The organism is Pantoea sp. Ep11b (assembly GCF_040783975.1).
Lineage (GTDB): Bacteria > Pseudomonadota > Gammaproteobacteria > Enterobacterales > Enterobacteriaceae > Pantoea.
The window spans coordinates 2801496-3032181 of sequence record NZ_CP160631.1; the positions used below are offsets into that span (position 1 = coordinate 2801496).

Consider the following 230686-nt stretch of genomic DNA (forward strand, 5'->3'; position numbering starts at 1 on the left):
TCATCGCTGCTGTAGGAGAGCGCCTGACGTTTAATCTCCTCCAGCGAGAGGTTAGCATTGCAGAGTTCGAGGAACTGCCAGACATAGTTTCTTTGCAGCTGGCCGCGCTTGAGACCAAGCCAGACCGTGCTGGGGTCGAACAGGTGCGTGGCGTCAATGCGGACCAGCTCTTCGCTCTCTTCGGTTTCACACGCCTGATCCGCCAGTATCCCGACGCCCAATCCCAGCTTAACGTAGGTTTTGACCACGTCGGAGTCCTGGGCGCTGAGCACGATATCCGGCTTCAGCCCCGCCGACTGGAAGGCCCGATCGACGCGCGACCGGCCGGTGATCCCCTGGCGATAGGTAATGAGTGGATAGCGGCTGAGTGTGCTGAGTGACACCGGCTGATTCTGCACCAGCTCATGCCCGGCGGGCACCAGCAGCGCGTGATGCCAGCTGAACCAGGGAAACGCCGCCAGGCTGCTGTTGTTGACCAGCATTTCACTGGCGATACCGATATCCGCCTCTCCCGCCAGCAGCATGGTGACGATTTCCTGCGGTGAACCCTGGTTGAGTTCGAGCCGGACGTTGGGATAGAGCTGGCGGAAGGCTTTAATCACTTTCGGCAGGCTGTAGCGCGCCTGGGTATGGGTGGTGGCAATGGTCAGGATACCGCTGGTTTCATTGGTAAAGACATCGGCCAGCCGTCGCACTTTTCCCGCTTCGTCAAGGATGCGCTCGGCAATCGTCAGCAGCGCTTTGCCCGGTTCCGTCATGCCCAGCAGACGCTTACCGCGACGGATAAAGATCTCAACGCCCAGTTCATCTTCCAGATCGCGGATGTGACGACTGACGCCTGACTGGGACGTAAATAGCGTGTTAGCGACTTCCGTTAAGTTAAACTCACAGCGGGCCGCCTCGCGGATGATTTTAAGTTGCTGGAAATTCACGGTATTTACCTCCCTTTACATAATCTGATTCCCTGATGGTAAGAACTATTATTGATAACAGGAAATACTAAAAAATTTACCTTTATGAATTTAGGGAATAACGGGAGGAATAAGGTAGTCCTATAAGAGGTTCAGTCAGTTCTGCTTGCCGGTGGAGATACGGCATTGATACGTGAAACGACACCGAGCGGGTTTCGTTCGCCTGGCAGGCCGGGCAGTTTCAGGCCGCCTTTGCTGGCGACCGACAAGGGGGCGCCAGTCGCCGCGCCCCCCTGCCCCCTGGCTCCAGTCTGCATCACCGCCGCTTCGCGGTCCCTTCGCTTATTCCGGATTTCTCACGGACCGGCGGGACGCGCCATCCCTGGCGCGAGCCCGCCTCTTCGCGACATCCCTGTCGCTAGTCCTGAAATCCCTCATACGCTCAGCGGCTCTGACGGCCTCCCTCCCCGCTGTAACTTCTTCTTTCTGTGTTGGGTACTTTATCGCTTCAGGTTCAGAGGATTAGCTCTGGCTCTGGCTCTGGCTCTGGCTCTGGCTCTGGCTCTGGCTCTGGCTTCCAGGCCAGCAGACAACGCTGCATCGTAATAAACAAAAAGAATTCACAGGCGACAGTCTGACAGAGGCGTCCGCAGCGCCGGGGAACAACCGGAGGCCAGGATGAGCCGACAGGACGTCGGCGAAAGGACGGAACGCGCCAGGGATGGCACGTCCGGACGGTCCGCAGGCCGCAGGGCGTGACGAGGCAACCCCGCAAAGCGGGGCACGAAAAGAGCCGGACGCCGGAATTGTCAGGAGGCGCCCGCCCGCACGGGCAACCTGAAACACCCCGCAGCCTGGCGGACGAAACCCGCTCAGCGCAAATCCGTAGTGACGTTCTCCTTTAACGCTCAACGGCTGTTCTGTGAATCCCCGTCACGCCTGCCCTCACGCCAACGCCCTTACCCCACTAACATCAACTCACGCTCTTCACTCAGCGGCTTATTGAGTAGCGACAGCAGAATATTTTTTACAGCCTGCGCGGAAGGCGACAGCGGCAAGCGGGCGGAGATATTCAGCGAAAGCGGCAGACTCAGTGAGGGGCTGTTGATGCGCGACATCCAGGCATCGGCCGAGCCCACCAGTGCACGGGCGGCCGATTCGGGTAATACCGTTACGCCCATGCCGCTCGAAATGGCGGCGGTCAGCGTAGAGATCGATTCGATCTCGCCGATGATACGCGCACTCAGGCGGCGCAGTGAAAATGCCTCATCGACCCGCTTGCGCACCGCGCTGTAGTCGCGCGGTAAAAACAGGCTCATCTGCGCCACATCGGCCAGGTCAACGCTGGCGCCCGGGTAGTCGGTGGCGCCCACCAGATAGAGATCTTCTTTCATCAGCGCCATGCTGCTGATCCCGGCTGTCGGCGCACGGTCGTACAGCACCGCCATATCCAGCTGACCGTTCATCACTTTCTCGTTCAGCACGCTGCCGCTGTTTTCATGCAGGTAGACCAGCACTTCCGGGAACTGATCGCGCACCGTCTGCAACAGCGGCATGGTCAGCGATGAGGCTGCCGTACCTGGTGCCAGACCAATCGACACCTGACCGCTCAGCACCTGCCCGGCATTGATGACCGCCGTCTGCGCCTGCTCACACTGGCGCAGGATCGTCCGCGCATGACCATAAAGAATTTTGCCTGCCTCGGTCGGCGTCACGCCACGCTTGGTGCGGATCAGCAGTTGCTGGTCCAGCTCACTCTCCAGCGTTGCCACCTGCTGACTGAGTGCAGGCTGGGCGATATGCAGCACTTCTGCTGCCTGCGTCAGACTGCCGATATCGACGATTTTCACAAAGTATTTCAGTCGTCTTAAATTCATCCTGCCTCCGTCACTCACCCCGATTCGCGAAAAGGTCTCAGCTTTTCGCCCTGATGAGAGAAATTTTGCAAGATGCAGGCCAGGTTTAAAGGCTGTCATGCGCGCAGGAGAAGGATGTTTTATAACGGCCCGAAAAATAAGCGTTTCTGATTACCTCTGATGGGTTAATAAGGATCATCGATAGCGCATTCCTGCGGGGTCAGCGACCGATCGCACTATGACAGTGCAGACGCTGCGAGTCAGACGTGCAGAAAAGTGATGACAGACGTGCCCCCTTTTAAGCCAGTGCGGACCCGGCACCTGTGAAAGGAGCCTGCCAGGCCTGAAAAGCGGGATAAACGGAGGGAAATGGTGTAAGCGTTATCAGCACGAAGACTTATTACGGGCGGGCAGAGATAAGAGCAAACGCTGCCCTCTCCCCTGTTCTGAAGAGGGCAACGCCTGCCGGTTAACGTTTTTTGCGGTTACGGTGCATATCGATAGAAACTGCCGCCACAATGATGATGCCTTTGATGATGTCCTGAATGTAGGCATCGACGCCGACGAAGGTGAATCCGCTTTTAATCAGCCCGAGAATGACCGCGCCGATTAATGTGCCGGTGATCCGGCCTACGCCCCCCATCAGGCTGCTACCGCCGATCACGGCCGCGGCAATCGCGTCCAGCTCGTAGGACATCCCCATACTTGACTGGCCGCTGCTGACGCGCGCCGCCAGCACCACACCCGCCAGGCCAGAGAGTGCGCCGGCAATGGTGTAGACGATAATCAGATACTTATTAACGTTGATACCGGAGACCTTCGCCGAGGTCATGTTGCCGCCGATGGCGTAGACATATTTGCCGTAGCGGGTATGTTTCAGGGCGATGTGGAACAGCAGCGCCACCACCAGGAAAATGACCACCGGCATGGCACCCTGGCCGATGGAGGTAAAGCCGTCAGACAGGAAGCTGATGGGATTGCCCTGCGTGTAATACTGCGCCAGACCGCGAGCCGACACCATCATACCCAGCGTGGCGATAAAGGGCGGAATTCCGGTGCGGGTGATTAACACCCCATTGACCACACCGGCCAGCAGGCCGACACCGATCCCGGCCGCAATAGGGATGACCGCAGGCATATTGACCAGAGACGGATACATCGGCGAGAGGCTGTCAGAGGTCTGCGCCAGACTTGCGGCCACCACTGCCGCCAGCGCGATTACAGACCCTGAAGAGAGATCGATACCGGTAGTGATGATGACCTGAGTTACACCGACGGCAATGATCCCGATAATCGCCACCTGCAACACAATCAGGATCAGACGGTTGGTGTTGAGCAGGAAAGACTGGTCACGCACGTACCAGCCAAACATTTCAAAAATCAGCGCAATCCCGACCATCACCACAAAAATGCCGGTGTCTTTCGGCAATTTATGACGCAGGCTGGCAAAAAAAGAGGGTTGCTGCGGGGCTGCCGGGGTGGCAGTAGCTTTCATATTGCTCATAGTATTCTCGCGCCTCATTCGGATGCCAACGACAGAATGGTTTCCTGATCGGCGTCTTCTTTATCGAGGATGCCGGTTATACGCCCGCCGTGCATGACCATCACCCGGTCACTCATGCCCAGAATTTCGGGCAGCTCAGATGAGACCATGATGATTGCAACGCCACGGTTGGCCAGTTCACTGATTAAGCGGTAGATTTCTGCTTTTGCACCAACGTCGATGCCGCGCGTTGGTTCGTCCAGAATCAGGATCTTCGGTTGTGCCAGCAGCCAGCGGGCAATCAGCACCTTCTGCTGATTACCGCCACTGAGGTTGTTGATGATCTGATCCATGGTCGGGGTTTTGATATTGAGGCGGCGAATCTGGTCCATACAGTCCTGCGCCATCTTCACATGACTGACAAAGCCACTTTTGCCGCTGTATTCGGGCATATTGACGATACTCATGTTCTCCATCACCGACAGCACCAGAAACAGCCCGGACTTTTTACGATCTTCGGTGAGAAAGGCCATGCCCTTTTCAATGGCGGTAGACGGCGAGTCAATCTTCACCGGCACGCCATCAATTAAGATTTCGCCGCTGTCAAAGCTCTCCATCCCGAACAGGCTCTCCATCACCTCGCTGCGCCCTGCGCCCACCAGTCCGGCAACGCCGAGGATTTCCCCCCGCCGCACGCTGAAACTGACGTCGGTAAAACGATCCCGACAGCTGAGATTGCGCACCGTCAGCACTTCCTCGCCGATGGCGCTGTTGAATTTCGGGAACAGCTGGGTCAGTTCGCGTCCGACCATCTGGGTGATCAGCGACTGACGGGTATACTTCGCCGTCTGGTCGCTGGCGATCCAGCTGCCGTCACGGAAGATACTGACCTCATCGGTGATGGTGAAAATCTCATCCATCTTATGGCTGATATAGATGATTGCTTTGCCCTGCTCGCGCAGGTCACGAATGATAGTAAAGAGGTGCGCCACTTCGGTTTCCGTCAGTGCGGAAGTCGGCTCATCCATGATGACAATGTCTGAGTCCCAGGAGACCGCTTTGGCAATCTCGACCATCTGCTGCGACGCAATGCTCAGTTCTCCCACCATCCGTTCGGCTTTGAGCCGGATATTGAGGCGGTTAAGCAGCTCCTGCGTCACCTGATTCAGTCGGGCGTGATCGACGAAGCCGAACTTCATTGGTTCGCGACCCAGCCAGATATTCTCAGCGACGGTCATGTAGGGCACCAGGTTAAGCTCCTGGTGGATCATCGAAATGCCGGAACGCAACGCGTCCATGGTGTCCTGAAACTGCACCGGCTCCCCTTTAATTTTGATGGTGCCCTTATCGGGACGATACATCCCGATAAGGCACTTCATTAAAGTGGATTTGCCCGCGCCATTTTCGCCCATCAAGGCATGTACCGTTCCCGGACGCACCCGCAACGATACGTTGTCGAGGGCTTTAACGCCGGGGAAGAACTTGCTGATGCCTTCGGCTTCAAGCGCAAACGCGTTCATTTATCACCTCCGTACAGCTGGGTCGGGAACGATTATTTCAGGTTACGATTGGTAAACTGTTCCATGTTTTCTTTCGTGATCAGCTGATAAGGGATATTGATCACTTTCTGAACCTGTTCGCCTTTCACCAGTTTGATGGCCGTCTGTACGGCACCCTCGCCCTGACCCTTCGCATCCTGGAAGACTGTCGCGACCATCTTGCCCTGCTTCAGCATCTGCAGTGCATCAGGCGTTCCATCCACCCCGGCGATCAGGATTTTATCCGGGTTTTTGCCCAGCGCCTGCAGCGCACCAATCGCCATTTCATCGTTGTTAGAGGCGATGGCATTGATCTGATCGCCTGCCGTTAACCAGTTGCTCACCACATCCACCGCGTCGTTACGGGTAAATTTAGCGGTCTGCTTCTGAACAATTTTGATGCCAGGGAATTTCGCCGCCACCTGCTCTACCCCTTTGGTACGGTCACGGGTCGCTTCGTTTGCCAGATCGCCCATCAGGATGGCGACGTTGCCCTTGCCGTTCATCGCCTTAGCCAGCGCTTCCATCTGTAAGCGTCCGGCCAGTTCAGAGTCGGAACCGACGTAGGCCATTTTACCGGTCAGTTCTGCCTGAGGACGGCGGTTAACGAAGACCAGCGGGATACCGGCTTTGCTCGCCTGATCCATAATCGGTTTCACCGCATTGGTGTCGACCGGGTTGACGATCAGGGCATCAACACCCTGGCCGATAAAATTCTGTACCTGCTGCAGCTGCTGTGAAACGTCGCCCTTCGCATCTTCAACCTGCCCTTTAACGTTATCTTTCTGCATCTCTTTCTGCATTGAATTGCGCAGAATGGTCAGGAAGTTGTCGTCAAACAGCGCCATAGAGACGCCTACCGAGATATCTTTTGCCATAACCGCGGCAGGTAACATGCAGGCTAACAGTGAGGCGACAATCGTTTTTTTGATGTTCATAGGTACCCTTCTTATTTGTTAACTTGCTCAGCAGCGCTTTGAGAATGAAAAATATCTTTTACATTCATCCAGTCTGACTGGCGTCTGTTTCGGGAAATTTGAGGTAAGACTCTGGGTTACGACTATTTTTGTGATCGACCGCTCCTTTTCACAATCACTTGATCTACAGACAGTTACTTTCAAAATGCCGTTTCATTTCCGGCCGATAGTGACGACCGTGATGATAAGCAGTTTATTTGTTCCATATAAGTCAGTTTTGAAATTTTTATCATAAAAGCACTGAAATGGTTGTTTTAACATCGGCAAACAACAAAACTTTGACATGCCTCTAACATCTGTAGAGAAATGCCCGCAAAGTGAGATCCTGTTGGCAGTTTGAAAAGCCAGCAGATATGGGGAAAAATCATCAATCCGCTGCTTTTACGAGCATCTGAACGCATTTCAGTAAACAGGGCTTTGACAAGCGGGATCCGTGCCGTTAATATTCGCCCCGTTCAAGCGATTCCTCTGTAGTTCAGTCGGTAGAACGGCGGACTGTTAATCCGTATGTCACTGGTTCGAGTCCAGTCAGAGGAGCCAGAATTAGAAAAGCCCGCTCAGGGAAACCTGAGCGGGCTTTTTGCTTTTGCGCGTCCGGGGCTGACGGGATGCTGTCTGCGTGGCGATGCATCCTGCCCTGAATTTTGTCTGCGCCCTGAAGTCGTTAAATAATTTAAAAGGCGCCAACCAGGCCGGAGCCTGGCAACAATCTTCTTCATTCCTCTTTCGTTCTCTATTGATCAGGTTTTTGTAAGCCCGTTAATGCAAAAGATTATCGATGCAAACGCAGCATGCTTGCGACGGATGAAACTGCTGAAATCAGACAGGCCATGCCAAAAACATAAATGGCGAATGATGCTTGTGCCCCTTCAGCCAGTCCGTTTGACAATGCTATAACCATTGCAACAAGGGCAGCACCGATTGATTGTCCAGCGGTTCTGGCTGTCGATAAAAGCCCTGACGCCGTAACGGTCCGGTCCTTCGCAACGTTTGAGAACATCTCCTTATTGTTGGGTGGCAGGAAGAGCCCATAACCAATTCCGCATACTGCGACACGCCAGACGATATTACCCATAGTTATAACCGCAGGTAACGTTGCCAGTAACCCCAAACCTGAGCTGAAAATGACTACGCCGATCGTCGAAATTTGCGTGGGATTTAACCTGTTCGATAGCCAGCCAGCAATGGGAGCACAGACTGCTACGGCGATCGGCCAGGGCGTGAAGATGAAAGCCGATTCGAGTACAGAGTAATGATAGGTATGCTGCAGAACAAAAGGCAGACCAACCAGCGCCATTCCCTGAGCAATAAACAATGAAAAGGATGAAAACACAGCAAAGGAGTAACGCTTTGAATGAAACACATCCAGCGGCAATAGGGGATGTTCTGAGCGCGTCTGCTGAACGATAAAAACAGCCATGAAAATACCTGAAGCAGCACCGCACAGAATAAGTATGGAATGCTCCCAGCGTCCGATTTGATCGACAGCGATAACCAGAAGTCCCAGGGATACAGCTGACGTGACTGCGCCCCCCCAGTCAAAACCGCTTTCCCGCACATCATCTGTGCCAAGTGAAATCAGTGCGAGAACGGTAGCCAGAGCGCCCAATGGAATGTTGATATAAAACAACCAGGGCCAGTCAAGCCAGGAGATGATCAAACCACCCAGCGCAGGACCAATAGCTGTCCCCACGGCAAAAGCCAGTGCGTTAAGTCCCAGAATTGTGCCTAAGGTATTCGCGGGAAAAATAACCCGATACAGACCTAATCCTACGCTAATCATCACGGCATAACTCACCCCCTGAAGTATGCGCATAGCAACCAGCATGCCGAACGTTGAAGAGAGGCTGCAACCCAATGATGCCAGCGTAAAAAGCACCATTCCCAGCGTATAAAAGCGTCGTTCCCCTATCCGCGATCCCAGTGATGCGCAGATCAGCATTGTCGCCGCGCTGGCCACCTGATAGCCGTTGGTTACCCAGATGACTGAGGCTGAATCGACATGCAAAGCCTCAGCAATTGATGGCAAGGAGATGTTAACAATGGAACCGTCCAGCGCTGCCATGATAACGCCGATCAGAATGGCTGCGGCCGCCAGATAGCGCCTTGGTGTTTCAAACCCCTGTTCTAATGTATTACTGCTAACCAACGACATATCCCGGATATCCTTAATTAATTGGGGTTTACGCGCAGAGCGTGACCGTTTCTGCAACAGTACCTTCCAGATAAGCCAGTAGTCCCAGCATCAATACTTCTTCAGGACTGGCTACAACAGGCGAACGTGGCATATTCCAGGTCTGTTTACTGCCATTGATGCGTATGCTTCTCAGAAAACAGTATGTAGTGAGCACGTAAAATCGGTTACGCATGCTCTCTCCCATCAGTGGCAACAGGCCTGAAATGCTGCCCAGCTCAGGTATTTCGCTAAGGATATTGGCGTAATCAGGTCTGGCCAGTACAAACATCAGCGCATCCGCCATTGGTACGACTTTAACGGCATCTTTTACCTCTGCCGCCAGCTCATGCCAGAAAGAAAAGGCAAATCGGGAGAAGCCAAAAAGAGGATCCAGGCCACGAACTGAAAAATCAGGATCGATAAAACGCGTTTCAGCACATTCTTCGTTATAAAGCACATTGCCAAAATGAAAATTGAAATGAGCTTTGTCCACCGCTCTGAACACTTCTGTCTGAGCCATTTTCAGAGCTTTTTCATAAACTTCTCGTGCGGTAGTGGTAAAACCGGCGCCATTCAGAAGCACGGGTTTATCAAACAGTGCATGCGCGAAGCGTGTCCCTTCCCACTCCTCCCGCAATCTCTCGGCCATATCATTGACCATCACCGACGAGGTTTCTGATTCCAGACCAATGGCCTCCTGTATTTTTTCCAGCGCATTTCTCACGATCATCCTGCGCCCTGCCAGTGATCGCTGCTCATCAAAAACGATCCCTGATAACGGCAGGGAATTCATTTTTTCAAGAATGTAGAATTGCCGTCCCGCAGCCAGTCCGTCATGAAGTACGGGTACCATAAGTTGCGGATAAATCGCGTGTAATACGCGAATCTGTTCGACTTCGGCTTTTATTTTTTCATTAAATTGCGCAGATCTTGCTGTCTTCACTACAAAACCTGAACTCAGAAAATCAACGGTGTGGGAGCGGGTCATTTTTCAATCTCCTGGAAAGTGGCAACGGGCAGGCCGGACGCAATACTCCGTGCGACGGCACGGACCACTGCGCTATAGCCAACGGTGTTATTAACAAATGACTGGATAATGATTTCACTCAGATTCTGGCTAGCCAGATGGGGGGGCCTGAGAATCAGCAGATGGTTCTGATCGCTCAGGACGGTTGAACAACGGCGTTCATAGGCATAGGCTCTGCTACCTAATGGCGAACGCGAAGCTTTCACCACATGAGGATGGGTACTGTTTACCCTCTCTATTGCAGCCTCAATGAGACTACTGGTTAACGCGCCTGCATCTCTGACGATAAAGCGATTAATCTGATAACCGGGAGCATGTACAGGTGCGCGTAATGAAACCGTATTTACCAGCGGTGCCCAGGGCATCACCTTATCCTGACTCATCGCGATTTGAGAAAAACTCGGGCGCAGATTGTCCCGGGCATCCTGCTGACGCCCTTCGAATGAGCGGGTGCCAAGCACGCCGTTTGGCGTATCCGGATGCACAATATCGGTTTCTACCGACAGAATATGCGAAGCATTACAGTTAAGGGTTCTGAGCGCCTCAATGAGCACACGCAGTGAGGCATGCATCCCGTTAGTCTGACAGGAACCCAGGCAATACATTCCCGAACGGACTACCTTACGGTCAATGGTGCCAATCTCGTCACGAGTCAAATCTTCCAGGCAGCCATAGATGCTCGGCAACGCATTGGCTTCAGCAACACCCAGCACGACATCAGCAATTTCCTGCATGTTGCGGGCAACAGGGCTTTCCTTATCCATGTCGAGCTTGCTTGTGGCAATAAAGCCAATATCAAAACGGCCTGCCTGCGGAGGAATGGTCTTCGCAAGATCACCAAAATAAAAATTAACCTCGCGTTCCTGAATACGCAGTGTTTTATCATTGATAACAGTGAGGCTGGACTGGATGCCCGGAGATGCCATAGCAAGACGGGCCACTATGCCATCAATTGGGCGTAAATCCGGGTAATGTTTGTCCAGCGAGGGCGGGTTCGTCACCACAGTATCAATAATAAACCCATCGTTTTCTGGATCATTCTGGATCAGAAGGTTCGCGCCAATTTCTGCTCCGCAGCCTGCCAGTATTGCTTTTTTCATCTTTTACTCCGAATGCGATAATTAATTGAAAGGTTTCAGGTGCGAATTAGTTCCAGGAGAACAATTTCAAAAAATCGGTGACGGTCATGGCATCCAGCTTCGATTCAGATGTCAGTATCCCAGCCAGCACAGAAGAACGATCACGTAATGGGCTACCTGAAAGATTCATATGAAATTTTGTCAGCAGTGCGTCGAAACACTCTTCACGCCGGCGAACATGACCCAGCGGATATTCGATGGTTTCGGAGAACTCTTCATCTCTGCCGTAACATTTCAGGAAGAGAGAATTAGGAATGGCGCGCTTTTCAGGATCGTAATAGCTTTCAGTAAATGAGGGCCGTTCAACGCAGCTAATTTTCAAGCGCAAGGCTTCCAGGTCTGGATCAGAAGCAAGGGGATCATGGAAGTCATTAATCGTGAGGTTGCCAGTTTGCAGTCCTGCTGCAACCATGTATTGCAGGCAGTGATCGCGATCTGCAGAATTCTTCATCGGACCGGATTTATCAATAATCTGCATGGCCGGACGCGTTGTTTCCACCCGTACATACTCAATGCTTTCAAGAGAGAAGCCCTCAGCAAGGATACGTGCGCGCAGGTTAATCGCCGCCTCTACTGCCGTCTGTGCATGGTATTCGGCAGGATTAGGCACTTTAAACAGGATATTTTTGATGACAAAATCCGATAAGCTACGCGACAGATTGAGAGGTTTACCCCTTAGCACCGCTTCGTCGAATCCCCAGCGACTGGCGGTTAGCGCAGTGGGATATCCCATTTCTCCCGTCTGAGCAAATAGCGCCAGCTGCAGACCCCGCGCCGTTGCATCCCCTGCCGCCCAAGATTTACGCGTTCCCGCATTCGGTGCATGCCGGTATGTTCTCAACGCATGTCCATCAATGACAGCATTTGATAGCGCACTGAGTGCCTGATCTTTTGACAAGCCCATGAGCTGTGCTGAAGCAATAGCCGAAGCCATTTTTACCAGTACCACATGGTCGATACCCAGCGCATTGAAGCAGTTTGACAGACATAACACCCCATGAACTTCGTAAGTACGAATCATAGTGTTCATGACTGTGGTCATCTGCATAGCCGGGTGCTGACCATCAGCGAGGCTGTACCAGGCGGCGGCGGTCAGAATCGCCCCCAGATTGTCGGAAGGATGTCCCCACTCCTGGGCCAGCCAGGTATCGTTAAATTCCAGCCAGCGGATCATAGAACCGATATGAAAAGCAGCCTCGACAGGCCCCAGCTTCAACGCTGTCCCCGCAACTGGCACACCGTTATCGCTCTTGCTGAACTGAGATCCCTGCATCAGCTTCATACAGTCAGCATCCGTCGAGGCGGCAATTGCGCAACCTATCGAATCAAGCAGGCAATAGCGTGCCAAACGTAACGTCTCATCATCGAAGGATGTCTGCTCGTAAACATAATCAACCAGTTGTACCAATACCTTATCGTACGCGGCATCCGCCATGATTTACCCCATCATTGAATAAGAATTATCCATATACCGACAATAGTGACTCTATACATCAGAAAGTAATTTACGAAAACTGACAATCCATTGATTTATCTGCAAATAATCTATTTCGCTTATTAAAAGCGTAAATGCCGTGGTATTAAAAAACCAGCGAATAAAACCGTGGGGGCGCATCGAAAATATTGATGGCAGGTAAAGTCATAGTGGAATAAGGTTAATTTTTTAGCCTGTCACTGCCGATTAAATAGAAACCAGAAGAGCACAATATATCGCGTAATTTACATAACCAGAATTAATGCCTGCTAAATTGATTATTTAATCGTTGTCATCACGAATTTCTTTCCCGGATATCTGGCCATTTCATGTCGGCCAGTATTGCAAAGTGAGTGACAAAATTGTTAATAAAGAATATAAATAATTTCTGTAATGATAGACCACTTTTACGCATGAGGTTTTAAATGAAGATAAGTGAGCTTCTTGCATTCGTGACAGTCGTGGAGACAGGGAACATAACCCAGGCAGCCGAACGTCTTAATCGTGTGCAATCGAGTATTTCTCACCGAATCAGAAGTCTGGAAGACAATCTTGATGTCACATTATTAGACCGAAAAGCCGATGGATGCTCACTTACATCACAGGGTCAGATACTTTATGACTATGCGCGGAAAATATTAGATCTGGCGGATGATTGTAAAAACAACATTCATTGCTCAAAAAACAGGCAGATAAATATGCGTATCGGCATAATTGAGTGCCTGCCACCCTACATTGTCAGTGCATTGATTGACCTTGGCCATGACCTTGGCTGGAATATTGACATTACTGTCGGAAATACCATCAGTCTGCTAAATGCCTTTGACCATAAAGAGTTTGATGCCGTTATCATTGGCGCCGGATTTTCAAATGCACACCACACTGCTTCCACGTTGCTAACAAGCGAACTCGTTATTATTACTGAAAAAGATTATCCTGATATCAAAGACCTTTCAGGTCTGGATGGAGAAATTTTCTTACTAAGCAGTAAAAAATGCGCAACGACGACGCGAAATTATGATCTCCTGTTCAATGAGGCTCGGATTACTCCTAAACGCATGGTGGAATGCGGATCTTATCCGGTACTGTTCTCAAGCATCGCCGCAGGTAAGGGTATTTCAATGGTATTACGCTGTTCAATCAGCAACGAAATACAGAATAAAATTAAAATTCATGAGCTCAACGGGCAGTTTAGTGACTTCAAAATAGAGCTGGTTTATCGCACAGATTCAATGCAGATTGAGGGGGCTAAATTCAAAGGGATTATGAATTCAGTGTTTCAGGATCCACGCCTGAATGCTTCCGGTTACTGAATTTACTGCCTTCTTTCCTGTACTTCCCTGTCAAAATGAGTTAACAGAGAGCGGGAGAGCACACGTCCAGCGTTGCTCTCCCTCCTGACAGCCAGGTTTCAAATCTGCTATGACTCCCGGCACAACAGGCTCAACTATCTAAGGCTACTCATACGGTTTCTGGCAGAATGATTAACTTCTTCGTTTTACACTTCTCAAGAATCCACTTCATGACTGGAACTTCAAAATATCTGTATAAAAATCCAGCGATCGATACGGAAAGAATCAATGCTACCGCGATAAGTGACACCCCCTGAAAAAGGTCAAACTTTTTGCCTGCCGTAAGGTTCAGAAAGTAGAAAAGCACCAGGAAATGAACCATGTAAAACGAATAGGAAATTTCCCCTAACCATACAGACAATTTTGAGTTCAATAGTGTATTGCGGTTTTTAAGATCATCGCCTGCCATTGAAATGATAAGAATGCAAACTGGTATAATGAAAACCACACTCATGCTGAACTGATAAGGCAAAAACATAGATCCAATGTAAGTAATTAAAAGCAGAGTCATTGATGCTGTTTTCGGAAGGATCAATGCCCGGCCGTTGATCAGCAACCGGGCAGCAAACATCCCGGCAACAAATTCGAATATACGCGATGGTGGAAAAATATAGGATACCCAAAAGTGGCGTTGAGAAATGGGAAAAGCCCCCATTAAATGATTGGATTCAACCCCATAATAGATACCTGTTTGTACCAGCAGGGAGGCTAAGGTAACAATAATTAATCCCTGGACATCAAATTTTTCAGGAATTGCTTTCATTACCCTGAAAAGAAATGGGAACGAAAGATAAAACATGGCTTCTATGCATAAAGACCAGCTCGGTCGGTTCCCTACAAAGAAGTAATGTACATCATCAATCCATGTGTTCAGTAAAAACAGATTCGAAAACCAGAGCTTATACTGATACAGACTCACCGCACCAAAGATAAATGCTATAATCAAGGTAAGGCAATGTGTAGGATAAATCTTTGCGAACCGCCGCAGATAAAAATCGCCAGCGGTATCGTCTTTTTTGGCTGACCAGACCATTATAAAACCGCTTAGAATAAAGAAATATGAAACCCCGAGCCACCCTGCTTTTCCTACAATCACAGTGAATCCATGTTGAATAGTGGGATCTGAAAAGGGCGCAAGATCACTCGGCAGGGATGAATGAAATAAGAAAACCAACAATGCAGCCCAGAAGCGGCTGCCGGTAAGTGATGAAAGCCTTGGTAACCTTGCTGAGCTTTCTTTGAGCATTGCGCATTCTCCTGATAACTTTCCTTTCTCAGGATTAATATAAGTAATGGCTTCTTTGTTTATTTCAGCGTTCATAGATTCTTCCCAGGGGATAAAAGATACCGGTCGTTTTGTCAGATGGCAGAGTGACAATGTTTAAGAACTCCGGGCAACGTATAATGATAAAGCGCGGCCGAAAGCCCGCAATTTATCATCACGCTGCCCTGCAAAAATCAGTGCTTAGTGAAAAAAATAATACGACGTCTGAATCTACTCTTTATGCACAATATGGTATCCCGACGCTTGTTTTTCGATATAACCAAAAGCCTGTTCGCCGAAATGCATTCCCCCAACCAAAACCTTATCAGAACTCACTGCCTCAAGCATTCGTATACGTACCTCAGCCGCCCTATGTGGATCATAGTCAAACGCTATCGCCACCTCTGGCCTGCTCAGTTGAATATGCGGGAAATGGACAATATCGCCCCAGATCAACAGACTGTTATGTTCGCCTTCAATCTGATAGCCTGTATGCCCCGGGGTATGGCCTTTTAAAGGAATGGCAAAAATACCAGGAAACACCTCGCCACTTTCGATTAAACGAATTTTTTTCTGATACTTTTTGAATATACTTCGTGCTAAAAGGAAATTTCCTTTTATGCGATCGCTGACCGCTGCGAAATTTTCATCACTTTCAATATAATTGTACTCATCCCGGCTGATTATTAATTCCGCCCGATTAAACAGGGCTTCATCTTCACCATTTAACAGTCCGCCGATATGGTCAGGGTGCGCATGCGTCAGAAGAACTGCATCAATATCTTCGGGCTGTATATTTAACCTGGCAAGATTAGCTACCAATCTCCCGCCCCAGCCTTTTACGCCACCCGCACCACTATCGATAAGAATATTTTTTTCTTTGCGACGCACCAAAAATGTATTGATGTGAACCGCATTCGGCTCGCTGATGTCAGCATCACGCTGGATTTTTTCACACTCTTTTTCATCAACCTTTAAGAGCATGTTGAAACCGACTTCCAGATATCCATCGCTCAGTGCTATCACCTCTGTATTGCCAAGATCTCTCACAGGAAAACCGGCGTTCATAAATTGCTCCTTAGTTCTTTCCATAAATATTACTCGCGTCAAAAGAAAAACAGCGAATTCGTGCTGAAACCCCTGTCATTTCCTTGATTAGCACATCAACCTGATGCATGAACTCCTCCATCAACTCTGTCGTTCTGAACACCTCCTGCCTCAGTCTGGCTTCGAAATAAATGGGCGTGCCAAAGCCTATCCTTGCGGTGAGATAGCTGATATGAATATTATCCTGTTTAGCGTTAAGTATCTTTTGTGCAAGACCGGCCAGAATCGTTGAGAATTTTTCACAGGATTCACAATCCAACCGATAATTTTCTGAGGTATATAGCGTAATACTGGGCACCCTGAAATCTCTCTTCTCGTAACTTTAACTTTCTGAAACTCGCCAGACCGATCTGGCTGACGCTAGCCGTAACCGTTTTATCGTTTCCGGGTTTAATACCTTTCCCGTCTCATGCGTTCCGCCTTGCAACTGGTCTATCAGATCCATTCCCGCTGTGACTTTGCCAAAAACTGTATAGTTCTGATCTAAATATCTGGCTCTGTTCGTGGTGATAAAAAACTGGTGGGTCGCACTGTGTGGATGGCGTGATCTGGCCATACCGACCGTACCGCGTTCAAACGGCAGCGTGCTGAACTCAGCAGCGAGTGGGGGTAGCTGTCGCGGATCAATTCGCGACATATTCCCTGGATCACCTGTCTGGGCCATAAAGTCCTTTATGACTCTCGCAAACGGCATGCCATCGTAAAATCTGGCCTGTGCCAATGCCTTGATACGTCTGACATGGCCCGGTGCCCGATCTGAAAATAATCGGATGCTGACTATTCCGCTCCCGAGTTCCATTTCAAGGAGATCGCTCTCCTGTGTGGCTGTCTGAGACAGGGCCGGAAGCATCATGGCTCCTGCGCACAGGCCCAGCCCCCCGCCAATAAACGTTCGACGATTCATCTGTTTTTCCTGATTCTGAACCTGACCTCATAGCCCGTCATGCCCGATGCATGAATTCACTCTTGCCTCTTCTCCGCAAGTTATGTGACTGCTTATCGGTTTACTGTTTTTTATCCATTTCTATAAAAGAGATAATCTCATTGGTCAGCGCGTCAGGCTGTTCGAAATTGGGTAAATGCGCCGCCCCCTCAAGCGTATGCAATTGTGCATTTCTTTTTCTGGCAAGCCGTTCTGCATAATCCGGTGGCGTAAGCTGATCCTCGCTTCCCCTGACGACAACCGCTCTTACACCCGGAATGTTCATATCGGTTAAATCCGTATTCGCAATGGCATAAGAGCACCCCGCGAAAGCCTCAACTGTTGTTCGCCGTAGCATCTGCTTCATCCCGTCAGCATACGGCGAATCCAGAAACATCGGTGTCACCCACTTACTTAAAATGCCCATTTCAAGGTGCTCAATACCGTGCTGGAATACATCTTCTGCACGGGCACGCCAGAGTGCTGGCGGCGCAGCATTGACCAATGCGGTATCCACAATAATCATTCCCAGAACCCTTTTTGGGATTCTGAAGCCAATCCATTGCGCTATTGTTCCTCCGATTGAAACACCGGCAACATAGAATGTATTAATGTGAAGGTAGTCCAGCGCAGCTATGACATCGTCGGCCAAATCTGACATTGAAAACTCAATCGCGTCGACAGCACTTAATCCGTGACCACGTATATCCAGGCGAATAACCCGATAGCGTTCAATCAGACGCGGCATTTGTAAATCCCAGAGATGCAAATCTGTTCCCAGCGAGTGAAGAAGGACCAGCACTGGCGAATTTTCTTTTCCCTGCACATCAACATGCTGGGTTAACTTAAGCGGTCGTATAAACATCTGATTAATGCGCCCTTATTTTTTAATTATGCTGCAGTGAAAATCCGGCAGGCAGAAAATGAAATGAATGTTCATTTTTCAATGAAAGACTATCAAGGCAATTTCAGTAGATGTGCTTATTTAAAAGTTATCCTGCTCCGTGAAATAACTTTCCAGCTCTTTCCAAATCACGCCAGCTGTCGCTATCATTAATAAAACACTTAACGCGCTGCCTCCAGTGAATAATTTCGATGCAGCTATCGATTTTATCAATCTGACTTTTATTGCGTAACGATCCCAGGAGCATGTAAGTAGTTAATGCTGTGAATTTCATCTCAGTACGTGACTATTTTTTAATGAAACTATGCGAAGGTGGATCAGTCGGCGTATGCAAAAAATATCGCCCGATATGCAGCAAATCGTAGTGATTTATTTTGCCGGAAGATCATCCAGCCAATTAAGGAGCACTGATAACAGAAAATTTTCACACTATAAGAATAACGGACATGAAAATTTAATTTTAGTTTTAACCACACCGATTAAGAACGGTTTCACCTGTTAAAGGGACCTTACCAGACTTTCTTTGACATGTCAGGGTAGCGAACGCACCCCGATTCTTTATTTATAAATTTAATGCATTGCCGCAGATCAATAATTAATCACTTAAAAGACAAGCGCATTATAAAAAATTTAAATAGATTAAAATCAACACATTACATCATACCAGCCCTTCAAAACAGAACAGCAACCCTTTGAAATTCTATAAAAAATCAATCACTCCCTGATGTATGATAAATGGAATTAAAGTTTAACCCGTTTTTGACGATAAGAAAATGAGCCTTAAATTTAAACATTTTTCAGTTATCTGCTCCTCACTAAGGGTTAAACCTATGGGCCTCTCTCAACGCATCTCTGATATTAAAATCGGAAAAAAACTGGGTGCCGGATTTATTATCGTCATCGCGGCTTCCCTTGCTATTACCTTTATGGCTTTCGACTGCTTTCGCAGTATCAAAGACAACTCTGCACGGCGCACGGTGACGGTGGAGATGGTGAACACCCTCAGTAAGGCGCGCCTGAACCGTACCCTTTTCCAGTACACCAAGGATCCTAAGTTTGCGGCACTTAACCTTCAGGCGCTGACAGAGCTGGAAGCCCACTATGAACGCCTCTCTGCCTTTAAATGGGATGAGATCGGCCAGCAGAAAGTCTCCATGATGGGACAACTGCTCGATCAGTATCTGAAACAGCGGGAGAAATTTTTGGCCTCCGCTAAGTCAACCACCAGCAATCTGGAATTAATCAAAACGGATCAGCTGAGTACCGCGGGGCATCAGCTCGAATCGCTGGACCTGGCTCAGACACCCGATGTGATGCTGCCGGTTTCCCGACTGGCCGCTGCGTTATACGACGTCGTGAACCTTGAAAAAGCGTTTCTGACAAAGCCGTCTGAGGCAGGCCGTGATGCGGTCATCGAAAAATACAACGTTATCACGACTCTGAGTGAGCAGCTGAACAGCTTTAACCAGCCAGCTATCAACGATCTCTCCCGCGCCGTCCTCACCATGCTGGCCCAGCAGCGCCAGCCGGTAACACTCTTCCTCGCTGCCGCAGAGAAAGAGAAAAGCGAGTCCACAATACTGACGACGGCCGCAGAACGGCTTAACTCAGCCGTAACCGATATCTTTGCCTTCCAGTCCCACTCTTCCGCCGCCTTTATTAAGCAGGCAGAGTGGCGCATTGGCGTGGCGTCACTGATCTGCGTCGTAATGAGCCTGCTGATCGCCTGGCAGATTACCCGCAGCATCACACGCCCGATCAAAGAGACACTGAATGTGGCCCAGCGCATTGCTGAGGGGGATTTAACCACCTCCCTGAACACCACACGGGGAGATGAGTTAGGCCAGCTGATGCAGGCCGTCGATGCCATGAGCGTCAGCCTGCAGACCATCATCAGCAAGGTACGGGATGGCGTCAGCAGCGTGGCTCGCGCCTCAGCCGAAATTGCGGCAGGCAATACCGACCTCTCCTCCCGCACCGAACAGCAGTCTGCCGCCGTGGTTCAGACGGCAGCCAGCATGGAAGAGCTCTCCTCCACCGTGAAACAGAACGCGGAGAACGCTCACCATGCCAGTCAGCTGGCGACAGAGGCGTCGGTCAATGCCGGACGCGGCGGTGAGATTATCCGCGACGTCATCACTACCATGAGCAGCATCAGCCACAGCTCGGGCAAAATTGGTGAGATCATTAACGTCATTAACGGCATCTCGTTCCAGACCAATATTCTGGCGCTGAACGCTGCCGTTGAAGCCGCACGCGCCGGTGAACAGGGCCGCGGCTTTGCGGTGGTTGCCGGAGAGGTGCGTAACCTTGCCCAGCGCAGTTCACTGGCCGCGAAAGAGATCGAAACGCTGATTCGCGAGTCACTCGATCGGGTGCAGGATGGTTCTGAATATGTGGAACGCGCCGGAACAACCATGAATGACATCGTGCGTTCGGTCAGTCAGGTCAAGGATATTATGGGTGAGATTGCTGCCGCCTCGGATGAGCAGAACCGCGGCATTTCGCAAATCGCTACCGCTATGGCTGAGATGGATTCCACGACCCAGCAGAACGCGGCGCTGGTTGAGGAGTCATCCGCAGCCGCTACGTCGCTGGAATCCCAGGCGGATGAGCTGGAAAAAACGGTCGCCGTGTTCCGTCTCTCTGCGGTGCAGCACAGCATCAGCCGGGCTGCGCCGGTCGTGACGCCACGTCTGGTGCCCGCCATGCCGGTTAAAGCTTCCTCAGATGCAGGCTGGGAAAGCTTCTGACGGCAGGCTCAACCGATTCGTAATCATCCCGCCAGCCTTGCTGAAAGGAGGCTGGCCGGGATCGCCTCTCTGCCGATGACAGATCGGATCTGCTGAATGAAACCGTCTGCGGTAATGCGGGACATGAGGAGGGGATGGTCAATGGTGATAGCTGAAACAGTCTGGTCAGCGTCTGAGGATGTTCTGCAGAGGGTCAGGTAAAAATGGTTGTGTGGGAGGAGAAGTGTCGTCCCTGACAGTTTCTCCGGCCGGTCTACGCTCTCGCGCAACCGATGAGGTCGTCCGCTTCGTCGTTTTCCGGCCGGAGCCGGACTACGTCCACTGGCGTCAGTTCAGTTGCTGCTAGTTCAGTTCGTCGTTCAGGCCTGCAAGTGTCTGCAGGTACGGCACCTGCTGTTGAGCAACCGCCGGTGACTTAAAACTACTCAGCCAGTTTCTGGCTTCGGAGATTTGCGCCAGCCGATGAGCGTTGCTTTCAGATTTCGCCATGTAACCCAACTGAGTAAAAAGCGTTGCGATACTGATTTCTTTTTCACCCAGGGCAAGGCTAAGTGCCGCTTCACCAATAATGACGTGGCCTTTCTCGTCGTTTTGAATTAACACAGAAAATCCTCCATTAGGTACGAATTGATGACAACCTCACCAGAGACTGTAGTCGTAAAAAGAATAACTGCCCGAATAAATCACTAATAATCGCGAAACCTGCTGAACAAACGTACTTACTATTTTTTCCGGATTGTTCTGTTTGTCGCTGCCCACCCGGCCTGCCAGACTTGCTGATCCTTCTGCTTCCGGATGTCACCATGAAACTTTCTGTTCTCCTTACGCTGCTGGCGGCGACGGTCTGCTCCGTTTTTACGGCTTATGGCCATCTTGCCTCGCAGCAGGTGAGCCTGTCTTCCGTAACAGAAAGCGACGAATCCTGACATAAAATGCACATCCTGCCCGGCGTCGTGATTACTCCGGCAATCGGGTATAATCCGCTGCCCTTCTGCTGCTGGTTGCCCGATGTCTGCCATTAACGATACGTTTATCGCCCCGCCCTGCGTTGAGGCGATTACCCTTATTTTTCAGGACGAGCATCTGCTGGTTATCAATAAACCCAGCGGACTGCTGAGCCTGTCCGGTAAAAATCCGCTGAATCTCGATTCCGTGCATCATCGGCTGGTGGCGCGTTTTCCCGGCTGCACGCTGGTTCATCGGCTCGACTTTGGCACGTCCGGGCTGATGGTGGTGGCACGCAACAAGGGGATTAATGCGGCGCTGTGTCAGCAGTTCAGCCAGCGTCGCGTCAGCAAAAGCTATCAGGCCCTGCTGTGCGGCCATCTTGCCGATGATGATGGGGTGATTGATGCCGCGATAGCGAAAGATCCGGCGCAGTTTCCCAGAATGGTGATTTGTGCAATCGCGGGTAAACCCGCACGCTCACGCTATCGGGTTATTGAACGGGGGATGTTTCCGGGAAATGGCAATGGGGCATTGCCGGTGACGCGGGTGACGCTGACGCCGGAAACCGGACGCACCCATCAGCTGCGCATTCATTGCCAGCAACGGGGTCATCCGATTCTGGGCTGCGACCTCTATGGCGGCAGATTACTGCCCGGGTCAGAGCAGGCAGCGCGGCTGATGCTGCACGCCAGCGAACTGACGCTGACGCATCCGGTCAGCGGTGAACGCCTGACGCTTTCCGCGCCCAGCCCGTTCTGACCCGGCCGGGCATTACCACATCAGATCGTCCGGGACCTTAAAGTCCGCATAAGGATCGTCTTCGTCCTCAGCCTCTTCGCTTAATGCGCTGTTTAAGACGATGGCGCTGGCATCACGCTGGGCAATTTTGTCCGCCACGCTGGCCGGGATAATCGCGTACTGGTTTTCACCTTCCTTCTCCGCAACGAGACGCGCGATGGCGAGGCGGCCATTGATCAGCTGAGTCTGCGTCGGCTTATCGACCATGATTTTCTTAATCAGGTTGTTGTCGGTAAAGTTGAAGCTGATGGTGCCGCGCGACACGTCGATCCTGTTCATTTCGATCAGCTGTTTGATCTGCGCCCGGTACTCTTTCGACAGCACAGCCAGCTTCTGCTGCTCGTTCAGCTGCTTATCCCGCTCAAGCTGGGCCTTTTTGTTATCTTCCACCGCTGCCCGGGCTTCACGGGCCTGAACCCTGGATTTTTTTGCCGTTCGCTTAACCTTATCCATTTTTTTGCTGGATACCAGTCCCGCTTTCAGCATCTGCTCCTGCAAGGTGAGTTTTGTCATTGTCGTCTCTGAACCTGTTAAAGTATTCCCCGGATTATACCCATAATCGCCAGGCGTGTGCCAGGCGGCCGCGGCGATAGCGGGATCCCCCTGCACACTGTGCTACCATTCTCCGGTCAAAATCACCCTGTTGAGTACCATGTCTGAATTAACAAAACGTAAAAATGACCCTGAAGGGCTGAAGAAACGCATTATTGCCGGCGCGCTGAAAACCTTTGCGGAGTTTGGTATGCAGGGCGCCAGGCTGGAGCAGATTGCCGAACATGCGCAGACCACCAAACGTATGGTGGTCTATCACTTTGGCAGCAAAGAGCAGCTCTACATTACCGTGCTGGAACAGGTTTATCAGCAGATTCGCCAGCATGAAACGGGCCTGAATCTGGCGGCGATGGAGCCGGAACTGGCGATGACGCGTCTGGTGGAGGCGAGTTTTGATTATCACGTCGCCCATCCCGATTTTATCCGGCTGGTCTGCAGTGAAAACCTCCTGCGTGGCCGTTACATCACCCAGTCGCCGCAGATTAAAACCGTTAACCGCAGCGCGCTCGATCTGCTGGATGACATCCTGTCACGCGGCCAGCAGCAGGGGATCTTCACTGCCGACGTCGAAACCCTTGATGTCCATCGCCTGATCAGCAGCATCTGTGTGCATCATGTCTCAAACCGCTATACCTTCAGCGCCCTCTTCACGCCGGACAACAGCGAAGAGGAGAGTATCCGCCGCAATCGTCAGCTGGCTGTGACCGCAACACTTCGCTATATCCGCAAATAACAGGGCGTTGCCCGGGCTCCGCTTACACATGGTCTACGCTTAGTAAATCTATGTCATTAAACCCTGTAAAAGGAATGCTGTTGTGAGCAGAGACGCACGCCTCTATCCGCTTCGCCAGACCCATATTGAACCCGACGATGATGCGCTGTGGAACTGGGCACAGAATGCGCAAATCGGCACACGCCACCAGGTCCATCGCCCTGCCAGCGAAGCGGCGTTGCAGAAACTTATCCAGGCGTCCTGCGGTCAGATCCGGGTGATTGGCAGCAAACTTTCGCCGGGCCGTATGCTGAAGGTCGGCAAAGACGATTTACTGCTTGATCTCAGCGCGTTGCGCGGCCTGATCGCCCATGACGACCACAGCGTCACCTTTGCTGGCGCGACGCCGCTGGAGCAGGTTTATCGCTGCCTGACCGAAATGAATCGTATGCTGGCCTCGTCGCCAGGCGTCATTGCGATTCAGACCCTGGCTGGCGCGATGGCCACAGGCACCCACGGCCAGGGTTTGCAGCAGAGTTCGATAGCCGATGAGGCGCTCTCTGTACGGATGGTGCTGGCCGATGGCAGCGTGCGCGAATTTGTGCGCGGTGAAGCCGACTTCCCGGCGGCGCAGGTGTCACTGGGCGCGCTGGGGATCGTGACGGCGGTAACGCTGCGCACGCAGCCGTTCCGCATCTTTACCTGCCATAAAAACGCCGTCTCTGCCGACTCGCTGGAAGAGGATCTGCTGCGCTGGAATGAGGAGTATATGCTGAGCAAAGCCTGGTGGTTTATTGACGATAACCTGATGCACGTCTGGAACGCGCACGAAGCCAGTGATGAAGAGCGTCAGCGCTACGAAGCACAGGGCCGCCAGGTGGTAGAACACGAGGGTGACGTTGACGAAAGTCTTAACGACACCATCGACCAGACGCTGGCGCATATGCACCGCGATACGCAGATTCACGGCAAAGGCGGCAAGCAGTTTCGCACCGTTACCCGTTTCCGCGACTTTACCGATGTGACCGGGGATATTTACCAGCTCTTCTGCCGCGGCATTGCGGTGCCCCAGATCAACGTAGAGATCGGCGTGCCGCTGGCCAAAACGCCCGCCATTATCCGCCGGATCAAGGCTTGGTATGCGGAGAATCGTCCGCATATGCACTACCCGATTATCCTGCGCTGCACCGGTGCGTCATCCGCGTGGCTCAGTCCGGCGGCGGATCAGCCCACCTGTTTCTTCGGCTTTGTGGTCTATTACGCCGACGACGGTTCGCTGTCGCAGGAGGGGCTGCACTTCCTGACCGAAGTGGAAAAACTGCTGGCTGAGGAGGGTGGCCGCCCGCACTGGGGTAAATATTACGATGAAGAACGCTATAACTGGCGTGAGCTCTATCCGCAGTGGGACGCCTTCCGCGCCCTGCGCAGCCAGCTCGATCCCCGGGGTCGGTTGGGCAATGACTATATCACGCCACTTTTTGACTGATTGAGGAACGCTATGTTTGCCTGGGTAACGCTGTTAACACAACCCGATTATCTGGTGGGCGTCAAAGCGCTGCACCGTTCACTGCAACAGAGCCAGAGCGCGTGGCCGCTGGTGGTGATGACCACCCCAGCGATTTCTGAGGCTGACTGTCAGATCCTGCAGGATGCGGGCTGTGTGATTAAGCCGGTAGTGCCACTCTATCCGCGTGACGACCTGGCGCAGCATTACGCATCGGCGCAGTTCGGCGAAGTCTGGACCAAGCTGCGAGCCTGGCAGCTCACCGATTATCAGCGCGTGGTGTTTCTGGATGCCGATATGCTGGTACTGAAAAACATGGATGAGCTGTTTACCCTGGATCTCGAAGATAATGCGCTGGCTGCCTGTCACGCCTGCCGCTGTAACCCGAATAAGATCGCCTCTTATCCGCCAGCGTGGCAGCCCGAGCAGTGCCATTACACCTGGCAGGCCCGCGGTGAAACGGCCCCTGCTGAGCTGGATGTCTATCTGAACGGCGGTTTTCTGGTGCTTGAGCCGGATAACGCGGTGTTTGATGAGCTGGAAAAGCGCATTGCCGCCATTGACGATCTCAGCGCCTATCCCTTCTCCGAGCAGGATCTGCTGAACGAAGTCTTTGCCGGACGCTGGAAACCCCTCTCTTACATCTACAATGCGTTAAAAACGCTGCCGTTCCAGCACAGCGGTCTCTGGCAGGATAATCAGGTGAAGAACCTGCACTATATTCTGGCCAAGCCGTGGAAGCGCGATCTTAACCAGCCCGAAAGTGAGCGCGACCGCTTTTATGCGCTCGACAGGCAGTGGTGGGAAAAAAGCGGCCTGATCTGATGCACACGGGCGGGAAACCCCGGTTCCCCGCCCTGCAGGGTTATGCCTGTCCGCTGGTGCCCGCCCTTACACGCTAATCCAGCGACGCTGCTCCGCAGACTGCGCAATCGCCTCCAGCACCTTCTGAACCTGTAGTCCCTCTGCAAAGTCAGGCCACATCCGATCGCCCGCCGCAATCCCGTTGATCAGGTCACGGATCTCCACCGTTTTCTGGTCGTTAAAGCCGATGCCGTGCCCGGCGGAGACGCAGAAACTGGCGTAGTCCGGATGAGCTGGCCCGGTCAGCAGGGTTTTAAACCCCTGCCGTCCCGCAGGCTCATCGTGCAGATAGAGTTCCAGCTCGGCCATACGCTCCTGGGTATAGCGCAGCGTGCCTTTGGTGCCGGTAACGACGTAGGTCAGACCCATTTTTGCCCCGCAGGCGATGCGTGAGGTTTCAATCACACCATGCGCCCCGTTGCTGAACCGCAGCAGCGCGCTGGCCTGATCCTCATTCTCTACCGGCAGTCGCTGCCCGGGCGCTTTCGGGTCCGGCCGTGAGGTGATGACCGTCATCATATCGCCGCTGACCTCCGCAATCTCCCCCACCAGATAGTGCGCCATGTTTACGATATGCGCGGCGAGATCGCCCAGCGCGCCCAGTCCCGCCAGTGCTTTCTGGCAGTGCCAGTCGAGCGGCGTTTCCGCGCGGGCGAGATAATCTTCGTTATGGGTGCCGTAGAAATGAACGACCTCACCGATCTCGCCACCGGCGATAATCTCTTTCGCCAGCTGGCTGGTCGGGTTTTTCATGTAGTTAAAGCCGACCAAGGTTTTAACTCCGGCGGCCTGCGCGGCCGCCACCATCTCCTGCGCATCCGCCACGCTTAAGGAGAGCGGCTTCTCTGAATAGACATGCTTGCCGTGGCGTATCGCCTCCAGCGCCATCTCTTTGTGCAGAAAATTGGGCGCGCAGATATCCACCACATCAATGGCCGGATCGCTGACCAGCGCACGCCAGTCGCCCGTCGAGCGTGCAAAGCCAAAGGTAGCGGCCTGGCGGGCTGCCAGCTCAGGATTCACCTCGGCGAGCATCTCCCGCACGATTTCACCTTTCAGCGCAAACACGGTCGGGGCCTGCGCATAGGCTATCGCGTGGCAGCGCCCGATGTAGCCGCTGCCGATCATACCGATTCTGACTTTGTTCATTTCAACTCCGGGGATTCAGTTCAGGGTTGAAATGAAATCTACGTTTCGTTTCTGGTGCTGACAAAGCCGGAAACAGCAGTTTGTGACGGCAGTAAAAAACTATCCGTTAAAATCACGCCTGATGCCGTCTGACAAGCGTCGGGCCGCACCAGAACACCTCATAAACACCTCAGTTTTTCCGCCGCTTTCAGCGGCTTCATCAGCCTGCTCAGGCGCATTTTCGGGGCCTGGCACGCCGAAGTGGCGACTATTTCAGCAGTCAGAAAGATTTATGAAAAAGAGCTTTGACATGACCCGGCGTGGCCGTTACTATGCGCCCCGTTCAAACGATTCCTCTGTAGTTCAGTCGGTAGAACGGCGGACTGTTAATCCGTATGTCACTGGTTCGAGTCCAGTCAGAGGAGCCAGATTCGAGAAACCCGCTCAGGGTAACCTGAGCGGGTTTTTTATTGGCTGGCGTTCTCCCCTTCTCAGATACTCAGTTCAGAATGGCTTCCGGCCAGGCCGAATCATGCTGTCAGAACGGATGAAAGAATGCGTGCGCGTCTGGCCTCTGCTGATTACAGACAGCGGGCGGACAAAGAGGAACGAAAAAAAACTGCACCCTACTCAGCGTGTATGCCAGCGTTTGGGGTGCAGTGGTCTGTCAGAGGGTTTCAGCGATTAGAGATCAAACCGGTCCAGATTCATCACTTTGGTCCAGGCGGCCACAAAGTCTCTGACGAATTTTTCGCGGGCGTCGCTGCTGGCATAGACTTCCGCCGAGGCGCGTAACACCGCGTTGGAACCAAATACCAGGTCGGCACGGGTGGCGGTAAAGCGGGTTTCGCCACTGACGCGATCGCGGCCAATAAACTTCTCATTGCTGTTATCGGCAGCTTTCCACTCGGTGCGCATATCCAGCAGATTCACAAAGAAGTCAGTGTTCAGTGAACCGACATGCTGCGTGAAGATACCGTGCTGGCTGCCATCAAAGTTAGCGCCCAGCGCACGCATCCCGCCCACCAGCACCGTTAACTCCGGTACGGTCAGCGTCAGCTGCTGCGCCTTATCAATCAGCAGGCTTTCGGTGGTGGTTTTGCCAAAGCCGGTGCCGTAATTACGGAAACCATCTGCACGCGGTTTCAGCAGGTTGAACGACTCAACGTCGGTCTGATCCTGACGCGCATCCACCCGGCCAGGGGTAAAGGGCACATCAATCGGGACGCCCGCCGCTTTCGCCGCCTGCTCCACACCGACCACACCTGCCAGCACAATCACATCCGCCAGTGAAGCCTTGTGGGCTTCGCGCTGAATGGCTTCCAGCGTCGGCAGAACCCGTGCGGCAACGGCATTAACGTCCCATTCGCGCTGCGGCAGCAGGGCCAGACGTGCGCCGTTGGCTCCGCCACGTTTGTCGCCGCCACGGAAGGTCGAGGCTGAAGCCCAGGCCACCGACACCAGCTCGCTGACGCTCAGGCCGGAGGCGGCAATCTTCTCTTTCAGCTGCGCGATGTCCGCAACGGTCGGATGGAACACCGGTGCAGGCAGCGGATCCTGCCAGATCAGATCTTCCTGCGGTACTTCAGGTCCGATGTAGCGCGCTTTCGGCCCCATATCACGGTGAGTCAGCTTGAACCACGCGCGGGCAAAGGCTTCGTTAAACGCCTGCGGATCGTTAAGGAAGCGACGCGAAATTTTTTCAAACTCCGGGTCAAAACGCAGCGTCAGATCGGTCACCAGCATAGTGGGCTTGTGCTTCTTCGTGCTGTCGAAGGCATCAGGAATGATTTCCGGCGCATCCGCCGCGACAAACTGAATAGCCCCCGCCGGACTGCGGGTCTGAACCCACTCATATTTGAAGAGGTTTTCGAAGAAGTAGTTGCTCCACTGTGTCGGCGTCTGCGACCAGATCACTTCCAGACCGGAGGTAATCGCATCGGCACCGACACCGCTGCCGTGGCTGCTCACCCAGCCCAGACCCTGGGCTTCGATCGGCGCGGTTTCCGGGTCGACACCAACATGGCTGGCGGGTGCCGCACCGTGGGTTTTACCCAGCGTATGGCCGCCTGCGATCAGTGCCACGATCTCTTCATCGTTCATACCCATGTTGCCAAAGGTCGCACGAATCGCCGGGGCAGCCGACGCGGGATCGCCGCTGTGTTCCGGCCCTTCCGGGTTGACGTAAATCAGGCCCATCTCGGTTGCACCGAGTGGAGACTGCGCCAGAGACTCCGGATGACGGTGTTCCAGCCAGGCAGCTTCTTCACCCCAGTTCACGTCCAGGTCCGGTTCCCAGACATCTTCACGACCGGCACCGAAACCGAAGGTGCGGAAGCCGGCGTTTTCCAGCGCGACGTTGCCCGCGAGGATATAGAGGTCGGCCCAGGAGATCTTCTGACCATATTTCTGCTTGATTGGCCACAGCAGGCGACGCGCTTTATCCAGACTGACGTTGTCCGGCCAGGAATTTAACGGAGCGAAGCGCTGCTGACCACGACCTGAACCACCGCGTCCGTCAACGGAGCGATAGGTTCCGGCGCTGTGCCAGGCCATGCGAATAAACAGGCCGATATAACTGCCCCAGTCAGCCGGCCACCAGGCCTGAGACTCGGTCAGCAACCCTTTTATGTCGGCTTTCAGTGCTGAATAATCCAGTTTTGCAAATTCTTTACGGTAATCGAAGGTGTCATCAAGCGGATTAGAACGGGATGAGTGCTGATTCAGCAGGTCAACACGGAGTTGGTTCGGCCACCAGTCGCGGTTAGTCCTGCCGCCACCCGGCGCCTGATTCGGCTGAGCAGACTTACCTGCATGAAAAGGACATTTGCTTTCGGGCGCTTCGCGATCGGCTTCGGCGATAGGCTTGGCATCTTTTGCATCTTCATCAACGGAATTGCTCATGGTCACACCTCTTTTTTGTATTTTCATCGCTACTCTATAGAGGATTTTCAGGATCGCACACCTGTCTCATCCTATCTGTTTGATAGCTTTTACCTTTTTATACACCTTCTTCAAAAGCTGAAAACAATGAACTGACACGCTTTACTGCGCTGACGAGGCCAGCGAAGCGGCAGGCTCCCCCTGAGACTATTCCGGCCGACACGGTTTCACAACCCGCTTATGACGGGCAGGATCACAATTCGCTGGCTCTGTCACAGTCAGGCGGACAGGTATCTGAATCGCGCGATCGTCATGCAACGGAACAGGATAAAAAGAAAGAGAGAGAGGGGAAAACTGCGGGAAAAGAGGCGGATAGAGCGCGCCCGGCGTCTGCGGGCACGCTGTCAGAGGCTTAACGCCAGCCAAGTTCCGGGGCGACATACTTCAGAATCGCCTCAATAACATGGGCGTTGTAGGCCACGCCAAGCTGGTTCGGCACGGTGAGCAGCAGCGTATCGGCTTCGGCAATCGCCTCATCCTGCGCCAGTAGCTTAATCAGCACCTCAGGTTCAGCGGCGTAGCTGCGGCCGAAGATGGCGCGGGTTTTCTCATCGAGGAAGCCCACGGAATCCCGATCGTTACCGCTGCGGCCAAAGTAGGCCCGATCCCTGTCATTCACCAGCGCAAAGATACTGCGGCTGACGGAAACCCGTGGCGTATGCTGATGCCCCGCCGCTTTCCAGGCTTCACGGTAGGCGCGGATCTGCTTCGCCTGCTGGATATGGAACGGCTCACCGGTTTCATCATCTTTCAGGGTGGAACTTTGCAGGTTCATTCCCATTTTTGCCGCCCATTCGGCGGTGGCATTGGAGCCGGAGCCCCACCAGATGCGGTCGCGCAGTCCTTCAGAGAGCGGCTCAGGACGCAGCAGTCCCGGTGGATTCGGGAACATCGGCTGAGGATTCGGCTTAGCAAAGCCTTCACCGCGCAGGACTTCCAGAAACTCTTCGGTGTGACGGCGGCCCATATCCGCATCGCTCTCACCCGCTTTCGGTTCGAAGCCAAAATAGCGCCAGCCATCGATAACCTGCTCGGGGGAACCACGGCTCAGACCCAGCTGCAGACGACCATTGGAGATCAGGTCTGCCGCGCTGGCATCCTCGACCATATAAAGCGGGTTCTCGTAGCGCATATCGATGACGCCGGTGCCGATCTCAATCTTATTCGTGCGCGCCGCCACGGCGGCCAGCAGCGGAAACGGCGAGCTGAGTTGCCGGGCAAAATGGTGAACGCGGAAGTAGGCACCATCTGCGCCCAGCTCTTCGGCGGCCACCGCTAAGTCGATCGACTGCAGCAGCACATCCTGCGCGGTGCGTGTGGCGGACTGCGGCGACGGCGTCCAGTGACCAAACGATAAGAAGCCAATATTTTTCATCTGTGTTTCTCCTGACGGGCCTGAAACGCCCGCAGACAAAGGCAATTTCTGATACGTGAAAGGTTACGCCCTCTTTGCTGCCACTGATAGTCAATATCTTTCAGCGCCATATTCAGGATTTTCGACATAGCGACGCGGTCAGGCAAACAGGCCGCCGGACGTGGCGTCACCCGGCTGTAACCTGTCCGGCTTTTCCTGTGCCATTTTATCTCTCCCCCTGCCTGCCCTGCTCGCTTAGCCACCTCAGTCGCGGTTAACGCTGGCAAGCCCGGCCACACCGTTTTAAGGTAGAGCTTTTCAGCAGAGGGAGAGTGATATGCGCATTCTGATGGCAGGCGCTGGCGCGACCGGCGGATATTTTGGTGGCCGACTGGCTCAGGCAGGCCAGGACGTCACCTTTCTGGTGCGCGAGCGGCGTTATCAGCAGCTTCAGGCTCATGGGCTGGTGTTACAGACGCCGCAGGGCACGGAAACGCTGCAACCGCAACTGGCGCAGGCCAGCACCCTGACGGGCCACTATGATCTGATTATCGTGACGGTAAAAAGTTTTGGCCTTGAGCAGGTGATGGATGACATTGCACCTGCGGTCGGACCGGCGACGCTGATCATGCCGATTCTCAACGGCATGCGACACATCGCTACGCTGCAACAGCGTTTTGGCGAAGATAAGGTGATCGGCGGCCTGTGCAAAATCAACGCTACGCTGGGTGATAATGGCGAGGTGATCCAGATGACGCCGCTGCATCAGATCTATTATGGCGCGCTGGATGGCAATAATGATGCGCGGCTGCAGCGGGTGGATGCGGCACTGCGCGATGCCGGGGTCGACACCCGCTTCAGCGATAACATCATGGATGAACTGTGGGAGAAGTGGCTGCTGCTCAGTACGCTCGGCGCGGTCTGCTGTCTGGCGCGGGGCGACACCCGGCAGATTCTCACTTCACGCGGCGGCGAAGCCCTGCTCCAGGCTGTTTTCGCCGAGATCCTGAGCGTGATCACTGCCGAAGGCTATCAGCCACGTCCGGCAGCAACCGCCCGCATTTTCGAACTGTTAAACAACCCGGCGACGCCGATGACCTCCTCCATGTACCGCGATCTCACCCAGGGCTATGATATAGAGGCCGATCAGGTGATTGGCGACCTGTTGCTGCGGGCAAAACGCCACAGCCTCGTCACGCCGCTGCTGAATGCCGTGGATGTGAATCTGCAGGTCTATCTGCAGCAGCGATAACTTCACCTGTTACAGACCTGAGCAGGCCGGATGCCCTGGTGCATCCGGCCTGCGTGACGATGAAAGTGTGGTTTGCAGCAGCAGCGCAGCGGGAAAATTTGCTACACTCACCGCTCTATTTTTTGGAGAGTTCAATGACTTCCCGCTCTGTGACCCTCGATGATGTTGCTCAACTGGCTGGCGTCTCATACCAGACCGTTTCACGCGTTTTAAATCGATCTCAACAGGTCTCTCTGCGCACGCGGGAAAAGGTTGAGGCGGCGATGCAGCAGCTCAATTATGTGCCGAATCGTGTGGCGCAGCAGCTGGCGGGCAAGGCGACGCGCACTCTGGGTCTCGCCACCAGCGATCTGGCCCTGATGGCGCCTGCGCAGATTGCCTCGGCGATTCAGCAGCGCGCCGCCAGCGAGGGGTATCATCTGGTGATTGCAATGGACAGCGGCAACGATGCCGCCGCTACCGTGAATGAACTGCTGGCGCAGCGGGTCGATGGACTGCTCATCAACCTGCCGCTGGAGGCGGAGGCGGCGCAGCAAATCCAGCAACTGTGTGGCAGCAAGCCGGTGCTGTTTCTGGATGTGGAACCTCAGGCCGCTGTCGCGCAGTGTCAGTATCCCAATGACGCTGGCGCGCGTGCCGCCGTTGAGCATCTGGTGGCGCTGGGGCATCGTCAGATCGGCCTGCTCAACGGGCCGCAGCGGTCGGTGTCGGCCCGGCAGCGTGAGAACGCCTGGCGGCAGGCGCTGGCGGAACATCAGTTAACGCCGCACTGTTCGCTGCGCGGTGACTGGAGCGCGCAGTCCGGCTATCAGGCGCTGATGGCGCAGCTCCCGGCGAATCTGCCGCAGGCGCTGCTGGTGGCCAACGACCAGATGGCACTGGGTGCGATGCGCGCGCTGCATCAGTATGGCGTGGCGATTCCGGGTGAGATCTCGGTGATCGGCTATGACGATACGGCTGAAAGCGCCTGGTATCAGCCGCCGCTGACCACGGTTCGGCAGGATCTGCAGGCGCTGGGCGCACAAAGCGTTGAGCGGATGCTGGCCCGGCTGCAGGCCAGAGAGCCGGAAAACGATGCGCTGAAACCCACGCTGGTGATCCGTGAGACCACGGCGGCGCCGGGTGATAAGCGGGCCGATTTCGCGGCGCTGTCGCAGCAGCTGCAGGAGATTGCCCGCAGGCTGGCAGGCGAGTAAACCGCCGGGTGACAGGCAATAAAAAACCCGCATCACCGGAGTGGATGCGGGTTCGCCTCAGACCGATCGCGCTTTCAGGCACAACCGGCTGACATCAGGCTTTCGGGTGTTCGCCCACGCCCATCGCTTTGATTTTTTTCGACAGCTCGCGGCGCTCTTTCGACAGGTCGGCGTTCTTGATGATGTACTCATCCACGCGATCTTCATAATCAACACGCATGCTGGCGATGATTTCCTGAATCGCCTCTACGCTCATGCCCGGCTTGATATATTCGCTCAGGTTGTCCAGCAGCAGTACGCGCTTCTGGTTGTCGCGGATTTTCTTCTCGTTGTCGACAATTTCACGCTGCAGCTTGTTTTTACGGCGGAACATACGTACGAACTCCAGTACGTCCTGAAATGATTGCTTGGCATTTTCCATGATGGCACCTTTCTTTGAGCCTGCTGACGCAGGGAGAGAGTCAAAACGATCAGCTTAGCGGCTAGCCCGCCAGGTAAGCAATTTTCACAGCTAAATTCAGACTGGCTCTTATCTTAGCGCAAAGAAACCCGGTTTCACATTAAGTCATTGTCTGAGGTGATTATTTGCGCAGCGCCATGCGCATCAGGTCGGTCATCCGCTCCAGCTGTTTCGCCAGTTCCAGCGTCAGCCAGACGTAACCGTAAATGGGCGTCTCCTCCAGTCCGTCGTTGCGCGCATCGGCGATCAGCCGCCGCAGTTCAGTGCTGATTTCGGTGAGCTCATGACTGTTCGCCACCACCTCATCCGTAACGCCCTCTGTTGCCATCACCGACAGCGCCCGCAGCGTGTTCTCGGTCATCTGCTGCATACGGCGAAGCGCGGGCGCGTTAAGCATGATCAGATGGCTCTCGCGTGAGGCCCACCAGGCATTAATCTGCATCTCAATGGTGTAAACCATATTACGGTTTATGGTCTGAATGGCTTCAAGCACCGACTTCGGGATGCGCGTCTCTTTGCTGGAGGGCTCCAGCAGCGCCCGCATTTTGATGACGCTGCTCAGCAGTTTGCCCAGCGGCTTATTGAGGCGCGGCTTTTCAACCAGGTTAGGCGAAAAACCGGCGTGATAGATTTTCGCCATGGCCGCCAGGGTGTCGGAGAGCTGAATGCGCCAGTGGGTGTAGGCACGCTGCGCCCAGATCGCGGTAAACAGCAGCGCCATCAGCGATCCCAGAATGACATCGCCGCCGCGCCACAGGGCGACGGTGAAATCACCGGTCGGTGCCCCCACCACCACGCTCAGCGTGATGCCGATTAACAGCGCCATATAGGGATGTTTGCCCAGCGTCAGGTAGCCACTGATCACCATGATAAGACCGCACCAGGCCAGCATCACTGGCATGGAGATCAGCTCCAGCTTGAGGGCAATCAGGCCGGAGATGGAGCCCGCCACCGTGCCGCTGATGCGTTGAAGCGCGCGCGGAAAGACATTTCCCCAGGTCGAGATGGGCCCCATCACCACCACCAGCGTAATCAGCGGCCAGGTGCCTTCCGGGATCCCGGTCGCCCGGACAAAGATAAAGCAGAGTATAAAGGCGATCGCAATACGCACGCCGTGGACGGAGCGATAGTGGCGATAAAACCAGAACTCCAGTTTTGAGATAGGCTTGTCAGAACGCAAAGTGACTTTCCGGTTGCGGGATGATGATGCGGCTATCTTAACCCTGAATCAGGCGCAGACTCAGCATTGCCCTGCGGTTTCAAATCGGTTTTGACGTTCCCTTACAATTATCAACATTCACCTCACATCACTGGCCGCAAGATAAAAACAACGCAACCAGGTTTTTTAACCTTTATTGGCTGCTGGTAACAGGCACGGCTCATGTGGCGGAACGTAAAACGGGCAGCCTGCGGGCTGCCCGTTGATAAACCGGTAACCGGCTGATCAGAACTTCTGCTTCAGGTAGTCTGTGAGACGGGTGATCACGCCTGCCGGTTCGACCGCGCTCAGCGCCACCAGCGGATAGTGCGCAATCTCCTGATCCTTATCCATCACCTGGATTTCACCGATGACCTCATCAGCCTTCAGCGGGGCTTCCAGATCTTTGCGGTCGATGACATATTTCGCCTTCACGTTCTGCACTTCGCTGCGCGGCAGAGAGAGATAAACATCGTCTGCGGTGCCCACATCGACCTGATGCGGATTGCCGTACCAGACGTTTTCACTGCCGATTTTCTTACCGGCGTGGAACAGCTGAACGGTGTCAAAGGTGTTCTGACCCCAGACCAGCAGCTTACGCGCCTGCTCTTCGCGCCCTTTCGGGCTTTTGCCGCCCATCACAACGGCGATCAGGCGATGTTTGCCCACCACGTTTGAGGCGATGATGTTAAAGCCCGCGGTCTCGGTATGACCGGTCTTCAGTCCGTCAACGTGCAGATTATTGTCCCACAGCAGGCCGTTGCGGTTGTTCTGGGTGATACCGTTCCAGCTCAGGGTCTTCTCGCTGTACATCGCGTAAAAGTCAGGCTCACCATCAATAATGGCGCGTGACAGCTTCGCCATATCCAGTGCGCTGGAGTACTGACCCGGCGCATCCAGACCATGCACCGTTTCAAAATGGGTGTTCTGCAGGCCGAGCTTTTCGACATAGTGGTTCATCATGCCGACAAAGTTCGCTTCGCTGCCCGCCACGTAGTCAGCCAGCGCAACACAGGCATCATTACCGGAATCGATGATCACCCCACGGCTTAGATCCCGGACGCTCAGCTTATCGCCCGGCTTCAGGAACATCAGCGAGGAGCCTTTAAATACCGGATTGCCCGCCGCCCAGGCATCTTTTCCGACGGTGACCATGTCATCACGGCTGATTTTCTTCTGGTCGATGGCGCGATCCACCACATAGCCGGTCATCAGTTTGGTCAGGCTCGCAGGATTACGGCGTTCATCGGGATTGCCTGCGGTCAGAACCTGGCCAGTCGTGGCATCCATCAGGACCCAGGACGCCGCATCAATCGCCGGAGGCGTAACAGGAAAGGGGATCGCATCAGCTTGTGCCAGTGAGGTCCAGAAAACAGTAGCGGTAACGGTGAACAGCAGACGCCTTTTCAACACTTCATCCTTAATTGCACGGGAGATAATTTCTAAAACGAAACGGAAACAGCCGCACGTTTTACGGCAAAAGCGTTGTGAAGGTTTGATTAAATTGAAAAAAAGTATGAAATTTTCCGTCGGGTTGAGAATCAGGCCTGTGCGTGTGTTCGCTGGTAATGCTGGCGCGTGTCCCCTCTCCCCCGTGTGAGTTTTAGCGTGTAGCGCACTGATTCCTCTCTGTGCGTAGCGCGTGCGTCAGCTGATAGTGTTAACGGCACACCCGGCGCGGGATAAGCACAGACTCCGTCCGGCGTGTCTGATATTTCTGTGACGCCCCAATTTGGTTTACCATACAGGCATAGCCTCAGACGCCGCCCGGGCCACTATACTGGCACTGCACAACGGAATTTTCCGTCAGATAATGACACTCACTCACCCTGCGGCGTGTAACCCGATACAGAGCGAACAGAGCGGCGTTTTATCGCACTTTGTTCATTAAGTCAGTGAACGCAATGAACGGATATGAAATTTGAATAACGACCGCGTAGAGCCTACTTTCCTCTTCCACGATTATGAAACCTTTGGCACCAGCCCCTCGCGGGATCGGCCCGCCCAGTTTGCCGGCCTCCGCACCGACAGCGAGTTCAATCCGGTGGGCGAACCCGAGGTCTTCTACTGCCGTCCGCCTGATGACTACCTGCCCCAGCCGGAAGCGGTCATGATCACCGGCATTACGCCGCAGGTAGCGATGAGCCGCGGCGTCAGTGAAGCAGAATTTGCTGAGCGTATTCATACCCTGTTCACCACCGGGCAGACCTGTGTGGTGGGCTACAACAATGTCCGTTTCGATGACGAAGTAACGCGTAATCTCTTCTATCGCAACTTCTTCGATCCCTATGGCTGGAGCTGGCAAAACGGCAACTCACGCTGGGATCTGCTCGACGTTATGCGTGCCTGCTACGCACTGCGTCCGGAAGGCATCAACTGGCCGGAAAACGAGGAGGGTTTTCCCAGCTTCCGGCTGGAACATCTGACCAAAGCCAACGGTGTGGCGCATGAAAATGCGCACGATGCGATGTCCGATGTCTATGCCACGCTGGCGATGGCGAAGCTGGTTAAAGAGAAGCAGCCAAAGCTGTTTTCGTTTCTGTTTACTCATCGAAACAAAAACAAGCTGATGAACCTGATCGATATTCCGCAGATGAAACCGCTGGTTCACGTCTCCGGCATGTTCGGCGCGGCGCGCGGCAACACCAGCTGGATTGTGCCGCTGGCCTGGCATCCTGATAACCGCAATGCGTTGATCGTGGTCGACCTGGCGGGCGATATGTCGCCGCTGCTGCAACTGGATGCCGACACGCTGCGCGAGCGCCTTTACACCCCGAAAAATGACCTCGGCGATCTGCCTGCGGTGCCGGTGAAACTGGTGCACATCAACAAGTGCCCGGTGCTGGCCCCTGCCAGTACGCTGCGGCCGGAGGATGCGGCCCGGCTGGGTATCGATCGTCAGCACTGCCTGGATAATCTGGCCCTGCTGCGTCAGCAGCCCGAGGTGCGGGAAAAGCTGGTTACGCTGTTTGCCGAAGCCGAACCTTTTACGCCGTCAGATGACGTGGACACCCAGCTTTATGATGGTTTCTTCAGTGATGCCGATCGCGCCGGGATGAACATCATCCGGCAGACCGCCCCGGCTAACCTGCCTGCGCTGGATCTGAGTTTTGAGAGCGCCCGGGTGGCGAAACTGCTGTTCCGCTATCGCGCGCGTAACTTCCCCGGCACGCTGGATGATGCTGAACAGCAGCGCTGGTTGCAGCACCGCCGCGAAGTGCTTAACAGCGATCGGGTGCAGGCCTTTATGCAGGAGCTGGAGGGGCTGGCTAACCTGCATGAAGCGGATGCTGAGAAACTGGGGCAGCTGAAGGCGCTCTATCTTTATGCTCAGGAGCTGGTTTCCTGACCGCCTGAAACACACTGACCCGGACACCTGCGCCGGGTCAGACTGTCTCTTGCTGAAATGGCGTGACCTACAGCAGCGTCCACACCCCCCAGGTCAGCGCAAAACCGCACAATCCCATCAATGTCGTCAGTACCGTCCAGCTGCGCAGCCCGTCAGCAACCGACAGCCCGAGATAGCGCGTCACGACCCAGAAGCCGGAGTCGTTGACGTGAGACAGTCCCAGCGCACCAAAGCAGGCGGAGAGCGCGACCAGCACCAGTTGCATCTCGCCCAGTCCCGTTACGGCCGTGCTCAGCAGACCACAGGTTGTCACAATCGCCACCGTGGCCGAGCCCTGCGAGGCGCGCAGTGCCAGCGAGAGAATAAACGCCGCCGGGATAAGGGGCAGATGAATAGTCTGCAGGGAACCCGCCAGTGCTTTACCGACGCCCGACTCCACCAGCACCTTGCCAAACGCCCCCCCGGCTCCTGAGACTAAAATCACGCCCGCCGCAGTAGAGATAGCGTTGTTCGACAGCGTCTCCAGCTTCTCGGTCGTCCAGCCACGCCGCAGTCCCAGCAGCCAGGCGGCGAGCGCCAGCGTAATCAGCAGCGCGACCGCCGGTGATCCGACAAGCGTCAGGATCTGCAGCGGCAGGCTGCCTGGGGTCAGATGCGGCGGCAGCAGGGTCCCGAGCATAATCAGCAGGATCGGCAGAACGATTAAGCCCGAAATCAGCAGCGCCCCTGGCGCCTCTTTGTTGCTGTCCGGCGTCGTCTGGCCGGAGGGTTCCGTCAGCTGCAGCTGCTCCAGCACCTGAACGGAGAGGTGATATTTTTTGCGGTTTAACACTTTCGCCACGAAGTAACCGACAATGCCCGTGGGGATCGACAGGGCGATACCGGTCATCATCAGCCAGCCAAGATCCGCATTCAGCAGGCCCGCTGCCGCTGCCGGGCCCGGATGGGTCGGCACCGTCACATGCACCATCAGCATCATCCCCGCCATCGGTAAGCCGAATTTCAGCGGCGAGACGCGCATCACTTTGGTAAAACCGTAGATCAGTGGCACCACGATGATAAATCCGACGTCAAAAAATACCGGCAGCCCCAGGATGAAAGCAACGGTCGTCAGCGCAGCGACCATGCGCTGTGGCCCGCAGAGCCGGGCAAAGCGGTTCGCCAGCTGGTCCGCACCGCCCGATGTTTCAATAATTGCGCCGAGTATCGCGCCCAGCACGATAATGGCGGCAATACTGCCGAGCAGGCTTCCCATCCCGCCCAGAATCACTTTCATGATGTTTTCGGCCGGAATACCGGTGGTGATGGCAACAAACAGACTGGCAATCAGCAAGGCAATAAAGGGATGGACTTTGGCTTTGATCACCAGCAACAACAGCAGAATCACGCTGACCAGCGCGATGGATAACAGCAGCGTAGTGGACATCGGAAGACCTCTGATTAATTATAATTTTCAGTAAGTTATGTTTTTTTAATTCAGCACTGGTGTCATTAAGCTGCAGCGATTCACCCCGTCTGGCGGACATACGGGGGGCATCGCTGCGGGTGATCAGTGGCGTGTGCGCCAGGGGGCGAACCAGCCCAGGCCCGCCGTGGTCGTGGTGCGCGGAAAATATTCGCAGCCTACCCAGCCGGTGTAGCCGACCTCATCCAGCAGCGCAAAAAGCCAGGGATAGTTAATTTCGCCCTCATCCGGCTCATGGCGATCCGGTGCCGAAGCGATCTGCACATGGCGATAGCGTCCGGCATAGTGGCGAATCAGATGGCTGAGGTTGCCATCCACCCGCTGTGCGTGAAACAGGTCGAGCTGGGTGAAGACGTTGGGCCGATCGATCTGATCGACCATCTCCAGCGTCTGATACTGGCTGGCATAGAGATAGCCAGGTTTGGTGACCGGATTAAGCGCCTCGATCAGCAGATGAATGCCGTGCGGCGCAAAGCGTTCAGACGCATAGCGCATGTTGGCGATAAAAGTGTCGACGTAACGCTGACGGTCGGCTTCAGGCGGTACCGTCGCGGCCATGATGTGCACCTGCGGACAGTTCAGCGCCAGCGCGTAGCTCAGGGCACGATCGATATCCGCCCTGGCGTCCGCTTCACGTCCGGGGATGGCCGACACGCCCCACTCTCCTGCCGCGACGTTACCGGGTGCGGTGTTGAACAGCACCAGTTGCAGCTGGTTCTCATCCAGCCACTGTCTGATCTGCGTGGCAGGATAGTCGTAGGGGAAGAGGAACTCGACCGCCGTAAAACCGGCTTCTGCCGCCGCCGCGAAGCGTTCAGCAAAGGGCAGCTCGGTAAACTGCGTTGAGAGGTTAGCAGCAAACTTCGGCATTATCGGCTCCTTAGCTCAGCCACTTCGGCTTCGTTGAGATAACGGATCGGACGGTCACCCAGGGTGAATATCAGACGGGCCGTCTCTTCCAGCTCTTCCGTATTGTCGGCCGCCTCCCGCAGGGATTTCCCCACGACCACAGGACCATGATTCGCCAGCAGGAAGGCGCGGTAGTGCGGCGCCAGCGCGGCCAGATCCGCCGCCAGTCGTTCATCGCCCGGCTTGTAGTAAGGCACCACCGGCACGTCGCCGACCCGCATCACCACATAGGGGGTAAAGGGACGAATGCAGTTTGTGGTATCCAGCCCCTCCAGACAGGAGAGCGCCGTCAGATAGTGGCTGTGCAGATGCACCACCGCCCGGCAGTCGGGATTGTTCAGATAGAGCGCGCGGTGAAACGCGATCTCTTTGGAGGGCTTATCGCCGGAAAGCCACTCCCCTTCGGGCGTCACCTTTGACAGCCGATCGCCCTGCAGCTCTCCCAGGCAGGAGCCGGTCGGGGTCGCCAGCAGATTGCCGTCATCCAGCAACATCGACAGATTGCCCGCCGAGCCGGTGGCATAGCCGCGCTGAAAGAAAGAGGCACCCAGACGCACCATCTCGTCGCGCGCCTGCTGCTCAGCAGAAGAGGTTGATTCAGACATAAGTAAACTCCGTTTGTGCCCGGCGGAAGAACGCTTCGTCGCCAAAATTGCCCGATTTCAGCGCCAGTGAGAGCGGCTGATGAATGTCGCGAACCCAGGGCACGCCGGGAGAGATCGTCGGGCCGATGTGAAAGGCCGTCACACCCAGACTCTGCGCCACCACGCCGGAGGTTTCACCGCCCGCCACGATAAAGCGCTGCCAGCCCCGCCGTTTCAGCTCACGGGTAACGGCAGCGAACAGCTGTTCAATAGCCTCGCTGCTGCGCGCGGCGCCATAGCGCTGCTGGATCGCCTGTAACTGCTGCGCATCCGCCGTGGCAAACAGCAGTGGCGCCAGCGGCTGATGGTGGTTAGCTTCCACCCAGTCGCACAGCCGGAGGGCATAGGCATCCGCATCGTCCAGACAGGGTGCGATCTCTACTTCACAGGCTGGAGCCAGCTGGCGGTAGGCGGCGACCTGACGGTTAGTCATCTGTGAGCAGGAGCCGGAGAGCACCACGGCGCGCTCGCCCTGCGGACGGCCCGCCTGCTCAGCACAGGCATCTGTTTGTCCGCCCGCCCACTGCCGCGCCAGACCGATCGCCAGACCGGAGCCACCGGTCACCAGCCGCAGATCCCGCACGGCCTCGCCTAACGTCAGCAGGTGATCCTGATGCAGCGCGTCCGTGACCACGTAGTTCACGCCCTGCTCCGCGAGCCGATCCAGCGCCTGACGGACCGAGGCGGCGCCCTGATCAACCTGCGCGGCCGCAATCAGGCCCGCTTTGCCGCTGGCCTGCGCACTCATCACGCGCAGCAGGTTGCTGTCATGCATCGGCGTCACCGGATGGTGCCGCATACCTGACTCCGACAGCAGCTGGTCACCGACAAACAGATAGCCCTGATAGACGGTGCGTCCGTTCACCGGCAGCGCCGGGCAGATCACCGTCTGCGTCTCACCCAGGGCCTTCAGCAGCGCGTCGGTCACCGGACCGATATTGCCCTGCGCGGTGCTGTCGAAGGTCGAGCAATATTTAAAGTAGAAGCGTTCGCAGCCCTGCTGCTGCAGCCATGTCAGCGCGGCCAGCGACTGCTCAACAGCCTGTTCCGGCGGGCAGGAACGGCTCTTCAGGCTGACCACAATCGCCTGCGCCTCCGTGACCGTTTCTCCGCCGGGAATGCCGTTAAACTGAATCGTGCTGAGACCGTTCTGTACCAGGAAGCTGGCGATATCCGTTGCTCCGGTAAAGTCGTCTGCTATCACACCAAGACGCATCACTTTTTCTCCCCGGCCTGCGGCAGCGTGATGCCGCTGAAGATTTTAATGACCGCGCTGTCATCTTCGCGTCCATACCCGGCGTTGCTGGCTTCGGTAAACATGTTGAGCGCGGTAGAAGCCAGCGGCAGCGGGAAGTGCAGTGACTTCGCAGTATCGGCGACCAGGTTAAGATCTTTCACAAAGATATCGACAGCCGATTTTGGGCTGTAGTCGCCATCGACGACGTGCTTCATGCGGTTTTCAAACATCCACGAATTGCCCGCCGCATTGGTGACCACTTCATACATGGTTTCCAGCGGGATACCGGCGCGGGACGCCAGCGCCATCGCTTCTGCGCCGACCGCGATATGCACCCCGGCCAGCAGCTGATGAATGATTTTCACCGTTGAGCCGAGTCCAATCTCACTGCCGACGCAGTAGACTCTGGCCGCCACCGCATCCAGCACCGGCTGAAGTTTTGCAAAGGCGGCGTCACTGCCGGAGGCCATCACCGTCATCTCGCCGCTGGCGGCTTTGGCTGCGCCACCCGAAACCGGTGCATCCAGCATCAGCAACTGGTAGTGCGCCAGCTGCTGTTCGATCTGCTGCGCATCCCGGGCGGAGAGCGTGGAGGAGACCATCACGGCCGTGCCGGGGCGCAGTTTTGGTGCCAGGCCATCCTCGCCGAACAGAATAGCGTTGACCTGCTGCGCGTTGACCACCAGCAGCAAAACGGCATCGAGCTGGTCAGCAAAAGCGGACGCTGAAGATTGCGCATCACGCGCCCCGGCCTGGCGCAGGCTCTCCAGCGCGGCGGGATTAAGATCTACGCCCCAGGTATTCAGCCCGGCGCGCAGACAGGATTGGGCGGCCCCCATACCCATTGAGCCTAACCCGATAACACAGATATTTTCAGCTGGCACGACAGGCCTCCTCTGTTAAATTAAGTGATTATTTGTTTGTTAGTGTTAATCCTGCCAGCTTCCTGCCGGTAAAAACGTGTCTCGCCTCACAAAAAAACATCATCGATGTGAAGTGGAACAATTTTTAACATCGCTGTTTCCGCCGCAACATGCCTGCCTGGCTGGCCTTCCCGTAACGTGGAGCCTGACGCTGGCTGTTATTTTCTGTTCTGGTTGGGCGGCAGATCCCTTACAATGTGAAAAAATGGTAATTGTCAGGGAGCAGATATGATTCCGGTTGAACGTCATCAACAGATTCTGGCGCTGGTGGCCGATCGCGGCGTAGTCAGTATTGCTGAGCTTACGGAGCGGCTGGGGGTGTCACACATGACCATCCGCCGCGACGTGCAGAAGCTGGAGGAACAGGGTGCCGTGCTGTCGGTCTCCGGCGGCGTGCGTACCGCGGATCGTCTGGCGGCTGAACCCTCACATCTGACAAAGAGCGCCCTGTTCAATGATGAGAAACGTGCGATTGGCCGGACCGCCGCACGCCATATTCCCCGTAACAGCTGCATCTATCTGGATGCGGGTACCACCACCCTGGCTCTGGCGAGGGAGCTGGTCGATCGCGATGATCTGCTGGTGGTGACCAACGACTTTATGGTGGCGAATCTGCTGATGGAGGCGAGTCAGTGTCGGGTGATTCACACGGGCGGAAGCGTGTGTCGCGAAAACCGCTCCTGTGTGGGTGAGTCGGCGGCGCGCAGCCTGCGGCATCTGGCCATTGATATTGCGTTTATCTCCGCCTCCTGCTGGGGGCCACGCGGCCTGTTTACGCCGGATGAAGATAAAGTGATGGTCAAGCAGGCGGTCAGCGACGTCAGCAGCAAGCGGGTGCTGCTGAGTGACAGTTCGAAATACAACAGGATTGCGACGTTTCTGGCACTGCCGATGGAGACGTTTGATCAGGTGGTGACCGACAAAAAACTGGGCGAAGCGGCGCTGGCGCAGTTAAGTGCGGGAAGCTGGGAGCTGGTGCTGGCGGGTTAGGTTTGCTGCCGGAGTGGCAGGAGGCGGGAAGCTGATGTCGCTGTCGCCGCCTTCCCGGCTTCAGGAAGGCGACAACGTCAACGCGATGAGGCTTATTCGCTGAACTGCGGCACCGGATTACGGAAGCTGCGGGTCACGAAGGCCAGATAGATCACGCCGATGGCGGCCCAGATCAGGCCCAGTTCCATGGAGCTCTCTTCCAGATTCACCCACAGTGCACCCACGGTCAGCGCGCCAAGCAGCGGCAGCAGCAGATACTGTACGTGATCTTTCAGCGTGCGGTTACGCTTCTCACGGATCCAGAACTGCGCGATGACTGACAGGTTGACAAAGGTAAACGCGACCAGTGCACCAAAGTTAATCAGCGCCGTGGCGGTCACCAGGTCGAAGTTGATCGCCATCAGGGCAATCGCTCCCACCAGCAGGACGTTGAGCGACGGGGTACGCCATTTCGGATGGATATAGCCGAAGAAACGCTCCGGGAATACGCCATCACGACCCATCACATACATCAGACGCGATACGCCAGCGTGCGCCGCCATACCAGATGCCAGTACCGTGACCACCGAGAAGATCAGGATGCCGACCTGCAACGCTTTACCGGCTACAAACAGCATGATTTCAGGCTGTGAAGAGTCCGGGTGCTGGAAGCGGGTGATGTCCGGGAAATAGAGCTGCAGGAAATAGGATGCAGCAATAAAGATCACACCGCCAATCAGCGCCGTCAGGAAAATGGCGCGTGGGATGGTGCGTTCTGCATCTTTCGTCTCTTCCGACAGCGAGCTGATGCCATCAAAGCCGAGGAACGAGAAGCAGAGTATCGTCGCACCGGTAATCATCGGCACTACATGGGCATTCTCAGACCAGAACGGACGGCTGCTCACCAGCGTGCCGGAACCTACGCCGCTTGCCACACCGTAGATCACCATGCCGGTGATCCCGACCATGACGACGACCTGCAACACCACAATCACGCTGTTAAAGTTGGCGACGGTTTTGATGCCCTTGAGGTTGGAGAGCGTCATAAAGCCCACCAGCAGCACCACAAAAATCCACGACGGAATACCCGGCACCAGCGATTCGAAATAGTTTTTCGCCAGCAGGATGTTGATCATCGGCATGAACAGGTAGTCCAGCAGGGATGACCAGCCCACCATAAAGCCGACGTGCGGACTGATCGCCTTCTGAGCATAGGTATAAGCGGAGCCCGCAGAGGGGAAGCGGCGTACCAGCTTACCGTAACTCACAGCAGTGAACAGAATCGCAATCAGCGCGAAAGCATAGGCGGTGGCGACGTGACCATCGGTCAGCCCGGAAACGATGCCAAAGGTATCGAACAGGGTCATAGGCTGCATGTAGGCTAAGCCCATCATGACGACCGGAAGTAACGTAAGTGTTTTTTTGAGTTGCGCACGCTGTGGTGCGGCGGAGGTATTAAGCGACATGCTTCAGTCCCCCATGTGCGACAACCTGGCTGGGCTGGGTCACAGGGCAACTGCGCATTAAGCGACAGGGAGTCAGGCTGGTGGTTGACACGGCGCCGTAGTCATCACGAAAACGCGTGCCAGCATTGGCTGGCAGAGTGTAAAACATCCCCATCTTTGTAATCCTCAATCTCACGCATGTGCGTGTTTTCAGTGTTTATCTATCCGGGTGCGTGCCCGGCCTCGGTTAAGTCAGCAAAAACGCTCTGTTAAAACTGGATGCAAAAAAAATAACCGGCGCTGAGAGCGACGGTTATCATCTGATTTTGCAGGCCGCGTATTCTGCCCTAACCCGTGGCAGAAATTCAAGCCATCGGGGCATCTTATGCAAAAAAAGTAAGCCACTTTGCACATAAAAGGGGCATCAGGCGTTTTTCAGCATCCAGTCAATTTCTGTCGCCGTCACCAGCCGCTCAAACTGCATCAGTTCATAGTTCTTGCAGCTATGCCAGACACTGGCAAAACGTTCGCCCAGCAGCTTCTGTAAAGGATAGCTGCTGTCAAACTCATACAGGGCATCGCTCTGACGGATCGGCAGCGCCAGCCCTTCGGCGTGATGACCGTTGCCGGTGACCGGATGCGGCAACGGCAGCTGGGTATCCAGCCCGTGCAGCATCCCGGCGAGAATGGCCGAGACCACCAGATAGGGGTTCGCATCCGCCCCGGCAACCCGGTACTCGATACGATGATTGTCGATATCGCCACAGGGGACCCGCAGCGCAACGGTCCGGTTGTTATGCCCCCACGACGCCTGTAACGGCACATAGGCATCCGGCACAAAGCGGCGGTAGGCGTTGACGTTGGGTGCCAGCAGCGCCATCGAGGCGGGCATCAGGTCAATCATTCCGGCCAGCGCACGCTTCATCAGCGGTGAATCACTGCCGTCGTCGCAGGCAAAGGCGTTATGGTCGGCCGCATCCAGCATACTGATATGCACATGCATCCCGCTGCCCGCATACTCCTCATAGGGCTTGGCCATAAAGGTGGCGGTCATGCCGTGGTTCTCCGCCACCTGACGGATCAGGCGCTTAAGCTGAACCGCATGGTCGCAGGCGCGCAGAACGTCGCGTGTGTGATGCAGGTTGATCTCAAACTGTCCGGGCGAGGCTTCCGCCAGCGCACCATCGGCCGGGATCCCCTGCAGTCGCGCCAGGTCGTCGATATCGCGCAGGACATCGGCAAAGTGGTCGAGATTATCGACTGAATAGACCTGGCTCTGCATATTGCGTTCATCACTGCCCGGCGAACACGGCGGCTGAATAAAGCCTTCCGCATCGCGCTTTTTGTCCACCAGATAGAACTCCAGCTCTACCGCTACCACCGGAAACAGCCCGCGGTTACGCAGCTGTTGCCACAGCCGGTTCAGGACATTTCGGGGTTCAACGTCAAAGGGAGTGCCATCTTGGTTACACATGGTCAGCAGCAGTTGCGCAATGTGCTGAGGGTCAGACGCGGAGGGAACTAAGGTACCGGAAACGGGCAGGCAGAGATTATCAGGTTCGCCCAGTGACTGGCCGAGTCCCGCTTCTTCCACCGTGTTGCCCAGGATATCCATCGCAAACACCGAGGCGGGGAAATAACATCCTTTTTCCAGCTTAGGCAGCGCAGAGACCGGAATGCGCTTGCCGCGGAACACACCATTTAAATCATTTAACAGGATATCGACATACTGCGTGTCAGGATGGCGCTCCAGCCAGGTTTTCACCTCAAGCTGGAACGCGCTGGTTCGTTTCTCTTCACTGTGAAGCGTGAAGTCTTCCACTTCTACCAGGTTAGTCATGATCTCACCCGCCCCTGTAAGGTTTGCGTAATGCTCAAAATAACGGCCACAACACTAACATAGCGCCAACATAAAAAGTGTGCAAATGTAACAAATCTGTTTGAAGAACAAACAGTGGATTGCTAGATTGAAAAAATATTGCACACTTAACCGCCAGACGTGCCCTTTCGGTAGATATTTCGAACAGCGATGCGAGGACGTGAGATGGGCATTATTTTTGACAAGCCGTTGATTGGCGTAGTGATGTGCCAGAAAGAACTGGGGGGTCACGCCACGCAGACGGTTCATAACAAATATATCGATGCGCTTGTCCAGGCGGGCGGCGTCCCCCTCGCGTTGCCTCACAGCCTGCTCGCAGCGCCGCATCTATCAGAAATCGCTATGGCTGTGCTGGATGGTCTGCTGCTGACGGGCAGTCCCAGCAATATCGAACCCTGGCATTATGGCGAGGCCGGGGAGGAGCCGCACGCCGATCCCGGCCGGGACCGTCTCGCCTTTCAGCTGATTACCTGGGCCACCAGCCATAAAATGCCGATGTTCGGCATCTGCCGCGGGATGCAGGAACTGGTGGTGGCGAACGGCGGCGCGCTCTGGCGGGAGCTCAGCGAACAGCCGGGCCTGCAGGGGCATCACGAAGATGAGACGCAGCCACTCGATCAACAGTATGCGCCTGCACATACGGTCGCCATTGAGCCGGACGGCCTGCTGGCGACGCTGCTGGACAGCCACCAGCCGCTGCAGGTTAACTCACTCCATCATCAGGGTATCCGCGAGCCGGGTCCGCAGCTGCGCGTTGAAGCGCGCGCGCCGGATGGGCTGATTGAGGCGGTGAGCCTGCGCCATCACCCTTTTGCCCTGGCGGTGCAGTGGCATCCCGAATGGCAGCCGGAACAGACGGCGGGATCCCTGGCGCTGTTCCAGGGCTTTATTCAGGCCGCCCTTCACTATCACAGAGGAAAAGAGGATGAGTGACGCCACGCTGGCTCCGGGACGCCGACTGGCACAAATCCGGCAGACGCTGGGCCTGTCGCAGCGGCGTGTGGCGGAACTGGCCGGACTGACCCACAGCGCCATCAGCACCATCGAGCAGGATAAGGTCAGCCCGGCCGTCAGTACTCTGCAGAAGCTGCTGAAAGTCTACGGGCTGTCGCTGTCAGAGTTCTTTTCGGAACCAAAACCGGACGCTGTGCCCAGAGTGATTGTGCGCGCCAGCGAGCTGCTGGAGATTGGCAGCCAGGGCGTTTCGCTCAGGCTGATCGACAACGGCAAGACACAGCGCACGCTGGGGATGCTGCTGGAAACCTATCAGCCCGGTGCCAGCACGGGCGAAAAGCTGCGCCATCCGGGTGAAGAGACCGGCACGCTGCTGGAGGGCGAAATTACACTGGTCATTAATGGTCAGCAGTTTCATCTCACGGCCGGAGAGAGCTACGTCATCGATACCGGTCTGCCACACAGCTTTACAAATCGGGCTGAAGTTCCCTGCCGCATTGTCAGTGCCCATACGCCAGCCAATTTTTAGGCGCTTCCTGGAGGTTGTTATGAATTACGTGGAGAGTTATTACGCAGCGACCGCCAATCCCCATGCGCCTTGGCCGACATTACAGGAGAGCATTCAGTGTGACGTCTGCATTATCGGCGGCGGTTTCACCGGCCTGTCGGCGGCGCTTCATCTGACCGAGGTAGGTTACGACGTGGTGGTGCTGGAGGCGGCGCGGGTCGGCTTTGGCGCCAGCGGACGAAACGGCGGTCAGGTGGTGAACTCCTACAGCCGCGATGTGGATGTGATTGAGCAGCGTTACGGCAAGGAGAGCGCCCGGATGCTGGGCAATATGATGTTTGAAGGGGCGGCGATCATCCGCGATCGCATCGATCGTTACGCTATCGACTGTGATTACCGGCCTGGCGGCATCTTTGCGGCTCTGAATGCGCGTCAGATGGCGCATCTGGAGAAGCAGAAATCGCTGTGGCAGCAGTATGGCAATCACGATCTGGAGCTGCTGGATGAACGCGCTATTCGCCGCGAAGTCGCGACCGATCGTTATGCGGGTGGACTGCTGGATCGGCGCGGCGGCCATCTGCACCCGCTGAACCTGGCGCTGGGTGAAGCCGAAGCGATTCGCCGGCATGGCGGACGCATCTATGAACAGTCGGCGGCGACAAAAGTAGTGTATGGCTCCCCCAACCGCGTGAAAACAGCCCATGGCGAGGTCAGCGCGACCTTTGTGATCTTCGCCGGAAACGCCTATCTGGCTCCCCAGCTGGAACCGCGACTGAGCCGGAAAAGCATGCCCTGCGGATCGCAGATTGTTGCGACCGAGCCGCTGTCGCCGGATCAGGCGCTGTCGCTGCTGCCGAACAACTACTGCGTCGAAGATTGTAACTATCTGCTGGACTATTTCCGTCTGACTGCGGACAACCGCCTGCTCTATGGCGGCGGCGTCGTCTATGGCGCACGGGAACCCGCTGACATCGAAGCCCTGATCCGCCCCAAACTGCGGCGCACCTTTCCCCAGCTGCAGAACGTGAAACTGGACTTTGGCTGGAGCGGCAATTTCCTGCTGACGCTGTCGCGTATGCCGCAGTTTGGCCAGCTGGAGAACAACGTCTATTTTATGCAGGGCGACAGCGGTCACGGCGTGACCAGCACCCATCTCTCCGGCAGGCTGATCAGCGAACTGCTGCGCGGCAACGCCGAGCGGTTCAATGCCTTTGCCCGCCTGCCCCACCTGCCGTTTCCCGGCGGCCGACGCTTCAGCGTGCCGCTGACTGCAATGGGCGCGGTGTGGTATGCGTTGCGGGATCGACTGGGGGTGTAAGGCAAGCTCTTACCCCTGCCCCGCCCGGCTATGAGGTTAGGGCGGGGCACCTGCCGTAACCTGGCATTTAGTATGTTGTAACTATGTGTCACAGGGATCCCGCCCGTAAAAAAGCGGGAGCGAACGGCCCCCGCCCTGGTGCGGCCCCCCTTGTTACTCCAGCGGCATCTTCACCGGGTCATCGTAGCGATAGTCGAAACCGAGTTCGCTACAGATGCGGGAACCGTCGATCAGCTTGCCGCTCTCCTTCACCGCCTCAGGCGCAAACTGCGGCGGCTGCAGGCCCAGCTGGCGCGTGACCGCCGGATAGAAGGTGTCGCGCGACGGATGGGCTGGCGCGCAGAGGTTGTAAATCCGGCCCCCTTTCGGCGATTGCAGCAGCAGCGTGATCGCTTCCACCACATCATCCAGATGCACCAGATTCACGCCCTGCGAGCCGTTGGCCACATCCTGCTTACCCGCCAGGAAGCGTCCGGGATGACGCTTAGGCCCGACCAGACCGGCCAGGCGCACAATGTCCACACTGGTACCCGGCAGATCGTGCAGCCAGTTTTCCAGCCTGACCAGGGTTTTCCCGGCTACCGTTTCGGGCTCCAGCGGGCTGTTTTCCCGCTTAGGCCCTGACCGGCTGCCATAGACGGAGGTTGAACTGGTAAAAATGATGCGCGGCACCTTATAGACCAGCGCCGTATCGACCACGTTCTGCACCGCCTGCAGATAGGCTTCCCCCCCTTCGGCGGTCCGGCTCGCTGGTAGCGTGACGATAAGCGCATCCACGTTAAACAGCGGCTCGATATCTGCAGCATCACACTGCAGTTCCGGCGTCAGCTCCAGCTGAAATGCCTCGATGCCGCAGCGGCGCGCCGCATCCACCCCGTCCGGCGTTGTTTTGCTGCCGGTAACCTGCCAGCCCCGGGCTGTTAACGCGGTGGCCAGCGGCATACCTAACCAGCCCAGCCCCACAATCGCGACCTTTTTCATGTTCACTCCTGACGTAAAACATCCACCCTGACTTCACCGTAGTTTGCGCCCGGATTGCAAACCGGAACAACCTGTTTCAGCGCTTTCCGAACGTCATGTTTAAAAAAGTGTTGCCAAGCGCAGCCATCTTCGCTAGGTTAAACCCCACAAATGAATACTCATTCATCGACGAGATTATTATGACACGCGTTCAGTTCAACCATCATCACCACCATCACCCTGACTAGTCTTTCAGGCGATTGGTGCTGGGAGACTTTCAGGATCTTCCAGTGGTGTGAACGCAAGAGAACCCCCGGAAGATCGTCTTCCGGGGGTTTTTTTATGGGCTGACGTAACCAGCGATTCAGGACAGGATTAAGAGGACAGGAACCATGTTAGATAACACCCGTTTACGCATAGCTATGCAGAAATCCGGCCGTTTAAGTGATGATTCACGCGAACTGCTGGCGCGCTGCGGCGTTAAAATCAATCTTCAGCAACAGCGCCTGATTGCGTTTGCGGAGAATATGCCCATCGACATCCTGCGTGTGCGCGATGACGATATTCCTGGTCTGGTGATGGATGGTGTAGTCGATTTAGGCATCATCGGTGAGAACGTGCTGGAAGAGGAGTTGCTCTCGCGTCGTGCTCAGGGTGAAGATCCCCGCTACTTTACGCTGCGCCGCCTGGACTTCGGCGGTTGCCGTCTCTCACTGGCGATGGCGACCGATGCCGAGTACACCGGCCCGGAGTGCCTGGATAAGTCCCGCATCGCCACCTCCTACCCGCACCTGCTGAAACAGTACCTTGATAAGAAAGGCGTCAGCTTCAGAACCTGTATGCTGAATGGTTCTGTGGAAGTTGCGACCCGCGCCGGGCTGGCTGACGCCATCTGCGACCTAGTCTCGACCGGTGCGACGCTGGAAGCCAACGGCCTGCGTGAAGTGGAAGTGATCTACCGCTCCAAAGCGGTCCTGATCCAGCGTGACGGTGAGATGCCTGCCGCCAAGCAGGAGCTGATCGATAAGATGATGACCCGTATTCAGGGCGTGATTAAAGCGCGTGAATCGAAGTACATCATGCTGCACGCGCCGAGTGAGCGTCTGGAAGAGGTGATCAGCCTGCTGCCTGGCGCAGAGCGTCCGACCGTGCTGCCGCTGGCAGGCGATGTCAGCCGCGTGGCGATGCACATGGTCAGCAGCGAAACCCTGTTCTGGGAAACCATGGAAAAACTGAAAGCGCTGGGTGCCAGTTCAATTCTGGTGCTGCCAATTGAGAAGATGATGGAGTAAGCCATGGCCTTTTCTACCCCTATCGAGTGGCAGGCGTGCACTGCCGAACAGCAGCAGGCGCTGCTGTTACGTCCGGCCATCGCCGCGTCGGAGAACGTCACGCTGACGGTGCGTAACGTGCTGGAGCAGGTCAGGCTGAACGGTGACAAGGCCCTGCGCGAATTCAGCGCCCGCTTTGATAAAGCCCAGGTGGAGAATCTGCGCGTTACCCCGCAGCAGATTGCAGAAGCCAGCGCACGTCTGAGCGATGAACTGAAGCAGGCGATGGCCGTGGCTGTGGGAAATATCGAGACATTCCACAACGCGCAGATCCTGCCGCCGGTGGATGTAGAAACCCAGCCTGGCGTGCGCTGCCAGCAGGTTACCCGTCCGGTGAAGTCGGTTGGCCTCTATATTCCGGGTGGCTCCGCCCCCCTCTTCTCGACGGTGCTGATGCTGGCTACCCCGGCGCGTATCGCCGGCTGCAGCCGTGTCGTGCTCTGTTCGCCGCCGCCGATTGCCGATGAGATCCTCTATGCCGCACAGCTCTGCGGCGTGGAAGAGGTGTTCCAGGTGGGCGGCGCGCAGGCCATCGCCGCACTGGCGTTTGGTACGGAAAGCGTGCCGCGCGTGGACAAAATTTTTGGCCCGGGCAACGCCTGGGTGACCGAGGCGAAACGTCAGGTCAGTCAGCGCCTGGATGGGGCAGCGATCGACATGCCGGCCGGACCGTCCGAAGTGCTGGTGATTGCAGATGAAGGCGCGACGCCCGCGTTTGTCGCCTCCGATTTACTCTCGCAGGCCGAGCACGGCCCGGACTCCCAGGTCATTCTGCTGACCCCCTCCTTATCGCTGGCAGAGGCCGTGGCGGAGGCAGTAGAGCAGCAGCTGGCGCAGCTCTCACGCGCCAGCACCGCACGTCAGGCGCTGGAGAGCAGCCGCCTGATCGTGGCGCGGGATCTTGAGCAGTGCATTGAGATCTCCAATCTCTACGGCCCGGAGCACCTGATCCTGCAGACCCGTCAGCCGCGCGATCTGGTGGACGCGATCACCAGCGCCGGTTCGGTGTTCCTGGGCGACTGGTCACCGGAATCGGCAGGCGATTACGCGTCCGGCACCAACCACGTTTTACCGACCTACGGTTACACCTCGACCTGTTCCAGCCTGGGACTGGCCGATTTTCAGAAGCGCATGACCGTTCAGGAACTGACCCCGCAGGGCTTCCTGAATCTGGCTGCCACTATCGAAACCCTGGCCGCCGCCGAGCAGCTGGATGCCCATAAAAATGCCGTTACCCTGCGCGTTGCCGCACTCAAGGAGCAAGCATGAGTCAGGATATTGAGCAGCTGGCACGCGCCAATGTGCGCGCCCTGACCCCCTATATGTCGGCGCGCCGCCTGGGCGGCAATGGCGACGTGTGGCTGAATGCCAACGAGTTTCCGCTGCCGGTGCCGTTTGAGCTGTCGCAGCAGACGCTGAACCGCTATCCCGAGTGCCAGCCTAGGGTGGTCATTGAGCGTTACGCCACCTACGCAGGCTTAACGCCGGAGCAGGTGCTGGTCAGCCGCGGCGCGGATGAGGCGATCGAACTGATCATGCGCGCCTTCTGTGAGCCGGGCCAGGATGCGATTCTGTTCTGTCCGCCAACCTACGGCATGTACAGCGTCAGCGCCGAAACCATCGGCATCGAATACCGTACCGTTCCGGCCCTCAGCGACTGGCAGCTTAACCTGCCTGCTATCGCGGAACAGCTGGATGGCGTCAAGGTCGTTTACCTCTGCAGCCCGAACAACCCCACCGGCAACCTGATCAATCAGGATGACATCCGTCAGTTGCTGGCGATGACCGCCGGAAAAGCCCTGGTGGTGGCAGATGAGGCTTATATCGAATTCTGCCCGCAGGCGACCCTGACCGGCTGGCTGAAGGCGTATCCGCACCTGGTGATCCTGCGCACGCTCTCCAAAGCCTTTGCGCTGGCAGGACTACGCTGCGGCTTTGCGCTGGCGAACAAGCCGGTGATCGACCTGCTGATGAAGGTGATTGCGCCCTATCCGCTGGCAACGCCGGTGGCCGATGTGGCGGGTCAGGCCCTGAGTGAGCAAGGCATCGCCCTGATGCGTGAGCATGTGGCGCTGCTGAATGATAACCGGGGCTGGCTGCTGGCTGAACTGGCGAAGCTGGAGTGCGTTGTGCAGGTTTTCCCCAGCGAAACCAACTATGTGCTGGCACGCTTTACCGATTCACCGAAAGTCTTCAAAACCTTATGGGATCAGGGCATTATCCTGCGTGATCAGAACAAAAATCCGGGCCTGTCGGGATGTCTGCGCATCTCCATCGGCACGCGTGAAGAGTGCGGGCGAGTGATCGCCGCGCTGCAAGCCTTTACTGTGGAGCAAGCATGAGCCAGAAGACCCTTTTTATCGACCGCGACGGTACGTTAATTTCTGAGCCACCTGAAGATTTTCAGGTGGACCGTATGGATAAGCTGGCGTTTGAGCCAGACGTTATCCCGGCGCTGCTGGCGCTGCAGGCCGCCGGTTATCGCCTGGTGATGATCACTAACCAGGATGGGCTGGGCACCTCCCGATTCCCGCAGGCCGATTTCGATGGCCCGCACAATCTGATGATGCAGATTCTGACGTCGCAGGGCATCGCCTTTGACGATGTGCTGATCTGTCCGCATATGCCGGACGATCACTGCGACTGCCGCAAGCCGAAAACGAAGATGGTGGAGGCCTGGCTGGCTGAGGGCGCGCTGGACACCGGCAACAGCTACGTTATCGGTGACCGCCTGACTGACGTACAGCTGGCGGAGAACATGGGTATCCCCTCCATCCGCTACGGCGCTGACGGCCAGACCTGGCAGACCATTCAGCAGCGTCTGACCCAGCGCGACCGCCATGCGCTGGTGCAGCGCAACACCAAAGAGACGCAGGTCCGGGTCGAACTCTGGCTGGATCGCGAAGGTGGCAGCAAAATTAATACCGGCGTCGGCTTCTTCGACCACATGCTGGATCAGATCGCCGTGCATGGCGGATTCCGTCTGCACATCGACGTCAAAGGCGATCTCTACATCGACGATCACCATACGGTGGAAGATACCGGTCTGGCACTCGGCGAAGCCCTGCTGAAGGCGCTGGGCGACAAGCGCGGAATCGGTCGTTTTGGCTTTGTGCTGCCGATGGATGAATGTCTGGCCCGCTGTGCGCTGGATATCTCCGGCCGTCCGCACATCGAATTTAAGGCCGAGTTCAATTATCAGCGTGTCGGCGATCTCAGCACCGAGATGGTCGAGCACTTCTTCAGCTCGCTCTCCTACGCCATGATGAGCACCCTGCACCTGAAAACCAAAGGCAAAAACGACCATCACCGTGTTGAGAGCCTGTTTAAAGCCTTTGGCCGAACGCTGCGTCAGGCGATCCGCGTTGAGGGGAATACCCTGCCGAGCTCAAAAGGAGTGCTGTGATGAACGTGGTGATCATGGATACCGGATGCGCCAACCTCTCATCGGTGAAATGGGCGATTGAACGTCTGGGCTACAGCCCGGAAGTGAGCCGCGATTCCGATGTAGTGCTGCGCGCCGACAAACTCTTTCTGCCCGGCGTGGGCACCGCGCAGGCGGCGATGAATCAGCTGCAGGAGCGCGACCTGATCGATCTGGTGAAAGCCTGTACCCAGCCGGTGCTGGGGATCTGTCTGGGTATGCAGCTGCTGGGGCGCGGCAGCGACGAGAATGGCGGCGTGCCGACGCTGGGCATTATCGATGAGCCAGTCTCGCTGATGGATACGCACGGCCTGCCCCTGCCGCACATGGGCTGGAACCAGATCACCGCCCAGGCGGGCAATCATCTGTTCCGTGGCATCGATGAAGGTTCCTACTTCTACTTTGTTCATAGCTATGCGATGCCGGTCAACGCCAGCACCATCGCGCAGTGCCACTACGGTGAAGCCTTCACCGCCGCGGTGCAGAAAGATAACTTCTTTGGCGTCCAGTTCCACCCGGAACGTTCGGGTAAAGCCGGTGCGCAGCTGCTGAAAAACTTCCTGGAGATGTAATGATTATCCCCGCGTTAGATTTAATTGATGGCAAAGTGGTGCGTCTGCATCAGGGCGACTATGGCCAGCAGCGCGACTACGGCAGCGATCCGCTGCCGCGTCTGCAGGATTATGTAAGCCAGGGCGCGACCCTGCTTCATCTGGTGGATTTGACCGGTGCGAAAGATCCGGCAAAACGGCAGATTGCGCTGCTGAAAACGCTGCTGGATGGCGTTGATGTGACGGTGCAGGTCGGCGGCGGCATCCGCAGCCGTGACGACGTCGAGGCGCTGTTAGCGGCCGGTGCGAGCCGCGTGGTGGTGGGTTCCACCGCCGTGAAACAGCCCGATGAGGTTAAACGCTGGTTTGCGGAGTTTGGTGCAGAGGCGATTGTGCTGGCGCTGGATGTGCGTATTGACGCCAGCAACCGTAAAGAGGTGGCGATCAGTGGCTGGCAGGAAGCGGCGGGTGTCACGCTGGAAGAGGTAATCACCGATTTCCGGCAGGTGGGCCTGAAGCATGTGCTCTGCACCGATATTTCCCGCGACGGCACCCTGAGCGGTTCTAACGTCGCGCTCTATCAGGAAGTAACTGCGCGCTTCCCGGAGATTGCTTTCCAGTCATCGGGCGGTATTGGCGACCTCAACGATATTGTCGCCCTGCGCGGCTGCGGCGTGCAGGGCGTGATTGTCGGACGCGCGCTGCTGGAAGATAAATTTACGGTTTCGGAGGCGATCGCATGCTGGCAAAACGGATAATCCCCTGTCTTGACGTTCGTGACGGTCAGGTGGTCAAGGGCGTACAGTTCCGCAATCACGAGATCATCGGTGACATCGTCCCGCTGGCACAGCGCTATGCGGCCGAAGGTGCCGACGAGCTGGTCTTTTATGATATCACCGCCTCCTCTGATGGCCGGGTCGTGGATAAGAGCTGGGTATCGCGGGTCGCCGAAGTGATCGATATCCCCTTCTGCGTCGCGGGCGGCATCAAAACGCCGGAAGACGCGGCGCGTATCCTTGAGTTTGGCGCGGATAAGATTTCGATTAACTCTCCGGCGCTGGCAGATCCCTCGCTGATCACCCGGCTTGCCGACCGCTTTGGCGTGCAGTGTATCGTGGTCGGGATCGATACCTGGTTCGATGAAGCCAGCGGCAAATATCAGGTCAATCAGTACACCGGTGACGAAGCGCGTACCCGCGTAACCCAGTGGGAAACGCTGGATTGGGTGCAGGAAGTGCAGAAGCTGGGCGCAGGTGAGATCGTGCTGAACATGATGAATCAGGATGGCGTGCGTAACGGCTATGACCTGGTGCAGCTGAAGAAGATGCGCGACGTCTGCAAAGTGCCGCTGATCGCCTCTGGCGGCGCAGGCACGATGCAGCACTTCCTCGACGCCTTTACTGAGGCAAACGTGGATGGCGCGTTAGCCGCGTCAGTGTTCCATAAACAGATTATTAATATTGGTGAGCTGAAGAGCTTTCTTATCGACAACGGAGTGGAGATTCGCGCGTGCTAACCGAACAACAACTGGCCCTTCTCGACTGGGATAAAACCGGGGGCATGATGCCGGTCATCGTGCAGCACAACGTCTCCGGCGAAGTGCTGATGCATGGCTACATGAACCCGGCGGCGCTGAATAAAACCCTGGCTGAAGGCAATGTCACCTTTTTCTCCCGCACCAAAAACCGTTTATGGACCAAGGGCGAAACCTCCGGTCACTTTCTGCAGGTCGTGAGCATCACGCCTGACTGTGATAATGACACCCTGCTGGTGCTGGCGAACCCGATTGGCCCCACCTGCCATCTCGGCACCACCAGCTGCTTCTCACCCGCCGCGCCGGAGTGGACCTTCCTCTATCAGCTGGAGCAGTTGCTGGCTTCGCGTAAAACGGCCGACCCGGAGAGCTCCTATACCGCGCGGTTGTACGCCAGCGGCACCAAGCGTATCGCCCAGAAAGTGGGGGAGGAAGGCGTCGAAACCGCACTGGCGGCGACGGTCAACGATCGTCACGAGCTGACGAACGAAGCCTCCGATCTGGTCTATCACCTGATGGTGCTGTTGCAGGATCAGGATCTCGACTTCAGCGCCGTCATCCATAACCTGCGCGCCCGCCACCAGTAATTGTGCAAAAAACTGCTCAGAATGACGTTTTATGCAAATTCTGAGCAGACTTCTTCTCAAAAATTCCAGTAACCGGGCTCAGAGAGCGCCTGCAGCGGAGGGGCGTTCCGGCATCCCTTCTGACGATGCCTGCGATGGGATTCAATTATCTGGATCCGCCTATTGAAGGCTGGCAATGATGAAAAAAACGCTGTCCCCTTTTGAACGTGAGTCGATGCTACCGGATCTTCTTCAGCCGTTACCTGAAGAGAAATTATCTCAGAGTGCGCTTCTGATGCAGCTTCGCAAAAACGTGCCGGGATTCTCCTAGGGGCGTTATGCTGCACTGGCCGTACACTGAGCTGGACAGGGAGAATAGCACGCTGGCTCCCCTCAACCGGGCGCTTAACCCCCTGGGTTTGAAAACCGGCCTATTGCCGCGTCAATCGCATATGCTGGAGACACTGATGCTGCAACTGACAGCAGGAGAGAAACGTGACGACTCATGAAAAATTAATCGCCCTGCTCGACCAGCATCAGGCCCGCTATCGCCTGATGGAGCATGAGGCCACCGGAAAATGTGAAGCGGTCGCGGCGATTCGCGGCACCGAAATCGGCCAGGGTGCGAAAGCGCTGGTCTGCCATGTGAAAGGCAATGGTGTGAAGCAGCATGTGCTGGCGGTGTTACCGGCCGACCGGCAGGCCGACCTCGGCAAAGTCGCCGCCGCCGCGGGAGGACGTCGCGCCTCACTCGCCAGCCCGGCGGAGACCGCCCAACTGACCGGCTGCGTCTTCGGCGCGATCCCACCCTTTAGTTTTCATCCCGACCTCAGACTCATCGTGGACCCTGCGCTGTTTGAACGTTATCCGGAGATCGCCTTTAACGCCGGTCTGCTGGAACGCTCAGTGATCCTGAACACCGAGGATTATCGGGCGCTCTGCGCGGCAGAAGTGGTGCAGATCACACAGTAATTGCCATCCCGCCAGCCCGGCGATACTCTGCAGAGACACTCATCACGACAGAATAAGAGCAAAATCATGAACATTTTCCCTCAACGTCTGCGCCAGACGCTGGCTGTAGCGGTTATGGCAGGCTGCGCGTTCGGCGCCCAGGCAAAAATCGACCAGGTTCGTTTCGCCGTCGATCCGACCTATCCGCCGTTTGAATCAAAGACGCCGCAGGGCAAGCTGGTCGGCTTTGATATCGACCTGGGCAATGCGCTCTGTGCTCAGATGCAGGCGAAGTGCGTCTGGGTTGAAAGCCAGTTTGACGGCATGATCCCGGCTCTGAAAGCGCGTAAGTTTGACGCCATCCTCTCCGATATGGGCATCACCGAAGAGCGCCTGAAACAGATCGATTTCACCGTTCCCCTTTACGACACCCATACTCAGCTTATCGCCCGTAAAGGCGCCAACATCCTGCCTGCGGTGGATTCACTGAAGGGCAAAACTGTCGGTGTGGAACAGGGAACGGTACAGGAGCGCTATGCGCTGGCGAAGTGGCAGCCCTATGGCGTGACCGTGGTGCCCTATGGCGATCAGGCGCAGGTGGAAAGCGATCTGGTGTCGGGCCGGCTGGATGCCGTCTTTACCGATGCGGCGCAGGCGGCCATCGGCTTCCTGAAGCAACCGCAGGGCAAAGATTTTGAGCTGGCCGGTCCGATTATTCAGGATCCGATTATCGGCCCCGGCACCGCCATTGGCCTGCGTAAAGGAGACAGTGAACTGAAGAGTGCGCTGGACAACGCCTTCGCTGAGATCAAAAAGAACGGCACCTTTGACCAGATTCAGAAGCGCTACTTTGCCACGGATATCTCCATCCAGCAGTAAGGTCCGGTCGCCGCCGTTCGTCCTCACCGCGATCCGACACTATACTGTTACTTTTTCGGGACGGCGCGCTGTCGTCCTTTGCCGATTAAAGGACATTAACACGGTATGCATCAACAACATCATCCACTGTTAAGCGCCTCTTTAGGCACCCAGCGTGAAATCATCAGTTTCCACTTTGCCGGGGATCATGAACGTCAGGTTTATATTCAGGCTGCGCTGCATGGCGATGAACTGCCCGGTATGGCGGTGGCCTGGTTTTTAAAGCAGCGGCTGCAGGCACTGGAGTCCGCCGGACAACTTAAAGCCGCCTTCACTCTCGTACCGGTTGCCAATCCTCTGGCGCTGGGACAGCACTGGCATGGCACCCATCTTGGCCGCTACCATACGCTCTCTGGGCAGGATTTTAATCGTCGCTTTCCCTCTCTGGGCGCGACCCTGGCGGCCACTCTGGCCGACAGCCTGACGCAGAGCGAGTCCCAGAACCGCAACCTGATCCGCGAGGCAATCGATCGCCACTACCGTGACACCGTGCCAAAAACCGAGCTGGATGCACAGCGTTTCACGCTGATGCGCATGGCCAGTCAGGCAGACCTGATGATTGACCTGCACTGTGACTGGGAAGCTGTGCCGCATCTCTACACCACACCACATGCGTGGCCGGAGATTGAGCCACTGGCGCGCTGGCTGGGCAGTGAGGTGCAACTGCTGGCGCAGATCTCCGGTGGTGAGCCGTTTGATGAGGCCTGCTGTGAACCCTGGCTGACGCTGGCTGAACGCTTTGGGGAGGCGTATCCGATGCCGCGCGGATTACTGCCGGTGACGCTGGAGTTGCGTGGCGTACGGGATGTGACGCCTGAACAGGCGGAGAAGGATGCAGATGCGATTATTGCAGCACTGCAGGAGGGCGGCTATATCGCCTATAGCGAACCGGCTATTTCGGTAGAGGTGGCTGCACCGGTGATTGGCGGGGATGAACTGGTGCCGGCGAATGCGGCGGGCGATGATGTAGTGGCGATAAACGATGGCCCCATCGGCCTGACCGTGCCTGAGGTGACGGAAGCGCCGGGAGAGACAGGAGTGATTAAGGAGCGTCACAGCGAAGGAACGTCGGCCTCCTCCCCTGCCCTGAAAAATCCGCCGACGCCGTTAGCGGCCTGCGAATATATCCACTCACCCGTGTCAGGTCTGATCCTGCATCGTAAGCCGCTGGGTGCCCAAATCCGGCCTGGCGAAGTCGTGGCCGAGATTGTCGATCCCGTTACCGATCACATTACGCCGCTGGTCGCCGAATATGGCGGCATTCTCTATGCGAGGCACTGGGTGCGCTTTGCGACGGCAGGCATGCTGGTGGTCAGGCTGGCGGGCGAGCAGGAGATTCGGAGTGGGGATTTGCTGGCATGATAAAAAAGGGCTTCCCGCAGGAAGCCCTTTGATTACTGCCATGATAAAAAAAGGGCTTCCCGAAGGAAGCCCTTTTTAGTGATTAATCTAACCACTCAGTGTGGAACACACCGTCTTTATCAATGCGTTTATAGGTATGCGCACCGAAGTAGTCACGCTGCGCCTGAATCAGGTTGGCAGGCAGAACTTCTGAACGATAGCTGTCGTAGTAAGCAATCGCGGCAGAGAAGGTCGGCGTCGGGATACCGTTCTGAATCGCGTAGGAAACCACATCGCGCAGCGCCTGCTGATACTGATCCGCGATATCTTTGAAGTACGGCGCCAGCAGCAGGTTTGCGATGCCTGCATCTTCTGCGTAAGCATCAGTGATCTTCTGCAGGAACTGGGCGCGGATGATGCAGCCAGCACGGAAGATCTTCGCGATTTCACCGTAGTGCAGATCCCAGTTGTTCTCTTCTGATGCGGCACGCAGCTGCGAGAAGCCCTGTGCATAAGAGACAATTTTACCCAGATAGAGCGCACGACGCACTTTCTCGATAAATTCCGCTTTGTCACCGGTAAAGGCCTGAGCCTGAGGGCCGCTCAGCACTTTAGAGGCGGCTACACGCTGCGTTTTCAGTGAAGAGAGGTAACGGGCGAAGACAGATTCGGTGATCAATGACAGTGGCTCGCCGAGGTCCAGAGAACTCTGGCTGGTCCATTTACCGGTGCCTTTGTTCGCCGCTTCATCCAGAATCACATCGACCAGGTATTTACCCTCTTCATCTTTCTTAGTGAAGATATCTTTGGTGATGTCGATCAGGTAGCTGCTCAGCTCGCCATTGTTCCACTCGGTGAAGGTTTGAGCCAACTCTTCGTTGTTCAGACCCAGCGCGCCTTTCAGCAGTGCGTAGGCTTCCGCGATCAGCTGCATGTCGCCGTATTCGATGCCGTTGTGGACCATCTTCACGTAGTGGCCGGCGCCGTCCGGACCGATGTAAGCTACACAGGCTTCGCCATCTTCGGCACGCGCGGCAATCTTGTCCAGGATTGGTGCAACCAGCTCGTAAGCTTCTTTCTGACCGCCAGGCATGATGGATGGGCCTTTCAGTGCACCCTCTTCACCGCCAGACACACCGGTACCGATAAAGTTGAAGCCCTGGTCAGACAGCTCTTTGTTACGACGGATGGTATCTTTGTAGAAGGTGTTACCGCCATCGATCAGAATGTCGCCCTTATCCAGATGAGGCGTCAGCGAGGCGATAGTTTTATCGGTCGCTTCACCCGCCTGAACCATCAGCAGGATACGACGTGGTTTTTCCAGCGATTCAACAAACTCTTCAACGGTGTAAAAAGGAGCAAGCTTCTTGCCCTGATTCTCGGCGATGACTTCATCAGTCTTTTCGCGTGAACGGTTAAAGATAGAAACAGTGTAACCGCGGCTCTCAATGTTAAGAGCCAGGTTGCGGCCCATCACTGCCATACCTACAACGCCGATCTGTTGCTTGGACATTACATACTCCTGTCTGATTTTAAGACTAATAATCATTCAAAAATGCACTTTTTCATAATACATGATGCAAATCAAAAATTACATCGGCTTGTAAAATCAAGCACTAACAGACAAAAACCGCATTCATGCCTGAAATCCAATGCGGTTCTATAGTCTGTTGCGTAACTGCTCTAACTCTTCTTCACAAACTCTGACACGTTCAATGTAGCGCTGAAGTTCAGTGACGATGCTTTCCTTTTCTTTCTTAAGATTTTCATACAAGTCTATTGCTGCATACGCATCAAGAGTAGATTGTTTGGCTTTGCGCTGTTCATATTCAAGACGGCCGTGCAGGTCCAGAATGATAGGCAATAATACATCTGATGGATTCAATTCCGTGGCCAAATCTCCATACTCAGGATCAAAGCTGGCTAGCGCTCTATCGATAGCATCGTCAAATTTTGACGTAATATTGGGATCGATCCAGTAATCGGTCAGAAGGAAAGCAAGTAATTTTTTCTGATTAGCATTCATTTTCTCCGGATTATCAGAAAACGCTTGTTCCAGATCTTTTTTATCTTTAATAATAGTTGAGCACTGCTGCCATTCACATTTACCTGCGCAAAAAACAGAGGCTCCATCAATTAATGCTTCAATTCCAACGCCGGAATTAATGGTAATCACCGACCGGGATTCTCTGATTAGGTGGTGAATGTTGCTGTTAGTTTTGACCACCCAGGGATTGCTTTGCGTGAGCAATGTAATCGTCTCTTCAACAGCAAAAGACTGGCAGAACGGATGTCGTTTAACGAATAAATAGATCTCTTTTTCTCGCGCAACTTCTGCCGCATCTAACAGTAAACGGACGCCATCATAGTGACTATGAATAGCGACCGGATCATTCTGGACCTGCATAGGATAAAAGACAAACCCTTTAGCACTTTCAGGCAGTGCCTCATCAGACTGAGGATATTTTGATTCATTTTTTTCAATGAACTTCAATTTCCATTCGTCGAGAATTCTTTCGACTTCTATTTCACCTAAACCTTCAACTTTATCTTTATATTCATCAAAGTTTAGCGAAATATCGGACCAGCCGGAATAGCCGGAAAAATCCATTGAAAATAATGGAGTAACTGCAGCTTCTTTCATCCTGACAATATTCTTTTCCTCACCCCACGAGTGGTATGAAAAGACTAAAGTTCCCTTTTCTGGCTTTCTGGGAGCCTCATCAGCGCCAAAAGGGACTTCTCTGAAATAAAGAGGAATTTTTCTTTCTGTGAGCGCCAGAATCAGGTTAGTAATAAAAAATCTGTGCTTGTGTCCATCGACTGGGTTTTTCATCCAGGAGACCGGAACTTCTACAACGATTTTTGATGGCATGGATTTCTCTACTTTGTCACTCAAGTTCATTGTATACCCCCAGTGTTCTCTTTATCACATACGTTGAGCAAAAACGCGACATTACCCAGGCCCGAGCATTCACTCCGAAATCCATTCTCAGTTTTTTATTCGTAATTAAGATTTCAAGTTTTCGCGCCAGATCATCAATATTTTTATCAACGATGAAACCTGTACAGTTGTTAACAATGATACTGCTGCACCCACCCATGTCATATGAGATTGAGGGACGCCCAACAGCCGCAGCCTCTATCAGAATTCTTGGCACACCCTCGGCATAAACTGATGGCAAGGCAACGATATTTGCTTGCTCTATAAGCGTCTTAACATCATCACGTTGACCAAGCCAGATAATATCTTCTGCTTCGGACCAATTTCTGATGACATCATCGGGAATAGCGTCAGGGTCTTTCTTAACTGTAATACCTGCAACCACAAGGTTAAAATGCACGCCTCTTTGCAGTAGAACTTTTCTTGCCTCAATAAGATCAGAAAGGCCCTTACTCCAGATTAGACGACTGGCGAATAAAACGGCAGGAGGCGTATTATCGGGCTCATTCAGATATTCAAACTTCTCAGTATCGATTCCTGCACCATCGATTACGATCGTTTTGGTCGGGTCAACTCCTGTAATTAAAATTATTTTATCTCGATCCATTTCATGTTCGAAGATAAAGAATATGTCCTTTTTTTTGCTAACCCATCGATAAAAAGCTGAGACACTATGTTTAAGTATTTTATATTTTTTCGCATTCGAAGAAAATACCCTGCCTAAACCAACAAAGCTTAATACCAGTTTTTTCCTGAAAACTTTTGCATAAAACCCGCCGATAAGGCACGGCTTGATAGTGATACAGTGTAAAATATCGGGCTTTATTTTCCTGATAATCTGAAGCGATCGGACTAAATCCCTGAACATGACAAGCGGATTAAGAGATTGCTCTGACATTCGGGAGTCATGAGGTTTAATGCCTGATAACTCGAATTCTCTGAAGATCTTCGCGCTTTCGAAATTGCAGATTACATGAACTTCGTATCCATCTTCTTTTGCAGCCAGCGCCCGCTCTTTCCAATGTAAATTGAAATACCAATCAGAATTAATATAAAAACAAAGCTTTTTCATTAACGCCTGCCATTTTTAGAACCTTTAGCCGCAAAGAACAAGCCATCAATAACACCTCTGGATAGAGACGTGAGGTAACTAAATTTGCTTTTCGACTTGCCTGCCAATAAATAATATTTAGCTACCCGCAAAAAGATAGAAATAATGCTAAACGGTTTTCTGTCGGAAAAAATATATCGCGATGATATCAAATTTCGTGCTAAATAATAAATTTTCCATGGCATCATAGCAGAACTGGACTCAACAACATCGTGATGAAAAACCAGATCGGGATTATATACTAATTTACAACCTTCAATATGCAATTTCCATGAATAAAAGACATCATCGAAATAGATAAAAAGGGACTTATCAATGAATTGATAAGTCTCTTTAAGCGTATTAAACGCTATAAATACGCCTACAAATGAAAATGCCTGAATCTCTGTAGTGGACAATTCAACAGCTTCAAATTCGGAACTTTCACCAGAATACTGCAGTAATTCACCGACAGTATTGGGGATTTTTTTCCACGGAATATTCATTTTACAACGCGAACCTCGCGTATCCAGAACGCGGGTCGCAATCGCCTGAGCATGTTGCTTATCACTGACAATGAAGTTTTCGAGTAATGTTGAGTCCGGATAGGCGTCGTCATCAAAAAACAGCACCCAGTCCGGGGTGCTGTTTGCTGCTATCCATTCAGAGCCTCTGTAAAAGCCACCAGCTCCGCCATCATTAACTTCACTTGAAATTATTTTCAGACGAGGGTCGTTCAGATTCTTTAACCAGTCAGAAGTAGCATCGGTTGAAGCATTATCCACAATAACTATTTCATAAAAGGGTAAAGGCGCTACCGCAGTCCAACACTTTTTAAGTTTTTCGAGACGATTGTGGGTGACAATTAAAGCGGCAATTTTCATCTGGGATTGACCGAGAAAACAGCCATTTTCTGATCGTTTTGCAGCGCGTGGCGATATTTTTCAACAACATCCAGGGCTTCTTTTATCGTCACATCCATATCAAGATAGCGATAGGTACCCAGGCGACCGATGAACGTAATGTTCTCTTCCTTTTCCGCTTCATCCAGATACTTGTTCAGTAACTGCATTTCGCCCATCTGCCGGATAGGGTAATAGGGAATATCGTTTTCAGTGCAGGATCTGCTGTATTCTTCATAGCACACAGACTGCTCATGATGTTCCCACGGCGCAAAATATTTGTGCTCAGTAATGCGCGTATAAGGAACACTAACCTCACCATAGTTCATTACGGCGCAGCCCTGGTAATCACCTTCAGCTTCAAAACGCTTAAAGTCTAATGTTCGGTAACCTAAACGTCCTTCCTTGAAATCAAAATACCCGTCTAAAGGACCGCTATAAAAAACATGATCATAATTCTCTTTTTCGTTACGATCAAAAAGGGTATTTAATTCAACAGTGATATTTTCATGATTAAGAATCGATTCGACGATAGGGGTATAGCCCTCTTTCGGCATGCCCTGAAACTTATGATTGAAATAGTTATCGTCATAATTGAATCTGACGGGCAATCTTTTCAGAATAGACGCGGGTAGCTCTTTAGGTTCCATTCCCCATTGTTTAATTGTATAGCCTTTGAAGAAGGCCTCATATAACTCTTTACCGACAAAACGTAATGCCTGCTCCTCGAATGTCTGAGGATCGGTGATACTTTTGTCGCCTTTGGATTCAATGAGTTCTTTAGCTTGCGTCGGGTTGCAGGTTTTACCAAAAAACTGATTAATGGTATGCAGGTTAATGGGAAGCGAATAAACGCTGCCATTTACAGTTGCTTTAACGCGGTTGATATAAGGCATCATTTCGCAATGCGAGTTAATGTATTCCCACACTTTTTCATTATCGGTATGGAAAATATGGGGTCCATAGGTATGAACCATCACATCCGTCTTAGCGTCTCTTTCGCTGTAGCAATTACCCGCAATATGATTGCGTGCATCGATAATGCGTACTTTATGGCCATCTTCAGCCAGTTCGCGGCCAATTACCGCACCAGAGAAACCAGCACCAACAATCAGAATATTTTTTTTCATAAATTAACCTAAAATCACACGACGAATTTTGTAATAGTTACGAGCGATCATTTGCCTGCGCTTACTGCCAACCGGAGCAAATCTGTTGAAGTAAGGCATAATCTTTCTTTTAACCTTGGTCTGAAACAGAACATGCTGATTCACTACTACAGGTTGTGTTGTAAAACCGGTTTTATTTAAACGGTCATAAACCTCTTTCTGCCAGGGGGTTGCATTGATATAAGACATAAAATTGTCAAAGAAATCTACATGAGGCGCATCCCACGGCTTATTTTCACCCGCGAAATGGATCATTTTAGGCTGCTTTCTTGATTTCAGAAAACCCATATAGGTTTCAAATTTCAGGTTGGGGAAGAAATCATCGGTATTTCCATTGCCATGATATACGTTCCATTCGCCTGGCAGATAATGAACACGGTCATAAAATACTTTATTCATGATATCCTGATCGAGGAACCAGTATCTGCGGGCCTTCATGGCCGCCATCAGACTGGCAAACGTGTTTTCTTTTCTCATTTGAGAAATATTGAAAAGAATAATACCAGCCTGGAAGTAATTTTGGGATTCTTTCATCCCCAGAATCTGTTCCAGATACTGGCCAGCAGTCAGGTTTGCAGGTTCATCAATATGTGCGATCGCGCCAAACTTAACGAAGCCTTCCATTACGATGTCACGCACTGCAGCGATTAAATTGTCGCCCACTTCAGTATGAACCAGTTCTGCAACATCGCTTTCCACGATAGTATCAGCGTCTATAAACAGAACTTTTTCAAACTCACTGAATATAGAGGGTATGAACAACCGGGCATAAGTAGCAGCACTGAAGTGAGCACGTGTATATACGCTTTTCATTTCACTAAAAGCGTTTACATCAAAGAAGCGTAATGAGAAATTGCTCCTGCCTTTGATTAGAGAGAGAAAACGGGACTTGTTTCTTTGTGAAACACCGTTTTCCAGAACCACAATGTCGTAGTTATCGCTTTCACTACTATTTTTAATAATTGAGTTGACCAGCGCACCGCCGCTAAGTGAATAATTATCATCAAAACAAATAACCACAGGAATGTTATTGTGGCTAAAAGCCGGCTTTAGCTTTCCGTTAAATGTTTCAGTTTTAACAAAAGTCCTTTGGAGTTCTTTCTTTTTCAGGCCCGCCGACTTTTCCTTGTGAATCAGGAAAATGTTGAACAGACGTTCGGAGATATGTCCGATAACGCGCTTCTCCTGACCATTATAATTTCTCATTGAGAAATTGCTTTCCAGGTCATCAAAGATGCTAAACAGCCACTCTGAGTATTCTGCAAATAGCTCAGATTTCATAACAAACATGTTAGTGTAGTAACCATCATGGGCACTGTTAAAAATCTTAACTGCTGCTGCATACTCCGGATACAGATAAAGCAGACTGTCTATAGCTGACTGATAATCCTCAATATGCAGATGCTGTGAAATCTTGTAGTGCTCGTAATTATTTTTGCTCCCCGCCTGTCTGACACTCCATTTTTTGGGCAGTAAGATATCATTATCGGCGATAGCATTAACGATTGACTCTTCATTCAGGCCGAATTTAGTTTCATACTCTTCTGAAATAATTTCGTCATTCACAACGCCCCAGACATCTTCAGGGTAATCCTGCTTATCTGAAAAATTCAGATGGCGCCTGTAATGCATGAAACCTACATATTCAGAAGAAATATCATTCTTCCACACCCAATATTGAGCTGTCAGCTCACAATAAAATGGATTTTTAATCGAAATGTTTTCACCAGAATCATCACCACCACAACAAATATCATTAAAGCTATTCGCTTTTCCAACATGGATAGGCTTGATTATTGGAGATGAAAGAAAAGCGCTAGGCTTATGATGACTTGTATAGAGTTTGACTTTATTGGTATAAATACTCATTCGATGTTTCCTTACATAGAAGAACGATACTGTTGCAATAAACTTTCGGCACTACCACTTGCTCTCAATTTGTGATTCTCAATCCAGATGACACGATCGCAAATTTTTTCGATATCACTTAGATTGTGGCTTACAAATAGAATTGTTACACCTTTGGCTTTAAAATTATTTATTGTCTCAATACATTTTTTCTGGAATGCATAGTCTCCGACTGCCAGGACTTCATCAATGATGAGAATATCCGGGTCAACCTGGGTAATCACCGAAAACCCCAGCTTAGCTAGCATCCCGCTTGAATAGACACGAATAGGTTCATCGATAAACTCACCTAACTCAGAAAACTCTATTATCTTGTCTATTCTTTCATTTAATTGCTTACGTCGCAATCCAAGAAGGGTTGCATTCAGGCGAATATTTTCACGCCCCGTGAGTTCCGGATGAAACCCGCCGCCGAGTTCCAGCATCGAGGCAACCCTGCCGTTGGTTTTGACAACCCCGGCAGTGGGTTTGATAACTCCAGCCACAAGCCCAAGCGATGTACTTTTACCGGCACCATTGCGGCCAATCAGCGCAACGGACTCACCTTTATAAACAGTAAAACTTATATCTTCGATGGCGAGATAGCTTCTGCCTGAAAGCAGAGTCAACGCGCGCTTGGGATTAAAAATAAGTTCTTTTATCCCGGAGCCAATATGATGATATAGAGGATAACGCTTGGTAACTGCTTTGAATTCTATTGCTACTTCCATTATAAGATCTCTGCAAATCGGAATTTCAATTTATTAAATACCCAGGAGCCGATAATAACTGTGATTATGCCCATCCCGTACAGTGAGAGAATTTTTTCATAATCAACATTACCGTTCATAAACAGCTCTCTCCAGCTTAATACCATGTCTGCCAGAGGGTTATAATTAACTAACCACTGATAATTGGCTGGTATCATATCTCCTGCATATAAAATTGGGGTGCAGTAGAAAAGTAACATAATGCCTAGTGTGACAAATCTCTCTAAATCTCTGAAAAACAGGTTCAGCGTGGACAGGAAAAGCGCTATCCCATAGGAAAATATCAACTGCCCTATCCCTATTAGCGGTATCCCATATAACCAGTTCCAGTGGGGGGTCATGTCATATATAAATAAGAACACGATAATTACAGGGATGGTGCACAAAAAGTGCAGACACTCCATCATGACATTACTGAAGGGGATAACCGATCTGGGAAAAACTGTTTTTTTTATAATCTGTGCATTTGCAATGAATGAGAACAGCGAGTTAGAAGTCGTACTTGCAAACCATTGCCATGGGAATAATCCGGTAATGATGAATATTGTGTAATTAGGGATCTGAACCCGCATGATGAGCTTGAAAATAAAGTAGTAAATCATCGCGAAAAGAAGCGGGTTGGCAATCGACCATAAATAACCAAGGAAACTACTTTTATATCGAACCTTTAGCTCTTTCTCAGTGATTACTGTAACTAAATCAATGAGATAACCTAAACTATACTTCATAAATTACGCTCTGTTTTCAACTTTTAAAATGATTAATTTATGTTCGCCGGGCGCTTACACCACGCTACCGCCCCTGGCTTAACAGCTACCACAAGACTATTTAACAGACCAGATTTTTGAATTGTTTCTTTATATTACAGAGAAGGGCTGGTTAGATTTGGTTAATCATCCCTCGTAGAAAGAAAAACCGATATTAAACCTGCGATGTTATCATCTTCCTGATGCAGTTCAAAGTCTGCGAATTTACATGTTTCATAACGCAAAAAAGCCTGTCCATAGACAGGCTTTTCAGCTGCTTTAACGTTTACTTAAACCCGTCCGGGTTCTTGCTCTGCCAGTTCCAGGTATCGCGCATCATCTCATCAATGCCGCGCGTCACGCGCCAGTCAAGCTTCGTGTTCGCCAGCGAGGCATCGGCCCAGAACGCCGGCAGGTCGCCGTCACGACGTGGCTTGATCTCGAAAGGAATCGCTTTGCCAGACGCTTTTTCAAACGCCCTGATCATCTCCAGTACGGAGAAGCCTTTGCCACCGCCCAGGTTAAAGGCAGTATAGCCGTCGACCTGACTCAGGTGATCCAGCGCTTTCAGGTGCCCTTCCGCCAGGTCGACCACATGGATGTAGTCGCGCAGACAGGTCCCGTCTGGCGTATCGTAATCGCCACCAAAGACACCCAGCTTCTCCAGACGGCCAATGGCCACCTGGGCGATATAGGGCAGCAGGTTGTTCGGGATGCCGGTAGGGTCTTCACCGATTTCGCCTGACTCATGCGCGCCAACCGGGTTGAAATAACGCAGCGCAATTGCCTTAAACTTCGGCTCAGCTTTTGCGAAGTCGCGCATAACGAATTCGGTCATCAGCTTGGAGGTGCCGTAAGGGCTGGTCGTGCCGCCAATCGGGGTCGTTTCCACATAAGGAACCGGCGCATCTGCGCCGTAGACCGTGGCTGATGAACTGAAGATAAAGTTCCAGACACCGGCATTGCGCATCTCTTCCAGCAGAACCACGGTGCCTGCAACGTTGTTCTCATAATACTCCAGCGGCATACGGGTCGATTCACCTACCGCTTTGAGTGCTGCGAAATGGATGACCGCAGAAATGCTGTTGGCTGCAAACAGGTCACGCAGACAGGCACGATCGCGGATATCGCCTTCGACGAAGGTCGCTTTTTTACCCGCCAGCTTTTCAACGCGATTGATCGCTTCGCGTGAGGCGTTGCAGAGGTTATCCAGCACTACAACATCATCACCGCGCTGCAGCAGCGCCAGTACCGTATGGGAGCCGATATACCCTGCTCCGCCCGTGACTAAAATGGCCATGTGAACTCCTTTCAATCGGCCGCGCAGCGCGCGGCAAATTCATTACTTTTGTTTGGCGAGAATGGTCTGAATCGCTTCGCGGAAATCGCGACCCTGCGCGTTGTTGCGCAGTCCATAGGAGACAAACGCCTGCATATAACCGAGCTTGCGGCCGCAGTCGAAACTGTGCCCGGTCAGCAGTGAAACATCAACGGTTTTATGTTTGCTCAGGCTGGCGATCGCATCAGTCAGCTGAATACGGCCCCAGGCACCTGGCTCGGTGCGCTCGAGTTCGGCCCAGATATCGGCAGAGAGCACGTAACGCCCTACAGCGGCCAGATCGGAGTTCAGTTCAGCCGGATGCTCTGGCTTCTCAACAAAAGTTTTGATTTTACTGATATCGCCCGGATGATCGATTGGCTCTTCGGTGGTGATGACCGAGTATTCGGAGAGATCAGTCGCGGGCATATGCTGCGCCAGAACCTGGCTGTGGCCGGTCTCTTCGAAACGGGCTACCATCGCCGCGAGGTTATAGCGCATATGGTCTGCAGTAGAGTCATCCAGCAGGACATCTGGCAGCACCACGACGAACGGGTTATCACCGATCATCGGGCGGGCGCAGAGAATGGAGTGGCCCAGACCCAGTGGCTGTGCCTGACGCACGTTCATGATCGTTACGCCCGGCGGACAGATAGACTGCACTTCGCTCAGCAGCTGACGCTTCACGCGCGCTTCCAGCAGAGCTTCCAGCTCATAGGTGGTGTCGAAGTGGTTTTCGACCGCATTTTTTGAGGCATGCGTGACCAGCACAATTTCTTTAATACCCGCGGCAACACATTCGTCAACGATGTACTGGATCATCGGTTTGTCGACGACGGGCAGCATCTCTTTCGGAATGGCTTTAGTCGCAGGGAGCATATGCATACCGAGGCCCGCAACCGGGATTACTGCTTTAAGCTTGGTCATATTTATTCCGTTTAATAAAATGAAGATGTGGGTCGATTATGCAGGATCGGCCGGAAGTGCAAGTATAATCTTTATCTGAAAAGCGGACAGTAACTCTCTGTGATAACTTAGAAATTCGGCATTTTGCCCATTGCCAGTGGCAGCATAAACTGAACAAAGACAATCAGTAATCGAAGATAGTCACTGCTCTTTTTGCAAATGCGCACGACGTCGCTGAGGCCAGCCATAAATGAAAACGGGCGACCCGGAGGTCGCCCGCAAATATATTCATCTGGTGATTACAGCCAGCCCTCAAACCACTCTGGCATCACAAACAGATTAAAGTGATTAACCAGCAGCATTACGCCGACAAACACCACCGACACCGCGACCCACTGGCGGGCATAGGGTATAAACCGAATGCCAATTACCGGCCTGATAAAGAACGGATGCGCCAGGGCGGAAATCAGGATCTGCGAGATAGAGAGCGTCAGCGCAACATAGAGCACGTTTGGCCAGATAAAGGTGGTTGCCAGAACGGCCAGCACCACGATACTCGCCACAATGTTCCAGTAGAACTCAACGTTGGTGCGTCCGTTAGCCTGCGAAATCGCCCCGGTAAGGCCGCCCATCGGCCGCAGCATCCCGAACAGCAGCATCAGCGGAATCAGGTGATAAACCTGCTCATGTGACGGGCCGTAGAGCAGACGGACGATAACCGGTGAGAGGATGCCAATCGCCAGGTACATGGCGCTGCTGAACAGCATGATACCCAGCGTCCCCTTCAGGAACAGCTTCTTCAGCTGCTCGGGGTCGTGCTGCTTTTCCGCAAAGCGCGGCAGCGCCAGACGGTTGATCACCGGCGTCACCAGCTTCAGCGGTTGCAGCACCAGCTCTTTCGCCAGCGAGTAGACGCCCAGCATCTCGGCCCCCATCACCTTACCAACCACCAGTGCATCCGCCTGGGTGCGCAGCTGGTTGATGGTCTGTGAGCCGAGCTGGTAGCTGCCGTAACGAATCGCACCGAAGAAGGTCGCCTTGTCGAACTCCCAGGTCGGACGCCACGACTTCTCACCCAGCGCAATCATGCAGAGGATACGGGTAAAGGCGTTGATAAACAGACCAAGAATCGCCGCGGCTACCGTCAGCGAGGTGAACTCCAGCATCGCTACCACACAGAGGAAGGCCAACAGCTTGGTGCCCATCTCGATCTTCGCCAGCGATACCATCCGCTTGGTTTTGATGTAATGCGCCTGATACTGCGACAGATGCCCCAGCACAAGGAAGTTCAGGCTGGTCAGCATGATCAACCCTGTCAGCTCCGGCAGATGATAGAACCAGGAGACCGGGAAGGCGATCAGCAGCATGATCAGGCCGGTACACAAGCTGAGCGAGACGTTCACCCAGTAGATGGTACTCTGCTCGCGACGGGTAATGTTCTGGCGATGCACCAGATAACTGCTCATCCCCATATCCTGCAGCACCCCCGCCACCGCCAGGATGGCGTTGATGATGGCCAGCAGCCCCAGCTCGTGGGTCTCCAGTTTGCGGGCGAGAAAGCTCAGCTGCGCAACCTGCAGCACCGCCGAGAAGCAGGTGCTGCCAAACAGCCAAATCGCCTGTGACTTAAATCCACTCACACCAGTCGCTCCAGAATCTGCGCCAGTTCGCCATAGGCGATATGCTGATTAAATTCAGTCTCAACTTTATGGCGCGCCGCCGCAACCACCGGCGCCACATCCACTTCACCCTGAGAGAGCCTGAGCAGCGTCTCCGCCAGCGCCTCGGGATCGTCCTCATCCACCAGCCAGCCGGAGACGTTGTTCTCGATCAGCTCGGGGATACCGCTGTGGAAGGTTGAAACGACCGGCAGACCGACCGCCATCGCCTCCATCAGCGCGACCGGAATACCCTCCATATCGCCATCTGCGGCGGTTTTGGAGGGCAGCAGGAAGATGTCCGCCTCGCTCAGCGCACGACGGATCTCCTCCTGTGGCTTAAAGCCCGGCATGCTGACGCAATCTTCCATTCCCTCACGGGCGATGAAATCACGCATCATCTCATCCTGGTCGCCGTTGCCGATAATCGTGTACTGAAACTGACCGCCACGCTGCTTCAGGATGGCACTGGCTTTAACGGCCACATCCAGCCCCTTTTTCTCGGTCAGACGCGCCACCGAAACGATGCGCAGCGGTTTCTGAAACGCCTGGCGGGGCTGGAAATTAAACTTCTCCGGCTCGATGCCCATGCGCGTGACATGGATTTTTTCCGGCGGGCAGCCCATCTCAATCAGCTTGTTCTTCCACAGGTGGCTGATTGGCAGCATCAGTTCGCTCTGACGGAACAGATTGACGTAGTCTAGCTTGTGCTCTTCCAGGATATGGCGGCGGGAGATATCGGCACCGTGAAACACGGTCGCCTGCTTACCCTGAAGCACGCCCAGTTCACGCAGCTTGTTCGCCAGCGCACCGGCATATCCGAAATGCACCAGAAACACATCGGCGGTAAAGACCTGTTTCGCATTGGCCACAATCGACGGCAGCAGCAGTTTGCTGGACTGCGCGCCGTAGCGGCGCATATTCAGTGAACGCAGCAGCGAAGGCTTCGTCACTTTAGGCAGAACCAGCCTGATGCGCTGATTCAGCTTATCGACGATCGAGATCTTCTCTTCCGGCAGCAGATAGTGGGTTTTGGCCGCCAGGCCATACTCGTCAAACGCGGCATGCCGGTTCACTAAATCGCCGGGAAAGACTGAAATAATCTCCACCTCGTAACCGGCATCAATAAAGTGGGTTACCTGATTTAAAACGAATGTCTCAGAGGCAACCGGGAAACGCATGGTGAAAAAAGTCAGTTTCATCACATTACCCTAATACTTTAAGAATCTCTTCAGTGATCCGGTTGCCAATTTCCCTTTCATTCGCAACGGCCGTGTCGACCTTCGCCTTGATGTTGTCGTAGTCGGCAAGGACAGTTTTGACCTTGTCGATCAGCGAGCCATCCATCAGGCTTTTTACATCGGTTGCCATCTGTGGCAGACCAAGCTGGTTCATGACGCCCATCGACTTGTGCTCGTAGTTGATCGCCACGGCCGGGGTGCCAAAGTTCATGGAGATAATCGCCGAGTGCAGGCGCGTGCCGATGGTCAGATGGCAGTGGCTCAGCAGGATGCCCAGCTCAAGGTCATTAAACTCATCCATGATGACATGATAATGTTCAGGCTGTGTCACGTGGTCGCGCAGCGTCAGGGCGACCATGCGGTCATCCTTGGCGTAGCTGTCGATACCGGTGCAGGTCGAGAACGCCACGACCTGATAGCCTTCGGCGATCATCGCGTTGATCACCCGACCAAATGCCGCCTCATACTCTTTCTGTGTCACGCCCAGACGTTTATCAAACGGTGCCAGCTCACGCACGGTGATGGCGATGGTTTTACGTCCGTCGATAATGCCCTGCCAGTGCAGCAGGTTATGGCTCGGATTTTCCACCTCGCGCGCCCGCACCAGGAAGGCCGTATCAACGCCAGGCGCCACTTTCGAGCTGGTCACGCCATCGCGCTTCATCAGATCGAGGCTGACGGATTCACGCAGCACCAGGCTGTCAACGCGGTCGAAAACAAAGTTCGCCAGCGCATTGACGCGCGGGTTCTGGAAAGGTCCGACCGAGTGGCCGATCAGGTAGATCGGTTTTTTCGCCATCAGCGCACAGAGCGCGTGGTCAAACTGGGTCACGCCATAGAGATCGACGAAGAACGAACCGCCCACCTGAATGATCGCATCATATTTTGCCAGGCTTTCGGTAAAGGCTTTCAGGTGCGGTGGCACGGCAAACGACTTAAAGACGCCGCCTTTGCCCAGATGCGCCATCATGATGTCAGGCATCAGACGGTTGGCAACCTTACGCTTAAACGAACCGACCAGGCCCTTGCCTGACTTACTGTTGTGCAGGTAGAGCGCATCCTGCTGAATATCCTGCTGGAGCAGATAACCGGAGCTGGTTGGATAACGGCTGATCACATCAATGTCTAAATCACTGCGTGCGGACCGCATCGAATCGATCAGTCCACGAAGAATCGCGCCATCCCCGCGATTCCCACACGTATGGTTACCCACCAATAAAATTTTCATAACAACTCCGAATGAATTTTTTTAATTCTCTAAGCCGCCCGGATCCGAAATGGGCAAAATGGACTCTGATTAAAGTAATGCTTTACGGGATAACGCACCCAAAGGTAGTGCTCCTGTCTGACCCGGCCGCCTCCGTTGTGGCGGCCGTCCTGCAAAGTGTTAAGACTTAATGGCGAAATAAGGCAGTGCGACCTGCCTGCCGTTGATCACCACCGAAACAAAGCCTTCCGGTTTGCTGGTGTCGACCTGATCGGCGGAGAGCGGCCGGGATGCCATCAGCAGATCGCCCTGCTCGTTCGCGCCCACGCCCGCTTTGCCGTTGTGCAGGCTGAAGCGCTGCGGCGCGCGTTTGGTGGCGTCGCCCGCAGGTGGATTGGATTTTTCCATGCGGGCGTTAATCCGCGCGCAGCGGCCGGTGACAAAGCGATCTTTACCGTTGGTTTTCACCAGCACGCCGGCCGATGGCGTCCAGCCAGCCAGTTTGACGAAGATTCGGACATCGGTGTCATGCTCGGCCACATAACGAACATCAATAACCGGCGAGCTGCCCTCTGCTGACCAGCTCGCTTCTGAGCGATCTTTCTTGCGCTGCACATGGATAACCGCGCGACCGCCGGTGGTCTTGTCCCCAATCAGATTCATCAGTGGCTTGTCGCCGCTGCCGTTGCTGAACTGCGACTGACCAAAGATTTCGATCTCCCACGAATCCCCTACCGTCGGGGAATAGAGCGAGCCGAGATCGAACCAGGTCTCCTGATTGGTGTTGTTCTCCAGCCGCCAGCGCGACGTGAGGTAGTTATATTTCAGGCTGCCATCCAGCGCGACGCCCCAGGACTCCACGCGGGTTGAGCCCATCTCCCAGATGCTGAGCAGACGCTCGCCCTGCATGGAGTTGTCGATCCAGCTGCCGGACTGCAGGCTGGTCTGCCGCATGTTCAGACGGGTGTTATGGGCGATCAGCGGATTCTTACAATCCTCCAGGCTCAGCGCATCGACGATCCACTGACCGTTTGAGAGATCGCCCGGATTATCGCAATGCTCAATCCAGCCGTTGTGAATAATCGACTGGCCGCAGCGTGGCAGGTTCAGGACTTTACCGCCGCGACAGTGCTGCGCGTTGAAGTTCGACAGCTCGATCGCCGTGCTGTGGTCCCATTTGCCCTGCTTCTGACCTGACCAGCCCGACTTGATCACATCGCCGCTGCAGCGTGAGGCGTACCACTGGTCGATCTTACAGTCGAGGGTGTCCTGCAGGCTGATGGCGGTGCCGCCGACGGCGTTAAAGCGCAGGCAGGCCCCGCGGAAATATTGTCCGCCAGGGCAGGTGTTGTGGAAAAAGCCCTGCTGGTTTGGACTTTTATCGCTGTTGCCGTTGAAAATCAGGTTCGACAGCTCAACACGACGGGCATTCATCTGGAAGACGAAATCGGACTTACCATCGGAGACGATCGTGGTCGCCGGGAAGTAACCGAAGTTCACCATCGCACCAGAGATGCGGAAGAAGTTGAGATACTTGTCGCCCAGGTTACAGGCGGAGACCATGAAGGTACCCGCCGGAAACTGGACACAGATCTGCTGGTTGGCCTGCTGCGACCACTGGAACATCGCCATAATGGCGGGCGCACAGTCGGTTTTACCGTCAGCAATCGCACCAAAATCGAACAGCGTCAGGCGGTTGAAATCGTCAACCACACGACGCCAGTAAAAGCCTTCACCGGAAAAGTTTACGCCGCCATCGTTCTGCGCGGTCTGGAAGCTGCCGACGAACTCACCGCCGCCGACCTCCCGCCCTTCGTGCCAGCTTTTCAGCTTCACCTTGGCGCCTTCAAACAGCGGACGGGTCTTGCGCAGCTCCGCCACAGAGGGGATCTCGCCAATCAGCTGATAGCCCGCAGGCTGTGCCAGACGCTGACTGAAATCTGCCGCGCCCGGACGGCTCACGTCGGTAATGTTAAACAGCGTCTGACCGTTGCTGTCCTCGACCGCCATGGAGTGCGAGGGGTCGGCAATCAGCGCAGCGTTGTCCTGGATAAACTGGGCAAAGTTGCCTTTATTCAGCGCGATAGGCTGGGCGATCTGCGACACTTTGCCGCTGGCATCACGCAGGTAAACCGGGATCTGATTACCCGGCTTACTGGCATCCGCCCCGGCTTTACCGATCCAGAGTTTCCCTTCGAAGCCCTGCCAGAACTGGGGGGGCATAGCGTAGACGTTTTCCGGCGTCAGAATAGGTACGTCGCCTTTTGGCACATCCGTGGCGTCAACCGGCTTCAGGGCAATACCGTTACTTTTAGCCGCATAGCTGGAAAAGGTGCTCACGGAGAGAGCCCCCACCAGGGCGGAGGCGGCGGTCTGTAAAACTTCTCTTCTTTTCATGCATCAATTCCCGTAGTCAATAAGGCCAGTGGCCATGGCGGTGTCCCTGAGGCACGTCGCAAGTGAGCTTTTCCAGCTCCGGTTAAACCAGTGACAGCCAGCTTTGCCTGATCTGATTACCGTCGAATTTCAGCGCGGTTTGTTTGGTTTTTTCGCTCATGGCATAGAACAGCGCATCATCGCTGGCGAGCTGCTCCATTCGGGCCAGGAAGGTCGCTTTGTCATTCATCGGCACCAGGAAGCCATCTTCACCGTGGTTGATGATCTCCTGCGGGCCGGTCGGGCAGTCATACGCCACAACCGGCAGTGACCAGGATTTGGCCTCCAGCAGCACCAGCGGCAGGCCTTCATAGCGCGAGGTCATCAGCGCCATGTCGCTGTCGCGGTAGTAGTCATTGATGTTGCTGACCTTGCCGACAAACTTCACGCTGTCGGTGATGCCCAGCACGGCCGCCTGGTCGTGCAGCTGCTGACGCAGTTCGCCGTCACCGGCGATGACCAGCGTCCAGTCCGGATGGTTGCGGGCGAAGTCGCGCCAGATATCCAGCAGCAGATCAAAGCCCTTCTGATTATCCAGACGGCCTACCGCCAGCGCCTGGCGATGACGGGTCTGACGCGGATAGTTTTTGTAAACCACCGGATTGGGGATGGGCATGCTCGGAATGCGCCAGCGGCTGAACACCTGATGATCTTTTTCGGTCAGCACGATCACGCGGTCGTAGTAGCGCAGCAGCAGAAACTTAAGAAACCTGATCGGTTTGCTGAAGGAGTTAATGGCGATATGTTCGCAGGCGTAGGCTTTGCCCCGCTTCTTTTTCATCGCCAGCAGGTTCCAGAAGGCGAACATCACGCTCAGGCGACCCATGCTGATCAGGAAGACGGTATCAAACCCCTCTCTGTTAATCCGGGTGACCGCGCTCTTAATCGGGTTGCTCTGCCCTTCAAAGCTGACAATCTCTCTGACATGTTCAAACGGATAGAAGGTTTTTCCGCTGCCTTCCAGCGAGTAGATGGTGACGTCGTGCGTTTCGCCAAGACACTCTGACATAAAGTTACAGATGTTTTCGGTGCCCGCATACGAATAAGCATCTTTGATCACCAGGACAATTTTTTTCATGAAACGCTATCCACCTCAAATTTTAAAGACAATCCTGCCGACGGGCTTAACGATGCTTAAGGGTAAACAGCACACCATTCACCATATACCAGGCGTAATAGTAATAGATTTTTAAAGGATTGTTTTTATAGATAATTCTTAATAATTCAAGGTGCCACTGGGCGGCTTTGTTCTTATTACGGGAAAGGGAATCACCTAATTCGTAATAGTTGACCAGAATCGTCTGAATTACGCGCGCCTGCTTATAGCGGGTGAATAATTCATACAAAAACAGGAAATCTTCATGGCCTTTGCGCTGGAAGAACAGCCCCTGCGGCGGACGGCGGAAACAGACCGAGGAGAAACAGACGCGATACTGTTTCTTCACAAAGTTTTCCTGCTGCAGATAGGGTTTGCCGTAGGTAATGTCGTGCTCGGCCTTGCGGGTTTTGTAGTAATACTCGGTGATCACGAAATCGTCGCCGGCAGCGATGGCGGCCACCTGCTGCGTCAGCTTGTCCGCATGCCACTCATCGTCGCTGTCCAGAAAGGCGATAATCTCTTCCGTGGCGGCACGCAGCCCGACATTGCGGGTCTCGGCGGCGCCCATGTTGACCGCGTTATCGAGAATAGTAATACGCGGGTCCTGACAATGTTCACGCACAAACTCCAGCGAATCATCGGTCGATTTATCGTTCACCAGATAGAGGTGCCAGTCGGTATAGTGCTGATTGATCACCGACTGCACAGCGCGTAACACCGTCTGACGGGCATTATACATCGGCATGACAATGCCAACGGTTCCAACAGAAGTATTCATCTTCAACCCTGAATGTAATGAAATAGAGAGGGGCTCCTGGCTTCAGGAGCGAGGCGAGGCGCGCTGCGCGTCAGGAGATCGCTTTCTCACCGCCAAAACGCGCTTTGACCTTGTCGCGGACACGGTTCATGAAATAAGCACGGTTGTCTTTATTGGTGAGGAAGAAGTAGCGAGCAAAGCTCAGGCTGGCCATCAGCGATTTGCCATCCATCTTGTAGCGCAGCGGCAGCTTAAAGGCTTTGTAGGTGTGGATATCACGCGGGGTAAGATGCGGTTTCATAGCATCGAGCCAGAACATCGAATACTTTACCGATTCGCCTTTGTGTTTCGAGCCAAATTTGGTGATCAGATGGTAGTTCGCCAGCGGCGCGGCGATCATCACAAATTCATAGCCCATGCGGTCGGCACGAATGCAGAAGTCATAATCCTGATGGCGGATATAACGGGTATCGAACTGAATCTTCGCCGCGTCTTCCCGCTTCAGTACAATGGTGCTGGTCTGGATAAAGCCGTAGCAGCCAAACAGATATTCGGCGACGGTCTCATTTTTGCCCGGTGGCTGCATCGGCATCACCTTCAGGAAGGACCCATCCTGATAGATATTCACCTGGCTGAAAATAATGAAGTTCTGTTTGCCCTGGGCCTCCAGCCGGGCAATCTTTTCACTGACCTGCTGCAGTTTGTCGGCGGCCCACTCATCGTCGGCGTCAAGGAAGCTGACATAATCCCCGGTGGCCAGCTCAATGCCTTTGTTGCGCGCGCCCGCGCCGTTGAGTTTGACCTCAGAGAGCACCAGATTGATGTCGAGATCCTGATAGCGTTCGCTGCGAACCACCTCCGCCAGCGCCGCCGCATCCGCCGATTTGTCATCCACGATGATGACGTCGAAATTGCGATACGTCTGTGCTTTAACGCAATCCAGCGTCGTGACAATCGATTCTGACGCGTTATAAGCCGGAATTACGATGGAGAAACGAATGTCCTTCATTGCCAGCACCTCATTAAAATAGTTCAAAAATAGACCGTTCATCCGACAAGGGTCGATGAAAAACCGGTGTTCTGACCGATGGCCGGCCCGGCGTGACGCTTTTCACACCAGGCCGGTCATCGGGTTAATTAATGGATCAACCAAAACTCCCGCGCCACTTCATAACCGGTTACCGCCTGTTTGGTCGAAATGGTGTTGTAGTAGAGGTAATAGAGCAGGAAGAAGACCAGCATGCCAAACAGCACGGGCTTCCAGGATCGTCTGGCCTGGTAGATCAGCGAGGTCAGGATGATCGGCTCCACCTGCTGCAGGTAGTTGGAGAGACGCGAACCTGACGGGAAGTTGTAGAGGAAGATCCTGATCGCGCCGCCGATAGCAAAACTCAGAATCAGCAGGTAGTTAAGGCGATACTGCGCATAGTTTTCCCGCTTCAGCTCATCGGTCAGCATGAAATAGAAGAAGACAAAGACCAGCATGATGTTTTTCAGGTTCGACACGGCCAGGATGCTGCCACCCATGGCGTAGGAGGGGTCATTGTTATAGCCCGACGCCCTCTCCCCCAGCGAACCAAGATGCCCGGCGATCAGGGCAATAAAGCTCGATCCCCCCACCACGGACAGCGGCAGACTGGCAACGATGATAATGACCGGCCACCAGCGCCAGTCACGAATAAACAGGAATGGAATCAGCGTGACGACCATGACACCGGTGTTGTGGCTGGTGAACGAGAGAATAAAGAAGACGAACGCCCACCAGTAGTGCCTGAGATAGATCGACCACAATACGCCGAGGAACAGCGCAGAACTCAGGCCAAAGCGAATCTGGTTAATATCTTTGTTGATAAAGATGTGCGCCGAATAGAGCACCAGTGCCAGCACCGGATAGGGCGACATCTTTCTGAAAAAGTAAGTATTAATGGAAACCGCGATGGCGCAGAAGAAAAACAGGAAGATGCTGGCATTATGCGAAATCAGGCTGGTCAGCCAGGCAGTCACAAAAATCAGCGGTTCGTAGCGGAAAAACGCCACGGTTTTGAAAAAGCCATTGATCTCGATACGACGGACAAAGTCTTCGAAGAAACTGCGGTACTGGAAGTCATCCATGCCGGTGCCGAGACCGCGGATCCCCCCGAAAATAATTAAAACAACGGCGGCAAAACAGAGCAGCCAGGTCAGAACATGATTTGTGCGTTCGTCTTTTTTAAGCGCGATTTCAAACAGTGAAAGCAGCAGTAAAAAACCTGATACATACCAATATGGAGCCATGGTGTGATTCCTTAATTCCACAAGTGCTCATGCCAGCAATAATCCCGCTTCGCCTTCCCGGCTGGCTTTTCAGCAAGCCTGTCAGCACGGTGACAATCGGTGTGCAGGCGATGCCATGCTGGTAATGAATTCTGTTGAGTGACGTTCGCCATGCGATGTATAGATTCATCGCTTATCTGGGTTGGACAGAATAACCTGTGTAAATTGTTGCGTGTCGTCATTCAGAGAGACGATAAAAAGGGGCGGTCAGACCGCCCCCTGTTTATTGCTCAGTAATCAGCTTTTCTCTGTCTTACCGTAGTCGTAGGCGTAGTAGTCGTAACCGTAGCCATACGCATTGGCGGCTTTACGCACCACGGCGTTGAGGATCACACCTTTAATCTCAATACCGTTCTGGGCGAAGCGTTTGAAGCTGACATCCACTTCTTTGGTGGTGTTGGCTTCGAAGCGCGCCACCATCAGCGAGGTACCCGCCAGCTTACCGATGATGGAGGCGTCGGTGACGGCCAGAATCGGTGGCGTATCGATTAATACCAGATCGTAGTTTTTGCTCGCCCAGTCCAGCAGCTCGCCCATGCGACGGTGCATCAGCAGCTCAGACGGGTTAGGTGGCACCTGACCGCGTGGCAGGAAATCAAATCCGTAAACACCCTGCTGAATCAGCGCCGGGCTGAACTCAGTTTTGCCAGAGAGGACGTTTGACAGACCCGCTTTGTTCTCTGCGCCCAGCAGTTCGTGGGTGTAACCACGACGCATGTCGCCATCGATGAACAGGACGCGCTGACCGGCTTTCGCAATCAGGGTCGCCAGGTTGGCACAGATAAAGGTTTTACCAATACCCGGGCTGGCACCGGTGATCATCAGGATGTTGTTTTTGGCTTCCATCATCGCGAAGTGCAGGCTGGTACGCAGGCTACGAATCGCTTCGATGGAGAGGTCAGTCGGGTTACCCAGCGCCAGCAGTGTTTCATGCGGGTCGGTCTTCACCTTCGACTTGCTGGCACGGCGCGCCAGAGCCTCGGTATCTTTCTTACGCTGCCAGTCAGAGAGCGGCACGCTGGCATAGACGTTCATGCCCAGCTCTTCCAGCTGATCCGGGTTTTCGATGCCGTGATGCAGCAGGGCTTTCAGCAGCACCAGGCCCACTGACACGAACAGACCTGCAATCAGGCTTGCCGCGATGATCAGCAGTTTCTTCGGTGCAACCGGCGCATTAGCGGTCTGCGCGCTGTCGATGATGCGGACATCACCCACGGTGCTCGCCTTGCTGATGCCCAGCTCCTGCTGACGGTTCAGCAGCTGCATGTAGATCTCCTGACCGGACTGAACGTCACGGGTCAGACGCAGAATTTCCTGCTGAGTCTGTGGCATGGCCGAAATTTTCTTGTTCAGCTGCGCCTGCTCACCTTCCAGCGTTTTGCGTTTTTCCAGCAGCGCGCGGTAAGTCGGGTGATCTTTGGTAAACAGCTGAGAAACTTCGGCTTCACGGAAGGTCAGTTCGTTCAGCTGGCTCTGGACGCTGACAGAAGAGTCCAGTGCAGACTTCGCTTCCAGTGACAGGTCAACCGATTCGTTCTGACGACGGAAGGTGTTCAGCTTATCTTCCGCTTCATCCAGCTTGCTGCGCACGGCAGGCAGCTGAGTGCGTAAGAACTGCAGACTCTTCTCTGCCTGCTCTGATTTACGCTCAACGTTCTGCAGCAGATAGTTGTTCACGATCTGGTTCAGCACTTTGCTGATCTGATCCGGATCTTCACCCAGATACTCCAGACCCAGAACGCCGGTATCTTTACCTTTGTCTGCCACGGTCAGGTTAGAGAGCACAGAGCGGATAGCCTGCAGATCGTTCAGCTTGGTTACAGTGAAGCTGGTGCCTTCGTCAGCTTTGATGTCGCTGACCAGCATGCTGACGTCGCCGTGCGACTCCAGCTGACCTACTTTACCTTTGAACAGCTCATCACCATCTTTAGAAACGGTGTAGCTGTCCGGGCCGGTCACTTCCAGTTCAACGTTACGTTTGTCGATAGTGCGTGGGATTTCCAGGCGCGAAATCGCAATCGTGGCGGGCTTGTTACCCATCAGGCGGGAGAGACCCTTACCGATCACCGGGAAGTAGTTCTGCTCAACCACGGTATCCAGACCCAGATCGTCAACGGTTTTACCGATGACCATACGGGATTCCAGAATCTCGATCTCAGTATCTGACGCAGGCGTCGGGGGCAGAATGCTGTCAATTTCGTTCAGAACGGTACTGGCATTCTTCTGCTCAACCTGAACCAGCGCATCGGCGCTATAAATCGGTGTTGCAAAGAGTGTGTAGAGTGTTCCCGCCAGCATGAAAAAAGCGGTAACGGCAACAATGATCCAGCGATGATCAATTAGCTGTCCCACAAGATGCGCCAGATCCCATCCATTCGAATCCTCTCCCGGCGCGGTACTGACCTTATTTTTTATATTCATGGATAATCCCAACTATCGGCTTAATACGTTGACCCATTTCTGGGTAGCGTTTTCCAGTAACCCGTAAATCTCTTCAAAGGCCTCACGGCTCTTTCTGTACGGATCCGCAATTTCTTTTTGATTCAGCCAGTGTCCAAGCAGCATGGTTTTACCCCGTGCTGCCGGGTCGATGCGGTTCACCTGATCGATGTGCCGCTTCTCCATCACCAGAATCAGATCAACGTTGCGGCACATCTCTGCCGTCAACTGTTGCGCCTGATGTCCTTCCAGCGACAGACCCTGCGCCGCAGCGACCTCAGACGCCATTCTGTCGGCCGGGTGGCCAACCAGCGCCCCCAGGCCGGCCGAGCGGACATCTAAATCAGGCAACGCGCGTTTAAACATCCGCTCTCCGGTAGGAGAGCGACAGATGTTGCCGACGCAAACGACGAGCACGGACGTAATCATGGACGGACCTTATCTTCCCCAGGTACGGATACGCGATGCGGCCTGTGTCGCATCGTTGATACCGGCGATGGTTGGTATCAGTTGCGAAATCACACGGTTCCAGCGCGTCAGCGGCGTTGAGGTGACATAGACGATGTCATAAGGCTGAAGCTGGAAATCGGTTCCCATCACCATGGATGCCGCATCTTTGGTGTTCAACTGATAGATGTTGGCAATCTTGTTGCGATCGGTGCCGTGCAGTGGACGAATAACGAAGACACCGGTGGCGTCAGAGGTGGTCTGATCCATCCCCGCCGCATTGCCCAGGGCTTCCGCCAGCGTCATGCCACTGCGGTCCATTTTCAGGGTGGTCTGCTGTTTCACTTCACCCATCACGAAGATCTTCAGGTCATCGTTACGCGGAACGTAAAGGATATCGCCCGGATAGAGGAGGTGGTTCTGGCTCAGGTCGCCATTCTGCATCAGGGCCTGCAGCGAGATGCGCTGTTCGCGGCCGTTATGCGTCAGCACGACGTTACGCCAGTCCGCATCGGCGGCCAGGCCGCCTGCGGCGTTGATTGCATCCAGCACCGTCAACGGCACGTTGGTGATCGGCTGCTGACCTGAGGTCGTGACTGAACCGGTGACGTAGGTTTTCTGCGATTTAAAGGAGGCGATGCTGACATCGACCTGTGGGCTCTCAATGTACTGTGCCAGGCGACGCGCGATTTCGTTACGCACTTCACCCACGGTACGGCCCGCTACACGCACACGGCCAATGTAGGGATAGAAGATGGTGCCATCAGAGTGCACCCAGTTACCGGTGTCGCTGGCGCTACGGTACTGACCCGCTGGGGTCGTCAGTTCCGGGTGATCCCAGACGGTCACCGTCAGGACGTCGCCCACACCGATACGGTATTCGTAGTTCTGAATTTCGTTCTGCAGAGAAGGATTGGTCTGGGCCACCAGTGGCTTCGGACGCATCTTCTCAACCAGCGAAGGGGTTAACGGGAAGACGTTGACATATTTATCGATGTCAAAGTTACTATCCTGCTGCTCAACAACATTTTTTCCCGATGTAGAAAGATGCTGACCGGGTTCGATCGTACACCCGCTGAGGATTGTGGCGGATACCAGCAAGGGTATCAATTTCATTTTGATTGTAATCATTTAGATCTTCGCTATCAGTTATTTATTGATAGAGGCGAAACCGCCGCTGTGTAAGCGTCCAACAAAAAGTAAATCCTGGCTGACTTAAGCTCTGAACCTGTCGTTCATTATCCTTGCTCCACTTGTTATACGTCATAACCATCTGTCAGGGTCTACCCGAAACGCTACGCATCATATCGGACTCATGATGCGCGACGATATCCCTGATGATGGCCACGAACAACGACACGCCTGACAACGGCACAACCCCTCTGAGCGTGCGTTAACACGCTCCCGACTCACGATTAATAAGCACCGTCGCGTTTCAATACCACGCCCACTGTTTTGAACAGAATGGCGATGTCATTCCACAGCGACCAGTTTTTTACATACCACGAGTCGAAATAGACGCGGGTTTCATAGTCAACGTCATTACGACCGCTGACCTGCCACAATCCCGTCATGCCCGGCTTAGCCATCAGGTAATAATCAACATCGCCTGCATAACGACAGAGTTCATCTTCAATGACCGGACGCGGGCCGACCAGACTCATATCACCGCGCACCACGTTCCAGAGCTGAGGTAACTCATCGAGACTGGTTTTACGGATGAAATGGCCCACTTTAGTAATACGGGGATCATTTTTGAGTTTGAAATCTTTATCCCACTCCGCACGAGCAACCGGGTCAGTGCGCAGCACCTCTTCCAGCACCTCTTTGGAATTAATCACCATCGAGCGGAATTTCAGACATTTAAATTTGCGGCCATTCATACCAACACGTTCGTGACCATAAATCGGCGGTCCGCCATCACGGCCCACCAGGAAGCCCAGTACCAGCAGCGCCGGCATTAGCATCAGGATAATTGACAGTGCGCCCACGATATCGAACGTCCGCTTCAGGAAGCGCGAAGTTCGTTTTGCCAGGTTGTTCTGAACCCGCAGGATCATCACTTCGTGGCTGAAGATATAGGCCATGTCGGTGCCGTAGAGCGGCACGCCGCGCAGGGTCGGGATCACGGAAACAGAACGGCAGTTGTGCATCGCCAGCGACTTAAGCCACATGTCGCGATACTGGCTCTGCTCATACTCAACGGCCACAATAAACTGGGTTTCGCTGCTGGTCAGGCTCCAGAGCTCCTGCTCATCACGCAGCACCGGCACGCCGTTCATGATCTCCTGCGGACAGGTTCCGTCGACATCGTAGAAGGCGATAACGTCGAAACCCATCACCTCTTCGCTCTGCAGCGCCTGCCAGGCTTCGTGCGCGTTTTTGCTGCTGCCGATAATGATGGTCTGCTTTTTCCACAGGCCATTTTTATTCAGCAGACGTTTGGCCAGCGCGCGGCAGGTCGGAATTAAAATCAGTGCCAGTACCCAGGTCAGCAACCAGACGAAGCGCGACATCTGCCACTGGGACAGCGCGGTAATCGACAGGTCTATGACGGAAAATATCAGAATGGTACGAAAAACTTCTTTTAATTCGAACCAGAAAGGTTTGCGGTAAGTATAGTGACGAAGCCTTACCCAGAACCAGCCAATACAAATTACTGACAGACAAATGTGTGTAGCAATTTTTAAATGCAGTTCTTTTTCAGAAATATCTGCCAGAGGCGAATCTGACTGAACATTAATTAGCATCATCGCTATAAATAACGCTGCGTTGAAACAAATTAAATCTGAACAGGCCAGCATTAATTTGGTAATAAGACTTTTAAACGTAAATTCTGTATCGCGCATATTTAACTCTTTATTTTATTTCCTTTAACCCGCAACGGCTATCGCCTGTTTAATCGTTGAGCGATGTAACCTCTCAAGACTGAGCCGTTTCTGAGGGGAGCTCCTGCGGCGTTTACGCCAATGATCTTAACCATAAAACCAATAATATTGTGATGAATACCAACAGATTACTCTGACTTTAATCATCGCCAGCGCTGCTCATTTTATCAACGAAAAACGCGATTCAGGCACGCTACCGCCCTTGGCTGTCGCTGCCAATATCGCTGTCATCATTCATATTGCTCCCCAAAATGCGTCAGCGTTTCGGTAACGCATCATGCAGATGTTGAATGATGAATTACCTATTCGTGACATCACGGGTAAAGTCGAATCGCTACGCAAATTACGACTCTGGGGCAGAGTTTGCTAACTTGTTGCTATACTAGTTATTACTGGCTTGTTTACAAGCAGGTCCCGCCATCCCTGGACTATTTTAGGAAAAAGACTACCAGCAATTAGTATTGATGCCGGACAGAGAGTGCAATCCTTTCCGCACAATTCGGATTAATGCCATACCCGCGATAAGATGAATCGCATAAGCCCGGCAGGTGAATATCATCTTTCCGGTACAATCCGGCCCAGAATTATCTCTGTTCCCCTCTGCGGAATTAATCAAACCGTCACGCATTTATGGTCACATTTTGCACAATCGCGTGGTCCGGCCCGGCCACCTCTCCCCTGCCCTGCCATTTGTGCCCGGCCTGTCACTCCACTATCATCAGAGAAAACGCAATTTAAGACATTCAGGTGAATAAGAGATGCTGGAGGTAATTACCGATCCCTCGCTATGGGCGGGATTAGTAACGCTAATCGTTCTGGAACTGGTTTTAGGCATCGACAATCTGATTTTCATTGCCATCCTGGTTGAAAAGCTGCCGGGGCCGCTTCGCGACCGCGCGCGCGTCATCGGACTGCTGCTGGCGTTAGCGTGCCGGATCCTGCTGCTCGCTTCGCTTTCCTGGCTGGTTACGCTCAAGGAGCCCTGGATTACGCTGGCGAATCACCCCTTTAGTGCGCGCGATCTTCTGCTACTGTCAGGCGGGATTTTCCTGCTGTTCAAAGCCACGACGGAGTTAAATGCGCGGCTTGAGGGTCATGATGAGGCGTCCGGTCAACAAAAAGGCGGCGCTAAATTCTGGCCGGTGGTGGCGCAAATTGTGGTGCTGGATGCCATCTTCTCGCTGGATGCGGTGATCACGGCCGTGGGTATGGTCAACGATCTACCGGTCATGATGCTGGCGGTGACTATCGCGATTCTGCTGATGCTGCTCGCCAGTAAACCTTTAACCCGCTTTGTGAATAACCACCCCACCATTGTGATCCTCTGTCTGAGCTTCCTGCTGATGATAGGCTTCAGCCTGGTGGCGGAAGGGTTTGGTTTTGTGATCCCCAAAGGGTATCTCTACGCCGCGATTGGTTTCTCAGTGATCATTGAGGCGCTGAACCAGCTGGCGCACTTCAATCGCCGTCGGGTGCTGTCAGCAGGTCGTCCGCTCCGGCAGCGGACGGCGGAAGCGGTGTTGCGTATGCTGCGTGGCGCGGCAGAACCGGCAGAGCTGGATGCGAAAACCTCGTCACTGATTGCGGACAGCGATGCCAGCGTGCTGTTTAACCGCCAGGAACGGGTGATGATTGCCCGGGTGCTGGGTATGGGTCAGCGCCACGTCAACAGCATCATGACCTCACGTCACGATGTGGAGCATATCGACCTGAGTGACGATCCGGCTGAGATTATGGCCCGGCTGGATCGCAACCAGCACACGCGCATCCTGATCACCAATAACTCCAGCGAACCTCTGGGCGTGGTCCACGTTATCGATCTGCTGCATCAGTCACTGCATCATCATTCGCTCGACCTGCGCGCCCTTATCCGGCAGCCGCTGGTCTTTCCTGAACGGCTGACGCTGCTGCAGGCGCTGGAACAGTTCCGCCAGGCGCATACGCACTTTGCGTTTGTGGTCGATGAGTTTGGTTCGGTAGAAGGCGTCGTGACCCTGAGCGATGTGATGGAGACCATCGCCGGAAATCTGCCGAATGAGGCGGGTGAAATTGATGCCCGTTACGATATTCAGATTCAGGGCGAAGGTCACTGGATTGCCAACGGCCATATGCCGCTGGAGGATCTGGCGCTCTATGTGAAGTTGCCGCTGGATGAGCAGCGCGACTACCACACGCTGGCCGGGTTACTGATGGACAGGCTGCAGCACGTTCCGCAGGAAGGCGAAGTGCTGCAGCTGGAGGGCTATCAGCTGCGTACCCTGCAGGTCGAGAATCATCGGGTACAGAAGGTCGAGATCCTGCAGCAGCCCGATAGGGAGTAGGACGTCCAGGGCGCTGTGTCTTTCCCAGGCGCCCTTATTTCTTCAGATTCGGTTTTTTGCTCTCTTCTTTCTGTCGATCGATCCACTGGTTCAGCCGTGTCCTGGCCTCACTCTGCAGGCGTTCGCGCAGCACGTCATCCACGGGCAGCGAATATTGCAGGTTGTTCCAGTCGCCGTAGATGCGCAGCGGGACCGGCTGATCGGCAAGAGCTTTCACCAGCGTCTCAGCACCCCGCCAGCCGCTGAGCTTCAGCCCCAGCGTCACATCCAGCTGCTGCTGCGCCATATCCACTTTGCCGGCACCCTGCAGGTCGAGATTATGGCCGTTGCCGTTGATATCGCTGAAGCTGAGCACGCCTTTATTGAGGGCCACCTGGCCGCTGATCGACTCAATGCCCTCATCGGCCGCATCTTCCGCCTCTTCACGGCTGACCTTATCGCTGACCCGCGCCACGGCGCGCTGCACCATCTGCTGCAGATTGAGCTGCGCCAGCTCAAGGTTGCTGGCGCTCAGGGTCGCCCTGCCCTGCCAGCGACGTTTAGCTGCCTCGACACTCAGCGTGTCGCCCGCCAGATCGCCGTCAAGACTCAGATTGCCCTGCAGGCTTTCCGGCAGGTTAAAGGCTTTCAGCAGGGGCTGAATCGCAATCAGCCGGAGCTGCGGCTTCAGCGTCACCTGCGTCTCTGGCTGACGGATATCAATGCGGCCGGGAACCGAGAAGCTGCCATTGCCCAGCTTACCGCTAAGAGTATTAAGCGTCATCAGCCCCTGCTGATTGCTGGCGTCGAGCGTCAGGCCGGTCAGCGCGAGGCCGCGCCAGACGACACTCTCTGCCTGGAGCTTCAGCGCCAGATCCATGTCGTTCAGCGGAGAGTCAGCATTAATGCGTTCGCGTGGCGCCGCAATCACCGGTGAACGGGCCACTGTGGCGTGCTGCGCGCCTGCCGTTTCAGACGCGGGCGCGCTGGTCAGTAAATTATCGAGGTTGAGCGAACTGGCTTTCAGATCCAGCGCCAGCTGCTGCGGAGGCATCAGGTGACCGCTGCCCTGCCCGGTGAGCGTGCTGTCGTTAGCGGTGAGCTGCAGATTGCTGAACGCGAAGCGCTGGCGGTCGCCATTCCACTCCCCCTGCAGACTCAGCGAGCCTTTAATGCCCTGCACCGGGATATCCGCACCGGAGAGGGTGTAATCCAGCTGCTGCAACTGGCCGCTGAGACGATGAGGATATTGTGAGGCGTCGAGCTGCCCCTTCAGCGACAGGGTGACGTTGCGCTGGTTGCGCATCAGGCTGGTGCTCAGCGCCAGGGTCGCCAGATTGCTGGCATCCTGATCCATGCTGATGTTGAGGTCACGGAAATTGTACTCATCGCCGCCCGGCTGCTGCCAGATGAGCAGACTGTCGGCAACGCGCAGTTTTGCGATGTCAAAAGACCAGCCGCTGGCGGGTGACGCAGGCTCCGCATCACGCGGTCCCTGCGGCGCGTTTTTGGCGGGCTGTGGACTGCTGTCGGGGGTGACACGCACTATCGCATTTTTCAGCATCACCTGACTGACGCTGAGCTGGTGGGAGAGCAGCGGCCACAGATTGACATCCAGCCGCATATTTTCGGCCGACACCAGCGGCTGACTGGCCCCTGGTGCGGTCAGGCTCATCCGGCCGGCGAGGATACTGAGCTGAGGCCAGACGTGCCAGCGCAGATCGCTGCTGACCTCCAGCCGATAACCACTGCGTTGTTCAACCTGTTGTACCATATAGGCACGAAAGTCGTTGGGATTGACCAGCAGCACCAGCGCGCTCATTCCCGATACGACCACCACTAACAGGATGGCCAGCGTGGTTATCACTCTTTTCATTACATCCTCAGATTAATCTTTGTCGATACGGCTGGCATCAGCACCCTGCTGACCGCGATATTTCGCATCTTCACGGCGGTTATAGGGGCGCGCAGCCGGGCCGGAAAGGGGTTCAAAACTCAGTGCGCCGATTAACATGCCAGGACGCAGTGCCAGCGGCAGTTTACCTGAATTGTAGAACTCCAGCACGATACGGCCCTGCCAGCCCGGATCGATGCGGTGAGCCGTGACGTGCACCATCAGGCCCAGACGCGCCAGCGACGAGCGCCCATCCAGCCAGCCGACCAGATCATCGGGCAGCGTCACCGACTCCAGCGTGACCGCCAGCGCCAGTTCGCCCGGGTGCAGGAAGAAGGCTTCGCCTTCTGCCAGCACGATCTCATCGCTCATGACCCGATCCAGGGCGGCACTGACTTCCTGCTTCGGCCCGCTCAGATCGATAAAGGCCGCGGTATGCCCGCTGAAGGTACGGAACTGATTACCCAGCCGCACATCGACCGTAGCACCATTGATGCGTTCGACCGGCGGGCGCGGCTCAATGGCCAGTTTGCCACTATCGAGCCAGGCTTCAATATCGCGATCGCATAATCTCATTGCGGAAACTCCATGACATAAGTGTAGCGAACCGACTTCAGTCTGCCTGCCGCCGGTCTGCGCCACGTCCCACCGGACGTGGATTATTCAAAAAACTGGTTGATTTTTGCCTTGAGGATATCGATGGCGATACGGTTTTTTCCGCCGCGCGGCACGATAATATCGGCGTACTGTTTAGAGGGCTCGATGAACTGCAGGAACATCGGACGAACCGTCTTCTGGTACTGACTCATTACTGAATCCATCGAGCGCCCGCGCTCATTGACATCGCGCTTCATACGGCGCATCAGACAGATGTCGAGCGGCGTATCCACGAAGATTGAGAAGTTGAGTTCCTGACGCAGACGGGCGTCGGTCAGCAGCAGAATGCCCTCCAGGATAATCACCTTTTTGGCTTTCAGATGCTGGGTCTGCTGCGTACGGGTGTGTTCAACGTAACTGTAGACCGGCAGTTCAATATCCTGACCGGCTTTCACCGCCTGCAGGTGCTGCAGCAGTAAATCATGATCCATCGCGCTCGGATGGTCATAATTGGTTTTAACCCTCTCTTCCATGGTGAGGTGACTTTGATCTTTGTAATAAGCATCTTCCGGGATGACCCCGATGTGCTCGTCACCTACCTGATCACGGATTTCACGATAGAGCGTGCTGGCAATTAAACTTTTACCGGATGCGGAAGCGCCGGCAATGCCTACAATCACGCACTGATGAGACTTGTCAGTCATACTTTTTTAAGACCTGATAACTGGAGCCTGCCACTGGACACACATTACGCGGGCAGCGGACGGGCCGAAATGGAGAGGGTGTGTTCGCGCTAAGTATAGGGATTTCGGTCTTTTGATGCCAGAGAAATGGCGTCGGCGACTTTTCAGACTTTCCCCTTTGGACGCCACTCATTTCACCGATAAACTGTTGTCACAGCCAATTATAACTAAAATGGCCCCTTCAGCGTGCCGGACAGCCCGCGCGCGACGCTCTCATAACGACCCGAGAAGGCAGCAGGAGTAGTATGCACTGGAAGACTTTGACCTATTTTGGCGACAGCATGCTGTTGATTCCGACAGCCGTGATTATTGCGCTGATTTTACCCTGGAAGAGTGACAACCGTCTTACCGTCCTCTACTGGATTGTCGCTTTCGGCCTGGCCGGGCTCACGGTCAGCATTTCGAAGATTCTGTTCCTGGGATTCGGCATCGGCAGCGCCCGTTTTAATTTCACCGGTTTCAGCGGTCACAGTGCGATGTCCGCTACGCTGTGGCCAGTGATGCTGTGGCTGATCTCGGGTCGCTGGTCGCTGCCGGGTCGCGTGGTGGCGATCGGGGTAGGCTACCTTATCCCGCTGATGGTGGGATTCTCCCGTCTGGTGATCCATGCGCACTCCAGAAGCGAGGTCGCGACCGGTCTGCTGCTGGGTTTCACGCTGAGCACCGCGTTTCTGATCTCGCAGCGGCGCACCACGCTCAAAGGCTTTAGCTGGACCCAGGTCGGCGCTGCACTGGTCATACCCTTTATTCTGATGAGTCACGGGCGCGTCGCTACCACGCAGCAGTTTCTGGAGCGGTTCTCTGCCAGCCTTGCGGGGATGGAAAAACCTTACACCCGTGCCGATCTTTTCCGTCAGTAATCAATAGGCTGGCTCGTCATCCCCCCCTGCCCGCCAATTCGCCGAATAACGGGCAATTTTGATTTCACCCCTTTTTTCTTTGCCGAATGTGCTAGCATGCAGTCAGAGAATGACTGGTGCCTGATTCGCCGTTGCGGAGCCCTGCACCCTGCCGGAAGCCCGCATGACTGAGATTTTATCCCCGCAAAACAACACGCCCAACCGCTGGCTTCAGGCGCTGGTTCTGGGCGGGATACTCTTTTTCCTGACGCTGTTCTGTCTTGAACTGATTGTGGTCAGCGGGAAGATTTCCCCGCTCTGGTTCCCCACGACGCTGATGACCGTCGTGGTTTTCCGCTGTCCGACGCGCCAGCTGCCGCTGCTGCTGACAGCCTGCGTCCTGGGCACCGCGAGTGCTAACGCCCTGGTCATCGGCCCCGCCTTTTCTAACCTTAAATTTACGCTGCTCAACCTGATTCAGGCGGGTGTCGGCGGTATGCTACTGCGCGCTCTGCTGGATCGTCGCACACCGCTGGATTCGCTGAGTGACTGGGCACGACTGGTGCTGTCGGTGGGCATTATGACGCCGGTGCTCGGCGGCCTGCTGGCGCTCTGGACGCTCCAGGTCAGCGGCCAGGCGTCGTTTCCCTTCTTCTATACCTGGGTGATCTCCGAGATCATCGGTATGCTGGTGCTCGGCCCGATGCTGCTGCTGCTGCCCTGGCCGCTGCGTCGCGCGCAGTTCAGCGATCTGCGTCTGGCCGAACTCGCCCTGACGCTGCTGCTTACCCTCGGTTCCAGTTACCTGTCACTGCGCTTTCTGCCCTGGCCCTTTACCTTTATTGTGGTGATTCTGTTCTGGTGCGCCGTTCGCCTGCCTAAACTGCAGGCGTTTATCCTGTTCTTCCTCAACGCCAGTTTTATCTCCATGCTGCTGGCTTTAGATCTGGTCAACGTGGTCAGCAACAACAGCGCGCTGGGTCCGGTCTCCAGCTGGCTGCCGTTTCTGCTGGTGCTGATACCCAGCCATATCATGTCGCTGGTGATGGATGCCTCCCGGCGCGAGAAACTGCATATTTCCGACAGTGAAACCCGCTTCCGTCATGCCATGGAGTACTCGGCAATCGGTATGGCGCTGGTCTCCCCGCAGGGCAACTGGCTGCAGGTCAACCGCTCACTCTGTCAGATCCTCGGCTACCCGGCGGATGAGCTGAAGCGACTGACCTTTCAGCAGATCACGCATCCCGACGATCTCTCTAAGGATATGCAGCATGTAGGCCGACTGCTGGAAGGCGACATCGACACCTATACCCTTGAGAAACGCTACTTCCGCAAAGATGGCGAAATCGTCTGGGCACGCCTGACGGTCTCGCTGGTGCGTGACAGCAGCCATGCCCCCCTCTACTTCATTGCGCAGATCATCGATATCTCTGAGCTGAAGCAGAGCGAACAGGTGAACCGGCGGCTGATGGAGCGTATCACGCTGGCCAACGAAGCGGGCGGCATCGGCGTCTGGGAGTGGAACCTGCTGACCGGCGAGATGCTGTGGGATAAGCGTATGTACGCCCTGTTTGGTCTGGAACCACATGAGTCGCCGAGCTACGACCTCTGGATCCATCTGCTGCATCCCGCCGATCGCGAATACGCGGCGCTGACGGTGCAGCAGGCCATTGAGCTGCGCAGCGCCTTTCATATGGAGTATCGCGTCGTTGACAGGCAGGGACAGCGCTGGGTGCGAACCCAGGCTAACCGGCTGCTGAGTAAAGAGGGACGCATTGAGCGGATGCTGGGTATCTGTCAGGACATTACGCCGCTGCGCAACCTGAATGAGGCGCTGTTTCAGGAGAAAGAGCGCATGGCGATTACCCTTGATTCGATCGGCGAAGCGGTGATCAGCACCGATAAAGAGATGTGCGTGGCCTTTATGAATCCGGTAGCGGAGAAGATGAGTGGCTGGACGCAGGAGCAGGCCACAGGTCAGCCGCTGAGTAAGGTGCTGCACATTACTCAGGGCCGCAACGGCCCCGAGGTCGAAAATCTGCTGTTGTGCCAGTTGCCGCCAGAAAAGGTCACCCCGGATTTTGCGGAAGATCTGGTGCTGCATGCCCCCGATGGCAGTCATATTGATATTCACTACAGCATCACCCCGCTGCGTTCAGAAGCCGGTCTGGAACAGGGTGCCGTAATGATTATTCAGGATGTCAGTGAGTCACGTAAGCTGATGAAGCGTCTGAGCTACAGTGCGCTGCATGATACGCTGACCAGCCTGCCTAACCGCGCCAGCTTCGAACTGCAGCTTAAGCGTCTGCTGTTCGATGCCGCGGAGCATCATCATCACCATGTGCTGGTGTTTATCGATCTGGACAAGTTTAAGGCCGTTAACGACAGCGCCGGCCATGCCGCCGGGGATGCACTCCTGCGCGAACTCTCTGAACTGATGCAGCACCATCTTCGCAGCAGCGATTTTCTGGCCCGACTGGGCGGCGATGAGTTCGCCCTGCTGATGCCTGACTGTGAGGTCGCGCAGGCGCATGACGTGGTGCAGCGTATCGTTGCCGCAGTCAATGACTACCGCTTCCAGTGGCTGGGTCGCCTGTACCAGGTCGGTGCCAGCGCCGGGGTGACCCAGATCTCCGCCGAAAACTGTCAGAGCAGCGACGTGCTGTCGCAGGCGGATATCGCCTGTTACAACGCCAAACGCAGCGGTCGCGGACGGCTGATGATCTATGAACAGCATCGCCTGCCACTGCCGGGTCATCATCAGGGTCTGGATGCCGGCATGATCGATGCCCTGCAGATCGAACTGGCCGCCTGGGCTGTTGCTCCGCCGAAAACGCCGCAGGCGGCCTTTATCTGGCTGCTGGATGTCCAGCTGTTAAGCGCGGACGGGTTGCTGATGGATGAAATGCTGCTGCGCAGTAACCTTGCCGATGAGGCGCTGCGTCGCCGGCTGGATAACAACATTCTGGAGGCTTTTTTCCGCCACGACGTAGAGGCGCTGAATCACAAGGGCATTGCGGTGGTTCTGCCACTGCATGCGCAGATGCTGAGTGATGCCGCCTTTGTGCACCAGCTCTGTCAGCGCTTTGTCGCCGCCGGTCTGGCCGATAGCCGCGCAGGTTTTGCTTTTCCGGCGGCGAGCGTCATCGGTAAAGGCGATCAGATCTATGCAGCGCTGCGGCAACTGCGGCAGTGCGGCTGCCGTATCGTCCTGCAGCATTTTGGCCGTAATCTGGATGCCTTCAATCTGCTGAGTGATGACGTGGTCGATTATCTGGTGCTGGCACCTGATCTGGTGGCAAACGTGCATGCCAGTCTGATGGATGAGATGCTGCTGACCATTATTCAGGGGCAGGCCACGCAGCGCCACATTTCCGTACTGGCCGGTCCGGTTTCCGTGCCAGCCGTGCTGAATACCCTGGCGACGCTGGATGTGGATGGCGTCTGGGGCAGTGCTGTCGCCGAGCGTCAGCCGCTGCGTTCGCTGGCCGAAGCTCGCCTCTTCGCTATCCGTTAATTCCCGCGCTGGCCGCTTGCCACCCCGCTGAAGCTGCGCTAAAGTCGCCCCCTTTTTTCCGGCATGGGGGCGAAAATGTTCATAGGATTCGATTACGGCACGGCTAACTGCTCTATTGCAGTCAGCGAAAAGGGCACGCCACGCCTGTTAACGCTGGAAAACGATCAGCGCCTGCTGCCATCAATGATCTGTGCGCCGACACGCGAGTCGATCAGCGAATGGCTTTATCGTCATCATCAGGTTGCGACGCCGGACAGCGAAACCACGGCACTGCTACAGCGCGCACTGCGGTTCAACCGCGAAGAGGATATCGAGGTTCAGGCGAACAGCGTGCAGTTTGGCCTGACCGCGCTGCAGCACTACATGGCTGACCCGGAAGATGTCTGGTTCGTTAAATCCCCCAAATCGTTTCTCGGTGCCAGCGGCCTGAAGCCTCAGCAGCTTGCCCTGTTTGAAGATCTGGTCTGCGCCATGATGCTACACATCCGTCAGCAGGGCGAGAGCCAGCTCGGTCAGACCATTCAGCAGGCAGTCATCGGCCGACCGGTCAACTTCCAGGGCGCGGGCAGCGAAGAGTCTAACCAGCAGGCTGAAGGTATTCTGCTGCGCGCCGCACACCGTGCCGGTTTCCGCGACGTCGAGTTTCAGTTCGAGCCGGTCGCGGCCGGACTCGATTTCGAGGCGACGCTGCAGCAGGAGACGCGGGTGCTGGTCGTCGATATCGGCGGCGGCACCACCGACTGCTCAATGTTGCTGATGGGGCCGAAATGGCGCGACAAGGCGGACCGCCGTGAAAGCCTGCTGGGCCACAGCGGTTGCCGCGTTGGCGGAAACGACCTGGACATCATGCTGGCGTTTAAAACCCTGATGCCTCTGCTGGGGCTCGGCGGCAACACCCAGAAAGGCACCGCCCTGCCCGCCCTGCCGTGGTGGAATGCGATTGCCATCAATGATGTGCCGGCACAGAGCGACTTCTACAGTGCGGCCTGTGGAAAATGGCTGCGGGATCTGGTGCGCGATGCCGAACAGGGCGACGTCGTGGCCCGCCTGCTGAAGGTGTGGCAGCAGAAACTGAGCTATCGTCTGGTACGAGCGGCCGAAGAGAGCAAGATCGCGCTGTCAGCAAGCCCGGCCCATACCGCTTCGCTCGACTTCATTGCCGCGGCATTGCAGACGGAGATTGCGGTGAACCAGTTGCAGGAGGCGATCAGTCAGCCGCTGGAGAAAATTCTGGAGCAGGTGCAGCTGGCGCTGGCCACCAGCCAGATTAAACCTGATGTGATCTACCTGACCGGCGGCAGCGCGCGTTCACCGCTGCTGCGTGCAGCCCTGCAGCAGACGCTGCCGGATACGCCGATTGCGGGCGGCGACGACTTCGCCTCGGTCACCGCCGGACTGGCCCGCTGGGCAGAAGTGATGTTCCGCTAATCCTGCCCTGCGACAACAAAAATGGCACCCGAGGGTGCCATTTTTATTTGCCGACAACGGCGATGAGCAGGCGCAGGCTCACAGGGCTCAGCACGTCCAGGCCGTCTGTCCGGTACGCCATCCTTTCACTCTTTATCAGAAGGCGATATTGGCGCTGATACCGCCAATAAACGCATCTTTCACTTCGCTGACCGCGCCCGGTGCCACGACATACTGCAGATTAGGGCGCAGTGACATCCAGTTTGTGACTTTAGCGTTGTAGTAGATCTCATAGTTGTATTCCGAACCTGACTGAACCGGCAGATAAGTCGGGCTGTCGAAGCGGCTTTCGCCGTTAGCCTGATTCTGCTGACGCAGTGACCGGGTATAGTCGCTGTTCACATGAATACGTGCTGCGCCCACGCCAATCTCATCCTGCGGACGGGCATCAAACGGCCCGGTCCAGGTCAGGGCGAACGACTGATAGTTGTCGGTTTTTGACGTCTTGTGGTCGTTCATCACCGCCTGCAGGCGAATGCCCAGTCCACGATTTACATCGCCGCTCTGTGCGGTCAGCTGCTGCTGCAATAACAGATAGCCGCCATAGGCACGCGCCTGATCCTGATAGCCGCCGTTGCGCCAGCTGCTGTAGACATCGCCATCCACCGACGAGGTGTAGTAACCGATGCGGTAGTTACCCGGCAGTTTTTCCGGCCCGAAGGTCGGTTTCCAGCCCAGCTCGATCGGCACCAGATTGCCTTCAGAATGGCGGGTGTCCAGACGGAAGCCGTCGCCGCGATCGTAGTTGGCGCGGTTCTGATTATAGAAACCGACCTGGAAGAAAAGCTCAGGAGTAAGATTGAACTTAATGCGGCCGCCCCACTGCGACACCGGCCAGTTGAACCAGCGATCGCCGCGCCAGTTCCCCGCCTGGCCGCTGCCCAGTGCCAGGTTCTGGAACAGATTGCCATCGAAGTTATCGAAGTCTTCGCCCACCGTGACCCGGCCGGCTTTCACATCGACCACATCGTCAAACAGTCCTTTGCGCAGCCAGAACTGCGTCAGGCGCCAGGTCTGGCCGCGACCGTAGACCTCCTGAACCGAAGAGAGCATCCCGGCGCGTCGGTCCCCTACCTGATCCGACAGGTTCTGACCGTCGCGATTGGTCACGGTCATCTGGAACTCGGCATCCTGCCAGTTCAGCAGTTTTTCCAGGTCAAAATTGGTGCCAAACGTCCACTGATCGCTGTAGCGCATAGTCGTGTTGCTGTCCGCGCCACCGCCCAGATTGGCCGCACTTTCCATGGTGTAGTTGACGTCAAATTTAATGCCGTCATCCTGCAGCTGCGTCCGGTAACCGCCCCAGTCACCAGCCATCCATTCGGAGTCGGGACTCAGCGCGTCAGCGGCCAGGGCTGACGTGGAAAGCATGGCCATAAGCAGGGTACCGGTTGCCACACGGGCAGAGGGAAAGCGGGCTTTTCTGTTTTTCATCGTGCTGATTCTTATGTAAGTGACCGAAAGTGACGCGCAGAGGATAGTGCTGGCTATTGAACGGCTTTTGTAAATACGTGCGCATACTTTCCGGAAACAGCAGATTGTTCGCGTAACTGTGATCGGGATCTCTTAGCGGTTACGTTTCAGCCAGAAACGGCAGTTTCTGCCGGGTCAGCGCAAAACAGGGGCACGATGGCCCCTGCGCTTAACGGCTCGCCTGGTCCAGTTGTGCAATCTCTGCGGGTGAGAGCGTGAGCTGCATCGCCCCGGTCAGATCGTCGAGCTGTTTCAGCGATGTGGCGCTGACAATCGGCGCGGTGATGCCGGGACGGGCGATCTGCCATGCCAGCGCCACCTGCGTCGGCGTCACCTGCTGCGCTGCGCTGATGGCATCCAGCGCGTCGAGGATCCGCAACCCGCGCGGATTGAGATATTTTTCGACCACGCTCTGCCCGCGCGCACTTTTCGCCGCATCCGCTGCTTCACGGTATTTGCCGCTGAGGAAACCGCTGGCGAGAGAATAGTAGTTGATCACGCCCAGTCCGTGCGCCTGCACCACAGGCTCCAGCTCCGACTCATAGGGCTGGCGGTCATAGAGGTTATATTCCGGCTGCAGGGTTTCGTAGCGCGCCAGTCCCTGCGCGTCACTGATCGCCAGCGCCTCCTGCAGTCGTGCGGCGCTGTAGTTTGAAGCCCCGATAGCCCGCACCTTGCCTTCCCGGATCAGGCCGTCAAAGGCGCTCAGTGTCTCCGCCAGGGGCGTATCTGCATCGTCGCGGTGCGCCTGATAGAGGTCGATATAGTCCGTCTGTAAACGGCGCAGCGACGCATCGACTGCCTGACGGATATAGTCCGGTTTCAGCCCGGTTTTCGCCGGGGACAGTTCCATCCCCACCTTGGTTGCCAGAACGATCCGGTCCCGTTTGCTACTTTTTTGCAGCCACTCGCCTATAAGGGTTTCCGATTCACCGCCTTTGTTGCCCGGCACCCAGCGGGAATAGACGTCGGCCGTATCGATAAACCAGAGCCCCCGCTCCACCAGCGCATCCAGCAGAGAAAATGAGGTAGCGCGATCCACCGTCCAGCCAAACACATTGCCGCCAAACGTCAGTCGCGGAACGGCGATACCGCTGTTACCTAACTGCCGTGTCTGATTCTGATGCATTTCTGGCTCCTTATTTACCGGAAAAACTGCCTGTTTCTCAGCATAGCAAAGGGGTTTTGCCTCTTTATGACGATTGTGCTGCGATTAATGAAAGAACAGGCATAATGACCCCGCCCTGACAGAGATTCCTTATTTCCTTCAACTTCTGCCCGTCAGAGGCGACTACAATCTGTCGTTTGCAGGCTAACCTTTTGATGCCTGCGCCTGGGACTACGTCACTGCTGGAGAGCACCGAAATCATGAGCACCCGACATCCTGTTATGAAGAAAACCCTGATTGTGCTGGCCCTGATTGCTGTCGCGGCAGGCGGCTATTATGGCTGGCAGCGCAGTGCGGCACCGGAAAGCGGCAGCCAGCGTGATGCGTCTGCCCCGGGCGACAAAGGCCGTGGTGAGGGCGCGCATCGCCCACTGGCCCCGGTTCAGGCTGCCACCGCCACTCGCGAAAGCGTGCCGCAATACCTGAGCGGACTGGGTACGGTCACCGCCGCCAATACGGCCACCGTGCGCAGCCGGGTCAACGGCGATCTGCTGGCGATCCACTTTACCGAAGGCGATCAGGTTAAAGCAGGCGATCTTCTGGCGGAGGTCGATCCGCGCCCTTACCAGGTGGCGTTAGCACAGGCTCAGGGCCAGGTCGTCAAGGATCAGGCCACGCTGGCGAATGCCCGTCGCGACCTGGCGCGCTACGAGAAGCTGGCGAAAACGTCCCTGGTGTCGCAACAGAGTCTGGATACCCAGCGTTCACTGGTCGCTGAAACGCTCGGCACGCTAAAGGCGGATGAAGGAAACGCTGCCAGCGCACAGCTTAATCTGACCTACAGCCGGATCACCGCGCCGATTTCCGGGCGGGTCGGCCTGAAGCAGGTGGATGTGGGCAACTACGTCACCAGCAGCGACAGCACCGGCATCGTGGTGATCACCCAGACGCATCCGATCGATGTGCTCTTCACGCTGGCGGAGAACAGCATCAGCGCCATTCTTAAAGCGCAGAAAAGCGGCCAGCCGCTACTGGTTGAGGCCTGGGATCGCAGCAATAAAAACCTGATCGCCAGCGGCAAACTGCTGAGTCTGGACAACCAGATTGATGTCACCACCGGCACCATCAAAATCAAGGCGCGATTCGATAATCAGGATGACGCGCTGTTTCCTAATCAGTTCGTTAATGTGCGCCTGAAGGTCAACACGCTGCAGGATGCGATTGTCATCCCGCCTGCTGCACTGCAGATGGGCAACGAGGGGAACTTTGTCTGGGTCGTCAACAGCGATAACAAAGTGAGTAAGAAAAGCGTGGTGCCCGGCCTGCAGGACAGCCAGAAGGTGGTGATCACGGCCGGTCTGGAGGCAGGTGAGCGCGTGGTCACAGATGGTCTGGACCGCCTGACGGAGGGGGCAAAAGTGGAGGTTGTGGCACCGCAGAGCAGCGCGCCGCGCAGCAGTCGCGCCACGCTGCCGTCAAAAGGAGAGCGTGAGTAATGCAGGTCATGCCTCCCGATCAGCATGGCGGACCGTCTCGCCAGTTTATTCTGCGCCCGGTCGCCACCACGCTGCTGATGATTGCGATTCTGCTGGCTGGCGTGCTGGGCTACCGCTTTCTGCCGGTTTCGGCGCTGCCGGAAGTGGATTATCCGACCATTCAGGTCGTCACCCTCTATCCGGGTGCCAGCCCGGATGTGGTCACCTCCTCCATCACCGCCCCGCTGGAGCATCAGTTTGGTCAGATGTCCGGCCTGAAGCAGATGTCGTCGCAAAGCGCCGGCGGTGCCTCGGTGGTGACGCTGCAGTTTCAGCTGACGCTGCCGCTGGATGTGGCTGAGCAGGAAGTGCAGGCGGCAATTAACTCCGCCACCAACCTGCTGCCCAACGACCTGCCTAATCCGCCGGTCTACAACAAAGTGAATCCCGCCGATCCGCCCATCATGACGCTGGCCGTCACCACCCGCAGCATGCCGCTGACGCAGGTGCAGGACATGATCGAAACCCGGATAGCGCAGAAGATTTCACAGGTGAGTGGCGTCGGGCTGGTCACCCTGTCGGGCGGTCAGCGTCCGGCCGTGCGGGTTAAGCTGAACGTGCAGGCGCTGTCGGCACTCGGCCTGACCAGCGAAACGGTACGGACCGCCATCAGCAACGCCAACGTCAACTCCGCCAAAGGCAGTCTGGATGGCCCGACCCGCTCTGTCACGCTGTCGGCCAATGACCAGATGAAGTCCGCGGAAGATTACCGCCAGCTGATTATCAGCTATAAAAACAACGCCCCGGTGCGGCTCGGCGACGTGGCCACCATCGAACAGGGTGCAGAAAACAGCTGGCTGGGTGCCTGGGCCAACCGCGATGCGGCGATCGTGCTCAACGTCCAGCGTCAGCCTGGCGCCAATATCATCGCCACGGCGGACAATATCCGCGCCATGCTGCCTGCGCTGACCGCGACCCTGCCGAAGTCCGTTGAGGTGACGCTGCTCACCGACCGCACCACCAACATCCGCGCGTCGGTCAGCGACACCCAGTTTGAGCTGGTGCTGGCGATGGCACTGGTGGTGATGATTATCTACCTGTTTCTGCGCAACGTGCCTGCCACGCTGATCCCGGCGGTGGCGGTTCCCCTGTCGCTGATCGGCACCTTCGCCGCCATGTATTTCCTGGGCTTTTCGATCAACAACCTGACGCTGATGGCGCTGACCATCGCCACCGGTTTCGTGGTCGATGATGCCATCGTGGTGATCGAGAACATCTCACGCTATATCGAGAAGGGTGAAAAACCGCTAACCGCCGCGCTGAAAGGGGCTGGCGAGATCGGCTTTACCATCATCTCGCTGACTTTCTCGCTGATTGCGGTGCTGATCCCGCTGCTGTTTATGGGGGATGTCATTGGCCGGCTGTTCCGCGAATTTGCCGTGACGCTGGCGGTCGCCATCCTGATCTCGGCGGTAGTCTCACTAACCCTGACGCCAATGATGTGCGCCCGGATGCTCAGCGCGGAGTCGCTGCGCAAACAGAACCGTTTTTCCCGCGCCAGCGAAGCGATGTTTGACCGCATCGTGGCCTTCTATGGCCGTGGCCTGCGCCGGGTGCTGAATCACCCCTGGCTGACGCTATCGGTGGCGGTCGGCACCCTGATGCTGACGCTGATGCTGTGGATGATTATCCCGAAAGGCTTTTTCCCGCAGCAGGACAACAGCATTATTCAGGGCACGCTGCAGGCGCCGCAGTCGGTCTCCTACGCCAGCATGGCGCAGCGCACGCGCGATGTCGCCTCCATCATCATGAAAGATCCGGCGGTGCAGAGCCTGACTTCGTTTGTCGGCGTAGATGGCACCAATGCCGCGCTCAACAGCGCCCGGCTGCAGATCAACCTCAAACCGCTGGACCAGCGCGACGACCGGATTCCGGCGATTCAGCAGCGTCTGCAGAGGGCGGTGAGTCAGGTGCCGGGCGTGCAGCTCTGGCTGCAGGCCGTGCAGGATCTCACTATCGATACCCAGGCGAGCCGGACGCCTTACCAGTTTACGCTGCAGTCCGGTTCGCTCACCTCGCTCAGCACCTGGGTTCCAGCCCTGCTGACCCGGCTGAATACGCTGCCACAACTGCGTGATGTCAGCAGCGACTGGCAGGATCAGGGGCTGGAGGCGTTTGTTAACGTCGACCGTGACAGCGCCAGCCGCCTCGGCATCAGCATGGCGGACGTGGACAATGCACTCTACAACGCCTTTGGGCAGCGGCTTATCTCCACCATCTACACCCAGGCGAATCAGTATCGCGTGGTGCTGGAGCAGGATAATCACGCCACGCCAGGGCTGGAGAGTCTGGAAGCGATTCGCCTCAACAGCAGCGACGGCGGCAGCGTGCCGCTCAGCGCCATTGCCCGTATTGAACAGCGGTTCGCGCCGCTGACGATTAATCACCTCGACCAGTTCCCGTCGGCAACCTTCTCGTTCAACGTAGCGGAGGGCTACTCTCTGGAGGATGCGGTGAAGGCGGTGTCGCAGGCGGAAGCCGCGCTGGGCATGCCTGCAGAGATGATGACTCAGTTCCAGGGCAGCACGCTGGCGTTTGAAGCGGCGCTGAGCAGCACCGTCTGGCTGATCGTGGCGGCCATCGTTGCGATGTACATCGTGCTGGGCGTGCTCTATGAGAGCTTTATTCATCCGATTACCATTCTCTCCACGCTGCCTACCGCCGGGGTCGGCGCGCTGCTGGCGCTGATGCTCAGCGGCAATGAGCTGGATATTGTGGCGATCATCGGCATCATCCTGCTGATCGGCATCGTGAAAAAGAACGCCATCATGATGATCGACTTTGCGCTGGCGGCCGAGCGTGAAGAGGGGATGACGCCTTATGACGCCATCTATCAGGCCTGCCTGCTGCGTTTCCGTCCGATTCTGATGACCACGCTGGCGGCCCTGCTCGGCGCACTGCCGCTGATGCTCAGCACGGGCGTCGGTGCCGAACTGCGTCATCCGCTGGGCATTGCGATGGTGGGCGGGCTGATTCTGAGCCAGGTATTGACCCTCTTTACGACGCCGGTGATCTACCTGCTGTTTGATCGGCTGGCTCACGCGACACGCCGCCGCTTCAGCCGCAGGGAGGCCGCAGAGTGAAGTTCTTTACCCTCTTTATCCACAGGCCCGTAGCAACCACCCTGCTGACGCTGGCTATCGCGCTGGCCGGGGTGCTGGGTTTCCGCCTGCTGCCGGTGGCCCCGCTGCCCCAGGTCGATTTTCCGGTGATCGTGATCTCCGCCTCGCTGCCGGGTGCCGCGCCGGAGATCATGGCGTCATCGGTGGCCACGCCGCTGGAGCGTTCGCTGGGACGGATCTCAGGCGTCAGCGAAATGACCTCCACCAGCTCGCTGGGCAACACCCGCATCATCCTGGTGTTTGATTTCGACCGTGACATCAACGGAGCCGCGCGCGACGTGCAGGCCGCGATTAACGCCGCGCAGAGCCTGCTGCCGACCGGGATGCCGTCGCGTCCGACGTGGCGCAAGGTTAACCCTTCCGATGCGCCGATCATGATCATGACGCTGACGTCGGATACCTACAATCCGGGTCAGCTCTACGACTACGCCTCCACCCAGCTGGCGCAGAAGCTGTCGCAGATTGAGGGCGTGGGTGATGTAACCGTAGGCGGCAGCTCGCTGCCTGCGGTTCGCGTGGCACTGAATCCGCAGGCGCTGTTTAACCAGGGTGTCTCTCTGGATGACGTGCGCACCGCCATTTCCAGTGCCAACCAGCGACGTCCGCAGGGGGCACTGGATGATACCCAGCGGCGCTGGCAGCTTCGGACCAATGACGCGCTGCAGACCGCGCGTGAGTATCAGCCACTGATCGTCCATTATAAAAACGGTGCGGCCGTCCGGCTGTCGGATGTGGCCACGGTCCAGGATTCGGTACAGGATGTGCGCAACGCCGGGATGTCGCGCGGCAAGCCTGCGGTGCTGCTGCTGATCCGCAAAACGCCTGACGCTAACGTGATCGACACCGTGGACCGTATCCGCGCTGAAATGCCCCGGCTGCATGAGGTGATCCCGGCCGCTATCGACCTGCAGATTGCGCAGGATCGCTCACCAACGATTCGTGCTTCGCTGCATGAGGTCGAGCAGTCACTGATCATCGCCGTGCTGCTGGTGATCATGGTGGTATTTCTCTTCCTGCGTTCAGGCCGGGCCACGCTGATCCCCGCCGTTGCCGTGCCGGTTTCACTGATCGGCACCTTCGCTGCCATGTACCTCTGCGGCTTCAGCCTGAACAACCTGTCGCTGATGGCGCTGACCATCGCCACCGGTTTTGTGGTGGATGACGCGATCGTGGTGCTGGAGAACATTGCCCGCCACGTCGAAGCGGGCATGAAGCCGCTGGCGGCCGCGCTGAAAGGGGTGCAGGAAGTCGGCTTTACCGTGCTGTCGATGAGCCTGTCGCTGGTGGCGGTGTTCCTGCCGCTGCTGATGATCGGCGGGCTGATTGGCCGCTTCTTCTCAGAATTTGCCATTACCCTGTCGGTCTCTATCGTCATCTCCCTGTTTATCTCAATCACCCTGACGCCGATGATGTGCGCTTATCTGCTGAAGCCGCACGCGCCGCGCAGCCAGCCACGTCGTCGCGGGGCAGGTCGTCTGCTGATGGCGATCCAGCAGGGGTATGGCCGTTCGCTCAGGGTAGTGCTGAACCATGCGCGCTGGGTCATGCTGCTGTTTGTCGCCACCATTGTCCTGACCGGCTGGCTGTTTGTGCATGTGCCGAAAACCTTTATGCCCGAACAGGATACCGGACGGCTCTCCGGCTTTATCTCTGCCGACCAGAGTATTTCGTTCCAGGCGATGCGCAGTAAACTGCAGGATTTTATGGAGATTGTCGGGGCCGATCCGGCTGTGGACAGCGTGGTGGGCTTTACCGGCGGAATGCGCACCAACAGCGGCTCAATGTTTATCTCGCTGAAACCGCTCTCTGAGCGCAAAGAGAGCGCGCAGGCGGTTATCGCCCGGCTGCGCGGCAAGCTGGCAAAAGAGCCAGGCGCCAGTCTCTATCTGAATGCGGTGCAGGATCTGCGCTCCGGTGGACGGGAGGCGAACGCCAGCTACCAGTATTCGCTGCTGTCGGACGATCTGGGCGCCCTGCGGACGTGGGAGCCGAAAATCCGCGAGGCGTTTTCTGCCCTGCCGCAGCTGGCAGATGTGAACTCCGATCAGCAGGATAAGGGCAGCGAGATGGCGCTGACTTACGATCGGGAGAGCATGGCGCGGCTGGGTATCGACGTCTCAAAGGCCAACGATCTGCTGAACAATGCCTTTGGGCAGCGTCAGATATCCACTATTTATCAACCACTCAATCAGTACAAAGTGGTCATGGAGGTCGATCCGCGCTACACCGAGGATATCAGCGCCCTGTCGCAGATGTTTGTGATTAATGACGCGGGTAAAGCGATTCCGCTGTCGTGGTTCGCGCACTGGCAGCCCGCCAACGCGCCGCTGTCGGTGAACCATGAAGGCCTGTCGGCCGCATCCACTATCTCGTTTAACCTGCCGGAAGGGGTGTCGCTGTCGCAGGCGTCAGAGGCGATCGATCGCACCATGACTGCCATTGGCGTTCCCTCCAGCGTGCGCGGCAGCTTTGCCGGAACGGCGCAGGTGTTTAAGCAGTCGCAAAGCAGCCAGCTCTGGCTGATGCTGGCGGCAATCGGGGCGGTCTATATCGTGCTGGGGATCCTTTATGAGAGCTATGTGCATCCGCTGACCATCCTCTCTACCCTGCCCTCGGCGGGCGTGGGCGCGCTGCTGGCGCTGGAGCTGTTCGATACGCCTTTCAGCCTGATTGCACTGATCGGCATTCTGCTGCTGATCGGCATCGTGAAAAAGAACGCTATCATGATGGTCGATTTCGCGCTGGAAGCGGAGCGCAACGGCCAGCTCAGCGCGCGCGAGGCGATCTTCCAGGCCTGCCTGCTGCGCTTCCGGCCGATTATGATGACCACGCTGGCTGCCCTGTTTGGTGCGCTGCCGCTGGTGCTGAGCAGCGGCGATGGCGCGGAGCTGCGTCAGCCGCTGGGGATTACCATCGCAGGCGGTCTGGTGATGAGCCAGCTGCTGACGCTCTACACGACGCCGGTGGTCTATCTGATGATGGATAAACTGCGGCGCAAAAAACGTCCGCTGGTCGCCACGCCGCAGCCGTAATGGCGGCAGTGGCGTGAGACATCGGGGGTAAGGCCGTTATCGGGGGGAGCGATGAGTACGCAAAGCACTAACGTCCGCTGGCAGTTATGGATCGTTGCCATCGGCTTCTTTATGCAGACGCTGGATACCACCATCGTGAACACGGCGATCCCCGCTATGGCGCACGATCTGGGCGTCAGCCCGCTGCACATGCACGCGGTCATCGTCTACTACGTGCTGACGGTGGCGGTGATGCTGCCGGTCAGCGGCTGGCTGGCGGATCGCTTTGGCGTGCGCAACATCTTCTTCAGCGCGATTCTGCTGTTCAGTCTGGGATCGCTGCTGTGCGCCCTCTCCGCCACGCTGGATCAGCTGGTGCTGTCGCGGGTGGTTCAGGGGATTGGCGGCGCGATGATGGTGCCGGTGGGCCGCCTGACGGTGATGAAGATCGTGCCGCGTGAGCAGTACATGTCCGCGATGACCTTTGTCACCCTGCCCGGTCAGATCGGCCCGCTGCTCGGCCCGGCGCTGGGCGGCGTGCTGGTGGAGTACGCCAGCTGGCACTGGATCTTCCTGATCAATATTCCGGTCGGCATCGCGGGCGCTATCGCCACCCTGATGCTGATGCCCAACTACCGTATGCAGACGCGGCGCTTTGACTTTGCCGGTTTTATCCTGCTGGCCGCCGGCATGGCGACCCTGACCCTGGCGCTGGATGGTCAGCGCAGCAGCGGCGGCTCTCCCCTGCTGCTGGGCGGCATGATTCTGGCGGGCACCTTCTCGCTGCTCTTCTATCTGCTGCATGCGCGCGACAATGATAATGCGCTGTTCAGCCTGAAGCTGTTCGATAACCCGATTTACGCCATCGGCCTGCTCGGCAGCTTCACCGGCCGCATCGGCAGTGGCATGCTGCCCTTTATGACGCCGATATTTCTGCAGCTCGGCATGGGCTACAGCCCGTTCCACGCTGGTCTGATGATGATTCCGATGGTGCTGGGCAATATGGGGATGAAGCGCATCGTGGTGCGCATCGTTAATCTTTATGGCTATCGCCGGGTGCTGGTGATGTCGACCGTGGCGCTGGCGCTGGTGGTGCTGCTCTTCCCGCTGGTGGCGATGCTGGGCTGGGTCTGGCTGCTGCCGCTGGTGCTGTTTCTGCAGGGGATGGTGAACGCCATTCGCTTCTCGTCGATGAATACCCTGACGCTGAAGGAGCTGCCCGATGAGCTGGCCTCCAGCGGCAACAGCCTGCTGTCGATGATCATGCAGCTGTCGATGAGTATTGGCGTCACCGTGGCCGGGCTGCTGCTGGGGGCGTTTGCGCAGGAGAGCGTGGCGGGCAGCGCCGCAGAGCACCAGATGTTTATTTATACCTACCTTTGCATGTCGCTGATTATCATCCTGCCCGCGCTGGTATTCTGGCGCGTTCCCTCCCAGGTGAGTACCAACGTCGATCTGCGACGCCGGAGAAAAAAATGAGAGTGAACCTGCGCCTGGGTATCGGGGCGAAACTGTTTATGGCGATCTTCGCCACCTGTATGCTGGTGCTGATCACCATGCACTGGGGCGTGCGGCTCAGCTTCGAGCATGGCTTCGTCGACTACATCAAGCGCGGCAATCAGCAGCGCCTGAACCTGCTCAGCGATGCGCTGGCTGACCAGTATGAGCAGCACGGCAACTGGGATTTTTTGCGTCACAACGATCGGCTGATTTTCACCATGCTGCGTTCGCTGGAGCAGAACCCGGACAGCAGCAGTCAGCTGCCGCCCCACGGCTGGCGTACCCAGTTCTGGGTGCTCGATCAGCAGTACAAGGTGATGGTCGGCCCGCCGGGGCCGGTGCCGCCGGAAGGCACGCGGCGCAATATCACCACCAGCACGGGCAGGATAGTCGGCTGGGTGATCGGCTCTCCACCGGAGCGGCTGACGCGCAGTACCGATATTAACTTTGATCTTCAGCAGCGGCGCACCAGCTGGATCATCGTCGGCCTCTCGACCCTGCTGGCGGCGCTGGCGACCTGGCTGATGGCGCGCGGTCTGCTGGCCCCGGTTAAGCGGCTGGTCGACGGCACCCATCATCTGGCGGCCGGTAACTTCGCCACCCGCGTCGAGGTCAGCAGCCGGGATGAACTGGGTCAGCTGGCGGGCGACTTCAACCTTCTCGCCCGCTCGCTGGAGAAAAACGAAAGCATGCGTCGCGCCTTTATGGCCGATATCTCCCACGAGCTGCGCACCCCGCTGGCGATTCTGCGGGGTGAGCTGGAAGCGATGCAGGATGGGGTGCGCAAGCTGACGCCGGAAGCGATCGCCTCGTTACAGAGTGAAGTGGTGGTACTGACCAAGCTGGTGGATGACCTGCATCAGCTGTCGCTCTCTGACGTGGGAGCCCTCGCCTACCGCAAACAGGCGACCGATCTGGTACAGCTGCTGGAGGTGACGGCGGGCAGCTTTGCCGAACGCTATCGCGCGCACCAGCTGACGCTGAAACTGAATCTGCCCGACCAGGCCCCCTTCTTTGGCGATCCCGACCGCCTGATGCAACTCTTCACCAACCTGCTGGAGAACAGCCTGCGCTACACCGACAGCGGAGGCCGGGTAGAGGTGACGCTCCGCTATGAGGCTCCCGACTGGCATATCGAATTTGATGACAGTGCGCCCGGCGTGGACAAGGCGTATCAGGCGCAGATTTTTGAGCGTTTCTTCCGCACCGAGGGGTCACGCAACCGTGCCAGCGGCGGCTCAGGCCTCGGCCTCGCGATCTGCAAAAATATTGCGGCCGCGCATGGTGGCGACCTTCATGCGGCGCACTCTGATTTAGGTGGACTGAAAATCGCGCTACACTTGCGCTATGTTCCCCCTGTGTAGACGCTTATGAGCCAGGAAACCCCCGATCCGCTGATTCTGGTGGTCGAAGATGAGCCGAAACTGGCGCAGCTGATGATCGATTATCTGCTCGCCTCAAATTACCGTACCCATCACATTGCCGACGGCAGTGCGGTGCTGGAGTATGTCCGCCAGACGCCACCCGATCTGATGCTGCTGGATTTAATGCTGCCCGGCACAGACGGCCTGACGCTGTGCCGCGAAATCCGCCGCCATTCCGACCTGCCGATTATTATGGTGACGGCGCGCACCGAAGAGATCGACCGGCTGCTGGGGCTGGAGCTGGGCGCGGATGACTACATCTGCAAACCCTTCAGTCCGCGTGAGGTGGTGGCGCGGGTGAAAACCATTCTGCGTCGGGTCAGACGTTCAGCGGAGGAGCCGCAGAGCGCCTCGCTGCTGCGGGTCGATGAAAGCCGCTTCTCCGCCAGCTGGCGCGAGAAACCACTTGATCTCACCCCGGCGGAGTTCCGCCTGCTGAAAACGCTGTCGCTGGAGCCGGGCAAGGTCTTTTCACGCGAACAGCTGCTTAACCATCTCTATGATGACTATCGCGTGGTGACGGATCGCACAATCGACAGCCACATCAAGAATCTGCGCCGCAAGCTGGAGCTGCTCGACAGCGAGCAACCCTTTATCCGCGCCGTTTACGGCATGGGGTATCGCTGGGAGGCCGACGCCTGTCATTTGATCTAGTTTGATCCTGATCAATTTACTTCCCTTTTCTCACTGCCTACAATTCCGCACCTTTTGCAGGGCTTAAGGCCCTGCACCTGCCGCCTGCGGCGGCATGCTGACCTGACATCAGTGAGAAAAACATGAAACCTGAGCTTCTTTCCCCCGCCGGCACGCTGAAAAACATGCGTTACGCCTTTGCCTACGGTGCCGATGCCGTCTATGCCGGCCAGCCGCGCTACAGCCTGCGGGTGCGCAACAACGAATTTACCCACGAGAATCTTGCGCTGGGCATCAGCGAGGCCCACGCGCTGGGCAAAAAATTCTATGTGGTCGTCAACATTGCGCCGCACAACGCCAAGCTGAAAACCTTTATCCGCGACCTGACGCCGGTGGTGGCCATGCAGCCCGACGCGCTGATCATGTCCGATCCCGGCCTGATTATGCTGGTGCGGGAGGCCTTTCCGTCGATGCCGATTCACCTGTCGGTGCAGGCCAACGCAGTCAACTGGGCGACAGTAAAATTCTGGCAGCAGAGGGGGCTGAGCCGGGTGATCCTGTCGCGTGAGCTGTCGCTGGAGGAGATCGCCGAGATCCGCCAGCAGGTACCGGAGATGGAGCTGGAAGTCTTTGTTCACGGTGCGCTCTGCATGGCCTATTCCGGTCGCTGTCTGCTGTCGGGCTACATGAACAAGCGCGACCCGAATCAGGGCACCTGCACCAACGCCTGCCGCTGGGAGTACAAAGTGGCCGAAGGTCAGCAGGATGAGGTGGGCAATATTGTGGGTATCCATGAGCCCATCGCGGTACAGGATGTGACCCCTACGCTGGGCGTAGGCCAGCCGACTGATAAGGTGTTTCTGCTGGAAGAGAAGATGAAACCGGGCGAGGTGATGAGCGCATTCGAAGATGAGCACGGCACTTACATTATGAATTCGCGCGATCTGCGTGCGGTCGCCCATGTGGAGCGGCTCAGCGGGATGGGCGTGCATTCGCTGAAAATTGAGGGCCGCACCAAGTCCTACTACTACTGCGCCCGGACCGCACAGGTCTATCGCCGGGCGATTGATGATGCTGCCGACGGTAAACCTTTTGATCCTTCGCTGCTGCAGACCCTGGAAGGTCTGGCCCATCGCGGTTATACCGAAGGCTTTCTGCGCCGCCACACCCATGACAGCTATCAGAACTATCAGCAGGGCTTTTCGGTTTCAGATCGCCAGCAGTTTGTCGGTGAATTTACCGGTGAGCGCCGGGGTGCGTGGGCGGAAGTGGCGGTGAAGAACAAGTTTATGCTGCATGACAGCACAGAGATCATGACACCGGCAGGGAATCTGCAGTGTCGGATCGATGCGCTGCAGAATGCGCGCGGTGAGCCCACGGAGATTGCGCCGGGCGATGGTCATCGCGTCTGGCTGCAGGTCCCTGAAGAGGTGGATCTGCAGTTTGCCCTGCTGCTGCGTAACTTCGATCACGGCGAGGATACCCGCGATCCGCACAACCGTTTACCAACGGAAACAATTTGTTGAAATCAGAACAGGATCACAGACCCTTGCCAGCCACTGCTTTATAGTCCCGCCTGCTGCTAACGAGTAACAATAAACGGCAGAATTATCAGGAACCACCTCATTTACCCGCCCGGCTCCCCCGTGCGGGTTTTCTTTTTTCTCTCTTTCTCCAATAATTTGCTGCTGGCAGCTATGTTATAAACTCCTCTCTTACTCTGTAGATCCTCAAGGAACGCAAAATGGATAATAAACCGCTTACGCTGCTCATCCTGAACGGAAAAGGCGCGGGTAATGAAGATCTGCGCGACGCGATTACTGCCCTGCGTGAACAAGGTTTCAACATTGCGGTGCGTGTCACGTTTGAAAAAGGGGACGGCGACCGTTACGTCAAAGAGGCGATTGCGCTGAGGGCGGAAACCGTAGTGGCAGGCGGTGGCGATGGCACCATCAATGAAATCGCGACGGCGCTGGCCGCGTCTGATGCGGAATATCGTCCGGCTCTGGGCATTCTGCCGCTGGGCACCGCCAATGACTTTGCCACCAGCGTCGGTATTCCCGAAGAGATGGAACCCGCTCTGCGGCTGGCGATCCAGGGTAAGGCGCATGCTATCGATCTGGCCCGGGTTAACCAGAGCCACTACTTCATTAATATGGCGACCGGTGGATTTGGCACCCGTATCACGACTGAGACACCGGAAAAGCTCAAGTCCGCGCTGGGCGGCGTCTCCTACTTTATTCACGGCCTGATGCGCATGGATACGCTCAAACCCGACACCTGTGAAATCAGCGGTCCCGATTTCGCCTGGCAGGGCGATGCGCTGGTGATCGGCATCGGTAATGGTCGCCAGGCGGGCGGCGGTCAGCGGTTATGCCCTTCTGCCCTGATCAACGATGGCCGGCTGGATGTGAGTATCGTGACCGCTCAGGAGCTGCTGCCCACGCTGCTGCACTCCCTGACCGGCGACGATGACAATCCGGGTATCGTCACCACGCAGCTCGAATCTCTGACCATCCGCTCTCCACATGAGATGACCTTTAACCTGGACGGTGAGCCGCTTTCCGGCCGCGAATTTGTTATTGAGGTTATGGCTGGGGCGCTGAGCTGCCGCCTGCCGCCGCAGTGCGCCCTGCTTTCCTGATTATCGTTAACGGGGGTGATAGCCCCCGTCTGCTATCTGCTTACGCCCTGTTGTCAACCCGTCCCCTGCCACGCCGCCGCCTTTCTGCCCTGTGATTTCCCCTGCACTGCACTCTGTGATTCCCTTCACAACTCTGCCAGCCTTACTTGTATGGTAGTATTATTGCGCGTATTTTTTCGTCATTAAACACTGACGGAAGGTACCCGGAATGAAAATTGTTAAGGCGGAAGTCTTTGTCACCTGTGCAGGCAGGAACTTTGTCACGCTGAAGATCACCACCGATCAGGGCCTGACCGGCGTGGGTGACGCCACACTCAACGGCCGCGAGCTGCCGGTCGCCTCCTACCTGAAAGATCATGTCTGTCCGCAACTGATCGGCCGCGATGCCCATCAGATCGAGGATATCTGGCAATACTTCTATAAGGGCGCTTACTGGCGTCGCGGTCCCGTAACGATGTCCGCGATCTCTGCCGTCGATATGGCGCTGTGGGATATCAAAGGCAAAGCCGCAAATATGCCGGTTTACCAGCTGCTGGGCGGCGCTTCCCGTACCGGGGTGATGGTCTATTGCCACACCACCGGCCACTCTATCGATGAAGTCATGGATGATTACGCCAGGCACAAAGAGCTGGGTTTTAAAGCGATTCGCGCGCAGTGCGGCGTGCCGGGAATGAAAACCACCTATGGCATGGCGAAAGGCAAAGGGCTGGCGTATGAACCGGCGACCAAAGGCAACTGGCCGGAAGAGCAGCTCTGGTCAACCGAGAAGTATCTCGACTTCACCCCAAAACTGTTCGCCGCCATCCGCGATAAATTTGGTTTCGATGAGCATCTGCTGCATGACATGCACCATCGCCTGACGCCGATTGAGGCGGCCCGCTTTGGCAAGAGCGTGGAGGACTATCGCCTGTTCTGGATGGAGGATCCAACGCCTGCGGAAAATCAGGCCTGCTTCCGCCTCATCCGTCAGCACACCGTGACCCCGATTGCGGTGGGCGAAGTGTTCAACAGCATCTGGGATTGCAAGCAGCTGATTGAAGAGCAGCTGATCGACTATATCCGCACCACCATTACACACGCAGGCGGCATTACCGGCATGCGGCGTATCGCTGATTTTGCCTCGCTTTATCAGGTACGCACCGGCTCGCACGGTCCTTCCGATCTCTCGCCGATCTGCATGGCGGCGGCGCTGCACTTTGACCTCTGGGTGCCGAATTTCGGCGTGCAGGAGTATATGGGCTTCTCTGAACAGATGATGGCGCTGTTTGATGCGAGCTGGCGCTTTGACCAGGGCTACATGCATCCTGGCGACAAGCCCGGCCTCGGCATCGACTTTAACGAAAAACTGGCGGCGAAATATCCCTATGAGCCTGCTTATCTGCCGGTCGCCCGTCTTGAAGATGGCACCCTCTGGAACTGGTAAGGAGAAACGGATGAAAAGCGTAGTGATTGAACAGCCGGGAAAACTGGCGATCGCGGAGCGCCCCCTGCCTCAACCGGCGTCGGGCGAAGTGCGGGTAAAAGTGGCCTGTGCCAGCATCTGCGGCTCGGATATCCATATCTGGCACGGCCACAACCCATTCGCCAGCTATCCCCGGGTCATCGGCCATGAGTTTTTTGGTGTGATCGATGCGGTGGGCGACGGGGTTGACGCGGCCCGTCTGGGTCAGCGCGTTGCGGTCGATCCGGTCATCAGCTGCGGGAGCTGCTATCCCTGCTCTGTCGGGCGACCCAATGTCTGCACCACGCTGCAGGTGATCGGCGTGCACCGCGATGGCGGCTTCAGCGACTATGCGCTGGCGCCCGCCCGCAATGCCTGGCCGCTGCCGGAAACGATCCCCGATCGGCTCGCCAGCCTGATTGAACCATTCACTATCGCCGCCAACATCACGGCGTTTCTTCAGCCGCGTCCCGACGATATCGCCCTGATCTACGGTGCCGGTCCGATGGGACTTACCGCCGTGCAGGTGCTGAAAGGGGTCTATGGCGTGAAGAGCGTGATGGTGGCAGATCGGCTGCCGGAACGGCTGGCACTGGCCGCGCAGAGCGGTGCGGACCAGTGCTTCGATAACGGTGACATCCCGCTGGCGGAGCAGCTCAGCGGTGTGCAGCCGACGCTGATTATTGACGCCGCCTGCCAACCCGCCATTCTGGCTGAAGCGGCGGCGCTCGCCTCACCGGCCGGTCGCATCGGCCTGCTGGGCTTCTCTGGCGAACCCTGCAGCATTACGCAGCAGAGCCTGACCAGTAAAGAGCTGTCGCTGTTTACCTCGCGCCTTAACAGTAACCGCTTCCCACAGGTCATTGGCTGGATGGAACAGGGGTTACTCCAGCCCGAAAAACTGGTGACACACGCCTTTCCGCTCAGGGAGGTGGAACGCGCGATGACCCTGTTTGAAAAAGATCCGCGCACCTGCTGCAAAGTGATCCTGCAAATGGATTAACAGCCGCTGTGCCGAGGCGGTGCCGGTACATTTTCGCGGGCACCCTTAAAACGATAAAACAGACCCCGGAGTTTGTATGTTCAAGAACCTGCGCTGGACCCTCGTTTTACTGCTGTTCCTGGTTTACATGATTAACTATCTGGACCGCGTTGCCCTGTCGCTGACGGTGCCGCTGGTTGAAAAAGATCTGGTGATTAATGCTGAGCAGTTCGGCATCATTTTCGGCAGCTTCTTCTTTGGCTACGCCCTGTTTAATTTTGTCGGCGGTCTGGCCACCGATCGCTTCGGCCCCAAAATCGTGCTGGCCGTGGCGGTGGGGGCCTGGTCCATTTTCTGCGGCATGACTGCCCTCGCGACCGGCTTCTGGTCGCTGCTGATTCTGCGCGTGCTCTTCGGCATGGCGGAGGGGCCGATCTGCTCGTCGGCTAACAAAGCGATCAACGGCTGGTTTCCCAGGAAACAGGCCGCGACGGCTATGGGGCTGCTGAGTGCCGGTTCACCGCTGGGAGGAGCTGTCGCTGGCCCGATCATAGGCTATCTGGCGCTGGCCTTCGGCTGGCGACCGGCCTTCGTCATTGTCTGCTGCATCGGTCTGGTCTGGATGGCATTCTGGCTCTTTTTTGCTGCGGATAATCCGGAGAAAAGTAAACGGGTAACGGAGGAGGAACGTCAGCTGATCGCGCGCCTGAAGAGCGCGAACCCGAATGATGAGGTCGATCTCTCAGAGACACCGCATCCCTTTGGCTACTACCTGCGCCAGCCGATTATCCTGGTCACCGCCTTCGCCTTCTTTTGCTACAACTATATCCTGTTCTTCTTCCTGAGCTGGTTCCCGGCCTACCTGGTGCAGGCGCACGGGCTGGATATTAAATCGATGAGTATCACGACGATGATTCCGTGGATCGTGGGCTTCGTCGGCCTGGCGCTGGGCGGCTGGATCTCCGATAAAATTTTCAACCTTACCGGCAAACTGTTGTTGTCGCGCAAAATTGTGCTGGTGGTCTCACTGCTGGCAGCCGCAATTTGTGTGGCACTGGCGGGTACGATAAAAGAGGTGGTTCCCGCCGTAATGATGATGTCGGTGTCGATCTTCTTTCTCTATATCACCGGCGCGATCTACTGGGCCATTATTCAGGATGTGGTCCACAAGAGCCGCATCGGCAGCATCAGCGGTTTTATCCATCTGACAGGGAGTCTCTCCGGCATCATCGGGCCTGTTGTCACGGGCTTTATTGTTCAGCACACCGGTAAATTTGACAGCGCCTTCGTACTGGCCGGGTGTGTTGCTGCGCTGGGTGCTTTCCTGGTGCTGTTTGTCATTCGCAGTCCGAAGATCCGCGATAAACCGGTTTCGGTCTGAAGTTATTTCTGACAGAACCTTTATTTGGGGCGCTTTTCGCCCCCTTTGCCATAAGGACGGATTATGTTACAGATCGACCGCCTGCCCCCGGCGATCAGGCGCCCCGCTTACGATCGCAGTCAGTTAAAAACCCGCATGGTGCACATCGGTTTCGGTGCCTTTCATCGCGCCCATCAGGCCCTGTGCAGCGATAAACTGGCTGACCAGGGCAGCGACTGGGGATACTGCGAAGTGAATCTCAACAGCGGCGCACTGATTCAGGCTCTGCGCGAGCAGCATCTCCTCTATACCCTGACGGAGATGGCCGATGACGCATTGCACACCCGGGTAATTGGCGTTATTACCCAGGCGCTGCACGGTAAAAGTGATGGAATTGAGGCGGTGATCGAGGCGATGTCTCAGCCCGATGTCGCGATTGTTTCGATGACCGTGACCGAGAAAGGCTACTGCCACCAGCCGGCCAGTGGTCACTTAAACCCGGATCACCCCGATATTGTGCATGACCTGCAGAACCCGGACGCACCGCGCTCACTGCCGGGACTGATTCTGGCCGCGATTCGCCGCCGCCGGGATCGGGATCTGCCGCCCTTCAGCGTGATGTCCTGTGACAACATGCCGGAGAATGGCCATGTCACCCGCAACGTTATTGTGCAGCTGGCCCGGCTTCAGGATCCAACGCTGGCCGATTATATTCAGCAGCAGATCACCTTCCCGTCCACCATGGTGGATCGCATCGTTCCGGCCATGACCGATGCCGCGTTTAGCGCACTCAGCGCGCGCCTGGGTTCCTGCGATCCGGTCGCCGTGGAAGCAGAGCCGTTTTTTCAGTGGGTCATTGAAGATAACTTCGTCAGTGGTCGTCCGGCCTGGGAGAAAGCGGGCGCAGAGCTGGTCAGCGATGTCCTGCCTTATGAAGAGATGAAACTGCGCATGCTGAATGGCAGCCACTCTTTTCTGGCCTATCTCGGCTTCCTGGCGGGCTATGAGCACATCAGCGACTGCATGGCCGATCCCCACTTTCGTGCCGCCGCCCGTTCACTGATGGTGGATGAGCAGGCCCCTACCCTGCGCACCCAGGGTGTGGACCTTAACGCCTATGCCGATTCGCTGATTGCCCGTTATGAGAATCGCGCGATCAAACACCGCACCGGACAAATCGCCACCGACGGCAGCCAGAAGCTGCCTCAGCGTCTTCTCGACAGCCTGCGCTGGCATCTGCAGCGCGGTAACGACTGCGACCTGCTGCTGCTGGGAGTGGCGGGCTGGATGCGCTACGTCGGCGGCGTGGACGAACAGGGCCAGCCGATTGAGATCCGCGATCCGATGAAGAAACAGCTGGCGGAATGTGTGGCCGCCAGCGAAGAGGGCGAGGCGCGCGTGCGCGCACTCCTTTCCCTGCGCGAGGTGTTTGGCGAGGATCTGCTGCAGAATGCTGATGTAGTCGCGCGGCTGACCGACTGGTATCAGCAACTCTCTGAACAGGGCGCGCGCGCGACGGTGCATCACTGCCTCAATCGCCGCCAGCAGCGGGTTAACAAAGGGCTGGCGCAGATGCAGCGTGCTGATTAGACTGACACTTTCCCATCGCGCTGGTCCCGGCCAGCCGTAATATGGATATTGCTGCATGTCGATCGCCTATACCATTACAACCAGCGAACCGGTGAATCAGCAGATTTACCGCTATCTGCGCAAAGATATTGTCACCTGCGCAATTGAGCCGGGTTCGCTGCTCTCAGAAAAAGAGGTTTCCGCGCGCTTTAACGTCTCGCGCCAGCCGGTGCGGGAAGCATTTATTAAGCTGGCCGAAGCGGGACTGGTACAGGTATTGCCGCAACGTGGCACCTTCGTGCGGAAAATTTCTGCCAAACGGGTCGCGGATGGCCGCTTTATCCGTGAAGCGGTGGAAATCTCGGTCGTGCGTCGTTCAGCGCAGGAGATTACGGCAGCATCGCTGATGGCACTGGAGCATAATCTGCAGCTGCAGCGCATGGCCGCATCACGTCACGACAGCCAGGCTTTTCTCAGCCTCGACGATGAGTTTCATCGCCTGATCGCGGAAAGCATTGACTGCAGGCTCGCCTGGGAAACGGTGGAGAACATCAAAGCCACCATGGACCGGGTTCGGTTTCTGACGCTGAGTGAAGTCTCGCCGCCGGAAAAGCTGATTGAGCAGCATGAAGAGATCTTTGCCGCGCTGACGTCTCACGATGCGGAGGCGGCCGAAACGGCCATGCGTCTGCACCTGCAGGAGATGATCTTTTCTATCACCCCGATTGCCGAGCGCAACAGCGCCTGGTTTGAAACCCCCTGAGCCAGGCCCTCACCGTCCGCCAGGACGATGAGGGTCTGCATCACTACCACCATTGATGAAAATGGTGAACCGGCCCGATGCCCTTCCCGACCTCCAGTGAATCCGCCTGCAACAGCGCCTGCTGCAGCCAGTTTTTCGCCTCTGCGAGCGTTTCCGCCCAGTCAGCATGGCGCGGACGCAGGGCCGCTAAGGCCGCCGACAGCGTACAACCCGTGCCGTGCGTATGGCGGGTGTTGACGCGCGGCGTGCTGAATCGCTGCTCTGCGTCGGGCGCGATCAGCCAGTCCGGGCTTTCGCCCGCGGCCAGGTGACCGCCCTTCATCAGCACAGCCTGACAGCCCAGCGCCAGCAGTGCCCGCCCCTGCCTGCGCATCTCCGCCTCGTCGGTGGCGATGGCACACTCCAGTAAGGCTGCCGCTTCCGGCAGATTAGGGGTAATCAGCGAGACCTGCGGCAATAACAGCTCACGGACACTGGCTACGGCAGCCGGTGAAAGCAGCGCATCCCCGCTTTTCGCCACCATCACCGTATCCAGCACCACAAAGGGGATGCTCGCCTGCCTGAGCCGGGCGGCCACCTGCTCCACAATAGCCGTTTCCGACAACATGCCAATTTTCGCACTATCAATGCGGACATCACTCAGCACCGAATCGAGCTGAGCGGTCACAAAGTCCGGATCAATACGGCAGACCGACTGAACCCCGCAGGTGTTCTGTGCCACCAGCGCGGTGATCACACTGGTGCCATAGGCACCCAGCGCGGAGAACGTCTTCAGATCGGCCTGAATCCCGGCGCCGCCGCTGGGATCGGTCCCGGCAATCGTCAGGGCATTAATGCGCTTCATGATGCGCCTCCAGCGTCCAGAGTGCATCGACAAACGCCGTGGCAAAACTGCCCGGCGCGGCGGCCTGAGATGCTGCCCTTTCTCCCGCTGACGACATCACCTGACAGGCGGCGGCCACATTTAACAGCCGATCGCCGGGCAGGCTGCTGAACCCTGCCACGACCGCAGAGAGCGCACAGCCGGTTCCCACCACCCGCGTCATCAGGGGCGAGCCGCCGCGAAGCGCAAAGATCCGCGTGCCATCGGTGGCGTAGTCCACTTCACCGCTGACAATGACCAGCGTGCGCCAGCGAATGGCGAGCTGACGGGCGGCATCGAGCGCCGCATCCGCCTGGTGCAGCGTATCCACGCCGCGTCCGCCACTGGCCTGCTTTGCCAGCGCCAGAATCTCTGAAGCGTTGCCGCGGATCACAGCCGGTTCCTGGCTCAATAACTGCTGGCAGAAGTCACTGCGCAGCGTCAGAGCACCGACGGCGACCGGGTCGAGCGTCCAGGGGGTGCCTGCCTCTCGGGCGGCGCTGACGGCGGCCTGCATCGCCTGCTGGCGCTCGCGGGTCAGGGTGCCGACATTGATGAGGAGCGCATCGGCAAAGCGGCTGAACTCAGCGGCTTCGTCAGCATCGATGACCATCGCCGGCGAGGCGTTCAGTGCAAGCAGCACGTTGGCGGTGAAGTTCTGTACCACCTCATTGGTCATACAGTGGACCAGCGGTGAGTGACGGCGAAAAGCGTGCAGACAGGGCGCGAAGTGCGCGGCAGAAAGGTGTTGAGATGGCTGTGACATCATAGCTCCCAACCGGCGAACAAGAAGGCGAATGCGGTCAGGCATCAGACTTCCCTACGCTGGCATTATCCAGATCAGGTAATACGGGTATTTCTCAGCCTTCACAAAGAAGGGCACCCCGAGTCGTTTAACTAAATTCAGTCAGTCAGGATAGTAATGTCAGCAGGCGGTCCTGTAAACGCATACCGCACGATTACGGCATCACTCCCGGACTCCGTTGGCGTCCTCACTCACCGGCAGAAACCGCGCGGGCAGTCTGCGCCGCCCCGCTTCTGCCACATCCGGATTCGCGAAGAAACCCGTAACACTTTACCAGGCGATCCCGTTTATTTCGCGCAGCTTTCACCTGTCGCGTTCCAGATTACCTATACAGGTTAACTGTCTGATCAATCTGGGCATTTATCTTTTTCACACACTACACGCGTTGCCGCACTGGACTTTTTTCACGCAACGCAGAAAAAGAGTGCGCCAGTTTACAGGACAAACACAAAACGGTTAAAGAAAGCACCGACCTGTGCTATTCACAGTGCAGGATAAACCTGCCAGGGAGGCTGACGGAATGGAGAAGACCTTTCATATCGCGCTCTTATTTAATGCGAATAAGGCGTATGACCGCCAGATAATCGAGGGCGTGGGTAAATACCTGCAGCGTTCCCGTACCCTGTGGGATGTTTACATCGCAGACGATTTCCGCAGTAACATTGACAGCATCAATGGCTGGAACGTGGATGGTGTAATTGCTGACTGCGATGTGCTGGCGGTTGAACAGGAACTCAATAAGCTGACCATGCCTGTTGTCGGTATTGGTGGCTCCTACTCCTCCGGAAAGGCTTTTCCGAATCTGCACTATGTGGCTACTGATAACTACAGCCTGGTCGCGACCGCGCTGGAGCATCTGATTAACAAGGGTATGGAACATTTTGCCCTGTACAGCTTCCCTGTATGTCCGGATAAACGCTGGGCAACCGAACGTGAGAACGCATTTGCTGCGATCCTGCAGCAAAAGGACCGGACCGGATTAATTTATCGCGGCCATGATATCACTATCGATAACTGGCAGACGGCGCAGAACCAGTTGGCTGACTGGGTAACGTCTCTGCCAGAGGGCACCGGCATCGTCGCGGTGACAGATTCCCGCGCCAGACATTTACTGCAGATCTGTGAAAATATAGGGATCCCGGTGCCGGAAAAGTTAGCCATTATTGGCATCGACAATGAAGAGTTAACGCAACATCTGTCGGGCATCAGTCTCTCCTCCGTGGTTCATGGCGCAATAAAAATGGGTTCCTGCGCGGCTGAAATTCTTCATAAACTCTTAAAGGGAGAGTCATTGCCGTTGCAGCGCGTGGTGGTTCCCCCGCTGAAACTGGTGGAACGCCGTTCGAGCAATTATCGTTCTATTGTCGATCCCTATGTTATCCGGGCAATGAACTTTATCCGCGATAATGCCTGTAAGGGTATCAAGGCTGAACAGGTCATCAGTTTTACCGGTATTTCACGAACCAGTCTGGAAATCCGTTTTAAAGCGCATCTGGGTGCGACCATTCACACCGTCATTCATAATGAAAAAATCGAACATGCCCGCAACTTACTCATCACCACAGATCTCCCGATGAAAGAGATCTCACTGATTGCGGGTTATCCCTCTGTTCAGTATTTCTATCTGGTCTTCAGGAAAACCTATAATCTGACCCCTAAAGCCTACCGCAGCCGTTATCAGGAGCAGAATCGTGCCAGTTAACTGGCTGAATCTATCCGTCAGCGAAACCGTATTTTCTGGCGGGAAGGCACGTTTAAAATCTACGCCGGCCCGCCAGAGAGAATGCTTCAGAACAGATATTTCAGGCCGATACGCATCCGGTACTCTTTATCGCCGTTTCCTGCCCGGCCCAGATCGGAAATATCACCAAAAGGTTTCCAGTGTGAGTCATACTGGTAGCTGAGATAGAGCGTATGCTGCCACATCTCTTTTTTGTTATTTCCGAAGTGAAAATCGTTCTGCTTCTGCAGATAGACCGGGTTATAGTTAACAAATAACTTATCCGTGACCTGCCAGTTCAGCCATAGATCATATTCGTGCGAGCTGTTTCGTTGCAGACTGTCATCCAGGCAGGGTGTTTTATAGTTGTAGTGATAGTAGCGATACCCGGCCATCACGCCGAACTGAGGGCTGAGTTGATAATTAAACTTCAGGTAGGGATCGATGTGGCTGCCCTTGTGCCCCCAGCTGAAGACCATGTCGGGAATAAACGAAAACCGGTCTGTCAGCGGAATCGCGTAGGTGACCTCTACCTCTGAGTAGTTGTTCTTAAATTCAGTGTAATTACTGCCGTTGTTGATCGTGTTCTGATATGAGAAAGAAACACTGTCATTAATCACGGTTGAAATCTGCAGTCGGGTCTGGAACATTTTACTGCCGGTGGTATAGGCTTCACGAATATCCACGCCTGTGGATGAGAAATCTAACGCAAAGGCAGAAAGTGGCATAGCAGAAATCATTACTGCACTGGCTAACGCCTGTTTTTTCATCATCGCTTTCATCGTCTTTTCCCTTTATGGTAGTAATCCTTTTTATGGTTATAGAATAACCGAAAGCGCATGAATATAATTTTATCATTTTTTACTGGCTAATTATTAAATATAGCAACTGTGACTGTGTGCAAAATATAAAAAACAAGAGAGCCATTACGTTAAAGGTTCAATTAAAAAAACCGCTCCGGAGAGCGGTGAATAGAAAACAGAGGCAGGATAGATCTGGCTGGAATAATCAGGTTGTGGATGGTGAGCGATAACTGATGGTGGCATGACTCTCCATTGACCAGTGCTCATCCAGAATGCGCAGCGGCCCTGCCAGCGTAATCGTCTGCTGAAGCACAATATTATCTGAGGCTTCACCAATCATTAAAATAAAGTCTCCCGGCTCTACCCTGCGCCTGCCCTGATTGTCCGTAAAGTTAAGCATATCTGCCGGAAGCGTAAAGCTGATTTCAGCAGACTGCGCCGGGGCCAGCCGAATACGCTGAAACGCTTTTAACTCTTTAACCGGGCGCACCAGTGAAGCCTGTATATCGCGGACATAGACCTGAATGACGGTGTCGGCCTCCCGCTCTCCGCTATTTTCCACCGTCACGGTAAAGGTCACCGCCTCATCCATAGTGAAAATCATCTTTGGTAAAGTGAGGGCCGAAAGTCTGAATAACGAGTAGCTCAGGCCGTAACCAAAGGCGTAGCGCGGTGGAAAATGAAAGGCGACCGGGGTGCCGCTGCTCTTCATTTTATGATTATAAAAATAGGGCATCGCCCCCACGTTTCCCGGCACTGAGACGACCAGTCTGCCACCGGGACTCTGCCTGCCCGTCAGAATGTCTGCAATGGCGCAGGCCCCCTCCTGCCCGGCCTGCCACGCCATCAGAAATCCCGCCAGCCGATCTTCAAGCCCCTGCAGGCTGTAGGGGCGGCCGCTGGTCATAACCACGATAGTCGGAACGCCCGTCTCCACCACCGCCTCTAGCAATTTCTGCTGTACGCCAGGCAGGTTCAGGGTATCGCTGTCCGATCCCTCGCCTACCGTGCCACTCTGGAACAGCCCGGCCAGATCGCCCACAAAGCAGATCGCCAGCGTCGACTCTTGCGCAGCCTGAACCGCGTCGGCGATCAGCGATTCATCGCGCGACACCGGTGAGACGGCCAGCGGCCTGCCGACATCCCCCGGAAACACCGGGGTTCCTGCGGCACGCTCCGTCAGAATATGGCACCCTTTCCGATACGTGATCCGGCACTCTGGCAGCGCCTGCTGCAGAGCAGTTAATGGCGTGGTGACCTGGCTGGTATTCGCCTCGGTATCATTCAGAATCAGGTGCACGGGAAAACTGTATCCCGATAACAGCGCCAGTGGGTCATCCGCCGTCGGGCCGATGACCGCGACCGACTCCAGTGCTGACGCCCGCAGCGGTAAGGTGCCGTCATTCTCCAGCAGGATCATGGATTCCAGTGCCACCTGCCGGGCAACCTGACGCGCCCGCACCGACTGAAAATCGGGCCGGGCATCCGGGATAAAGGGATTGTCGAAAAGTCCCGTTCTGAATTTCTCCGTCAGGATTCTGGCGACGATCTGATCGATTTTCTCCTCCGCGATCAGCCCCCGTGCCAGCGCCTCTGTCAGGGCCGCCGCGCAGTCATCTTTCGGCAACTCCACATCGAGGCCGGCGTTAAAGGCACTGGCAGCTGATTCGGCGCGATCGGCAGTGACGCCATGATGCTGATGCAGCAGGCTGACGCCGCCATAATCGGCTACGATCAGCCCGTCGAATCCCCAGCGGTTGCGTAATATTTCGGTCAGCAGGAAGGCATCGTTATGGCAGGGCTGATTATCGATATCATGGTAAGCGGGCATCACCGATCCCGCATTCGCCAGCTTAACCGCCATCTCAAAAGGCAGCAGAAAGATATCATTAAGTTCTTTGAACCCCAGATGAACCGGTGCGTGGTTACGTGCCCCCTCGCTGAACGAGTGCGCCGCATAGTGTTTCAGCGTCGCCAGCAGATCACGTTGCTCTCCCTGCAGCCCCCTCACATATTCTGTCGCCATAATCCCGACCAGATAGGGATCTTCGCCAAACGTCTCTTCTGTACGGCCCCAGCGCAAATCGCGCGACACATCAAGAACCGGCGCCAGCGCCTGACGACAGCCAATGCTGCGTGCCTCTCTGCCAATACAGTCCGCCATCGCCTTTATCAGCCCGGGATGCCAGGTGGAGGCCATATTCAGCGATGACGGAAACAGGGTCGCCCCCATACACATCAATCCTGTCAGACACTCCTCATGAAACATCGCCGGAATACCGAAACGGCCTGCTGCCATAATGCGTTTTTGCAGCGCATTAAACAGAGCAATCCCGGTTTCAGCATTCAGCATCCCGGAACCAAAGGGCCGCGTAATCTGCCCCACCCCCAGCGCCATCTTCTGTTCAAACGATGCCTGCGCGTCCCGGTGGCTGAACTGGTCACTGGCATCCTGCCGTTCGGTGACCGCTCCCTCATCTGAAACCATCAGCCAGTAACCATGCATCTGCGCGATTTTCTCGTCCAGTGTCATCTGGCTGAGCAGATAGCGGGCACGCGCCTCCGCAGGCAATGAGGGATCCTGATAATGACGATCCATGAATAACCTCTGTGTGATTGAAACTTACCGATCCGACGTAGCTGGCTCTGCGCTGTTTGCGTCTTTCCTTTCGGACGGATCAGGGCTGGAGTGAGGATGCGCGCGGCTTTCACCCTGCCAGATATTTTCATATTTAATTCCGGTCAGGCTTTCAATTACAGCGCGTGTCCCGGCAGGGCTGTTGGTGAGGTCGCCTTCTGTCTCTTTCAGGCGCGCCACTTCCTCAAGCAGGATCTGATGCGTGCGGCGATCTAACGCAAAGCGGGTAGAGACGAGAAACGCGAGAAGCAGTAACCCCAGCGTGCCCAGGCAGACAATACCCACAACCGTCTCTGTCGCTAAGGTTGTCTGCGTCGCAGCCCCTGAGACAAAGCCGTTCATTTCGAGAAGTGCGCCCACAATCAATGCGGATGCCCCCAGGGTGCTTTTTCTCGCAAAGGTCATCATGCCGGCAAAAATGCCTTCACGACGTCTTCGCGTGATCACTTCATCCACGTCGGGAATAAACGGATAGATATTCCAGGTCAGGTAGACATAGCCACCCTTAAATAACTGGTAGATAAAGGCGATGCCATAGAGCGCCGGAATCATCCAGGCAGGCTGATAAAAATAGAAAGCGGTAAATGCCAGCATGCATAGCATCACCATCAGATAACAGAGCTGCAGTAATCTGGCGGGTTTATAGCGGATAAAAGCCCAGGCAAAAAGCGCCGTTCCCCAGCCGAAGCAGAAGATCCCTACTGACATCAGGTTCGCAGCCAGGGTCGCATCCTGATGAAGGGCAAAGATGATGAAAAAAGCAAAGACGGAACTCAGCAGATCCAGTGCGGTAAAGGAGAGAAGATACATCAGCAGAAGCTGTCTGAAGGCTTTGACCTTCAGGCTTGTGAGCATCTCTCTGATAACCGATGAAACGACTTTCCTTCCGGATCTGCACGGTTCCGGACGCCGTGCGTCAGCCGCGTCGTCGCGCTCCCAGGTTGTCAGATAGGTAATTATCACCGCAATCATCGTGAGCACCGTAAAGATGACACCATTAATCAGGAACGCCTGCGCAGATTGATTGCCTGATAATTTAAACAGCTGCCCCGGAATAAAGGTAGCCAGTGAGGCGGCCAGTCCGGCAAAAATAATCCTTGAAGCTGAGAGCCGGGTTCGCTCTTTATAGTCGCTGGTCATCTCCGAGGCGATCGCTTCATAGGGAATAATGATCATGGCCGCAACCACTTCCATTAACAGATAGGTGGCGAGGTAATAAAAATAGTGCATCCCCTCCACCCACATCAGACTGAAGATAATCAGCAGCGGGCAGCAGAGTAATAAAAAAGATCGGCGACGGCCAAATCGCCGTCCGATACGGGTATTGCCGATATTATCCGTCAAATAGCCAACCAGCGGACTGATAATCGTATCCAGGATTCGGGCAATAAAGAGGATTGAACCGGCTTGCATCGGGCTTAAGCCGCAATAGGTGACATAGAAAAACATCAGCCAGGCACCCATTACGGCAAAAGCGCCACTGCCGAGTATATCGGTGACACCATAACCCATATAATTTTTTAAGGTTATCTTACGAGGTTCTTTCATAATCAGCTCCATGCAGTAGGGTGGGCACGATTGCCCACCGTCCTCAAACGTTATTTATATATTTTCCGTCCCTTGTTATCGTCAATTCCCGACTTGCGGTAAAAATAGGTATTAATTCTGTCACGCCATTCGCTGGCATTCTTTTTCTGTTTCTGAAGACGCTCAGCGACGTGCTCATGAATATCAGAGGGCATTAAACCCGCCAGCGTTTGCCAGCGATGAATAAACTCGTCTACGGCCTCAACGCCAGAAAAATGGGTGTCGTAAATATGCTGAATGACGCTGTTACCATTTTTCAGACGGTGGTCGTAACGCAGAAAATGGAAAAAGAGGATTAATTCATCAGGGCAACGCTGCAGATCGTTATAAAGCTGGCAATTTTCTGGCGCATATAACGAGACATAGCCCGTGCCGCTTTCGAGCGTGCGATCCACGCCCAGGCCATTGCGATCGGCATAGTGATGCGTTCCCCATACGTCATATTCATAGCCGTCAATGTTTGGTCCGTAATGATGATGGGGATTGACCATCCAGCCCACGCCCAGCGGCGCGGTGTAATCTTCGTAGATCTGACCGCTGGACAGCAGCATCTCACTGACCGTGCGGGTCACCTCTGCATCTGTCCCGAAGGTTAACTGGCTCCACTCCCTGGCGAGCCCCTCAGCTTCGATAGCTGGATCCCAGAGAAGCCGGCCATAGCCATAGAGATTGGCCTGCGCCAGCAGATGTCCGGTCCAGAAGCGGTCGTCGCCGGTATTAGCGACCGCAGTTACACCGGCATGTGGCATTCCGTTTGCCCGCCCGCAGACCAGATCTTCGATGGTGGAGGGGCCGGATGAGAGTCGGGTATCAAACGCCAGAATCGTCTTCCACTGCGGCACCAGCCAGAACAGGTCGATCTGCTGCCCGGTATACTCCTGGGTGATTTGCAGTTCGAGCACCTGATTGGTGGCAGGCATTGCCCCCAGCAGCGGCGAAACCGGTTCACGCACCTGAAAATCCATCGGGCCGTTTTTGATCTGCAGAATCACGTTTTCACGGAACTGACCATCCAGCGGCGCGAAATGTTCACAGGCGGCGCGCGCCCGGTCGGTCTGACGATCGCGCCAGTCCTGCTGGCAGTTGTAGACAAAGCAGCGCCAGAAAACCAGTCCGCCGTGGGGAGCCAGCGCCTCGCCGAGCATGTTGGCCCCGTCCGCATGGGTTCGGTGATAGGTAAAGGGGCCGGGACGATGCTCTGAGTCCGCTTTCACCACCACGCCACCGAAATCGGGAATGTCGCGATAAAGCGCATCAAAACAGTGACGCCACCAGGCTTTGACCTGCGCATCGAGTGGATCGGCTGTCGTTAAATCCCCCAGCTCTATCGGACTGGCGTAATTCACGGATAAAAAGAGCTGAATCCCCCATCCGCGAAAAAGGTCACACAGCTCAATCAGCGCCTGCCGGTATTCCTGCGTAATCAGCCGTGTCTCTACCTGATGAACGTTGACGTTATTGATGGTCAGCGCATTGATGCCCGCGCTGGCCAGCAGGCGCGCATAGCGGCCTGTTTTCTCATGATCGCCCGTGAATCTGTTATCAGCAAAGAACAGTGACCGGCCAGCATAGCCGCGCTCGATGGTGCCATCCATGTTATCCCAGTGATTCAGCATCCGGATAGTGATGGCGGGAGAGTCGGAGATGTACGTGCCGCAGGAAAAATCGTTCAGCCGGAGACGTTTTAACAGCTCAAACCAGCCATAGAGTAATCCGGTCATCTCACTGGCCGAGACTTCAATAACCTGTTCATCGTGACGCAGAGTAAAACTTCCGGCCCTGCGCCCATCGCCGTCTAAGCTGAAAATGAATCTTTTACCCTTTTCTGCCATCGTCGGTGAAAAAGAGAGAAACTCTTTTTTCAGATTGTCGAGCACAGGTGACGCTATATCCGGGAAAAGGATAGCGTTAATATATAGCGCGTTGTCGTTGAATAACGATCTGATATTCTCCCGTTCGACTAACCAGCAGAAAGAGTCATTTTCTTTTACCTGTTCCATTAATTTTTACCTCAGACTTTCCATGTCTGATTTATGCAGCACCGCCTCTGTTTGCCGCAATTACTTTTTTTAAAACTCCCGTTCCGTTTCTTAGCAACTGTGAATCAGATCACCTGAATAAAGAGATATTATGGCGGTAATGTCACCCGGGCACGCAAACAGAGACTCAAGGTTGCGAGTAATAAAACGGAAAGCGTGACAGGTCATGATCGGTCGCCTTTGCACGCCTCCTGCTGCAATTCAGCATGGCGTCAGGCTGAGAAAACCGGGTTGCATCGCCTCTTTACTATGATCCTGATCAACACCGCGTGGTGCAAAAAGAGGCCTAATGCTGCGGGCCAGTGAAATACCTCTTTAGAGGTATCACCCGTAAAGTCATTTCCAGAACGCCTTTTTGTTGCAGTGGCCGCGATGGCTGTCGGTAAATATCGGGCTTCACATTAAGTTTTACGCACCCGGCCAGGTTATTTCAGAAACTGAACTTCATACTATTCAGGACGTATGATGCGATTTTCAGCGATTATTCCACACTGTCATCGATGGCAGAATATTATTATCGAGCGGCGCGGTGCTATCGCTCCCAATGGCAGATATTATCTCTCCACCTCTCTTTCCGCCTGGTGTTCAGGCTGCGGTGAAACTATCCATCGTATCTATTATCGTGATATCAGCGATCGCCAGGCGCGACGCTGGCTGGGATGAAATGGGTCAGACAGAACAACATCACGTCGCTGGCGGTCAGGTTTCGCTGTCAATGCTGCCGGGGCGTCCGGCGGGGCGCGCTTTTCAATTGATATGCTTATTACCCCGGAAGATGACAACGCCTGACTCTGCGTAATGATACAAACGGGTCAGTCTGCGCTTTTTGCGCAGAGATGCCTGCAAGCGCTTAACAGTGCGCGTCGCACACCGGCAAAGCGATACAAAGAGGCCGTCATACAGCGTGACGCTTACGGGCAAAAAAAAAGCCTCCCGGTCGCGATGACGGGAGGCTTTCAGTCTGCGGCAGATTACTCTGCCGACTGGGTCCGAATCAGATAGTCAAACGCACTCAGCGAGGCTTTTGCACCTTCACCGCTGGCGATAATAATCTGCTTGTACGGTACGGTGGTGCAGTCACCTGCCGCGAATACGCCTTTCAGGCTGGTTTCGCATTTAGCATCGATGATGATCTCACCCATCTTATTGCGCTCAACCGCCCCTTCCAGCCACGGGGTATTCGGCAGCAGACCAATCTGGACGAAGATACCGGAGAGCGCCAGCTCACGGGTTGTCTGCGTGGTGCGGTCAATGTAGTTCAGACCGGTAACTTTGCTGCCGTCACCTTTGACTTCGGTGGTCTGTGCATTCAGGATCACATCGACGTTTTTCAGGCTGCGCAGTTTATCCTGCAGCACTTTGTCGGCGCGCATCTCACCGGCAAACTCCAGCAGCGTAACGTGTTCGACGATGCCCGCCAGGTCGATAGCCGCTTCCACACCGGAGTTACCGCCACCGATAACTGCCGTGCGCTTGCCTTTGAACAGCGGGCCATCGCAGTGCGGGCAGTAGGTCACGCCTTTGGTGCGGTACTCTTCTTCGCCCGGCACGCCCATGTTACGCCAGCGTGCGCCTGTCGCCAGGATGATGCTGCGCGATTTCAGCACGGCACCTGATGCCGTTTCGATGGCGTGCATGCCGCCCTCTTTCACGGCCGGGATCAGCTTAATCGCGCTCTGGCTCTCAATCACATCGACGTTGTAATCATCAACGTGAGCGCGCAGTGAACCCGCCAGTTTTGCCCCTTCAGTTTTCGGCACGGAGATATAGTTTTCGATATCGACCGTGTCCAGCACCTGGCCGCCGAAGCGTTCGCCCAGCAGGCCGGTACGGATCCCTTTACGTGCCGAGTAGATAGCAGCAGCAGCGCCCGCCGGGCCGCTGCCGACAATCAGCACGTCATAAGCGTCACGCTTGTTCAGTTCGTCGGCCGCACGTTTGTCAGCATTGGTATCGACTTTGCTGACAATCTCCGCCAGGCTCATACGGCCCTGGCCAAACTCTTTGCCGTTGAGGAAAACAGCTGGCACGCCCATAACGTTTCGTTCCTGAATCTCGTTCTGGAACAGGCCACCGTCGATCGCGGTGTGGCTGATGCGCGGGTTAATCACCGCCATCAGGTTCAGCGCCTGAACGACGTCAGGGCAGTTATGGCATGAGAGCGAATAGTAGGTTTCGAAGTGGAAGTCACTGTCCAGCGCTGCGATCTGATCCAGCAGGCTCTGTGCTTCTTTCGACGGATGCCCACCGGTCTGTAACAGGGCCAGCACCAGTGAGGTAAATTCGTGACCCAGTGGCGAACCGGCAAAACGCGGGCCACTGTTCGAACCTGGGTTCGTGATCAGGAAAGAGGGCTTGCGCACCTGACGATCGTTCTCTTCGCGGAAGCTGACTTTGTCAGACAGTTCAGCGATATCAACCAACAGTTCACGGATCTCGGTTGATTTTGCGCCCTCATCCAGGGTGGCAATCAACTCAACAGGTTTTGTTAATTTCTCAAGGTAAGCCCTGAGCTGTGTTTTCAGATTAGTGTCGAGCATAGTGATATCCTGGTCAAAAAATCGGGTGCCGCAGCACCCGATTGGAGAATGGTCGAAAGGCCGAAGCGGAATTAGATTTTACCAACCAGGTCCAGAGATGGCGCCAGGGTAGCATCACCTTCTTTCCATTTTGCCGGGCATACTTCACCTGGGTGTGAAGCCACGTACTGAGCCGCTTTCACTTTACGCAGCAGGTCAGAGGCGTCACGGCCAATGCCTTCAGCGGTGATTTCGATAGCCTGGATAACGCCTTCCGGGTCAACGATGAACGTACCACGGTCAGCCAGACCTTCGTCTTCACGCATGATTTCGAAGTTACGGGTAAGCGCGCCAGTCGGGTCACCGATCATCGCATATTTAATTTTTGCGATGGTGTCAGAAGAACCGTGCCAGGCTTTGTGGGTAAAGTGGGTATCAGTCGAAACGGAGTAGATATCTACGCCCAGTTTCTGGAACTCTTCGTAGTGATCAGCCACGTCGCCCAGTTCGGTCGGGCAGACGAAGGTGAAGTCAGCTGGATAGAAGAAGAACACACTCCATTTACCTTCAACGTCTTTCTCGGTTACGTCGATGAATTCGCCGTTTTTAAATGCTGCGTTTTTGAACGGCTTGATTTTGGTATTGATAATAGACATCTGGTGGCCTCCGTTAAAATATGTGATGCAGGTTACATAATTTCCGGGCCAACATCTAATATGCAGACGTTATCAATCTGATTAACGAAAGCTATCAAACGCTGAAAGCCTCATGCTCTCTGGCCCGGCAGGCAGTGTACAGCGATTTCCCTGACATGAAACCCGCTTTATCCTCTGCAACCCTTTCCGCGAATCGCTGCTAATTTTGTAAGACCCGATGATAAAGGAGCTGACTTGTGGAGATTCGTCCGTTTACTGAAGCCGATCGTCCCTTTTTGCGTACGCTTTTCCTGGCGGCACGCCGGCATAACTGGCACTGGCTGGACGGCAGCGAGTGGCAACTGGAAGATTTCGATGAGGTAATCCTGGGGGAAACCGTGCTGGTCGCCGAAACGGACGGGCGGCGTACCGGCTTTGCCGGCCTGCTGGAGAACGATAATTTTCTGCACAGCCTCTATGTGGATCCTGACTGGCAGGGGCGCGGCATCGGCAGCGCCCTGCTCAGGGCGGCCGAGGCGCATTTTACCTCCACCGGCGCGCTGAAGTGCCTGCTGAAGAACACCGCAGCGCAGGCTTTCTACCTGAAACATGGCTGGAAGAAGATTTCGCAGGGGGAAGGCGAGCACGGCGGCTATGTCTTAATGCACTACCCGCTGGCCTCGCACTCTGCCAGCGGGTCGGGTCGGACTTAGAGCGCGCGGAACGCGATATCGCCCGGGATGACCTCGCCCTGCCAGTAGAGCTGTGCGGCGACCCGTCCGGCCAGCTGGCGATAGAGCGTGGTGAACTCGCTTTCCGGTCGGCGGATGACCGTCGGCTGCCCCTCATCGAGATCTTCACGCAGATCGATGTGCAGCGGTAGTTGTGCCAGAAGCTGCGCCTGATAATCCCTGACCAGTTTTTCGGCGCCGCCGGTGCCGAAAATCGGCTCGTGGAAACCACACTGGCTGCAGATATGCATGCTCATGTTTTCCACCACCCCCAGCACCGGCACGTTGACCTTTTCAAACATCACCAGCCCTTTGCGGGCATCGATCAGCGCGATGTCCTGCGGCGTCGTCACCACCAGCGCGCCCGTAACCGGCACATTCTGCGCCAGCGTCAGCTGAATGTCGCCGGTGCCCGGCGGCATATCCAGGACCAGATAATCCAGCTCCGGCCACAGGGTTTCGTTCAGCAGCTGCATCAGGGCTTTGCTGGCCATCGGCCCACGCCACACCATCGCGTTGTCATCCGTGACCAGATAGCCGATCGAGTTGGTCGCCAGTCCATGCGCCATAATCGGGGCCATATGGGTGCCATCCGGCGAGGTAGGCCGCTGGTCCTGAGTGCCGAGCATGTCCGGCACCGACGGGCCATAGATATCGGCGTCGAGAATACCGACCCGCGCCCCTTCTGCGGCCAGGGCCAGCGCCATGTTGACGGCGGTGCTGGATTTGCCGACGCCGCCTTTGCCGGAGCTGACCGCGATGATGTTTTTGACGCCGTTCACGCCAGGCTGATTTTTTACCCGCTTCAGGGTGGCAATTTCATGGCTGAGCCGCCAGTCGATGGCGCGAGCGCCCGTCTGACGCAGCAACTCGGCGCTGACCTGCTCTTTCAGCGCGTCAAAGCCGCTGGCCCAGGCAAACGGCATCAGCAGTTCCACATGCAGCGTTCCGTCGAGCTGCGCCACATGATGCAGCGCCTTCAGGGCGGTGAGATTCTGTTTAAGGGTCGGATGCTCAAAGCTTCTTAATACGCCCGCGACAATGGCGCGCAGCCCTTCTGGCGTATGCGTTTCCCGGGATTGTGCTGTCATCCCCTGCTCCTTATTTCTGCTCTGCTTACGCTGTGTCTCAGCGAGATAATCTCAATGATATCAGATGCACGTCGGTTCGCGGCGACTGGCGGGGGTGAATCCCTTGTGTTTACGCCGGAGAAGCCTTCAGTTACCATCTAAGCCCGTTTTTTCAATCAACAGAAAGCTACGCAAACTATGACTCAAGTCGCTAAAAAAATACTGGTAACGTGCGCACTGCCTTACGCAAACGGATCAATCCATCTCGGCCACATGCTCGAGCATATCCAGGCAGACATTTGGGTGCGTTATCAGCGAATGCGTGGCAATCAGGTCTTTTTCATCTGCGCCGATGATGCGCACGGCACGCCTATCATGCTGAAAGCCCAGCAGATGGGAATTGCACCGGAGCAGATGATCGCCGAAATGAAAAGCGAGCATGAAGCGGACTTTGCCGGTTTCGATATCAGCTACGACAACTATCACTCGACCCACGGCGACGAGAACCGTGAGCTGGCCGGGCTGATCTACGGACGTCTGAAAGAGAACGGTTTTATTAAGAACCGCACCATTTCCCAGCTCTACGATCCGGAAAAAGGGATGTTCCTGCCGGACCGTTTTGTGAAAGGCACCTGCCCGAAATGTAAAGCGGCCGATCAGTATGGCGATAACTGCGAAGTGTGCGGCGCGACCTACAGCCCGACCGAACTGATTGAGCCGAAATCGGTGGTCTCTGGCGCGACGCCGGAGATGCGTGATTCCGAGCACTTCTTCTTTGATCTGCCGTCGTTCAGCGCGATGCTGCAGGCCTGGACCCGTTCGGGTGCGCTGCAGGATCAGGTGGCGAACAAGATGCAGGAGTGGTTCGAATCCGGCCTGCAGCAGTGGGATATCTCCCGCGATGCGCCTTACTTCGGCTTCGAAATTCCGGACGCGCCAGGCAAATATTTCTACGTCTGGCTGGATGCGCCTATCGGTTACATGGGCTCGTTCAAGAACCTGTGCGACAAACGTGGCGACATCGACTTCGACGAGTTCTGGCGCAAAGACTCCACTACCGAGCTCTATCACTTTATCGGTAAAGACATCGTCTATTTCCACAGCCTGTTCTGGCCAGCGATGCTGGAAGGCAGCAACTTCCGCAAGCCAAACAACCTGTTCGTACACGGCTATGTCACCGTCAACGGTGCCAAAATGTCGAAGTCGCGCGGCACCTTTATTAAAGCCAGCACCTGGCTGCAGCATCTGGATGCCGACAGCCTGCGTTACTACTATGCGGCGAAGCTCTCTTCCCGTATCGACGACATCGACCTTAACCTGGAAGATTTCGTGCAGCGCGTGAATGCCGACATCGTCAATAAAGTGGTTAACCTGGCGTCGCGTAACGCCGGTTTCATCACCAAACGCTTCGACGGCAAGCTGGCCTCTGAGCTGGCCGATCCGGCGCTCTATCAGACCTTTGTTGAGGCTTCTGAGAAGATTGGCGAAGCCTGGGCAAGCCGTGAGTACAGCCGCGCTATCCGCGAGATCATGACGCTGGCCGACCTGGCAAACCGTTATGTCGATGAGCAGGCTCCGTGGGTGGTGGCGAAGCAGGAAGGCCGCGATGCCGATCTGCAGGCGATCTGCTCAATGGGCATCAACCTGTTCCGCATTCTGATGACCTGGCTGAAGCCGGTGCTGCCTTCACTGAGCGCCCGTGCAGAGAGCTTCCTGAACACCGAACTGAGCTGGGATGCGATTGCACAGCCACTGCTCGATCATCAGGTTGCGCCGTTTAAAGCACTCTACAGTCGCATTGAGATGGCGAAGGTAGAGGGGCTGATTGAAGCGTCGAAAGAGGATGCTGCCGCCGCGAATGCGCCAGCCGTCACCGGTCCGCTGGCAGACGCGCCAATTGGTGACACCATCACCATTGATGACTTTGCCAAAGTGGATATGCGCGTTGCCCTGATTGAGCAGGCGGAACTGGTTGAAGGGTCAGACAAACTGCTGCGTCTGCAACTCGACCTGGGCGGTGAGAAGCGCCAGATTTTCTCCGGCATCCGCGCGGCCTACCCGGACCCGTCTGTGCTGGTCGGTAAGATGACCATCATCGTGGCGAACCTCGCGCCGCGTAAAATGCGCTTCGGTATCTCTGAAGGTATGGTGCTCTCCGCCGGACCGGGCGGCAAAGATCTGTTTGTGCTTTCCGTAGACAGCGGTGCCGTTCCGGGCATGCCGGTTAAGTAAGCCGCTGCACGCCGCCGCGTAAACCACGGTGACGTATTGTCCTGACCCTTTGCGTCTGCCCGCAGGCGCAAAGGGTCACTCTCTTCCTCTGCGCACAATCTTCGTTCTTCTGTCTGTCACCCTGCCCTGTAAATGTGATCGCTAGCACGCTAAGCGGTTAATGCGTATGATGATACGCAGTAAAAACAGGAGCCTGCCATGCGCACCCTACTCTCTGTCTGCGGCCGATATCTTCGCGCCTTTATCATTATCTATCTCTGCCTGTACGCCGGCATCGGCCTCGCCGCCCTGCTGCCGATTAAACTGCCCGGCAGTATTCTGGGCATGCTGATCCTGTTCGCACTGCTGGCCTCACAGATCCTGCCGGTAAACTGGGTTAAACCGGGCTGCCATCTGCTGATTCGCTATATGGCGCTGCTGTTTGTGCCAATCAGCGTCGGGGTGATGAGCTACACCGATATTCTGAGCGCCCAGTTCGGGCCTATCGTCATCTCCTGCGTCGTCAGCACGTTTCTGGTGCTCTCGATTGTGGGTGTCAGCGCCCAGCATCTGCACAGCCGCCGCCCGGCAGGAGACGCCGACGATGAGTGAAATATGGTGGTCGCTGCCGCTGACGCTGGCCGCCTTTTTCCTGGCGCGCAGGCTGGCAATCTGGCTGAAAATTTCGCTGCTTAACCCGCTGCTGGTGGCGATGGCGATTATTATTCCGATCCTGCTGCTGCTGCATCTGCCCTATTCGCGCTATTTCGCGGGCAGCCAGATTCTCAATCAGCTCCTGCAGCCCGCCGTGGTGGCGCTGGCGCTGCCGCTGTATGAGCAGATGCACCAGATTCGTGCCCGCTGGAAATCCATTATCGGCGTCTGCTTTATCGGCAGCCTCACCGCCATGACCTCCGGCACCGCCATTGCCTTGTGGCTCGGCGCGACGCCCGAAATTGCCGCCACGATTGTCCCCAAATCAGTGACCACGCCTATCGCGATGGCCGTCTCTGGATCGCTGCATGGCATTCCCGCCATCAGTGCGATCTGCGTGCTGATCGCCGGTGTGCTGGGCGCAGTCTTCGGACATATGGTGCTGAATCTGCTCGGCGTGAAATCGAAAGCAGCACGAGGACTGGCAATCGGCAACGCCTCGCATGCGCTCGGCACGGCGCGCGCCGCCGAACTGGACTTTCAGGAAGGGGCCTTCAGCTCGCTGGCGCTGGTGATCTGCGGGATTATCACCTCACTTCTGGCACCGTTTATTTTCCCGCTGTTGCTGCACAGCTTAAGCTGAAAGTTTGCGAGAGATCTCGCAAAGTTGAAACATGCAACGCAGGTTACATTGTCAGAGCGATGTAGATCACATATAAACCGTTGACCGGCATATCGCCCTGCTGACTTTAATGAGGCTCACATGCAATCCCGTTTCCTCTCTGCGTTTGAGGCATTGCCGTCAACGCTGCAGACCGCACTCGCTCCCCTGCTGAACGATCCCGATTTTCAGGCGGTGCTCAGCGCCGACCAGGTCGCCCTGCTGCAGCAACAGACCCGGATGGAAGCCGATGCCCTGGCGCTGGCGCTGCTGCCGCTGGCGGCCGCCTGTGCGGTTGCCACGGTCTCCCATTTCAACGTCGGCGCGATCGCCCGTGGCGTGAGCGGCAACTGGTACTTCGGGGCCAATATGGAGTTTGTCGGCACCCCTATGCAGCAGACGGTGCACGCCGAGCAGAGCGCCATTACGCACGCATGGCTGCGGGGTGAACGCCAGATAGAAACCATCACCGTGAATTACACGCCGTGTGGCCACTGCCGTCAGTTCATGAACGAGCTGAACAGCGGCACCACCATTCGGATCAGCCTGCCGCAACGTGCGGTCAGTACGCTGGCCGACTATCTGCCGGATGCGTTTGGCCCGCGTGATCTCGATATCACCACTTTCCTGATGGATGAGGTGGATCATGGTTATAAAGCCGCAGGCGACGAGCTGGTGCAGGCGGCGGTGGCCGCAGCCAATACCAGCCACGCGCCTTACAGTCAGTCACACGCAGGCGTGGCGCTCCTGACTGAAAACGGCACGATCGTCGCCGGTCGCTATGCCGAAAACGCGGCGTTTAACCCGAGCTTTCCCCCGCTTCAGGCGGCGCTGGTCCTGCTGAATATGCAGGGTGGCGATGTGCATCAGATAAAAAAAGCGGTACTGGCGGAAGCAGAAAATGCCACGTTAAGCCAGTTCGCCGCCACACAGGCGACGCTTGAGACATTTGGTTGCCGTGAGCTGCTACAGGTGACGCTGCACAAAGCATAACCCGCTGCCAGCGCGGCCACACTTTTGTGAGCTTTTATGAAAAAACGCTGTATTTCTGTGGGAAATTTCATAGGATCTGGCGCCAGAATTCACGTCATTACAAATTACTCTGAATAATTCAGGTTGCGGGATGGCAGCACGGTCGTGAATTTTTCGGCAGCGGCACGCTGCCGTTGCCGGGCCTGCAGTCTGAACTATGAGAAGTAAAAAAACTGGCGCTACCTGTCCGGCGTGACGCCAGACAACACTGCAACCGGAGCATCACTGCATGGAACTCGAATACGAAAGTAAACGCCCGCTGTATATCCCTTATGCTGGCCCGATTTTGCTGGAATTTCCCCTTCTGAACAAAGGCAGCGCCTTTACCCTCGAAGAACGTAACGAATTTAACCTCAACGGTCTGCTGCCAGAAGCGGTGGAGTCGATCGAAGAGCAGGCGAAGCGCGCCTGGCGTCAGTTCCAGGACTTCAAAAACAATAACGATAAGCATGTCTACCTGCGAAACATTCAGGACACCAACGAAACGCTGTTCTACCGCCTGCTGGATAACCATCTCGAAGAGATGATGCCGATTATCTACACGCCGACCGTCGGCGCTGCCTGTGAACACTTCTCTGAAATCTACCGCCGTGCGCGTGGGGTTTTCATCTCCTACCCTAACCGCGACCGCATCGAAGACATGCTGCAGAACGCCACCAAACAGAATGTGAAGGTGATTGTGGTCACCGACGGTGAGCGTATCCTGGGCCTCGGCGACCAGGGCATCGGCGGCATGGGTATCCCGATCGGTAAGCTCTCGCTCTATACCGCCTGTGGCGGCATCAGCCCGGCGTACACCCTGCCGGTGGTGCTGGATGTCGGCACCAATAACCAGCAGCTGCTGAACGATCCGCTCTATATGGGATGGCGTCATCCGCGCATCACCGGCGAAGAGTATGACGCGTTCGTGAACGAGTTTATCCAGGCCGTGAAACGCCGCTGGCCGAAAGTGCTGCTGCAGTTTGAAGATTTTGCCCAGAAGAACGCCATGCCGCTGCTGAACCGCTATCGCGATGAAGTCTGCTGCTTCAACGATGACATTCAGGGCACCGCCGCCGTGACCGTGGGAACGCTGATCGCCGCCAGTCGCGCCGCCGGAAGCCGCCTGTGTGAGCAGAAAGTGGTGTTCCTGGGAGCCGGTTCCGCCGGTTGTGGCATCGCGGAACAGATCATCGCGCAGATGAAGTCTGAAGGTCTGAGTGATGATGAAGCACGCAGCCGCGTTCTGATGGTGGACCGCTTTGGTCTGCTCACGGACAAACTGCCGAACCTGCTCGATTTCCAGAGCAAGCTGGTGCAGAAGAGCGAAAGCCTGCAGGACTGGGATGTCACCAACGACTCTATCTCACTGCTGGATGTGGTGCGCAATGCCAGACCGGATATCCTGATTGGCGTCTCCGGCCAGCCGGGCCTGTTCACCGAAGAGATTATCCGCGAGATGCACAAGCACTGTAGCCGCCCTATCGTGATGCCGTTGTCGAACCCGACATCACGCGTGGAAGCCACACCTGCCGATATCATTGCCTGGACCGACGGTGCTGCACTGGTTGCCACTGGCAGCCCGTTCTCACCGGTGAGCTGGAATGGTAAAACCTACCCGATTGCGCAGTGCAACAACTCCTATATCTTCCCGGGTATTGGTCTGGGCGTGATCGCCTCGGGTGCCAGCCGCGTGACTGACACCATGCTGATGACCGCCAGCCGTGCGCTCGCCGACTGCTCGCCACTGGTGAACGAAGGTGAAGGTCCGGTTCTGCCGGAGATCAAAGATATTCAGGGCGTTTCGAAGATTATTGCGATGGAAGTGGGTAAAGCCGCGCAGCTGGCCGGCGTTGCCGTCGTAACTTCTGAAGATGTCTTGTCGCAGGCTATCGCCAATAACTTCTGGCTGCCGCAGTATCGTCATTATCGCCGTACCTCGATTTAATCTTCAGACTGCCGGATCGCTTTTCGATCCGGCAGTGTTCAAAAAGAGCACAGCCAGCCGCCGCTAACTTGCTTCGCTGCGACAGCTCAAGTAGCCTTGTCCCATCTCAAAATTCTGACATCGAGTCTCCAGGCGCATGCTGAAACGCGTTCTCATTGGTCTGCTTTTCATCATCTTACTGATGATGGCGACGGCGCTCGGCCTTGATCGCTGGATCAGCTGGAAAACTGCGCCCTTTATCTACGAGAATGTCGCCTCTTTGCCTCATCGTCAGGTTGGCGTGGTGCTGGGAACGGCGAAATATTATCGGACCGGCGTCATCAATCAGTATTATCTCTACCGCATACAGGGTGCGCTGAACGCCTATAACAGCGGCAGAATAAACTATCTGCTGTTGAGTGGTGATAACGCGCAGCAGAGCTACAACGAGCCAATGACCATGCGCCGCGATTTAATCAAGGCAGGGGTCGATCCGGCTGATATCGTGCTCGATTATGCCGGCTTCCGCACGCTGGATTCGATAGTGCGCACCCGCAAGGTATTCGACACCAACGACTTCATTATTATTACGCAGCGCTTCCACTGTGAGCGGGCCCTGTTTATTGCCCTGCAACTCGGTATTCAGGCGCAGTGCTACGCCGTGCCATCGCCAAAAAATATGCTTAGCGTACGCTTCCGTGAGGTCGGTGCCCGGCTGGGTGCGCTGGCGGATCTTTTCCTGCTGAAACGCGAGCCCCGCTTCCTGGGTCCGCTGGTGCCAATTCCTGCCGTGCGCGATGTGCCCGAAGATACGCAAAGTTATCCGGCAGTGACGCCGGAGCAGCTGCTGGAACTCGAGCAGAAGCTGCGCAAATAGCGACACAAAAGCAGAACCGGCGCTGATGCGCAGAGCCCGGTAGTTCTCACCGCAATCAATAAGCTCAGCGCGCAGGGAACAGGGTCAGAAGAGGAAAGCGTCCCACGTCAGTGACGACGCGGGCCGAGCGTGTCACGGATGACAGGTTTAGCGTCTTTCCGATCTGACCCTGTTCCCTGCGCCTGCTCCGTCTGACAGCGTCACCGCACAGCACTCCGCATGAAATGAGCGGACCGGGCGCCTCAGGGACTTGCTTAGCATCTTCTGAAGCCCTGCTGTTCCACTCGCTTACGCCATCTCACAGCATTACCCCCTATCTGACCCATAAAAAAAGCGACCCGAAGGTCGCTTTCCTGTTGTTCGATCAGCCTTACTTCTTGCGCGAATACTTCAGTGAATCCAGCGCCACGGCGAAAATGATGATGCCGCCTTTGATAATGTACTGCCAGTAAGGGTTAACGCCGATATAGGTCAGACCGTAGTTGATTACGGTGAAGATCAACACACCGGTAACCACACCCGCCACGCTTCCCACACCACCGGCGAAGGAGACGCCGCCGACCACGCAGGCAGCAATCGCATCCAGCTCATACATAAAGCCGAGGTTGTTAGTCGCCGAACCGATACGACCCGCTTCCAGCATCCCGCCAAAGGCATAGAACACACCTGACAGCGCATAGATCATGATCAGGTTCAACGGCACGTTCACACCTGACACTTTCGCCGCTTCCGGGTTACCGCCGATAGCAAAAATGTTTTTGCCAAAGCGGGTTTTGTTCCACAGCACCCAGACGAAAACAATGGCAATCACGGCATAGAAGGTGATGAAGGAGAGTTTAAAATCACCGAAACGCAGGAAGCCCTGGGTGAATTTAGAGAACCCGGCATCAAAACCTGCAATCGGTGATGCACCCACAAAGTCGTAATAGAGAGAGTTGATACCATAAACGATGATCATGGTGCCCAGCGTGGTGATAAATGGCGTGACCTTCAGGTACGCGATAATCACACCGTTGACCAGACCAATCACCCCGCCGATGATGCACACGGTCAGGATAACCAGAGGGATTGGCACCGTATCCAGCGTCGGGAAGACCTTGTTGGCGTTATCCATCGCCTGCAACAGCGTTGCCGCAACCACCGCCGCCAGACCTACCTGACGACCGGCTGACAGGTCCGTACCCTGGGTCACGATCAGCCCTGCCACACCCAGTGCAATAATAATACGCACCGACGACTGAGTCAGGATATTACTCAGGTTCATTAAACTTAAGAATGAAGGATCCTGGAAAATAATAATAGCCAGCAATACCAGCAGAACGACATAAATGCCGCCCTCTTTTAACCAGGTTAGCGCATTCTTTTTTGTAGTCGCTTTCATGTTAACAGCCCTTGCTTCATTAAAGGTGTAATGACGCTAAACGCAATATTTCGTTCTGCGTGGTCGTTTTGGTATCAACTATGCCTGCCACCAGTCCGTTACTCATTACCAGAATACGGTCGGTAATGCCTAACAGCTCCGGCATTTCGGATGAGATAATAATGATGCCCTTCTCTTTTTTCGCCAGCTCAGCAATCAACTGGTAAATTTCGAATTTTGCCCCCACGTCAATACCGCGCGTAGGTTCATCAAGCATCAGGATTTCAGGCTGGGTCAATAACCAGCGGCCAATAATCACTTTTTGCTGGTTACCGCCCGAAAGCGAACCAATCTGGGTATGGTGGCCTGGCGTTTTTACCCGCATTGAATCGATCACCCACTGGGTATCACTCTTCATGCGTTTATTATCCAGCAGCCCCATGCTGTTTTTATATTTTTTGATATTGGAAATAAGCGAGTTAAATCCAATGTCGAGGTAAGCATAAATACCGGTCGAACGGCGCTCTTCCGTCACCAGCGCAAAGCCGTGGTTAATGGCTTCATTGGCGCTGTGGTTATTAATCGGTTTGCCATGGAGTTTTATGGTGCCGCCCGACTTTTCGCGAATGCCAAACAGCGTTTCGACGATATCGGTACGTTTGGCGCCCACCAGCCCGGCAATGCCGAGGATCTCCCCTTTACGCAGATCAAATGAGATGTCGCGAATCGAAGGCTGACGCAGAGAGGTGAGATTACGCACCTCAAGAATCGTTTCACCCGGCACGTTGGTACGATCAGGGAAACGCTGATTCAGTGAACGGCCGACCATCATGGCGATGATCTTATCCATATCCAGCCCTTCCAGCGGCTGAGTGGCGATCCACTGACCATCGCGCAGAATCGTGATCTCATCACACAGCTGGAAAATCTCTTCCATCTTGTGCGAAATATAAACAATGCCACAGCCGCGATCTTTCAGCTTACGGATAATCGTGAACAGATGATTAACCTCTTTCTCGGTTAACGAGGAGGTCGGCTCATCCATAATCACAATTTTCGCGTCATAGGAGAACGCTTTGGCGATTTCAATCATCTGCATCTGTGAGACAGACAGATTGGCCACTTTGTCGCGCGGATCGATATCGATATCCAGCTCGTCAAAAATCGCTTTGGTATCCTGGTACATTTTATCCTGATCAACAAAGAATCCTTTGCGCGGATAACGTCCCAGCCACATGTTGTCCATGACCGTACGCTGCAGAACCAGGTTTAATTCCTGATGCACCATTGACACGCCATTTTCCAGCGCCTCTTTGGAACTTTTATAATCGATCTCATTACCCTGGAACAGAATACTGCCGGTATCTTTTTTATAAATACCAAACAGGCATTTTAATAAGGTGGATTTCCCGGCACCGTTCTCGCCCATTAATGCATGAACAGAGTGAGGCCGCACTTTTAAATTCACATTATCTAACGCTTTAACACCGGGAAATGATTTAGAGACATTCGTCATTTCCAGCAGATATTCTCGCTGCGCGGTCGTATTATCACTGGCCATAATTTACCTGGCTAAAAAACGGTGGTGACATAAAAAAGGCGCGACAGCGGTCGCGCCCGTAATCGATCTTATTTCTGGAACTGAGACAGGTTTTCTTTATCAACCGGCACGTAAGGAACGCGGACGATCTTATCAACCATCTTGAAGTTGGTTCCGTCAGTAGCGGCTTTGCCGTTTGCCAGGTTGTTGGCAATATCCAGCGTCGCTTTCGCCTGGTTTTCAGCATCGTTAAGCACGGTACCGGCCAGCGCACCGGATTTCACCAGCGCCAGGGCTTCTGGCAGGGCATCGACGCCGAAGACAGGAATAGAGGACATGTTATGCGCTTTCAGCGCTTCAACCGCACCCATCGCCATGGCGTCGTTGTTAGCAATCACCACTTCGATTTTCTTCGCGTTCGGGCCAGAGAGCCACGCATCCATCTTATCTTTAGCCTGCGCGGTGTCCCACATCGCCGTATCCATCGCTAACTGCTGCGTTTTCAGGCCATCTTTGTTCAGGGTGTCGATCACATATTTGGTACGGGCTTCCGCATCCGGGTGGCCTGGCTCGCCTTTCAGCAGCACAAACTGGATGGTGCCATCTTTGTTCAGATCCCAGGCTGGCGTCGCTTTCCAGTGCTTCTCAATCAGCTTGCCCTGGATAATGCCGGACTCTTTAGAGTCAGTACCCACGTAATAGGCTTTGTCGTAACCGGCCAGCACTTTGGCATTCGGCTCTTTGTTGAAGAAGACAACCGGCACGTCGTTGGCACGCGCTTTATCCACCACCACCGCAGCAGCGGCCGGGTCAACCAGGTTAATCGCCAGTGCTTTCACGCCTTTAGCCATCAGCACGTCAATCTGGTCGTTCTGTTTAGACTGGTCATTCTGCGAGTCATTCATCAGCAACTGCACGCCACCGATGGTTTTCGCTTCTTTCTCGATATCTTTGCGCACCATTGACATGAAGTTGTCATCATATTTGTAAATGGTTACCCCGATGCGGGTATCAGCTGCGTGAGCGGTTGCGCCAAACATCATGCTGGCGACCAGGGCGGTAAGCGTGAAAACCTTCTTATTCATGGTATCTCCGGTTTTATTATGCAGGGTCTTTTTAGCGCTGCCGCGCAACCAGGCGGCAGACCAATCGGTAAAACAGACGGGCGCGCTGGCTAACGTAATAAGGGCGTTAAGCCTTTGAACGCCATCTCAAACCTGACTTCCCTGTGCCAGAATGCTTCCCTGAGGCGGGTGTAAACCCGATAACCGGCTACTGAGACCACAACTGATGCCGTTACACTGGCGTTACATAATGTTTCAGTCCGGTAAGACGCTGCCATCATAGTGAGGGCAATGTTAATTAACTGTGAATGTAATCACAGATTGAAAACGGTTACATGCCTGAATCGCCTGAATTAGTGACGGACTCCACATTTTGCCGCAGCGCCACCGAATGACGCCGCACCAGGGTCGGCATAAAGATGTGTGTTGCGGTGTCATCAAGCACGCCAGCCGCGCCCTGTAACGCCAGCTCAGTGGCGATTTTTGCCATAGAAATAATGGGATAGCGGACGGTGGTTAACTGCGGATCGGTGTAACGTGAGATAGGAATGTCATCAAAGCCAATGACAGAAAAATGCTGTGGCACCTGAATGCCGTTATCTTTCAGCGCAGTGAGCGCGCCCGCCGCCATGCCGTCGTTGTAGGCAAACACGGCAGTGAGATTCAGATTTCGTCCCAGCAGCTCCACCATCGCGGCTTCCCCCCCCTGCATATCCGGCTCCGCGCTGGCGATCCAGCTCTCCTGAGGCCGGATGCCCTGCTCTGCCATCGCCTGCAGCCAGCCCTCGCGACGCTGTGCCACATCCTCGATAGGATGGCTGGAGCAGAGATAACCGATGCGGCTATGTCCCTGCTGTAACAGAGTGCGTGAGGCCATCAGTGCCCCGGTAACGTTATCAAGGCTGACGCTGCGATGTTCAAAGCCGGGGACGATGCGATTGATGACGACCATGCCCGGCACATGCTGCATAAACTCCGCCAGCTCCGCGTCCGGCAGGGTCTTGGCATGGACCACCAGGGCGCTGCAGCGCTGCCGAATCAGCACTTCGATCGCATGGCGCTCTTTCTCTTCCTGATGCCAGGAGTTGCTGATTAACACATGCTTATGGACGCGCTGCGCCACGGTATCTACCGCTTTCACCAGCGCCCCGAAGAAGGGATCGGAAACATCCATTACCACCACCCCGATTGTGTCGCTGACCTGCGTGGCCAGCGCCTGGGCGTTGGCATTGGGACGATAGCCCAGCGCTTCGACTGCCTGTAACACGGCGTCGCGGGTGTCAGAGGTCACGGCGTTGCTCTGATTAAGCACGCGCGACACGGTCGCTACGGATACGCCAGCCTGACGGGCAACATCACGGATTGTTATCATGCAGCAGTTCCAGAAAGGAAAAAGAGGGCATCACGCCGGGTTGTACACCGGCGCTATTTTGTCAGGGGCAGGCAATGTGCAGCGTGAATTGCGTCACATCAATGAAAACGGTTACATACAATTATGTAACCTTTGTGATGGCGGTCATTATCCTGCGCGATCGGTGAGGCGCGATTTACCGGCGGAGAACAGCGTAAGCCGCCGCCACAGCCACTCCAGCGGACCCTGAGCGAAGAAATGTAACCAGATGAGTGAAAACAGGATATTGATGAGCCATATCAGCGGCACCATCATGACCAGTTCCAGCCGGGTAAAGTGCATATAGAGGTTAAAGCGATAAAAAAGCGTGGTGCAGATAAGTGACTGTAACAGATAGTTGGTCAGCGCCATGCGGCCAACACACTGGATGGCATGACTGATACGCCAGCGCGCTATCTGCGGCCAGTAAGCCAGACAGAGCGCGGCATAGCCCAGGCTGATGAGCGGACTGGCGAGATCGCGCGGCGTCTGCAGATAGAAGCCGCTCCAGCGAAACTCCCAGTGTAACAGCCACTGCGCGGCCACCCCGGCAACCGCGATGGCGAATCCGGGCGTCAGCAGTCGTGCCGCCGCCTGGCGATAGTGCTGCGCGGAAAACTGACCGGTCAGCCAGCCGCTGCGTAATAGTGCGCCGCCGATCATCATCAGGCCCGCCAGCTGCCAGCCATACTGCGCCGCCAGCGCCATCAGCCCGGAAGAGAGATGGTCCAGCCGGTTCTGTACGGCTTCCCACCCGCCGGTGATTTTCCAGTACTGTTCATATTGCAGATCGGCAGCGCCTGGCAGCCAGGAACGGGTCGGTTCGGGGTCGGAGATCGACCCGAACACCAGCAGCACGCCACAGCCCACCAGATAGAGCAGAATACCGGTATTCATCAGACTGCGGGTGGATGGAACGTCGCGCAACACCCGCCAGACCACCAGCCCGATCACACCGTAATCCAGCAGGATATCGCCCTCCCACAAAAAAACCGCATGCAGGAAACCGATTATCACCAGCAGTGAGAGCCTGGCCGTCAGCCAGCGGCTGCCACGCGGCAGCTGCAGCTGCAGACCCGCGCCAAACAGCAGGGCAAACAGGGTGAGGAATTTGAGCTGGGCGAAGGTGTCAGAGAGCGCCCAGGTCCAGGCATCGCTCAGGGTGACACTGCCCTGCCAGGCGGGATTGAGATAGGCGGCCGAGGGCAAGCCAAAGCCGACGATATTAAGCAGCAGAATGCCGAGAATGGCACAGCCACGAATGAAATCCAGCGCGTGATAGCGTTGCATGCGGCACCCTGCCCCAATGAGGCGGGCTACGTTATGCGCCCGCCGTAAATTCAACTATGGCGCACCGCGCGCAAAAATTCCTGGCGGGTATTCTGACTGGACTTAAACAGACCGCCCAGGGAGGTCGTGGTGGTGGCGCTGGTGGCATCTTTCACGCCACGCGCTTTCACACAGTAATGCACCGCATCAATGGAGACGGCGACATTATTGGTGCCCAGCAGCGTCTGCAGCGCGACCAGAACCTGCTGCGTCAGACGCTCCTGCACCTGCGGACGCTGGGCAAAGAACTGGACGATGCGGTTGATTTTCGACAGGCCAATCACCTTATCTTTCGGGATATAGGCGACGGTGGCTTTACCGTCGATGATCACAAAATGGTGTTCACAGGTGCTGGTCAGGGTGATGTCGCGCACGGTCACCATCTCATCAACCTTCATCTTATTTTCGATAACGGTGATTTTCGGGAAGTTGGCGTAGTCGAGACCGGAAAAGACCTCATCCACATACATTTTGGCGATGCGGTGTGGCGTTTCCATCAGGCTGTCATCTTCCAGATCCAGATTCAGCAGCTGCATGATCTCCGTCATGTGCCCGGCAATCAGGCTCTTACGCGTTTCGTCATCAATGTCGCGCGTCGGTGCACGTAACGGCGTTTCCAGTCCTCGCGCCAGCAGCGCTTCATGGACCAGGGCAGCTTCCTGACTTAAGGTGCTCATCGTACTCTTCTCCGGCTGGTGTTGCGCCCGCAAGCCTTTGCCAGCGGGCCCTGTAATCAGGCGCGTATTGTGAAACTTTCTTTGCGGGGAATCCAGCAATCAATCAGATTGGTGAAGAAAGCTTTTTATCCGGTTCGTCGCCAGACCAGCAGACCCGCCCAGACCAGGCTGATCCCGGCGACCCACAGGGCAGGCTCCAGCCGGTGCCAGAGGATGGCAGAGAGAAAGGAGAGCAGCGGCCCGGCCAGCTGGCCGATCGCATAGCCGGTGGTGAGCAGGCCCGCCATGTAGCGCAGATGGTCAGGTGCCAGTTCGCGGGCACAGAGCATTGAGAGCTGCACCACGCTGAGGAAGCCGCCGCCCACCAGCAACGCGCCTGCCAGCAGACCGCTGAAGCATGGCAGCAGAGCCGCAGCAAAAACGCCCAGCGCCTGCGCCCAGAGCACCAGCGCCAGCCGGACGTGGCTGTGCCCCCATCGGCGTGTCAGGATCCCCAGCCCGATGCCGATCACCGCTGCGCCCCCAAAAACGGGCCAGACAAACTGCGCGAAGATGCCGTCAGGAAAGCGCGTGGCCGCCATCTGCGACAAAAAGGTGGCGGGCAGAATGTAGCCGAAGCCCGCCAGCGTGTAACTCGCGACCAGACGTTTAAGGTTGCGATCCAGCACCAGCGGTACAGGCGTCTGATCGGGGCGATGCAGTTCACCCGGACGCGGCAGATGTCGGGTGATGAGCGCGATCAGCAGCAGCGCCAGCGTACCGTAGGCGGCCCAGGCCACACCGGCAGAGACCTGCAGCGTATGCAGCAGCACGCCCAGCAGGCCGCTGACAAAAATGCCGCACCCTGGCCCGGCAAAAACGGCGGCCGACAGCCCTGCCCGCCCGTGACGATGCAGCTGTTCATTGCTCCAGGCCGCGACCAGCACCATCGCCCAGCCGCTGGCCCAGCCAATCAGAAAGCGGATTGCGCCATGCAGCCATGGCCCGCTGGCGAAGGCGGAAAGCAGGGTCAGGATCACTGCGCCCCACACGCCCGCCTGCAGCCGCAGCTCGACCCGTCTGTGCGCCCGCATCGCATCAAACGAGCCGCACAGATAGCCCAGATAGTTAAACGCGGCGACCAGGCTGGCGCTGGTAAGCGTCAGCTGGTGTGCCTGAATCATCAGCGGCACCTGGGGCGTAAAGGCAAAGCGGCCAATCCCCATAGCCACAAATAAAGTTAAAAACGCGCTGAGCGCGACGCGTAACGCCATTGCTGAACTCCTGCTGTGCTGCCCTGAGATCTCATCTGACTTGCTAACAGCATGCAGGATGACTAAACTCACGGAAAGTGAATATTATTAACCAACTTGTTTACAGGAAGAGAAGATATGGATCTGGTTCAGCTGCGTATGTTCTGTTCCGTCGCCGAAACGGGTTCACTGGCTCGCGCGGCAGAGCAGCTGCATCGCGTTCCCTCTAATCTCACCACGCGGCTGCGCCAGCTGGAAGAAGAATTAGGGGTGGATCTCTTTATTCGTGAGAAGCAGCGCATTCGCCTGTCGCCGATGGGCCATAATTTTCTCAACTATGCGCAGCGCATCCTGACACTGAGCGAAGAAGCGATGAGCATGACCCGCACCGGTAAACCGGCGGGCAACTTTGCGCTCGGCTCCATGGAGAGCACGGCAGCGACCCGTCTGCCCGGCCTGCTCGCCGCCTATCACCAGCGTTTTCCGGCGGTGGCGCTGTCGCTGATCACCGGCACCTCGGGCGAAATTATCGATCGGGTGCGTGAAGGCACCCTGGCCGCCGCACTGGTGGATGGCCCGGTCGCCCACGACGACCTGAATGGCTGTATCGCATTTCGTGAGGAGATGGTGCTGATCACCGGGCTCGACCATGCGCCGATTACCACAGCGCGCGACGTTCAGGGCGACACCCTGTTCGCCTTCCGCAACAGCTGCTCCTACCGGGTCAAGCTGGAGAGCTGGTATCGCGACAGCCAGACCGCGCCCGATAATGTGATGGAGATTCAGTCCTATCACGCCATGCTGGCCTGCGTGGCGGGCGGCGCCGGGGTCGCGATGATCCCGGCGTCGGTGCTGAAACAGATGGCGGATCGGTCGCGTGTGCAGGTCCACACGCTGCCTCCCGCTTACCGCGACACGGCCACCTGGCTGATGTGGCGACGCGACGCCTTTACGCCGAATGTTGAGGCGCTGAAGTATCTGATTATCGAACAGTTTGACGATCGTCCGCTCAATGATGAGCTGATGCATCCATTACAGGCGGCGGAATAAGCGTTCCGCGCTATGTTTAAGAGTCTGGCCCATCCGGCCCTGAATCATCACGACCACCCGGCGCGTCTGCGCGCCACAATCTGACTGGAAGAGGGATTGCATGAACATGATCAAAACCCGTGCCGCTGTTGCCTGGGCTGCTGGCGAACCGCTGAAAATCGAAGAAGTGGATTTGATGCCGCCGCAGAAAGGCGAAGTGCTGGTGCGTATTGTCGCGACCGGCGTCTGCCATACCGATGCCTATACCCTCTCCGGTACCGATCCGGAAGGCGTTTTCCCGGCGATCCTGGGCCATGAAGGTGGCGGCATCGTGGAAGCCGTGGGCGAAGGCGTGACCAGTGTGGAAGTGGGCGACCATGTGATCCCGCTCTATACGCCGGAATGTGGCAAATGTAAGTTCTGCCTGTCGGGCAAAACCAACCTCTGCCAGGCAATCCGCGCCACCCAGGGCAAAGGGCTGATGCCGGATGGCACTACCCGCTTCTTCAAAGATGGCAAACCGATTTTCCACTACATGGGCACCTCGACCTTCTCTGAATACACCGTCATCCCGGAGATCGCGCTGGCTAAAATCAGCAAAGAAGCGCCGCTGGAAGAGGTCTGTCTGCTGGGCTGCGGTGTCACCACCGGTATGGGCGCGGTGATGAACACCGCCAAGGTCAAAGAGGGTGACACCGTGGCGATCTTCGGTCTCGGCGGCATCGGTCTTTCCGCCGTGATCGGGGCGAAGATGGCGAAGGCGGGCCGCATCATCGCCATCGACCTTAACACCAGCAAATTCGATCTGGCGCGCAAGCTGGGTGCCACCGATCTGATCAACCCGAAAGATTACGATAAGCCGATTCAGGATGTGATTGTCGAGCTGACCGACGGCGGCGTGGACTTCTCATTTGAATGTATTGGTAACGTCAACGTGATGCGCTCGGCGCTGGAGTGCTGCCATAAAGGCTGGGGCGAGTCCGTGATTATCGGCGTTGCCGGTGCCGGTGAAGAGATCGCCACTCGTCCTTTCCAGCTGGTGACCGGTCGCGTCTGGCGTGGCTCCGCCTTTGGCGGCGTCAAGGGACGTTCGCAGCTGCCGGGCATCGTGCAGGATTATCTCGACGGCAAATTTGCGCTGAATGATTTCATCACCCATACCATGCCGCTGGAAGAGATCAACGACGCCTTTGATTTGATGCATGAAGGGAAATCAATTCGTTCGGTCGTGCATTTTAATAAGTAATCAGGAGGCGTTATGGCATCCACTCTGGAGCTACTGGAAGAACACCGTATCTTTGGCGGCTGGCAGCAGCGCTGGCGGCATCCGTCAGCGGTGCTGAACTGCCCGATGACCTTCAGCATCTATCTGCCCGATCCGCACGGTGATGCGCCGCCACCGGTCGTCTGGTTTCTGGCCGGGCTGACCTGCAACGATGAGAACTTTACCACCAAAGCGGGCGCGCAGCGGGTGGCGGCGGAGCTGGGTCTGGTGCTGATTATGCCGGACACCAGCCCGCGTGGCGAAGGGGTCGCAAATGATGAGGCTTACGATCTGGGCCAGGGGGCGGGGTTTTATCTCAACGCCACTCAGCAACCCTGGGCCAGCCATTTCCGCATGTTCGACTATCTGAGCAGCGAGCTGCCCGCCCTGATTGCGGATAACTTCAAGGTCAGTGAACGTCAGTCGATTATGGGGCACTCTATGGGCGGTCACGGCGCGCTGATGCTGGCGCTGCGTCTGGGCAACCGTTTCGCCTCGGCTTCTGCCTTTGCACCCATCGTCAATCCGATGCAGGTGCCCTGGGGGCAGAAAGCCTTTACGGCCTATCTGGGCGAGGATCGGGCGGGGTGGAGTGAGTATGACAGCTGCCAGCTGATGGCAGAGGTGTCACACCGGCTGCCGATGCTGATTGACCAGGGGGACAACGATCAGTTCCTGGCCGATCAGCTGCAGCCGGAGCGGTTAGAGGCGGTTGCCCGCGACATGGGCTTCCCGCTGACCCTTCGTATTCAGCCGGGTTATGACCATAGCTACTTCTTCATTGCCAGCTTTGTGGAAGATCATCTGCGTTTCCATGCCCAGCATCTGCTGGTGTAGCTGACATTCAGGGCCGCATTAGCGGCCCTGAATTTTTACTGCGGGAGAGGATTAAGGTTACTGCCGCTCGCCTCATCACGGGCTTCAGCCCTGTCAGACCAGCGCCGGGCCGGTCAGCCCATCGATCATCACCTGCGGAATGCCGCGTGAGCAGTGTTCGATACGGCCATTTACCCCATAGACCTTCGCCAGCGTGTCAGGCGTGATCACTTTATCCGGCTGCCCTTGCGCCACCAGCGCCCCCTGCTTCAGCATCAGGGCATGTTGCGCATGCCGCAGCGCGATATTGATATCATGCACCACCACCACCGTAACGATGTTACGCAGGGCTGTTTCGCGCCGCACCAGGTCCATGACGTGGAACTGATAGTTGAGATCCAGTGCGCTCAGCGGTTCATCCAGCAGCAGCAGTGCCGGGCGGCGGATCAGCGACTGCGCCAGACCGACCAGCTGCTTCTGCCCCCCGGAGAGCTGATCGAGATAGCGCATTGCCAGATGCGCGATGCCAAGCTGCTCCAGCAGATGCATGATTTCCGCTTCGCTGCTCGCGCTGTGCAGCCCGCCCGAGGCGCGCTGCGCCACGATGATGGACTCCAGGACATGCAGATGTACACCCGCAGGCAGCGACTGCGGCAGATAGACCACATTCTTTGCACGGCGGGCAAACGGCTGGGTCATCAGATCCTCGCCGTTCAGCCACATCTCGCCCTGCCCTTTATTCAGCCCTGCCAGCGCACGCAGCAGCGTCGATTTACCACAACCATTCGGCCCCAGCAGCACCGTGATCTCGCCGCGCGGCAGTGGCGCAACGTTCAGGTTCTCAATCACTTTATGTTTGGGATACCCGGCGCAGAAGCCGCGTAAGGTCAGACCCTGTTCCATCATACTGTCCCCCGATGACGCAAGATAATACTCAGGAAGAACGGCACACCGATCAGTGAGGTCACGATGCCGACAGGGATGATCACGCCAGGGATCAGGTTTTTCGAGGCGACCGATGCCAGCGACAGCACCAGGGCGCCGACCAGCGCACTGGCAGGCAGATAGAAACGGTGATCTTCACCAAACATCATGCGGGCAATGTGCGGCGCGACCAGGCCGATAAAGCCGATCGGCCCGACAAACGCCACGGCCAGCGCGGAGAGCACGCTGATGCGCAGTAAGGTGGTCAGGCGCAGACGACGCACGTCGATGCCAAAGCTAACCGCACGATCTTCGCCCAGACGCAGCGCCGTGAGTTTCCAGCTGCTCATCATCGAGAACGGCACCAGGATAATCAGCGCCAGGCTCAGCACCCCCAGCTTCTCCCAGGAGGCGCGCGCCAGGCTGCCCATGGTCCAGAACACCAGGCCCTGCAGGGTATCTTCGCTGGCGATGAACTGCATCATGGAGACCAGCGCGTTGAAGGTGAAGACCAGTGCAATACCGAACAGCACCACACCCGCCGAGGAGACCTGCGTCCAGCGGGTAACGGCATCGAGCATCAGCGCGGCTAACAGCGCAAAAACAAAGGCGTTGGCCGAGATTAACCACTGATCGGGAATGCCGGGGATCCCGATGCCAAGGATGATGGCCAGCGCCGCGCCAAAGGCTGCCGCCGAGGAAACCCCCAGGGTAAACGGACTCGCCAGCGGGTTATTGAGGATGGTCTGCATTTCCGCGCCCGCCAGGCCCAGCGACAGCCCCACCACCAGCGCCATCAGCGCATACGGCAGACGAATATCCCAGACGATAACGCGGGTGCCGGCATCGACGTTGTCAGGATTGAGCAGCGTATTCCACAGCGTATCCAGGGAGAGTCCGGCCGGACCCAGCGTGAAATCGAGGATCAGCGAGGCGACGATCGCCAGCAGCAGCACGCCAATCCAGACAAGGCGGCGGCGCAGCACCTGATGATAGTTTTGCATGGTGTGGTGAAGCGTTTCTTCCCCCGCCAGCAGCGAAGTTTCGGTAGTCATGTTTTAACCCTGTGTGGCTATCACGTCAGAAAACGCAGCCACAATAGTCCAGGTGATAATAATTATCAATTCGTTAGCACAAGCGAGACGCGAAAAAACAGTAAAAAAGGGTGTTGATATGGGCGGGAAAGTGCAGACACAACACATTGAAGTGGCAGAAGAGGCACCTCAACGCGCTGTGTCTGCTCGCTGACTGAACGGCGTCAGCGTACAGCGTTAATCCTTATGAACCGGGAACTCCATCTCGCTGTACTTCACCAGACGGCTGCCGCGCACCAGCCTGTAGCCGAACCAGATAATCAGGAACAGCGGAATGCCGATGTAGGTCGCCGCCACGCCGTACCAGTCGATGCTCTCGTTGAGAAACGCCTGATAGTTCTGACCCAGCGTGATGATCAGGCAGAGCACGAAGGCGAAAATCGGCCCCAGCGGAAAGAAGCCGGAACGGTAAGGCAGATCGTTCAGGTCATATCCCTGGGCGATGTAGCCCCGGCGGAAACGATAGTGGCTGATGGCAATGCCCAGCCAGGCGATGAAACCGGTCATGCCGGAGGTATTCAGCAGCCACAGGTAGACCTCCTGATTCCCGAACTTCGAGGTCAGGAAACAGAGCCCGGCTACCACGGTAGTCGCCCAGAGTGCATTGCGCGGCACGCCGCCCTTTGAGAGCTTCGCAAAAATGCGCGGCGCTTTGCCTTCGCAGGCCAGGTTGTAAAGCATGCGCGTGGAGGCGTACATGCCGGAGTTACCCGCCGACAGCACCGCCGTCAGGATCACGGCGTTCATTACCGCCGCCGCCGAGAGCAGACCGGCATTACGGAAGACCAGAGTGAACGGGCTGACGCTGATATCGTTGATATCGTTGTGCAGCAGCTGCGGGTCGGTATAGGGCAGAATCAGGCTGATGATCAGGATAGCGAAGACATAGAACAGCAGGATACGCCAGAAGACCTGCCGGACCGCACGCGGAATGTTTTTCGCCGGATCTTCAGATTCGCCCGCCGCGATACCGATCAGCTCGGTGCCCTGGAAGGAGAATCCGACAATCATCGCCACGCCAATCATCGCGGCAAAGCCACCCGCAAACGGCGCATCCCCGACCTGCCAGTTATGCCAGCCCGCGTGCTCCGCGCCGCGCATAATCCCGGTGATCATCAGCACGCCGACCACGATAAAGATAATCACTGTCGCCACTTTGATCAGCGAGAACCAGTATTCCGCCTCGCCAAAGCCTTTCACCGAGATGTAGTTGAGCAGGAACATCAGCCCCAGGAACAGTGCGCTCCAGATCCAGCCGGGCGTGTCGGGGAACCAGTAGTTCATCACCAGCTGTGAGGCCACCAGGTCAACCGCGATGGTCACCGCCCAGTTGTACCAGTAGTTCCAGCCGAGCGCGAAACCAAAGCCCTCTTCGACATATTTTGCGCCATAGGTGGCAAAGGAGCCTGACACCGGCATGAAGGCAGCCAGTTCGCCCAGGCTGGTCATCAGGAAGTAGACCATCAGGCCGATCAGGATATAGGAGAGAAGTGCGCCGCCGGGGCCGGCCTGGGCAATGGTGGCACCCGAGGCCACAAACAGGCCGGTACCGATGGAGCCGCCGATGGCAATCATCGTCAGATGACGGGCTTTTAACGCACGTCGTAATGCAGGTTGTTGTGTTGTTTTTGAGTCATTATGCATGTGTTAACGCTACGCTGGGTAAAAATGAGGCGCGATTGTAGCAGCCAGACCGCCTCTGTATAGCGATGCCATGCTGTTATTAGTTAAGTTCATGATCGCGCCCGGATTATTAGCAGTCACTCACGACAGTAGGAGAGAAAGCGCGTCAGGGCTTTTGAAACATGCTTCTGCCGGTGATGAATACGGTAGAGCGTGCGGGTCAGCCGCGGCAGCGGGATCGCCAGTTCCACCAGCGTCCCCGCTTCCAGCAGATCGGCAATCACCCGGCGTGACAGGCAGCTGATCCCCATGCCGTGCCGCACCGCATGTTTGATGGCTTCAGAATTACCCAGCTCCATTCCCAGCTGAAAACTGGGCAGATGTGACAGCAGCAGATAATCGACGATTTCCCGCGTGCCGGAGCCGCGTTCGCGCAGGATCCACGGCGCCTCCGCCAGGGTTTTCAGCGTCACCGGCTGCTGGAGAACCGGCGCATCGGGCGCGGCAAACACCACCAGTTCATCCTCCAGCCAGGGTTCGCTGACCAGTTCGGTCATGTGGCACGGCCCTTCAATCAGCCCCACATCCACGCGGAAATCGGACACCGCCTGGATCACATCCTGACTGTTGCCGACGCTCAGCTCCAGCGGCAGGCCGGGAAAATCGCGACGATAGGCCGCCATCATGCCGGGCAGCAGATAGTTACCGATGGTGCTGCTGGCGAAGATGCGGATCGCGCCGTTGTCCTCTTTGAACAGCTGCTCGATCTCACCCGCCTGCTCCAGCAGCCCGACCGCACGCGGATAGAGCAGCCGTCCATGTTCATTCAGCACCAGCCGTTTACCGACCCGGTCAAACAGCTGCACCCCGAGCTGACTCTCCAGATCGGCCAGCGCCGCACTGACCGCCGACTGCGACAGGGCCAGCAGCTGAGACGCCTGGGTGGTGGAACCACTCTTTAGCACTTCGGTAAACACTTCAATCTGCCGCAGCGTAATGTGCATGGTTGCCTCTTAACTCAGTGATTGCCTGACGAGATAAACGATCAGCGCCAGCCAGATCAGCCCCATCGCCACCAGCCAGCCGGCGATCTTTTTGCCGCGGCTGCGCTGCGCCTCTGCCCGGGCAAGGCTGCTGATGCGCACCTCTTTCGGCAGTAACCGCAGCAGCAGCATGACGCCCGTCGGAATAATGACCGCGTCATCCAGCAACCCCACAAAGGGGATTACGTCGGGAATGAGATCGATCGGGCTGATGCCGTACGCAACCAGCCCCAGCATCCCCAGCTTGTTCCACCAGGGCGTGCGCGGATCGCGGAAGGCGAACCCCAGCACAAACACATCTCGTTTAATCAGCGTCGCCCAGCGGCGCAGACGTGACACTATCATGACAGCAGCCTTATCGTAAATTCTGGTCAATTATAAATATATTATCAATTTCACTTTTAAGCCAGTCGCCTTCATGATCATGACTCAACCACGAGGAGTGACCACCATGACCGAACTGAGCATCGCTAAACCACACCACCCTCTTTCGCTCTGGTTCCCCGGCCTGCTGCTGACTGCCGCTATTGCTGCCGCCGCCAGCTGGCTGGCGCAGCAGCCTCTGATCGCCTCACTGGGGCTGGGCTCGCTGACGCTGGCGATTATGCTGGGCATCGTGGTCGGCAACAGCCTCTATCACCCGCTGGCCTCCCGCTGCGACAGCGGCGTGGTGCTGGCGAAACAGAAGCTGCTGCGGCTGGGCATTATCCTGTTTGGCTTTCGTATCACCTTACAACAGATCGCAGATGTCGGTTTTAGCGGCATCCTGATCGATGCGCTGACGCTGAGCAGCACGTTCTTTGTGACCTGCCTGCTGGGCGTCCGGCTGCTGAAGCTGGACCGCGATACCGTCTGGCTGATTGGCGCGGGCAGCAGTATCTGTGGTGCTGCGGCCGTGCTGGCGACCGAGCCGGTGGTGAAAGCCGCGCCGTCGAAAGTCGCGGTGGCGATCGCGACCGTGGTGCTGTTCGGCACCCTGGCGATCTTTGTCTATCCGCTGCTGTGGCCGCTGGCTCACCATCTGTTGCCGGGACTGAGTGCGGCACAGTTCGGGGTCTTCACCGGATCCACCATCCATGAAGTGGCGCAGGTGGTGGCCGCCGGGCACAGCATCAGCCCGGCGGCGGAAAACAGCGCGGTGATCGCCAAAATGCTGCGGGTGATGATGCTGGCTCCGTTCCTGCTCTGCCTGAGTGCGGTCATCCGTGGTAAACGCCACGCGGGCAATGCCCGTCAGCCGGTGACGTTCCCGTGGTTTGCGCTGCTGTTTATCGCCGTTGCCCTGTTTAACTCACTGCAACTGCTGCCTGCGGCGCTGGTGGCCACGCTGAATGCGCTGGCGGGGCTGCTGCTGGCGATGGCGATGGCCGCGCTGGGCGTCACCACCCGTTTCGGGGCGCTGCGCGAGGCGGGCGTCAGGCCGCTCCTGCTGGGCGCGCTGGTCTCTGGCTGGTTAATCGCGGGGGGCGGCACGATCAATCTGCTGGTGCAACATTTCATGGGCTGACGCCATCAGGTATCATGCCGTTTCATCCGTGCATAGCCCCAGGAGAAAGGCATGAAATATATCGGCGCACATGTGAGTGCGGCAGGGGGCGTGGATCAGGCAGTGATTCGCGCCCATGAACTGGAAGCCACCGCCTTCGCGCTCTTTACCAAGAATCAGCGTCAGTGGAAGGCCGCCCCGCTCTCCACAGAGATGATTGATGCTTTTCGCGCCGCCTGCGAGACCTATAAATACAGCCCGCAGCAAATCCTGCCGCACGACAGTTTCCTGATTAACCTCGGCCATCCGGTTGAGGAGGCGCTGGAGAAATCCCGTGCGGCCTTTATCGACGAACTGCGCCGGGCCGATCAGCTGGGCCTGACGCTGCTGAATTTCCATCCCGGCAGCCATCTGCATCAGATTGAGGAAGAAGCCTGCCTGAAGCGGATCGCCGAGTCGATTAACGTTGCGCTCGACCAGACCCAGAACGTCACCGCCGTGATTGAAAACACCGCAGGCCAGGGCAGTAACCTGGGCTTCCGCTTCGAGCATCTCGCGACCATCATTGAGCATGTCGAAGATAAGTCGCGCGTCGGCGTCTGCATTGACACCTGCCATGCGTTTGCCGGCGGTTATGACCTCCGTACCGAAGCGGACTGCGAAGCGACATTCAGAGAGTTTGAGCGCGTCGTCGGTTTCAATTATCTGCGCGGTATGCATCTCAACGATGCCAAAAGCGCGTTTGACAGCCGCGTTGACCGCCATCACAGCCTGGGGGAAGGCAACATCGGCCGGACGGTGTTCAGCTGGCTGATGAAAGATCCCCGCTTTGACGGGATCCCGCTGATTCTGGAGACCATCAATCCCGATATCTGGAAAGATGAGATCGCCTGGCTGAAAGCCGAGCAGCAGGGATAAACAAAGGGAGCCATCTGGCTCCCTTTTCGCGGCTATCGCCTGCAGCTTCAGAAAATCTGTGCCCTGCCATCCCTGCCCTGCTCTGCCTGCGCCGTCTGCAAAAACAAACAGGGAGCCATCCGGCTCCCTGTTATCTTCACTTCCGCGTTAATCAGGCTTTCGCCAGCTGCTCTTCCGGGCGTTTCAGAACCGCATAGCTCAGACCGGCAATTGCGGTGCCGATGACAATCGCCATCAGATAACCGATCACCGGTGTAATTGCGCCAGGGATCAGCAGTACAAAGAGTCCGCCGTGCGGGGCCATCAGTTTGGCACCAATCGCCATTGAGATCGCACCGGTCACGGCGCCACCAATGATACAGCATGGCAGAACGCGCATCGGGTCACGGGCAGCAAACGGAATCGCCCCTTCAGAGATAAAGCAGAGCCCCAGAACCAGTGCCGCTTTACCGCCTTCCTGCTGACCTTTGTTGAATTTACGACGGGCAACCAGGGTGGCCAGACCCATCGCCAGCGGCGGCACCATACCGGCTGCCATGATGGCGGCCATCGGTGCATAGGTCTGCGAACTCAGTAAGCCGACACCAAACGCGTAGGCCACTTTGTTTACCGGGCCACCCATATCGGTACACATCATGCCGCCCAGAATCGCGCCCAGCAGGACCGCATTCGCCGTACCCATGTTTGCCAGCCAGTGCGTCAGGCCGCTCATGATACCCGCCACCGGTTTACCGACCACATAGATCATCAGCAGGCCGGTGATCAGGCTGGCGAACAGCGGAATAATCAGTATCGGTTTCAACGCTTCCATGCTCTGCGGCAGTTTCACTTTGCCGCTGATCAGCTTCGCCGCATAACCGGCAATGAAGCCCGCGATAATCCCGCCTAAGAAGCCTGCGTTGATGCTGGTGGCGATCATGCCGCCAATCAGACCCGGCGTCAGACCCGGACGGTCAGCGATGGAGAAGGCGATAAAGCCCGCCAGCACCGGGACCATCAGGGCAAAGGCGCTACCGCCACCGATCTGCATCAGCGCGGCAGCCAGCGTACCTGGCTCTTTAAAGGCGGTGATACCAAAGGCGAACGACAGAGCGATACTCAGACCACCCGCCACCACCATCGGCAGCATGTAGGACACCCCGGTCAGCAGGTGGCGATAGGCGCCCGCGCCGCCCTGTTTCTTCTCTTCTTCGCTGTTTGCCGTGCTCTGGCCGCTGGCCGCCACTTTATAAGGCTTCGCTTCTGCGACCGCTTTATCCAGCTCCTGCGCGGTTTTCTTCAGCGCCAAACCGGTGGAGGTGCGGTACATCGGCTTACCGGCAAATTTCGCCAGATCCACTTCGATATCCGCCGCCACGATCACCAGATCGGCCGCCGCCACTTCTTCTGGCGTAATCGCGTTTCCGGCACCTACGGAACCGCGGGTTTCAACCTTGACCCACCAGCCGCGACGGGTCGCTTCGGCCTGGATCGCCTCAGCCGCCATAAAGGTGTGCGCGACGCCGGTCGGACAGGCTGTCACGGCAACCACACGTTTTGGTGCACCCGCCTGCGCCGGGGTCGCGGCTGACGCCGCCGCCGGGGTTGCCGCCGCAGCCGGAGCCTGCCAGGTTCTGGCTTCTGCCTTCGCCCGGTTCAGGAAGTTTTCCGGCTCGCGAACCGCCAGCTGGAGGTCGCCCAGCCAGACCGGCTTGCCGTTCAGGGCCGCATCGTCCGGCACCTTTTTGCCCAGCACAATCGCCAGTTCCGCCTCAGCAGGGTTTTCAGTCAGAGTCAGGCCTGCCGCCGCCGCAGCGGCAGCCAGACGTTGTTGCGCCATATAGGCGGAGGCCAGTCCCAGTGTAGGGTCTTTAATCAGCAGCGTTTTCATTATCGCTCTCCTGCTGTCAGTTAACGGGTTGTAAGTCGACGCGCGCCATCATTGCGGCCAACTGAGTACGATCGGACACACCAACGTTGCTCTGGCTGACGGCCATGGCCGCCACCGCCGTCGCAAGACGCAGCGTGTGCTCGCTGGATTCACGCATCAGCAGGCCATAGATCAGCCCGCCAACCATTGAGTCACCGGCACCGACGGTGCTGACAACTTCACACACCGGCGGTTTCGCAATCCATTCGCCAGACGCGTTGACCCACAGCGCGCCTTCTGCGCCCAGCGAGATCACCACATGGGCGATGCCCTGTTCGCGCAGTTCGTGCGCCGCGCCAATCACATCCTGCAAGGTGGGCAGTTTACGACCGGCCCAGATCTCCAGCTCACGGCGGTTAGGTTTGACCAGCCACGGCGCGGCTTTCAGTCCTGCCACCAGCGCCTCGCGGCTGCTGTCGAAGATGATGCAGGGGCAATGGGTACGCAGTTCGGTCATCCAGCGGGTAAAGGCTTCGTGATCCACACCTTCTGGCAGGCTGCCACTGACGCAGACCATATCGAACTGGCCCAGCCAGGTCAGTGAATCGCTGGTAAAACGATCCCAGTCCTGCGCCGTCACCTGAAAACCGGAGAAGTTCAGATCGGTCACATCACCGGTCTGTTCGGTCAGTTTAACGTTGATACGGGTCCGGCCCGGCACCACCTGGAAACGGTTGGCAATGCCCAGCTCGCTGAAGAGCTGCTGAAAGCCATCCTGATTCTCTTTGCCCAGGAAGCCACCGACGGTGACATCAATACCCAGATCTTTCAGGACCCTGGCGACGTTGATCCCCTTGCCCGCCGCGTGCAGTCCGGTGGTTTTCACCAGGTTGACTTCGCCGCGTTCAATTTCAGGGGTATATCCCACCAGGTCATACGCCGGATTCAGCGTAATGGTGGCGACACGTCTGCTCATGCTGCCCCCTCACCCAGACCGCTGGTGATCGCTTCTTCAATCGCGTTCAGCGCCTGCTGTGCATCTTCACCGCTGGCGGTAAAGCGCAGGCGGTGGCCTTTCTTCACGCCCAGCGCCACGACTTTCATCAGGCTGCGACCGTTAGCCGGTTTACCGCTGCCGTCGAGGTTGGTCACGGTGATGTCGCTGTTGAACTGCTTGATCACACTGACCAGCGCCGTGCCCGGACGGGCATGCAGGCCATGTTCGTTACGAATGGTAAATTCGGCGGTCAGCACGTCGGCCTGCTCATCGACTTCACTGGTCAGCAGGGCGTAGACACCCGCCGCATCGGCTTTCAGCAGACGATCAGCTTTGCCCTGCTGCAGCAGCGCGCTGAGGTAACCCAGCACTTCCAGCGGACGTTCATCGGTGGCTGACACGCTGATGAGCATCGACGCCGGTTCGCCCTGATGTTCAAAGGCATGCTCGGTACGGCTGACGGCCACGCCGCTGCGCAGATTGCCCAGGCTGCTGTCGCTGAGCCAGATGCCCTGCCCCAGGCTCAGCGGCGGGGTTGAGACGACATCGGCGACGTAGCTGGCATCAACCACGCCCGCGGCTTGCAGCCGGCCGGCGTTCATCGCCTGCAGGGTAATCAGATCGCTGGCCGCGACGTTAAGCGTCACCAGTGAGGTGTCGAAGCTGAATTCGGCGGCTTGTTTCTCGCCCATCAGCAGCGCACGAAGATCTTCAGCAGAGGCGGTTTTGAGCTGTTCGGCAATGGAGTCATCGCTGAGCACATGCGTCAGCTGACGCAGCAGCGCCAGATGTTCATCTGACTTCGCGGCAATCCCGATCGCGACATAGGCGGTCTGATCGTCACCCCAGGCAATACCCTGCGGAAACTGAAACACCTGGACGCCGGTTTTCAGCACCAGGTCGCGGGTGTCGGTGGTGCCGTGCGGGATTGCGATGCCGTTGCCAAGAAAGGTGGAGGTCTGCTGTTCGCGCGCCAGCATACCGTTGACATAGCCTTCAGCCACATTGCCCGCCGCGGTTAACGCGGCAGCAACCTGACGAATGGCCTCTTCTTTATTCTGGGCGCTGGCTCCGGTGTGGATGGCCTGCAATTCGAGCTGGAACATAATTCTCCTCGCTTGCTGAGATTGAATCGTTTCAGCTAGCAGGCAGGTTTTCACGCCTTGCTGTCTCTGTCAGCCAGCCCCGTCACCGCTGAAACGTTTCAGGAATTGTGATGCAGACGCTTTCGTCAGGCAAGAAAATGCGCAAACGGCGTAGCAGATTTTTGACGTTACGCACATTTCGGCGGCAGGAAGAGGACCAGCGGAGAGTCAGGCTGACGCAGTTGCTGTCACGTCCCACTCATCAGGCAAAAAGCGTCAGCTGTGTCAGCCTTTCAGGGGGCGGTATCGGCTTCAAGTTTCAGCAGCCAGGTCATCGCCTGCTGGCGCGACTGACCACACATGCTGAATGAGGGTTGCAGACTGGCGCAGACGGCAGGCCGCAGCGGCGAGCCAAACAGTTTACAGCGAAGATCGTCGTCCAGCTGAACGCAGGGCGTGTTGGCAGGCTTGCCGTCAGGCATGCCGGGGATAGGCGATGAGATAGAGGGTGCTGTGCAGCAGGCACCGCATTGGCTACGGCATTGCATGCTGTGCTCCGGCAGAAAAAGAGGCGCTGACAATAGCAGCCCGTGACGACAATTACCATGAAAGCCACGGCCTGACACAAAATTTCGCACCCGCGATATTGCCAGTTTTCCCTGGCGCGGGTAACGTTGCGCGCACTTCACTCTCATGATAGCGAGAACAGCAATGCCAAAAGCCAATGAAATCAAAAAAGGGATGGCCGTCACGCACAACGGCAAACTGCTGCTGGTTAAAGATATTGATGTCCAGAGCCCCAGCGCACGCGGTGCGGCGACCCTCTACAAAATGCGCTTTACCGATGTCCGCACCGGTTTAAAAGTGGAAGAGCGCTTCAAGGGCGACGAGATTATTGATGCGATTTCGCTCAGCCGTCGCAGCGTCACCTTCTCTTATATAGATGGTGACGAATATATCTTCATGGATGATGAGGATTACACCCCCTACGCCTTTAAGCAGGACCAGATCGAAGAAGAGCTGCTGTTTATCCCCGAAGGCGGCATTCCTGGCATTCACGTACTGACGATGGATGGCCAGGTGCTGGCGCTGGAGCTGCCACAGACGGTGGATATGGAGATCGTCGATACCTCGCCGGGCATCAAAGGCGCTTCCGCCAGCGCCCGCACCAAACCCGCCGGAATGAGTACCGGTCTCTCCATTCAGGTTCCGGAATACCTCAGCAACGGTGACCGCATCCGTATTCATATCGCTGAACGCCGCTATATGGGTCGTGCCGATTAACTGGCGCAGGCTGGAGTCTGGTAGTGTTATAATATAACATTATCAGCATTCCAGGCAGGAGCCCGCACCATGACACGCGTTAATCTGATCACCGGTTTTCTGGGCAGCGGAAAAACCACGCTGCTCTGCCATCTTCTGGCCGCCCGGCCGCAGAACGAAAAGTGGGCGGTGCTGGTCAACGAATTTGGCGAGATCGGAATCGATGGTGCGCTGCTGGCCGATCGCGGCGCAACCGTTAAAGAGATCCCCGGCGGCTGCCTGTGCTGCGTGAATGGTCTGCCGCTGCAGGTCGGGCTGAATCTGCTGCTGAAAGATAAGCCCGACCGGCTGCTGATTGAGCCTACCGGCCTCGGTCATCCGCGCCGGGTGCTGGAAATACTGAAGTCCCCGGTCTATCAGACCTGGCTGCAGCTCAATGCCACCCTGACGCTGCTTGATCCCCGTCAGCTCACCGATCCGCGTATCGCAGCCAATGAAAACTTTCGCGATCAGCTGGCGGCCGCCGATATCATCATCGCCAGCAAGCGCGATAGCTGGGACACGCAGGATCGCCAGCGGCTGACTGAGTGGCTGCAGCAGAGCCAGCCGCCACGTCCCGTGACAGAAACAGAATTTGGCCGCATCCCCCTTCATCTGCTGGATGCGCCCCATCAGCCTCGCGCGCTTCCCCTTCCGCACCATCATTATCCGGCCGTGCCCGCCAGCGGCGTAGCGGCGCTGCGGCTGACGGGTGGCGCGCGCTGGCGCCGGTCGCTGAATCAGGGCCAGGGCTACAGCGCCTGCGGCTGGCTGTTTGATGGCGACACGCTGTTCGACAGCGCCGCCCTGCTGGCGTGGGCGCAGCAGGCGCAGGTTGATCGGATAAAAGGGGTGATGCGCACGGCCGAAGGCACAATGCGTATTAACGGCGAGGCAAAAGCGCTGCACAGTGAAACCTCTGCTGTGTCGCCACCCGATAGCCGTATTGAAGTCATTCATTCTCAGCAGGCTGACTGGAATCGACTACAATCGGCGTTGTTGAAGTGCCGTTTACGCTAGTAAAGGTATTGTCGGCGGTTATTTTTTTGAAATGAGTTTACTTATGCGCGCAACCCGCCTCGTTACCATCCTGCTGCTGAATGCACTGGGTGTAGTACTGTTTCTGTCCTGGTATCTGCCACCACAACATGGTTTCTGGTTCGGCATCGATAAAGCGATCTTTTATGGCTTCAATAACCAGATGGTGACTCATCCCCTGTTTGCCCTGATCGTCGCGATCACCAACTTCCGGGGTTTTGATGTGGTATCACTGCTGGCGATGGGCCTGCTCTATCTGTCGATCTGGCGTCAGGAGACACCGCCCGCTCGGCGCCGGATGCTGGCGATCGGCATCACCATGCTGCTGACGGCCGTTATCCTCAATCAATTGGGCCACCTGCTGCCGGTGAAGCATTCCAGCCCGACGCTGTTCTTTGAGAATGTGCATCGTGTCAGCGAACTCACCGGTATCCCGGCGAAGGATGCGTCGAAAGATAGCTTCCCTGGCGACCACGGTATGATGCTGATTATTTTTGCCTGCTTTATCTGGCGTTATTTTGGTTTCAGCCGTTTTTTAATTGCCGCCGCCATTGTGGTGCTATTTTCGCTGCCGCGCGTTATGGCCGGTGCGCACTGGTTTACTGATATTGCCGTCGGATCGCTGTCGGTGGTATTGGTCGGGCTGAGCTGGTGGTTATTAACGCCAGCCAGCGACGTGCTGGTTAACTGGTTTAATCGCAAATTACCGGGCAAATATAAGCCCGTGATGTAAATGATAAGCGCGGTCGGTTTAATCATCCGCCACTGAACCGTCCGCGCTTATAAGAAACACCCTCTCACTATTAGCCTGCTAATTAATATGACGAAAAGAAAAGGTTATCTTTTCCGCAGACCGGTTAAATAGTCATCATTCCCTGTTAATTCTTCAGAAAACCGCGAAAACGGGGCTATGCCCTGAATTGACGCCCGTTTCACCGCCTGTTCTCACCATCATTCGCTCACAATTGTCGCTAAATTAGTCATTGTGTTACGTTTTGATTCTCATCAAAAAAACCTATGTGAAATTGATTAAAAGCACTCGCCACGGCGTCTGTAATCAGTTAACCTCAGTCGCAGTGAGGCCACAGCGTCAGAAAAGCCAGTTTTTTTTACATTAAAATGTGTCCATTAACACATTTTAGTGATTAAGGATTTGTCTTAGTCTGTTTCGCTTATTAATCTCCCTGCTTTGTCATCTGGCTGGCGACAATTGTGTCGTAAGGAACCCGAAGGAAAACCCGAATAATGGTCAAGTCTCAACCAATACTGAGATATATCTTGCGGATCGTGCCCGCACTGGCGCTGGCAACACTCCTCTCAGCATGTAGCAGTACCCATAGCAGTCAAAACGCGAATAACGAGAATCATGAAGTTAACAACCAGAATGGTTTTTTACTTCAGGCGTCTCAGGATGAGTTTGAAGAAATGGTGCGTAATGTCGACGTTAAGTCGCGCATCATGGAACAATACGCCGTCTGGAAAGGTGTGCGCTATCGCCTTGGTGGCGATACCAAACGCGGGATCGATTGTTCCGCCTTTGTTCAGCGCACCTTCCGCGATCAGTTTGGCTTAGAATTACCGCGCTCCACCTCTGAGCAGCAGGACACCGGCAGAGAGATCACCCGCAGTAAACTGCGTCCTGGCGATCTGGTGATGTTCCGTGCTGGCTCCACCGGCCGCCATGTCGGCATCTATCTGGGCAATGACAACTTCGTTCATGCCTCCACCAGCAGTGGTGTGATGATCTCCAGCCTCAATGATGACTACTGGAAAAAGCGTTACCGTGAAGGACGCCGCGTGTTAAGCCGTAACCCGAGCTGACAATCACCTTCGATCTTCTCTCAGCCAGAGAACAGGAAACGCTGCCTATGCAGCGTTTTTTTTTGCCTGTTCTGAGCGTCAGCGGTGACATAAGATAAAAGCATTGCATTTCAGATTATTAACGAGACATTACGGACGTTCTCGTTATATTCTCGGTCGCTTAAACCGAAGCAGTCGTGCGCAATAACATAATAATAATTTGATCAGGGGAAGCACCTCATGCCACTGTCGGGGGCGCTGCGGCGCCACACCAACTATCCTCGCCGTATCGCATGGAGTAGCGCGATGGCGGGCGGCTTATTTTTTCTGTTGTTTGCCGCACTGACGCTTCATCAGACCTGGCAAAAGCGCGAACGGCAGCATCAGCAGTTGCTGGAAAAAAGCCGTACGGCATTACAGCAGACGCTCTCTTCGCTGCTCAACAGTACCCTCAGCCCCCTGCTTCCGTTCACCCAGACCGCCTGCCATACCATTAATCGTGAACTCACCTCACGCGCCGCCTTCGCCGGAAATCTCCGCGCCATCCTGCTGGTCAATAATGGCAACGCTTTCTGCTCCTCGGCGACCGGCAGCTTCAGTCTGCCGCTCAATGTGATTGCGCCGCAGAGTGATATTTCGCGCGATCTCGATCTGCGGCTGATGCCCGGCACGCCGCTGCAGCCCAATAAACCGGCGCTCGCACTGTGGATTAAAAATCCGGGCAACCTGCAGTCAGGCGTCTTCGCCACGCTGAATATCACGCTGGCGCCCTATCAGCTGATGGCGTCAACGCGGCCAGAGATCACCGGGGTGGCGCTGATCGACCCGCGCAGCGCCCTGACCAGCTGGCAGCCCGGTATCATCGAGCGTCAGAATCTGCCAGCGGCGCTGGATCAGCAGGCGCTGACAGGCTACCCGCTCCGGCTGGCGCTCTACGGCTCCACGCTGGCGTTCAGCGATTATCAGGCCATCCTGCTGAGCAGTCTGCTGCTGTCGCTGCTGGTGGCCGGGGCCTGCTGGCTGCTGCTGTCGATCTATCTGCGTCCGGGTAAAGAGCTGATTCAGGGCATGAAACGCGGCGAGTTTCACGTTGAATATCAGCCGCTGGTGACCTCGCGCGATGGGCAGCCCTATGGGATGGAGGCATTACTCCGCTGGACCCATCCGACGAAGGGTGCGATTCCGCCCGATGTGTTTATTCACTATGCTGAGTCGCACGGCCTGATTATCCCCCTGACCCGGCATCTGTTTCAGCTGGTATCCCGCGATGCGCATCTGCTGTGCCATACCATTCCCCGCCACGCCTGTCTCAGTCTCAACATTTCGCCTCTGCATCTGGCTGACAGCAGTTTCCGTCAGGATGTGCTGCGCTGGCTGGATACCATGCCTGCGGCTCACTTTAATTATGTGTTTGAGATCACCGAACGCGCGATGGTGCGCGACGACAATGTCGGCGAGCAGTTTGACTGGCTCCATCAGCAGCAGATCCATATCGCGATCGACGATTTCGGCACCGGTCACAGCGCGCTGATCTACCTGGAGCGTTATGCGTTTGATTACCTGAAAATCGATCGCGGCTTTGTTCAGAGTATCGGAACGGAGACGCTGACCTCACCGGTGCTGGATACCGTGCTACAGCTGGCGAAGAAACTGAACCTGAAGAGCGTGGCGGAAGGGGTCGAAACCGGCGAGCAGGCGGCCTGGCTGATCAATCGTGGTGTGACACATCTGCAGGGTTACATCTTCAGCCGTCCGCTGCGGCCGGAAACGCTGATAGACTATTTCCGGCGTTATAACGGCTGATCGCTGACAGGAGAAGAGACCGCTATGCTGCTTCGTTCCGGACTTCTGCTGCTGTGCGCCCTGCTCAGCGGTTCGCTTCAGGCGGTAACCGTCCTGCAAAGCTACGCCTTTACGCAGCTCGGTGAGGCGAAATATCCCCCCGGCTTCCATCATTATGACTATGCCAATCCCGATGCGCCCAAAGGCGGCAGCATCACGCTGGCGGTGGCTGGCACCTACGATAATTTTAACCGCTACGCCTCACGCGGCAATCCGGGCATCAACACCGGCGCGCTTTATGATGGACTCTACACCAGCTCCGACGACGAACCGGGCAGCTATTATCCGCTGATCGCCGAATCTGCACGCTACGCCAGCGATTTCAGCTGGATTGAGGTTCGCCTGAATCCCCGCGCCCGTTTTCAGGATGGCACCCCGATCACCGCCCGCGACGTGGCCTTCACCTTTCAGAAATTTATGACCGAAGGTGTGCCGCCGTTCCGCGTCGCCTACCGTGGGGTGAGCCTGAAAGCCCTGGACGCGCGGACGGTGCGTATTGAGACCACCAGACCGGACAGAGATCTGATGCTGGGATTACTGACGCTGCCGGTGATCGCGGAGGCGTTCTGGCATGATAAAAAGTTTAATGAGCCGTTAAGCGCCCCTCCGCTCTCCAGCGGACCTTATCGCATCACGCGCTGGAAACTGGGCCAGTTTATTGAGTTCAGCCGGGTAAAGGATTACTGGGCCGCCGATCTGCCGGTCAATCGCGGACGTTTTAATTTCGACCGGATGCGCTATGACTACTATCTGGATGACAATGTGGCCTTTGAAGCCTTCAAGGCGGGCGCTTATGACTGGCGTGAAGAGACCTCAGCAAAGAACTGGGCGATCCGCTATCGCGGCGGCAATTTCGCCAGAGGCAGCATCGTCAAAGAGACGACGCCCTTTCGCGCCGCCACCGATACCCGCTGGCTGGCGTTTAACAACGAAAACCCGCTGTTTCAGGATCGCCGCGTTCGTCAGGCCCTCTCACAGATGTTTGATTTTGAATGGATGAACCGGGCCCTCTATTATGGTGCCTGGCAGCGCACCAGCAGCTATTTCCAGAACACGGCATACGCCGCCCGCGGGCTGCCCGACGCAGAACAACAGGCCCTGCTCGCACCGTGGCGCGCCCGGCTCCCGCCTGAGCTGTTCAGCCAGCCCTATCAGCCGCCGGTGAACGATGGCAGCGGCTACGATCGCGCCAGCCTGTTAAAAGCCTATGACCTGCTGCAACAGGCGGGCTGGCAGATAAAAGATCGCCGTCTGGTGAATGCGAAAACCGGTCAGCTTTTTACCGTGGAGCTGCTGCTGCGCAGTGGCAGCAACATCGACTGGGCGCTGCCGCTGCAGCACAATCTTTCCCGGCTCGGCATTGCGCTGAACCTGCGGCAGGTCGACAGCTCACAATATCTGCGTCGCCTGCGCAAAGGGGACTATGACATGATAGCCACCGTCTATGGCGCGATGCCGATTCCGACCTCCAGCCTGGAGATATTGTGGCAGTCTGACTATATCGCCTCGTCGTGGAATACCGCGCGGGTCCGGGATCCGCTGGTCGATCACCTGGTGAAGCAGATTGTCGCGCATCAGGGCGATCCCGTTGCGTTGCGGCCGCTGGCCCAGGCGCTGGACCGCGTGCTGCTGTGGAATGCCTATATGATCCCGATGTGGTACAGCGCCGAGCAGCGGCTGGCGTACTGGAATAAGTTTTCTCATCCCGCCATCAAGCCCGCCTACAGCAGCGGGCTGGACAACTGGTGGTATGACACGCACAAAGCCGGGCGTCTGCCGGCCAGCAAACGCTGAGGAGAGAACCGTTGGCCGCCTATTTTCTGCGCCGGTTACTGCTGATTATTCCCACCCTGTGGGCGATCATCACGCTCAATTTCTTTATCGTCCAGATTGCGCCGGGCGGACCTGTCGATCAGGCGCTGGCGAATATTCAGTTCGGGCAGACCACCGGTATGCCCGGCGGCGCGACGGAAAGCGCCGGTGCACGCGCCAGCGTCTCGCCGCTGAACCCGGCCGGGAATACCTATCGCGGCGCGCGCGGGCTGGACCCGGAAGTCATTGCGGAGATCACAAAACGTTACGGCTTCGATAAGCCGATCTGGCAGCGTTATGGCGAGATGCTGTGGAATTATCTGCGGCTGGATTTTGGCGACAGCCTGTTTCGCAGCGCCTCGGTGATCGGGCTGATCAAAGAGAGCCTGCCGGTTTCGATCAGCCTGGGGCTCTGGAGCACGCTGATCATCTATCTGGTGTCGATTCCGCTCGGGATCCGCAAAGCGGTGCGCAACGGCAGCGCCTTTGATGTCTGGAGCAGCGCCTTTATTATCATCGGCTACTCCATCCCCGCGTTTCTGTTCGGGATCATGCTGATCGTGCTGTTTGCCGGTGGCAGCTATCTCGACTGGTTTCCGCTGCGCGGGCTCACCTCCGCGCAGTCCGACACCCTGCCCTGGTATGGCAAAGTGCTGGACTATTTCTGGCATATCGCCCTGCCGGTGCTGGCTACCGTGATCGGCGGCTTCGCCACGCTAACCATGCTGACGAAAAACGCCTTTCTGGATGAGATCCGCAAGCTCTATGTGGTCACCGCACGCGCGAAAGGGGTGCCGGAGCGACGTATCCTCTATCACCATGTGTTTCGCAATGCGATGCTGCTGGTGATCGCCAGCTTTCCTGCCACCTTTATCAGCATGTTCTTTACCAGTTCGGTGCTGATCGAGGTGATGTTCTCCCTTAATGGCCTGGGGCTGCTGGGCTACGACGCTACCCTGCAGCGCGACTATCCGGTGATGTTTGGCACACTCTATATTTTTACGCTGATAGGTCTGCTGATGAATATCCTCAGCGATCTGACCTATATGCTGGTCGATCCCCGCATTGATTTTGGACGCCGCTGATGCCGCTCTCTCCTCTTAACCAGCAGCGCTGGCAGCGCTTTCGCCATCACCGGCGCGGCTACTGTTCGCTGTGGATCTTTCTGATCCTCTTCCTGCTGTCGCTGGGCGCCGACCTGATCGCCAATGAGAAGCCGCTGCTGGTGCACTATCAGCAGCGCTGGATGGTCCCGCTGCTGTCTGACTACAGCGAGGCCGACTATGGCGGCGTGCTGGCGACCACGGCGGATTATCAGGATCCCTGGCTGCGGCAGCGCATCAGCCAGAACGGCTGGGCACTATGGGCACCGATCCGCTTCAGCGACAGCACCATCAATTTTGCCACCCGGGTTCCCTTCCCCTCGCCGCCGTCGGCGCAGAACTGGCTGGGCACGGATGCGAATGGCGGCGACGTCCTGGCACGACTGCTCTACGGCACCCGCATCTCCCTGCTGTTCGGCATACTGCTGACGCTTATCTCCAGCGTCATCGGGATCGTAATCGGTGCGCTGCAGGGCTATTTCGGCGGGCGGATAGACCTGATCGGGCAGCGGCTGATTGAGGTCTGGTCCGGGATGCCTGCGCTGTTCCTGCTGATTCTGCTCTCCAGCGTGATCCAGCCGGGCTTCTGGTGGCTGCTGCTGGTCACCGTCGCGTTTGGCTGGATGAGTCTGGTGAGCGTGGTGCGGGCGGAGTTTCTGCGAACCCGCAACTTTGACTATATCCGTGCGGCGCAGGCGCTGGGCGTCAGCGATGGCCGGATTATGCTGCGTCATATGCTGCCTAACGCGATGGTCGCCACCCTGACCTTTCTGCCCTTTATCCTGTGCGGTTCGATTACCACCCTGACCTCGCTCGATTTTCTGGGTTTTGGTCTGCCGCTCGGCTCGCCCTCGCTGGGTGAGCTGCTGCTGCAGGGCAAGAATAATCTGCAGGCCCCCTGGCTGGGCCTGGCGGGCTTTTTTACTCTGGCGATCCTGCTGTCGCTGCTGATTTTTATTGGCGAAGCGGTGCGCGACGCCTTTGATCCGGGCAAAGGAGCCTAGATGACAACGCCCCTGCTTGCCATTAACCACCTCTCTGTCGCCTTTCGTCAGGGTGAGACGCTTCGCCAGGTGGTGGATGATCTCTCCCTGCATATTGCGGCAGGTGAAACGCTGGCGCTGGTCGGTGAGTCGGGCTCCGGCAAGAGCGTGACGGCGCTCTCCGTGATGCGGCTGCTGCATGAATCGACGGTGGCTTATCCCGGCGGCGAGATCCTGTTTAACGGTGAGGATCTGCTGCGGGCGCCGGAGCCGCGGCTGCGCGCCCTTCGTGGCAACCAGATCGCGATGATTTTTCAGGAACCGATGGTGTCGCTCAATCCGCTGCACACCGTAGAGAAGCAGCTTTATGAAGTGCTGTCGCTGCATCGCGGGCTGCGGCGCGCGGCCGCGCGGATGGAGATCCTCAGCGTGCTTGATCGGGTCGGTATCCGCCAGCCCGCCGCTCGGCTCAATGATTTTCCCCACCAGCTGTCGGGGGGAGAACGTCAGCGGGTGATGATCGCAATGGCGCTGCTGACAGAGCCTCAGCTGCTGATTGCCGATGAGCCGACCACCGCGCTGGATGTGACGGTACAGGCGCAGATCCTGACGCTGCTGCGCGACCTGCAGCGTGAGCGCAACATGGCGATGCTCTTTATCACTCACAACCTGCACATCGTGCGCCAGCTGGCGGATAACATCAGCGTCATGCGTAACGGGCGCATCGTGGAGCAGAACCGCAGCCCGATCCTGCTGAGTCAGCCGCAGCATCCCTACAGTCAGCAGCTGCTGGCCGCCGAGCCGGAAGGACGGGCGCTGCCGCTGCCCGCAGATGCGCCGGTCATTCTGCAGGTCGATCGGCTTGCGGTCACTTTTCCACGGCGGCGCAGCCTGTTCCGTCGGCAGGACGATGAGAAAACGGTGCTGAGCGGTCTGAGTTTCCGCCTGCGCCGGGGCGAAAGTCTCGGGCTGGTGGGCGAGTCGGGATCGGGGAAAAGCACGACTGGCCTGGCGCTGCTGCGGCTGATTGCCTCACGCGGTGATGTCTGGTTTGCGGGGCAGCCCCTGCATCAGCTGTCGCGCCGGGCGTTGTTGCCGCTGCGGCAGCGCATCCAAGTGGTCTTTCAGGACCCGAACTCTTCGCTTAATCCACGCATGACGGTTCAGCAGATTATCGCTGAAGGGCTGGCGGTGCATCAGCCCGCGCTCGATCGGGAGCAGCAGCAGCAGCGGGTGATGGCGGTAATGGCAGAGGTGGGCCTGGATGCTGATAGTCGTCATCGCTATCCGGCTGAATTTTCCGGCGGGCAGCGGCAGCGTATCGCTATCGCGCGGGCGCTGATTCTGGAACCGGAGTTACTGATCCTGGATGAACCGACCTCGTCGCTGGACCGCACGGTGCAGAAGCAGATCCTGACGCTGTTACGCCGTTTACAGCAGCAGCGCCAGCTTAGTTATCTCTTTATCAGTCACGATCTCGATGTGGTGCGCGCCCTGTGTCACCAGCTCATTGTGCTGCGTCAGGGGGAAGTGGTGGAACAGGGCGAATGCGAAAAGTTGTTTACGTCACCTGCGACGGCGTATACCCGGGCGCTGCTGCAGGCCTCGCCAGCTAGCCTGCGATAAAGGTTTCGGCGATCGCCACGCCCTGATTTTTCAGGCAGCAGTTGGTCGCGCTTTCGTCACGACGGCGAATGAACAGGCAGGGCTGTCCTTCACACTCGGCCACTTTACAGTCAACCTGAATGCCAGCCAGCACCTCTTTCAGCTGCTGCAGGATCTCCCATGCCGGTATGCCGTCATGGCTGATCAGCCGCAGCGCCACAAACTCCTGATCATCCAGCACAGCGTCATCGGATTCGATGGTACTGTGGTGATCGCTGGCCCAGCGAAAACGCTGCGGCAGGCGATGCACGATTGAAAGTTGCAGCATAATTTACTCTCCCCGGATGAGTGTATGTCGCAACGCACAGACACCGACGCGAAAACGGCCGGTGGCGGCGGAATCCGGCAGGATCTCTTCGCCGTGCGAACTGCAGAAGCGCATTTTTGCGACTCATGTCGCACTTCAGGCTATATTTACCGCGTTCACACGCTGTTAACAATCATTTTAGACGCAATATGGTTACTTTTTTAACTAAAAATCTTCACATTAAATAAACATAGTGCTGGCGCGCCGCCCGCCGGAGATGGCGGGCAGCAAAATGCGCCGAATCAGCGGGAGGATGCGCGGGGCCGGGAAGCGTAGAAGAAGAGCAGCAGCGAGAGAGAGGCACAGAGCGCGATGGTGCCGACCATCGGCCAGGCACTGTTGAAACTCAGCAGGGAGAGCAGTGCACCGACAAACGCACCGACGCCAAACCGCAGCGTGCCCGCCAGCGACGACGCGGTGCCGGCCATATGCGGAAACTCATCCAGGATCACCGCCATTGCGTTGGAGGAGACCATCGACACGCAGCCGATAAACATCGCGATGCCCATCACCAGCGGCAGAAAGCCCAGGTCAAAGGCGCTGACCAGCAACAGCCAGATCCCCATGCAGAACTGAATCAGCAGCCCCAGCCGGAACATCGCTACCGGACCAAAGCGGCGCACCGCGCGGCTGTTAATCAGCGTCAGCACAAACAGAAACACCACGTTAAGACCAAAGTAGTAACCGAAGTTTTGCGGTGAGACGTGATTCAGTTCGATGTACACAAACGGCCCGGCATTGAGGAAGGTAAACAGCCCGGCAAAGGAGAAGCCGCTCGACAGCATGTAACTGAAGGCGCGCTTGTGACGAAACAGCGTGACGAAATTGCCCAGCGTGGTGCGCAGATGAAAGCGCTGCCGCTGCTCGGGCTTCAGGGTTTCACGGATCTGGGTGGTCACCAGCACGGTGGTCACTAACGCGGCCCCGGCCAGCGCCCAGAAAATGGCGTGCCAGCTCCAGAGCACCAGCAGCCAGCCGCCGATAATCGGGGCCAGCAGCGGCGCAATGGTGGTAATCAGCATCACAAAGGACATCATGCGCGAGAAGTCCTCTTTCGAGTAACTGTCCCGCATCAGCGCATTGATCACCACGCTGGCGGCGGCGGCCGACAGGCCATGCAGAAAGCGCATCAGGATGAGCTGGTCGATCGATTGCGACAGCGCACAGGCTGCGGCGGCACAGGCAAAGATCAGCGTACCGAGCGCGATCACGGGCTTGCGGCCATAGCTGTCGGCCAGCGGCCCGTAGATGAGCTGACCGATCGCGAAGCCCAGGATATAGAGGTTGAGCGACATCTGCACGCTGCCGGCGGAGACGCCAAACTCACGGGCAATCTGCGGCATGGCCGGCAGATACATGTCGATCGATAACGGCATCAGCATGGCTAACAGCCCCAGGATAACGACCAATCCCGTTGGCGAATTTTTTTCCTTACGCACGCCCTCTCCTCTCCTTATCATCCTGACGCAGGCCCTATTTTGCCTGCAGCTCTTTTGGCAGACCGATGCTGGCAATCTCATCTTCGGTCAGCGGACGGTATTCACCCGGTTCCAGATCCTCATCCAGCACGATCTCACCGATGCGCTCGCGATGCAGTTCCACGACCCGGTTGCCCACGGCCGCAAACATCCGTTTCACCTGATGGTAGCGCCCTTCGCTCAGCGTCAGCCGCACGTCTGTCGGCGTAATCACCTCCAGCCGGGCCGGTTTGGTCAGGCTCTTCTCGTTGTGCAGCTGCACACCCGCCATAAACTGTGCGGCGGTATCGTCCGCGACCGGCGACTCCAGCGTGACGCGATAGGTCTTCTCGCAGTGGTGGCGTGGCGAGGTAATGCGGTGTGACCACTGGCCATCGTCGGTCAGCAGCACCAGCCCGGTGGTATCGATATCGAGGCGCCCTGCTGCATGCAGCTTAAAGGCCATCGGCTCTTCGATGAAATAGAGAATGGTTGGATGATCGGGATCGTCGGTAGAGCAGACATAGCCCTGCGGCTTGTTCAGCATGAAGTAGCGTGGGCCGGTCAGCATCTGCAGGAGGTTACCGTCATACATCACTTCGTGATCGGGCAGCAGTTTAAACGCGGTATCGCGCACCACGTCACCGTTCACGGTGACACGCTGACCACGGATCTCGCGATGGGCGATGGCGCGGCTGATTTCCAGTTGCTGAGAGATGAATTTGTCGAGTCGCATGAATTCGTTTTGCCTGTTACTGCGGAGGGAATCTGAAACGGCCTGGTTAACCGTTGAAAATGTGCGGGAAGTATAACGTGATCCACGCCAGCCTGACAGCGCGTTTACCGCCCTTTCGTGGCATAATTGCCACCAGTTTTGCAAAAGTGAGCAACATGTCCTTTACCTTACGCCCCTATCAACAGGATGCGGTGAATGCCACCGTGTCGCATTTCCGTCGTCATCACCAGCCTGCGGTGATTGTGCTGCCGACCGGTGCCGGAAAGAGTCTGGTCATCGCTGAACTGGCCCGGCTGGCGCGTGGCCGGGTGCTGGTGCTCGCGCACGTCAAAGAGCTGGTGGCGCAGAACCACAGCAAATATCAGGCTTATGGTCTGGAAGCGGATATCTTTGCGGCGGGCCTTCAGCGCAAAGAGAGCCAGCGCAAGGTGGTGTTCGGCAGCGTACAGTCCGTCGCGCGCAACCTCGACCAGTTCGACAGCGCCTTCTCGCTGGTGATCGTGGATGAGTGTCACCGCATTGGCGATGACAAAGAGAGTCAGTATCAGCAGATCTTTAATCATCTGCGGCAACACAATCCGCAACTGCGTCTGCTGGGCCTGACCGCCACACCGTTCCGGCTGGGCAAAGGCTGGATCTATCAGTTCCACTATCACGGCATGGTGCGCGGCGACGAAAAATCGCTGTTCCGCGACTGTATCTATGAACTGCCGCTGCGCTACATGATCAAACATCAGTTTCTGGTGCCCCCGGAGCGGCTGGATATGCCGGTGGTACAGTATGACTTCAGCCGGCTGACGGCGCAGGCCAGTGGCCTGTTCAGCGAGGCCGATCTCAATCGTGAACTGAAACAGCAGCAGCGCGTTACGCCGCATATCATCCGTCAGATTGTGGAGTTTGCGGAGGAGCGGCTCGGGGTGATGATTTTCGCCTCCACGGTGGATCATGCGCATGAAATCCTGCGGCTGCTGCCCGACAACAGCGCGCTGATCTCCGCCGAAACGCCCGCCCGTGAGCGCGACGCCCTGATTCTGGCCTTTAAGGCGCAGGAGTTGAAATACCTGGTGAACGTCGCGGTGCTGACCACCGGCTTTGATGCGCCGCACGTTGACCTGATCGCCATCCTGCGCCCCACCGAGTCGGTCAGCCTCTATCAGCAGATCGTCGGACGCGGCCTGCGGCTTTCGCCAGGTAAAACCAGCTGTCTGATCCTCGATTATGCCGGTAATCCGCACGATCTCTTCACGCCGGAAGTCGGCGCGCCCAAAGGGGCCAGCGATAACCAGCCAGTACAGGTCTTCTGCCCGGCCTGCGGTTTCGCCAACACCTTCTGGGGCAAAGCGACAGAAGATGGCATGGTGATCGAGCATTTTGGCCGCCGCTGCCAGGGTGTGCTGGAAGATGATGAGGGCGAACGTGAGCAGTGTGACTTCCGCTTCCGCTTTAAGAGCTGCCCGGACTGTGGCGCAGAGAACGATATTGCCGCCCGCCGCTGCCACCAGTGCGACAAAATTCTGGTCGACCCGGACGATATGCTTAAAGCGGCGCTGAAACTCAAAGATGCGCTGGTGCTGCGCTGTGGCGGCATGACGCTGGAACAGGGGGCGGATGCCAAAGGCGAATGGCTGAAGGCGACCTATTTTGACGAGGACGGCACCAGCGTCAGCGAACGATTTCGCCTGCAGACGCCAGCCCAGCGCAAAGCCTTCGAGCAGCTGTTTATGCGTCCGCACCAGCGCGCGCCCGGCGTGCCGCTGGGCTGGCAGACCGCCGCTGACGTCGTGGCGCTGCAGCCGCTGTTACGCCATCCCGACTTTGTGGTGGCGCGCGCCAAAGGCCAGTACTGGCAGATCCGCGAGAAGATGTTCGACTATCAGGGGCGCTATCGCCGGGCCAATGAGCTGCGCTGACCGCCCGGCCCCGAGCGGATGGGTATATCGTTTGCTACCGCCTGGCATTACGGCTATAATGCCGCCCGCTTTTGCATGTGCATCAGCAGTGTTGAATAACCTGCCTGTTACTGGGTCGCCTGTAGCAGGAAATATATAAAGAGACGTATTAATGTTCACTATCAATGCAGTAGAACGTAAAGAGCAGGGTAAGGGTGCGAGCCGCCGCCTGCGTACAGCTAACCGTTTCCCGGCTATCGTTTACGGTGGTTCTGAAGCGGCTGTTGCCATCGACCTGGATCACGACTCCGTAATGAACATGCAGGCTAAGCCTGGTTTCTACGAAGAAGTGCTGACTCTGGTTGTTGACGGTAAAGAAACCAAAGTGAAAGTTCAGGCTGTTCAGCGTCACCCGTTCAAGCCAAAACTGTTCCATATCGACTTCGTTCGCGCTTAATCGCTGACAGAGTTGAAAAGCAGAAGGGCCGGTTGCGAAACCGGCCCTTTTGTTTTGTCCCCTCCCGGTGAAACTTATCGCCGGGAGGGGTAAAAAAGCCGGGCTGAGCCCGGCTTTTTTATTTGCCGCTGGTCCGGCGCTGCAGCTGGTCGCGCAGATTCGGTGGCGTTCCCTTGATCGTCAGAGTGTCCGTTGCCGGATCCCAGAAAATACGTTCGCCCAGCAACATCGCATCAAAGTTCAGGGTCAGTCCCCCGCCGCTGCCGGCGAATTTGGTCAGCTGACGCAGCGTCGAGCGGTCAGCCGGGAAACTCTCTTCCAGCTCATAGCCCTGCTCCTGGGTAAACGCCTGGAAGCTTTTTTCGCCCAGCGGAGGCAGTTCGCTCGACAGATCTTCCAGCGCAATCTCCTCGCCCGCCTGCAACTGCTCGTTACAGTAGCTGTAGACCTGCTGGCGATAGTTCTGCCGCTCCTGCTTATCCAGCGCCGACTCGTTGCAGTAGTCATCCACCGCCTGCAGCAGCCCACGGTTCTGCGCCTTGGTGTCCAGCCCGACTTCGGCACCAAGGAAGTCCATAAAGAAGTCCGCCACTTTCCGGCCGACGCGGCCGCGCAGGAAGGTCAGGTAACGGCTCGACTCAGGATTGGTCTCCCACTCGGTTAAATCGATGCGCGCGACGATATCGGCATGATTGATGTCGAGATAGTGAGTGCTGCTGATATCCAGCTGCTCATTCACCCGCATACTGGACTGGCTGTTCAGTACCGCAATCAGCAGATACTCCACGGCCAGATAGCGATAGTGGATAAACAGCACCACGCCGCCTTCGGCGAAGGGATATTTTGACAGTTCGTCGCGCAGGCGGCCCGTCGCGGCACGGCTAAAAGCAAGAAAATCGTCGTTGCCCTTACGACAATCGCGCAGGGCTTCTGCCAGTTCACTTTCCGCATTAAACAGGCCGTAGGCTTTGCTCTTTGCGCTGTAAACCCGGTGTAACTCCTCCACCATCGCGTTGACGGTTTGGGTCGCAGGCAGCAGCGAATCGCGCAGCGCCACGTCCAGCTGGTTTTCATCGCGTCTGATTAACTGATGCAGGGCAATCTGGTCGATATCCAGACTCATGGTAGACTCTCCTTTTAGCACAGGCGCGTATTCAAACACCGCCAGCATCGGCTTTCAACTCCATGCGTAAAGTGAACGCGCTGCTTTCGATAAAATTGCGGTAAAAAGTGCGTTGTTCCGGTAATATATCGCCTTTTGAAATGAGCTTAGACGACGATATGGCACAATCATCCCGTTACAGTGACGAACGCGTGGAACAACTCCTCGCGGATCTGGCCCAAATCCTGCACAAGGATAAAGCCCCCACCGACCTCTCCCTGATGGTGCTGGGAAACATGGTGACTAACTTAATTAACAGCGATGTCGCTCCGGCGCAGCGTCGCTCACTGGCCCGCTCTTTCGCCGATGCCCTGCAGGCATCCGTGCGTGACGACAACGCCCATTAATTAGCTGATTTGATTTTATAATATGGTAACCAACCGGCAGCGCTACCGCGAAAAAGTCTCTCAGATGATTAGCTGGGGGCACTGGTTTGCTCTGTTTAATATCTTATTCGCGCTGATTTTAGGCAGTCGCTACCTGTTGGTCGCCGACTGGCCTTCTTCTCTGGCGGGGCGTATCTACGCCTATACCAGCTGGGTAGGCCACTTCAGTTTTATCGTTTTCGCCACTTACCTGCTGATTATTTTCCCGCTGACTTTTGTGGTGATGTCGCAACGGCTGATGCGGGTGTTATCGGCCGTCGTCGCCACCGCCGGGCTGACGCTGGTGATGGTCGACAGCGCGGTCTTCAGCCGCTTCCACCTGCATCTTAATCCGGTGGTGTGGGAGCTGGTCATCAACCCCGATCAGAGCGAGATGGCACGCGACTGGCAGCTGATGTTTATCAGCGTGCCGCTGATATTCCTGGTCGAGATGCTGTTTGCGACCTGGAGCTGGCAGAAACTGCGCAGCCTGAACCGCCGTTCGTTTGGCAAGCCTCTGGCTGGCCTGTTTATCAGCGCCTTCTTTGCCAGCCACCTGATGTATATCTGGGCCGATGCGAACTTCTATCGCCCGATTACAATGCAGCGCGCCAACCTGCCGCTCTCCTACCCGATGACCGCCCGTCGCTTCCTGGAGCGTCATGGTCTGCTGGATGCGCAGGAGTATCAGCGCCGGCTGGTACAACAGGGCGACCCGGAAGCACTGGCGGTGGAGTATCCGCTCAGTGATATTACGTTCCGCGATGGCGGCACACGCAACAACCTGCTGGTGCTGACGGTCGATGGCCTGAACAACGCTACGCTGCCTAAGGCGCTGCCGGCACTTAATCAGTTCGCCAGCGAGAACGTGCGCTTCACGCAGCACTACAGCGCCGGAGATACCCCGGAGAAAGGGCTGTTTGGCCTGTTCTACGGCATCTCCTCCAGCTATATGAACGGTATTCTGGCCTCGCGGACCCCGTCCGCCCTTCTCGGCGCGCTGAGCACCCAGGGTTATCAGTTTGGCCTCTTCTCGTCGGAAGGCTTTAATCCGCCGCTCTACCGACAGGCGCTGCTGACCGACTATTCGCTGCCTGCCACCAACAGCCAGCCTAACGCCAGTACCGTAGCGCAATGGCAGAACTGGCTGGACAGGCAGAAAGGCTCGCAGGCACCGTGGTTCTCATGGATTGCCCTGAACGGCCCTGACGTAACCGGTGAGAGTGCGAAGGCGCGTCAGCGCAGCTATCTGCGTCAGGCACCTGCGGTGGACGATCAGATTCGCGCCGTGCTTAACGAACTGCAGGCGCGTGATTTGATGAAGAACACCGTGGTGGTGATCACCGCACAGCGCGGTCTGGCGCTGGATGGCAATCCTGACAGCGCCGGTAATCGCCAGACGCTGCAGGTGCCGCTCGTGATCCACTGGCCCGACACGCCTGCGCAGACTGTCGATCGGCTCTCCGATCATCAGGATGTGATGACCACGCTGATGCAGCGACTGCTGCATGTGCGGACCAATCCGGTGAACTACTCGCAGGGTGAGGATCTGTTCGCGGCACGTCGTCGCCACGACTGGGTTGCCAGCAGCGAAGAGAATAAGCTGGTGATAACCACGCCGCAGGTGACGCTGGTGCTCAACAACAACGGCAGCTATCGCGCGTATGATGCACAGGGCAATGCGCTGAAAGATCACAAGCCGGAACTGACACTGTTGTTGCAGGTATTAACGGAAGAGAAGCGATTTATCGCTAACTGATTAATTATCAGGCAAATAGTCAACAGGTATCTTGCATTCATGACGATAACCAGTAGACTAATCCTCCAGTGTTCGGCACGTAGCGCAGCCTGGTAGCGCACGGTCATGGGGTGTCCGGGGTCGGAGGTTCAAATCCTCTCGTGCCGACCAAATTCTCCCGAAAAGCAGCCCAAAAGGCTGCTTTTTTCGTTTCTGCCTGCTGCTGTCAGTGCAAATCCTCTGAACATCTGCTTCTCACGACCTGCTGTTTTCTGATCAAAACCTGCCTGATGCCGTTTGCCAGGCATACATTCGGATATTGGTCCTGGAAGGGGAATCACAGGTCACTGCCGGAGTTACACAGCTCTGAAGATGTCGTGACTACCGACCCCGGACGCCTGAATGCATCACGACCAGCTTTGGTTTATCCCCTTCCCTTCGCTTTCAAGAGTTCGCCAGCATGGTGAGTCTGCCCGCGATTTTCAGCAAAGCGATCGCCCCTGAAGGTACGGAAAGACAGAACAGCATTGTCAGCAAAATGGCAGGCTATCAGGAAAACTGCTCACAAACATCACTAACCTACCTGAGCCTGTCTTTTAGATTTGTACTCTACAGCTAAACGGAAACAGGGAAAAACATCACGATATTACAGAGGTAGTGTTGTATCTGCTTTCAGGAGAAATTTTTCGTTGCCTGCCCCCGGTAAAGAGGTGATAGTTTTTGCCATAATCATTAAATTTATTTACAGTACCCGGCACAATTGATTCAGGCTATTCAGGACCAACAGGCTTGGCTCATTCTTTAAATCATTGTTTTAGCGGAGGAAATGGAATGTCACGCAACCTCTCCCCTGCATATTGTGTAGTTCAGCAATCTGGCAGTCTAGGATTTCAGGCAAGGATGCTTTTCAATGACAGCAATTCAGAAGCTGCACGCCTCTTTATAAAAACCAATGCAGACACGCCATGGCTGAACCCAGGTCAGATAGTCATTGTAGCAGACCCAGCTTCTGCGCAAACTGCACAAATGTTGAGCACGCTAAGGCAAGCTAAACAAAAAACCAATATTGCGTTCGTTGGCGTAACTTCTGAAGAAGCGAGTTTTATGCAGCAACACTACGGTTTGATCGCTGCACTCACAACTGCGGGAGATAAAATTTTTAGCACTATTGGTGACGTGGGTGAGAGATATTTTTCAGAAATCGAGAATACCCTTAAAAAGATAGAAGTCAGCTATCAAAACCAGTTTCGTACGCAGGGAACACTGATTAGTCAGCAATTCTTCGCAGAGCGTAACCAGCTCTTCACTCAACTAAAAGAGCTTGTAAACAAGCCGCTACTAAAATCGTTGATACGTAATACGGTTAAATTCAGACCTTACGAAGACATGCGCAGAGCACTGAATCTATCCAGCCGCTCTATAGTACATGAATGGTCCACAGTAGGACTTGGGGGGATACCAGGCTATTCAACTTATGCAGGTAATGCAGCTAAAGCGGCAAAATTTTTAAAATCTGGTGGCTATATAGGTATAGGTTTTTCCTTTGCCGGAACAACGAATGACGTGGTCAATGCCTGCGTTAAAGGGCGTGAAAGCGAATGTAAAAGGACAGCATTCAAAGAGTATGGGAAGTTTGGCGCTTCAACTTTAACAGGAGTGGGGGCTGGTGCAGCAGGTTCTTTAGCAGGATTAGGGGCATGTGCAGCAATAGGGATAGCCACTGCGGGAACCGGAGCGGTAGTCTGCGCAGCAGTTGGTTCGATCGCTGCCGGTTATGCAGGTGCCAAAGCGAGCGACTCTATCATGGATACTATCTATGAATACATGGGAATTTGAAAATGAAGTCGGTCATCATGGTTTTAATTATGCTTCCTTTAGTTTGCTTAGTGGTTAGCGTTGTTTTGTATCTGACCAACAGATCGCGCTACCAGAAGTTGATTTCCGACTTTCAGAAAAAGCACACTCTGCCAACCCCTTATCTTTTGCATAGTAATATGGGGTACTTAGGTTCGCCACTAATGACCTACTTTTTTACCCGGTTGAAAAAGAATAAAAAAATCATTTTTTTAGACAGTAATAACCATGCTTATAAATTCCCCCAGGAAGAAAGTAATCAAAAAAAGATCAACAGCATCAGACCACTTTACTATACGTTTTTATTGGGTTTTTCATGCTGTCTGCTACTTGGGTTGATTGCTATTCTTATCCGCTATCAAATTCTTTAACTACACCAGGATAGTTTTTTCCAGTGATGACATTCATTACAGTTTCCTGAATGCCATTCACTCTATGAAGTGAAAGCATCGCACCAAATTCAACCCCTGTCAGATTTGCGGTTGCAGCTGAAGCGGCTATGACTTCAAAGCCAGCGACCACCTGTATCCCACTCATTCCCGCCTACACCGTTAATAACGTATCCTCAGAGGCCCCCCTTGCTGAATGAATTTTACTAAAGCATGCAATGCCACCTGATCCGTCCGAAGAAGCTTAGATTGGGGTAGTGAAGCAAACAGAGAATTATAATTTATACGTTTATGAACAGAGATTCGTGTCTCTCATTTTTCCTATAAGTCCGGATTTAAGAGGCACCCTGCGTAATCCGTTCTATACTTAAACGTCCGTGGGTAAGCAGAGGAGAGTTTATGACCTTTATCGAAAAAGACGATCCAACTGAAGCACCGGAATCTGGCGACAAGCAACCTTCCCCGCCAGACCAGAAGTAACCCACAGGGCCGCGTCCGACGCGGCCTTTCTGTTTCTGCTCCGGCTTCATGACAGATTCAGAGTTTTCCCATTTAACCGTTATTTCCTTCCTGAACAGCAGGTTAGCCTGCATTTCATAACCTGATCCGCCTCACAAAACTCGCCACGTTCAGCGCTTTTTCATCAAACTGAAACAAAAATGTCACAGAAAATACTTACTCTGAACTCCCCGGAAATTGTTGGATAAATATCATGCCGATCAAAGCGAAAAGCCTGAAAGATGCAGAAGCGTTACTGCACTCGGGCATCAGCAAAGTGGAACTGGCGTATGACATTGGCAGCGACGACTTCTTTCGTCTCGCAAGCCACTGGTGCGACAGGGGCGCGCGCATCAGCAGAGGTCATCACCATTTCGTCGTTTCCCTGAAAAGTTTTGCCATCCCGCCTAACGACTGATCGCCGCGGGCGCCTTGCCCTGCTCTGCTGCGCCTGATTTAATGGCTTTTTAGCCCTTGTCACGGTTTCGCATGCACTTTCCCGATCAGCCGCTGCCGCCTGTTTCAGGCGGCTTTATTCTTTCCCGTCTTCTTCACCGCGGTGATCCGTTACTGGCGGTCTGCTACTTTGATCCGCAGCACTATCATGACGCGCTGGCTGAGGAGTGGGGTCTTACGCTCCCTGAGCGGCTGCAGCGCGCCGTGGTCAAACGGCGGGCCGAATATCTGGCCAGCCGCCTGCTGGTCCGCGCCGTAATGGCGGAGTTTGGCATCGCGGATTTTATTCTCAACAGCGCCCCTGACCGCTCCCCCCGCTGGCCCGCCGGTATTCAGGCGTCGCTGTCGCATACAACAGGCACCGTCGTTGTCGTGGCTACCCGGCAGAATCTGGCTATTGGTGTCGATGTTGAGCAGTGGATGTCTGAGACGACCGCGCGTGAAACGGCGGCGTATCTGATGAACGCGCAGGAGCAGCAGCTGTTAGGCACCCTGCCCGTGCCCTTCCACGCGGCCGCGACCCTGCTCTTTTCGCTGAAAGAGAGTCTGTACAAGGCGTTGTGGCCACAACTGCATCAGCCGATGGACTTTACGGATGCGGCGCTGGAGGCGGTCGACTGGACGCAGGGGCGCGCCACGCTGCGACTGACGCAGACGTTCAGTACAGGCTTTCCGGCGGGGACGTTACTGCAGGCCACCTTCCTGTGGCAGGCGGATCAGGTGATGACGCAGGTGACCCATCCGCTGTAAAAAAACCGGCTAAACAGTACGCTGCGGGGCGTGTGCGGTTTAGCCGGGTTAACACAGATAAAAGAAGATATTCAGAATGGCAGAAACCGGCGCGTCTGCCGCTGGCTAACGTAGCCTGATTCACGGCAGAGGCGCCAGTGCGCATTTCTGCTAAGTTATGCCAGCCGCGTTCAAAGGCCGGTGTCGGTGCGTTTTACCGCGTCGAGCGTGGCAAGATCGCGCTCTCCGCCCGTCAGCTCCGTCAGCTGGCCTTCGCGCATCTCCAGCAGCCGGTCGGCATGCACGAAATAGTGGTCGTCATGGCTGATAGCCAGCACCGTTTTCCCCGCCTGCTGCAGCCACGGCAGCAGTTCGCGATAAAAGATGCGACGGAAATGGGGATCCTGATCCGCCGCCCACTCGTCCAGCAGCAGCACGTCGCGCTCCTCTGCGACGGCCAGCAGCAGCGCCAGCCGTTTGCTCTGTCCTTTAGAGAGCCGCAGATTCAGCACCCTGTTACCTTCAATCTTCAGCTTATCCTGCATCTTCAGCCGCTCCAGCCACTGCTGAACCAGGGCGGGATTCGCCGCGACGCCTTCGCGTCCGATCAGCCTGTCAAACAGATGCAAATCGGTAAAGACCGCCGAGAAATGGCTGCGCCAGTGGTCGAATTCGTCCGCTGTGATCGGTTTGCCATCCAGCAGCAGCGTACCGGACTGCGGCCGGTAAAGTCCGGTCAGCAGCATCGCCAGGGTCGATTTCCCGCTGCCGTTGCCGCCAATCAGGAATACCAGCTCTCCCCGGCGCAGCGTCAGGTTAACCGGCCCGACCTGAAAACCGTTGTCGCCATAATGAAAAGCGACATCGCGCAGCTCCAGCGTCTGCCACTCAGTGGTGGCCGAAGGGGGGTGGAATCCCGGCTGATAGGGGGCGAGGTCAAAAGCGTTGAGCTTACGAAAGGCGACCTGAGCACTGAGCAGCGTGGGTAGTGCGCCAACCGCCGAGAGCAGTGGCGTGCGTAAAAAGAGCAGTGTCAGAGAAAAGGTTGCAGCGACGGCGGTGTTGGCCCAGCCCAGGCTGTTAGCCATGAAGAAAACCATGCCGATAGCGCCCAGGGTCATGATATTCGACCAGTTGACGGCGCTGAGATGATAGGTGTCGGCGCGGACGATGTGGTGACGCCAGGCGCGGGCATCCTCCTGATAGACGGTGTCATAGACCTGCTGCGCGCGTGAACGATTGAGCTGCAACTCTTTGCGCCCTTCGATCACCGTCTGGTAATCGCGATAGAGGTTATCTTCGATCTCCCGCAGCTTCGCCATGTGCTGATAGACCCGCGACACCAGCATCCAGCCGCCCACCAGCATCACGCCCAGCCAGAGGCTGGTGACCAGCAACATCGCGGGTGAGAGCCAGGCCAGGTAGATCGCCGAGCCGAGCGTGATGATGACGCCCTGGAACAGCTCCGGCAGACGCACAAAGGCCAGGGTAATGGCCCGCACGTCGCTGGTCAGTCCCGCCAGCAGCTGGGCGCTGCCGAGCTGCTCAATGCGTTCGATCCGGGTATCGAGGATCCGCTTGATAAATTCGCCACGCAGACGCCAGACAAACTGATGGCCGAGCATCGTCAGCGCCAGCTGTGACGCCAGCGTTACCGCCATCAGCAGCACCAGCTGCAGCAGAAATTGTGGCAGGACGGCAAACGAAGTGTTTATCGCGACGATCATCTCGCGGTTGATAAAGGCGATCATGCCGATCCCCAGCACGGCGCTGAGCAGCGTCAGCGCAATCACCCCGATAAAAGGCCAGCGGAACTGGCGAAAAACAACGCTTAGCAACGTCATGCAGGCAATCCATCAGCAAAAAACTGCCTGCAGTGTAATAGGATGCCAAATGATAGCAATAGTTATTCGCATCATGCCACTGCGGGCATGACGGATTAAAAGGCGCGGCGAAACGTCAGGTTATAGCGCCAGGCGCCGACCAGCGGATGCACGCCCGGTTTCAGCGGCAGGATACCGTGGTAGCGCAGGCGCGACGGCCCGCCCCACACCACGATATCGCCATGTTCCAGCAGCACGCGCTGGGTCGCATCGCCCCGCTCGAAGCCGCCGAACTGAAAGACCGCCGGTAAGCCCAGCGACACCGACACAATAGGCTGGCGCATGTCTTTCTCATCTTTGTCCTGATGCAGCGTCAGCTTTGCGCCCGGTTCATAACGGTTAAGCAGGCAGGCATCCGGGTTAAACCCGGCGAAGCCCGCCTCTGACGCAGCTTCCTGCGCCAGCGTCCGGAATAGCGGCGGCATGGCCGGCCAGCGACGTCCGTTCAGGTTGTCCTCCTGCTGATAGCGATAGCCGCGCGAATCCACCGACCAGCCAAAATCGCCGCAGTTGGTCATGGCGACCGACATGCGATGCCCGCCAGGCGTGATGCGATGGGCAAAGGGGTTCTGTTCGGCAATCGCCAGCAGCTGCTGATAAAGCGCCTCTGCGTCAGCGCGCGCCCGGCGCCGCAGGATGACCGCACCCTCAGCCAGCGTCTCCTGCCAGGGTTGCTCTTCACTGAAAAGATCTAACATCAGTTTTCTCCGGATTCGGCGGGGATCAGGAAAGCAGCAAACTGTGGCGACATCCAGCTGACAAACTTATCGCCCTGTTTGCTGATCAGATAGACCGCCAGATGCTGTTGGGTCGCCAGCGCTTTGGCTTTCTCGGTGCCAAGCACCATCAGCCCGGTGTCCCAGCCGTCGGCTTCCAGCGCCGTAGTGGCGATCACCGTGGCCGACACCAGTTTATGCTCAATCGGTCGTCCGGTAACGGGATCGATGACATGAGAAATGCGGTGGCCGTCCAGTTCATAATAGTTGCGATAGCTGCCGGAAGTGCTGATCCCATGTCCCTGCAGATCCACACGCGCCTGAACCGCGTTTTCCTGGTCAGTGGGTTTCTGAATCGCCACCCGCCACGGCTGCTGCTGCGCATTGAGGCCGCGGCTCAGCACGGCGCCCCCCACCGACACCAGATAGTTATTTATCCCCAGCTGCTCCATCAGTCGCGCCAGGTGATCGGTGGCAAACCCTTCACCCACCGTGGAGAGATCGACATAGAGGCCCGGCAGATCTTTCTGCAGCCACTGTCCGTTCGCGCCCTGCAGCACCCGCAGATGCTGTAATCCGGTCTCTGCCCGGGCGGCCGCGATCTGTGCCGCATCGGGGGTATGCAGAGGCTGTTTCGTCGGGCCAAAGCCCCATAAATTGACCAGCGGGCCGACCGTGATATCCATCGCGCCACCGGTTTTGCGGCCGATCCGCAGGGAGGTGGTGACGATATCGGCCATGTTTTCACTGACTGGCTGGGGTGAGAGATCGCGGCTCTGGTTAAAGCGCGACAGCACGGAGTCCGGCTTCCAGGTGGAAAGCTCGGCATCGTCGGCGTCCAGCCGCTGCTGGATACGCTGCTGCAGCTCCGCTTTGCGTTCGCTGTCCACGCCAGCCAGACTTACCCGCCAGACGGTGCCCATGGTTTTACCTTCCAGCACCAGCGCGGAGGTCGCCGCAGGTTTATCGCAACCGGTCAGCATCAGCGCCAGCAGCGGCACAAACAGCAGATTAATCTTATAACGCATCATTCCTCGCATGTAACACTTTATTAATAGCCACTACAAAGCATAAACTTCGGGTAAATTAGCTTAAAGAGCGTTGAATCTTCCTTCGAACCACGAGAACATTCACCCGTCATCTATCCTGAGCCCGCCTGTCGACAGGCGATCCCTCTGAATCACATAAAGGAGCAGCAGATGATCTATATGATTCTCGCCATCGCCCTCGGCCTGTTTGTTTTTGGCAGTTATAAAGCCATCGAACAGCGCCGTCATCGCCACATGGCCCCGTCACGTCCGCGCCATTAACAGGCTTTACTGCACCAGTTTGGGGCAACGCAGCCGTGACCAGCGCGGCAAGTGTACCAAAACGGGCGAAACGTCTGTGGCTGTGAGAGCGGTAGAGCTGGCATGAATTCTGCACTGTTGAAACAGTGTTTATCCCTGAGAGGTGCAGAATGAAAAATTCACAGAAGTGGCAGTCGGTCTGGCAGCACTGGCTGAGCTTTTCAGCCTTCACCCTGGCAGGCGTGGCGTTTGAAGGCGCACGTTTCGGCTGCGTCGTGCCGTCGGCGACCGTGGCGGCAAAAGCCACGACATGGCGAAAGGCAGATGCCCCCCGCCAGCAGGATCAGGCGGGCGCGCAGCCGTAACCGCGCGCCCTGACAACTCAGAACTGGTAAACCAGGCCCAGCGCCACTACGTCGTCGGTATTGATACCGGCGGCGTCGGTGAACGCGTTGTCGTCCAGCAGGTTGATCTGGTAGTCCACGTAGGTAGACATGTTTTTGTTGAAGTAGTAGGTCGCGCCAACGTCGATATATTTTTTCAGATTCTGTTTGCCCCAGTTCTGAACGTCGGTGCCACGCTGAGTGACATAGGCCAGAGACGGACGCAGGCCGAAGTCGAACTGATACTGTGCCACCACTTCCCAGTTATCCGCTTTATCCGCGTAACCAAAGGCTGAGGAGTTGCTGCTGTCGCCGAAGCGGGTTGCGTTGAGTGAGCGTGAGTACATCGCCGCCAGGTAGACGTTGTTCGCATCATATTTCAGACCGCCAGTGTAGACCTGGGCTTTGTCGCCACGGCCCAGGATGCCGGAGGTGGCGCTGTTCTGGTCGTTGGTACGGTCGGACTGGAAGGTCGCCGCACCAATGCCAAAGCCTGAACCCAGATCATAAGTGGTGCTCAGGCCCCAGCCGTCGCCATTCTGCCCCAGCACGTCACGACCGTTCGGTGACTCGCTGCTGTTGCCATTTTTGCCCTGATACTGCACGGCAAAGTTCCAGCCATCCACCAGGCCGAAGAAGTTGTTGTTGCGGTAGGTCGCCATGCCGTTACCGCGCTGATACATGAAGTTATCCGCGCCATAGGTGTCGCCGCCGAACTCAGGCAGCACGTCGGTCCATGCGCCGATATCATAGGCTACGCCGTAGTTACGACCGTAGTCGAACGAGCCTGCATCACCAAATTTCACCCCGGCAAAGCCGACACGGGTGAAGCTGTTGGCGGTGCCTTCATCTTCAGAGTTGTTCAGAGCCGCCTGGTATTCCCACTGGCCATAGCCGGTCAGCTGATCGCTGACTTCGGTTTCGCCTTTAAAGCCAAAGCGCACGTAGGACTGGTCGCCATCGGCGCTGCTATTGTCAGAGAAGTAGTGCAGGCCATCTACCTTCCCGAACAGGTCCAGTTTATTGCCATCTTTATTATAAATTTCAGCTGCGTTTGCTGATCCTGCTGCCACCAGCAATACAGGGATCATCAGGGAGAGAACGCGACGTTTCATTTTATTACCCTCTGTTATGTGCCTTTTATTATTTGCCACTGCGAGCTGAACGCTTAAAAATTCAGCCGGCAGGCCATTGTTGTTTTATAGCGGGTAATAATCCACCAGGAAAATGCTACGAAATTTCCAAAACTGTTTCATAATGCGAAACAGTTATTTCAGGATGTAATTTTCGGGGAACTTATCATCAGCACAGATCGATAAAAAATGGCGCACGAATCGTTAATCCGGATCCGCAATTATGATTATCAAGGGGTTACACCAGACCATTCCGAAGCACTGAATGATAAAACTTATGTCTCATCCGGGAATAGAATAGCCCCCGCTATCATCATTTATTCCATTATTACCTTCATTCTCCCCGAATGAGATGTACAACTTAATATTTCCCGCCGGACTATTCGTCCGGCTTTTTTTTGCCTGCTCTCCGCCGTTTCGCTATATCTCTGTCAACTTTCTTCACAGGATTAAAATAACCCCACCTTCTTTCCGCACAGATTGATAAATTCCGGCGCTGTCGGGTCGCGTGGTGGTGAAATATCCGCCATGTTAATTTCCCTGCGTAATTAAGCAGGCGGCGATTTCGGGTGCGCCGGATGATCAGCGCTCACGCAGCGATTCTTTGACTTTATTCAGTGGCTTAATCAGATAATCCATGACGGATTTCTGTCCGGTTTTAATCTCCACGTTGGCCACCATGCCGGGCACAATCGGGAATTTTCGGCCTGCACGGTTGGTCAGCTCCGCTTTCTGCGTGCGGACGTAGACGCGATAGTAGTACTGGTCACGTTTCACCTCATCCTGCAGGGTATCTGGCGAGACCGTTTCCACCTCGCCGGGCAGGTCGCCATAGATAGAAGAGTCATAGGCGGTCACTTTGACAATCGCCGCCAGGCCCGGCCGGATAAAGGCGATATCGCGCGGGTTGATGCGCGTCTCGATCAGCAGCTGATCCTCCAGCGGCACGATCTCCATGAGTTTGCCGCCCGGTTCCAGAACGCCCCCCACCGTCGTCACCTGAATATCTTTTACGATACCGCGAACGGGCGAGTAGAGCGTGGCGCGTGTCAGCTGATCCTCTTTACCGGCGGCAACCTGCAACTGCGCATCCAGCTCCGCATTGTTTTTTACCTGCTCTTCATGGGCGCGCACCAGATAGTCGTTGCGCGCCTCATCGATTTTGCCGCGCAGATCGCTGACCTGACGACGCAGACGGATCACCTCTACCTGCCCTGCCGCGCCCTTAGCCACCAGCGGTTCTGTAAGCCGCAGCTCATCCTGGACCAGCCGCAGCGACTGCTGCAGGTTGCTGATGGTTTCCGTAAGGTTGCGACGCCGTGACTCATAGAGCTGGCGTTCACGCTGCACCAGCTGCGGCTCCTTCAGCGTTTCGGCGCTGAAGGTCAGCGGCGTGCCCGCCAGTTCCGCCTCCAGTCGCTCCGAGGAGGCGCGCAGCGTGCGCACTTTAGCCTGCGCCTCACCGAAGTTTGACTGAAAGCGGGTCGGGTCAAGCGTTGCCAGCACCTGCCCTTTCTCAACAATGTCACCTTCGTGCACGTTGAGCTGTTTGACGATGCCGCCATCCAGGCTGTCGATCACCTGTGCGCGACTGGAGGGCGTAACTTTGCCACTGCCGACCGTGACCTCATCGAGTATCGCGAAGTGTGCCCAGATCAGGAAAACCGCCAGCGCGGCGGTGCAGAGCCAGATAATCGCCGAGGTGCGGCGTTCATGACGGGCAAGATCTTTATCCACGATAACCAGACTCATACGCCCTCTCCTTTATTCGTTGATGGCGAGGTCGCCGGCACCGTCGCGCGGCGCAGGATCTCGTCGCGCGGGCCATCGGCCACGATCCGGCCGTTATCCATCACCACAATACGATCGACCATCTTCAGCAGCGCCGGACGGTGCGTGACCAGCAGCAGGGTCCGGCCGCTGATCCAGCCCTGCAGCTGACGGATCACATGCTCCTCAAGCTGCTCATCCATCGCCGCAGTGGGCTCATCAAGCAGCACCACCTGCGGCTGACGCAGGATCATCCTGCTCAGCATCACCATCTGCCGCTGACCGCCCGAGAGGCCGCGCCCGCCTTCATTGATAATCCGATCCAGGCTGGCCGCATCCTGCTGGATCAGCGACAGCGCGCCGCTGATGCGCAGCGCCTGCAGCATCTCCTGCTCGCTGGCATGAGGATTGCCGAGCATCAGATTCTGCCGCAGCGTGCCAAAGAAGAGGCGGGAGTCGTGCGAGAGCCAGCCAAGCTGACGGCGTAAATCGATGGGGTCGATACGCTCAATGTCCACGCCATCGACAATCACTTTGCCCTGGGTCGCCAGCGCCTGACCGGCCAGAATTTTCAGCAGCGTCGATTTGCCCGCCCCGACCTTGCCCAGAATGGCGATCTTCTCGCCGGGCTTAATCTGCAGCTGCTGCACATTCAGCACATTCTTTTCGTTCTCCTCGTCATAGCTGTAATGCACATTGCGCAGATCGTACTGGCCGGTGAGCGTCGGACAGTGGGCCAGGGTCGCCGTGTCCGGCTGATCGAGCGGCTTTTTCAGCAGCTCATCGAGCCCTTTCATCGCCATTTTGGCGTGCTGCCAGCGCGAGAAGACCATGGTGAGCTGCATCAGCGGCGCGATGGTGCGCGAGGAGAGCAGGCTACAGGCGACCAGCGTCCCGGTGGTAATCTGCGAGTCGAGCACCAGATAGACACCAAACACCAGCATTCCTGCGTAGGTCAGCTGCTGTACGGTTGAGGCCCAGCCGGTGAGACGCGCGCCCCAGAGCCGCTGCTGATTACTGATTGAGGCACTGACTTCGTGCGTCTGCTCCCACTGACGCTGGAAGTAGGGTTCGGCCTGCAGCGCCTTGATATCCTCAATGCCTTCGATGGTTTCCACCAGCACCGCATTGCGCAGTGCCCCTTCCCGCAACCCCTCTTTCGCCAGCCGCGCCATCGGGATCTGCACCAGCAGGCCGGGAATGACGATCAGTGGGATCGCCGCCAGCGGGATCAACACCAGCCAGCCGCCCACAAACGACATGATAAACAGGAACAGGATCACAAACGGCAGGTCGGCCGCCGCCCCGACCGTAGTCGAGGTCAGCAGCTCTCGCACCTGGTCAATCTCACGCAGCTGCGAGATAAAGGAGCCAGTCGATTTCGGTCGCGCCTCATTGCGGATGCTCATCGCCCGGGCAAACAGCATAGACGAGACTTTCAGGTCGATGCGTTTCCCCATCAGGTCGGAGACCTGGGTTCGCATCAGCCGGATAAGATATTCAATGGCCGCCGCGATCAGCACACCGACAAACAGTACCCACAGCGTGGATTCCGACTGGGCCGGGATCACCCGGTCATAGACCTGCATCGAAAAGAGGATCCCGGCCAGCGCCAGCACGTTGCTGACCACCGAAGCCAGCGAGATCTCGGTGATGCGCCGTCCCATGCCGCGAAAATTTTTCCAGAACCAGTGCGGTTCATAGGGCTGAATGAACTCGTCGATGCGCGCATCCCGGCCACGCGCGGCCACGCCCACGACACCGACATCACCTCTGGCGCGTGCCAGCAGTTCTGACAGGGGGCTCTCACGCACCACATCGCCGCCTTCACTGAGCCAGTAACGCGCACTCTCATCGGCATCAATTTCCTCCAGCACCGCCACGCTGGCATTCTCCAGCACCAGCACCACCGGCGTGATCTCCTGGCGCCAGCGCAGCGAATCCTGTGGCACCATGGTCAGATGCAGCCCCAGTAGCCCGGAGAGCCGTTCGAGCTGCTGTGCCACTGGCAGATGTTCGAACCAGCGCATCTGCTGACGCAGGGTTTTACCCTCGGCAGGCTTGCCGAATCGCGCGGCCACACGCAGCATGGCGGCGATCCAGTTGTCCGTATTCATACTCATGATTAATGCCTTATCCCTATTGCAGCGAAGGAAGGAGATCGCCGCTGCTTTGCTGGCGATCGATGCCCATGATGTCGAGCAGATTGTCTACGGCGGCGGCATAACGCACGGTCGCATCCCAGCCATCGTAGAGCGCGGTAATGCGTGAGCTGTCAGCCTGAAAGACATCCTGTTCTACGCTGAGCAGATCGTTGAGGCTGCGCTTACTCAGGCGATACTCATCGGCGTAGACATTGCGGGTATGGTCGGCGCTGGCGAGCTGTACTTCCCCGGCCGCCTGTCGCTGCTGTGCGCCGATCATGTCAGCATAGGCCGTCGAGGCGTTCTGATTGATGGCGAGCTTGGCCTGCTGAACCGCGGCCTGAGCCGCCTCACGATCCCCCTCGGCTGACTGGGTTCTGGCATTGACCAGGCCGCCCTGATAAAGCGGGGCTTCCACCTGAAGCTGCACTTCATCGTCCCAGTAGGATTGGCGATCGTTTTCATAACGGGTTCGCCCCGCCTGCACTTTGATGGTCGGCCAGTGGCCCGATTCGGCCTGACGCACCCGCTCACGGGCCGCCTCCTGCTTCGCCTGGGCGCTGCGCACCGCCGCGCTGCTTTCGTAGGCGATCCGGTCGAGGGTGATCTGCTGTTTCAGCAGCGCCTGAGGCAGTTCAGGCAGCGTGGCGGGGACGACGCCGGTCAGCACGGTCAGCTGCGCGGTAGCGGAACGAAGCTGCGCGCGATACTGCTCCACCGTTGCCTGCATAGCGGCGATGCGGGTTTCCGCCTGCAGCACATCTGACTGCGAATTGAGCCCGGCATCAGCGCGCAGTTTTGCAATATCGCGTACCCGCTGCAGCGAGGCGATATTGGTGCGCGCCGTGTCGGCCAGCGCCTGATAGCGTTTGACTTCGAGGTAGGCCTGCAGGGTATCTTCTGCCACGGTCGTCATTGAGTCGAACAACCCATAGCGATAGGCATCCGACAGCGCATGCTGCTCATCGATGGCACTGCCGGTGCGACCAAAGTCATAGAGAAGCTGGCTGAGCGTGATCCCGCCCGAACCGTTGTTGTTCAGGCTGCCAGCGGAGTCGGTCTGATGAGAGCGCCCCGCCGCGCCCTGCAGGGAAATCTGCGGATACCAGGCACTGCGGGCAGCATCCAGATCGCCCTGCCCCACATGGATCTGTGCCGCCGCTTCCGAGATTTTCGGATTGCGGGCGAAGGCACGGAGAATGGCGTCACGCAGCGTTAAGCTGGCAACCTGCTCTTCGCTGGGGGCGGCACGCCAGTTAAATTCGGCTTTAGGTAAGGGTGCGGCCAGTGCCGCAGGAGTGACAACACCACTCAGGGCGTAGAGCAAAAAAGTTAATCGCGCTTTGTTCATTATCCATACCAACAGGGGTTCTTATCATCATGGTGTTTTTCCCGGTGAACAAAGCGTGCAAAAGGGGTGCTGCTCAGAAGCTGATGGTACTTTTTCAATATTTTATTTATGGGTCGCAAGTCAGACGCTCCACGACCTTTAACATTATTAGATCATTTCACGCGCAGATTCCTGCTAAAAACAGATGAAATCTTTGATATTTCTGCCGGATGGCTGAAATATAGCCACCTGCCAGCCTCACATGCCGCCAGGCTGAGTGAACAGTACGGCGCAGCAGGCAGTGATTTTATTAATGTATTCGCGTTTGATCCCGGGCGTGCCGCAGACGGCGTCAGCCGCTGTTTAAGCGGGTCTGTAGTGATCGCGTGACGCCGTTCTGAATCAGCCACCTGAAACAGGCAACAGCACCCTCTGTCACGCTTCCGGAACCGTCTGACCTGTCAGCGCGGGCCGCTGATACAGAGCGCCGGAACGGGCCCCCTGGTGCGATGCCGTTTGCTGCGCTTACCCTAAACTTTCAGGCTGTTGATGGATAGTGGCGATAGTCTGGAAAGTGCCGGGATGAAGACACGCAAAAAAGCGGGTGCTTTCGCACCCGCTTCGTCCCTTACTCTGTCAGCGTTCGGGGTCGTTACACGACGTGAACCTGCAGATTCTGCTGCACCAGCACATCCCCCAGCGTGTTATCGCTGCTCAGTGCCGAGTTGTGGTAGATCTCAAAGACTCTGCCCTCCACCGTGCGCTCGCCGCTGACTTCCCAGATCCCGCCGTTGCTGTTCGCCAGCGTCACCTGGCTGCCATCCGCCCCTTTGATCAGCAGATCGTCACTCTGTTTATCCGTGATGTTGAGTGCCTCATTGAGATCGAGCTTCACGGCGTTGGTGCCGGTTCTGCCCAGGTCGAGTACCTCAATGTGTTCGACCTTCAGGCCCAGCGCGGTGAGATCCAGCGTGAGATTCTCACCGTTAAGCACCAGGGTATCGGTGCCTGCACCGCCGTCGATGTGGGTAAAGTTAAGGTCGCTGACCGTCACGATATCCGCACCGCTGCTGCCGACCACCGAGGCGCCTTCTGCCGTGCTGCCATCTGCCAGCGTGATCACCACGCCGCCGATGGTGTAGCCCACCTCCTCTGCCGGGGCCGGGTCTGCGGCCACTGCCGCCACGGTCTCACTGACCGGAGCGGTTTCGCTGCTGCTGACCGGCGTCACGCTATCCGCCTCCGTGACCAGCGTGGAGGCTACCGCCACCGTGGCGCTGCTCTCCTCGCCGCTGGTGCTGGCCGTGTGCTGCGTCTCAGAGCCGACACTGGCGAGCGTGGCGCTGTCATCCACCACCGAGAACAGGGCAACCGACTCGGTTGCCGCCAGCGTCACCGGCAGCAGCGAGCCCAGGATCAGGGTGTTGGTGGTGGTGTAGCTGTTTCCGGCCGCATCGACAATCGAGACTTTGGCCAGGGTATTCAGCGACAGCAGCAGACCGCCAACCGACAGCAGCGACGGTGAGAAGTTAACGGCGTAACGTCCCAGCGCATCGGTCGTGGTCGTCAGCGTTGGTCCGTTACTGCCGTTGGAGAGCAGCAGCGTCACACTGACTTTCGAGCCCTGGGCCGCATTCAGCGAACCGCCCTGCACCACCAGGCCATAGAGCGCAGAACCGACCAGGCTGAGCACCGGATCGACCCCGACCAGCGGCTGGTTATGCGACAGCGCGGTAAAGGTGCTGTTGCTGGTCGCGGTGTTGCCACCGATATCCGCCACCGTCACGGTCAGCGGATGACTGCCGTCCGCGATCCCTTTCAGCGTCGCTGACGGCACGGTGACGCTCCATGTGCCATCCGCCCCGACCGTGGTGGTGAGAACCGCACCCGCCACGTTAACCGTGACCCTGCCGCCCACCGCGTTGGTGCTGCTTCCCCGGATGATTTCACCGCTGTTTGCTTCCGCGATGTTGAGGTAACCATCGCCGCCAAAGAAGCTGTTCACGCTCACCGTCGGCAGCGTGTGGCTCACCACCGCCAGCGACGACGACACTGTACCGGTGCTGCCTGCGCCGTTGACCACGCTGGCGGTCACGGTCTGCAGGCCATCCGCGATGGCGGCGAGGTTAGCCGCCGGCACGGAGAGGCTCCAGTTGCCGTTGCTGCTGACCGTGGTGCTGTAGGTCTGGCCGCCCAGCGTCACCCGCACCACCGATCCCTCGGCGTTGCTGGCGGTGCCGCTGATGGTCTGGGCCGTTTTCACATCCACGGCGCTCAGGGCACTGTCGCCAAACAGTGAGGTAATGGCGACCACCGGCGTCGACTGACTGATGACGCTGAGTGTACCGCTGCTGTTGACCACGTTGCCGTAGGCGTCCGTACCGGTCACCGTGACGGTCTTCGTGCCATCGGTGATCGCCGTCAGATCCGCCTTCGGTACGCTGATGCTCCAGTTTCCGCCGCTGACCACTTTGGTGGTGTAGGTCAGGCCATTCAGCGTGGCGCTGACCACAGAGCCTGCAGAGAGGCTGGAGGTGCCGCTCAGCGTCTGGTTAGAGGCCAGATCCGCCGCGCTCAGCACGCCATCGCCAAACACCGTATTGACGGAGAGCGTGGGCTGAACCAGCCCCAGCGAAACGCCCGCGCTGGTGCTGCTGACGTTGCCGACCAGGTCGGTCACCGACGCGCTGACGGTGAAGTTACCGTTCAGCAGCGTCGAGAGCACCGCTGGCGACACCGTCGTTGAGAAGCTGCCGTCTGCGTTGACCAGCGCCGTGGCGGTGGTATTGCCAATCGCCAGCGTGACGCGGCTGCCTGCTGCGACCCCGGAAACGGTGCCGCTGATGGTCTGCGTCACCAGCGATTCCGCCAGGTTCAGCACGCCATCCCCGAATAGCGGATTCAGCGTGACTTTTGGCAGAGTGTGGATGCCGACCAGGGCGGTGGCATTCGCGCTGCTGGTGTTACCGGCGCTGTCGGTTACGCTGACGCCGACCGTCAGCGTGCCATCCGCCAGCCCCTGCAGCAGGGCTGGCGACAGCGGAACATTGAAGTTGCCGTTCACATCGGTCGACGTGACAAACTGCTGCGCGCCGACAGAAACCACCACGCGCGATCCCGCTTCCGCGCCGCCAATTACTCCACCCACCGTCTGCGCGAGCAGCGCGTCTGCCACATTCAGCAGACCGTCGCCAAACAGCGGATTAATGGTGATGGTCGGCAGCAGCGTATCGACCCGGAACCCGGCGCTGGTGGACGCGGTGTTGCCCGCCGCGTCCGTCACCGACGCGCCGACGGTCAGGTTGCCCTGCGCCAGCGTGCCCAGAATATCCGGCGTGACCGTGGCACTGAACGCCCCGCCCGCACCCACCGTCGCGGTGACCTGGCTGTTGCCGACCGTGAGCGTCACCGTGGCGCCCTGGGCAACGTTGGTCACCACGCCACTGATCACCTGGCTGGTGGCGATGTCGGCCAGGTTCAGCACGCCATCACCAAACAGCGACGTCAGCGAAACCGACGGCGCCTGGGTAAAGACACCGATGGTTGTGCTGCCGGAGGCCACGTTGCCGGCCGCATCCCGGACGCTGACGCCCAGCGTCAGGTTGCCATCGAGCAGTGCGGTCAGATCGCTGGCCGGCAGGTTTACGCTCCAGGCCCCGCCCGCCTGCACCGTAGTGGTGTAGCTCTTGCTGCCAAAGGTAACCGTGACCTGCGAACCGGCCGCCGCATTCTGGATCACGCCGCCGACCAGCTGCCCGGCCGCGGCTTCCGCGATGTTCAGCAGGTTATCGCCGCCAAACAGCCCGGTAAGCTCACCCACCACCGGCACCGCATTGACAATCGACGTCACGGATTCCCCCACGGTACGGGTGTTGCCCGCGCCATCCGTCAGGGTCACGTTAAACGCCAGATTGCCATCGCCCAACAGACCCAGCACCGACGGCGGCACCACGATGGCCCATTTTCCATCCTGACCTACGCTGGCGGAGAGCGTGGTTCCGCCCAGCAGCACCGACACGGTCGCGCCCACGCCCGCCGAGGTCGCCACCCCGGAAATCGTCTGCGCCACGGTGGCGTCCAGCGCGCTGAGCGTGCCGTCGCCAAACACCGAATCGACCACCAGCGTCAGCGCGCTGTTGACCACTTTGTTGACCGTCAGCGTGGCGTCTGTCTGGTTTCCGGCGCCGTCACTGACCCGCACGCCAAACACCAGCACACCTTCCGTCAGGCCCGCCAGCACCTCCGGCGTCAGGTTAAGGCTCCAGCGTCCATCCGCACCGACGGTCGCGGTGGCGAGAGGCGCCGCATCGCCCAGGTAGAGAGCGATCGTCTGGCCCTCGGCCCCCTGCGCACTGCCGGTCAGCACCTGACTGGTCACCAGGTCAGCGGCGTTGATCAGGTTGTCGCCCAGGAATGCATCCACCTGCACCAGCGGCGCAGAGGTATTCACCGTGACCGGCTGGCTGGCTGTGCCCACGTTGCCCGCCAGATCGGTGAGCTGCGCGGTGATCACCAGCGTCGAGCCGTCGGTCAGCGCCTGCATGGCGCTGGCGGGTACGGTGGTGGACCAACTGCCGTCGCTCTGCACAACGGCGCTGTAGGTCTGATTATCGAAGGTGACGGTGACCTGGCGGCCCGCTTCGCTGGCGTCGGTGGTGCCGCTGATGACCTGGCTGACACCGCTTTCACTGCTGTTCACCTGGTTATCGTCGGCAAAGTTATTGATAAACAGCGCCGGTGGCGTCAGGTCGATCAGAATATCTCCGCTGGTGCTGACCGGCGTGGTGCCGTCAGTGGCATTCACCGTGATCGTCACGCTGCCGTCCGCCTCCCCAAACGCGCTGACCGGCAGGGCCGCCGTTGACCAGTTGCCCTGCGCATCCAGCGTGGTGCTGTAATCCAGCCCCGCGATCACCACCGTGACCACGCCACCGGCACCCAGCCCGGATGAGGTGCCGCTCACGACCACCCCGCCCGCCAGATCCTGGGTGCTGATAATGTTGTCACCCGAGACGGTGCCCAGCGTCACCAGCGGCCCTGGCGGAGGCGTCAGATCGACCGCCAGGCTGACCGAGCCCGTGCCGGTATTGCCGGCCAGATCGGTCACCGTCAGATTCAGGGTTGTGGCAGTGCCAAAGGTCGCCATCTGCTCTGGCGTCAGCGTCACGCTCCAGCTGCCGTTGGCCGCCACAATCGCGGTGCCAAGCAGCGTGTCATTCAGCGAAACCGTCACCACAGTTCCCGGTTCGGCACCAGTCGCCGTGCCGCTGAGCAGCTGCGGCTGAATGCTCTCGCCGTAATTCAGCACGTTGTCGCCGGTAAAGTCCGTGATGCTGAGCACCGGCGGCGTGGTGTCGAGCACCAGCGAGCTGTTAATCGTCGCGCTGTTACCCGCGCCATCGGTGACCGTGATGGTGACCGGATAGGTGCCATCCGTCAGCGCCGAAAGCTGGTCCGCTGTCAGCGGCACCGCCCAGTTACCGCTGCTATCGGCCGTGGTGGTGTAGCGTTCGCCCCCCAGCGTCAGCTCGACGCGCTGATTCGGCTCCGCCTTGCCGGTCGTGCCGCTCAGGTTAATCCCGGCGGCAGCCTCATCAGCATTCACATAGCTACCCAGGAAATCCGGGCTGACCACCGGTTTCGGTGCGATGAAGCTGGCGAAGAACGGCAGCTGCGCTGATGCGCTGTTGCCCGCCGCATCCACGACGTTAACCGTCAGCGTCTGCGCGCCATTCGTCAGCGAATTCAGGGCATTGGCCGGAATGTCCACCGTCCAGTTGCCGTCCGTATCCACCGTACCGGAATAGCGGCTGCCGTTGAGGTCAACGGTAATGCTGACCGCCTGATTTGCCCCGGTGCTGCCGGTAGTACCGGTCAGAGTGACCCCGGCCGCGGCTTCGCTGATGTTCAGCTGGTTATCGCCGCCAAAGGTGTCCGGACTAAAGGTCGGTACCGGCAGGGTAACCGCCGTCACCACGTTCAGCGCGGTGCTGTCGCTGTTACCGGCGATGTCTGTCGCGGTCACGGTGATGGTGTGGCTGCCGGTGGTAAAGGTCGCTAACTGATCTGGCGAGAGCGTCAGCGACCAGCTGCCATCGTTCTGCACCGTGGCGGCCAGTGGCTCATTGTCGTTGAAACCTGAGATCAGCACCGCCACCGTCTGTCCGGCACCGGTAATACCGGTGGATCCCGTCAGAACCTGCGGATTGAGCGCCTCGGCCACGTTGAGCGCCCCGTCGCCAAACGGCAGATTCAGTGTGACATCCGGCAGCGTGTTGATGGCCACCAGCACCGTGCCGTTGATGCTGGCGCTGTTGCCACTGGCGGAGGTGACCGTCACGCTGACCGGCCAGTTACCGTCCGGCAGGCTCTGCAGCAGGGCTGGAGAGAGGTCGAGCGTCCAGCGCGTCCTGTCTGCACTCAGTTCCGCGTCATAGCGCGTGCCATTGATGGTCACCGTCACGCTCTCGGCATCCTGACTGTTCACGGCCCCGGTCAGGAAACCGCCCTCGGCCGCCTCTGCGGCATTGATACGGCCATCGGTGAAGGGCGTATCCAGCGTCGGCTCCGCCAGTGGCGTCAGTGCCGAGGTGAAGGTTTTGCTCAGCTGGCTGGTGTTGCCTGCGCGGTCGGTCGTCACCAGGGTCAGCGTGTGCACACCGGCGCCCAGGCTGGCGATCACCTCCGGCGTCAGGCTGGCGCTCCAGTTCCCGCTGGCGTCAACCGTGACTGCCAGCGGGATGTTCTGATCGCCCACCGTGACGCTCAGGGTCTGACCGGCCACCACCGTTGAGGTGCCGGTGACCTGCTGAACCACACCCGCTTCCGTAATGTTGATGATGTTGTCACCAAACAGAATATCGGTGAAAACGGCGGAAACCGGAGGTGTCCTCAGGACCTCCACGTCTGCGGTTACCTGCGCCGGATTGCCGGCCGCATCTGTGGCGGTGACCACCACCTGCGTCACCCCATCGACCAGCGCGTCCAGCGCGTCCGGATCCAGTGTAAGCGTCCAGTTGCCGCTGGCATCGGTAGTGGTGCTGAACGGCTGCGAACCGACAGTGATGCTCAGTACGGTGCCTTCCGCCAGGTTGGTGCTGCCGCCACTCAGCGTCAGCGACCCTGCAATATCGGCGTCACTGACCAGCGCATCGCCAAACGGCGTCTGCAGGGTCAGGGCGGGCGGCGCATTAATCGCCACGTCGATCGACAGATCGCTGTTCGTCGTGACATTGCCCGCGGCGTCGGTGACCGACACGCTGATGCCGTTCGTGCCATCCGCCAGCTGCTGCAGATCGGCGGTGGGTATCGTGACCGACCAGCTGCCGTCCTCCGCGGCCGTGGTGGTGTAGCTGACGTTATTGAGCGTCACCGTGACCGGCAGGCCACCAGTGGTGGTGCCCCCGATGGTGAGATCCTGGAGCGATTCCGCCACGTCCAGGATATCACCTGCGCTGACCGTGATGCCGGTCAGTGCAGGTGGGGTGGTAATGAAGCTGACCTCCTGGCTGACGGTGGCCGGATTACCGGCCGCGTCGCTGGCCGTGACGGTAAAGGTTTGCGTGCTGCCGGACGCCAGGCCGGTAAAGGCGCCGGACGGCACCGTTACGCTCCAGTTGCCGTCAGCGTCGAGTGTGGTGGTGTAATCATTGCCGTTAAACGATACCGTGACCTGCGTGCCGGCGGCCAGCCGGGTACTGGCGCCGCTGACCACCACATCCGCGGCGGCCTCAATCGCATTGATCACATCATCCCCGGCCACCACATCGAGCGTCAGCGTCGGCTGAACCTGATCACTGGCCAGCACGACCAGCGAGGCGCTGCTGCTGGCCGGATTGCCCGATGCATCGGCGGAGACCACCACCAGCAGCTGGTCGCCATCCGGCAGATTAGCGAGATCGGCGGCAGGAACGGTCACCGTCCAGAGTCCCTCTCCGTCGACCGTGCCGCTGTACTGGATCCCGTTCAGCGTAACCGTCACCAGCTGGCCTGTCGCCAGGTTGGTGCTGCCGCCGCTGATAGCCAGATCCTGCTGCGCTTCGGCCTGATTCAGGAAGTTATCGCCACTGATGGGATCGATGGTCAGGGCAGGCAGATTCGCGCTGTCCGCAGCAAGCGTCAGGGTCTGCGGCACCGTGGTCGGGTTGCCCGCCGCATCCGTCAGCGTCACCTCAACCGGATAGTTGCCGTCTGCCAGCCCCTGAAGGACGCTGGCGGGCAGCGTGACCTGCCAGCTGCCGTCAGAGAGTACCAGGGTGGTGTAATCCACATTCTGGAAGCTGACGGTCACGGTCTGTCCGGCATCCCCGACCGACGCGCTGCCGCTGATGGTGACGGGTTCCAGCACCTCCAGTGAGTTGATGATGTTGTCACCGCCCATCGGATTCAGGGTCAGCGTCGGTGGCGTCAGATCCACCGTCACCGCGCGGGTCAGCGACCCGCTGTTACCGGCGGCATCGCTGGCCGTGACCACCAGATCATTGACGCCCGGGGCCAGTAACTGCAGCTGTTCCGGCGTTAAGGTCAGTGTCCAGTTGCCCTGCGCATCCACCGTCGCAGAGTAATCATTTCCGCCCAGCGTTACCGTTACCGACTGGCCGCTGCCCGCGACGCCGGTGGTGCCGCTCAGCGTCTGGCTGAGCGCCGACTCGGCCAGGTTGAGATAGCCGTCGCCAAACGGGGTGTTAAGGCTGATCGCGAGGTCGCCGGTCGCCACGCTGATCTCGCGCGTTTCAGTCACCGGATTGCCTGCCGCATCACTGACCGTTACCGTCAGGATATAGGCCCCGGCCGGAATGCCCGCCAGCGCCCCGGCAGGCAGCGTCAGGCTCCAGTCGCCATCCTGGCCCACGGTGGTGGTCCAAATCTGATTATTCAGGGTCACGGTGACCCGCTGTCCGGCCTCCGCACTGCTGCTGCCACTCAGTTCAATCGGGGCAAGGCTTTCAGCGATATTGACGATGTTGTCATCCGCGACGGCATTCAGGGTCAGGGTCGGTGGCGTCAGATCGACCGTCACGCTGCCCTGGCTGCTGCCGCTGTTCCCGGCGGCATCCTGAACCGTCACGGTGTAGTCCACCACCGCTTCCGGCAGATCGGCCAGCGCCGTGGCGGGCACGCTGACCTGCCAGTTGCCGTTGCTGTCGACCGTGCCGGTGTAGGTGAGGCCATTCAGCAGCACGCTGACCGTCTGACCGTCGCCTGTGATGCCCGTGGTGCCGCTCAGCGTCTGGGCGGTGGCGATCTCGCTGCTGTTGAGCGTGCCGTCACCGAAGGCCGACACAATCTGGGGTGCCGGCGGCGTGGTCAGCACGCTGAGCGAGGCTTCGCTGCTCAGGGCCGCCCCCCCGCTGTCCGTCGCCGTGACCGTCAGCGTGTAAGGGCCGTCAGCCAGCGCCGTCAGCGCCTCAGCCGGAACGATAACGCTCCAGCGGCCGTCGGCCGACACCTGGGCGGTGTAGCTGACACTGTTGAACAGCAGCGTAACCAGATCGCCCTGCGGCACGTTGACGGCGCTGCCGGTGACGATCAGCGGCTGACCCAGCTCCAGCGCATTCAGGTAGTTGTCACCGCTGATGGCGTCAAGCGACAGGCCAGAGGCGTTGCTGTTGACGTCGAAGGTCAGATCACGGGTGGTGGTGTTGCCCGCCGCATCGCTGACGGCCACGGTGAAGGTGGCGCTGCCATCGGCAAGGGCGGCCAGCGCACCGGCTGGCACGATCAGGCTCCATGCCCCGCTGGCCTGCACGACGCCGCTGTAAACCGTACCGTCGAACGCCAGCGTGACCAGCTGGCCCGATTCGACGTTGGTGGTGGTGCCGGTCAGACGCTGATCGGTCAGGCGTTCCGCGCCATCCACCACGTTGTCACCGGCAAAGGCATCCAGCGTCAGGGTGGGCAGCGTGCCCGCCCCCACTTTCAGCGTCAGATCGCGGCTGCTGGTGGTGCTGTTTCCGGCTTCATCGGTGGCGGTGACCGTCAGCGGATAGCTGCCGTTGCCCAGCCCGCTGTAAACAGTGGCGGGCAGCGCCAGCGACCAGTTGCCGTTGATGTCAGCGGTGGTGCTCAGGGTGGTGCCATTGAAGCTGGCCACGATCAGCGCATTGCCGTCGCTGCTGCCGCTCAGCGTCAGCGGCTGCTGACTCTCCACCGCGTTGATGATGCCATCGGACGGGGTGATAAAGTTCAGCGCCGGCGGCAGCGTATCGACCTGCAGCGTCCCCCCGGCCTGACTGCTGTTGCCCGCGACATCGCTGACCTCCACGGTGTAAGGGGTGCTGCCCTGGGGCAGCGCAGCCAGCGCCTGTGGCGGAAGCGCCACCTGCCAGTTGCCTGCGGCATCGACCGTGCCGCTGTAGCTGATCCCGCCCAGGGTGATGCTGACGGTCTGGCCGTCGCCCGTCACGCCGGTGTTGCCGGCGATCGCGCCACCGGCAGCGGCTTCCTCAGCGTTGAGAATGCCATCCGTAAAGGCCACGCCCGGTGTGGCGACCGGCAGGGCGCTGGCCACGACGGTCAGGGTGGCGTCGCCGGTTGCCAGCGTCACTCCGTTAACGTCGCTGGCGGTCGCGGTAATCGTCAGCGGGCCATCCGCCGCTGTGCTGAAGGTTTCCGGCGGCAGCGTCAGGCTCCAGCTGCCATCGGCATTTACCGTCGTGCTGGCCGTGGCGCCGCTGGCGACCACGGTGATTAGCGTGCCCGCAGGCAGGCCGCTGGTGCTGCCGCTGACCGCGACAGGCTCACCCCGCTCCAGCGCGCTGAGGTAGTTGTCGCCGCTGATCGGCGCCAGCGCCAGCGACGGCAGGGTAGTGTCGACCGTGAAATCAAGCTGGCTGCTGGTGCTGTTCCCCACGGCGTTGATCACGCTGACGCTCAGGCTCTGACTGCCCTCACCCAGCTCCGCCAGCGCACCCGCAGGCAGAATAATACGCCAGTTGCCGCTGGCCCCGACGACCCCGCTGTAGTCGGTGCCATTCAGGGAGAGGATGACCTGCTGCCCCGGCTCGACGTTACTGCTGCTGCCGCTGACCGTAATCGGCTGCAGCTGCTCGGCCGCCGTGACGATGCCGTCTCCGGCAAAGGTGCTGCTGTCGACACTCAGCACCGGCTGTATCTCCGGCGCGGTAGCGACGTTCAGATCCACCACCTGGCTGCTCTGGTTGCCGTTCGTGCTGGTTTCGGTCACGGTGACAGGCACCGTACCCGGCGGCAGCGCAGCCAGCGCCTCAGGCGCAATCTGCAGCGACCACTGACCATTCACGCCGACGGTGGTGCTGTAAAGCTGGTCATTAAGCTGAACGGTAACAATGTCGCCATTCTGACCGCTGCCGCTTACCTGCAGCGGTTGCAGGACTTCGCTGCTGTTCAGGGCATTGTCCCCGCCGATCGGGGCGACGGCCAGCGGCGGCAGCGTGGTGTCTACCGTCAGCACGCTGTTCTGGCTGTTGCTGTTCCCGATGGCATCGGTCACGGTCACCACCACCGGATAGCTGCTGCCATTGGTCAGTCCGGCAAGCGCCGCAGGCGGCACCGGCAGTGACCAGTTACCCGCCTCGTCAACCGTGCCGGTGTAGGTCACGCCATTCAGCGTCACGCTGACGCGGTCGCCCGCGCTTCCCGACCCGCTGAAGCTGAAGCCGGCGGCCTGCTCGGCGTTATTCAGGATGCCATCCCCGGCAGGCGCATTCAGACTGAAGTCCGGGGCGGCGGTGTCGACGGTCACCGGGAACGGCGTGGTAGCCACATTGCCGTTCGCCGTGGTCACGGTCACGTTGAGATCGTAACGTCCATCGTTCAGCGACTGCAGGTCGGCAGAGGGCAGCGTGGCGGTCCAGCGACCAGCAGCGTCCACCACCGCGTCATAGGACGCTCCGTTCAGCGTCAGGCTGACGCTGCTGCCTGGCGTCACGGTACCGCTGATGGTCAGATCGGCTGCCGCTTCCGCCGCGCTGATGATGCCATCGGTGGCAATCGGATCGACGGTCAGCACCGGCAGTCCGGTATCGACCGTCAGCGGTACGCTGATGCTGTTGCTGTTGCCCGCGACATCCGTGACCGTCACGGTAATCGGGTTGCTGCCCTGCGCCAGCGCCTGAAGTACGGACGGCGGCAGCGTCACGCTCCAGTTGCCGTTCGCCTCAACCGTGGCCGGATAGCTGATACCGCCCAGGGTCACGCTGACCGCCTGACCGGGTTCAACGGACCCGGTCAGCGTCTGCGCCACGCTGGCTTCCGCCGTATTGAGGACGCCGTCGGTAAAGGGCGTGTCGACCTGCGGAGCGGCTGGCGGTAAGGTCGCCACCAGCAGCGACTGGCTGGTCTGCACGCCACCTGACGACGCAGTCACGGTGAGCGTGCCCTGCGGCAGCGTCGCCAGATCGGCGGCCGGTATGCTCAGCGTCCAGGCACCGTTTTCATCGGTCAGGGTGGTGTAAACCGTCCCGCCCGGCACCAGGGTTACGCTGATCGGGCTGCCCGCAGGCAGGTTCGCCGATGCACCGCTAAGGATAAGATCACTCTCCGCTTCCAGCGCATTCAGCGTGCCATCATCGCTGACTGGCGCAATCGAGAGCAGCGGTTCTGCGGAGACGACGACAGTGAGCTGTCCGCCGGAAGGCTGCGCCGGGTTACCGGCCAGGTCCGAAATCGCCACGGTAAAGGGTTTATCCCCCGCCGCGCCCAGCGATCCGGCGGGCAGCGTGACAACCCAGCTGCCGTCAGCCCGGACGACGCCATCGTAAGACTGACCGTTAATGGTCAGGAGTACCGGCTGGCCTGCCGGAACGTTGGTGACACTGCCCGTTACCAGAATGTCCGTCAGCTGTTCGGCGCTGTCGACCTGGTTATCGCCGGTGACGGCATTGATGGTCAGCACCGGCGGGTTCTCCGCCAGCACAGTGACGCCGGAGCTCAGCGTGCTGCTGTTTCCATAGGCGTCGCTGAGCACCACGTTAATCGGATAGTTCGCATCGCCCAGCTGGCTGACGATCGCGGCAGGCACCGTCACGCTCCAGAGGCCATCAGTGCCCACGGTCGCCGTGTAGGTTTCACCGTTGAACGTCACGCTGACCAGGTTGCCCTGCGCGCCGCCACGTCCGTCAATCACCAGATCCTGGGTGTGTTCCACGATGTTGATATAGCCATCACTGGCTGGCACAGAAAGCTCCAGCAGCGGCGGTGTGGTCGCAAAGGTCAGCGAACTGCCGGTCTGGGTGCTGTTGCCATCGGCGTCTGTCGCCACGACCGATATCAGCTGCGTGCCGTCAGGCACACGGGTCAGGTCGGCGGCCGGAAGGGTCACGCTCCAGCTGCCATCCTGTGCCACGACAGCCGAGTAGGTCAGGTTGTTCAGGGTGACACGAACGATATCCCCTTCATCGCCGGTTCCGCTGACGATCAGCGGCTGCCGGGCATCTTCGACGTTGATCACCCCATCCGGGGCGGGATCGTTCAGCGTCAGCGACGGCAACGCCGTCGCCACCCGCAGTTCGCTGCTCCGGGTGCTGCTGTTCCCGGCTGGATCGGTCACTGTGACCGTCACCGGCAGGGTCTGATTCGGCAGCGTAGCCAGATCGGCAACTGGCACGACGGCGTTCCAGTTGCCGTCATCGCCGACCAGGGCGCTGTAGGTTTTGCCATTGAGCGTCACCGACACGCTGTCGCCTGGCTGACCGGTGCCGCTGATCTGCAGGGGCACCGTCAGTTCACTGTTGGTCAGTACGCCATCGCCGCCCGGCGCATTAACGGTCGCCACCGGAAGCTGCGTGCTGACCGTCAGGGTTTCGGTCTGCGAAGCCGTGTTACCGCTGGCGTCGGTCAGCGTTATGGTCAGCGGATAGCTGCTGCCATCGGCCAGCGCCTGTAGCGCGCTCGCAGGCAAATCCACACGCCAGCTGCCTTCCCCATCCACGGTAGCGGTGTAGGTCTGGTTGTTAAGCGAAACAGAAACGACCTCGCCCGGCCGGGCACCTGAACCGCTGACCGGCACGCCTGCCGCCACTTCAAGGCTGTTGAGGATGCCATCGCCGCCCGCGATCTCCCCCACAATCAGAACCGGCGGCAGCGTATTGACGCTGAAGTTCAGCGTCTCGTCCACGCGGTTGCCCGCCTCATCGATCGCCGTGACCGTCAGGCTGTTGGCACCCTGCGGCAGCAGAGCCAGATCGCCCGCTGGCAGCGACAGGCTCCAGCTTCCGTCATCGTTGACGGTGGTGCTGTAGGTTCTGCCGTTAAGCTGCAGCTCGACCCGCTGGCCCGCCACGGCTTTCCCGGTGCTGCCGCCGATCAGCAGATCGCTGCCCGCCTCCAGCTGATTGAGAACGCCATCGCTGATCGCGCTCTCTGCCAGCGTAATCTGTGGCAGCGTGTTCACCACCACGTTCAGCTGGGCGGCGTCAGTCAGCAGCGCGCCGGTGGCGTCGGTGGTCGTCGCCGAAATCAGTTTGATGCCGTCGGTGATCCCCGCAAGATCGCCCGCCGGTACGGTGATGCTCCAGAACCCGTTGCTATTCACCACCGCGCTGTAGGTGCTGTTGTTGAAATCAACCAGCACCGCCTGTCCCGGATTGACACCCACCGCAGAGCCGTTGATAACCAGGTCGCTGCTCAGCTCCTGCAGGTTGAGGAAGCCATCCAGGCTGACAGGTTCGGTGATCGTGATAACACCCGGCTGTCCTGGCGCGGGCTCCACATTGATGTCGCGGCTGTTGGTCGCCTGAAGCCCCGCTGCCGTCGAAACGCTGACCGCGATGGTGGCGGTGCCCGCCGCCAGGGCGCTGAGCGCCGCAGAGGGGATCGACAGGCTCCAGCTGCCGTCGGCGTTGACCGTGCTGCTGTAGTTCTGGCCGCCGAGCGTTATCAGGACCGTCTGGCCCGCCTCCACATTGCTGGTGCTGCCGGAGAGGGTCTGATCCAGCGCTTTCTCGCTGTTATCGAGCAGGTCATCACCCGCAAAGATGGCGATCGCGATCGCCGGTGTGCCCGGTTGTGACGGGGTCTCTACCACAATCGCCCGATCTTCATTCGCTACGATCCCGGCCTGGGTGGTGACGCTGGCACTGATGGTCACACTTCCCGCCGCCAGAGCGGCCAGGGCGCTGGGGGGAACGTTCAGGCTCCAGCTGCCATCCCCGTTGACCGTGGCGCTGTATGTCTGGTCGCCCAGCGTGACCGTCACGATCTGACCAGCCTCGACATTCGAGGTGGTGCCGCTGAGCAGCTGTTCGCTGTTCTTCTCATCGTTGTTCAGCACATCATCACCGGCAAACGGATTGATGGTGATCACGGGCTCGCCCGGCTGGGTCACCGGCGCCTCAACGGTGATCGGCAGGCTGTCGCTGACGGCGGTTCCCGCCGCGTTGCTGACCGTGGCCACCAGAGTGGCCGTTCCGGCGGCCAGGGCGGCAAGCGCATCCGCCGGGATGGCGATATTCCAGCTGCCGTCGGCGTTGACCGTGCCGCTGTAGCTCTGACCGCCCAGCGTCACCGTGACAAGCTGGCCCGCCTCGACGTTAGTCGTGCTGCCGGAGACTGCCTGCGCCTCCAGCTTCTCATCGTTGCTGAGGATGTTATCACCGGCAAAAACGTTGATGACCAGGGTCGGCGCGCCGGGCGCGGTGCCGGATGCCTCGACCAGGAAGTCACGCGTTTCGCTGACCGCCGTGCCGTTCTGATCGCTGACCGTGGCGCTCAGGGTTGCGCTGCCAGCGTTCAGCGCCGCCAGCGAGCTGGCCGGGATCGTGACGCTCCAGCGGCCATCCGCGCCAACCGTAGCCGTGAAGAGTTCTCCGTTCAGGGTGATGGAGACCTGCTGGCCTTCGCCGATGTTGGTCGTGCCACCGCTCAGCAGCTGATCGCTGGCTTTTTCGCTGTTGCTGAGGATGTCATCCACGGCAAAGGCGTCGATGGTGAGGGTAGCGGCGCCCGGCTGCGTTGCCGGGGCCTCGACGGTGATCGGCAGTGTGGCGGTAACGCTGTCGCCCGCCGCATTCGCGACCGAAACGGTCAGCGTGGTGCTGCCTGCCGCCAGCGCGCTGAGAGCCTCTGAAGGCACCGTGACGCTCCAGCTGCCATCACTCTGTACGCTGGCGCTGTAGGTCTGCCCGCCCAGAGTGACCGTGACAATCTGACCAGGTTCAATATTGATGGTCGTGCCGCTGACCGGCTGACCGACCGCTTTTTCTTCGTTGCTCAGCAGGTTATCGCCCGCGAAGTTATCAAGGATAAGACCCGGCTCGCCCGGCTGCGTGGCCGGAGCCTCCACCGCAATGTCGCGGGTTTCGGTGGCGATGACGCCCGCGGCGTTGCTGACCGATACGTCGATCGCGCTGGAACCTGCAGGCAGCTCCCCCAGCGCGGCGGCCGGGATGCTCACGCTCCAGTTTCCATCGCCATCCACGGTGCCCAGGTAAGTCTGGCCGCCCAGGGTGACGGTCACCGTCTGACCCGCCTCGACGTTGGTGGTGGTGCCGGAGAGCGTCTGGGTGGTGCCTTTTTCGTCATTGCTCAGGATGTCATCCCCGGCAAACTGACCGATAGTGATCACAGGATCGCCCGCCTGCGTGACCGGGGCCTCGACATTCAGCGGCAGGCTGTTGGTCGCGGTGTCACCGGCCGCATTGCTGACCGACACCGTCAGGGTCGTCGTGCCCGCCGCCAGCGCACTCAGGGCCGCTGAGGGCAGCGTCACGCTCCAGTTGCCCTGCGCGTCCACGGTGCCGCTGTATGTCTGTCCGCCCAGGGTTACCGTCACCAGCTGACCCGGCTCCACGTTGCTGGTGCTGCCGGTCACGGTCTGGTCGGTGGTCTTCTCGGCATTGCTCAGCTGGTTGTCGCCGGTAAAGTCATCCAGCGTGATCGCTGGCGGGCCAGTCACCACCGGCGTATCAACGCTGATGGTGCGGTTTTCGCTGGCCTGAGCGCCTGCCTGGTTAGTGACGACGGCGGAGATTGCGAGCGATCCGGCGGCCAGCGTATTCAGCGCCGCAGACGAGAGCGTGACGCTCCAGTTGCCCTGCGCATCCACCACCGCACTGTAGGTCTGATCGCCCAGCGTGATGGTCACAACCTGCCCCGCCTCCACATTGGCGGTGCTGCCGCTCAGCAGCTGGTCGCTGTTTTTCTCGCTGTTGCTGAGGATGTCATCCCCCGCAAACTGATCGATGGTGATAACCGGCGTGCCCGGCTGCGTCACCGGTGCCTCGACGGTAAAGGTCAGGCTGCCGCTGGCGACGGTGCCCGCCTGGCTGGTGACGGTGGCCGTGGCGGTGGTGGTGCCGGAGGCGAGTGCCGCCAGCGCATCGGCAGGCACGGTGATGCTCCAGCTGCCGTCGGCCGCGACGCTGCCGCTGTAGCTCTGCCCGCCCAGGGTGACCGTCACGATCTGTCCGGCCTCGACGTTGCTGGTGCTGCCGGAGAGCGTCTGCGGCGTGGTTTTTTCGGCGTTGCTCAGCACGTCATCGCCGGTAAACGGCGCGATGGTCAGGGCTGGCACGCCAGGCGTGGTATCCGGGGCCTGCACCTGAATGCCCAGGCTGGCGGACGCCGTGGTGCCGGCGGCGCTGGTGACGCTGACGTTGATGGTGCTGCTGCCTGCGGCCAGCGCGGAGAGCGCGGCGGCCGGAATGGAGACACTCCAGCTGCCATCTGCGCCCACGGTGGCGTTATAGGTCTGACCGCCCAGGGTGACCGTCACGATCTGCCCGGCCTCGACGTTACTGGTGCTGCCGGAGAGGGTCTGCGGTGAGGTTTTCTCGTTGTTATCCAGCAGATTGTCGCCGGCAAACGGATTGAGGCTGATAGCGGGCGTGGCGGGCGTGCCGGGATCCGGTGCGGCCACGGTGACGGGCAGGCTGCCATTCGCCGTCGTGCCTGCGCCGTTGGTGACGCTGACATCGATGGTGGTGGCGCCCGCCGGGAGGGCCGCCAGCGCGGCGGCCGGAATGGTGACGCTCCAGCTGCCGTCCGCCCCGACGGTAGTGTTGTAGGTCTGACCGCCCAGCGTCACGGTGACAATCTGGCCCGCTTCGACATTGCTGGTGCTGCCGCTCACCACCTGATCGCTGGTTTTCTCGGCGTTATCCAGCACGCCATCGCCGGCAAAGGCGTTCAGGGTGATGGCGGGGGTGCCTGGCGTGACCGGGGTTCCGGGATCGCTGCCGCCACCGTTCCCCCCGCCACCGCCGCCGCCACCACCACCGCCTAAGCCCACGGCCAGTCCGGCTAAGCCCAGCACGCCCAGACCGCCCGCCGTGATCACGCCCATCGAGGTATTGGTGTTATCGGCCAGCAGCAGCGGCTCTACGCTGTCCAGGGATTCATAGGTAGGCGTAACCGAACTGGATGCCAGTTCAGCGCTCTCGGCAGTCTGCGGGAAAAGCGCATGTTCCGGCGGATTGACGCCATCGTCGAACACCAGCTCGCTGTGCTGGCCATCAGCGTCGTCCAGAAAGAATTTCTGATAGCGAACGGTGCTGCCATCGCGCATGTGCAGCACCAGGTCGTTGCCCTGACGTTCATACTGGGTCACCAGGGCGCGCGTGCCATTGATGCGCACGACGCTGGGCTCGGTGAGGTTAATGGATTGTGATGAACCGCCAACAGATTGCGAGATGAGCGTGCCATTTTCGCGCGAGATAATGTCTACACGGCCTTGCGTGAGTTCTGCCATTTTTAACCTCTATTCCACCAGACTGGCTAATATACTGAATCCATAAACATAAATTATTTTTATGCTTATGAAATTCACATGTAGGTTATCCTCCCGGAAACGGAAGGCATATCCACCTGGTGGCCGGATAAACGGCGCAGCAAAACTACGGCAAAGACCCGAATCATCACGGGAAGTGTCGCTATTTTTTTGTTGGAGTTTTCGTACAGACTCGCGGGAAACGTAACGGTTCTGACAGATTGATTTTTAGCGTAGCCCGATGAAAAATCAATTTCAATGTGCAGATTTCATTATGATTTAATACTTTTTACATAAGAGAAACGTGGAAAAGCGTTTTCTGAAAATGCGCTTCCCCATTGTTTTTTCATGTCAATTTATTGCTGACTGTTTCCATAAATGATGTAAAAAGGTGAACAAACCCGCGTTTCAGAAACTTTATGGCGCGTTAAAAAATTTGTTAAATATGCGAGTCGGCCAGCATTTATTGGTGGCCCTTTTTTCGCTGGCCGCCGTTAACCCGTTCAAAGCGAGCAGGAAATTTGCGTTAAGTCGACAGGCGCACCGCCGACTGATGCCAGGAAAGTTCTGGAAAAAATTCGCGGCGCAATAAAAGTCGGTAAACTCCCGGCTTTATGATTTATACGATGTTGCTGCACGACTTCTGATAAGAGGTGCAAGGGCCGCTCACTCACGGCAAGTGCTACACTTTTCCGCTTTACCTTTGATGAATCTGACCTATGACCGCACTGGACGCTGCACAACAACATAAACAGCAGAGCCGCCTGAACTGGGGCACGCGCACCATCTTTCTGATCAATGGCTTAGGGATGTCCGCCTGGGCACCGCTGGTTCCGTTTGCCCGCGATCGCCTGCAGCTCAGCGGCGCTTCGCTGGGTGCCTTGCTGCTCTGTCTGGGAATCGGGTCGCTCGCCGCCATGCCGGTAACCGGCACGCTGGTGGCACGCTTTGGCTGCCGCCGGGTGATGGCCTTTTCGACGCTGCTGGTGCTGATGATGATGCCGCTGCTGGCAACGGCTGACTCGCATCTGGTGATGGCGGCGGCGCTGATGCTGTTTGGTGCCGGGCTGGGCATGCTGGATGTGGCGATGAACTATCAGGCGGTGCAGGTCGAGCAGGCCGCTGACAAACCGATGATGTCCGGCTTTCATGGCTTCTTCAGTCTGGGCGGCATTCTGGGCGCGGGCACGGTCAGCCTGTTGCTGAGCCGGTCCTTTACCCCGCTGGCCGCCACGCTGGTGGTGATGGCCGTTATGCTGCTGCTGTTGCTGTGGCGGCTGCCGGTGTTAATGAACGAACGCCTGCACCAGCCCGACCAGCCCTGGCTGGTGATCCCGCGCGGCTGGGTCGCATTTCTTGGCCTGCTCTGCTTTATTCTCTTTCTGGCGGAGGGCGCCGTCCTGGACTGGGGCGCCCTGCTGCTGCTGCAGAACCCGGCTATGACTCCGGCCTATGCCGGACTGGGGTATGCGATCTTCTCAGTGGCAATGACACTGGGTCGTTTCAGCGGCGATAAGGTCATCGCACGCTTTGGCCGCTATCCGGTGATGCTGACGGGTGCGCTGACCGCCGCGGCGGGCATGAGCCTGGCCGTCTGGCTGCCGTGGCCGGAGATCGCCCTGCTCGCCTTCCTGCTGGTCGGCTTTGGTTTGTCTAATACGGTGCCGATGTTGTTCAATGCTGCCGGGAATCAACGGGATATGCCTGCGAACCTGGCGATTTCTGCCATGACAACGCTGGGATATGCGGGTATTCTCTCAGGTCCGGCTTTAATCGGATTCATTTCGCAATGGATTAGCCTCAGTGGTGCATTTTTAGTGATCGCCCTGTTGCTGTTAGCGGTAGCCGCCAGTGCGCGAAAAGTTGCGCGATAATTCAGGTACCTGACACGCTATGTTGTATAAGTTTCCACTGACCTCCGGCAACGTCACCCGCTTTTTTGTGGTTTTCAATCTGGTGCTCCTGCTGGCGCTGGGCTTTATGGTGCATAACTCGGTGAATGCCTGGCTGACCGGGAAACGTTATGCCATGGACGATCTGGCGCGCGACGTACAGAAGCGCATCGACGCCTATCGCTTTGCGACCTGGCAGATCTATGAAAATCTCTCCACCAGCGCGGCAGGTGCGACACCCGGCAATAATCTGCAGGAGACGCGGCTGCGTCCTGATGTCTATTATCTGGAAAAAACCCGGCGTAAAACCGAAGCACTGATTTTCGGCTCACACGACAGCAGCACGCTGGATATGACGATGCGGATGTCGAACTATCTCGATACCCTGTGGGGCGCGGAAAATCCCACCTGGTCGATGTATTTTCTCAACGGTCAGGATAACAGCCTGATTATGATCTCGACCCTGCCGCTGAAAGATATGGCAACGCGCTACAAAGAGAGCGCCATCAGCTCTATGGTTGACGGGCGCCGCGCGGAGATGCTGCAGCAGGCCAATGCGCTGGATGAGCGGGAAAGTTTCTCGCCGCTTCGCCATCTCGCTTTCCAGAACGATCACTACTTCACGCTGCGCACGACCTTTAACCAGCCGGGCCACCTGGCGACGGTGGTCGCCTTCGATCTGCCAGTCAACGACCTGATTCCGCAGAACATGCCGCTGGAGAATTTCCAGCTGCGCCAGGACAGCAGCCTGCCTGCCAGCAGCAGCGATCAGCAGGAGGTGGAAAACACCCGCATCTCGCTGGTGAACCCGAACATCGAAATCACAGCGACCCTGCCCAGCACCTCGCTGCAGCTGGTTTATCAGGTGCCGATTACCCGTCTGCTCCTCGACAGCCTCTACAACCTGCTCTGGCCGCTGCTGATCAACCTGCTGCTGTTCCTGCTGTCGCTGGCCGGGATTGTGCTGCTGCGTCAGCAGTCGCTGCGCCCCAGCGAAAACCAGAGCGCGGAACTCGATTCGCTGCGGGTACTGAATGAAGAGATCGTGGCCAGCCTGCCGGTTGGCCTGCTGGTCTATGACTTCGCCAGCAACCGCACCCTGCTGAGCAATAAAATTGCCGAACATCTTCTGCCTCACCTCAATCTGCAGAAGATTATTAATATGTCCGACCAGCATCAGGGCGTGCTTCAGGCTACGATCAACAATGAAGTGTATGAGATCCGCCACGCCCGCAGCGTGCTGTCGCCGCATACGCAGCTGTTTATGATGCGCGATCAGGATCGCGAGCTGCTGGTGAACAAAAAACTGCAGAAGGCGCAGCAGGTGCTGGATCGCAACCACCAGATGCGGCAGCAGCTGCTGCACAATCTGGGCCATGCGCTGAATCAGCCGCTGGAGAAGATGGTGGCGCAACTGGTGCAGCTGAGTCAGCGCGATGCCGATGAAACCGTGCTCGACCTGCTCGATGAGAGCCAGGGGCTGGCGCGGCTGGTCGATGATATCGTTCTGCTCAACCGTCTGGAGGCGCACGACTGGTCACCGGATGCGACGGTCTTTAACCTGCAGGATCTGCTGGATGAGATTGCGCTGGAGAGCCTGCCGCTGATGCGCCGCAAAGGGCTGTCGCTGGTGGTGAACAACCATCGGGCGAATGACGAGACGCGCTTTGGCGACCGTCGCGCCCTGCGCAAGGTGCTGACCACGCTGATGCACTATGCTCTGACCACCACCCGCTGGGGAAAAATCACCCTGGAAGTGAAGACGACAGAAAAGCAGCCCGACAGACTGATCATCGAACTGGTCGATACCGGGGCCGGACTGACGGTGGATGAGCTGGCTAACGTTGACTTCCCGTTCCTGGGCGACACCAGTCAGGATCGCTACGGGCAGGCGTCAGGCATGGCGTTCTTCCTGTGTAAGCAGCTCTGCAAGCAGATGGGCGGCAGTCTCGATATCGTGGCCAAAGCGGATATCGGCACGCGCTACAACATGCAGCTGCCGCTGGCCCTGGAGCAGAAGCAGGAAGAAGAAGAGGAAAAGATTCTGGATGGCGTGACCGCGCTGGTGGAGATCACCGTGGAGGACGTGCATAAGATCGTCTGCCGGCATCTGGAAAACTGGGGAGCGCGTTGTCTGACGCCTGACGAGCGTATCTCCGGTCAGGATCACGATGTGCTGGTCACCGACGATCCCTCAAAGCTCAGCGGCTGGGCACTGCTGCTGGCCGGGGATGAACTGGGGCATCATGCCCTCAACGACCAGCAGTATCGGGTTAACTTCAATCTCAGTAATGCGCTGCTTGATGCATTGCTGGCCCTGATTGAGAAGCAACTGTCGCATGATGTGATGGATAACGACACGGAAGACGACGCAGCCACGCCATTGATGAGCGGTGGCTATTTCCAGCTGTTTACGGAGACAGTACCGGATGATGTGAAGAGACTGTATACTGAGTCGGCGGAAAAGGACTACGCTTCGCTTGCTCAGACAGCGCATCGCCTGAAGGGCGTGTTTGCCATGCTCAATCTGACTCCCGGCAAACAGCTTTGTGAAGAGTTAGAACACCACATTAAAGCGTGTGACGATTCAAACATTACAAATACCACCAGTGATATTGACGCTTACGTCAATCAACTGCTGCAGCAAGGTAACCAATAAGATGAATAACTTAAATGTAATTATTGCCGATGACCATCCAATTGTCCTTTTCGGTATCCGAAAATCTCTGGAACAAATTGAATGGGTCAACGTTGTAGGTGAGTTCGAAGACTCAACAGCACTGATCAATAATCTGTCCAGGCTCGACGCCAACGTCCTGATCACCGATCTCTCTATGCCAGGTGAGAAGTATGGCGACGGCATTACGCTGATTAAATATATTAAACGTCACTACCCTGATCTCTCGATTATTGTTCTGACCATGAACAATAACCCGGCTATCCTCAGCTCCGTGCTGGATCTCGATATCGAAGGGATCGTGCTGAAACAGGGTGCGCCAACGGATCTGCCAAAAGCCCTGGCTGCACTGCAGAAAGGCAAAAAATATACGCCGGAAAGCGTGGCGAAACTGCTGGAGAAGATCAGTGCGGGCGGTTACGGCGACAAACGTTTGTCACCGAAAGAGAGCGAAGTGCTGCGCCTGTTTGCCGAAGGCTTCCTGGTGACCGAAATCGCCAAGAAACTGAACCGCAGTATTAAAACTATCAGTAGCCAGAAGAAATCAGCGATGATGAAGCTGGGCGTGGATAACGATATCGCACTGCTGAACTATCTGTCATCTGTCAGCCAGACGCAGGTCGAAAGAGACTAACGTGTTTCTGAGGCGGTACAGCCCGTACCGCCTCTCTCCTCGCCTGCCCTATCCTGCCCGCGTTTTACGTACCCGCTCCGCATAGATTGCCAGCGTTCCCTTCAGCACATCCAGCGTCACCGGTTTCGACAGGCAGTTGTCCATACCCGCATCCATACAACGCTGCTTCTCTTCCGCCAGCGCATTCGCTGTGACACCGATAACCGGGAAGAGGTGACCCAGCTGGCGCAGCCGCTGTGTCAGACGATAACCATCCATGTTCGGCATGTTGACGTCGGTGAGCACGATGTCGATCTCATTACGGCTCAGGACATTCAGCGCATCGACGCCATCCTGGGCGGTCTTCACCTGATAGCCCAGCGTACCCAGCTGTTCCGACAGCAGCATACGGTTGATTGGATGATCATCAACAATCAGCACCATGATGTCATCGTTATGCACCTTCTCTTCGACCGGTGCGGCCAGCAGCAGCGCATCCGCTGCATCCTGTCCCAGCGCGATCCGGTAAATGCGCGCCAGCAGCGCCGGAACCTCATGCAGCGTGGCGGTAGAGTGGACCCAGTGACCGGGCTGACGTTCACGCGGCATATCCACATGCGATCCGTCGAAGGTGACCAGCGCACGCAGCGGCAGTTCGGGTTCGAAATCGTAGTCGGTCATCACCACATCGTCGGGGCCAGACTTACCGTTGTACTCCGCCACCTGTATACCCTGCTGCTGGATCTGCCGCGTAATGAAGGCGGCAAGATAGTCGTTGCGCATGGCCAGCCAGATCTTCTTATCCTGTAAATCTTCCAGCAGCAGCAGTGACGGTTTCTGCCCTTTGTAAATCGGAATGCGCACGATGAACTGGCTGCCCATACCCGGCTCGGAGTCGACCTCAATATCGCCATCCATCAGATTGATCAGTTTTTCGCAGATCGCCAGCCCCAGCCCGGTGCCCTGGAAATTACGCTGTACGCCATTTCCCACCTGGAAGAAGGGGTCAAACAGGCGCGGCAGCTCTTTGGCAGGGCTCCCCACGCCGGTGTCACGCACACGAAACGCCAGATAGCCCTGCTCCACATAGGCGTGGAGGATGATACAGCCGGTGTGGGTGAACTTGATGGCGTTGTTCAGCAGGTTCGAAATCACCTGCTGCAGGCGCAGCGGGTCGCCATCCAGCACCTGTGGAACATCATGTTCAATAAAGCAGTAGAGCGTCAGCCGCTTCTTCACCACCAGCGACAGATAGTTGCCGACGATGTGAGTGACAATTTCACGCGGGGCAAACGGACGCGGCTCAATTTTCAGCTGCTCCGACTCGATTTTCGAGAAGTCGAGAATGTCGCTGATGATCTTCAGTAACAGGCTGGAGGAGTTGTTCATCGCCGTTACCAGCGAATCGATCCCGCTGGGCAGCTCTTTGGTCTGCAGCAGATCGAGGTTACCGATAATGCCATAGAGCGGCGTTCGCAGCTCATGGCTGACCGTGGCAAGGAACATCGATTTTGACTGGCTGGCCTGCTCTGCCGCGTGCGCCATCTCCTGCAGAGACTGCTCCATCCGCACGCGCGCCGAAACATCAACCAGCACGCAGATCGCCACGTTCTCGTTACGATAGCGCGAATGAACAAAACTGATTTGCAGGTTGGTATTGCTGCCGGTCAGCACATCGACAAAGTTGACCTGCTGCCCGCCGATGATCTCATTCAGCCGCAGACGATCTTCCTGAGTCAGCAGCGTCAGATAGTTATGCGCCAGCTCATTACTCAGAATATTGGTGCCGTCGCTGGTGCGTAAGATACAGATCCCGACCGGCGCCGAGGCGACAATCTTGCGGTTGAACTGCTCATGCTCCTCTAGCCGATGGGCGTTCTCTTCTGCCGGCAGGAACATCCGGCGCTCAAATATCCAGGCAAGTGTAATCAGGATCACGGCGCTGAAAATGTTGAGCAGCAGCGCATTGATAATCATCAGCTTAAGCTGATCCACCATCACGTCGGTCGGTA

Annotated in this window: 175 protein-coding genes, 3 tRNA genes, 1 riboswitch and 1 other annotated feature (2 of these 180 only partly in view); of the genes, 82 read left to right on the top strand and 96 right to left on the bottom strand. The window is 56.8% G+C overall.

Features of this window, described 5'->3' with window-relative positions; translation table 11 throughout:
* The 5 genes from cbl to AB1748_RS13330 all read right to left on the bottom strand — a co-directional run.
* Positions 1-932: the 5' portion of an HTH-type transcriptional regulator Cbl gene (gene cbl / locus AB1748_RS13310; protein ID WP_128084508.1), read on the bottom strand. 28 nt of this gene lie to the left of the window's left edge; 932 of the gene's 960 nt are visible here — the first part of the coding sequence; its start codon is at positions 930-932; its stop codon lies off the left edge, out of view.
* A 938-nt stretch (positions 933-1870) separates the two neighbouring features.
* Positions 1871-2788, bottom strand: a complete 918-nt coding sequence (gene nac, locus AB1748_RS13315) for a nitrogen assimilation transcriptional regulator NAC (RefSeq protein WP_111140676.1) — start codon at positions 2786-2788, stop codon at positions 1871-1873.
* Positions 2789-3236: 448 nt separating this feature from the next.
* A complete protein-coding gene (locus AB1748_RS13320; RefSeq protein WP_181162214.1) occupies positions 3237-4262 on the bottom strand; it encodes an ABC transporter permease in 1026 nt (341 codons plus the stop codon).
* A 23-nt stretch (positions 4263-4285) separates the two neighbouring features.
* Positions 4286-5770 (bottom strand): sugar ABC transporter ATP-binding protein, encoded by a 1485-nt coding sequence (locus tag AB1748_RS13325; RefSeq protein ID WP_111140677.1) that lies wholly within the window; start codon positions 5768-5770, stop codon positions 4286-4288.
* 32 nt (positions 5771-5802) lie between these two features.
* Positions 5803-6726, bottom strand: a complete 924-nt coding sequence (locus tag AB1748_RS13330) for a sugar ABC transporter substrate-binding protein (RefSeq protein WP_111140678.1) — start codon at positions 6724-6726, stop codon at positions 5803-5805.
* A gap of 503 nt (positions 6727-7229) precedes the next feature.
* Between AB1748_RS13330 and AB1748_RS13335 the strand changes: the two genes are divergently transcribed.
* Positions 7230-7305 (top strand) — tRNA-Asn (locus AB1748_RS13335).
* 232 nt (positions 7306-7537) lie between these two features.
* Here AB1748_RS13335 and AB1748_RS13340 read toward each other — a convergent pair.
* Genes AB1748_RS13340 through AB1748_RS13355 form a run of 4 tightly spaced genes read right to left on the bottom strand, consistent with a single transcriptional unit; the run spans position 7538 to position 12542 of the window.
* Complete coding sequence (locus AB1748_RS13340) at positions 7538-8920, bottom strand: MFS transporter (RefSeq protein WP_111140679.1); 1383 nt, start codon at positions 8918-8920, stop codon at positions 7538-7540.
* 28 nt (positions 8921-8948) lie between these two features.
* Positions 8949-9929, bottom strand: coding sequence for a hypothetical protein (locus AB1748_RS13345; protein WP_111140680.1), 981 nt, complete (start codon positions 9927-9929; stop codon positions 8949-8951).
* Positions 9926-11068: a hypothetical protein gene (locus tag AB1748_RS13350; RefSeq protein WP_367395606.1), complete on the bottom strand. Its 1143-nt coding sequence runs from the start codon at positions 11066-11068 to the stop codon at positions 9926-9928. Before AB1748_RS13350 ends, AB1748_RS13345 begins: the two co-directional genes overlap by 4 nt.
* Positions 11069-11114: 46 nt before the next feature.
* On the bottom strand, positions 11115-12542 hold the full coding sequence (locus tag AB1748_RS13355; protein WP_111140682.1) for a bifunctional 2-methylcitrate dehydratase/aconitate hydratase: 1428 nt from the start codon (positions 12540-12542) through the stop codon (positions 11115-11117).
* Positions 12543-13006: 464 nt separating this feature from the next.
* Here AB1748_RS13355 and AB1748_RS13360 point away from each other — a divergent pair, with 464 nt between their 5' ends.
* Positions 13007-13894 carry a LysR family transcriptional regulator gene (locus AB1748_RS13360; protein WP_367395607.1) on the top strand — a complete coding sequence of 296 codons (888 nt, stop codon included), beginning with the start codon at positions 13007-13009 and terminating at the stop codon, positions 13892-13894.
* Between the two features lie 148 nt (positions 13895-14042).
* On the opposite strand, the gene AB1748_RS13365 is transcribed toward AB1748_RS13360, so the two are convergent.
* From AB1748_RS13365 to AB1748_RS13385, 5 genes are all read right to left on the bottom strand, one after another.
* Complete coding sequence (locus AB1748_RS13365) at positions 14043-15254, bottom strand: acyltransferase family protein (RefSeq protein WP_367395608.1); 1212 nt, start codon at positions 15252-15254, stop codon at positions 14043-14045.
* 174 nt (positions 15255-15428) lie between these two features.
* The gene (locus AB1748_RS13370) at positions 15429-16265 is read right to left on the bottom strand and encodes an MBL fold metallo-hydrolase (protein WP_367395609.1); all 837 of its coding nucleotides are present in this window, start codon (positions 16263-16265) and stop codon (positions 15429-15431) included.
* A gap of 10 nt (positions 16266-16275) precedes the next feature.
* Positions 16276-16602, bottom strand: a complete 327-nt coding sequence (locus AB1748_RS13375; RefSeq protein ID WP_111140686.1) for a hypothetical protein — start codon at positions 16600-16602, stop codon at positions 16276-16278.
* A gap of 24 nt (positions 16603-16626) precedes the next feature.
* A complete protein-coding gene (locus AB1748_RS13380; protein WP_111140687.1) occupies positions 16627-17208 on the bottom strand; it encodes a peptidylprolyl isomerase in 582 nt (193 codons plus the stop codon).
* Between the two features lie 100 nt (positions 17209-17308).
* On the bottom strand, positions 17309-18091 hold the full coding sequence (locus AB1748_RS13385; protein WP_111140688.1) for an alpha/beta fold hydrolase: 783 nt from the start codon (positions 18089-18091) through the stop codon (positions 17309-17311).
* A gap of 869 nt (positions 18092-18960) precedes the next feature.
* Here AB1748_RS13385 and AB1748_RS13390 point away from each other — a divergent pair.
* Complete coding sequence (locus AB1748_RS13390; RefSeq protein WP_367395610.1) at positions 18961-20883, top strand: methyl-accepting chemotaxis protein; 1923 nt, start codon at positions 18961-18963, stop codon at positions 20881-20883.
* A 342-nt stretch (positions 20884-21225) separates the two neighbouring features.
* Here the strand turns inward: AB1748_RS13390 and AB1748_RS13395 are convergent, their stop codons facing one another.
* Positions 21226-21486, bottom strand: a complete 261-nt coding sequence (locus tag AB1748_RS13395; RefSeq protein WP_111140690.1) for a hypothetical protein — start codon at positions 21484-21486, stop codon at positions 21226-21228.
* 200 nt (positions 21487-21686) lie between these two features.
* On the opposite strand from AB1748_RS13395, the gene AB1748_RS13400 reads away from it, so the two are divergent.
* Positions 21687-21809 (top strand): hypothetical protein, encoded by a 123-nt coding sequence (locus tag AB1748_RS13400; RefSeq protein WP_367395611.1) that lies wholly within the window; start codon positions 21687-21689, stop codon positions 21807-21809.
* 82 nt (positions 21810-21891) lie between these two features.
* Positions 21892-22590, top strand: a complete 699-nt coding sequence (locus AB1748_RS13405) for an RluA family pseudouridine synthase (RefSeq protein WP_111140692.1) — start codon at positions 21892-21894, stop codon at positions 22588-22590.
* 12 nt (positions 22591-22602) lie between these two features.
* On the opposite strand, the gene AB1748_RS13410 is transcribed toward AB1748_RS13405, so the two are convergent.
* Entirely contained in the window at positions 22603-23142 is a 540-nt protein-coding gene (locus tag AB1748_RS13410; RefSeq protein ID WP_111140693.1) for a DUF2058 domain-containing protein, read from the bottom strand.
* A gap of 139 nt (positions 23143-23281) precedes the next feature.
* On the opposite strand from AB1748_RS13410, the gene AB1748_RS13415 reads away from it, so the two are divergent.
* The 3 genes from AB1748_RS13415 to AB1748_RS13425 all read left to right on the top strand — a co-directional run bounded on the left by AB1748_RS13415 (position 23282) and on the right by AB1748_RS13425 (position 26222).
* Positions 23282-23914 (top strand): TetR family transcriptional regulator, encoded by a 633-nt coding sequence (locus AB1748_RS13415; RefSeq protein WP_111140694.1) that lies wholly within the window; start codon positions 23282-23284, stop codon positions 23912-23914.
* An 82-nt stretch (positions 23915-23996) separates the two neighbouring features.
* Positions 23997-25379 (top strand): D-arabinono-1,4-lactone oxidase, encoded by a 1383-nt coding sequence (locus tag AB1748_RS13420; RefSeq protein ID WP_367395612.1) that lies wholly within the window; start codon positions 23997-23999, stop codon positions 25377-25379.
* A gap of 12 nt (positions 25380-25391) precedes the next feature.
* Complete coding sequence (locus tag AB1748_RS13425; RefSeq protein ID WP_367395613.1) at positions 25392-26222, top strand: glycosyltransferase family 8 protein; 831 nt, start codon at positions 25392-25394, stop codon at positions 26220-26222.
* Positions 26223-26288: 66 nt separating this feature from the next.
* Here the strand turns inward: AB1748_RS13425 and AB1748_RS13430 are convergent, their stop codons facing one another.
* A complete protein-coding gene (locus AB1748_RS13430; RefSeq protein WP_111140697.1) occupies positions 26289-27410 on the bottom strand; it encodes a Gfo/Idh/MocA family protein in 1122 nt (373 codons plus the stop codon).
* 331 nt (positions 27411-27741) lie between these two features.
* Here AB1748_RS13430 and AB1748_RS13435 point away from each other — a divergent pair.
* Positions 27742-27817 (top strand) — tRNA-Asn (locus AB1748_RS13435).
* A gap of 256 nt (positions 27818-28073) precedes the next feature.
* Here AB1748_RS13435 and katG read toward each other — a convergent pair.
* Positions 28074-30293 carry a catalase/peroxidase HPI gene (gene katG, locus AB1748_RS13440; protein WP_293771680.1) on the bottom strand — a complete coding sequence of 740 codons (2220 nt, stop codon included), beginning with the start codon at positions 30291-30293 and terminating at the stop codon, positions 28074-28076.
* A gap of 391 nt (positions 30294-30684) precedes the next feature.
* The gene (locus AB1748_RS13445; protein WP_367395614.1) at positions 30685-31707 is read right to left on the bottom strand and encodes an LLM class flavin-dependent oxidoreductase; all 1023 of its coding nucleotides are present in this window, start codon (positions 31705-31707) and stop codon (positions 30685-30687) included.
* Between the two features lie 316 nt (positions 31708-32023).
* On the opposite strand from AB1748_RS13445, the gene AB1748_RS13450 reads away from it, so the two are divergent.
* Together AB1748_RS13450 and AB1748_RS13455 are read left to right on the top strand one after the other, a co-directional pair.
* The gene (locus AB1748_RS13450) at positions 32024-32938 is read left to right on the top strand and encodes a ketopantoate reductase family protein (protein ID WP_111142097.1); all 915 of its coding nucleotides are present in this window, start codon (positions 32024-32026) and stop codon (positions 32936-32938) included.
* A 134-nt stretch (positions 32939-33072) separates the two neighbouring features.
* Positions 33073-34134: a LacI family DNA-binding transcriptional regulator gene (locus AB1748_RS13455; RefSeq protein ID WP_293771685.1), complete on the top strand. Its 1062-nt coding sequence runs from the start codon at positions 33073-33075 to the stop codon at positions 34132-34134.
* 94 nt (positions 34135-34228) lie between these two features.
* Here AB1748_RS13455 and tmaR read toward each other — a convergent pair whose 3' ends face one another.
* The 3 genes from tmaR to dacD form a co-directional block, all read right to left on the bottom strand.
* Positions 34229-34555 (bottom strand): PTS system regulator TmaR, encoded by a 327-nt coding sequence (tmaR, locus tag AB1748_RS13460; RefSeq protein ID WP_004571340.1) that lies wholly within the window; start codon positions 34553-34555, stop codon positions 34229-34231.
* Positions 34556-34715: 160 nt separating this feature from the next.
* Entirely contained in the window at positions 34716-35774 is a 1059-nt protein-coding gene (locus AB1748_RS13465) for an FUSC family protein (RefSeq protein ID WP_111142096.1), read from the bottom strand.
* A 264-nt stretch (positions 35775-36038) separates the two neighbouring features.
* On the bottom strand, positions 36039-37202 hold the full coding sequence (dacD, locus tag AB1748_RS13470; RefSeq protein ID WP_199560053.1) for a serine-type D-Ala-D-Ala carboxypeptidase DacD: 1164 nt from the start codon (positions 37200-37202) through the stop codon (positions 36039-36041).
* 511 nt (positions 37203-37713) lie between these two features.
* On the opposite strand from dacD, the gene sbcB reads away from it, so the two are divergent.
* Positions 37714-39141: an exodeoxyribonuclease I gene (gene sbcB, locus AB1748_RS13475; protein ID WP_293771692.1), complete on the top strand. Its 1428-nt coding sequence runs from the start codon at positions 37714-37716 to the stop codon at positions 39139-39141.
* A 67-nt stretch (positions 39142-39208) separates the two neighbouring features.
* Here the strand turns inward: sbcB and AB1748_RS13480 are convergent, their stop codons facing one another.
* The 5 genes from AB1748_RS13480 to ltnD form a co-directional block, all read right to left on the bottom strand.
* A complete protein-coding gene (locus AB1748_RS13480; protein WP_111141481.1) occupies positions 39209-40567 on the bottom strand; it encodes a GntP family transporter in 1359 nt (452 codons plus the stop codon).
* A gap of 123 nt (positions 40568-40690) precedes the next feature.
* Positions 40691-41476 (bottom strand): HPr family phosphocarrier protein, encoded by a 786-nt coding sequence (locus AB1748_RS13485; RefSeq protein ID WP_111141482.1) that lies wholly within the window; start codon positions 41474-41476, stop codon positions 40691-40693.
* Complete coding sequence (locus AB1748_RS13490; RefSeq protein ID WP_111141483.1) at positions 41476-42120, bottom strand: aldolase; 645 nt, start codon at positions 42118-42120, stop codon at positions 41476-41478. The genes AB1748_RS13485 and AB1748_RS13490 overlap by 1 nt, the downstream gene beginning before the upstream one ends.
* Complete coding sequence (otnK, locus tag AB1748_RS13495; protein ID WP_111141484.1) at positions 42113-43375, bottom strand: 3-oxo-tetronate kinase; 1263 nt, start codon at positions 43373-43375, stop codon at positions 42113-42115. The genes AB1748_RS13490 and otnK overlap by 8 nt, the downstream gene beginning before the upstream one ends.
* A complete protein-coding gene (gene ltnD, locus AB1748_RS13500; RefSeq protein ID WP_111141485.1) occupies positions 43375-44280 on the bottom strand; it encodes an L-threonate dehydrogenase in 906 nt (301 codons plus the stop codon). Before ltnD ends, otnK begins: the two co-directional genes overlap by 1 nt.
* Positions 44281-44547: 267 nt before the next feature.
* Between ltnD and ygbI the strand changes: the two genes are divergently transcribed.
* On the top strand, positions 44548-45309 hold the full coding sequence (gene ygbI, locus AB1748_RS13505) for a DNA-binding transcriptional repressor YgbI (protein ID WP_111141487.1): 762 nt from the start codon (positions 44548-44550) through the stop codon (positions 45307-45309).
* A 92-nt stretch (positions 45310-45401) separates the two neighbouring features.
* Here the strand turns inward: ygbI and AB1748_RS13510 are convergent, their stop codons facing one another.
* Positions 45402-46754: an APC family permease gene (locus AB1748_RS13510; protein WP_111141489.1), complete on the bottom strand. Its 1353-nt coding sequence runs from the start codon at positions 46752-46754 to the stop codon at positions 45402-45404.
* 403 nt (positions 46755-47157) lie between these two features.
* Complete coding sequence (locus AB1748_RS13515; protein ID WP_367395615.1) at positions 47158-48573, bottom strand: glutamine synthetase family protein; 1416 nt, start codon at positions 48571-48573, stop codon at positions 47158-47160.
* A gap of 204 nt (positions 48574-48777) precedes the next feature.
* On the opposite strand from AB1748_RS13515, the gene puuD reads away from it, so the two are divergent.
* Genes puuD through AB1748_RS13530 form a run of 3 tightly spaced genes read left to right on the top strand, consistent with a single transcriptional unit; the run spans position 48778 to position 51392 of the window.
* Complete coding sequence (gene puuD, locus AB1748_RS13520) at positions 48778-49545, top strand: gamma-glutamyl-gamma-aminobutyrate hydrolase (protein WP_367395616.1); 768 nt, start codon at positions 48778-48780, stop codon at positions 49543-49545.
* A complete protein-coding gene (gene puuR, locus AB1748_RS13525; protein ID WP_111141494.1) occupies positions 49538-50095 on the top strand; it encodes an HTH-type transcriptional regulator PuuR in 558 nt (185 codons plus the stop codon). Before puuD ends, puuR begins: the two co-directional genes overlap by 8 nt.
* Positions 50096-50114: 19 nt before the next feature.
* The gene (locus tag AB1748_RS13530) at positions 50115-51392 is read left to right on the top strand and encodes an FAD-binding oxidoreductase (RefSeq protein WP_111141496.1); all 1278 of its coding nucleotides are present in this window, start codon (positions 50115-50117) and stop codon (positions 51390-51392) included.
* A 153-nt stretch (positions 51393-51545) separates the two neighbouring features.
* On the opposite strand, the gene AB1748_RS13535 is transcribed toward AB1748_RS13530, so the two are convergent.
* On the bottom strand, positions 51546-52373 hold the full coding sequence (locus tag AB1748_RS13535; protein WP_111141498.1) for an SDR family oxidoreductase: 828 nt from the start codon (positions 52371-52373) through the stop codon (positions 51546-51548).
* A gap of 179 nt (positions 52374-52552) precedes the next feature.
* Here AB1748_RS13535 and hisL point away from each other — a divergent pair, with 179 nt between their 5' ends.
* From hisL to AB1748_RS13595, 12 genes are all read left to right on the top strand, one after another.
* Complete coding sequence (gene hisL / locus AB1748_RS13540; RefSeq protein ID WP_100396937.1) at positions 52553-52600, top strand: his operon leader peptide; 48 nt, start codon at positions 52553-52555, stop codon at positions 52598-52600.
* Positions 52576-52696: a sequence feature (His leader region), on the top strand. It overlaps the preceding gene by 25 nt.
* 48 nt (positions 52697-52744) lie before the next feature.
* Positions 52745-53644: an ATP phosphoribosyltransferase gene (gene hisG, locus AB1748_RS13545; protein WP_111141500.1), complete on the top strand. Its 900-nt coding sequence runs from the start codon at positions 52745-52747 to the stop codon at positions 53642-53644.
* Positions 53645-53647: 3 nt separating this feature from the next.
* The gene (gene hisD, locus AB1748_RS13550) at positions 53648-54952 is read left to right on the top strand and encodes a histidinol dehydrogenase (protein WP_367395617.1); all 1305 of its coding nucleotides are present in this window, start codon (positions 53648-53650) and stop codon (positions 54950-54952) included.
* Entirely contained in the window at positions 54949-56025 is a 1077-nt protein-coding gene (hisC, locus tag AB1748_RS13555; RefSeq protein ID WP_367395618.1) for a histidinol-phosphate transaminase, read from the top strand. Before hisD ends, hisC begins: the two co-directional genes overlap by 4 nt.
* Complete coding sequence (gene hisB / locus AB1748_RS13560; RefSeq protein ID WP_111142174.1) at positions 56022-57089, top strand: bifunctional histidinol-phosphatase/imidazoleglycerol-phosphate dehydratase HisB; 1068 nt, start codon at positions 56022-56024, stop codon at positions 57087-57089. Before hisC ends, hisB begins: the two co-directional genes overlap by 4 nt.
* Complete coding sequence (gene hisH, locus AB1748_RS13565; RefSeq protein ID WP_111142173.1) at positions 57089-57679, top strand: imidazole glycerol phosphate synthase subunit HisH; 591 nt, start codon at positions 57089-57091, stop codon at positions 57677-57679. Before hisB ends, hisH begins: the two co-directional genes overlap by 1 nt.
* On the top strand, positions 57679-58416 hold the full coding sequence (gene hisA, locus AB1748_RS13570; RefSeq protein ID WP_367395619.1) for a 1-(5-phosphoribosyl)-5-[(5-phosphoribosylamino)methylideneamino]imidazole-4-carboxamide isomerase: 738 nt from the start codon (positions 57679-57681) through the stop codon (positions 58414-58416). The genes hisH and hisA overlap by 1 nt, the downstream gene beginning before the upstream one ends.
* Entirely contained in the window at positions 58398-59174 is a 777-nt protein-coding gene (gene hisF / locus AB1748_RS13575) for an imidazole glycerol phosphate synthase subunit HisF (protein WP_128084194.1), read from the top strand. Before hisA ends, hisF begins: the two co-directional genes overlap by 19 nt.
* Positions 59168-59779: a bifunctional phosphoribosyl-AMP cyclohydrolase/phosphoribosyl-ATP diphosphatase HisIE gene (gene hisIE, locus AB1748_RS13580; protein WP_111142170.1), complete on the top strand. Its 612-nt coding sequence runs from the start codon at positions 59168-59170 to the stop codon at positions 59777-59779. Before hisF ends, hisIE begins: the two co-directional genes overlap by 7 nt.
* 474 nt (positions 59780-60253) lie before the next feature.
* On the top strand, positions 60254-60730 hold the full coding sequence (locus AB1748_RS13585; protein WP_111142169.1) for a YbaK/prolyl-tRNA synthetase associated domain-containing protein: 477 nt from the start codon (positions 60254-60256) through the stop codon (positions 60728-60730).
* Between the two features lie 66 nt (positions 60731-60796).
* Positions 60797-61588, top strand: coding sequence for an ABC transporter substrate-binding protein (locus AB1748_RS13590; RefSeq protein WP_367395620.1), 792 nt, complete (start codon positions 60797-60799; stop codon positions 61586-61588).
* Positions 61589-61693: 105 nt separating this feature from the next.
* Positions 61694-62989, top strand: coding sequence for a succinylglutamate desuccinylase/aspartoacylase family protein (locus tag AB1748_RS13595; protein WP_293771735.1), 1296 nt, complete (start codon positions 61694-61696; stop codon positions 62987-62989).
* 82 nt (positions 62990-63071) lie between these two features.
* Here AB1748_RS13595 and gndA read toward each other — a convergent pair whose 3' ends face one another.
* From gndA to wbaP, 22 genes are all read right to left on the bottom strand, one after another.
* Positions 63072-64481: an NADP-dependent phosphogluconate dehydrogenase gene (gene gndA / locus AB1748_RS13600; protein WP_111141976.1), complete on the bottom strand. Its 1410-nt coding sequence runs from the start codon at positions 64479-64481 to the stop codon at positions 63072-63074.
* Positions 64482-64628: 147 nt separating this feature from the next.
* A complete protein-coding gene (locus tag AB1748_RS13605; RefSeq protein WP_367395621.1) occupies positions 64629-65873 on the bottom strand; it encodes a hypothetical protein in 1245 nt (414 codons plus the stop codon).
* Positions 65860-66984, bottom strand: coding sequence for a glycosyltransferase family 4 protein (locus AB1748_RS13610; RefSeq protein WP_293771743.1), 1125 nt, complete (start codon positions 66982-66984; stop codon positions 65860-65862). The genes AB1748_RS13605 and AB1748_RS13610 overlap by 14 nt, the downstream gene beginning before the upstream one ends.
* Positions 66984-67886, bottom strand: a complete 903-nt coding sequence (locus tag AB1748_RS13615; protein ID WP_367395622.1) for a glycosyltransferase — start codon at positions 67884-67886, stop codon at positions 66984-66986. The genes AB1748_RS13610 and AB1748_RS13615 overlap by 1 nt, the downstream gene beginning before the upstream one ends.
* On the bottom strand, positions 67883-69034 hold the full coding sequence (gene glf / locus AB1748_RS13620) for a UDP-galactopyranose mutase (RefSeq protein ID WP_367395623.1): 1152 nt from the start codon (positions 69032-69034) through the stop codon (positions 67883-67885). Before glf ends, AB1748_RS13615 begins: the two co-directional genes overlap by 4 nt.
* 3 nt (positions 69035-69037) lie before the next feature.
* Positions 69038-70942: a DUF4422 domain-containing protein gene (locus AB1748_RS13625; RefSeq protein ID WP_367395624.1), complete on the bottom strand. Its 1905-nt coding sequence runs from the start codon at positions 70940-70942 to the stop codon at positions 69038-69040.
* A gap of 11 nt (positions 70943-70953) precedes the next feature.
* The gene (locus AB1748_RS13630; RefSeq protein ID WP_367395625.1) at positions 70954-71691 is read right to left on the bottom strand and encodes an ABC transporter ATP-binding protein; all 738 of its coding nucleotides are present in this window, start codon (positions 71689-71691) and stop codon (positions 70954-70956) included.
* Positions 71691-72458 (bottom strand): ABC transporter permease, encoded by a 768-nt coding sequence (locus AB1748_RS13635; RefSeq protein ID WP_288476118.1) that lies wholly within the window; start codon positions 72456-72458, stop codon positions 71691-71693. Before AB1748_RS13635 ends, AB1748_RS13630 begins: the two co-directional genes overlap by 1 nt.
* 304 nt (positions 72459-72762) lie before the next feature.
* On the bottom strand, positions 72763-73776 hold the full coding sequence (galE, locus tag AB1748_RS13640) for a UDP-glucose 4-epimerase GalE (protein ID WP_111139203.1): 1014 nt from the start codon (positions 73774-73776) through the stop codon (positions 72763-72765).
* A 42-nt stretch (positions 73777-73818) separates the two neighbouring features.
* Positions 73819-74721: a UTP--glucose-1-phosphate uridylyltransferase GalF gene (gene galF / locus AB1748_RS13645; RefSeq protein WP_111139202.1), complete on the bottom strand. Its 903-nt coding sequence runs from the start codon at positions 74719-74721 to the stop codon at positions 73819-73821.
* Positions 74722-74999: 278 nt separating this feature from the next.
* Complete coding sequence (locus AB1748_RS13650) at positions 75000-76340, bottom strand: lipopolysaccharide biosynthesis protein (RefSeq protein ID WP_367395626.1); 1341 nt, start codon at positions 76338-76340, stop codon at positions 75000-75002.
* Entirely contained in the window at positions 76337-77560 is a 1224-nt protein-coding gene (locus AB1748_RS13655; RefSeq protein ID WP_367395627.1) for a glycosyltransferase, read from the bottom strand. The genes AB1748_RS13650 and AB1748_RS13655 overlap by 4 nt, the downstream gene beginning before the upstream one ends.
* Before the next feature lie 4 nt (positions 77561-77564).
* On the bottom strand, positions 77565-78827 hold the full coding sequence (gene wcaK / locus AB1748_RS13660) for a colanic acid biosynthesis pyruvyl transferase WcaK (RefSeq protein WP_111139199.1): 1263 nt from the start codon (positions 78825-78827) through the stop codon (positions 77565-77567).
* 159 nt (positions 78828-78986) lie between these two features.
* On the bottom strand, positions 78987-81203 hold the full coding sequence (locus tag AB1748_RS13665) for a phage tailspike protein (protein WP_293771773.1): 2217 nt from the start codon (positions 81201-81203) through the stop codon (positions 78987-78989).
* Between the two features lie 82 nt (positions 81204-81285).
* On the bottom strand, positions 81286-82320 hold the full coding sequence (locus AB1748_RS13670; protein ID WP_367395628.1) for a glycosyltransferase family 4 protein: 1035 nt from the start codon (positions 82318-82320) through the stop codon (positions 81286-81288).
* A 46-nt stretch (positions 82321-82366) separates the two neighbouring features.
* Positions 82367-83119 carry a glycosyltransferase family 2 protein gene (locus AB1748_RS13675; RefSeq protein WP_367395629.1) on the bottom strand — a complete coding sequence of 251 codons (753 nt, stop codon included), beginning with the start codon at positions 83117-83119 and terminating at the stop codon, positions 82367-82369.
* Between the two features lie 70 nt (positions 83120-83189).
* Positions 83190-84107 carry a glycosyltransferase family 2 protein gene (locus tag AB1748_RS13680; RefSeq protein WP_367395630.1) on the bottom strand — a complete coding sequence of 306 codons (918 nt, stop codon included), beginning with the start codon at positions 84105-84107 and terminating at the stop codon, positions 83190-83192.
* Between the two features lie 128 nt (positions 84108-84235).
* Positions 84236-85372: an EpsG family protein gene (locus AB1748_RS13685; protein ID WP_367395631.1), complete on the bottom strand. Its 1137-nt coding sequence runs from the start codon at positions 85370-85372 to the stop codon at positions 84236-84238.
* Between the two features lie 276 nt (positions 85373-85648).
* A complete protein-coding gene (gene wzc, locus AB1748_RS13690) occupies positions 85649-87832 on the bottom strand; it encodes a tyrosine-protein kinase Wzc (protein ID WP_111139208.1) in 2184 nt (727 codons plus the stop codon).
* A 12-nt stretch (positions 87833-87844) separates the two neighbouring features.
* Positions 87845-88279 carry a protein tyrosine phosphatase gene (locus AB1748_RS13695; RefSeq protein ID WP_111139195.1) on the bottom strand — a complete coding sequence of 145 codons (435 nt, stop codon included), beginning with the start codon at positions 88277-88279 and terminating at the stop codon, positions 87845-87847.
* Between the two features lie 9 nt (positions 88280-88288).
* Positions 88289-89428 (bottom strand): polysaccharide export protein, encoded by a 1140-nt coding sequence (locus AB1748_RS13700; RefSeq protein ID WP_111139194.1) that lies wholly within the window; start codon positions 89426-89428, stop codon positions 88289-88291.
* A 284-nt stretch (positions 89429-89712) separates the two neighbouring features.
* Entirely contained in the window at positions 89713-91146 is a 1434-nt protein-coding gene (wbaP, locus tag AB1748_RS13705) for an undecaprenyl-phosphate galactose phosphotransferase WbaP (RefSeq protein ID WP_111139193.1), read from the bottom strand.
* A 797-nt stretch (positions 91147-91943) separates the two neighbouring features.
* On the opposite strand from wbaP, the gene AB1748_RS13710 reads away from it, so the two are divergent.
* Positions 91944-93506 (top strand): TerC family protein, encoded by a 1563-nt coding sequence (locus AB1748_RS13710; protein ID WP_111139192.1) that lies wholly within the window; start codon positions 91944-91946, stop codon positions 93504-93506.
* A 34-nt stretch (positions 93507-93540) separates the two neighbouring features.
* Here AB1748_RS13710 and asmA read toward each other — a convergent pair whose 3' ends face one another.
* The 3 genes from asmA to udk all read right to left on the bottom strand — a co-directional run bounded on the left by asmA (position 93541) and on the right by udk (position 96680).
* Positions 93541-95361, bottom strand: a complete 1821-nt coding sequence (gene asmA / locus AB1748_RS13715; RefSeq protein ID WP_367395632.1) for an outer membrane assembly protein AsmA — start codon at positions 95359-95361, stop codon at positions 93541-93543.
* Between the two features lie 12 nt (positions 95362-95373).
* Positions 95374-95955, bottom strand: a complete 582-nt coding sequence (gene dcd, locus AB1748_RS13720) for a dCTP deaminase (RefSeq protein ID WP_111139190.1) — start codon at positions 95953-95955, stop codon at positions 95374-95376.
* Between the two features lie 83 nt (positions 95956-96038).
* Positions 96039-96680: a uridine kinase gene (udk, locus tag AB1748_RS13725; RefSeq protein ID WP_004571279.1), complete on the bottom strand. Its 642-nt coding sequence runs from the start codon at positions 96678-96680 to the stop codon at positions 96039-96041.
* A gap of 284 nt (positions 96681-96964) precedes the next feature.
* On the opposite strand from udk, the gene AB1748_RS13730 reads away from it, so the two are divergent.
* From AB1748_RS13730 to yegD, 3 genes are all read left to right on the top strand, one after another.
* Positions 96965-97579: a phosphatase PAP2 family protein gene (locus tag AB1748_RS13730; protein WP_111139189.1), complete on the top strand. Its 615-nt coding sequence runs from the start codon at positions 96965-96967 to the stop codon at positions 97577-97579.
* A gap of 163 nt (positions 97580-97742) precedes the next feature.
* Complete coding sequence (locus AB1748_RS13735) at positions 97743-101075, top strand: diguanylate cyclase (protein ID WP_367395633.1); 3333 nt, start codon at positions 97743-97745, stop codon at positions 101073-101075.
* A gap of 75 nt (positions 101076-101150) precedes the next feature.
* Positions 101151-102503, top strand: coding sequence for a molecular chaperone (gene yegD / locus AB1748_RS13740; RefSeq protein ID WP_111139187.1), 1353 nt, complete (start codon positions 101151-101153; stop codon positions 102501-102503).
* Positions 102504-102638: 135 nt separating this feature from the next.
* On the opposite strand, the gene AB1748_RS13745 is transcribed toward yegD, so the two are convergent.
* Both AB1748_RS13745 and AB1748_RS13750 read right to left on the bottom strand, forming a co-directional pair.
* Entirely contained in the window at positions 102639-103976 is a 1338-nt protein-coding gene (locus AB1748_RS13745; RefSeq protein WP_367395634.1) for a carbohydrate porin, read from the bottom strand.
* Positions 103977-104184: 208 nt separating this feature from the next.
* The gene (locus tag AB1748_RS13750; RefSeq protein ID WP_367395635.1) at positions 104185-105144 is read right to left on the bottom strand and encodes an aldo/keto reductase; all 960 of its coding nucleotides are present in this window, start codon (positions 105142-105144) and stop codon (positions 104185-104187) included.
* 239 nt (positions 105145-105383) lie between these two features.
* On the opposite strand from AB1748_RS13750, the gene AB1748_RS13755 reads away from it, so the two are divergent.
* The 13 genes from AB1748_RS13755 to AB1748_RS13815 all read left to right on the top strand — a co-directional run bounded on the left by AB1748_RS13755 (position 105384) and on the right by AB1748_RS13815 (position 125107).
* Positions 105384-106619: an MdtA/MuxA family multidrug efflux RND transporter periplasmic adaptor subunit gene (locus AB1748_RS13755; protein ID WP_111139184.1), complete on the top strand. Its 1236-nt coding sequence runs from the start codon at positions 105384-105386 to the stop codon at positions 106617-106619.
* Complete coding sequence (locus AB1748_RS13760; RefSeq protein ID WP_367395636.1) at positions 106619-109741, top strand: MdtB/MuxB family multidrug efflux RND transporter permease subunit; 3123 nt, start codon at positions 106619-106621, stop codon at positions 109739-109741. The genes AB1748_RS13755 and AB1748_RS13760 overlap by 1 nt, the downstream gene beginning before the upstream one ends.
* On the top strand, positions 109738-112812 hold the full coding sequence (gene mdtC, locus AB1748_RS13765) for a multidrug efflux RND transporter permease subunit MdtC (RefSeq protein ID WP_367395637.1): 3075 nt from the start codon (positions 109738-109740) through the stop codon (positions 112810-112812). The genes AB1748_RS13760 and mdtC overlap by 4 nt, the downstream gene beginning before the upstream one ends.
* 51 nt (positions 112813-112863) lie before the next feature.
* Complete coding sequence (locus tag AB1748_RS13770) at positions 112864-114270, top strand: MFS transporter (RefSeq protein WP_367395638.1); 1407 nt, start codon at positions 112864-112866, stop codon at positions 114268-114270.
* A complete protein-coding gene (gene baeS, locus AB1748_RS13775) occupies positions 114267-115655 on the top strand; it encodes a two-component system sensor histidine kinase BaeS (protein ID WP_111139180.1) in 1389 nt (462 codons plus the stop codon). The genes AB1748_RS13770 and baeS overlap by 4 nt, the downstream gene beginning before the upstream one ends.
* A gap of 6 nt (positions 115656-115661) precedes the next feature.
* Positions 115662-116369, top strand: a complete 708-nt coding sequence (baeR, locus tag AB1748_RS13780; protein WP_111139179.1) for a two-component system response regulator BaeR — start codon at positions 115662-115664, stop codon at positions 116367-116369.
* Positions 116370-116491: 122 nt separating this feature from the next.
* Positions 116492-117874, top strand: coding sequence for a tRNA 5-hydroxyuridine modification protein YegQ (gene yegQ, locus AB1748_RS13785; protein WP_293771821.1), 1383 nt, complete (start codon positions 116492-116494; stop codon positions 117872-117874).
* A gap of 218 nt (positions 117875-118092) precedes the next feature.
* Entirely contained in the window at positions 118093-118992 is a 900-nt protein-coding gene (yegS, locus tag AB1748_RS13790; protein ID WP_111139176.1) for a lipid kinase YegS, read from the top strand.
* A 208-nt stretch (positions 118993-119200) separates the two neighbouring features.
* Complete coding sequence (manD, locus tag AB1748_RS13795; RefSeq protein WP_111139175.1) at positions 119201-120415, top strand: D-mannonate dehydratase ManD; 1215 nt, start codon at positions 119201-119203, stop codon at positions 120413-120415.
* Positions 120416-120425: 10 nt separating this feature from the next.
* The gene (locus tag AB1748_RS13800; protein ID WP_367395639.1) at positions 120426-121436 is read left to right on the top strand and encodes a Zn-dependent oxidoreductase; all 1011 of its coding nucleotides are present in this window, start codon (positions 120426-120428) and stop codon (positions 121434-121436) included.
* A 76-nt stretch (positions 121437-121512) separates the two neighbouring features.
* Positions 121513-122796, top strand: a complete 1284-nt coding sequence (locus AB1748_RS13805; RefSeq protein WP_111139173.1) for an MFS transporter — start codon at positions 121513-121515, stop codon at positions 122794-122796.
* 63 nt (positions 122797-122859) lie between these two features.
* Positions 122860-124365 (top strand): mannitol dehydrogenase family protein, encoded by a 1506-nt coding sequence (locus tag AB1748_RS13810; protein WP_367395640.1) that lies wholly within the window; start codon positions 122860-122862, stop codon positions 124363-124365.
* Positions 124366-124420: 55 nt separating this feature from the next.
* Positions 124421-125107: a GntR family transcriptional regulator gene (locus tag AB1748_RS13815; protein ID WP_367395641.1), complete on the top strand. Its 687-nt coding sequence runs from the start codon at positions 124421-124423 to the stop codon at positions 125105-125107.
* A 43-nt stretch (positions 125108-125150) separates the two neighbouring features.
* On the opposite strand, the gene thiD is transcribed toward AB1748_RS13815, so the two are convergent.
* Together thiD and thiM are read right to left on the bottom strand one after the other, a co-directional pair.
* Positions 125151-125951: a bifunctional hydroxymethylpyrimidine kinase/phosphomethylpyrimidine kinase gene (gene thiD, locus AB1748_RS13820; RefSeq protein WP_111139170.1), complete on the bottom strand. Its 801-nt coding sequence runs from the start codon at positions 125949-125951 to the stop codon at positions 125151-125153.
* Positions 125938-126735, bottom strand: coding sequence for a hydroxyethylthiazole kinase (gene thiM / locus AB1748_RS13825; RefSeq protein ID WP_367396346.1), 798 nt, complete (start codon positions 126733-126735; stop codon positions 125938-125940). The genes thiD and thiM overlap by 14 nt, the downstream gene beginning before the upstream one ends.
* A 34-nt stretch (positions 126736-126769) precedes the next feature.
* Positions 126770-126866: riboswitch (TPP riboswitch) on the bottom strand.
* Positions 126867-127294: 428 nt separating this feature from the next.
* Between thiM and AB1748_RS13830 the strand changes: the two genes are divergently transcribed.
* Entirely contained in the window at positions 127295-128476 is a 1182-nt protein-coding gene (locus AB1748_RS13830) for a DNA-binding transcriptional regulator (protein WP_111142198.1), read from the top strand.
* 86 nt (positions 128477-128562) lie between these two features.
* Here AB1748_RS13830 and AB1748_RS13835 read toward each other — a convergent pair whose 3' ends face one another.
* The 4 genes from AB1748_RS13835 to AB1748_RS13850 form a co-directional block, all read right to left on the bottom strand.
* Positions 128563-129276, bottom strand: coding sequence for an oligogalacturonate-specific porin KdgM family protein (locus AB1748_RS13835; RefSeq protein WP_367395642.1), 714 nt, complete (start codon positions 129274-129276; stop codon positions 128563-128565).
* Between the two features lie 226 nt (positions 129277-129502).
* Positions 129503-131896, bottom strand: coding sequence for a glycoside hydrolase family 3 N-terminal domain-containing protein (locus AB1748_RS13840; protein WP_367395643.1), 2394 nt, complete (start codon positions 131894-131896; stop codon positions 129503-129505).
* 24 nt (positions 131897-131920) lie between these two features.
* The gene (locus AB1748_RS13845) at positions 131921-133483 is read right to left on the bottom strand and encodes an MFS transporter (protein ID WP_293771850.1); all 1563 of its coding nucleotides are present in this window, start codon (positions 133481-133483) and stop codon (positions 131921-131923) included.
* Between the two features lie 50 nt (positions 133484-133533).
* Entirely contained in the window at positions 133534-135522 is a 1989-nt protein-coding gene (locus AB1748_RS13850) for an alpha-glucuronidase (RefSeq protein ID WP_367395644.1), read from the bottom strand.
* A gap of 504 nt (positions 135523-136026) precedes the next feature.
* Between AB1748_RS13850 and AB1748_RS13855 the strand changes: the two genes are divergently transcribed.
* Positions 136027-136224: a hypothetical protein gene (locus AB1748_RS13855; protein ID WP_111138778.1), complete on the top strand. Its 198-nt coding sequence runs from the start codon at positions 136027-136029 to the stop codon at positions 136222-136224.
* Between the two features lie 308 nt (positions 136225-136532).
* Here AB1748_RS13855 and ahpF read toward each other — a convergent pair whose 3' ends face one another.
* Both ahpF and ahpC read right to left on the bottom strand, forming a co-directional pair.
* Positions 136533-138101, bottom strand: a complete 1569-nt coding sequence (gene ahpF / locus AB1748_RS13860; RefSeq protein WP_111138777.1) for an alkyl hydroperoxide reductase subunit F — start codon at positions 138099-138101, stop codon at positions 136533-136535.
* A 71-nt stretch (positions 138102-138172) separates the two neighbouring features.
* Entirely contained in the window at positions 138173-138736 is a 564-nt protein-coding gene (gene ahpC, locus AB1748_RS13865) for an alkyl hydroperoxide reductase subunit C (RefSeq protein ID WP_111138776.1), read from the bottom strand.
* Between the two features lie 236 nt (positions 138737-138972).
* Here ahpC and AB1748_RS13870 point away from each other — a divergent pair, with 236 nt between their 5' ends.
* Complete coding sequence (locus AB1748_RS13870; protein ID WP_111138775.1) at positions 138973-139428, top strand: GNAT family N-acetyltransferase; 456 nt, start codon at positions 138973-138975, stop codon at positions 139426-139428.
* Here AB1748_RS13870 and apbC read toward each other — a convergent pair.
* On the bottom strand, positions 139425-140537 hold the full coding sequence (gene apbC / locus AB1748_RS13875; RefSeq protein ID WP_367395645.1) for an iron-sulfur cluster carrier protein ApbC: 1113 nt from the start codon (positions 140535-140537) through the stop codon (positions 139425-139427). The two genes, AB1748_RS13870 and apbC, sit on opposite strands and share 4 nt — an antisense overlap.
* Before the next feature lie 177 nt (positions 140538-140714).
* Between apbC and metG the strand changes: the two genes are divergently transcribed.
* The 6 genes from metG to sanA all read left to right on the top strand — a co-directional run bounded on the left by metG (position 140715) and on the right by sanA (position 147857).
* A complete protein-coding gene (gene metG, locus AB1748_RS13880) occupies positions 140715-142748 on the top strand; it encodes a methionine--tRNA ligase (RefSeq protein ID WP_111138773.1) in 2034 nt (677 codons plus the stop codon).
* 198 nt (positions 142749-142946) lie between these two features.
* Positions 142947-143339: a CidA/LrgA family protein gene (locus AB1748_RS13885; RefSeq protein ID WP_111138772.1), complete on the top strand. Its 393-nt coding sequence runs from the start codon at positions 142947-142949 to the stop codon at positions 143337-143339.
* Positions 143332-144024 (top strand): CidB/LrgB family autolysis modulator, encoded by a 693-nt coding sequence (locus AB1748_RS13890; RefSeq protein ID WP_111138771.1) that lies wholly within the window; start codon positions 143332-143334, stop codon positions 144022-144024. The genes AB1748_RS13885 and AB1748_RS13890 overlap by 8 nt, the downstream gene beginning before the upstream one ends.
* Positions 144025-144144: 120 nt before the next feature.
* The gene (gene cdd, locus AB1748_RS13895; RefSeq protein WP_111138770.1) at positions 144145-145035 is read left to right on the top strand and encodes a cytidine deaminase; all 891 of its coding nucleotides are present in this window, start codon (positions 144145-144147) and stop codon (positions 145033-145035) included.
* A gap of 268 nt (positions 145036-145303) precedes the next feature.
* A complete protein-coding gene (locus AB1748_RS13900) occupies positions 145304-147001 on the top strand; it encodes an NAD-dependent malic enzyme (RefSeq protein ID WP_111138769.1) in 1698 nt (565 codons plus the stop codon).
* Between the two features lie 136 nt (positions 147002-147137).
* A complete protein-coding gene (gene sanA, locus AB1748_RS13905; protein WP_111138768.1) occupies positions 147138-147857 on the top strand; it encodes an outer membrane permeability protein SanA in 720 nt (239 codons plus the stop codon).
* Positions 147858-148227: 370 nt separating this feature from the next.
* Here sanA and mglC read toward each other — a convergent pair whose 3' ends face one another.
* From mglC to AB1748_RS13940, 7 genes are all read right to left on the bottom strand, one after another.
* Positions 148228-149238 carry a galactose/methyl galactoside ABC transporter permease MglC gene (gene mglC, locus AB1748_RS13910; protein ID WP_111138767.1) on the bottom strand — a complete coding sequence of 337 codons (1011 nt, stop codon included), beginning with the start codon at positions 149236-149238 and terminating at the stop codon, positions 148228-148230.
* A gap of 19 nt (positions 149239-149257) precedes the next feature.
* On the bottom strand, positions 149258-150778 hold the full coding sequence (mglA, locus tag AB1748_RS13915; protein ID WP_111138766.1) for a galactose/methyl galactoside ABC transporter ATP-binding protein MglA: 1521 nt from the start codon (positions 150776-150778) through the stop codon (positions 149258-149260).
* Positions 150779-150846: 68 nt separating this feature from the next.
* Positions 150847-151842, bottom strand: coding sequence for a galactose/glucose ABC transporter substrate-binding protein MglB (gene mglB / locus AB1748_RS13920; protein ID WP_111138765.1), 996 nt, complete (start codon positions 151840-151842; stop codon positions 150847-150849).
* Positions 151843-152152: 310 nt separating this feature from the next.
* Complete coding sequence (gene galS, locus AB1748_RS13925; protein ID WP_111138764.1) at positions 152153-153193, bottom strand: HTH-type transcriptional regulator GalS; 1041 nt, start codon at positions 153191-153193, stop codon at positions 152153-152155.
* A 147-nt stretch (positions 153194-153340) separates the two neighbouring features.
* Entirely contained in the window at positions 153341-154501 is a 1161-nt protein-coding gene (yeiB, locus tag AB1748_RS13930; protein ID WP_367395646.1) for a DUF418 domain-containing protein YeiB, read from the bottom strand.
* A gap of 50 nt (positions 154502-154551) precedes the next feature.
* Positions 154552-155217, bottom strand: coding sequence for a GTP cyclohydrolase I FolE (folE, locus tag AB1748_RS13935; RefSeq protein ID WP_111138762.1), 666 nt, complete (start codon positions 155215-155217; stop codon positions 154552-154554).
* Between the two features lie 125 nt (positions 155218-155342).
* Entirely contained in the window at positions 155343-156470 is a 1128-nt protein-coding gene (locus tag AB1748_RS13940) for a YbfB/YjiJ family MFS transporter (protein WP_367395647.1), read from the bottom strand.
* A 117-nt stretch (positions 156471-156587) separates the two neighbouring features.
* Between AB1748_RS13940 and AB1748_RS13945 the strand changes: the two genes are divergently transcribed.
* The 3 genes from AB1748_RS13945 (at position 156588) to fghA (ending at position 159579) form a co-directional block, all read left to right on the top strand.
* Positions 156588-157499, top strand: a complete 912-nt coding sequence (locus AB1748_RS13945; protein WP_293771886.1) for a LysR family transcriptional regulator — start codon at positions 156588-156590, stop codon at positions 157497-157499.
* A gap of 100 nt (positions 157500-157599) precedes the next feature.
* The gene (locus AB1748_RS13950; protein ID WP_313653984.1) at positions 157600-158724 is read left to right on the top strand and encodes an S-(hydroxymethyl)glutathione dehydrogenase/class III alcohol dehydrogenase; all 1125 of its coding nucleotides are present in this window, start codon (positions 157600-157602) and stop codon (positions 158722-158724) included.
* Between the two features lie 12 nt (positions 158725-158736).
* Positions 158737-159579 carry an S-formylglutathione hydrolase gene (gene fghA, locus AB1748_RS13955; protein WP_367395648.1) on the top strand — a complete coding sequence of 281 codons (843 nt, stop codon included), beginning with the start codon at positions 158737-158739 and terminating at the stop codon, positions 159577-159579.
* Positions 159580-159672: 93 nt separating this feature from the next.
* Here the strand turns inward: fghA and AB1748_RS13960 are convergent, their stop codons facing one another.
* The 5 genes from AB1748_RS13960 to AB1748_RS13980 form a co-directional block, all read right to left on the bottom strand.
* Complete coding sequence (locus AB1748_RS13960) at positions 159673-160461, bottom strand: ABC transporter ATP-binding protein (protein ID WP_293772126.1); 789 nt, start codon at positions 160459-160461, stop codon at positions 159673-159675.
* Positions 160461-161537, bottom strand: a complete 1077-nt coding sequence (locus AB1748_RS13965) for an iron ABC transporter permease (RefSeq protein WP_111138757.1) — start codon at positions 161535-161537, stop codon at positions 160461-160463. The genes AB1748_RS13960 and AB1748_RS13965 overlap by 1 nt, the downstream gene beginning before the upstream one ends.
* A 216-nt stretch (positions 161538-161753) precedes the next feature.
* Positions 161754-163220 carry an amino acid permease gene (locus AB1748_RS13970; protein WP_111138756.1) on the bottom strand — a complete coding sequence of 489 codons (1467 nt, stop codon included), beginning with the start codon at positions 163218-163220 and terminating at the stop codon, positions 161754-161756.
* 116 nt (positions 163221-163336) lie between these two features.
* Positions 163337-164203, bottom strand: a complete 867-nt coding sequence (gene yieE, locus AB1748_RS13975; protein WP_111138755.1) for a DNA-binding transcriptional regulator YeiE — start codon at positions 164201-164203, stop codon at positions 163337-163339.
* A 9-nt stretch (positions 164204-164212) separates the two neighbouring features.
* Positions 164213-164587: a YkvA family protein gene (locus AB1748_RS13980; protein WP_111138754.1), complete on the bottom strand. Its 375-nt coding sequence runs from the start codon at positions 164585-164587 to the stop codon at positions 164213-164215.
* Positions 164588-164693: 106 nt separating this feature from the next.
* Here AB1748_RS13980 and AB1748_RS13985 point away from each other — a divergent pair, with 106 nt between their 5' ends.
* Both AB1748_RS13985 and nfo read left to right on the top strand, forming a co-directional pair.
* Positions 164694-165749, top strand: a complete 1056-nt coding sequence (locus tag AB1748_RS13985) for a YeiH family protein (protein WP_111138753.1) — start codon at positions 164694-164696, stop codon at positions 165747-165749.
* A 51-nt stretch (positions 165750-165800) separates the two neighbouring features.
* Entirely contained in the window at positions 165801-166646 is an 846-nt protein-coding gene (nfo, locus tag AB1748_RS13990) for a deoxyribonuclease IV (RefSeq protein WP_111138752.1), read from the top strand.
* A gap of 151 nt (positions 166647-166797) precedes the next feature.
* Here the strand turns inward: nfo and fruA are convergent, their stop codons facing one another.
* The 4 genes from fruA to AB1748_RS14010 form a co-directional block, all read right to left on the bottom strand.
* Positions 166798-168516: a PTS fructose transporter subunit IIBC gene (gene fruA, locus AB1748_RS13995; protein ID WP_111138751.1), complete on the bottom strand. Its 1719-nt coding sequence runs from the start codon at positions 168514-168516 to the stop codon at positions 166798-166800.
* A gap of 16 nt (positions 168517-168532) precedes the next feature.
* A complete protein-coding gene (gene fruK, locus AB1748_RS14000) occupies positions 168533-169471 on the bottom strand; it encodes a 1-phosphofructokinase (RefSeq protein ID WP_111138750.1) in 939 nt (312 codons plus the stop codon).
* Positions 169468-170598, bottom strand: coding sequence for a fused PTS fructose transporter subunit IIA/HPr protein (gene fruB, locus AB1748_RS14005; protein WP_111138749.1), 1131 nt, complete (start codon positions 170596-170598; stop codon positions 169468-169470). The genes fruK and fruB overlap by 4 nt, the downstream gene beginning before the upstream one ends.
* Before the next feature lie 272 nt (positions 170599-170870).
* On the bottom strand, positions 170871-171125 hold the full coding sequence (locus AB1748_RS14010) for a YkgJ family cysteine cluster protein (protein WP_111138748.1): 255 nt from the start codon (positions 171123-171125) through the stop codon (positions 170871-170873).
* A gap of 163 nt (positions 171126-171288) precedes the next feature.
* Between AB1748_RS14010 and yeiP the strand changes: the two genes are divergently transcribed.
* From yeiP to yejF, 9 genes are all read left to right on the top strand, one after another.
* The gene (yeiP, locus tag AB1748_RS14015; protein WP_111138747.1) at positions 171289-171861 is read left to right on the top strand and encodes an elongation factor P-like protein YeiP; all 573 of its coding nucleotides are present in this window, start codon (positions 171289-171291) and stop codon (positions 171859-171861) included.
* Positions 171862-171930: 69 nt separating this feature from the next.
* On the top strand, positions 171931-172899 hold the full coding sequence (locus tag AB1748_RS14020) for a GTP-binding protein (protein ID WP_367395649.1): 969 nt from the start codon (positions 171931-171933) through the stop codon (positions 172897-172899).
* Between the two features lie 43 nt (positions 172900-172942).
* A complete protein-coding gene (locus AB1748_RS14025) occupies positions 172943-173650 on the top strand; it encodes a phosphatase PAP2 family protein (RefSeq protein WP_293771910.1) in 708 nt (235 codons plus the stop codon).
* A gap of 512 nt (positions 173651-174162) precedes the next feature.
* Positions 174163-174738 (top strand): bifunctional murein DD-endopeptidase/murein LD-carboxypeptidase, encoded by a 576-nt coding sequence (gene mepS, locus AB1748_RS14030; RefSeq protein ID WP_046102239.1) that lies wholly within the window; start codon positions 174163-174165, stop codon positions 174736-174738.
* A gap of 219 nt (positions 174739-174957) precedes the next feature.
* The gene (locus AB1748_RS14035) at positions 174958-176520 is read left to right on the top strand and encodes a cyclic di-GMP phosphodiesterase (protein ID WP_111138744.1); all 1563 of its coding nucleotides are present in this window, start codon (positions 174958-174960) and stop codon (positions 176518-176520) included.
* Between the two features lie 24 nt (positions 176521-176544).
* Positions 176545-178353: an extracellular solute-binding protein gene (locus tag AB1748_RS14040; protein WP_367395650.1), complete on the top strand. Its 1809-nt coding sequence runs from the start codon at positions 176545-176547 to the stop codon at positions 178351-178353.
* Positions 178354-178364: 11 nt separating this feature from the next.
* Entirely contained in the window at positions 178365-179456 is a 1092-nt protein-coding gene (gene yejB / locus AB1748_RS14045; RefSeq protein WP_111138742.1) for a microcin C ABC transporter permease YejB, read from the top strand.
* Positions 179456-180478, top strand: coding sequence for an ABC transporter permease (locus AB1748_RS14050; protein WP_111138741.1), 1023 nt, complete (start codon positions 179456-179458; stop codon positions 180476-180478). The genes yejB and AB1748_RS14050 overlap by 1 nt, the downstream gene beginning before the upstream one ends.
* Positions 180479-182083, top strand: a complete 1605-nt coding sequence (yejF, locus tag AB1748_RS14055; protein ID WP_367395651.1) for a microcin C ABC transporter ATP-binding protein YejF — start codon at positions 180479-180481, stop codon at positions 182081-182083.
* On the opposite strand, the gene AB1748_RS14060 is transcribed toward yejF, so the two are convergent.
* The 3 genes from AB1748_RS14060 to rsuA form a co-directional block, all read right to left on the bottom strand.
* Complete coding sequence (locus tag AB1748_RS14060; RefSeq protein WP_111138739.1) at positions 182070-182390, bottom strand: hypothetical protein; 321 nt, start codon at positions 182388-182390, stop codon at positions 182070-182072. The two genes, yejF and AB1748_RS14060, sit on opposite strands and share 14 nt — an antisense overlap.
* 281 nt (positions 182391-182671) lie before the next feature.
* Complete coding sequence (locus tag AB1748_RS14065; RefSeq protein WP_111138738.1) at positions 182672-183868, bottom strand: Bcr/CflA family multidrug efflux MFS transporter; 1197 nt, start codon at positions 183866-183868, stop codon at positions 182672-182674.
* 34 nt (positions 183869-183902) lie between these two features.
* Positions 183903-184622, bottom strand: coding sequence for a 16S rRNA pseudouridine(516) synthase RsuA (gene rsuA, locus AB1748_RS14070; RefSeq protein WP_293771930.1), 720 nt, complete (start codon positions 184620-184622; stop codon positions 183903-183905).
* Between the two features lie 155 nt (positions 184623-184777).
* On the opposite strand from rsuA, the gene AB1748_RS14075 reads away from it, so the two are divergent.
* The gene (locus AB1748_RS14075; RefSeq protein ID WP_111138736.1) at positions 184778-186532 is read left to right on the top strand and encodes a DEAD/DEAH box helicase; all 1755 of its coding nucleotides are present in this window, start codon (positions 184778-184780) and stop codon (positions 186530-186532) included.
* A 151-nt stretch (positions 186533-186683) separates the two neighbouring features.
* Positions 186684-186968 carry a 50S ribosomal protein L25 gene (gene rplY, locus AB1748_RS14080; protein ID WP_111138735.1) on the top strand — a complete coding sequence of 95 codons (285 nt, stop codon included), beginning with the start codon at positions 186684-186686 and terminating at the stop codon, positions 186966-186968.
* Positions 186969-187086: 118 nt separating this feature from the next.
* On the opposite strand, the gene yejK is transcribed toward rplY, so the two are convergent.
* Entirely contained in the window at positions 187087-188091 is a 1005-nt protein-coding gene (gene yejK / locus AB1748_RS14085; RefSeq protein WP_111138734.1) for a nucleoid-associated protein YejK, read from the bottom strand.
* Between the two features lie 158 nt (positions 188092-188249).
* On the opposite strand from yejK, the gene AB1748_RS14090 reads away from it, so the two are divergent.
* The 4 genes from AB1748_RS14090 (at position 188250) to AB1748_RS14105 (ending at position 192069) form a co-directional block, all read left to right on the top strand.
* Positions 188250-188477, top strand: a complete 228-nt coding sequence (locus AB1748_RS14090; protein ID WP_111138780.1) for a YejL family protein — start codon at positions 188250-188252, stop codon at positions 188475-188477.
* A gap of 22 nt (positions 188478-188499) precedes the next feature.
* On the top strand, positions 188500-190254 hold the full coding sequence (gene yejM, locus AB1748_RS14095) for an LPS biosynthesis-modulating metalloenzyme YejM (protein ID WP_293771940.1): 1755 nt from the start codon (positions 188500-188502) through the stop codon (positions 190252-190254).
* A gap of 73 nt (positions 190255-190327) precedes the next feature.
* Positions 190328-190404, top strand: a tRNA-Pro gene (locus AB1748_RS14100).
* Positions 190405-191064: 660 nt separating this feature from the next.
* Positions 191065-192069, top strand: coding sequence for a hypothetical protein (locus AB1748_RS14105; RefSeq protein ID WP_111138732.1), 1005 nt, complete (start codon positions 191065-191067; stop codon positions 192067-192069).
* Between the two features lie 366 nt (positions 192070-192435).
* On the opposite strand, the gene AB1748_RS14110 is transcribed toward AB1748_RS14105, so the two are convergent.
* Positions 192436-192624, bottom strand: coding sequence for a DUF4225 domain-containing protein (locus AB1748_RS14110; RefSeq protein ID WP_293771943.1), 189 nt, complete (start codon positions 192622-192624; stop codon positions 192436-192438).
* A gap of 564 nt (positions 192625-193188) precedes the next feature.
* Here AB1748_RS14110 and AB1748_RS14115 point away from each other — a divergent pair.
* Positions 193189-193392, top strand: a complete 204-nt coding sequence (locus AB1748_RS14115; protein WP_111138729.1) for a hypothetical protein — start codon at positions 193189-193191, stop codon at positions 193390-193392.
* Positions 193393-193463: 71 nt separating this feature from the next.
* Positions 193464-194180, top strand: coding sequence for a 4'-phosphopantetheinyl transferase (locus tag AB1748_RS14120; RefSeq protein WP_367395652.1), 717 nt, complete (start codon positions 193464-193466; stop codon positions 194178-194180).
* Positions 194181-194350: 170 nt separating this feature from the next.
* Here the strand turns inward: AB1748_RS14120 and AB1748_RS14125 are convergent, their stop codons facing one another.
* The 3 genes from AB1748_RS14125 to apbE all read right to left on the bottom strand — a co-directional run bounded on the left by AB1748_RS14125 (position 194351) and on the right by apbE (position 197789).
* Positions 194351-196003, bottom strand: coding sequence for a multidrug ABC transporter permease/ATP-binding protein (locus tag AB1748_RS14125; protein ID WP_367395653.1), 1653 nt, complete (start codon positions 196001-196003; stop codon positions 194351-194353).
* Positions 196004-196098: 95 nt separating this feature from the next.
* Positions 196099-196740 (bottom strand): DNA oxidative demethylase AlkB, encoded by a 642-nt coding sequence (gene alkB, locus AB1748_RS14130; protein WP_111138726.1) that lies wholly within the window; start codon positions 196738-196740, stop codon positions 196099-196101.
* Complete coding sequence (gene apbE / locus AB1748_RS14135; protein ID WP_140917198.1) at positions 196740-197789, bottom strand: FAD:protein FMN transferase ApbE; 1050 nt, start codon at positions 197787-197789, stop codon at positions 196740-196742. Before apbE ends, alkB begins: the two co-directional genes overlap by 1 nt.
* Positions 197790-197957: 168 nt before the next feature.
* On the opposite strand from apbE, the gene AB1748_RS14140 reads away from it, so the two are divergent.
* Together AB1748_RS14140 and AB1748_RS14145 are read left to right on the top strand one after the other, a co-directional pair.
* Positions 197958-198068: a response regulator gene (locus tag AB1748_RS14140; protein WP_199559966.1), complete on the top strand. Its 111-nt coding sequence runs from the start codon at positions 197958-197960 to the stop codon at positions 198066-198068.
* A gap of 149 nt (positions 198069-198217) precedes the next feature.
* Positions 198218-198412 carry a hypothetical protein gene (locus AB1748_RS14145; protein WP_111138724.1) on the top strand — a complete coding sequence of 65 codons (195 nt, stop codon included), beginning with the start codon at positions 198218-198220 and terminating at the stop codon, positions 198410-198412.
* A 17-nt stretch (positions 198413-198429) separates the two neighbouring features.
* Here the strand turns inward: AB1748_RS14145 and ompC are convergent, their stop codons facing one another.
* The 5 genes from ompC to AB1748_RS14170 all read right to left on the bottom strand — a co-directional run bounded on the left by ompC (position 198430) and on the right by AB1748_RS14170 (position 223474).
* Positions 198430-199545 (bottom strand): porin OmpC, encoded by a 1116-nt coding sequence (gene ompC / locus AB1748_RS14150; RefSeq protein ID WP_111138723.1) that lies wholly within the window; start codon positions 199543-199545, stop codon positions 198430-198432.
* 600 nt (positions 199546-200145) lie between these two features.
* Complete coding sequence (locus tag AB1748_RS14155; protein WP_111138722.1) at positions 200146-201315, bottom strand: HlyD family efflux transporter periplasmic adaptor subunit; 1170 nt, start codon at positions 201313-201315, stop codon at positions 200146-200148.
* Positions 201312-203456, bottom strand: a complete 2145-nt coding sequence (locus tag AB1748_RS14160; protein ID WP_111138721.1) for a type I secretion system permease/ATPase — start codon at positions 203454-203456, stop codon at positions 201312-201314. Before AB1748_RS14160 ends, AB1748_RS14155 begins: the two co-directional genes overlap by 4 nt.
* Before the next feature lie 16 nt (positions 203457-203472).
* Positions 203473-204828, bottom strand: coding sequence for a TolC family outer membrane protein (locus AB1748_RS14165; protein WP_367395654.1), 1356 nt, complete (start codon positions 204826-204828; stop codon positions 203473-203475).
* Positions 204829-205459: 631 nt separating this feature from the next.
* A complete protein-coding gene (locus AB1748_RS14170) occupies positions 205460-223474 on the bottom strand; it encodes an Ig-like domain-containing protein (RefSeq protein ID WP_367395655.1) in 18015 nt (6004 codons plus the stop codon).
* A 409-nt stretch (positions 223475-223883) separates the two neighbouring features.
* Here AB1748_RS14170 and AB1748_RS14175 point away from each other — a divergent pair, with 409 nt between their 5' ends.
* The 4 genes from AB1748_RS14175 (at position 223884) to rcsB (ending at position 228695) form a co-directional block, all read left to right on the top strand.
* Positions 223884-224084, top strand: a complete 201-nt coding sequence (locus AB1748_RS14175) for a hypothetical protein (protein ID WP_146240850.1) — start codon at positions 223884-223886, stop codon at positions 224082-224084.
* A 127-nt stretch (positions 224085-224211) separates the two neighbouring features.
* Entirely contained in the window at positions 224212-225366 is a 1155-nt protein-coding gene (locus AB1748_RS14180) for an MFS transporter (RefSeq protein WP_293771962.1), read from the top strand.
* A 19-nt stretch (positions 225367-225385) separates the two neighbouring features.
* The gene (gene rcsD, locus AB1748_RS14185; RefSeq protein ID WP_293771965.1) at positions 225386-228043 is read left to right on the top strand and encodes a phosphotransferase RcsD; all 2658 of its coding nucleotides are present in this window, start codon (positions 225386-225388) and stop codon (positions 228041-228043) included.
* A 1-nt stretch (position 228044) separates the two neighbouring features.
* Entirely contained in the window at positions 228045-228695 is a 651-nt protein-coding gene (rcsB, locus tag AB1748_RS14190; RefSeq protein WP_111140094.1) for a response regulator transcription factor RcsB, read from the top strand.
* Between the two features lie 48 nt (positions 228696-228743).
* Here the strand turns inward: rcsB and rcsC are convergent, their stop codons facing one another.
* Positions 228744-230686, bottom strand: partial view of a two-component system sensor histidine kinase RcsC gene (rcsC, locus tag AB1748_RS14195; RefSeq protein WP_367395656.1) — the 3' portion only. It continues 910 nt past the right edge of the window; only the last 1943 of its 2853 coding nucleotides appear in the window; its start codon lies off the right edge, out of view; it ends in the stop codon at positions 228744-228746.

Excerpts from the sequence above, each read along its gene's own strand:
- nac (WP_111140676.1), bottom strand. The coding sequence starts at position 2,788 with ATGAATTTAAGACGACTGAAATACTTTGTGAAAATCGTCGATATCGGC.
- AB1748_RS13320 (WP_181162214.1), bottom strand. The coding sequence starts at position 4,262 with ATGAAAGCTACTGCCACCCCGGCAGCCCCGCAGCAACCCTCTTTTTTT.
- AB1748_RS13325 (WP_111140677.1), bottom strand. The coding sequence starts at position 5,770 with ATGAACGCGTTTGCGCTTGAAGCCGAAGGCATCAGCAAGTTCTTCCCC.
- AB1748_RS13330 (WP_111140678.1), bottom strand. The coding sequence starts at position 6,726 with ATGAACATCAAAAAAACGATTGTCGCCTCACTGTTAGCCTGCATGTTA.
- AB1748_RS13340 (WP_111140679.1), bottom strand. The coding sequence starts at position 8,920 with ATGTCGTTGGTTAGCAGTAATACATTAGAACAGGGGTTTGAAACACCA.
- AB1748_RS13345 (WP_111140680.1), bottom strand. The coding sequence starts at position 9,929 with ATGACCCGCTCCCACACCGTTGATTTTCTGAGTTCAGGTTTTGTAGTG.
- AB1748_RS13350 (WP_367395606.1), bottom strand. The coding sequence starts at position 11,068 with ATGAAAAAAGCAATACTGGCAGGCTGCGGAGCAGAAATTGGCGCGAAC.
- AB1748_RS13355 (WP_111140682.1), bottom strand. The coding sequence starts at position 12,542 with ATGGCGGATGCCGCGTACGATAAGGTATTGGTACAACTGGTTGATTAT.
- AB1748_RS13360 (WP_367395607.1), top strand. The coding sequence starts at position 13,007 with ATGAAGATAAGTGAGCTTCTTGCATTCGTGACAGTCGTGGAGACAGGG.
- AB1748_RS13365 (WP_367395608.1), bottom strand. The coding sequence starts at position 15,254 with ATGAACGCTGAAATAAACAAAGAAGCCATTACTTATATTAATCCTGAG.
- AB1748_RS13370 (WP_367395609.1), bottom strand. The coding sequence starts at position 16,265 with ATGAACGCCGGTTTTCCTGTGAGAGATCTTGGCAATACAGAGGTGATA.
- AB1748_RS13380 (WP_111140687.1), bottom strand. The coding sequence starts at position 17,208 with ATGAATCGTCGAACGTTTATTGGCGGGGGGCTGGGCCTGTGCGCAGGA.
- AB1748_RS13385 (WP_111140688.1), bottom strand. The coding sequence starts at position 18,091 with ATGTTTATACGACCGCTTAAGTTAACCCAGCATGTTGATGTGCAGGGA.
- AB1748_RS13390 (WP_367395610.1), top strand. The coding sequence starts at position 18,961 with ATGGGCCTCTCTCAACGCATCTCTGATATTAAAATCGGAAAAAAACTG.
- AB1748_RS13400 (WP_367395611.1), top strand. The coding sequence starts at position 21,687 with ATGAAACTTTCTGTTCTCCTTACGCTGCTGGCGGCGACGGTCTGCTCC.
- AB1748_RS13405 (WP_111140692.1), top strand. The coding sequence starts at position 21,892 with ATGTCTGCCATTAACGATACGTTTATCGCCCCGCCCTGCGTTGAGGCG.
- AB1748_RS13410 (WP_111140693.1), bottom strand. The coding sequence starts at position 23,142 with ATGACAAAACTCACCTTGCAGGAGCAGATGCTGAAAGCGGGACTGGTA.
- AB1748_RS13415 (WP_111140694.1), top strand. The coding sequence starts at position 23,282 with ATGTCTGAATTAACAAAACGTAAAAATGACCCTGAAGGGCTGAAGAAA.
- AB1748_RS13425 (WP_367395613.1), top strand. The coding sequence starts at position 25,392 with ATGTTTGCCTGGGTAACGCTGTTAACACAACCCGATTATCTGGTGGGC.
- AB1748_RS13430 (WP_111140697.1), bottom strand. The coding sequence starts at position 27,410 with ATGAACAAAGTCAGAATCGGTATGATCGGCAGCGGCTACATCGGGCGC.
- katG (WP_293771680.1), bottom strand. The coding sequence starts at position 30,293 with ATGAGCAATTCCGTTGATGAAGATGCAAAAGATGCCAAGCCTATCGCC.
- AB1748_RS13445 (WP_367395614.1), bottom strand. The coding sequence starts at position 31,707 with ATGAAAAATATTGGCTTCTTATCGTTTGGTCACTGGACGCCGTCGCCG.
- AB1748_RS13450 (WP_111142097.1), top strand. The coding sequence starts at position 32,024 with ATGCGCATTCTGATGGCAGGCGCTGGCGCGACCGGCGGATATTTTGGT.
- AB1748_RS13455 (WP_293771685.1), top strand. The coding sequence starts at position 33,073 with ATGACTTCCCGCTCTGTGACCCTCGATGATGTTGCTCAACTGGCTGGC.
- tmaR (WP_004571340.1), bottom strand. The coding sequence starts at position 34,555 with ATGGAAAATGCCAAGCAATCATTTCAGGACGTACTGGAGTTCGTACGT.
- AB1748_RS13480 (WP_111141481.1), bottom strand. The coding sequence starts at position 40,567 with ATGTCCACTACGCTGCTGTTATCCATCGCGCTGGTCAGCGTGATTCTG.
- AB1748_RS13485 (WP_111141482.1), bottom strand. The coding sequence starts at position 41,476 with ATGCCGAAGTTTGCTGCTAACCTCTCAACGCAGTTTACCGAGCTGCCC.
- AB1748_RS13490 (WP_111141483.1), bottom strand. The coding sequence starts at position 42,120 with ATGTCTGAATCAACCTCTTCTGCTGAGCAGCAGGCGCGCGACGAGATG.
- otnK (WP_111141484.1), bottom strand. The coding sequence starts at position 43,375 with ATGCGTCTTGGTGTGATAGCAGACGACTTTACCGGAGCAACGGATATC.
- ygbI (WP_111141487.1), top strand. The coding sequence starts at position 44,548 with ATGATTCCGGTTGAACGTCATCAACAGATTCTGGCGCTGGTGGCCGAT.
- AB1748_RS13510 (WP_111141489.1), bottom strand. The coding sequence starts at position 46,754 with ATGTCGCTTAATACCTCCGCCGCACCACAGCGTGCGCAACTCAAAAAA.
- AB1748_RS13515 (WP_367395615.1), bottom strand. The coding sequence starts at position 48,573 with ATGACTAACCTGGTAGAAGTGGAAGACTTCACGCTTCACAGTGAAGAG.
- puuD (WP_367395616.1), top strand. The coding sequence starts at position 48,778 with ATGGGCATTATTTTTGACAAGCCGTTGATTGGCGTAGTGATGTGCCAG.
- puuR (WP_111141494.1), top strand. The coding sequence starts at position 49,538 with ATGAGTGACGCCACGCTGGCTCCGGGACGCCGACTGGCACAAATCCGG.
- AB1748_RS13530 (WP_111141496.1), top strand. The coding sequence starts at position 50,115 with ATGAATTACGTGGAGAGTTATTACGCAGCGACCGCCAATCCCCATGCG.
- AB1748_RS13535 (WP_111141498.1), bottom strand. The coding sequence starts at position 52,373 with ATGAAAAAGGTCGCGATTGTGGGGCTGGGCTGGTTAGGTATGCCGCTG.
- hisG (WP_111141500.1), top strand. The coding sequence starts at position 52,745 with ATGTTAGATAACACCCGTTTACGCATAGCTATGCAGAAATCCGGCCGT.
- hisD (WP_367395617.1), top strand. The coding sequence starts at position 53,648 with ATGGCCTTTTCTACCCCTATCGAGTGGCAGGCGTGCACTGCCGAACAG.
- hisC (WP_367395618.1), top strand. The coding sequence starts at position 54,949 with ATGAGTCAGGATATTGAGCAGCTGGCACGCGCCAATGTGCGCGCCCTG.
- hisB (WP_111142174.1), top strand. The coding sequence starts at position 56,022 with ATGAGCCAGAAGACCCTTTTTATCGACCGCGACGGTACGTTAATTTCT.
- hisH (WP_111142173.1), top strand. The coding sequence starts at position 57,089 with ATGAACGTGGTGATCATGGATACCGGATGCGCCAACCTCTCATCGGTG.
- hisA (WP_367395619.1), top strand. The coding sequence starts at position 57,679 with ATGATTATCCCCGCGTTAGATTTAATTGATGGCAAAGTGGTGCGTCTG.
- hisF (WP_128084194.1), top strand. The coding sequence starts at position 58,398 with ATGCTGGCAAAACGGATAATCCCCTGTCTTGACGTTCGTGACGGTCAG.
- AB1748_RS13590 (WP_367395620.1), top strand. The coding sequence starts at position 60,797 with ATGAACATTTTCCCTCAACGTCTGCGCCAGACGCTGGCTGTAGCGGTT.
- AB1748_RS13595 (WP_293771735.1), top strand. The coding sequence starts at position 61,694 with ATGCATCAACAACATCATCCACTGTTAAGCGCCTCTTTAGGCACCCAG.
- gndA (WP_111141976.1), bottom strand. The coding sequence starts at position 64,481 with ATGTCCAAGCAACAGATCGGCGTTGTAGGTATGGCAGTGATGGGCCGC.
- AB1748_RS13605 (WP_367395621.1), bottom strand. The coding sequence starts at position 65,873 with ATGAACTTGAGTGACAAAGTAGAGAAATCCATGCCATCAAAAATCGTT.
- AB1748_RS13610 (WP_293771743.1), bottom strand. The coding sequence starts at position 66,984 with ATGAAAAAGCTTTGTTTTTATATTAATTCTGATTGGTATTTCAATTTA.
- AB1748_RS13615 (WP_367395622.1), bottom strand. The coding sequence starts at position 67,886 with ATGAAAATTGCCGCTTTAATTGTCACCCACAATCGTCTCGAAAAACTT.
- glf (WP_367395623.1), bottom strand. The coding sequence starts at position 69,034 with ATGAAAAAAAATATTCTGATTGTTGGTGCTGGTTTCTCTGGTGCGGTA.
- AB1748_RS13625 (WP_367395624.1), bottom strand. The coding sequence starts at position 70,942 with ATGAGTATTTATACCAATAAAGTCAAACTCTATACAAGTCATCATAAG.
- AB1748_RS13630 (WP_367395625.1), bottom strand. The coding sequence starts at position 71,691 with ATGGAAGTAGCAATAGAATTCAAAGCAGTTACCAAGCGTTATCCTCTA.
- AB1748_RS13635 (WP_288476118.1), bottom strand. The coding sequence starts at position 72,458 with ATGAAGTATAGTTTAGGTTATCTCATTGATTTAGTTACAGTAATCACT.
- galE (WP_111139203.1), bottom strand. The coding sequence starts at position 73,776 with ATGGCCATTTTAGTCACGGGCGGAGCAGGGTATATCGGCTCCCATACG.
- galF (WP_111139202.1), bottom strand. The coding sequence starts at position 74,721 with ATGACCAAGCTTAAAGCAGTAATCCCGGTTGCGGGCCTCGGTATGCAT.
- AB1748_RS13655 (WP_367395627.1), bottom strand. The coding sequence starts at position 77,560 with ATGAAACTGACTTTTTTCACCATGCGTTTCCCGGTTGCCTCTGAGACA.
- wcaK (WP_111139199.1), bottom strand. The coding sequence starts at position 78,827 with ATGAAAATTTTATTGGTGGGTAACCATACGTGTGGGAATCGCGGGGAT.
- AB1748_RS13665 (WP_293771773.1), bottom strand. The coding sequence starts at position 81,203 with ATGAAAAGAAGAGAAGTTTTACAGACCGCCGCCTCCGCCCTGGTGGGG.
- AB1748_RS13670 (WP_367395628.1), bottom strand. The coding sequence starts at position 82,320 with ATGAAAAAAATTGTCCTGGTGATCAAAGATGCTTATTCGTATGCGGGC.
- AB1748_RS13675 (WP_367395629.1), bottom strand. The coding sequence starts at position 83,119 with ATGAATACTTCTGTTGGAACCGTTGGCATTGTCATGCCGATGTATAAT.
- AB1748_RS13680 (WP_367395630.1), bottom strand. The coding sequence starts at position 84,107 with ATGAAGGACATTCGTTTCTCCATCGTAATTCCGGCTTATAACGCGTCA.
- AB1748_RS13685 (WP_367395631.1), bottom strand. The coding sequence starts at position 85,372 with ATGGCTCCATATTGGTATGTATCAGGTTTTTTACTGCTGCTTTCACTG.
- wzc (WP_111139208.1), bottom strand. The coding sequence starts at position 87,832 with ATGAATATAAAAAATAAGGTCAGTACCGCGCCGGGAGAGGATTCGAAT.
- AB1748_RS13695 (WP_111139195.1), bottom strand. The coding sequence starts at position 88,279 with ATGATTACGTCCGTGCTCGTCGTTTGCGTCGGCAACATCTGTCGCTCT.
- AB1748_RS13700 (WP_111139194.1), bottom strand. The coding sequence starts at position 89,428 with ATGATTACAATCAAAATGAAATTGATACCCTTGCTGGTATCCGCCACA.
- wbaP (WP_111139193.1), bottom strand. The coding sequence starts at position 91,146 with ATGCGCGATACAGAATTTACGTTTAAAAGTCTTATTACCAAATTAATG.
- AB1748_RS13710 (WP_111139192.1), top strand. The coding sequence starts at position 91,944 with ATGCTGGAGGTAATTACCGATCCCTCGCTATGGGCGGGATTAGTAACG.
- asmA (WP_367395632.1), bottom strand. The coding sequence starts at position 95,361 with ATGAAAAGAGTGATAACCACGCTGGCCATCCTGTTAGTGGTGGTCGTA.
- dcd (WP_111139190.1), bottom strand. The coding sequence starts at position 95,955 with ATGAGATTATGCGATCGCGATATTGAAGCCTGGCTCGATAGTGGCAAA.
- udk (WP_004571279.1), bottom strand. The coding sequence starts at position 96,680 with ATGACTGACAAGTCTCATCAGTGCGTGATTGTAGGCATTGCCGGCGCT.
- AB1748_RS13730 (WP_111139189.1), top strand. The coding sequence starts at position 96,965 with ATGCACTGGAAGACTTTGACCTATTTTGGCGACAGCATGCTGTTGATT.
- AB1748_RS13735 (WP_367395633.1), top strand. The coding sequence starts at position 97,743 with ATGACTGAGATTTTATCCCCGCAAAACAACACGCCCAACCGCTGGCTT.
- yegD (WP_111139187.1), top strand. The coding sequence starts at position 101,151 with ATGTTCATAGGATTCGATTACGGCACGGCTAACTGCTCTATTGCAGTC.
- AB1748_RS13745 (WP_367395634.1), bottom strand. The coding sequence starts at position 103,976 with ATGAAAAACAGAAAAGCCCGCTTTCCCTCTGCCCGTGTGGCAACCGGT.
- AB1748_RS13750 (WP_367395635.1), bottom strand. The coding sequence starts at position 105,144 with ATGCATCAGAATCAGACACGGCAGTTAGGTAACAGCGGTATCGCCGTT.
- AB1748_RS13755 (WP_111139184.1), top strand. The coding sequence starts at position 105,384 with ATGAGCACCCGACATCCTGTTATGAAGAAAACCCTGATTGTGCTGGCC.
- AB1748_RS13760 (WP_367395636.1), top strand. The coding sequence starts at position 106,619 with ATGCAGGTCATGCCTCCCGATCAGCATGGCGGACCGTCTCGCCAGTTT.
- AB1748_RS13770 (WP_367395638.1), top strand. The coding sequence starts at position 112,864 with ATGAGTACGCAAAGCACTAACGTCCGCTGGCAGTTATGGATCGTTGCC.
- baeS (WP_111139180.1), top strand. The coding sequence starts at position 114,267 with ATGAGAGTGAACCTGCGCCTGGGTATCGGGGCGAAACTGTTTATGGCG.
- baeR (WP_111139179.1), top strand. The coding sequence starts at position 115,662 with ATGAGCCAGGAAACCCCCGATCCGCTGATTCTGGTGGTCGAAGATGAG.
- yegQ (WP_293771821.1), top strand. The coding sequence starts at position 116,492 with ATGAAACCTGAGCTTCTTTCCCCCGCCGGCACGCTGAAAAACATGCGT.
- yegS (WP_111139176.1), top strand. The coding sequence starts at position 118,093 with ATGGATAATAAACCGCTTACGCTGCTCATCCTGAACGGAAAAGGCGCG.
- manD (WP_111139175.1), top strand. The coding sequence starts at position 119,201 with ATGAAAATTGTTAAGGCGGAAGTCTTTGTCACCTGTGCAGGCAGGAAC.
- AB1748_RS13800 (WP_367395639.1), top strand. The coding sequence starts at position 120,426 with ATGAAAAGCGTAGTGATTGAACAGCCGGGAAAACTGGCGATCGCGGAG.
- AB1748_RS13805 (WP_111139173.1), top strand. The coding sequence starts at position 121,513 with ATGTTCAAGAACCTGCGCTGGACCCTCGTTTTACTGCTGTTCCTGGTT.
- AB1748_RS13810 (WP_367395640.1), top strand. The coding sequence starts at position 122,860 with ATGTTACAGATCGACCGCCTGCCCCCGGCGATCAGGCGCCCCGCTTAC.
- AB1748_RS13815 (WP_367395641.1), top strand. The coding sequence starts at position 124,421 with ATGTCGATCGCCTATACCATTACAACCAGCGAACCGGTGAATCAGCAG.
- thiD (WP_111139170.1), bottom strand. The coding sequence starts at position 125,951 with ATGAAGCGCATTAATGCCCTGACGATTGCCGGGACCGATCCCAGCGGC.
- thiM (WP_367396346.1), bottom strand. The coding sequence starts at position 126,735 with ATGTCACAGCCATCTCAACACCTTTCTGCCGCGCACTTCGCGCCCTGT.
- AB1748_RS13830 (WP_111142198.1), top strand. The coding sequence starts at position 127,295 with ATGGAGAAGACCTTTCATATCGCGCTCTTATTTAATGCGAATAAGGCG.
- AB1748_RS13835 (WP_367395642.1), bottom strand. The coding sequence starts at position 129,276 with ATGAAAGCGATGATGAAAAAACAGGCGTTAGCCAGTGCAGTAATGATT.
- AB1748_RS13840 (WP_367395643.1), bottom strand. The coding sequence starts at position 131,896 with ATGGATCGTCATTATCAGGATCCCTCATTGCCTGCGGAGGCGCGTGCC.
- AB1748_RS13845 (WP_293771850.1), bottom strand. The coding sequence starts at position 133,483 with ATGAAAGAACCTCGTAAGATAACCTTAAAAAATTATATGGGTTATGGT.
- AB1748_RS13850 (WP_367395644.1), bottom strand. The coding sequence starts at position 135,522 with ATGGAACAGGTAAAAGAAAATGACTCTTTCTGCTGGTTAGTCGAACGG.
- AB1748_RS13855 (WP_111138778.1), top strand. The coding sequence starts at position 136,027 with ATGCGATTTTCAGCGATTATTCCACACTGTCATCGATGGCAGAATATT.
- ahpF (WP_111138777.1), bottom strand. The coding sequence starts at position 138,101 with ATGCTCGACACTAATCTGAAAACACAGCTCAGGGCTTACCTTGAGAAA.
- ahpC (WP_111138776.1), bottom strand. The coding sequence starts at position 138,736 with ATGTCTATTATCAATACCAAAATCAAGCCGTTCAAAAACGCAGCATTT.
- apbC (WP_367395645.1), bottom strand. The coding sequence starts at position 140,537 with ATGACAGCACAATCCCGGGAAACGCATACGCCAGAAGGGCTGCGCGCC.
- metG (WP_111138773.1), top strand. The coding sequence starts at position 140,715 with ATGACTCAAGTCGCTAAAAAAATACTGGTAACGTGCGCACTGCCTTAC.
- AB1748_RS13885 (WP_111138772.1), top strand. The coding sequence starts at position 142,947 with ATGCGCACCCTACTCTCTGTCTGCGGCCGATATCTTCGCGCCTTTATC.
- AB1748_RS13890 (WP_111138771.1), top strand. The coding sequence starts at position 143,332 with ATGAGTGAAATATGGTGGTCGCTGCCGCTGACGCTGGCCGCCTTTTTC.
- cdd (WP_111138770.1), top strand. The coding sequence starts at position 144,145 with ATGCAATCCCGTTTCCTCTCTGCGTTTGAGGCATTGCCGTCAACGCTG.
- AB1748_RS13900 (WP_111138769.1), top strand. The coding sequence starts at position 145,304 with ATGGAACTCGAATACGAAAGTAAACGCCCGCTGTATATCCCTTATGCT.
- sanA (WP_111138768.1), top strand. The coding sequence starts at position 147,138 with ATGCTGAAACGCGTTCTCATTGGTCTGCTTTTCATCATCTTACTGATG.
- mglC (WP_111138767.1), bottom strand. The coding sequence starts at position 149,238 with ATGAAAGCGACTACAAAAAAGAATGCGCTAACCTGGTTAAAAGAGGGC.
- mglA (WP_111138766.1), bottom strand. The coding sequence starts at position 150,778 with ATGGCCAGTGATAATACGACCGCGCAGCGAGAATATCTGCTGGAAATG.
- mglB (WP_111138765.1), bottom strand. The coding sequence starts at position 151,842 with ATGAATAAGAAGGTTTTCACGCTTACCGCCCTGGTCGCCAGCATGATG.
- galS (WP_111138764.1), bottom strand. The coding sequence starts at position 153,193 with ATGATAACAATCCGTGATGTTGCCCGTCAGGCTGGCGTATCCGTAGCG.
- yeiB (WP_367395646.1), bottom strand. The coding sequence starts at position 154,501 with ATGCAACGCTATCACGCGCTGGATTTCATTCGTGGCTGTGCCATTCTC.
- folE (WP_111138762.1), bottom strand. The coding sequence starts at position 155,217 with ATGAGCACCTTAAGTCAGGAAGCTGCCCTGGTCCATGAAGCGCTGCTG.
- AB1748_RS13940 (WP_367395647.1), bottom strand. The coding sequence starts at position 156,470 with ATGGCGTTACGCGTCGCGCTCAGCGCGTTTTTAACTTTATTTGTGGCT.
- AB1748_RS13945 (WP_293771886.1), top strand. The coding sequence starts at position 156,588 with ATGGATCTGGTTCAGCTGCGTATGTTCTGTTCCGTCGCCGAAACGGGT.
- AB1748_RS13950 (WP_313653984.1), top strand. The coding sequence starts at position 157,600 with ATGAACATGATCAAAACCCGTGCCGCTGTTGCCTGGGCTGCTGGCGAA.
- fghA (WP_367395648.1), top strand. The coding sequence starts at position 158,737 with ATGGCATCCACTCTGGAGCTACTGGAAGAACACCGTATCTTTGGCGGC.
- AB1748_RS13960 (WP_293772126.1), bottom strand. The coding sequence starts at position 160,461 with ATGGAACAGGGTCTGACCTTACGCGGCTTCTGCGCCGGGTATCCCAAA.
- AB1748_RS13965 (WP_111138757.1), bottom strand. The coding sequence starts at position 161,537 with ATGACTACCGAAACTTCGCTGCTGGCGGGGGAAGAAACGCTTCACCAC.
- AB1748_RS13970 (WP_111138756.1), bottom strand. The coding sequence starts at position 163,220 with ATGCATAATGACTCAAAAACAACACAACAACCTGCATTACGACGTGCG.
- yieE (WP_111138755.1), bottom strand. The coding sequence starts at position 164,203 with ATGCACATTACGCTGCGGCAGATTGAAGTGTTTACCGAAGTGCTAAAG.
- AB1748_RS13980 (WP_111138754.1), bottom strand. The coding sequence starts at position 164,587 with ATGATAGTGTCACGTCTGCGCCGCTGGGCGACGCTGATTAAACGAGAT.
- AB1748_RS13985 (WP_111138753.1), top strand. The coding sequence starts at position 164,694 with ATGACCGAACTGAGCATCGCTAAACCACACCACCCTCTTTCGCTCTGG.
- nfo (WP_111138752.1), top strand. The coding sequence starts at position 165,801 with ATGAAATATATCGGCGCACATGTGAGTGCGGCAGGGGGCGTGGATCAG.
- fruA (WP_111138751.1), bottom strand. The coding sequence starts at position 168,516 with ATGAAAACGCTGCTGATTAAAGACCCTACACTGGGACTGGCCTCCGCC.
- fruK (WP_111138750.1), bottom strand. The coding sequence starts at position 169,471 with ATGAGCAGACGTGTCGCCACCATTACGCTGAATCCGGCGTATGACCTG.
- fruB (WP_111138749.1), bottom strand. The coding sequence starts at position 170,598 with ATGTTCCAGCTCGAATTGCAGGCCATCCACACCGGAGCCAGCGCCCAG.
- AB1748_RS14010 (WP_111138748.1), bottom strand. The coding sequence starts at position 171,125 with ATGCAATGCCGTAGCCAATGCGGTGCCTGCTGCACAGCACCCTCTATC.
- yeiP (WP_111138747.1), top strand. The coding sequence starts at position 171,289 with ATGCCAAAAGCCAATGAAATCAAAAAAGGGATGGCCGTCACGCACAAC.
- AB1748_RS14020 (WP_367395649.1), top strand. The coding sequence starts at position 171,931 with ATGACACGCGTTAATCTGATCACCGGTTTTCTGGGCAGCGGAAAAACC.
- AB1748_RS14025 (WP_293771910.1), top strand. The coding sequence starts at position 172,943 with ATGCGCGCAACCCGCCTCGTTACCATCCTGCTGCTGAATGCACTGGGT.
- mepS (WP_046102239.1), top strand. The coding sequence starts at position 174,163 with ATGGTCAAGTCTCAACCAATACTGAGATATATCTTGCGGATCGTGCCC.
- AB1748_RS14035 (WP_111138744.1), top strand. The coding sequence starts at position 174,958 with ATGCCACTGTCGGGGGCGCTGCGGCGCCACACCAACTATCCTCGCCGT.
- AB1748_RS14040 (WP_367395650.1), top strand. The coding sequence starts at position 176,545 with ATGCTGCTTCGTTCCGGACTTCTGCTGCTGTGCGCCCTGCTCAGCGGT.
- AB1748_RS14050 (WP_111138741.1), top strand. The coding sequence starts at position 179,456 with ATGCCGCTCTCTCCTCTTAACCAGCAGCGCTGGCAGCGCTTTCGCCAT.
- yejF (WP_367395651.1), top strand. The coding sequence starts at position 180,479 with ATGACAACGCCCCTGCTTGCCATTAACCACCTCTCTGTCGCCTTTCGT.
- AB1748_RS14060 (WP_111138739.1), bottom strand. The coding sequence starts at position 182,390 with ATGCTGCAACTTTCAATCGTGCATCGCCTGCCGCAGCGTTTTCGCTGG.
- rsuA (WP_293771930.1), bottom strand. The coding sequence starts at position 184,622 with ATGCGACTCGACAAATTCATCTCTCAGCAACTGGAAATCAGCCGCGCC.
- AB1748_RS14075 (WP_111138736.1), top strand. The coding sequence starts at position 184,778 with ATGTCCTTTACCTTACGCCCCTATCAACAGGATGCGGTGAATGCCACC.
- rplY (WP_111138735.1), top strand. The coding sequence starts at position 186,684 with ATGTTCACTATCAATGCAGTAGAACGTAAAGAGCAGGGTAAGGGTGCG.
- yejK (WP_111138734.1), bottom strand. The coding sequence starts at position 188,091 with ATGAGTCTGGATATCGACCAGATTGCCCTGCATCAGTTAATCAGACGC.
- AB1748_RS14090 (WP_111138780.1), top strand. The coding sequence starts at position 188,250 with ATGGCACAATCATCCCGTTACAGTGACGAACGCGTGGAACAACTCCTC.
- yejM (WP_293771940.1), top strand. The coding sequence starts at position 188,500 with ATGGTAACCAACCGGCAGCGCTACCGCGAAAAAGTCTCTCAGATGATT.
- AB1748_RS14105 (WP_111138732.1), top strand. The coding sequence starts at position 191,065 with ATGTCACGCAACCTCTCCCCTGCATATTGTGTAGTTCAGCAATCTGGC.
- AB1748_RS14110 (WP_293771943.1), bottom strand. The coding sequence starts at position 192,624 with ATGAGTGGGATACAGGTGGTCGCTGGCTTTGAAGTCATAGCCGCTTCA.
- AB1748_RS14115 (WP_111138729.1), top strand. The coding sequence starts at position 193,189 with ATGCCGATCAAAGCGAAAAGCCTGAAAGATGCAGAAGCGTTACTGCAC.
- AB1748_RS14120 (WP_367395652.1), top strand. The coding sequence starts at position 193,464 with ATGCACTTTCCCGATCAGCCGCTGCCGCCTGTTTCAGGCGGCTTTATT.
- AB1748_RS14125 (WP_367395653.1), bottom strand. The coding sequence starts at position 196,003 with ATGACGTTGCTAAGCGTTGTTTTTCGCCAGTTCCGCTGGCCTTTTATC.
- alkB (WP_111138726.1), bottom strand. The coding sequence starts at position 196,740 with ATGTTAGATCTTTTCAGTGAAGAGCAACCCTGGCAGGAGACGCTGGCT.
- apbE (WP_140917198.1), bottom strand. The coding sequence starts at position 197,789 with ATGATGCGTTATAAGATTAATCTGCTGTTTGTGCCGCTGCTGGCGCTG.
- AB1748_RS14140 (WP_199559966.1), top strand. The coding sequence starts at position 197,958 with ATGATCTATATGATTCTCGCCATCGCCCTCGGCCTGTTTGTTTTTGGC.
- AB1748_RS14145 (WP_111138724.1), top strand. The coding sequence starts at position 198,218 with ATGAAAAATTCACAGAAGTGGCAGTCGGTCTGGCAGCACTGGCTGAGC.
- ompC (WP_111138723.1), bottom strand. The coding sequence starts at position 199,545 with ATGAAACGTCGCGTTCTCTCCCTGATGATCCCTGTATTGCTGGTGGCA.
- AB1748_RS14155 (WP_111138722.1), bottom strand. The coding sequence starts at position 201,315 with ATGAGTCTGGTTATCGTGGATAAAGATCTTGCCCGTCATGAACGCCGC.
- AB1748_RS14160 (WP_111138721.1), bottom strand. The coding sequence starts at position 203,456 with ATGAGTATGAATACGGACAACTGGATCGCCGCCATGCTGCGTGTGGCC.
- AB1748_RS14165 (WP_367395654.1), bottom strand. The coding sequence starts at position 204,828 with ATGAACAAAGCGCGATTAACTTTTTTGCTCTACGCCCTGAGTGGTGTT.
- AB1748_RS14170 (WP_367395655.1), bottom strand. The coding sequence starts at position 223,474 with ATGGCAGAACTCACGCAAGGCCGTGTAGACATTATCTCGCGCGAAAAT.
- AB1748_RS14180 (WP_293771962.1), top strand. The coding sequence starts at position 224,212 with ATGACCGCACTGGACGCTGCACAACAACATAAACAGCAGAGCCGCCTG.
- rcsD (WP_293771965.1), top strand. The coding sequence starts at position 225,386 with ATGTTGTATAAGTTTCCACTGACCTCCGGCAACGTCACCCGCTTTTTT.
- rcsB (WP_111140094.1), top strand. The coding sequence starts at position 228,045 with ATGAATAACTTAAATGTAATTATTGCCGATGACCATCCAATTGTCCTT.